Origin of the sequence: Acinetobacter sp. BWR-L5 (assembly GCF_039655985.1) — a bacterium.
Lineage (GTDB): Bacteria > Pseudomonadota > Gammaproteobacteria > Pseudomonadales > Moraxellaceae > Acinetobacter > Acinetobacter johnsonii.
The window spans coordinates 1-230,686 of sequence record NZ_JAGFEV010000002.1 but is presented as its reverse complement, the minus strand read 5'-3'; the positions used below and the strand labels follow the sequence as shown (position 1 = coordinate 230,686).

210 protein-coding genes, 1 rRNA gene and 2 pseudogenes (1 of these 213 cut by a window edge) are annotated in these 230,686 nt (G+C 41.4%); 88 read left to right on the top strand and 125 right to left on the bottom strand.

Annotated features, from left to right (window positions below; genetic code table 11):
• A protein-coding gene (locus tag JZ787_RS04565) for a LysR family transcriptional regulator (protein ID WP_346311785.1) crosses the window boundary here: on the bottom strand, nt 1-209 show its start. The gene continues 685 nt to the left of window position 1, outside the view; the window shows 209 of its 894 coding nt (coding positions 1-209); the start codon lies at nt 207-209; the stop codon falls past the left edge of the window.
• Nucleotides 210-313: 104 nt separating this feature from the next.
• Here JZ787_RS04565 and JZ787_RS04560 point away from each other — a divergent pair, with 104 nt between their 5' ends.
• The gene (locus tag JZ787_RS04560; RefSeq protein WP_346311784.1) at nt 314-916 is read left to right on the top strand and encodes a LysE family translocator; all 603 of its coding nucleotides are present in this window, start codon (nt 314-316) and stop codon (nt 914-916) included.
• Between the two features lie 117 nt (nt 917-1,033).
• On the opposite strand, the gene JZ787_RS04555 is transcribed toward JZ787_RS04560, so the two are convergent.
• Both JZ787_RS04555 and JZ787_RS04550 read right to left on the bottom strand, forming a co-directional pair.
• A complete protein-coding gene (locus JZ787_RS04555) occupies nt 1,034-1,558 on the bottom strand; it encodes a YecA family protein (protein WP_087526358.1) in 525 nt (174 codons plus the stop codon).
• 70 nt (nt 1,559-1,628) lie between these two features.
• Entirely contained in the window at nt 1,629-1,838 is a 210-nt protein-coding gene (locus tag JZ787_RS04550; protein WP_004982817.1) for a hypothetical protein, read from the bottom strand.
• A 433-nt stretch (nt 1,839-2,271) separates the two neighbouring features.
• Between JZ787_RS04550 and rpoD the strand changes: the two genes are divergently transcribed.
• The 6 genes from rpoD to JZ787_RS04520 all read left to right on the top strand — a co-directional run bounded on the left by rpoD (nt 2,272) and on the right by JZ787_RS04520 (nt 8,848).
• Nucleotides 2,272-4,158 (top strand): RNA polymerase sigma factor RpoD, encoded by a 1,887-nt coding sequence (gene rpoD / locus JZ787_RS04545; RefSeq protein WP_346311783.1) that lies wholly within the window; start codon nt 2,272-2,274, stop codon nt 4,156-4,158.
• 122 nt (nt 4,159-4,280) lie between these two features.
• Entirely contained in the window at nt 4,281-4,568 is a 288-nt protein-coding gene (locus tag JZ787_RS04540) for a DUF493 domain-containing protein (RefSeq protein ID WP_039890011.1), read from the top strand.
• Nucleotides 4,569-4,730: 162 nt separating this feature from the next.
• Entirely contained in the window at nt 4,731-5,390 is a 660-nt protein-coding gene (lipB, locus tag JZ787_RS04535) for a lipoyl(octanoyl) transferase LipB (RefSeq protein ID WP_346311782.1), read from the top strand.
• 78 nt (nt 5,391-5,468) lie between these two features.
• Nucleotides 5,469-6,002 carry a hypothetical protein gene (locus JZ787_RS04530; RefSeq protein WP_010327323.1) on the top strand — a complete coding sequence of 178 codons (534 nt, stop codon included), beginning with the start codon at nt 5,469-5,471 and terminating at the stop codon, nt 6,000-6,002.
• 1 nt (nt 6,003) lies between these two features.
• Nucleotides 6,004-7,188, top strand: coding sequence for an iron-containing alcohol dehydrogenase (locus tag JZ787_RS04525; protein ID WP_346311781.1), 1,185 nt, complete (start codon nt 6,004-6,006; stop codon nt 7,186-7,188).
• A gap of 265 nt (nt 7,189-7,453) precedes the next feature.
• The gene (locus JZ787_RS04520; RefSeq protein ID WP_010327325.1) at nt 7,454-8,848 is read left to right on the top strand and encodes an APC family permease; all 1,395 of its coding nucleotides are present in this window, start codon (nt 7,454-7,456) and stop codon (nt 8,846-8,848) included.
• Between the two features lie 64 nt (nt 8,849-8,912).
• On the opposite strand, the gene JZ787_RS04515 is transcribed toward JZ787_RS04520, so the two are convergent.
• Both JZ787_RS04515 and JZ787_RS04510 read right to left on the bottom strand, forming a co-directional pair.
• Nucleotides 8,913-9,467 (bottom strand): flavodoxin family protein, encoded by a 555-nt coding sequence (locus JZ787_RS04515; RefSeq protein ID WP_346311780.1) that lies wholly within the window; start codon nt 9,465-9,467, stop codon nt 8,913-8,915.
• 90 nt (nt 9,468-9,557) lie between these two features.
• A complete protein-coding gene (locus JZ787_RS04510) occupies nt 9,558-10,340 on the bottom strand; it encodes an SDR family oxidoreductase (RefSeq protein ID WP_346311909.1) in 783 nt (260 codons plus the stop codon).
• A gap of 115 nt (nt 10,341-10,455) precedes the next feature.
• Between JZ787_RS04510 and JZ787_RS04505 the strand changes: the two genes are divergently transcribed.
• Entirely contained in the window at nt 10,456-10,842 is a 387-nt protein-coding gene (locus tag JZ787_RS04505; RefSeq protein ID WP_004695464.1) for a helix-turn-helix domain-containing protein, read from the top strand.
• Between the two features lie 24 nt (nt 10,843-10,866).
• Here JZ787_RS04505 and JZ787_RS04500 read toward each other — a convergent pair whose 3' ends face one another.
• From JZ787_RS04500 to rplU, 8 genes are all read right to left on the bottom strand, one after another.
• Complete coding sequence (locus JZ787_RS04500) at nt 10,867-11,346, bottom strand: tRNA (cytidine(34)-2'-O)-methyltransferase (RefSeq protein ID WP_346311779.1); 480 nt, start codon at nt 11,344-11,346, stop codon at nt 10,867-10,869.
• Nucleotides 11,347-11,378: 32 nt separating this feature from the next.
• Nucleotides 11,379-12,755, bottom strand: coding sequence for a siroheme synthase CysG (cysG, locus tag JZ787_RS04495; RefSeq protein ID WP_346311778.1), 1,377 nt, complete (start codon nt 12,753-12,755; stop codon nt 11,379-11,381).
• Nucleotides 12,756-12,831: 76 nt separating this feature from the next.
• Nucleotides 12,832-14,103, bottom strand: coding sequence for a serine--tRNA ligase (gene serS / locus JZ787_RS04490; RefSeq protein WP_346311777.1), 1,272 nt, complete (start codon nt 14,101-14,103; stop codon nt 12,832-12,834).
• Between the two features lie 100 nt (nt 14,104-14,203).
• Nucleotides 14,204-15,016, bottom strand: coding sequence for an RsiV family protein (locus JZ787_RS04485; protein ID WP_216076690.1), 813 nt, complete (start codon nt 15,014-15,016; stop codon nt 14,204-14,206).
• A gap of 131 nt (nt 15,017-15,147) precedes the next feature.
• The gene (lolA, locus tag JZ787_RS04480) at nt 15,148-15,846 is read right to left on the bottom strand and encodes an outer membrane lipoprotein chaperone LolA (protein ID WP_010327331.1); all 699 of its coding nucleotides are present in this window, start codon (nt 15,844-15,846) and stop codon (nt 15,148-15,150) included.
• Nucleotides 15,847-16,066: 220 nt separating this feature from the next.
• Nucleotides 16,067-18,166, bottom strand: a complete 2,100-nt coding sequence (locus tag JZ787_RS04475; protein ID WP_346311776.1) for a YadA-like family protein — start codon at nt 18,164-18,166, stop codon at nt 16,067-16,069.
• Between the two features lie 182 nt (nt 18,167-18,348).
• Nucleotides 18,349-18,603 (bottom strand): 50S ribosomal protein L27, encoded by a 255-nt coding sequence (gene rpmA, locus JZ787_RS04470; RefSeq protein WP_004695443.1) that lies wholly within the window; start codon nt 18,601-18,603, stop codon nt 18,349-18,351.
• 19 nt (nt 18,604-18,622) lie between these two features.
• Nucleotides 18,623-18,934 carry a 50S ribosomal protein L21 gene (rplU, locus tag JZ787_RS04465; RefSeq protein ID WP_004695441.1) on the bottom strand — a complete coding sequence of 104 codons (312 nt, stop codon included), beginning with the start codon at nt 18,932-18,934 and terminating at the stop codon, nt 18,623-18,625.
• 466 nt (nt 18,935-19,400) lie between these two features.
• Between rplU and sdsA the strand changes: the two genes are divergently transcribed.
• From sdsA to JZ787_RS04420, 9 genes are all read left to right on the top strand, one after another.
• A complete protein-coding gene (gene sdsA, locus JZ787_RS04460; protein ID WP_218289327.1) occupies nt 19,401-20,378 on the top strand; it encodes an All-trans-nonaprenyl-diphosphate synthase in 978 nt (325 codons plus the stop codon).
• 33 nt (nt 20,379-20,411) lie between these two features.
• Nucleotides 20,412-22,466: a site-specific recombinase gene (locus JZ787_RS04455; RefSeq protein WP_346311775.1), complete on the top strand. Its 2,055-nt coding sequence runs from the start codon at nt 20,412-20,414 to the stop codon at nt 22,464-22,466.
• Between the two features lie 146 nt (nt 22,467-22,612).
• Complete coding sequence (locus tag JZ787_RS04450; RefSeq protein ID WP_087012683.1) at nt 22,613-23,224, top strand: phosphatase PAP2 family protein; 612 nt, start codon at nt 22,613-22,615, stop codon at nt 23,222-23,224.
• A gap of 25 nt (nt 23,225-23,249) precedes the next feature.
• Nucleotides 23,250-24,494: an efflux RND transporter periplasmic adaptor subunit gene (locus JZ787_RS04445; RefSeq protein WP_168158188.1), complete on the top strand. Its 1,245-nt coding sequence runs from the start codon at nt 23,250-23,252 to the stop codon at nt 24,492-24,494.
• Nucleotides 24,495-24,506: 12 nt separating this feature from the next.
• Nucleotides 24,507-27,683, top strand: coding sequence for a multidrug efflux RND transporter permease subunit AdeJ (adeJ, locus tag JZ787_RS04440; protein ID WP_346311774.1), 3,177 nt, complete (start codon nt 24,507-24,509; stop codon nt 27,681-27,683).
• On the top strand, nt 27,683-29,140 hold the full coding sequence (gene adeK / locus JZ787_RS04435) for a multidrug efflux RND transporter AdeIJK outer membrane channel subunit AdeK (RefSeq protein ID WP_058870125.1): 1,458 nt from the start codon (nt 27,683-27,685) through the stop codon (nt 29,138-29,140). The genes adeJ and adeK overlap by 1 nt, the downstream gene beginning before the upstream one ends.
• Before the next feature lie 103 nt (nt 29,141-29,243).
• On the top strand, nt 29,244-29,600 hold the full coding sequence (locus JZ787_RS04430) for a YbjQ family protein (RefSeq protein WP_094148967.1): 357 nt from the start codon (nt 29,244-29,246) through the stop codon (nt 29,598-29,600).
• Nucleotides 29,601-29,603: 3 nt separating this feature from the next.
• Entirely contained in the window at nt 29,604-30,041 is a 438-nt protein-coding gene (locus tag JZ787_RS04425; protein ID WP_346311773.1) for a heavy metal-binding domain-containing protein, read from the top strand.
• A 180-nt stretch (nt 30,042-30,221) separates the two neighbouring features.
• Nucleotides 30,222-31,256 (top strand): agmatine deiminase family protein, encoded by a 1,035-nt coding sequence (locus JZ787_RS04420; protein WP_346311772.1) that lies wholly within the window; start codon nt 30,222-30,224, stop codon nt 31,254-31,256.
• Nucleotides 31,257-31,356: 100 nt separating this feature from the next.
• Here JZ787_RS04420 and JZ787_RS04415 read toward each other — a convergent pair whose 3' ends face one another.
• Nucleotides 31,357-32,163, bottom strand: a complete 807-nt coding sequence (locus JZ787_RS04415) for an SDR family NAD(P)-dependent oxidoreductase (RefSeq protein WP_346311771.1) — start codon at nt 32,161-32,163, stop codon at nt 31,357-31,359.
• A 12-nt stretch (nt 32,164-32,175) separates the two neighbouring features.
• Nucleotides 32,176-32,850 carry a hypothetical protein gene (locus JZ787_RS04410; RefSeq protein WP_346311770.1) on the bottom strand — a complete coding sequence of 225 codons (675 nt, stop codon included), beginning with the start codon at nt 32,848-32,850 and terminating at the stop codon, nt 32,176-32,178.
• Between the two features lie 183 nt (nt 32,851-33,033).
• Between JZ787_RS04410 and JZ787_RS04405 the strand changes: the two genes are divergently transcribed.
• The 3 genes from JZ787_RS04405 (at nt 33,034) to JZ787_RS04395 (ending at nt 37,542) form a co-directional block, all read left to right on the top strand.
• Nucleotides 33,034-35,928, top strand: a complete 2,895-nt coding sequence (locus JZ787_RS04405; protein ID WP_346311769.1) for a valine--tRNA ligase — start codon at nt 33,034-33,036, stop codon at nt 35,926-35,928.
• A 74-nt stretch (nt 35,929-36,002) separates the two neighbouring features.
• Entirely contained in the window at nt 36,003-36,437 is a 435-nt protein-coding gene (locus tag JZ787_RS04400; protein WP_346311768.1) for an SMI1/KNR4 family protein, read from the top strand.
• A 103-nt stretch (nt 36,438-36,540) separates the two neighbouring features.
• The gene (locus JZ787_RS04395; protein WP_346311767.1) at nt 36,541-37,542 is read left to right on the top strand and encodes a 5'-nucleotidase; all 1,002 of its coding nucleotides are present in this window, start codon (nt 36,541-36,543) and stop codon (nt 37,540-37,542) included.
• 62 nt (nt 37,543-37,604) lie between these two features.
• On the opposite strand, the gene JZ787_RS04390 is transcribed toward JZ787_RS04395, so the two are convergent.
• The 3 genes from JZ787_RS04390 to JZ787_RS04380 form a co-directional block, all read right to left on the bottom strand.
• Nucleotides 37,605-38,627, bottom strand: a complete 1,023-nt coding sequence (locus tag JZ787_RS04390; protein ID WP_346311766.1) for a molecular chaperone DnaJ — start codon at nt 38,625-38,627, stop codon at nt 37,605-37,607.
• Nucleotides 38,628-38,704: 77 nt separating this feature from the next.
• Entirely contained in the window at nt 38,705-40,372 is a 1,668-nt protein-coding gene (locus tag JZ787_RS04385) for a diguanylate cyclase (RefSeq protein WP_346311765.1), read from the bottom strand.
• 132 nt (nt 40,373-40,504) lie between these two features.
• Entirely contained in the window at nt 40,505-41,266 is a 762-nt protein-coding gene (locus JZ787_RS04380) for a ferredoxin--NADP reductase (RefSeq protein ID WP_010327350.1), read from the bottom strand.
• A gap of 85 nt (nt 41,267-41,351) precedes the next feature.
• Here JZ787_RS04380 and gigC point away from each other — a divergent pair, with 85 nt between their 5' ends.
• Nucleotides 41,352-42,230, top strand: a complete 879-nt coding sequence (gene gigC / locus JZ787_RS04375) for a LysR family transcriptional regulator GigC (protein ID WP_010327351.1) — start codon at nt 41,352-41,354, stop codon at nt 42,228-42,230.
• Nucleotides 42,231-42,260: 30 nt separating this feature from the next.
• Here gigC and JZ787_RS04370 read toward each other — a convergent pair whose 3' ends face one another.
• From JZ787_RS04370 to JZ787_RS04295, 16 genes are all read right to left on the bottom strand, one after another.
• The gene (locus tag JZ787_RS04370; protein WP_346311764.1) at nt 42,261-42,992 is read right to left on the bottom strand and encodes a cold shock domain-containing protein; all 732 of its coding nucleotides are present in this window, start codon (nt 42,990-42,992) and stop codon (nt 42,261-42,263) included.
• Nucleotides 42,993-43,113: 121 nt separating this feature from the next.
• Complete coding sequence (locus JZ787_RS04365; protein WP_005400349.1) at nt 43,114-43,407, bottom strand: cold shock domain-containing protein; 294 nt, start codon at nt 43,405-43,407, stop codon at nt 43,114-43,116.
• 81 nt (nt 43,408-43,488) lie between these two features.
• Entirely contained in the window at nt 43,489-44,124 is a 636-nt protein-coding gene (gene upp, locus JZ787_RS04360) for a uracil phosphoribosyltransferase (protein ID WP_058870138.1), read from the bottom strand.
• A gap of 122 nt (nt 44,125-44,246) precedes the next feature.
• On the bottom strand, nt 44,247-45,743 hold the full coding sequence (gene nuoN / locus JZ787_RS04355) for an NADH-quinone oxidoreductase subunit NuoN (protein ID WP_005400347.1): 1,497 nt from the start codon (nt 45,741-45,743) through the stop codon (nt 44,247-44,249).
• A 3-nt stretch (nt 45,744-45,746) separates the two neighbouring features.
• Nucleotides 45,747-47,354, bottom strand: coding sequence for an NADH-quinone oxidoreductase subunit M (gene nuoM / locus JZ787_RS04350; protein ID WP_346311908.1), 1,608 nt, complete (start codon nt 47,352-47,354; stop codon nt 45,747-45,749).
• 7 nt (nt 47,355-47,361) lie between these two features.
• Nucleotides 47,362-49,251, bottom strand: coding sequence for an NADH-quinone oxidoreductase subunit L (gene nuoL, locus JZ787_RS04345; RefSeq protein ID WP_346311763.1), 1,890 nt, complete (start codon nt 49,249-49,251; stop codon nt 47,362-47,364).
• Entirely contained in the window at nt 49,248-49,556 is a 309-nt protein-coding gene (gene nuoK, locus JZ787_RS04340) for an NADH-quinone oxidoreductase subunit NuoK (protein WP_004695395.1), read from the bottom strand. Before nuoK ends, nuoL begins: the two co-directional genes overlap by 4 nt.
• Entirely contained in the window at nt 49,556-50,074 is a 519-nt protein-coding gene (gene nuoJ / locus JZ787_RS04335) for an NADH-quinone oxidoreductase subunit J (protein WP_171056751.1), read from the bottom strand. The genes nuoK and nuoJ overlap by 1 nt, the downstream gene beginning before the upstream one ends.
• The gene (nuoI, locus tag JZ787_RS04330) at nt 50,074-50,616 is read right to left on the bottom strand and encodes an NADH-quinone oxidoreductase subunit NuoI (RefSeq protein WP_004651038.1); all 543 of its coding nucleotides are present in this window, start codon (nt 50,614-50,616) and stop codon (nt 50,074-50,076) included. Before nuoI ends, nuoJ begins: the two co-directional genes overlap by 1 nt.
• A 16-nt stretch (nt 50,617-50,632) precedes the next feature.
• A complete protein-coding gene (nuoH, locus tag JZ787_RS04325) occupies nt 50,633-51,640 on the bottom strand; it encodes an NADH-quinone oxidoreductase subunit NuoH (RefSeq protein ID WP_004695391.1) in 1,008 nt (335 codons plus the stop codon).
• A gap of 3 nt (nt 51,641-51,643) precedes the next feature.
• A complete protein-coding gene (nuoG, locus tag JZ787_RS04320) occupies nt 51,644-54,325 on the bottom strand; it encodes an NADH-quinone oxidoreductase subunit NuoG (protein ID WP_346311762.1) in 2,682 nt (893 codons plus the stop codon).
• A gap of 11 nt (nt 54,326-54,336) precedes the next feature.
• The gene (nuoF, locus tag JZ787_RS04315; protein WP_178928348.1) at nt 54,337-55,668 is read right to left on the bottom strand and encodes an NADH-quinone oxidoreductase subunit NuoF; all 1,332 of its coding nucleotides are present in this window, start codon (nt 55,666-55,668) and stop codon (nt 54,337-54,339) included.
• Nucleotides 55,665-56,174: an NADH-quinone oxidoreductase subunit NuoE gene (nuoE, locus tag JZ787_RS04310; RefSeq protein WP_346311761.1), complete on the bottom strand. Its 510-nt coding sequence runs from the start codon at nt 56,172-56,174 to the stop codon at nt 55,665-55,667. Before nuoE ends, nuoF begins: the two co-directional genes overlap by 4 nt.
• A 14-nt stretch (nt 56,175-56,188) precedes the next feature.
• A complete protein-coding gene (gene nuoC, locus JZ787_RS04305; RefSeq protein ID WP_010327357.1) occupies nt 56,189-57,976 on the bottom strand; it encodes an NADH-quinone oxidoreductase subunit C/D in 1,788 nt (595 codons plus the stop codon).
• Between the two features lie 88 nt (nt 57,977-58,064).
• Nucleotides 58,065-58,742, bottom strand: a complete 678-nt coding sequence (locus JZ787_RS04300; RefSeq protein ID WP_004695382.1) for an NADH-quinone oxidoreductase subunit B — start codon at nt 58,740-58,742, stop codon at nt 58,065-58,067.
• 6 nt (nt 58,743-58,748) lie between these two features.
• Nucleotides 58,749-59,297 (bottom strand): NADH-quinone oxidoreductase subunit A, encoded by a 549-nt coding sequence (locus tag JZ787_RS04295; RefSeq protein WP_004695380.1) that lies wholly within the window; start codon nt 59,295-59,297, stop codon nt 58,749-58,751.
• A gap of 491 nt (nt 59,298-59,788) precedes the next feature.
• Between JZ787_RS04295 and JZ787_RS04290 the strand changes: the two genes are divergently transcribed.
• Nucleotides 59,789-60,145 (top strand): hypothetical protein, encoded by a 357-nt coding sequence (locus JZ787_RS04290; RefSeq protein WP_004695379.1) that lies wholly within the window; start codon nt 59,789-59,791, stop codon nt 60,143-60,145.
• 49 nt (nt 60,146-60,194) lie between these two features.
• On the opposite strand, the gene bfmS is transcribed toward JZ787_RS04290, so the two are convergent.
• Together bfmS and bfmR are read right to left on the bottom strand one after the other, a co-directional pair.
• Nucleotides 60,195-61,859, bottom strand: a complete 1,665-nt coding sequence (bfmS, locus tag JZ787_RS04285) for a sensor histidine kinase BfmS (protein ID WP_279732281.1) — start codon at nt 61,857-61,859, stop codon at nt 60,195-60,197.
• A gap of 36 nt (nt 61,860-61,895) precedes the next feature.
• A complete protein-coding gene (gene bfmR / locus JZ787_RS04280) occupies nt 61,896-62,612 on the bottom strand; it encodes a response regulator transcription factor BfmR (RefSeq protein ID WP_004695375.1) in 717 nt (238 codons plus the stop codon).
• Between the two features lie 595 nt (nt 62,613-63,207).
• Between bfmR and JZ787_RS04275 the strand changes: the two genes are divergently transcribed.
• The 3 genes from JZ787_RS04275 (at nt 63,208) to JZ787_RS04265 (ending at nt 67,722) form a co-directional block, all read left to right on the top strand.
• The gene (locus JZ787_RS04275; RefSeq protein ID WP_346311760.1) at nt 63,208-66,039 is read left to right on the top strand and encodes a ribonucleoside-diphosphate reductase subunit alpha; all 2,832 of its coding nucleotides are present in this window, start codon (nt 63,208-63,210) and stop codon (nt 66,037-66,039) included.
• Between the two features lie 124 nt (nt 66,040-66,163).
• Entirely contained in the window at nt 66,164-66,301 is a 138-nt protein-coding gene (locus tag JZ787_RS04270; protein WP_004695369.1) for a hypothetical protein, read from the top strand.
• A gap of 137 nt (nt 66,302-66,438) precedes the next feature.
• Nucleotides 66,439-67,722: a ribonucleotide-diphosphate reductase subunit beta gene (locus tag JZ787_RS04265; protein ID WP_094148766.1), complete on the top strand. Its 1,284-nt coding sequence runs from the start codon at nt 66,439-66,441 to the stop codon at nt 67,720-67,722.
• 142 nt (nt 67,723-67,864) lie between these two features.
• On the opposite strand, the gene JZ787_RS04260 is transcribed toward JZ787_RS04265, so the two are convergent.
• Nucleotides 67,865-71,674 (bottom strand): DUF4365 domain-containing protein, encoded by a 3,810-nt coding sequence (locus JZ787_RS04260; RefSeq protein ID WP_346311759.1) that lies wholly within the window; start codon nt 71,672-71,674, stop codon nt 67,865-67,867.
• A 159-nt stretch (nt 71,675-71,833) separates the two neighbouring features.
• A complete protein-coding gene (locus JZ787_RS04255; RefSeq protein WP_346311758.1) occupies nt 71,834-72,055 on the bottom strand; it encodes a helix-turn-helix transcriptional regulator in 222 nt (73 codons plus the stop codon).
• Between the two features lie 103 nt (nt 72,056-72,158).
• Between JZ787_RS04255 and JZ787_RS04250 the strand changes: the two genes are divergently transcribed.
• Nucleotides 72,159-72,401, top strand: coding sequence for a transposase (locus tag JZ787_RS04250; protein ID WP_346311757.1), 243 nt, complete (start codon nt 72,159-72,161; stop codon nt 72,399-72,401).
• A 63-nt stretch (nt 72,402-72,464) separates the two neighbouring features.
• Here the strand turns inward: JZ787_RS04250 and JZ787_RS04245 are convergent, their stop codons facing one another.
• Nucleotides 72,465-73,322, bottom strand: coding sequence for a hypothetical protein (locus tag JZ787_RS04245; RefSeq protein ID WP_346311756.1), 858 nt, complete (start codon nt 73,320-73,322; stop codon nt 72,465-72,467).
• Nucleotides 73,323-73,469: 147 nt separating this feature from the next.
• Here JZ787_RS04245 and JZ787_RS04240 point away from each other — a divergent pair, with 147 nt between their 5' ends.
• The 5 genes from JZ787_RS04240 to JZ787_RS04220 all read left to right on the top strand — a co-directional run bounded on the left by JZ787_RS04240 (nt 73,470) and on the right by JZ787_RS04220 (nt 79,463).
• Nucleotides 73,470-73,736, top strand: a complete 267-nt coding sequence (locus JZ787_RS04240; RefSeq protein ID WP_346311755.1) for a hypothetical protein — start codon at nt 73,470-73,472, stop codon at nt 73,734-73,736.
• Between the two features lie 239 nt (nt 73,737-73,975).
• A complete protein-coding gene (locus JZ787_RS04235; protein ID WP_346311754.1) occupies nt 73,976-74,680 on the top strand; it encodes a hypothetical protein in 705 nt (234 codons plus the stop codon).
• Between the two features lies 1 nt (nt 74,681).
• Nucleotides 74,682-76,562, top strand: a complete 1,881-nt coding sequence (locus tag JZ787_RS04230) for a Mu transposase C-terminal domain-containing protein (RefSeq protein WP_346311753.1) — start codon at nt 74,682-74,684, stop codon at nt 76,560-76,562.
• A complete protein-coding gene (locus tag JZ787_RS04225; RefSeq protein ID WP_346311752.1) occupies nt 76,549-77,493 on the top strand; it encodes a TniB family NTP-binding protein in 945 nt (314 codons plus the stop codon). The genes JZ787_RS04230 and JZ787_RS04225 overlap by 14 nt, the downstream gene beginning before the upstream one ends.
• Nucleotides 77,494-77,501: 8 nt before the next feature.
• On the top strand, nt 77,502-79,463 hold the full coding sequence (locus tag JZ787_RS04220) for a TniQ family protein (protein ID WP_346311751.1): 1,962 nt from the start codon (nt 77,502-77,504) through the stop codon (nt 79,461-79,463).
• A gap of 49 nt (nt 79,464-79,512) precedes the next feature.
• On the opposite strand, the gene JZ787_RS04215 is transcribed toward JZ787_RS04220, so the two are convergent.
• The 5 genes from JZ787_RS04215 to JZ787_RS04195 all read right to left on the bottom strand — a co-directional run bounded on the left by JZ787_RS04215 (nt 79,513) and on the right by JZ787_RS04195 (nt 82,849).
• Complete coding sequence (locus JZ787_RS04215) at nt 79,513-79,827, bottom strand: hypothetical protein (RefSeq protein ID WP_346311750.1); 315 nt, start codon at nt 79,825-79,827, stop codon at nt 79,513-79,515.
• Nucleotides 79,828-79,921: 94 nt separating this feature from the next.
• Nucleotides 79,922-80,854, bottom strand: a complete 933-nt coding sequence (locus tag JZ787_RS04210; protein WP_346311749.1) for a hypothetical protein — start codon at nt 80,852-80,854, stop codon at nt 79,922-79,924.
• 119 nt (nt 80,855-80,973) lie between these two features.
• Entirely contained in the window at nt 80,974-81,405 is a 432-nt protein-coding gene (locus JZ787_RS04205; RefSeq protein ID WP_238953461.1) for a DUF6527 family protein, read from the bottom strand.
• Between the two features lie 3 nt (nt 81,406-81,408).
• The gene (locus JZ787_RS04200) at nt 81,409-82,608 is read right to left on the bottom strand and encodes a ThiF family adenylyltransferase (protein ID WP_346311748.1); all 1,200 of its coding nucleotides are present in this window, start codon (nt 82,606-82,608) and stop codon (nt 81,409-81,411) included.
• Nucleotides 82,583-82,849: a multiubiquitin domain-containing protein gene (locus JZ787_RS04195; RefSeq protein WP_346311747.1), complete on the bottom strand. Its 267-nt coding sequence runs from the start codon at nt 82,847-82,849 to the stop codon at nt 82,583-82,585. The genes JZ787_RS04200 and JZ787_RS04195 overlap by 26 nt, the downstream gene beginning before the upstream one ends.
• 370 nt (nt 82,850-83,219) lie before the next feature.
• Here JZ787_RS04195 and JZ787_RS04190 point away from each other — a divergent pair, with 370 nt between their 5' ends.
• Complete coding sequence (locus JZ787_RS04190; RefSeq protein WP_346311746.1) at nt 83,220-84,098, top strand: WYL domain-containing protein; 879 nt, start codon at nt 83,220-83,222, stop codon at nt 84,096-84,098.
• Between the two features lie 263 nt (nt 84,099-84,361).
• Here the strand turns inward: JZ787_RS04190 and JZ787_RS04185 are convergent, their stop codons facing one another.
• The 5 genes and pseudogenes from JZ787_RS04185 to JZ787_RS04165 form a co-directional block, all read right to left on the bottom strand.
• On the bottom strand, nt 84,362-85,258 hold the full coding sequence (locus JZ787_RS04185) for a PoNe immunity protein domain-containing protein (RefSeq protein WP_346311907.1): 897 nt from the start codon (nt 85,256-85,258) through the stop codon (nt 84,362-84,364).
• Nucleotides 85,259-85,365: 107 nt separating this feature from the next.
• Nucleotides 85,366-86,434: pseudogene (locus JZ787_RS04180) on the bottom strand (PoNe immunity protein domain-containing protein).
• A gap of 78 nt (nt 86,435-86,512) precedes the next feature.
• The gene (locus JZ787_RS04175; RefSeq protein ID WP_346311745.1) at nt 86,513-87,580 is read right to left on the bottom strand and encodes a PoNe immunity protein domain-containing protein; all 1,068 of its coding nucleotides are present in this window, start codon (nt 87,578-87,580) and stop codon (nt 86,513-86,515) included.
• A 5-nt stretch (nt 87,581-87,585) separates the two neighbouring features.
• Nucleotides 87,586-89,064 (bottom strand): hypothetical protein, encoded by a 1,479-nt coding sequence (locus JZ787_RS04170; protein ID WP_346311744.1) that lies wholly within the window; start codon nt 89,062-89,064, stop codon nt 87,586-87,588.
• Nucleotides 89,061-92,141 carry a type VI secretion system Vgr family protein gene (locus tag JZ787_RS04165; RefSeq protein WP_346311743.1) on the bottom strand — a complete coding sequence of 1,027 codons (3,081 nt, stop codon included), beginning with the start codon at nt 92,139-92,141 and terminating at the stop codon, nt 89,061-89,063. Before JZ787_RS04165 ends, JZ787_RS04170 begins: the two co-directional genes overlap by 4 nt.
• Before the next feature lie 1,113 nt (nt 92,142-93,254).
• On the opposite strand from JZ787_RS04165, the gene atzF reads away from it, so the two are divergent.
• Genes atzF through JZ787_RS04150 form a run of 3 tightly spaced genes read left to right on the top strand, consistent with a single transcriptional unit; the run spans nt 93,255 to nt 99,415 of the window.
• Entirely contained in the window at nt 93,255-95,084 is a 1,830-nt protein-coding gene (gene atzF, locus JZ787_RS04160; RefSeq protein WP_346311742.1) for an allophanate hydrolase, read from the top strand.
• A gap of 20 nt (nt 95,085-95,104) precedes the next feature.
• A complete protein-coding gene (uca, locus tag JZ787_RS04155; protein ID WP_346311741.1) occupies nt 95,105-98,707 on the top strand; it encodes an urea carboxylase in 3,603 nt (1,200 codons plus the stop codon).
• 3 nt (nt 98,708-98,710) lie between these two features.
• Entirely contained in the window at nt 98,711-99,415 is a 705-nt protein-coding gene (locus JZ787_RS04150; protein WP_346311740.1) for a GntR family transcriptional regulator, read from the top strand.
• Between the two features lie 68 nt (nt 99,416-99,483).
• Here the strand turns inward: JZ787_RS04150 and lysM are convergent, their stop codons facing one another.
• From lysM to JZ787_RS04120, 6 genes are all read right to left on the bottom strand, one after another.
• Complete coding sequence (gene lysM / locus JZ787_RS04145; RefSeq protein ID WP_004695352.1) at nt 99,484-99,957, bottom strand: peptidoglycan-binding protein LysM; 474 nt, start codon at nt 99,955-99,957, stop codon at nt 99,484-99,486.
• Between the two features lie 247 nt (nt 99,958-100,204).
• Nucleotides 100,205-100,441 carry an acyl carrier protein gene (gene acpP / locus JZ787_RS04140; RefSeq protein WP_004695351.1) on the bottom strand — a complete coding sequence of 79 codons (237 nt, stop codon included), beginning with the start codon at nt 100,439-100,441 and terminating at the stop codon, nt 100,205-100,207.
• Nucleotides 100,442-100,527: 86 nt separating this feature from the next.
• Complete coding sequence (gene fabG, locus JZ787_RS04135; RefSeq protein ID WP_004695350.1) at nt 100,528-101,262, bottom strand: 3-oxoacyl-ACP reductase FabG; 735 nt, start codon at nt 101,260-101,262, stop codon at nt 100,528-100,530.
• A complete protein-coding gene (fabD, locus tag JZ787_RS04130) occupies nt 101,259-102,245 on the bottom strand; it encodes an ACP S-malonyltransferase (protein ID WP_346311739.1) in 987 nt (328 codons plus the stop codon). The genes fabG and fabD overlap by 4 nt, the downstream gene beginning before the upstream one ends.
• Before the next feature lie 176 nt (nt 102,246-102,421).
• Nucleotides 102,422-102,604, bottom strand: coding sequence for a 50S ribosomal protein L32 (rpmF, locus tag JZ787_RS04125; RefSeq protein ID WP_004279227.1), 183 nt, complete (start codon nt 102,602-102,604; stop codon nt 102,422-102,424).
• A 76-nt stretch (nt 102,605-102,680) separates the two neighbouring features.
• Complete coding sequence (locus JZ787_RS04120) at nt 102,681-103,238, bottom strand: YceD family protein (RefSeq protein ID WP_346311738.1); 558 nt, start codon at nt 103,236-103,238, stop codon at nt 102,681-102,683.
• A gap of 97 nt (nt 103,239-103,335) precedes the next feature.
• On the opposite strand from JZ787_RS04120, the gene JZ787_RS04115 reads away from it, so the two are divergent.
• The 7 genes and pseudogenes from JZ787_RS04115 to rluB all read left to right on the top strand — a co-directional run.
• Nucleotides 103,336-103,998 carry an elongation factor P hydroxylase gene (locus JZ787_RS04115; protein ID WP_094148251.1) on the top strand — a complete coding sequence of 221 codons (663 nt, stop codon included), beginning with the start codon at nt 103,336-103,338 and terminating at the stop codon, nt 103,996-103,998.
• Nucleotides 103,999-104,083: 85 nt separating this feature from the next.
• A complete protein-coding gene (locus JZ787_RS04110) occupies nt 104,084-104,701 on the top strand; it encodes an L-threonylcarbamoyladenylate synthase (protein WP_004695345.1) in 618 nt (205 codons plus the stop codon).
• A 54-nt stretch (nt 104,702-104,755) separates the two neighbouring features.
• Entirely contained in the window at nt 104,756-105,022 is a 267-nt protein-coding gene (locus tag JZ787_RS04105) for a hypothetical protein (RefSeq protein WP_346311737.1), read from the top strand.
• Nucleotides 105,023-105,664: 642 nt separating this feature from the next.
• Nucleotides 105,665-108,070, top strand: coding sequence for a sulfatase-like hydrolase/transferase (locus JZ787_RS04100; RefSeq protein ID WP_346311736.1), 2,406 nt, complete (start codon nt 105,665-105,667; stop codon nt 108,068-108,070).
• A gap of 507 nt (nt 108,071-108,577) precedes the next feature.
• The gene (locus tag JZ787_RS04095; RefSeq protein WP_062034053.1) at nt 108,578-109,372 is read left to right on the top strand and encodes a segregation/condensation protein A; all 795 of its coding nucleotides are present in this window, start codon (nt 108,578-108,580) and stop codon (nt 109,370-109,372) included.
• A complete protein-coding gene (scpB, locus tag JZ787_RS04090) occupies nt 109,372-109,959 on the top strand; it encodes an SMC-Scp complex subunit ScpB (protein WP_010327370.1) in 588 nt (195 codons plus the stop codon). Before JZ787_RS04095 ends, scpB begins: the two co-directional genes overlap by 1 nt.
• A 41-nt stretch (nt 109,960-110,000) precedes the next feature.
• A pseudogene (gene rluB / locus JZ787_RS04085) lies at nt 110,001-110,852 on the top strand (23S rRNA pseudouridine(2605) synthase RluB); the annotation flags it as partial.
• A gap of 419 nt (nt 110,853-111,271) precedes the next feature.
• Here rluB and JZ787_RS04080 read toward each other — a convergent pair.
• Genes JZ787_RS04080 through JZ787_RS04055 form a run of 6 tightly spaced genes read right to left on the bottom strand, consistent with a single transcriptional unit; the run spans nt 111,272 to nt 120,772 of the window.
• Complete coding sequence (locus JZ787_RS04080; RefSeq protein WP_346311735.1) at nt 111,272-113,002, bottom strand: ABC transporter ATP-binding protein; 1,731 nt, start codon at nt 113,000-113,002, stop codon at nt 111,272-111,274.
• Nucleotides 113,003-113,012: 10 nt separating this feature from the next.
• On the bottom strand, nt 113,013-114,158 hold the full coding sequence (locus tag JZ787_RS04075) for an ABC transporter permease (protein WP_346311734.1): 1,146 nt from the start codon (nt 114,156-114,158) through the stop codon (nt 113,013-113,015).
• A gap of 7 nt (nt 114,159-114,165) precedes the next feature.
• Nucleotides 114,166-115,104 (bottom strand): ABC transporter permease, encoded by a 939-nt coding sequence (locus JZ787_RS04070; RefSeq protein WP_346311733.1) that lies wholly within the window; start codon nt 115,102-115,104, stop codon nt 114,166-114,168.
• 11 nt (nt 115,105-115,115) lie between these two features.
• On the bottom strand, nt 115,116-117,131 hold the full coding sequence (locus tag JZ787_RS04065; RefSeq protein ID WP_346311732.1) for a M3 family metallopeptidase: 2,016 nt from the start codon (nt 117,129-117,131) through the stop codon (nt 115,116-115,118).
• Nucleotides 117,132-117,155: 24 nt separating this feature from the next.
• On the bottom strand, nt 117,156-118,964 hold the full coding sequence (locus tag JZ787_RS04060; protein ID WP_346311731.1) for an ABC transporter substrate-binding protein: 1,809 nt from the start codon (nt 118,962-118,964) through the stop codon (nt 117,156-117,158).
• 17 nt (nt 118,965-118,981) lie between these two features.
• A complete protein-coding gene (locus JZ787_RS04055) occupies nt 118,982-120,772 on the bottom strand; it encodes an ABC transporter substrate-binding protein (RefSeq protein WP_346311906.1) in 1,791 nt (596 codons plus the stop codon).
• A 754-nt stretch (nt 120,773-121,526) separates the two neighbouring features.
• On the opposite strand from JZ787_RS04055, the gene JZ787_RS04050 reads away from it, so the two are divergent.
• The 5 genes from JZ787_RS04050 (at nt 121,527) to JZ787_RS04030 (ending at nt 126,843) form a co-directional block, all read left to right on the top strand.
• Nucleotides 121,527-124,208, top strand: coding sequence for a TonB-dependent receptor (locus tag JZ787_RS04050; RefSeq protein WP_333653542.1), 2,682 nt, complete (start codon nt 121,527-121,529; stop codon nt 124,206-124,208).
• Nucleotides 124,209-124,349: 141 nt separating this feature from the next.
• Nucleotides 124,350-125,048 carry an energy transducer TonB gene (locus tag JZ787_RS04045; protein ID WP_168158221.1) on the top strand — a complete coding sequence of 233 codons (699 nt, stop codon included), beginning with the start codon at nt 124,350-124,352 and terminating at the stop codon, nt 125,046-125,048.
• Between the two features lie 34 nt (nt 125,049-125,082).
• Nucleotides 125,083-125,964: a MotA/TolQ/ExbB proton channel family protein gene (locus tag JZ787_RS04040; protein WP_346311730.1), complete on the top strand. Its 882-nt coding sequence runs from the start codon at nt 125,083-125,085 to the stop codon at nt 125,962-125,964.
• Nucleotides 125,965-125,982: 18 nt separating this feature from the next.
• Entirely contained in the window at nt 125,983-126,408 is a 426-nt protein-coding gene (locus tag JZ787_RS04035) for a biopolymer transporter ExbD (RefSeq protein ID WP_078389253.1), read from the top strand.
• Between the two features lie 18 nt (nt 126,409-126,426).
• Nucleotides 126,427-126,843: a biopolymer transporter ExbD gene (locus tag JZ787_RS04030; protein WP_004695313.1), complete on the top strand. Its 417-nt coding sequence runs from the start codon at nt 126,427-126,429 to the stop codon at nt 126,841-126,843.
• Between the two features lie 72 nt (nt 126,844-126,915).
• Here the strand turns inward: JZ787_RS04030 and bioD are convergent, their stop codons facing one another.
• The 5 genes from bioD to JZ787_RS04005 all read right to left on the bottom strand — a co-directional run bounded on the left by bioD (nt 126,916) and on the right by JZ787_RS04005 (nt 131,669).
• Nucleotides 126,916-127,560: a dethiobiotin synthase gene (bioD, locus tag JZ787_RS04025; protein WP_346311729.1), complete on the bottom strand. Its 645-nt coding sequence runs from the start codon at nt 127,558-127,560 to the stop codon at nt 126,916-126,918.
• Nucleotides 127,557-128,336: a malonyl-ACP O-methyltransferase BioC gene (gene bioC, locus JZ787_RS04020; RefSeq protein WP_346311728.1), complete on the bottom strand. Its 780-nt coding sequence runs from the start codon at nt 128,334-128,336 to the stop codon at nt 127,557-127,559. Before bioC ends, bioD begins: the two co-directional genes overlap by 4 nt.
• Nucleotides 128,337-128,343: 7 nt before the next feature.
• Nucleotides 128,344-129,501, bottom strand: a complete 1,158-nt coding sequence (locus JZ787_RS04015) for an 8-amino-7-oxononanoate synthase (protein ID WP_346311727.1) — start codon at nt 129,499-129,501, stop codon at nt 128,344-128,346.
• Nucleotides 129,498-130,817, bottom strand: a complete 1,320-nt coding sequence (bioA, locus tag JZ787_RS04010) for an adenosylmethionine--8-amino-7-oxononanoate transaminase (RefSeq protein WP_346311726.1) — start codon at nt 130,815-130,817, stop codon at nt 129,498-129,500. The genes JZ787_RS04015 and bioA overlap by 4 nt, the downstream gene beginning before the upstream one ends.
• Before the next feature lie 105 nt (nt 130,818-130,922).
• A complete protein-coding gene (locus JZ787_RS04005; protein ID WP_346311725.1) occupies nt 130,923-131,669 on the bottom strand; it encodes a hydrolase in 747 nt (248 codons plus the stop codon).
• A gap of 154 nt (nt 131,670-131,823) precedes the next feature.
• Here JZ787_RS04005 and JZ787_RS04000 point away from each other — a divergent pair, with 154 nt between their 5' ends.
• Nucleotides 131,824-132,393, top strand: a complete 570-nt coding sequence (locus JZ787_RS04000) for a peroxiredoxin (protein ID WP_168158228.1) — start codon at nt 131,824-131,826, stop codon at nt 132,391-132,393.
• Nucleotides 132,394-132,494: 101 nt separating this feature from the next.
• Here JZ787_RS04000 and bfr read toward each other — a convergent pair whose 3' ends face one another.
• From bfr to JZ787_RS03975, 5 genes are all read right to left on the bottom strand, one after another.
• Nucleotides 132,495-132,959, bottom strand: a complete 465-nt coding sequence (gene bfr, locus JZ787_RS03995; RefSeq protein ID WP_004695301.1) for a bacterioferritin — start codon at nt 132,957-132,959, stop codon at nt 132,495-132,497.
• A 269-nt stretch (nt 132,960-133,228) separates the two neighbouring features.
• A complete protein-coding gene (locus JZ787_RS03990; RefSeq protein ID WP_346311724.1) occupies nt 133,229-134,860 on the bottom strand; it encodes a PepSY-associated TM helix domain-containing protein in 1,632 nt (543 codons plus the stop codon).
• A 3-nt stretch (nt 134,861-134,863) separates the two neighbouring features.
• Nucleotides 134,864-135,157 carry a hypothetical protein gene (locus JZ787_RS03985; RefSeq protein WP_004983007.1) on the bottom strand — a complete coding sequence of 98 codons (294 nt, stop codon included), beginning with the start codon at nt 135,155-135,157 and terminating at the stop codon, nt 134,864-134,866.
• A complete protein-coding gene (locus JZ787_RS03980; protein ID WP_346311723.1) occupies nt 135,123-135,413 on the bottom strand; it encodes a hypothetical protein in 291 nt (96 codons plus the stop codon). The genes JZ787_RS03985 and JZ787_RS03980 overlap by 35 nt, the downstream gene beginning before the upstream one ends.
• 74 nt (nt 135,414-135,487) lie before the next feature.
• Nucleotides 135,488-137,629 carry a TonB-dependent receptor gene (locus JZ787_RS03975; protein WP_346311722.1) on the bottom strand — a complete coding sequence of 714 codons (2,142 nt, stop codon included), beginning with the start codon at nt 137,627-137,629 and terminating at the stop codon, nt 135,488-135,490.
• A 274-nt stretch (nt 137,630-137,903) separates the two neighbouring features.
• Here JZ787_RS03975 and JZ787_RS03970 point away from each other — a divergent pair, with 274 nt between their 5' ends.
• A complete protein-coding gene (locus JZ787_RS03970; RefSeq protein WP_346311721.1) occupies nt 137,904-138,971 on the top strand; it encodes an aldehyde reductase in 1,068 nt (355 codons plus the stop codon).
• Nucleotides 138,972-139,247: 276 nt separating this feature from the next.
• Here JZ787_RS03970 and ligA read toward each other — a convergent pair whose 3' ends face one another.
• The 5 genes from ligA to JZ787_RS03945 all read right to left on the bottom strand — a co-directional run bounded on the left by ligA (nt 139,248) and on the right by JZ787_RS03945 (nt 147,503).
• On the bottom strand, nt 139,248-141,287 hold the full coding sequence (gene ligA / locus JZ787_RS03965) for an NAD-dependent DNA ligase LigA (protein WP_346311720.1): 2,040 nt from the start codon (nt 141,285-141,287) through the stop codon (nt 139,248-139,250).
• Between the two features lie 94 nt (nt 141,288-141,381).
• Entirely contained in the window at nt 141,382-142,377 is a 996-nt protein-coding gene (locus tag JZ787_RS03960; RefSeq protein WP_346311719.1) for a cell division protein ZipA C-terminal FtsZ-binding domain-containing protein, read from the bottom strand.
• Nucleotides 142,378-142,381: 4 nt separating this feature from the next.
• On the bottom strand, nt 142,382-145,834 hold the full coding sequence (gene smc, locus JZ787_RS03955; protein ID WP_346311905.1) for a chromosome segregation protein SMC: 3,453 nt from the start codon (nt 145,832-145,834) through the stop codon (nt 142,382-142,384).
• Nucleotides 145,835-145,844: 10 nt separating this feature from the next.
• A complete protein-coding gene (locus tag JZ787_RS03950) occupies nt 145,845-146,540 on the bottom strand; it encodes a GntR family transcriptional regulator (RefSeq protein WP_004983028.1) in 696 nt (231 codons plus the stop codon).
• Nucleotides 146,541-146,699: 159 nt separating this feature from the next.
• Nucleotides 146,700-147,503, bottom strand: coding sequence for a sulfite exporter TauE/SafE family protein (locus JZ787_RS03945; protein WP_094148232.1), 804 nt, complete (start codon nt 147,501-147,503; stop codon nt 146,700-146,702).
• Nucleotides 147,504-147,531: 28 nt separating this feature from the next.
• Here JZ787_RS03945 and JZ787_RS03940 point away from each other — a divergent pair, with 28 nt between their 5' ends.
• Nucleotides 147,532-148,287: a biotin--[acetyl-CoA-carboxylase] ligase gene (locus JZ787_RS03940; protein ID WP_346311904.1), complete on the top strand. Its 756-nt coding sequence runs from the start codon at nt 147,532-147,534 to the stop codon at nt 148,285-148,287.
• Nucleotides 148,288-148,303: 16 nt separating this feature from the next.
• Nucleotides 148,304-149,035: a type III pantothenate kinase gene (locus JZ787_RS03935; RefSeq protein WP_218289063.1), complete on the top strand. Its 732-nt coding sequence runs from the start codon at nt 148,304-148,306 to the stop codon at nt 149,033-149,035.
• Here JZ787_RS03935 and JZ787_RS03930 read toward each other — a convergent pair.
• Both JZ787_RS03930 and ffh read right to left on the bottom strand, forming a co-directional pair.
• A complete protein-coding gene (locus JZ787_RS03930) occupies nt 149,026-149,625 on the bottom strand; it encodes an alpha/beta hydrolase (RefSeq protein ID WP_168158239.1) in 600 nt (199 codons plus the stop codon). The genes JZ787_RS03935 and JZ787_RS03930 overlap by 10 nt on opposite strands.
• Before the next feature lie 180 nt (nt 149,626-149,805).
• On the bottom strand, nt 149,806-151,212 hold the full coding sequence (ffh, locus tag JZ787_RS03925) for a signal recognition particle protein (protein WP_010327404.1): 1,407 nt from the start codon (nt 151,210-151,212) through the stop codon (nt 149,806-149,808).
• 138 nt (nt 151,213-151,350) lie between these two features.
• Between ffh and ccsA the strand changes: the two genes are divergently transcribed.
• From ccsA to JZ787_RS03905, 4 genes are all read left to right on the top strand, one after another.
• Nucleotides 151,351-152,160, top strand: coding sequence for a cytochrome c biogenesis protein CcsA (gene ccsA, locus JZ787_RS03920; protein WP_010327405.1), 810 nt, complete (start codon nt 151,351-151,353; stop codon nt 152,158-152,160).
• Between the two features lie 37 nt (nt 152,161-152,197).
• The gene (locus JZ787_RS03915) at nt 152,198-152,560 is read left to right on the top strand and encodes a hypothetical protein (protein WP_346311718.1); all 363 of its coding nucleotides are present in this window, start codon (nt 152,198-152,200) and stop codon (nt 152,558-152,560) included.
• Nucleotides 152,561-153,016: 456 nt separating this feature from the next.
• Complete coding sequence (locus JZ787_RS03910; protein WP_346311717.1) at nt 153,017-154,603, top strand: ATP-binding cassette domain-containing protein; 1,587 nt, start codon at nt 153,017-153,019, stop codon at nt 154,601-154,603.
• A 63-nt stretch (nt 154,604-154,666) separates the two neighbouring features.
• Nucleotides 154,667-155,602: a tRNA-dihydrouridine synthase gene (locus JZ787_RS03905; protein ID WP_201952309.1), complete on the top strand. Its 936-nt coding sequence runs from the start codon at nt 154,667-154,669 to the stop codon at nt 155,600-155,602.
• Here JZ787_RS03905 and JZ787_RS03900 read toward each other — a convergent pair.
• The 14 genes from JZ787_RS03900 to JZ787_RS03835 form a co-directional block, all read right to left on the bottom strand.
• Nucleotides 155,599-156,654, bottom strand: a complete 1,056-nt coding sequence (locus tag JZ787_RS03900; RefSeq protein WP_346311716.1) for a DUF1176 domain-containing protein — start codon at nt 156,652-156,654, stop codon at nt 155,599-155,601. The two genes, JZ787_RS03905 and JZ787_RS03900, sit on opposite strands and share 4 nt — an antisense overlap.
• Nucleotides 156,655-156,693: 39 nt before the next feature.
• On the bottom strand, nt 156,694-157,098 hold the full coding sequence (locus JZ787_RS03895; protein ID WP_346311715.1) for an NUDIX domain-containing protein: 405 nt from the start codon (nt 157,096-157,098) through the stop codon (nt 156,694-156,696).
• 97 nt (nt 157,099-157,195) lie between these two features.
• On the bottom strand, nt 157,196-157,642 hold the full coding sequence (locus JZ787_RS03890) for a nuclear transport factor 2 family protein (RefSeq protein WP_039889976.1): 447 nt from the start codon (nt 157,640-157,642) through the stop codon (nt 157,196-157,198).
• A gap of 110 nt (nt 157,643-157,752) precedes the next feature.
• Nucleotides 157,753-158,088 (bottom strand): YegP family protein, encoded by a 336-nt coding sequence (locus JZ787_RS03885; RefSeq protein WP_004695228.1) that lies wholly within the window; start codon nt 158,086-158,088, stop codon nt 157,753-157,755.
• A 233-nt stretch (nt 158,089-158,321) separates the two neighbouring features.
• A complete protein-coding gene (locus JZ787_RS03880; protein ID WP_005400282.1) occupies nt 158,322-158,687 on the bottom strand; it encodes a 5-carboxymethyl-2-hydroxymuconate Delta-isomerase in 366 nt (121 codons plus the stop codon).
• 140 nt (nt 158,688-158,827) lie between these two features.
• A complete protein-coding gene (locus JZ787_RS03875) occupies nt 158,828-159,166 on the bottom strand; it encodes a zinc ribbon domain-containing protein YjdM (RefSeq protein ID WP_004695225.1) in 339 nt (112 codons plus the stop codon).
• Between the two features lie 179 nt (nt 159,167-159,345).
• A complete protein-coding gene (locus tag JZ787_RS03870) occupies nt 159,346-159,696 on the bottom strand; it encodes a DUF488 family protein (RefSeq protein WP_346311714.1) in 351 nt (116 codons plus the stop codon).
• Between the two features lie 58 nt (nt 159,697-159,754).
• Nucleotides 159,755-160,201: an SRPBCC family protein gene (locus JZ787_RS03865; RefSeq protein ID WP_010327413.1), complete on the bottom strand. Its 447-nt coding sequence runs from the start codon at nt 160,199-160,201 to the stop codon at nt 159,755-159,757.
• Nucleotides 160,202-160,372: 171 nt separating this feature from the next.
• Nucleotides 160,373-160,759: a ribonuclease E inhibitor RraB gene (locus JZ787_RS03860; RefSeq protein WP_004695219.1), complete on the bottom strand. Its 387-nt coding sequence runs from the start codon at nt 160,757-160,759 to the stop codon at nt 160,373-160,375.
• 150 nt (nt 160,760-160,909) lie between these two features.
• Nucleotides 160,910-161,866 (bottom strand): DUF5660 family protein, encoded by a 957-nt coding sequence (locus tag JZ787_RS03855; RefSeq protein WP_168158248.1) that lies wholly within the window; start codon nt 161,864-161,866, stop codon nt 160,910-160,912.
• 277 nt (nt 161,867-162,143) lie between these two features.
• Nucleotides 162,144-162,809, bottom strand: coding sequence for an RluA family pseudouridine synthase (locus JZ787_RS03850; protein WP_004983068.1), 666 nt, complete (start codon nt 162,807-162,809; stop codon nt 162,144-162,146).
• Nucleotides 162,810-163,447: 638 nt separating this feature from the next.
• Entirely contained in the window at nt 163,448-163,843 is a 396-nt protein-coding gene (locus JZ787_RS03845; RefSeq protein WP_168158249.1) for a VOC family protein, read from the bottom strand.
• A gap of 589 nt (nt 163,844-164,432) precedes the next feature.
• Entirely contained in the window at nt 164,433-164,705 is a 273-nt protein-coding gene (locus JZ787_RS03840; RefSeq protein WP_159153323.1) for a hypothetical protein, read from the bottom strand.
• 106 nt (nt 164,706-164,811) lie between these two features.
• The gene (locus JZ787_RS03835) at nt 164,812-165,468 is read right to left on the bottom strand and encodes a hypothetical protein (RefSeq protein ID WP_346311713.1); all 657 of its coding nucleotides are present in this window, start codon (nt 165,466-165,468) and stop codon (nt 164,812-164,814) included.
• 257 nt (nt 165,469-165,725) lie between these two features.
• Between JZ787_RS03835 and JZ787_RS03830 the strand changes: the two genes are divergently transcribed.
• On the top strand, nt 165,726-166,079 hold the full coding sequence (locus tag JZ787_RS03830; protein ID WP_346311712.1) for a hypothetical protein: 354 nt from the start codon (nt 165,726-165,728) through the stop codon (nt 166,077-166,079).
• A gap of 81 nt (nt 166,080-166,160) precedes the next feature.
• On the opposite strand, the gene JZ787_RS03825 is transcribed toward JZ787_RS03830, so the two are convergent.
• The 8 genes from JZ787_RS03825 to acnD form a co-directional block, all read right to left on the bottom strand.
• On the bottom strand, nt 166,161-166,367 hold the full coding sequence (locus JZ787_RS03825) for a hypothetical protein (protein ID WP_005400272.1): 207 nt from the start codon (nt 166,365-166,367) through the stop codon (nt 166,161-166,163).
• A 231-nt stretch (nt 166,368-166,598) separates the two neighbouring features.
• Entirely contained in the window at nt 166,599-167,174 is a 576-nt protein-coding gene (locus JZ787_RS03820) for a DUF4126 domain-containing protein (protein ID WP_346311711.1), read from the bottom strand.
• Nucleotides 167,175-167,292: 118 nt separating this feature from the next.
• Nucleotides 167,293-167,436 carry a zinc ribbon-containing protein gene (locus JZ787_RS03815; protein WP_004695201.1) on the bottom strand — a complete coding sequence of 48 codons (144 nt, stop codon included), beginning with the start codon at nt 167,434-167,436 and terminating at the stop codon, nt 167,293-167,295.
• A gap of 130 nt (nt 167,437-167,566) precedes the next feature.
• Nucleotides 167,567-167,986, bottom strand: a complete 420-nt coding sequence (locus JZ787_RS03810) for a type II toxin-antitoxin system VapC family toxin (RefSeq protein ID WP_346311710.1) — start codon at nt 167,984-167,986, stop codon at nt 167,567-167,569.
• Nucleotides 167,986-168,216, bottom strand: coding sequence for a type II toxin-antitoxin system VapB family antitoxin (vapB, locus tag JZ787_RS03805; protein WP_005400268.1), 231 nt, complete (start codon nt 168,214-168,216; stop codon nt 167,986-167,988). Before vapB ends, JZ787_RS03810 begins: the two co-directional genes overlap by 1 nt.
• A gap of 45 nt (nt 168,217-168,261) precedes the next feature.
• Nucleotides 168,262-170,355 (bottom strand): DEAD/DEAH box helicase, encoded by a 2,094-nt coding sequence (locus JZ787_RS03800; RefSeq protein ID WP_346311709.1) that lies wholly within the window; start codon nt 170,353-170,355, stop codon nt 168,262-168,264.
• Nucleotides 170,355-171,278 carry a DUF1837 domain-containing protein gene (locus JZ787_RS03795; RefSeq protein ID WP_346311708.1) on the bottom strand — a complete coding sequence of 308 codons (924 nt, stop codon included), beginning with the start codon at nt 171,276-171,278 and terminating at the stop codon, nt 170,355-170,357. Before JZ787_RS03795 ends, JZ787_RS03800 begins: the two co-directional genes overlap by 1 nt.
• Before the next feature lie 75 nt (nt 171,279-171,353).
• The gene (gene acnD / locus JZ787_RS03790; RefSeq protein WP_346311707.1) at nt 171,354-173,960 is read right to left on the bottom strand and encodes a Fe/S-dependent 2-methylisocitrate dehydratase AcnD; all 2,607 of its coding nucleotides are present in this window, start codon (nt 173,958-173,960) and stop codon (nt 171,354-171,356) included.
• 261 nt (nt 173,961-174,221) lie between these two features.
• Between acnD and JZ787_RS03785 the strand changes: the two genes are divergently transcribed.
• Nucleotides 174,222-174,944: a folate-binding Fe/S cluster repair protein gene (locus JZ787_RS03785; RefSeq protein WP_346311706.1), complete on the top strand. Its 723-nt coding sequence runs from the start codon at nt 174,222-174,224 to the stop codon at nt 174,942-174,944.
• A gap of 66 nt (nt 174,945-175,010) precedes the next feature.
• On the opposite strand, the gene JZ787_RS03780 is transcribed toward JZ787_RS03785, so the two are convergent.
• Nucleotides 175,011-176,201 carry a glucose/sorbosone dehydrogenase gene (locus JZ787_RS03780; RefSeq protein ID WP_346311705.1) on the bottom strand — a complete coding sequence of 397 codons (1,191 nt, stop codon included), beginning with the start codon at nt 176,199-176,201 and terminating at the stop codon, nt 175,011-175,013.
• A 340-nt stretch (nt 176,202-176,541) separates the two neighbouring features.
• On the bottom strand, nt 176,542-176,787 hold the full coding sequence (locus JZ787_RS03775) for a hypothetical protein (RefSeq protein ID WP_004695190.1): 246 nt from the start codon (nt 176,785-176,787) through the stop codon (nt 176,542-176,544).
• A 293-nt stretch (nt 176,788-177,080) separates the two neighbouring features.
• Here JZ787_RS03775 and JZ787_RS03770 point away from each other — a divergent pair, with 293 nt between their 5' ends.
• Nucleotides 177,081-177,887 (top strand): tetratricopeptide repeat protein, encoded by an 807-nt coding sequence (locus JZ787_RS03770; RefSeq protein WP_242759589.1) that lies wholly within the window; start codon nt 177,081-177,083, stop codon nt 177,885-177,887.
• 40 nt (nt 177,888-177,927) lie between these two features.
• On the opposite strand, the gene JZ787_RS03765 is transcribed toward JZ787_RS03770, so the two are convergent.
• From JZ787_RS03765 to JZ787_RS03755, 3 genes are all read right to left on the bottom strand, one after another.
• A complete protein-coding gene (locus JZ787_RS03765) occupies nt 177,928-178,851 on the bottom strand; it encodes an AEC family transporter (RefSeq protein ID WP_346311704.1) in 924 nt (307 codons plus the stop codon).
• A gap of 109 nt (nt 178,852-178,960) precedes the next feature.
• On the bottom strand, nt 178,961-180,076 hold the full coding sequence (locus tag JZ787_RS03760) for an NADH:flavin oxidoreductase/NADH oxidase (protein ID WP_234950636.1): 1,116 nt from the start codon (nt 180,074-180,076) through the stop codon (nt 178,961-178,963).
• A 108-nt stretch (nt 180,077-180,184) separates the two neighbouring features.
• Entirely contained in the window at nt 180,185-181,465 is a 1,281-nt protein-coding gene (locus tag JZ787_RS03755) for a carbohydrate porin (RefSeq protein WP_346311703.1), read from the bottom strand.
• A gap of 352 nt (nt 181,466-181,817) precedes the next feature.
• On the opposite strand from JZ787_RS03755, the gene mutM reads away from it, so the two are divergent.
• On the top strand, nt 181,818-182,672 hold the full coding sequence (mutM, locus tag JZ787_RS03750; protein ID WP_168158262.1) for a bifunctional DNA-formamidopyrimidine glycosylase/DNA-(apurinic or apyrimidinic site) lyase: 855 nt from the start codon (nt 181,818-181,820) through the stop codon (nt 182,670-182,672).
• The gene (locus tag JZ787_RS03745; RefSeq protein ID WP_004695176.1) at nt 182,669-182,953 is read left to right on the top strand and encodes a peptidylprolyl isomerase; all 285 of its coding nucleotides are present in this window, start codon (nt 182,669-182,671) and stop codon (nt 182,951-182,953) included. Before mutM ends, JZ787_RS03745 begins: the two co-directional genes overlap by 4 nt.
• 58 nt (nt 182,954-183,011) lie before the next feature.
• Here the strand turns inward: JZ787_RS03745 and JZ787_RS03740 are convergent, their stop codons facing one another.
• The 3 genes from JZ787_RS03740 to typA all read right to left on the bottom strand — a co-directional run bounded on the left by JZ787_RS03740 (nt 183,012) and on the right by typA (nt 185,941).
• A complete protein-coding gene (locus JZ787_RS03740) occupies nt 183,012-183,341 on the bottom strand; it encodes a gamma-glutamylcyclotransferase family protein (protein ID WP_234950639.1) in 330 nt (109 codons plus the stop codon).
• Between the two features lie 127 nt (nt 183,342-183,468).
• A complete protein-coding gene (gene mscL, locus JZ787_RS03735; RefSeq protein ID WP_234950640.1) occupies nt 183,469-183,903 on the bottom strand; it encodes a large conductance mechanosensitive channel protein MscL in 435 nt (144 codons plus the stop codon).
• A gap of 199 nt (nt 183,904-184,102) precedes the next feature.
• A complete protein-coding gene (gene typA, locus JZ787_RS03730) occupies nt 184,103-185,941 on the bottom strand; it encodes a translational GTPase TypA (protein WP_087528277.1) in 1,839 nt (612 codons plus the stop codon).
• Between the two features lie 171 nt (nt 185,942-186,112).
• Here typA and JZ787_RS03725 point away from each other — a divergent pair, with 171 nt between their 5' ends.
• From JZ787_RS03725 to JZ787_RS03715, 3 genes are all read left to right on the top strand, one after another.
• Complete coding sequence (locus tag JZ787_RS03725; RefSeq protein WP_004695168.1) at nt 186,113-187,483, top strand: uracil-xanthine permease family protein; 1,371 nt, start codon at nt 186,113-186,115, stop codon at nt 187,481-187,483.
• A gap of 67 nt (nt 187,484-187,550) precedes the next feature.
• A complete protein-coding gene (locus JZ787_RS03720) occupies nt 187,551-188,576 on the top strand; it encodes a class I SAM-dependent methyltransferase (RefSeq protein ID WP_125274310.1) in 1,026 nt (341 codons plus the stop codon).
• Nucleotides 188,577-188,585: 9 nt separating this feature from the next.
• Nucleotides 188,586-190,049, top strand: a complete 1,464-nt coding sequence (locus tag JZ787_RS03715; protein ID WP_234950642.1) for an amino acid permease — start codon at nt 188,586-188,588, stop codon at nt 190,047-190,049.
• A 498-nt stretch (nt 190,050-190,547) separates the two neighbouring features.
• Here the strand turns inward: JZ787_RS03715 and omp38 are convergent, their stop codons facing one another.
• Complete coding sequence (gene omp38 / locus JZ787_RS03710) at nt 190,548-191,558, bottom strand: outer membrane protein Omp38 (RefSeq protein WP_004983121.1); 1,011 nt, start codon at nt 191,556-191,558, stop codon at nt 190,548-190,550.
• A 370-nt stretch (nt 191,559-191,928) separates the two neighbouring features.
• Here omp38 and JZ787_RS03705 point away from each other — a divergent pair, with 370 nt between their 5' ends.
• The 3 genes from JZ787_RS03705 (at nt 191,929) to JZ787_RS03695 (ending at nt 194,365) form a co-directional block, all read left to right on the top strand.
• Nucleotides 191,929-192,453: a GspH/FimT family protein gene (locus JZ787_RS03705; protein ID WP_168158266.1), complete on the top strand. Its 525-nt coding sequence runs from the start codon at nt 191,929-191,931 to the stop codon at nt 192,451-192,453.
• 100 nt (nt 192,454-192,553) lie between these two features.
• Entirely contained in the window at nt 192,554-193,729 is a 1,176-nt protein-coding gene (locus tag JZ787_RS03700) for an acetyl-CoA C-acyltransferase (RefSeq protein WP_004983123.1), read from the top strand.
• A 183-nt stretch (nt 193,730-193,912) separates the two neighbouring features.
• Nucleotides 193,913-194,365 carry a VOC family protein gene (locus JZ787_RS03695; RefSeq protein WP_062034137.1) on the top strand — a complete coding sequence of 151 codons (453 nt, stop codon included), beginning with the start codon at nt 193,913-193,915 and terminating at the stop codon, nt 194,363-194,365.
• Between the two features lie 14 nt (nt 194,366-194,379).
• Here JZ787_RS03695 and JZ787_RS03690 read toward each other — a convergent pair whose 3' ends face one another.
• The 7 genes from JZ787_RS03690 to JZ787_RS03660 form a co-directional block, all read right to left on the bottom strand.
• Nucleotides 194,380-194,733, bottom strand: a complete 354-nt coding sequence (locus tag JZ787_RS03690) for an SMR family transporter (RefSeq protein ID WP_205667628.1) — start codon at nt 194,731-194,733, stop codon at nt 194,380-194,382.
• Nucleotides 194,730-195,965 (bottom strand): hypothetical protein, encoded by a 1,236-nt coding sequence (locus JZ787_RS03685; RefSeq protein WP_346311702.1) that lies wholly within the window; start codon nt 195,963-195,965, stop codon nt 194,730-194,732. Before JZ787_RS03685 ends, JZ787_RS03690 begins: the two co-directional genes overlap by 4 nt.
• Before the next feature lie 112 nt (nt 195,966-196,077).
• A complete protein-coding gene (locus tag JZ787_RS03680) occupies nt 196,078-196,563 on the bottom strand; it encodes a DUF934 domain-containing protein (RefSeq protein ID WP_346311701.1) in 486 nt (161 codons plus the stop codon).
• Nucleotides 196,556-198,199: a nitrite/sulfite reductase gene (locus JZ787_RS03675; protein ID WP_262470694.1), complete on the bottom strand. Its 1,644-nt coding sequence runs from the start codon at nt 198,197-198,199 to the stop codon at nt 196,556-196,558. The genes JZ787_RS03680 and JZ787_RS03675 overlap by 8 nt, the downstream gene beginning before the upstream one ends.
• Nucleotides 198,200-198,579: 380 nt before the next feature.
• Entirely contained in the window at nt 198,580-200,982 is a 2,403-nt protein-coding gene (locus JZ787_RS03670; protein WP_346311700.1) for a glucose/quinate/shikimate family membrane-bound PQQ-dependent dehydrogenase, read from the bottom strand.
• Between the two features lie 184 nt (nt 200,983-201,166).
• A complete protein-coding gene (locus tag JZ787_RS03665) occupies nt 201,167-202,444 on the bottom strand; it encodes a carbohydrate porin (protein WP_346311699.1) in 1,278 nt (425 codons plus the stop codon).
• Between the two features lie 119 nt (nt 202,445-202,563).
• Entirely contained in the window at nt 202,564-203,682 is a 1,119-nt protein-coding gene (locus JZ787_RS03660) for a CaiB/BaiF CoA-transferase family protein (protein WP_346311698.1), read from the bottom strand.
• A gap of 209 nt (nt 203,683-203,891) precedes the next feature.
• On the opposite strand from JZ787_RS03660, the gene JZ787_RS03655 reads away from it, so the two are divergent.
• From JZ787_RS03655 to JZ787_RS03640, 4 genes are all read left to right on the top strand, one after another.
• Nucleotides 203,892-204,902 (top strand): AraC family transcriptional regulator, encoded by a 1,011-nt coding sequence (locus tag JZ787_RS03655; RefSeq protein ID WP_004695134.1) that lies wholly within the window; start codon nt 203,892-203,894, stop codon nt 204,900-204,902.
• 190 nt (nt 204,903-205,092) lie between these two features.
• Nucleotides 205,093-206,298, top strand: a complete 1,206-nt coding sequence (locus tag JZ787_RS03650) for an acetyl-CoA C-acetyltransferase (RefSeq protein WP_346311697.1) — start codon at nt 205,093-205,095, stop codon at nt 206,296-206,298.
• Between the two features lie 11 nt (nt 206,299-206,309).
• Complete coding sequence (locus JZ787_RS03645; RefSeq protein ID WP_346311696.1) at nt 206,310-208,442, top strand: 3-hydroxyacyl-CoA dehydrogenase NAD-binding domain-containing protein; 2,133 nt, start codon at nt 206,310-206,312, stop codon at nt 208,440-208,442.
• Nucleotides 208,443-208,630: 188 nt separating this feature from the next.
• Nucleotides 208,631-208,975, top strand: a complete 345-nt coding sequence (locus JZ787_RS03640; RefSeq protein WP_346311695.1) for a hypothetical protein — start codon at nt 208,631-208,633, stop codon at nt 208,973-208,975.
• A 32-nt stretch (nt 208,976-209,007) separates the two neighbouring features.
• Here JZ787_RS03640 and JZ787_RS03635 read toward each other — a convergent pair whose 3' ends face one another.
• Complete coding sequence (locus JZ787_RS03635; RefSeq protein WP_218289093.1) at nt 209,008-209,442, bottom strand: GNAT family N-acetyltransferase; 435 nt, start codon at nt 209,440-209,442, stop codon at nt 209,008-209,010.
• 59 nt (nt 209,443-209,501) lie between these two features.
• Nucleotides 209,502-210,716 (bottom strand): SAM-dependent methyltransferase, encoded by a 1,215-nt coding sequence (locus JZ787_RS03630; protein ID WP_346311694.1) that lies wholly within the window; start codon nt 210,714-210,716, stop codon nt 209,502-209,504.
• Between the two features lie 106 nt (nt 210,717-210,822).
• Between JZ787_RS03630 and JZ787_RS03625 the strand changes: the two genes are divergently transcribed.
• From JZ787_RS03625 to JZ787_RS03615, 3 genes are all read left to right on the top strand, one after another.
• Entirely contained in the window at nt 210,823-211,464 is a 642-nt protein-coding gene (locus JZ787_RS03625) for a hemolysin III family protein (protein WP_087012470.1), read from the top strand.
• Between the two features lie 143 nt (nt 211,465-211,607).
• On the top strand, nt 211,608-212,921 hold the full coding sequence (locus JZ787_RS03620; protein WP_168158279.1) for an MFS transporter: 1,314 nt from the start codon (nt 211,608-211,610) through the stop codon (nt 212,919-212,921).
• 143 nt (nt 212,922-213,064) lie between these two features.
• Nucleotides 213,065-213,487, top strand: coding sequence for a hypothetical protein (locus JZ787_RS03615; RefSeq protein WP_168158280.1), 423 nt, complete (start codon nt 213,065-213,067; stop codon nt 213,485-213,487).
• A gap of 7 nt (nt 213,488-213,494) precedes the next feature.
• Here the strand turns inward: JZ787_RS03615 and JZ787_RS03610 are convergent, their stop codons facing one another.
• Nucleotides 213,495-214,505, bottom strand: a complete 1,011-nt coding sequence (locus tag JZ787_RS03610) for a metallophosphoesterase (protein WP_218289096.1) — start codon at nt 214,503-214,505, stop codon at nt 213,495-213,497.
• Between the two features lie 101 nt (nt 214,506-214,606).
• Here JZ787_RS03610 and JZ787_RS03605 point away from each other — a divergent pair, with 101 nt between their 5' ends.
• Entirely contained in the window at nt 214,607-216,235 is a 1,629-nt protein-coding gene (locus tag JZ787_RS03605; RefSeq protein WP_346311693.1) for a phospholipase D family protein, read from the top strand.
• A 4-nt stretch (nt 216,236-216,239) separates the two neighbouring features.
• Here JZ787_RS03605 and JZ787_RS03600 read toward each other — a convergent pair whose 3' ends face one another.
• Nucleotides 216,240-217,064: a lysophospholipid acyltransferase family protein gene (locus tag JZ787_RS03600; protein ID WP_346311903.1), complete on the bottom strand. Its 825-nt coding sequence runs from the start codon at nt 217,062-217,064 to the stop codon at nt 216,240-216,242.
• A gap of 387 nt (nt 217,065-217,451) precedes the next feature.
• Between JZ787_RS03600 and hflX the strand changes: the two genes are divergently transcribed.
• From hflX to JZ787_RS03575, 5 genes are all read left to right on the top strand, one after another.
• Nucleotides 217,452-218,792, top strand: coding sequence for a ribosome rescue GTPase HflX (hflX, locus tag JZ787_RS03595; protein WP_234951914.1), 1,341 nt, complete (start codon nt 217,452-217,454; stop codon nt 218,790-218,792).
• A 34-nt stretch (nt 218,793-218,826) separates the two neighbouring features.
• Nucleotides 218,827-219,198: a hypothetical protein gene (locus tag JZ787_RS03590; protein WP_004695106.1), complete on the top strand. Its 372-nt coding sequence runs from the start codon at nt 218,827-218,829 to the stop codon at nt 219,196-219,198.
• A 10-nt stretch (nt 219,199-219,208) separates the two neighbouring features.
• Nucleotides 219,209-219,883 (top strand): LrgB family protein, encoded by a 675-nt coding sequence (locus JZ787_RS03585; RefSeq protein WP_004695104.1) that lies wholly within the window; start codon nt 219,209-219,211, stop codon nt 219,881-219,883.
• An 87-nt stretch (nt 219,884-219,970) separates the two neighbouring features.
• A complete protein-coding gene (locus JZ787_RS03580) occupies nt 219,971-220,414 on the top strand; it encodes a DUF2147 domain-containing protein (RefSeq protein ID WP_168158282.1) in 444 nt (147 codons plus the stop codon).
• 280 nt (nt 220,415-220,694) lie between these two features.
• On the top strand, nt 220,695-221,144 hold the full coding sequence (locus JZ787_RS03575; RefSeq protein WP_004695101.1) for a DUF2147 domain-containing protein: 450 nt from the start codon (nt 220,695-220,697) through the stop codon (nt 221,142-221,144).
• 44 nt (nt 221,145-221,188) lie between these two features.
• Here JZ787_RS03575 and JZ787_RS03570 read toward each other — a convergent pair whose 3' ends face one another.
• From JZ787_RS03570 to pdxA, 3 genes are read right to left on the bottom strand one after another with little or no spacing between them, the layout of a single operon-like run.
• Nucleotides 221,189-222,037 carry a symmetrical bis(5'-nucleosyl)-tetraphosphatase gene (locus tag JZ787_RS03570; RefSeq protein ID WP_346311692.1) on the bottom strand — a complete coding sequence of 283 codons (849 nt, stop codon included), beginning with the start codon at nt 222,035-222,037 and terminating at the stop codon, nt 221,189-221,191.
• Between the two features lies 1 nt (nt 222,038).
• On the bottom strand, nt 222,039-222,851 hold the full coding sequence (gene rsmA / locus JZ787_RS03565; protein ID WP_004695098.1) for a 16S rRNA (adenine(1518)-N(6)/adenine(1519)-N(6))-dimethyltransferase RsmA: 813 nt from the start codon (nt 222,849-222,851) through the stop codon (nt 222,039-222,041).
• A gap of 32 nt (nt 222,852-222,883) precedes the next feature.
• A complete protein-coding gene (gene pdxA, locus JZ787_RS03560) occupies nt 222,884-223,852 on the bottom strand; it encodes a 4-hydroxythreonine-4-phosphate dehydrogenase PdxA (protein ID WP_346311691.1) in 969 nt (322 codons plus the stop codon).
• A 491-nt stretch (nt 223,853-224,343) separates the two neighbouring features.
• On the opposite strand from pdxA, the gene rplM reads away from it, so the two are divergent.
• Nucleotides 224,344-224,772, top strand: coding sequence for a 50S ribosomal protein L13 (gene rplM, locus JZ787_RS03555; protein ID WP_004695096.1), 429 nt, complete (start codon nt 224,344-224,346; stop codon nt 224,770-224,772).
• A gap of 12 nt (nt 224,773-224,784) precedes the next feature.
• Nucleotides 224,785-225,171 carry a 30S ribosomal protein S9 gene (gene rpsI / locus JZ787_RS03550; protein WP_004695095.1) on the top strand — a complete coding sequence of 129 codons (387 nt, stop codon included), beginning with the start codon at nt 224,785-224,787 and terminating at the stop codon, nt 225,169-225,171.
• 124 nt (nt 225,172-225,295) lie between these two features.
• Here rpsI and JZ787_RS03545 read toward each other — a convergent pair whose 3' ends face one another.
• A complete protein-coding gene (locus JZ787_RS03545) occupies nt 225,296-225,682 on the bottom strand; it encodes a hypothetical protein (RefSeq protein WP_346311902.1) in 387 nt (128 codons plus the stop codon).
• Between the two features lie 171 nt (nt 225,683-225,853).
• On the opposite strand from JZ787_RS03545, the gene JZ787_RS03540 reads away from it, so the two are divergent.
• The 7 genes from JZ787_RS03540 (at nt 225,854) to JZ787_RS03510 (ending at nt 230,412) form a co-directional block, all read left to right on the top strand.
• Nucleotides 225,854-226,507, top strand: coding sequence for a glutathione S-transferase N-terminal domain-containing protein (locus JZ787_RS03540; RefSeq protein WP_004695093.1), 654 nt, complete (start codon nt 225,854-225,856; stop codon nt 226,505-226,507).
• Between the two features lie 8 nt (nt 226,508-226,515).
• The gene (locus JZ787_RS03535; RefSeq protein WP_005400226.1) at nt 226,516-226,947 is read left to right on the top strand and encodes a ClpXP protease specificity-enhancing factor; all 432 of its coding nucleotides are present in this window, start codon (nt 226,516-226,518) and stop codon (nt 226,945-226,947) included.
• Nucleotides 226,948-226,964: 17 nt separating this feature from the next.
• Entirely contained in the window at nt 226,965-227,624 is a 660-nt protein-coding gene (locus tag JZ787_RS03530) for a hypothetical protein (protein ID WP_346311690.1), read from the top strand.
• A gap of 396 nt (nt 227,625-228,020) precedes the next feature.
• Nucleotides 228,021-228,380, top strand: a complete 360-nt coding sequence (locus JZ787_RS03525) for a hypothetical protein (RefSeq protein WP_004983207.1) — start codon at nt 228,021-228,023, stop codon at nt 228,378-228,380.
• A gap of 82 nt (nt 228,381-228,462) precedes the next feature.
• Entirely contained in the window at nt 228,463-229,428 is a 966-nt protein-coding gene (locus tag JZ787_RS03520) for a hypothetical protein (RefSeq protein WP_168158286.1), read from the top strand.
• 9 nt (nt 229,429-229,437) lie between these two features.
• Nucleotides 229,438-229,986, top strand: coding sequence for an ATP/GTP-binding protein (locus JZ787_RS03515; protein ID WP_004695077.1), 549 nt, complete (start codon nt 229,438-229,440; stop codon nt 229,984-229,986).
• A gap of 18 nt (nt 229,987-230,004) precedes the next feature.
• The gene (locus tag JZ787_RS03510) at nt 230,005-230,412 is read left to right on the top strand and encodes a roadblock/LC7 domain-containing protein (protein ID WP_168158287.1); all 408 of its coding nucleotides are present in this window, start codon (nt 230,005-230,007) and stop codon (nt 230,410-230,412) included.
• A 160-nt stretch (nt 230,413-230,572) separates the two neighbouring features.
• Here JZ787_RS03510 and rrf read toward each other — a convergent pair.
• Nucleotides 230,573-230,686 (bottom strand): 5S ribosomal RNA (gene rrf / locus JZ787_RS03505); the annotation flags it as partial.

The following is a 230,686-nucleotide window of genomic DNA, read 5'->3' as shown; positions in this document are numbered from 1 at the left end:
TCAAACAGTGTTAGACCATATCCCGTCAGCTGTAACTTTTTGCCGTCACGAATAAATAAACGACGCCCCAGTGCCTCTTCCAAATTTTTTAACTGCTTACTGACCGCCCCTTGAGTCACAAAAAGTTTTTCAGCAGCGATGGTGACACTGTCATAGCGGGCGACATAATAAAAAAACTTAAGAGAATTCAGTGACACGCGCTCAATCATTCCAAAAACTCATCGATAAGTAATAATTAAAATCGATTTTCACTATAGCAAATATATGAAAAATATATAAATCCTTTTAATTCAACCTGAACAAGGATCAATGAGTGAATGAAATTATAGCGATTGCAATCATCACCCTACTTGCAGTCATCAGTCCCGGTGCTGACTTCTCTTTGGTCAGCCGAAATAGTTATCTATATGGGCGTAAACAAGGAATCTATACCGCATATGGTATTGCTTGTGCTGTATGGGTACACATTTGCTATAGCGTACTGGGACTCAGCTTCTTAAAGCACTACATTCCAAACCTATTGCATATCATTCAATATATTGGCGCGCTGTACCTGATGTATATCGGGTACAAAACATTTACCCAACAGCAAATTAGTGACCATGTCACCCACGCTTTACTGCATCCACGGCAAGCATTTATACAAGGTTTTCTTGGCAACAGCTTAAATCCCAAAACTACGCTATTTGTGATGAGCATCTTTGCACAGTTACTGCGAGGCAATCATGGTCTAACACATTTAATCGGTTATGGCATGTTTATCTCGGTCAGTCATCTACTGTGGTTCTTGCTCATTTCACTATTCTGCTCTACCCCAGTGATCCGAAATAAAATTTTACGCAAACAAGTGAGTATTAACCGTGTCATCGGTACCGTACTCGCAACTTTAGGACTTTGCTTATTTCTCACAAATTAAGCATGAGTGGTACCTGCGTTTAAACACTAAAATTTGGGCATAAAAAAACGTCCTCTAGGGACGTTTTTTTATTTGCTTGCTAATGCCTGCGTCGCTGATGTCACAACGCAAGAACAATTATGCTGGCGTATGATACATGAGATAAAGTTCGTTTAAGTTCTCTGGAATTTCTTCTGCAAGCTCATCCATTAACTGACCGTTACGACGGAAAGTTTCCATTTGCGGATCTTCTTCATCAATCCCACTAAATACCATAATTGGTAAAGTAAGATCGACCAGTTGCTCTTCAAACTCAGGCGTGAACCATGCATCTTCATTGAGGAACATTGCATCGACAAAACCAACGCTCCAATCCCCTAGACTTGACTCAACATCGGCCTCTTCAATTTCAAAAGGAAATTCAATCCCTTCTTCATTGGCAAGGTTTTGACGAATAGACTCAAGCCAAGCTTTCACTTGCACGATGATCTCGGCAGGTACTTTCTTTTGATTATTATCAAAAAGTTCATCCAACCATTTTGCAAAAGTAGGACCAACTGCAATTGCACACAAAAAACCATGAGTCGCTGCAAAATCTAGACCATACTCATTTTGGTCACCATCTAGATATTCACTCAATAAGTCTAAATCTAAAGCACTCATTTCAAATCCAAATTCAGAAACTGATTAGGGCATTAGCATAGCATTTTCAGACACGATGCTACATCTGATTTTAGTCTTCTTCGTCGTCAAAATCGTCGTCATCGTCGATGTCGTAATCAAAATCTTTAAGCTCACGTTCCAAACGGCGCTGTGCAAGAAGGTCATCAATCAGGCGACGTTTTTCTAATGATTCTTTCGCACTAATTTTACTTGATGACTCATCAAAATTAACATCATCATCAGCGTAGTTATCATCTAGTTCAAAATCTGTAGAAGACACTAAAACTACCTCATAGTGAAAAAATGTGAAGGGTCTTAGCCGCTATTTATATGGGTTCCAGAACCTTGTCAAGTTTTATTTGCATTTAGAGCAATTAATTTGATTTTTAGTCTTTATTTCTAACCAATTTTTATGGCATGATATAATCCACCCTGCGTCTTTATAGTTTATGACTTTAAATGGTCACATAAAATCCAAATCTTTCAGATTTCAAATTTGGGTTTTGAACTTGAGTACGCTAGGGATGAACTTGAAAACAACAAATTCACCCCCATCTAAATCACTGAATTTATATTTTTAATATTTTATCAGGCAGCTTTTGGCTGACTATCCCTGATGGAATACGCAGTTATTTACAAATAAGTTTATGAAGCGAATTGTGCCCAGATGCACAGTTTTCCACTGCCACAGATTCAACGAAGAGTAAGCAAAGATGAGCGATATGACTTCCCCTACTTCACAAGTAGCGGCTCTGATTAGCCGAGGCAAAGAGCAAGGTTACCTAACTTACGCTGAGGTTAACGATCATCTCCCAGACTCGATCACTGAAAGCGAACAGATTGAAGACATTATTCAAATGCTTCAAGACGTTGGTATTCCTGTGCACGAACGTGCGCCTGAATCTGATGATGCAATGTTTGAAGGTGGTAATGAAGCTGCCGATGAAGTTGCTGAAGAAGAAGCCGCTGCTGTTCTTGCCTCTGTAGAAAATGAGCCTGGTCGTACCACTGACCCTGTCCGCATGTATATGCGTGAAATGGGTACTGTTGAACTGTTGACGCGCGAAGGCGAAATCAGTATTGCAAAACGTATTGAAGAAGGGATTCGTGACGTTCTTCACTCGATTGCTTACTGGCCAAATGCGGTTGAAGTGGTATTACAAGAATACAAAGATTATGAAGCGGGCGAACGTCGTCTTGCAGACATCCTTTCAGGTTATTTAGACCCTGAAACTGATGAAGCGATTCCAGAAGTTCTTGAAGAAGAGTCTGAAATTGATGAAGAAGATGATTCTTCAACCAAGTCTACCAAAGATGTGAAATTGGATGACGACGAGGAAGAAGAAGAGTCTGAAAGTGATGATGATTCTGAAGGTGAATCTGGCCCAGATCCTGAAATTGCCAAAGCGCGTTTTGACGAACTGACTGCGGCTTGGAAAAACACCCGAACCATCATCGAAAAACATGGTCGTTCAAGCAAAGAAGCAGAAGACGCTTTAGAGTCACTTGCAACTGTGTTTATGATGTTCAAATTTACACCACGTTTATTTGACATCATTTCGGAAATGATTCGTGGTACACATGAACAAATCCGTACCTCTGAACGTGAAGTAATGCGCTATGCAGTACGTCGTGGTCGTATGGATCGTACTCAATTCCGTACTTCGTTCCCTGGTCAAGAATCAAACTTTGCTTGGTTAGATGAACAAATTGCGAAAGCTTCGCCAGACCAAAAAGGCTATCTTGAAAAAGTACGTCCTGACGTTTTAGCGTTCCAACAAAAAATTGCAGATATCGAAAAAGATTTGGGCCTTGATGTTAAAGGCATCAAAGACATTTCAAAACGTATGGCTGTTGGTGAAGCGAAAGCACGCCGCGCGAAAAAAGAAATGGTTGAAGCCAACTTACGTTTGGTTATTTCGATTGCGAAAAAATACACCAACCGTGGTTTACAATTCTTGGACTTGATCCAAGAAGGTAACATTGGTTTGATGAAAGCCGTAGACAAGTTTGAATACCGTCGTGGTTATAAGTTCTCGACTTATGCAACATGGTGGATTCGTCAGGCCATTACTCGTTCGATTGCCGACCAAGCGCGTACCATTCGTATCCCAGTACACATGATCGAAACCATTAATAAGATCAACCGTGTATCACGCCAACTTCTGCAAGAAATGGGCCGTGAACCAACACCTGAAGAACTCGGTGAACGTCTGGAAATGGACGAAGTTAAAGTGCGTAAAGTGCTGAAAATCGCTAAAGAACCAATTTCGATGGAAACACCGATTGGCGATGATGAAGATTCGCACTTGGGTGACTTCATTGAAGACAGCAACATCACTTCACCTGTCGATGCTGCAACGTCTGAAGGCTTAAAAGAAGCAACGCGTGAAGTGCTTGAAAACTTGACTGAACGTGAAGCGAAAGTTTTGAAAATGCGTTTTGGTATCGATATGCCAACGGACCATACTTTGGAAGAAGTGGGTAAACAGTTTGACGTGACACGTGAACGTATTCGTCAGATTGAAGCGAAAGCACTACGTAAATTACGTCACCCTTCTCGTTCTGAACATTTACGTTCATTCCTAGAAAACGACTAATTCATACCGATACATTGGAGACTTGAAATTTAATCACGAGTCTCCATTATGTATTTAAGAGCAACACCTAACGCCTGCAGTTTCGCAGGCGTTTGAAATAAGGGGGACTGACGCTCATGACTATGTTAGACCGTACACCATCACGTGAATTACAAGAACATCTTTGGGTATTCCCTATGGACTACCCAATCAAACTCATAGGCTTTGCCAGCACTGAGTTACATGTTGCAGTGGTTGAAATTTTAGTCAAACATTTCCCTGATTTTGATGGTGAATCGATCCAAGTCCAACCATCACGCACAGGTAAATACCATTCTTTAACTGCCCAATTGCGTTTTGAAGAATTAGAACAAGTTCATCAACTGTATGCAGACCTTGCAGCTTGTCCGTTAATTAAAACGGCGCTGTAATTCAAATGATGTATCAATGAGACACGCTTACGAGCGTGTTTTTTTGTGCCTAAATTTTTGATCTACTGAATTCAGCTTATTCACTGAAGAAATCCCCCTACGCTCTTGATCTTTTCTTTATAATTTCAGACATACTTTTTGTTTTATAAGGACGCAAGTGCCGTGTCAGATGCCGTTCTCAAACCACAACTCATTATTCGCCAGTTTGATAATTTAACTTCATATGCTGACCGCTTTGTAGAAATGAAAGTACTGACTGAACAACGGGATGCAGACACACCAGATGAACTTTGGATTTTGCAACATCATGACGTGCTCACCCAAGGCCAAGCTGGAAAACCTGAACACATCCTCATGAGCAGTAACATTCCTGTGGTACAAACGGATCGCGGAGGGCAAGTCACTTGGCATGGTCCTGGTCAGTTGGTGGCCTATTTTATGTTTGACCTCAACCGACTTGGTTGGAACGTCCGTACCTTGGTGTCTTATGCTGAAAACCTAATGATTGAGTTACTCAAGAAATATGAGATTGAAGCCTATGCCAAACCTGATGCACCCGGCGTGTATGTCGATGGACGCAAGATTGGCTCACTGGGTTTTAAAATTCGTAAAGGGCGCAGTTATCATGGTTTATCCTTAAATATTGACTGTGACTTATTTGGGTTTCACACCATTAATCCATGCGGCTATGCAGGCTTAGAAATGGTGCGTATCTCAGACCTCAAATCAGACTATCCGCGCTTTGAAAACTTATGTGCCGACATTATTGAAACTTTACAGCACAGCGGTTACTTTAAAGAAGTTCAAGTACAGCATATATAAAGGCTTTGCTTTTCATGGAAAAATAAATTAGAGTATTTACTCTAAACTAATAATTATTTTTAGAAAGGACAACAGCGAGTGATTAACGTAAATTCAGTGAAACCCGCTCTGCAATTGACCTATGTCAAACTTATGATGGATGTGATTGGCCGAGGATTGGTCATGGCCAGCCAAGTCGATAGTGAAATTCAACAAGAAGTTGCCAAATTTCCAGCCAATTTCACCTTATCGATGAATGTCTTTCCAAACGGCCCGGCTTTTTTAGCCAAAGTGACCGAAAACCATCAACTCGAATTACTTACTCCGGGAAGTTTAAAGGCAGATTTAACCATCACTTTTAAACATCTAAGCCACGCCTTTTTGGTGTTTTCATTTCAAGAAAGTACAGCACAAGCTTTTGCACACGACCGCATGATTGCAGATGGCGATATCTCCTATGCAATTCGCCTCGTCCGCTGTCTGAATAAAATGGAATCCTTGATTTTACCGAAAATGATCGCGGAACTTGCCGTCAAAGAATACCCAACTGAATTGGGCTTAAAAGAAAAACTCACAGGCGCTGCAAATATTTATCTCAAAGTAGCCCAATCATATTTAAAACGGAGTGCATAACATGGCGAAGCCTTATTACGAATTTTTCTGTCCTGTAAAAGTGATCGCTGGTCATGCTGCTTTAGAACACATTCCGTTTGAACTGGCAACATTAGGCGCAACCCGACCTTTAATCATTACCGACAAGGGTGTACGTGCCAATAACTTACTAGCACCTATTGAAGCAGCTTTTGAGTCTACCGATGCAGTGATTGGTGCAATTTTTGATGATGTTCCACCCGATTCAAGCTTAGAGACGGTACGTAAAGCAGCCAATTTGTATCGTGAACACCAGTGCGATGCGATTATTGCTGTCGGTGGCGGATCGGTGATTGATACCTCGAAAGCCACTAATATTTTGGTGTCTGAAGGTGGTGATGACTTACTCAAATACTCTGGGGCACACAACCTACCTAAACCACTCAAACCCTTTTTTGTGATTCCAACCACGTCAGGTACAGGTTCTGAAGTTACTATGGTTGCGGTGGTGTCTGATCCAGAGAAAAATGTCAAACTGCCATTCGCATCGTACTATTTAATGCCGCATGCTGCGATTCTCGATCCACGTATGACCCAAACCCTGCCACCACACTTGACCGCGATGACCGCAATGGATGCCATGACCCATGCCGTCGAAGCCTATACATGCATGGCACACAATCCGATTTCAGATGCCTATGCTACGGCTGCAATTAAGAAAGTCAGCAACCACTTGTTTAATGTGCTGGATAATCCAAACGATGCCAACGGCCGCTTAGAATTGGCTCAAGCCTCGACCATGGCTGGAATTGCATTTTCAAACTCGATGGTGGGCCTTGTACACTCACTTGGACATGCCTTAGGTGCAGTGGCACACTTGCCGCATGGACTATGCATGAACCTGTTCCTCCCTTATGTCCTTGAATTTAACAAGGAAGTGAATGGTGACAAAATTGCAGAGCTCCTGTTACCGCTTGCAGGGCCAGACATTTATGCGCAGACTCCTGCCCACTTACGTGCAGACAAAACCATCAGCACATTACTCACCATGCGTGATCGCTTATTTACCCTAACCAAGTTACCCCGTACCTTGAGTGAAACAGGAAAAGTGACCTTAGAACAACTCGATGAGGTGGCAGAAAAGGCCCTCAATGATGGTTCAATCATTTACAACCCGAAAGAAGCCAGCTTAAAAGATTTAAAAGCAATTTTAGAAAAAGCTTGGTAATTCATAAAAAATCAGCCAATATAGCGACAATCTTAGCCTGATGCTTTTTTAAACATCGGGCTTTTATTTGCCATAAGGAATAATGCTTTCCTTATAACTATTGGCATAAAAACTGCTAAAAAATCTGAAAAAGTTACTGACAAAAGCGGCCAAATTAATGTAGATTGGCGCACTTTTGAAATTAAACACAGGGGGGATCGTTCGTCTCAAACGATCCTTATTAAACATGACTGATCCTTGATCAACGATTAAGAGGATAACGCCGTTGACTAATATTTCTGGGACTCAATCGGCAGCTAAACTGCAAAAAACGCTAGGTCTCTGGCACATCATTATTATTGGTTTAGCTTATATTCAACCAATGACATTATTTGATACTTTCGGTTTAGTATCAGAAGAAAGTCATTATCATGTGCCAACGTCATATATCATTGCTTTAATTGCAATTTTATTCACGTCGATCAGTTATGGTCACATGATTCGTCGCTACCCTTCCTCGGGTTCAGCCTATACCTATGCACAAAAATCCATCCATCCGAATGTCGGATTTATGGTCGGTTGGTCATCATGGTTAGACTATTTATTGTCTCCAATGGTCAACATCATTCTTGCCGTGATTTACCTTGAAGCCTTATTCCCTGATGTAAACCATTGGGTCTGGGTGGTAGGTTTAACTGCATTTATGACCGCGGTCAACTTACGTGGTGCACGCTTCGTTGCAAACTTTAATGGTTTGATCGTTTTTGTACAGTTAGGTGTGATTGCTTACTTCACGTGGATGGTTTACAGCTTACTTGCTGGTGGCGTCAACGCAGATGGTACTTTGGTCAATGCAAAATATCAGTTATGGAGTTTAGAGCCATTCTGGAATGAGCTTACTTCACTGGGTGCCCTGATTACAGGTGCGACTTTGCTGTGCTTCTCATTCACAGGTTTTGACTCGCTCAGCTCGCTGGCAGAAGAAACAAAAGATACCGAGAAAACTCTACCTAAAGCGATTTTCTTAACGGCACTCTTGGCTGGTGTGATTTTTATTATCAGCACCTACTTCATGCAGATTTACTTCCCGAACGATCCAAAGACTTACTTTGAAGATGTTGCTGCAACACAGCCCGACATTTTACAAGCCGTCGGTGGCGTTGCGTTTAAAACGGTGGTGTTGTACTTCGCAATTGTAACTGTTATGGCATCGGGTATTTCGGCACATGCAGGCGTTTCACGCTTAATGTATGTAATGGGCCGCGATGGCGTGATTAACAAGAAGATTTTTGGTCACATTAGTCCGAAAAGCTTTACACCGTCTTATAACATTCTAATTGTAGGTGCTGTAGCATTAACCGCTGGCTTCATGGACTTAGACATCGTTATTTCGATGATCAGCTTCGGTGCGTTAACTGCATTTACCTTTGTAAACTTATCAGTGATTTCACGATATGCACTACGTGATGGCCGCACAAAGAATATTAAAGATATCTTGAGCTTTGTGATAATTCCAATGTGTGGATTCCTCAGTATTTTTGCCATGTGGCTAGAGATTGAAGAAACCGCGTTGAAATTCGGTTTATGGTGGGCAATGTTTGGTATTTTATACTTAGGTTATAAAACCAAAGGCTTTAAGCAACCTGCACCACAACATAATGAATTTGACGATCCGCTCTAATCTTTCATTCAAAAGAAAAAGACGCCAAGTGCGTCTTTTTCTTTTCTAAACTAGAGCTAAAAAACTAGCCCTTAAATTGTTTAGTTAATTTAGCAATACGTTGTGCATAGGCTTTTGTGGTTTCGAGATCCCCAGTTGGGATTTCATCCGTACTTGCATCCGATGGTGATTGCACCAACAAGCCTACAGAACCACCCAAATTATTTACATCTTGACGGGTTGCCGCTTTACTGTTGGCTGGCAATAAGCCCAAGCTTACCCAAATACCACCATGCTGTGATGCAAGTGTTTGTAGTTGAATTAATGTCACTTGCTTATCACCATTTAAGCTTGCACTATTGGTAAAGCCACCGAAAATTTTATCTTGCCATGCACGGGTAAACCATTTTTTTGAAGATGCATCTGCAAATTTTTTAAATTGCCACGGCGCAGTGCCCATATAAGTTGGTGCACCAAATACAATTGCATCAGATTGATCCAGTGTCAGCCAATCTTGCTCTGGAATGTCTCCATTTGGGTCAATCTCCACCAAATTTGCACCAATTTCTTGCGCAAAAGTTTGTGCAATCACTTTGGTATGTCCATAGCCTGAATAAAAAACCACTGAAATATTCGACATTTTAGTTTCCTCTTTTGAATCACTTGATTGGCATTGCTGCGTCAAGCATGACGCTGCGTAAACCATTAAAAATAAATAGAATGAAATATCTTAAATACTGGCCTGATCGGGCTTGAGCTTCACATAACTTGCAACTTCAGCGCTTAGGCCCTGCTTCAACTGCTGGGTCTTTTCACCGACCAAAACTTCATACGCATTTTGCTCGATGCCTTGAAAGATTTTTTGAGCTACTGTTTCTGGCGCAATCTTCGGAATGGGTAATGAACGTGTCAGATCGGTGTCAATAAAACCCACATGCACCCCCATGACCTGAATATTAAATTGAGACAACCACTGACGACTTGAGTTGGTATAGGACCATGCTGCCGCTTTAGAAATGGCATAACTGGTCAAAACAGTGCTTGGCTCCCATGACACATCCGAGAGAATATTGACCACATAAGTCTGTTGGTTCTTTTTCAAGATCGGAGCAAAAATTTGCGTCACTCGCATCAAGCCCAACAAATTGGTTTCCAAAATCTTTTGCGTAGCCGTAATGATATTGGCATCGACAGGATGCTCATTCAAAAGTGCAATGCCCGCATTATTCACAAGAATCGTGGTATCTGCGCATTGTTCTGCTGCCTGCTGAATAGATGCTTCGTCATTTACATCCAGTTGAATCGGGGTAAGCCCTTCTTCCTGAAAGCTCCCAATCTGGCGCATACCCACATAGATCTTTTTAGCGCCCTGACGACGTGCCTCCCGAGCGATGGCAAGTCCTAAGCCACGATTCCCACCCGTAATAAAAACAACAGCCTCTGAAACTTTCATCATGTGATCCATCCAATTGCCAGTATCTTGCGAAAGCGTAGTCTGATGACAGCGCTGCATTAAGTCTGTATTCATGATACACTTATGAAACCTAGTATCAATTAGTTACCACTTGGTAACTGGTCTGATTGATTGTTTCAAATGAAGATAGAACGTAAAAGGAGCATGGTTAGAAATGAATAAACCAATGAAATTTAATATTTTTCATCCAGATTGTCCTGCTCGTCTTTTTTTTGAAAAATTTGCAGACAAGTGGATTTTATTGATTGTGTATACACTGGATCAGGAGTCACAGCACTTTAATGAGCTCAAGAAAAATGTTTTAGGTATTTCACCTAAAGTACTGTCACAAAAATTAAAGATCTTAGAGCGCGATGGTTTTTTGACGCGAACCATTCATGAAGATAACGTGATTCGAGTGGAATATGCGTTAACCGAGATTGGCAAAGACTTTGCTCAAAATGCCTATCAAATGAAAGATTGGGTCGAAGCCAATATGCTTAAAGTTTTAAAATCCAGAGCTGGATTCGATCAAAAGCTAGAAAAAACAGAGCCCGCTTAAGCGGGCTCTGTTACAGCAATTTGATTAGACTAAAGGCTTAAAACCCTGCTGACGCCATGCTTCATACACAATCACAGCGGTCGCATTGGATAAGTTCAAACTGCGCGAGTTTTCAGCCATGGGCAAACGAATCCAATGCTCTTTTGGAAACAACATACGAACCTGCTCAGGCAGACCACGTGTCTCAGGTCCCATGAGTAAAGCCACGGGGCGATTCAAATCCGAAGTATGCGGGGTTTCCTTTCCTTTGGTGGTTAGAGGATAAATCGCATTTAGATCAACCCCTTTTTCAGCTAAATCCGCTAAACACTCATCGAATGTTTCCCAAATTTGCATGCGCGCCCACTCATGGTAGTCCAAACCTGCGCGTTTGAGTTTTTTATCATCCAGCTCAAAGCCGAGAGGCTTAACCAAATGCAGCTGCGCTCCAGTATTAGCACATAAACGAATGATATTGCCTGTGTTTGCAGGAATTTCGGGCTCGTATAAAACAACATGGATCACAGCTTTTCTCTACTCTTTCAATATGGCAATAATTAATCTTGCCACTGTAATTGTTCACGCAAGCTTACTACATCACCAATGATGGTCAATGTAGGCGCTTGAATATGATTTTCTTCAACTTTTGATGCGATATCCGCTAAGGTCCCGACCACCACTTTTTGTTCTGGCGTGGTACCTTTCGAGATCAAAGCAACGGGCATGTCTGGGCGCTGCCCATGCTCAATTAACTTTTCACAAATTTTTTCTAAACCAACCAAGCCCATGTACAGCACAAGCGTTTGATTCTGATAGACCAACTCATCCCAAGGTAACTCAGGCGAACCTTCTTTTAAATGTCCCGTAAGGAAACGCACGCTTTGCGCATAATCGCGATGTGTCAGCGGAATGCCTGCATAAGCCGAACAACCCGAAGCCGCAGTAATCCCCGGCACCACTTGAAATGGCACGCCAGCGGCAAAAAGTTCTTGAATTTCTTCACCACCACGACCAAAGATGAAAGGATCGCCACCTTTTAAACGGCAAACACGTTGACCTTTTGAGGCAAATTCTACCAACAAAGCGTTGATGCCTTCTTGCGGAACAGCATGGTTAGAACGGGCTTTACCTACATAAATTTTTGTTGCATCTCGGCGACAGAGCTCCATAATCGCAGGGGAAACCAAACGATCATAAATCACCACATCGGCTTGTTGCATCAAACGTAATGCTTTAAGGGTCAGCAACTCAGGATCACCCGGACCTGCACCAACCAAATACACCTCACCTTTCGGGGTTTTCCACTCCAACAGTGCTTGTTCGATTAAACGATCCGCTTCTGTAAAATTGTCATGAAAAACCTGTTCTTTCAGGGGACTTGCATATAAGTCTTCCCAAAAAACACGGCGCTCGTCAGGATTGGAAATCTTCGCTTTCACCGCTGCACGCCATTTTCCTGAAAACTCAGCCAACTTGCCCATGCCATGTGGAATGCTGGTTTCAAGCTGGGTACGAATTTGGCGAGATAAAACGGGGGATGTGCCATTGCTGGCCACTGAAATCACCAAAGGTGAACGATCGACAATAGCAGGAACCATAAAACGGCAATGCGGTGGATCATCAACACTATTGACCAGTATTTTCAGCGCTTCACAATCCTCAAAGACTTGAGTATTCACCGCATAATCATCTGTTGCAGCAATCACTAAACGATAGTCATTAAGTTGAATCTGCGCAGGATATAGCGCTTGGATATATTGCCCTTGGCTTTCGTCAACCAGTTGCAATAAATTTGCATCAATATCAGGAGCAATGATATGAATCACCGCTCCTGCTTTATGTAACAACACTGCCTTACGGTAAGCAATATGCCCACCACCAACAATCAGACAAGGTTGCTGTTGCAACTTTAAAGAGATTGGAAAAATATCCACACACGACCTCAATGAGTTTTATCTGACTGTCTTAAAGCAATTATTGTGCACAAAACTGTGCAGTACATCGACTTTATTAGTCAATGTACTCAACGCCGCCCATATATGGACGAAGCACGGTTGGGATTTCAATCGAACCATCAGCACGTTGGTAGTTTTCCATGACCGCAAGTAAAGTACGGCCCACAGCCAAACCTGAACCATTCAGCGTATGCACAAATTCAGTTTTCTTTTGGTCTGCACGGTAACGTGCTTTCATACGACGTGCTTGGAAATCCCCCATGTTTGAACATGAAGAAATTTCGCGGTACGTATTTTGACTTGGTACCCAGACTTCAAGATCGTAAGTTTTAGTTGCACCGAAGCCCATATCACCACCACAAAGAATGATCTTACGGTACGGTAAACCAAGTGCTTTCAAGATCCCTTCAGCATGACCTGTAAGCTCTTCAAGCGCTTGCATTGAGTCTTCTGGTTTAACAATTTGCACCATTTCAACTTTGTCGAATTGGTGTTGACGAATCAAGCCACGCGTATCACGACCATATGAACCTGCTTCACTACGGAAACATGGCGTATGCGCTGCATATTTTAGTGGTAAACGGTCTGCATCAATGATTTCATCACGCACGAAGTTGGTTACAGGCACTTCCGCAGTTGGAATGAGGTAATACTCTTTTTCACCTTGTAATTTGAATAAATCTTCTTCAAATTTAGGCAATTGGCCTGTACCACGGAGTGAGTCAGCATTGACTAAATACGGCACATAAGCTTCGGTATAACCATTTTCCAAAGTATGCGTATTCAACATGAACTGTGTAATCGCACGTTGTAGACGAGCAAGTGGTCCTTTGAGCACACTGAAACGAGAACCTGTCAATTTGGTCGCTGTTTCAAACTCAAGACCGCCCATCCACTCACCAAGGTCAGTGTGGTCTCTAATTTCGAAGTCAAACGTACGCGGCGTACCCCATGTGAGGATTTCCACGTTATCGCTTTCGTCTTTTCCTTCAGGAACAGACTCATCTGGCAAGTTTGGAATGCTGAGTGATTTTGCTTCAAGTTCAGCTTGTAATTCAGACAAAGCGACTTCTGCGGCTTTGATTTCATCACCAATCGCTGACATGCGCGCCATAATTTCAGATGCATCACCACCAGCTTTTTTAATTTGGCCAACTTGTTTTGCACCCGAATTACGTTCAGCCTGAAGAGATTCAGTTTTGGATTGAATCTCTTTACGGCGAGCTTCTAGTGATGCCCATTCTTCAACATTCAGTTGTACACCACGTTTTGCTAAGGCTAAATTTACAGCCTCAATATTATTTCTGAGTAATTTCGGGTCGATCATAGCCAATCTTTTGCAAAGAAAAAAACTGGCTATAGTGTAAGCGCTTCAGGCCGAAAAATACAGTCACGCGATCACTAGCTGTGGCTTATTACAGCAATTTTCATGGCTTTTCTTTGCTCGATTTTTCTCGTTCAGCTGCATAATCGACAAAACTCGGCAAATATTCCGCCTTAATTAAGCCGCTGGCTTGTTGATACGGTAAAACCAATTCAGACATTCCTTCTGCATAAGACGCTAATTCATATAATGGATAGACGAACACCACACCTTTGGCACTCATATAATAATTATCGGTCAGCTTCAATTGCTCGCGTGAAATATTATGATCGGACAGCCACATGCTATTGGCACTATACAATGCATCTAATAATTGAGACTCTGTCTTGTCCACCACAATGTCACTCAGCGCAACACGTTTTTTCGTTGCCAAATCTAAGGTGATGTATTCGTTGTGATACATGCCATGTGCGGCACGCGCTGGGTAGTGATAATACATCAAGACAAAATCAGCATATTTGCCACGCTGCGCCACATAACGGACATCAGACAAAGTTTCACTGAGCATGTTTTCATCAATCTGTGGCTTAGCCTGCTTCGAGCTTTCAAACGCCACAGGATTGGCTTTTTTCATCCGCTCATCAAAATATTGATTGATCCATGGAACATTGGTGTCCAAGCTGTACAGCTGGTATTTGGTGCACCCTTCTTCATCACAAGCAATAGAACGCGCCAATTGTAATGGTCGAACTTTCGCCTCAATCAATGGCAAGGTCTGTACGACTTGAGCTGGTTTAGCTGTTTCTTCATTTTTTGCAGCATTACTGTCATTTTGTGGCTGGCATGCGCTGAGCAATCCAACACACAACATCATTGCAAAGACAGATCCAATTTTATTGTTATGAAGTAATATCATGATTTACCCGCAGTTAAGTATTCAATAGCACAGACTATACAAAGCACAGCCATAACTTCCCACCACGTTATGTAACTGAACCTGACCCAATAAAAAACCACCCGAAGGTGGTTTTAAACAACAGACTCATTTTATTGGTCAATAATGTCTGTGCCTTTAGGCGGAGTAAAATTAAAGGTTGAAGCTGGGATATTGGTATTTACCTTGGTGTTATTAAAACGCACATAGGTTGTTTGTCCTAAAGAATCTTCTAAGATCATTAGCGTCGGCGCATTTTTCGCACCAAAACTGATCGTTAAACTTTGAAACGCACCATCATCGCTTTTTGGGTACAGGGTATAGTAAGTTTTGCTCTGATTTGGTTGCGTAATACGGTATGACTTACGAATCTGTTCCGTATTCCCTGACAATAATAGTGCAGGGGTATTCGCCACCTGTTCATCTAAAGTCTGACGAACTGCTTGCTGTAAGTCTGGATCATAAATCCAAACCGTTTTGCCCGAAGTCACAATGGTTTGTTTTGCAGGGCTTGTAGTTTCCCAATAGAATTTCCCTGGACGCTCAACTTTCATCACCCCTTTAAAGGTCTGATTCATGTGCTGGGCAGATAAACCTTGTTTCTTCGGTGCTTTAGATGAATTTGTGACTTTGGTGGTTTGCTCAAAGTTAGAACTGATACTTTGAATACCACTCAACTGTTTCACTAAACTCGTCGTCGCTTGTTGCTCCGATGCTGCAACCGGAGCTGCAAATACTGTACTGCTCATAACAGGGCCAAGTGTTACTACACCTACTGTCATTGCACATAAAGTCTTACGAAGCATTTTCATAATCTCACCTTTTATAATTTGCGCAGTCGCAATTTGTTAGATGAGCTATCTTAAATCAAATTTTATGGCTAATAATTGAGAATATAAGAAGATTTGTATATTTATTTGTGCTTAATGTTGTGAAATATCCATCATGATGAAGATGAGATGTGTCCTTTATACATAGAAAAGCCCCTAAATCAATAGAGGCTTTTCTAACTGAGGTTAAGAATTATCACTGTCATTTCCATTGCCAACCAATTGCTGCACCTGCACCGAAATCACCTTCACTATTGGTTGTCACAGCTACTTTGTATACATATTTGTTACTTTCAGTCACACCACTGAGACCAAAAGCATAACCTTGCTCACCTTCCCATGTACCCACACCGGCACTAAACATATTGTAGCCAGCATCTGTCGGTTGCGGTAAAGATGCTATCGCAATACTTGATGCAACTGCTGCATAGGTTCGATCTTCGAGTTTTCGCATGTCTCGGTTCAAGGCATTTACACGACTATCCGTATAAGCATTTGCTTGATTGAGGGTTTGTTGCCCAACTTGGTTCACATAAGTTTTTGCTTCATTCAGGATGTAGGTGTCAGCAGCATCCATCACTTCTTTAGAGATCCCATTGGTACCGTTTGTACCTTTAAGACTTGCTAACCATTGAGTAATGCTGCCCTCAAAACCATTACCAACTGCAACATCATAAGCACTAAAACCTGTTGCACCAGTCATCCCTGTGTTACCCATATCGCCTTTTAAGCTCGCGAGCCATTCGGTGATGGTTCCGTTAAAACCATTAACTTGCGCAACTTGATAAGCATTATATCCTGTCGCTCCCGTTTCACCTTGCACACCTTGTAAACCTTGGAGACCCTGTTCACCTTGTGCCCCAGTATCACCTTTCACACCCTGTAAACCTTGTTCACCTTGCGCTCCAGTATCGCCTTTCACACCTTGTAAACCTTGGAGACCCTGTTCACCTTGTGCTCCAGTATCACCTTTCACACCTTGGAGACCTTGTTCACCTTGCGCTCCATTTGCACCTGTTGCCCCAGTGTCACCTTTCACACCTTGTAAACCTTGGAGACCCTGTTCACCTTGCGCTCCAGTATCGCCTTTCACACCTTGTAAACCTTGGAGACCCTGTTCACCTTGTGCTCCAGTATCACCTTTCACACCTTGGAGACCTTGTTCACCTTGCGCGCCAGTATCACCTTTCACACCTTGTAAACCTTGAAGACCCTGTTCACCTTGCGCTCCATTTGCACCTGTTGCCCCAGTGTCACCTTTCACACCCTGTAAACCTTGTTCACCTTGCGCTCCAGTATCGCCTTTCACACCTTGTAAACCTTGGAGACCTTGTTCACCTTGTGCTCCAGTATCACCTTTCACACCTTGGAGACCTTGTTCACCTTGCGCTCCCGTTTCACCTTGCACACCTTGTAAACCTTGAAGACCCTGTTCACCTTGCGCTCCAGTTGCACCTGTTGCCCCAGTGTCACCTTTCACACCCTGTAAACCTTGTTCACCTTGCGCTCCCGTTTCACCTTGCACACCTTGGATACCTTGCTCACCCTGTAAGCCTTGGAGGCCTTGTTCACCTTGTGCTCCAGTATCGCCTTTCACACCTTGGAGACCTTGTTCACCTTGTGCCCCAGTATCACCTTTCACACCCTGTAAACCTTGTTCACCTTGTGCCCCAGTATCACCTTTCACACCCTGTAAACCTTGTTCACCTTGCGCTCCAGTATCGCCTTTCACACCTTGGAGGCCTTGTTCACCTTGTGCTCCAGTATCGCCTTTCACACCTTGGAGACCTTGTTCACCTTGTGCCCCAGTATCACCTTTCACACCTTGTAAACCTTGTTCACCTTGCGCTCCAGTATCGCCTTTCACACCTTGGAGGCCTTGTTCACCTTGCGCTCCAGTTGCACCTTGCAAACTCTCTAACCATGCCTCCTCAGTACCTATAAAACCATTGTTCACAGCTACCTGATAAGCACTATCACCATCTGCCCCAGCAGGACCAGTAGGCCCTTGAGGACCTGGAGTTCCTGGACAATACCAAGTAGCACCCCACCCATCACATCTTTCTTTATCATTATTGGTTGCCCAAACACTATTTGCAGTCATCATCAAGGCACTAAGTAACAATACTTTTGCAGTAAACTTTTCAATACGAACATATTGATTAGGTTCAAGTGTGTACTGCTGAATTACATTTTTGACTGCAACGCTGATATGACTTTGCTCTTGTTTTAACTTTTGACCAAGAACTTCTGCTACTTGGTTGCTTGGATTGCCCAAGACATTTGTATCTATTTTATTCATATCCGTCTGCCTTTCTTTTAATTTTGTTTCTTTATTACACACCTAATTTTTTGTGATGCACATCACTATTTATTGGTATTTGGTGCTTTATTTCAAAATATAAAAACACAAGAAAAATAAGCTAACAATATGAATAGACGAAAAAAAACCCACAAAATGTGGGTTTTTCTTACTATTAAAACTTACGCTTCAACAGTTACGTAGCGACGGCCAAACTGACCTTTCACTTCGAATTTTACTACGCCGTCAGCGGTTGCAAACAAAGTATGGTCACGGCCCATACCAACGTTTTGACCTGCGTGGAATTCTGTACCACGTTGACGAACGATGATGTTACCAGCAGTCACAGATTGACCACCGTAAATTTTAACACCAAGCATTTTAGGGTTCGAATCACGACCGTTCTTAGTCGAACCACCGGCTTTTTTAGTTGCCATGTCTCATTACTCCTCGTGATTAGCCTGAAATAGCTGTAATTTTCAACTCAGTGAACCATTGACGGTGACCTTGTTGTTTACGGTAGTGTTTACGACGACGCATTTTTACAATACGGATTTTGTCGTGACGACCATGGCTAACTACTTCAGCAGTTACAGTAGCGCCAGCAACAACTGGAGCACCAATTTGAATGCTGTCACCATTTACTAGCATTAATACGTCATCAAACGTAATAGTTGCGCCAGTTTCAGCTTTCAACAATTCAACTTTAAGGGTTTCACCCTCTACAACACGGTGCTGTTTACCACCGCTTTGGATTACTGCGTACATAATGTACTCCAAACATGCCCGTGTCGTCGTGCCGATAAAGGAAGATATCGATCTTAATACGAACGCCACTGGGGTTAATCAAGGGCAAGGATTTTAAGTGATATTGACTCAAACAACAAGAGATTTGCCGAACTTATTAGACTAAATTAACGATTATTTAATAATCGAGAAAAACTCAATCAACAAATTACAGTTCAACTCTTGCTTGACTTTGCTTACAATGAAATAGATTTTTAAAATCAATCCGCTATAGTATAGATGAATTGATTTTTAAAATGTAAATAAGCCTACAAATGCAGTACGCTTATACATTGGGGAAATAAGGAACTGTCTTCGTAAAATACAGTCTCGCACACTAGCGAGTCTTATTTATGATTGAAATGAATCATTTAGACATGTATTCCTATTTACACAATACTGGTAATGCTGATTTTTATCACTTTATATAGATGAGGCCGCTCTTCAAATGACCATCGATTTTAAGCAAGATATTCTCGCCCCTGTAGCTCAAGACTTTGCCACGATGGACACATTTATTAATGAAGGCATTACCTCTAAAGTGGCATTGGTCATGGCGGTGAGTAAACATGTGGTTGAAGCAGGTGGTAAACGCATGCGTCCCATTATGTGTTTATTGGCTGCCAAAGCCTGTGGTGCAGAAGACCTAGAACACCAACGTAAACTTGCTGCAATCATTGAAATGCTGCATACCGCAACCTTAGTCCATGATGATGTGGTCGATGAATCTGGCTTACGTCGTGGTCGCCCAACGGCCAACGCGACTTGGAACAATCAGACCGCAGTACTGGTGGGTGACTTTCTAATTTCACGTGCCTTTGATTTGTTGGTCGATCTTGGCGATATGACCTTACTCAAAGATTTTTCTACAGGTACTTGTGAAATTGCCGAAGGTGAAGTGCTACAACTTCAAGCACAGCACCAACCTGAAACCACAGAACAAACTTATTTAGATATTATTCACGGTAAAACGTCACGTTTATTTGAACTGGCAACTGAAGGGGCTGCCATTCTCTCTGGGACACCGCAGTACCGTGAACCGCTGCGTTTATTTGCAGGCCACTTTGGCAATGCCTTTCAAATCATTGATGATATTTTGGATTACACCTCAGATGCGGAAACATTAGGTAAAAATATTGGCGATGATTTAATGGAAGGCAAACCGACTTTGCCGTTAATCTCAGCATTGAAAAATACAACGGGTGAAGAACATGACATTGTTCGTCGAAGTATTGCGACAGGTGGAACGGCAGATCTTGATCAAGTCATTGCTATCGTAAACAGTTCTGGCGCACTCGATTACTGTCGACAACGGGCGCATGAAGAAACCGAAGCCGCACTTCAAGCCTTACAGGCTTTACCTGACAGCCAATATCGTCAAGCACTGGTCAATTTAACCCAACTGGCTTTACATCGAATTCAATAACAAATGATGCTTTAAAATGTTTTTAACTTGCCTATGCATATAAAATTTAATGATCTGTTTTCTCAAATGCAGCAACAGCTTGAGCAACCTCAAGCTGTTTTAAATGATCAACTTTTAATTGAGTTGGTGGAGCGTATTCGTCCAATAGATGCGTATCAAACCGATGAAATCCATCAAAAATTTCAAGCACTCATTCAAGCATTACTCATCACTCCCGATGCCGCATCAACCTTACAAAGCTTTGTACTGCGGCTTATTTCCCAATATAAACAAACCAGTCTTTATGCCGATACAGGTATCTTGTCTTTAGATGGGTTTTGGAACCAATTGTCACAGCGTTTAGGGGCACATTTTCTCCCGCTGATTAATGACGAAACTCAACTGCAAAATTTAGTCCGTCGCGTTTTTCCCAACCGAAGTGACAAATATTGGCTCGATAACATCCGAGACAGTGACTGGCTACAACTGCTGAACCTGCTCAATCACGGGCATGCCAATCAAAAAGAAAAAGTCAAAATTCGCAGTGAAGTGATTAAGGCCATTACGGTGCTGTCTTATCGGATTAGTGGTATTGGTTTATATCCAGAGTTTATTAATGCGCATCCTGAGCTGACCGAATACGAATCGCCTTTTTTAGTTCAGAACCGCGAAATTATTGAGTTCATTCAACAGTATAAAAAGGCACATCAAGAAGCTGAAACCTCGAGTGTGGTTGCCCCACCCGACGCCTCTCAAGCACTGGTCATGATTGAACAGTGTCGTGATGTAGTATTAAAAATTCGTCGTGCAACCAAACGCATTGGGGTCAGTGTCAGTTTAACTTATCTGATTTCTTTACTTGAGCAATGCTTAGACCGTGTCGAACTGTTGCTCAATTTAATTGTAGAAGAAGGCGAAGCACACTATGAAGCGGTGAGTCTGCTCTTGGTTGATATTACCGCTGCAATTTATAGTGAACGGAGTGTCCGCTCTTTACTGACGACCAATAGTGAATTGATTGCTTTACAGGTGACTGAAAATGCCAGTAAAACGGGCGAACACTATGTAAGTACAGACAAACAAGGCTTTTTAGCCATGTATAAGTCAGCAGCGGGCGCGGGTGTTATCATTGCAACCATGGCGACTCTGAAAATCTTGTCTGCACGGATGATCATGGCGCCACTCATGCAAGCCTTTGTTTACAGCATGAATTACTCATTGGGGTTTATGCTGATTCATGTGTTGCACTTTACCGTAGCAACCAAACAACCAGCAATGACAGCGGCGGCGCTCGCGGCAACTGTACAACAGCGCAAAGGTTCAAAAACAGCACAAATTGCTGAATTGGCGGCGCTGATTATTAATATTATTCGTACGCAATTTATTGCTATTTTAGGCAATATTTCAATTGCCATCCCTGTTGCCGCGTTTATTACTTGGGCATGGGCAACTGGTATGCACGAACCGCTACTCAACCATGCAAAAGCGGCGAAAGTCTTACATGACTTAAACCCTTTCACTTCTTTGGCCATTCCGCATGCCGCGATTGCGGGTGTCTGTTTGTTTTTATCGGGACTTTTGGCAGGTTATTTTGACAATATGGCGGTTTATCGCAAAGTCGGCCCTCGCTTAAAAGCACACCCTCGTCTCAAAACCATCATGGGACAAGAACGACTCGATAAATTTGCAGGCTATATAGAACGCAACTTAGGTGCGTTGGCGGGTAATTTTCTGTTCGGGATTATGTTAGGAAGTATGGGAACCATTGGTTATATTTTGGGTTTACCTCTAGATATTCGCCATATTGCCTTTGCTTCTGCAAACTTCATTCAAGGTCTGATGAATATTAATGGTAGTCCTGAGATTGGCTTGATTATTGTATCTTTCCTCGGGGTACTCGCTATTGGTCTGACGAATTTATTTGTTAGTTTTACCCTCACGATTATTGTGGCTTTACGTGCACGTCGGGTACGTTTTGAACAGTGGAAACCGTTAGCAAAATTGGTTTTAACCCATTTTCTAACGCGACCAAGTGACTTCTTTTGGCCACCGAAAGTACCTCTTGAAGTTGAGGAAAGTTCGAACAATACAAAACACCATACAAAATGATTTTGTACCGATTTTGAGCTCTTGTTACACTGTAAACAAAATTTTATACATGATTAATCAACACTTGAATTAAAGTGTACTGATGAGTACACTTTAACCCAGTAAATAACCGCGCTTAAATCGGTTGAAATGACACGAGTTCCAGCATGCCTTACTTGTTGCTTTTTATCGGTATTATTTTATTTATAATCAGTGCATTAGCTCTAAGCATTCAACCACTCACCGCTTTAGATCTGGCGATGGTCGAATATTTCAGCACATTAAGAACTGAGCCTATAGATAAACTTGCAATACTTTTATCAGCACTCGGTGGCATGCCGTTTGTATTATTTCTAACCACTCTATGGTGTTTCCATCGTGCATGGTATAAAAAGTATAGAGATGTTGTTTTTATTGGTTTAGGCGTTGTTGGAAGTATTGCTTCTGCTTGGCTACTTAAATTTCTAATTTCAAGACCACGCCCACCAGAAATGTTTCACCTAGTGACGAGCTATGGTGCTTCCTTTCCGAGTGCGCACAGTATGTATGCTGCCACTTTGGCGTGTCTTGCCATTTTCTTAAGTCGACCATTTCCTGCACATCGTTATGTTGTATGCATTGCTCTTTTATGGATGCTGATGATGGGAATTTCAAGAGTCTATCTTGGAGTACATTTTCCGTCCGACGTTCTCGCAGGTTGGAGCATTAGTATTATCTGGATTTCACTGCTTTACATCTTGTGTGGCAGATATACCCAATTAAATACAAATTATTTTTAGATAAGAATCTAATCGAGGTGGAACAATGATGTCGGCAAAGCTTTGGGCCCCAGCCCTTACCGCTTGCGCATTAGCAACGAGTATTGCACTTGTTGGTTGTAGCAAAGACCCAAAGGATGCGCAGCAAGCTGGCGCTTCTCAACAAATGCCACCTACTGAAGTCGGTGTCATTGTTGCACAACCGCAAAATGTAGAACAATCAGTAGAGTTATCTGGCAGAACCACGGCATTTGAAATCTCTGAAGTTCGCCCACAAACGAGTGGAATCATTCTAAAACGTTTGTTTGCGGAAGGCAGTTATGTACGTGAAGGCCAGGCACTTTATGAACTTGATTCTCGTACAAACCGCGCAACATTTGATAATGCCAAAGCAGCATTATTACAACAAGAAGCAAATTTAAGCACGCTCAGAACTAAACTAAATCGTTATCAACAACTGGTTTCAAGCAATGCTGTTGCGAAACAAGACTATGACGACTTAGTGGGTCAAGTAAATGTCGCTGAGGCACAAGTGGCAGCAGCACGTGCACAAGTTAAAAATGCTGAAGTGGACTTAGGTTATTCAACCATCCGCTCACCAATTTCAGGTCAAACCAACCGCTCTACAGTTACAGCTGGTGCTTTGGTGACTGCAAACCAAACAGAACCATTGGTGACGATTCAACGTTTAGACCCGATCTATGTTGATATCAACCAATCGAGTTCTGAACTTCTTCGTTTACGTCAACAATTGAGTAAAGGTAGCTTAGACAGCAGTAACAACACGCGTGTGAAGCTGAAACTAGAAGATGGCAGTGACTATCCAATCGAAGGCCGTTTAGCGTTCTCTGATGCCAGTGTCAACCCAGATACAGGAACTGTGACGATTCGTGCGGTGTTCCCGAACCCGAATCACTTGTTGCTTCCTGGTATGTTTGCCAATGCACAAATCGTTCAAGGCGTAATCCCGAATGCGATGTTAGTGCCGCAAATTGCAGTGACTCGCACACCAACAGGTCAAGCGATGGCAATGATTGTGAATGACAAAGGCATCGTAGAGCCTCGTCAAATCACCACAGTTGGTATTCAAGGCCAAGACTGGATTGTGACTGAAGGCCTTAAAACAGGTGAAAAAGTTATTGTTGACGGAATAGCTAAAGTTAAAGCTGAACAGAAAGTTGTTGCGAAGCCGTATCAACCTAAAGCAGCAGCACCTCAAGCTCCAACAACGGATGCTAAAAAGACAGAAGCTGGTGCAAAAACTGAACAAAAAGCTACTTCAAACGCATAAGGGGTAGACTGAATGGCTCAATTTTTTATTCATCGCCCCATTTTTGCGTGGGTGATTGCACTGGTCATTATGTTGGCGGGTATTCTCACGCTGACAAAAATGCCAGTTGCCCAATATCCGACGATTGCACCGCCCACGGTGACAATCTCTGCAACTTATCCGGGTGCTTCTGCACAGACTGTTGAGAACACAGTCACTCAGATCATTGAACAACAAATGAATGGTCTGGATGGTCTACGTTATATCTCTTCAAACAGTGCGGGTAATGGTCAAGCGTCTATTAACTTGAACTTCGAACAAGGCATCGATCCTGATATTGCTCAAGTTCAAGTACAAAACAAACTGCAATCGGCAACGGCGCTTTTACCTGAAGATGTGCAACGTCAAGGTGTAAAAGTCACCAAGTCTGGTGCGAGTTTTATGCAGGTTCTTGCATTTTACTCTCCAGATGGAAGCCTATCTGCGTCAGACATTAAAGACTATGTAAACTCAAACATCTCTGAACCGCTTAGCCGTGTTGCAGGTGTGGGTGAACTTCAAGTCTTTGGTGGTTCATACGCGATGCGTATTTGGCTAGACCCTGCCAAAATGACGAGCCTACAAGTGACACCAACTGATATTGCAGCTGCGATTAATGCGCAAAACTCGCAAGTGGCGGTAGGTCAGTTAGGCGGTGCACCATCTGTGCAAGGTCAAGTGCTGAACGCAACAGTGAATGCTCAAAGCATGTTGCAAACCCCTGAACAATTTAGAAATATTTTTCTAAAAAATACAGCTTCAGGTGCTCAAGTTCGCTTGGGTGATGTTGCGCGTGTTGAACTTGGTTCAGATAACTATCAATTTGACTCTAAATTTAATGGTAAAGCTGCGGGCGGTGTCGCAATTAAACTGGCAACAGGCGCTAATGCACTAGATACTGCTGCGGCTGTTGAAGAACGTTTAAATGAACTACGTAAAAACTATCCAGATGGTTTAAAAGATCAACTGGCTTATGACACCACACCATTTATTAAGCTGTCGATTGAAAGTGTTGTACACACATTAATTGAAGCTGTCGTGTTGGTGTTCATTGTCATGTTCTTATTCTTACAGAACTGGCGTGCCACGGTTATTCCAACATTGGCTGTTCCAGTGGTTGTATTGGGTACATTTGCTGTCATTAACATCTTCGGTTTCTCAATCAACACGCTCACTATGTTTGCGATGGTCTTGGCCATTGGTCTTCTGGTCGATGATGCGATTGTTGTGGTGGAAAACGTCGAACGTGTCATGCAAGAAGAACACCTCGACCCTGTGGCTGCGACCGAAAAATCAATGCAACAGATTTCTGGTGCCTTGGTCGGTATTACCAGTGTGTTAACCGCAGTATTCGTACCGATGGCATTCTTTGCAGGGACAACGGGTGTTATTTACCGTCAGTTCTCGATTACGCTAGTTACCGCAATGATTTTGTCACTGATCGTGGCATTAACCTTCACCCCTGCCCTGTGTGCAACCTTGTTAAAACAACATGATGCAAACAAGCCAGAAAGTAATAATATTTTTGCGCGATTCTTCCGTTGGTTTAACAGTAGCTTTGAAAAAGTTGCCGTGAAATACCAAGGTGGTGTCAACCGTATGACTCACCATAAAATATTCTCTGGTGTGGTTTATCTACTGGTGCTTGCAGGTTTATTCGGTCTGTATAAAGCCTTACCTTCTTCATTCTTACCAGATGAGGACCAAGGTGTCGTCATGACGTTAGTTCAGCTTCCACCAAGTGCAAGCCTTGAACGTACAGACAAAGTCGTGTCTAGCATGACGGATTACTTCCTGAATAAAGAAAAAGAGCATGTAGAGTCGATCTTTACAGTTTCTGGTTTCTCGTTCACAGGTGTCGGTCAAAACGCGGGTCTTGCCTTTATTAAACTGAAGGACTGGAGTGAGCGTACGACACCTGAGTCGCAAATTGGTGCCATCATTCAACGCGGCATGTCATTGAACATGATTAAAGATGCGTCTTACATCATGCCATTACAATTACCTGCAATGCCTGAGTTAGGTGTGTCGGCTGGTTTTGACATCCAGTTGAAAGATGCAAGTGGTCAAGGTCATGAGAAATTGATTGCTGCACGTAATGCTATTTTAGGTATGGCTGCACAAGACAAACGTCTTGCAGGCGTCCGTCCTAATGGTCAAGAAGATACACCTCAGTACCAAATCAACATTGATCAAGCGCAAGCGGGTGCAATGGGTGTCAGTATTGCGGATATCAATACAACCATGAGCATGGCTTGGGGCGGTACTTATATCAATGACTTCGTTGACCGTGGTCGTGTGAAAAAGGTATATGTCCAAGGTGAAGCGAATACACGTATGATGCCTGAAGACTTGAACAAGTGGTATGTGCGTAATAGCAGTGGCACGATGGTTCCTTTCTCAGCATTTGCAACAGGCGAATGGACTTATGGTTCACCACGTCTAGAGCGTTATAACGGTGTATCTTCTGTAAACATCCAAGGTACTCCAGCACCGGGCGTAAGTTCGGGTGATGCGATGCTCGCGATGGAAGAAATTATTGGCAAACTCCCATCTATGGGCTTACAAGGTTTCGACTATGAATGGACAGGTTTATCTTTAGAAGAACGTGATTCGGGCAATCAAACAGGTCCGCTGCTTGTTCTTTCAATGCTTATCGTCTTCTTATGTCTTGCTGCATTGTATGAAAGCTGGTCTATCCCTGTTTCAGTCTTGCTGGTTGTACCACTCGGTATTCTTGGTGCATTTGCATTGACATGGTTAGGTATGATCATTAAGGGCGATCCAAACTTATCGTTTAACATCTACTTCCAAGTTGCGATTGTTGCCGTGATTGGTCTTTCTGCGAAAAATGCGATCTTGATCGTAGAGTTTGCAAAAGAGTTGCAAGAACAAGGCGAAGACTTGTTTGATGCAACCCTTCATGCTGCAAAAATGCGTTTACGCCCAATTATCATGACCACCCTTGCATTCGGTTTTGGTGTCCTTCCGCTTGCCCTTTCAACAGGTGCTGGTGCAGGTAGCCAACACTCGGTAGGCTTTGGTGTCCTTGGTGGTGTAATTAGTTCTACACTGTTGGGTATTTTCTTCATTCCAGTATTCTTTGTTTGGATTCGTAGTATTTTCAAATACAAACCTAAGAAACAAAATAATCAGGAGCAAACATCGTGATGCAAAAAGTATGGTCTATTTCAGGTCGTAGCATTGCGGTATCTGCACTTGCGCTTGCTTTGACTGCATGTCAAAGCATGCGTGGTCCAGAACCCGTCGCTCAAGCGGATATCCCAACAGGATATATTGGTTCAACGACAGGTCCATCTGTTGCAGAACAAGGCTATAAAGACTTTTTTGCTGATCAGCGTTTAGTCCAAGTCATTGAGTTAGCGCTAGCCAATAACCGTGACCTCCGTACGGCGACTTTAAATATTCAACGTGCTCAGCAAGCGTATCAAATTAGCGAAAACAACCAACTGCCAACCATTGGTGCAAGTGGTAGTGTGCTTCGCCAAGATACACTCAGCTCGAATAAGCCAATCACAACGTATAATGTTGGCCTTGGCGTAACTGCGTATGAGTTAGACTTTTGGGGTCGTGTTCGTAGCTTAAAAGACAATGCTTTAGACAGCTATTTAGCGACTCAAAGTGCGCGTGATGCAACTCAAATTTCGTTGATTGGTCAGGTTGCGCAAGCATGGCTGAGCTATTCGTTTGCCAATGCCAATTTAAAACTGGCAGACCAAACCTTAAAAGCACAGCTTGAGTCGTACAATCTGAACAAAAAACGTTTTGATGTAGGTATCGACAGCGAAGTTCCTGTACGCCAAGCGCAAATTTCTGTTGAAACCGCACGTAATGACGTTGCGAACTACAAGACTCAACTTGCACAAGCACAGAACTTACTCAACCTGTTGGTGGGTCAGCCTGTTCCTGCAAACTTATTGTCTCCTCAACCTGTGAAACGCATTACCCAAAGTACGGCGTTGACAGCGGGCTTGCCAAGCGACTTGTTGAATAACCGTCCTGATGTCCGTGCTGCGGAATATCAATTGTCTGCTGCGGGTGCCAACATTGGTGCGGCAAAAGCACAGTTGTACCCAACCATCAGCTTAACAGGCACAGCGGGTTATGCATCGACAGATTTAAGCGATTTGTTTAAATCAGGTGCCTTTGTATGGTCACTTGGCCCAAGCTTGGATATTCCAATCTTTGACTGGGGCACACGTCGTGCCAATGTGAAAATTTCAGAAACTGACCAAAAAATTGCATTGTCAGATTATGAAAAAACCATTCAAACCGCTTTCCGCGAAGTGAATGATGCCTTGGCAGTACGTGAAAATATTGGTGACCGTCTAGCAGCGCAACGTCGTTTGGTAGATGCAACCAACACCACTTATAAGCTTTCAACTGCTCGCTTCCGTGCAGGTATTGATAACTACCTGACTGTACTCGATGCACAGCGTACATCGTACTCGGCGGAACAAGGGTTGTTATTGCTTGAACAAGCAAACTTAAACAATCAAGTTGAAGTGTATAAAACCCTCGGTGGCGGCGTTAAAGCCAACACGACGGATCAAGTGGTGAAACAGCCTTCTTCTTCAGATGTGAAATACAACAAAACAGCGAACTAAGGTTTGCAACATCAAAAGCTCACTTCGGTGGGCTTTTTTATTGCTTTTTGCTGGGCTTTTTCCTATCTTCAAAGATAATCAAATCATTTGAATATTGAACATTATGCTTTTAAGTAACCTTGAGTCTGTTCCTGGACATCGCATTTCTCAACAACTGGATGTGGTCTATGGCAGTACGGTTCGGAGTAAACATGTCGGGCGCGACTTTTTGGCAGGGTTAAAAAATATTGTTGGTGGTGAGCTCACTGCCTATACCGAACTTTTAGAAGAATCCCGCCAAGAAGCCATGAATCGTATGATTGCAAAAGCACAAGGCTTAGGGGCCAATGCCATTGTAGGTATTCGTTTTTCAACTTCTAACATTGCCCAAGGTGCCTCTGAGTTATTTGTTTATGGCACTGCGGTCCGTGTCACACCGTTAGACAACCATCTTCCCGACCCATTTCCAACACAGGCCTAAGCAATGGAAAGTTTAGTTTTCCAACTGCTGATCTTTGCGGTGCTCTTTAGCGTCGGTTTTGGCTTTGGTCGCTACAATGAACGTAAACATTTGGCGGAGCTTGAACAGAATGAGAAGCGTCTTGCTTACATTACTGTGGGTAATTTACGCAAAGTAAGCTTCGAGCAGTCTGGGCACATGATCAGCAGCAATGTTGTGATTTCTCATGACTACTTCAAATATGTACTGGCGACCGTGCAAAACTTTTTTGGGGGTAGACTCACCAGCTATGAAAGTGTTGTCGATCGCGCCCGTCGTGAAGCCATCGTCCGACTCAAACTTGAAGCAGAAAAGTACGGCGCAACGCATATTGCGTGTATGCGACTGGCGACCACAGAAATGGGCATGCAAGGCGGTATGGTTGAAGTCTTTGCTTATGGGACTGCCATTCAAAATCCTTAAACAGCGACTATTGACCAATCATCCATTCACTAAACTCAGACAGCATGAGCGTTCAAAATAGCTCATGCTCGCTCACCTTCTATCGTACATTCGGATGGTAGATTGCTCACTAGAGCATAATTCTCTACACTGAACACAATAAAAATGGACATTACCTACACTGTAAATAGGTCACAGATAATGAAATCTTTAGCACTGAAAATAAGTATGGCTGTACTCAGCATGATTCCACTTGTAGCCAAAGCTGAATTAATTGTACTGGCATCGCCTCAAAGTAATGATGCGTACTATGCAAAAATGATTGATGATATTTTTGATTTTCACGTCGATTATGCAAAAAAAATTATTAAAAACGGAGACAATGTCGTTGTTCTGACGGACAAAGGCCTCTACCCCGACTATGTCAAAGCCTTGGGCAAAAAGCATGTGGCCATCGCACCGATGCATGACATTTGGATGCGCGACTTCACCAGCGCTAATCCAGCTCAACCCGTCATGTTCCGCTACACGGCGGCAGGACAAGGTGGCGCTAAAAAAGGTCAGGCCATTTCAGATGAAGTACAAGACGAGTTTAAATACTACAGCCAAAAGGCTGGCTTACAGTTTACGCAAAGCAAACTATTGAATGATGGCGGAAACTGGGTGGAAGATGGTTATGGCAATGTCGTCCTTAGCACCAAATTTCTAGCGGATAACAAGCTCACCGAAAGCGAAGCGCGTAAAAAACTCATGGCTCTAACAGGTGCAAAGCAGATTGCGTTTATTGAAGCCGATGAACAAGGGGGCTTGGAACATGCCGATGGCGTAGTAAGCTTTGTCGACCAAAATACATTGGTGATTAACTCTTACCCTGAAGATCCCGACTATGCCAAGCAACTCAAAGCAGATTTAAAGCGCGGTATTCCCAATGTTAAAATTCGCGAAATCATCACCCCTTATGATGGCAGCGAAATCTACGATGAAAAATTTGGTTCTGCATGTGGTTTATACACCAACATGCTCGTCACGCCTGAACGGATTTACTTCCCGCAATTTGGGATTAAAGAAGATGCTGTCGCGTTAAAGCAAATTCGTAGTGTAACCAAACGGACTGTTGTTCCAGTACAGTCTTCTAATGTCTGTCATATGGGCGGTGGTGTGCGCTGTATGTCTTGGCAAGTGCGTGGGAAAAATGCGGAATTGTTTTTAAACTATTTAAATAAAATCAGTAAGTAGTGCAGTGCGGCTCCCCTATCAATACATGGGGGGGATGGGATATGGGAACAACATCCGCAAAAAGGCAGGTGGAAGAGACGTTCCTCCTGCCTTTTTCAATTTACTTCACTTTAATCTTACGAATCATTTTATACAACGTTGTAGGCGATAAACGAGACACCAGAACCCCCATTTTCTCCTTCCGTCCACCGACTACAATGTATTCTTCACCTTTAAGCAAAGCACTCACCACCGTTTGCGCAAAAATATCGGGTTCTAGACCATTTTCAATCGCTTCGTCTTGATGACCCTGTGGTTTACCCTCGCCATTTAAAGCATTAAACGAAACATTGGTTTTAACAAAGCCTGGGAAAATCACCGATACATCTACGCCCTCATTGGCCACTTCAGCACGCAGGCTATTTGCCCACATATGAATGGCAGCTTTGGCTGCTGAATAACTGGCACGGTACTGCGTCCCCAATAAGCCCGCAACACTCGAAACAAAAGCAATACGTCCAGATTTTTGTGCTAAAAATGTCGGTAGAACGGTTTTGGTTAAAAACACTTGTGAGAAATAATCCACTTCCATAATCGCGCGTTCAGTCTGCATGCTGGTGTCAGCAATCAAGGCACGTTGGCTTAAACCCGCATTATTAATTAACCAGTCAATCCGACCTTTTTTCTGTAACACTTGCTCATAGGCATGGCGAACTTGAGCTTCGTCGGTAATGTCCGCACAAATGGAAATGTGTTGATCCGGATTGAGCAGTCCGACACGAACTTTTTCAAGTTCGTCAAAACGTCTTGCCGTGAGTACGACCTCAGCCCCTTGTAAAGCACACTCTTTGGCTAGTGCTTCACCTAACCCTGAAGATGCCCCCGTAATCCACACCACTTTAGCGTCTAAACTGTTTAACTGTGCCATGTCCTTATTGCCTCATACCGAAGTTTTATTTGCAGATTGATCATTTAAAAAAGTCAGGAAATGATCGAAATATTGACTCATCATCTGCGCATCATAGATACGCCCTAATTTATCAAAACGTTTATAGCCCAACTGGGTCGTTAAGTTAATCACCCCATTTAGTGTTTTATCGACCACCAGATTAAATTTAAGCATTTTTTTGGGTTCACGGACCAGACTGGTCACCCCTTGATCGACAATTTGCGTAAATACCTTCAAAGCTGGAGCAACATAACTGTTATTGCCCTTTTCCATCTGTTCCGCACAACCCAAAAGTTCGATAACTAAGGTTTTTTCGACTGGGTAGCTTAAAAAATGCATGCTCTCGGTGTCATACATCATTTGCTCTAGATAATTCACCATTGGAATTAGACGGTCATTTGAAAAAAAAGATACGGACCACGGCATGTACTTGCGCATAGTGTCCACAATATGCTGAATAATTTTCTCAGACTCCCCATCGCCTGAGGTAGACAAGCGTGCAAGATCGCCAAAGACTTGATCAATCACTTCACATGAAATATCCGCTAAAACCTCACCCAGAGGTTTGGCAAGGCTTTGGCTTTCGCCGGCATTAAGCTGTTGATGAATGTGGGCAAAGCGTTGGTGAGTTTCAGGTTTTAATTTTAATGATATTTGATAAGTCATAGTGATCCCCCCTTTTTTTGATTTTTACTGCGAACAAAGCGCACTCTAGGTTTAGACACATCATAAAGCGCTCTGCATCATGTCGCAATTGCTAGATCAACGCATTTGCTTTACATGCCCCCATTTGCGATTTCTTTGCTACAATAGATGCAATTTTTTATCTACTTTTGAACTGTTTGAACTATGACTGATTCAGCGCAAAATATCGCTACAACTTACGATCCGACCGAGATCGAGAAAAAATGGTACCAAACTTGGGAAGAGCGTGGCTATTTCAAGCCCTCTGAAAAAGGTGAGTCATTTTGCATCATGATTCCGCCGCCAAATGTCACCGGTAGCTTGCACATGGGTCATGGTTTTAACAATGCCATTATGGATGCCTTAACACGCTACAACCGTATGTCAGGTAAAAACACCTTATGGCAACCGGGTACAGACCATGCGGGTATTGCAACGCAAATGGTGGTTGAGCGTCAGTTGGGTGCTCAAGGTGTCAGCCGTCATGACCTCGGCCGTGAAAAATTCATCGAAAAAATCTGGGAATGGAAAGAGCAATCGGGCGACACCATCACCCGTCAAATCCGTCGTTTAGGTTCTTCAGTAGACTGGTCACGTGAACGCTTTACCATGGATGAAGGTCTATCCAATGCCGTAAAAGAAGTGTTTGTTAAACTGCACGAAGACGGTTTGATTTACCGTGGCAAACGTTTGGTGAACTGGGATCCAAAACTGCAAACTGCGCTTTCTGACCTCGAAGTTGAGTCGGATAAAGAAGAAGCAGGTTCACTGTGGCACTTCAAATATTTCTTTGAAGATAAAAACCTACGTACCCATGATGGTAAAGACCACATTGTTGTCGCGACCACACGTCCTGAAACATTGCTCGGTGATACCGCTGTTGCTGTGGCACTGGATGATGAACGCTATACGCACCTTGTGGGTCAGAACATTATCCTGCCAATTACAGGTCGTGCTGTTCCAATCGTTAAAGATGAATATGTCGATAAAGAATTCGGTACAGGCTGTGTGAAAATCACTCCTGCACATGACTTTAACGACTATGAAGTCGGTAAGCGTTGTGAATTGCCTATCATCAATATCTTCAATAAAAATGCAGAAGTATTGGCTGAGTTTGAATACATCGCGAAAGCGGGCGAGCAAATTTCTAAAACCATCCCTGCTCCCGTGGACTATATTGGTTTAGAGCGTTTTGAAGCACGTAAAAAGCTGGTTGAACAAGCTGAAACTGAAGGTTGGTTAGACCAAATTCAACCGTACACATTGAAACCACCTCGTGGTGACCGTTCTGGCGTGATCGTTGAGCCATTATTGACGGATCAATGGTATGTAAAAATCGCACCATTGGCTCAACCTGCCATTGAAGCAGTTCAAGACGGTCGTATCAAGTTCGTGCCTGAACAGTACAGCAACATGTACATGGCGTGGATGAACAACATTCAAGACTGGTGTATCTCTCGTCAACTTTGGTGGGGTCACCGTATCCCAGCTTGGTACGATGCTGAAGGTAACATCTATGTGGGTCGTGACGAAGCTGAAGTCCGTGCCAAAAACAACATCCCTGCTGATGTTGCGCTTAGCCAAGATGAAGACGTACTGGACACATGGTTCTCTTCTGCGCTATGGACCTTCTCAACCCTTGGTTGGACTGGCGATGCCAAGAAAGATGCGGAAAACTATTTCCTCAATACTTTCCACCCAACGGATGTGTTAGTGACTGGTTTTGACATCATCTTCTTCTGGGTTGCTCGTATGATCATGTTTACGATGCACTTCATGAAGAATGAAGATGGTACGCCACAAGTACCGTTTAAAACGGTCTATGTGCATGGTTTAGTCCGTGATGGCGAAGGTCAAAAAATGTCGAAGTCTAAGGGCAATGTGCTTGATCCTTTAGACCTCATTGACGGTGTAGACCTTGAGACTTTGGTACAAAAACGTACTACAGGTCTGATGAACCCGAAACAAGCGGCGAAGATTGAAAAATCAACCCGTAAAGAGTTCCCAGAAGGCATTCAAGCCTATGGTACGGACGCGGTGCGTTTCACCTTCTGTGCGCTTGCCAACACAGGTCGTGACATTAAGTTCGATATGAAACGTGTTGAAGGTTACCGTAACTTTGCTAACAAAATCTGGAACGCAACCCGTTTCGTGATGATGAACTGTGAAGAGCAAGTGATTGGTAGTGAAGTTCGTCAAGACCTTTGGGAATTGCCTGAACAGTGGATCGTGAGCCGTCTGCAAAAAGCAGAAGCTGCGGTACAACAAGCTTTCGCGACTTATCGTTTAGACTTGGCTGCACAAGCGATTTACGAGTTCATTTGGAATGAATACTGTGACTGGTATGTCGAACTGACGAAACCTGTTCTGAACGATGAAAACGTATCGGTTGAGCGTAAAGCTGAAGTTCGTCGTGTACTTCTTGCAGTGATGGAAGCATCTTTACGTCTTGCACACCCAATCATGCCGTATTTGACTGAAGAAATTTGGCAAACACTTGCACCGAAACTTGGTATTTCTGGCGAAACCATCATGCTGGCGCAATACCCTGTTGCCAACCCTGAGCGTGTAAACGAACAGGCTGAAGCCGATATGCAATGGCTTCAAGGTTTGATTGGTGCAGTACGTAACATCCGTGGTGAGATGGGCTTAGGTAATGCGCGTTTATTACCAGTCTTGCTACAAAACACGACTGAAGCTGAGAAAGCACAGATCACACGTATTGAAGCATTGTTTAAAGCATTGGCAAAAGTAGAAAGCATTACGTTCTTGGCTGATGGCGAGCAACCGCCATTGTCTTCTTCATCTGTTGTAGGTCACGTGTCTGTATTCGTTCCAATGAAGGGCTTAATTGACCCGAAAGCGGAATTGGGTCGTTTGCAGAAAGACTTAGACAAAGTGCAAAAGCAGCATGACGTCATTGCAGGCAAACTTTCGAATGAAGGTTTTGTGGCGAAAGCACCTGCGGCTGTAGTTGAAGGTGAGAAAGTGAAACTGGCTGAGTTTGCTGACCAATTAGCGAAGATTAAAGCGAATATGGAGCAGATTGCAGCGCTTTAATTTAAAGATTGCAAATTGATTTCATAAAAGGGAAGCTTTATTAAGCTTCCCTTTTTAATACTGAGCTCACAATAATGACTTTAGTCCAACAACTAAAAAAACACTGCATAAATCAAAATTTAAGAGTGAACGAACCTGCAACACAATTAGAAATTGAACAATTTGAGAAAAAGCATGACGTTAAATTAACTAATATTCTAAAAGAGTACTTTTTAACTTTTAATGGTACAGGTGAAGGCAGTTTTTGTGATAAAGGCTTTTCATTCTTTGCTTTAAATGAAGTCAAACCTGTAATTGATATTGAAGGCATAGACTACTTCAAAGAACAAAACTGTTTTGTTTTTTCTGAATATTTGTTATGGATGGAAGGTTATGCTATTCAACTAGATACAGATGGAAATGATCTGGGAATTTATGAGATTTGTAATGATAAAAATAAGCTGTACGATAGTTTCGAAGATTTTATTAATGAAGTAATACAAGAAAATATTGACGTATACAGTCGATAAAAGTGTTATCAGATGCAGCCCCATTTGTATATTTTAAAATCAATGATAGGATAAAATTTGTGTAAAGAATCATGATTACTCAACACTTTATTTGAGAAGAAGAATGAGTGGCTATAATTTAGATCAAAAGTTAGTTATTGGTTTAGCATCAAGTGCTTTATTTAATTTAGAAGAGTCAGATGAAGTTTTCAGAACAAAAGGCGAACTCGCATATCGAGATTACCAAAGAGATCACGAAAATCAACCTTTAGAATCAGGCGTAGCATTTCCATTTATTCAGCGCCTTTTAAGTTTAAATGACCTTTTCCCACCAGAAAAACCATTTGTTGAAGTAATTTTACTTTCTAGAAATGACCCTGATACAGGGCTCAGAGTCATGAATTCTATTGAACATCATCAATTAAATATTAAACGTGCAATTTTTTTACAAGGTCGCACACCTCATAAATATATTAATACTCTTAATATTAGTTTATTCCTATCTGCTAATGAAATAGATGTTAACCAAGCTATTAATGCTGGTTATCCAGCAGGGCTAATCTTAAAAGGGCAAATATTTGATATTGCTCATGATGAAGAACTACGTATTGCCTTTGACTTTGATGGAGTCATTGCAGATGATTCTTCAGAACAAGTCTATAAAGAAAATGGGTTACCAGCTTTTATTGAAAATGAATCTAAATTAGCAGATCAACCTGCAAATGCTGGTCCACTACATAAACTTTTGCAACAGCTTTCTACTCTTCAAAAAGCAGAACTTAATTTTTTAAAAGATCATCCGACGTATGAAAGCCGCTTAAGGATTTCAATTGTTACTGCACGTAATGCACCAGCACATAAACGCGTAGTAACCAGCTTACGCGCTTGGGGAATCGATACTATTAATGAAGCATTTTTCTTAGGAGGCATTGAAAAAAGAAAAGTTCTAGAGATATTACAACCTCATATTTTCTTTGATGATCAAGTTACTCATGTCGAAAAAACTGCTAATAGTATCGCTTCAGTACATATTCCATTCGGGATCGCTAATAAAAAATTAGATTCTGATGAAAAATTAGCAGATGTAGAAATTATTAAAGATAATCAAATTACAGAAAAAAGTTAGTTTTCAACGTTCCTTCTCCCTCAGGGATGAGGAATATTATTCCGCATGGGGGTGAGGGAAAATTAAAGTACCCCATGCCCCAACAACATCTCTACCCCACTCATCTTTTTCATATGCTTTAACCGCTCTTTTTCCCACTTCAACTGCTGTTTTAACTCAGCAACATCCTTATCAATTACCTTATACATATCATTTATTTTGAGCTGCGTAGTGTTGATATGACTGCTCAAATGAAAAGACGCAAAAATCTCCTCTAACTGGCTTTGTAAATTCTGACTCTGTGCTTCCAAAGACAACTGATAAAACTTCACTTGTTCCGAGCTTAAAGCTTTTGAACTTAAGCCTTTATTGGTCTCTAACTGTAATTGAAGTTTGAGCAAATAAAATAAATCCTGCTCTGCATAAGCTTCATTGACCTTTTGCAAAAGTTCAGTCTTATCTAACTTCTTCGCTTCATCAGGCTCACGGTCAGGGTGAATCATCGCAGCAATTTTTAAATACACGGTTTTCAGAGACTGTTCTGCCATTTTGGCTGCTTGCTCACGTTTTTCTTGTTGTTTTAACTGCTTGGCACGTTCTAGCTCTGCTTCATACTGGGCAGAATCATATTCATAATTTTCCCAGTCTACATCTACGTTTTGTTCTACCGTTTCAGCAAGGTCCTGACTTTGTATTGAGTTCACTTTGGTTTTCTTCGCCCGTACATGCTCCGCATGCTGCATATAGAAAGTATCCACTTTCTCTACCTGTTCTTTCTGCGCGGAAGTCAGCATCTGAGATTTTTTTAGCATCTTGGCTAAAGCAGCTATTTTGGTGTCAATCTGCACCAAATCAGCTTTGCTAAAGGCATCACTGGCTAAGTGACTCCACAGGGTATCGAGCTGTACAAATAACACCGTATGTAACTCGCTATACACAGGTAAAAGCTTACTGCGTGTATAGTTTTGAATGTCGGCTTGCGCATTTTGCCATGCTGCCAGCTCTTGTTTTTGTTGTTCAATACGCTCAATCAAACGATTTAATTTTTTCTGCTGCGGGGAGCGCTCAACCTTAGGTAGTTGGCTCATTTTTATATCGTAAGACATCACAATAATGCACAGTAAAGCAGAAGATACTTCAGTGTAGCAGATCACTCCAATCTGCCACAGTCAAAGCCTAAATGTTAAAGTGCAACCACACGGTTACGCCCTTGCGCTTTAGCTTGGTACAAATGCTGGTCGGCACGGCGCAAGGCGGTCTGTGCATCGCTATCTGTGACCTGAACCACACTCACTCCAATACTAATACTGATGGGATGCTGATCCAAAATTGGGGCTTGTTCGACAGTTTGGCGTAGATTTTCAGCCAAAACTATTGCACCTTCAAGCGTGGTCGTGGGTAACAGCACCACAAACTCTTCACCACCATAACGAGCAACAAAGTCCGACTCACGGATGTTCGAGGACAACACCTGCGCCACTCCTTTTAAGACTCGATCACCCACCTCATGCCCATACTGATCATTCACTTTTTTAAAGTAATCTACATCCAACAACAGCACCGCATAGCCCACATGACTACGTGTAAACTGAGCGTATAAATAGTCCAGATAATCGGTCAATGCACGGCGGTTATATAGTCCTGTCAGTGCATCATGCCGTGCCAACTTTTCCAACTCTATATTGGCCGTTTTTAGTTCCTGTGTGCGCTCCTGAACCTTTTGTTCAAGCGTTGTATTGGCATCCATTAGCTGATGTTTTTGGGTCAACAGTGTGTCGGTCATACGATTTAATGACTGTGACAAGCCTTTGATTTCTCGAATACTGGTATTCGCCTCAAAGTAAACATCTTCACGTCCCTGCTCGACTGCATGCGCACTTTTTGCCAAGTTTTCAATTGGACGGCTAAAACGATTCGCTAAGTGATAAGTCACAAAAAGTAGCAGTAATGAAATCACAAAACCAATAGCTAAGATTTGATGTTGCAGTGACCGAACTTCTACCAAGGCTATCGAAACTGGCTGGCGAATCATGACATGCCAACCCAAGTTCATCTGTGTCTGTGAAAACACAGGAACATCCGTGGTGAGGTAGTTTTGTCCCTCTCCCCAGTCATGCACAAAGTAATTGCCATGTTGTTTACTAAAACTCGGAGGGTTCACCTGACCAATACTTTTAAACGGATATAGAATTTCACCCGCTTGGTTCACAATGAACACTTCAATCCCACGTTGTGCAGCATTTTCAGATAGCGAGCTTTTCAGCACATGGCTTGCGCAGCTCCAGTCTGCATGCGCAGCCAAAACGCCTTTTATTTTATGCGTCGTAGGGTCATAAATGGGAGTCGCAAAATCAATAAAACGCATCGGTTCATTTGGATTAATGGCCTTGATTTTTTTGGCGAGCAAAACAGCCTTGTGTACATCGCCCAAATATACTCGCTTGGAGCCATGAATAAACCAATCCCGCTCAGATACATCTGCACCTTGCAATAAATGGTTTGCCGCAACTTCGACTTTACCTTCGGGGTTAGCAATCCCAAGCCATGCATAATATTGATATGATTTTTTAACTTGGTCGAGTTGCTGTTGAAGACGTGGATTATTAAAGTCTGTCTCTGCAATAAACGGTGATTGACTCAAAAGCACCATTTCCCGTTCGCGTTCTGTCAACGAATTTGCCAAAGTATTACTGATACTCTTCGCAGCAATATATAAGGTTTGACCGCTGGATTTACTCATTTGAGCCGAAGCAGTTTTACCGATATATAAGGTAATACAAAGCCCCAAAGTAAATGCCAATCCAGCAAATAACACCATCAATCGATTACGAAATGAATCCATTTTTAGCATTTACCCCACTGCTCCTCAGTTTCAAGTGTTTCAGTCAACAACAAAACCTGCGCGATATTTCGTCTCTTTCTCTGTGCTAAAGCGATGTTTTAGCAATACTTTGATATTGCTATCCATGTGAGCTTTTGAATCTTACCAATAGTTTTCGACCGCGATATTTCCTTCACCACGGCGGTTCATGGTCAAACCACGTGCTTTTAGGGCTTCTTTGGTGTCTTCGACCATTTGCGGGTTACCACACAGCATCACATGACTGGTTTCAGGGTTCAGGCTCAAACCGACTGCTTTTTCCAAGTCACCATTTTCAATCAGTACCGGTAAGCGGTCATGTAGTGGCGCATGCGGATCACGGGTAATAATCGGCACAAATTTAAAGCCTGTATGGCCTTCACCAAAGGTCTCTGCAATTTCTTGGATACGTGTTGCATAGGCCAGCTCAGACGCTGTACGTACACTATAAACCAGTGTAATGCTCTCGTACTTCGACCACGTCTCAAAGTCTTGTAACATCGAGATAAAAGGTGCCAGCCCTGTTCCTGTGCCCAGTAACCATAAGTCTTTTGGTAGTGGCAATTGATAACGCGCCAAGGTCAAAAAGCCGTACGGGATCTTTTCGAGGTAGATGTCATCATCGACTTTTAAGTGTTGTAAATTCGAGGTAAATGCACCTTCAGGCACCACAATCGAGAAAAACTCTAAAGTTTCATCAAAGGGAGAGGACACCACCGAATACGCTCGAACCACCAATTCATCCCCCACTTTGATGCCAATACGGGCAAATTGTCCTGCAGTAAACTTAAAGTGTGCAGGTCGCGTCATGGTGAAGCTAAAAAGTGTATTGGTCCAACGGTGTACGGATAAAACCTTTTCTAGGCTAAATTTTTCAATTGACATGATTTCAGCGTGGCATCAAAGACGTTGCTCATGTTAGCATGACCACATAATTTGTTAATATTTTTTAAATGTTAAGGCTATATTCATGCGCATGACTTTACGCCAGTTGGCGGTTTTTGTAGCAGTTGCTCAAGAAGGCACAGTAACCAAAGCCAGTGATGCGGTTCGACTCACCCAGAGTGCTGCGAGTATGGCTTTAGCAGATCTAGAAGACGGTTTGGGGGCTCCTCTGTTTGACCGTCTAGGTAAGCGTCTTCAGCTCAACGATCTGGGGCGTTTCCTGCTGCCACAAGCTTTAGAAATTTTGGGTCGCTGTGATGCTTTCGAGCAAGCCGCTAAAGGTGAGTTACAAAGCATTGATTTGCGTTTGGGTGCAACCCTGACCATCAGTGACTACCTCATGCCTGACCTGATGGCTGACTTCTTACAAATTCAGCCTCAGGCCCATTTACAACTGCAAGTTGGTAACACTCGTCAAATGATTGAGGCGGTAAATCAGTTCCAACTAGATTTGGCCTTGATTGAAGGCTCTTGTCACTTGCCACAACTGCAATGTATTCACTGGCGGGACGATGAATTGGCCGTCTGCTGTGCACCAGATCATCCTTTGGCGCAGTTAAATCGCACATTAACACCTGAAGACTTTAAATCGGTCGAGTGGATCTTGCGCGAAGAAGGTTCAGGTACGCGTGAAGTGTTTGATAATGCTATTTTAAAAGACTTGCCTGATGCCAATATCCGTCTGACCTTGGGTCATAATGAAGCGATTTTAAAAATCGTGGCGGGTGGTTTAGGGATGTCATGCATTTCAAAGCTGGCCACTGAACCTTTGCGCGAAAAAGGCCAGTTGGTGGTGCTTGATACGCCGTTTTGGTCTCTAACGCGCCCACTGTTCATGTTGGTGCATCGTCAGAAGTACCAAGGGCCAGGACTCAAAGCCTTTATGAAATTCTGCGAAAAATAAGTAAGCAAAAAGCACCCAAGGGTGCTTTTTTTATTTCCCAAATTGGCGCTCACAAGGCTCCCCATCATTGTTTCCATCCATTTGGGTATTTGGACAGTTCCTTAAAAAATAAAGCGCTTCCTCATAGGAACGCATTTGGGAGCAATGGGTTCGCCCATCGCATTTAAACTGCCCTGTGCTGACAGGTAAACGGCCATTTTGTTTATCAATACTTTCCGTTACGCGTTCAGAACGGGGTTGATTGGTCTGGTGTAGACCTGCATCTAAATTACGCTTCCCTTGCTCAGAAAGGATTTGATCGGGTAACTTTCCTAGAGCTTTACGCTGTTCTTCTACAATCTGTTGCTGCTCGAGCATCAACTGTTCAGCTTTACGCTGTTTTTCTGCACTATAACTTTGATATTTCCCATAGGTCAAAAAGCCCAATACTACAACGATGATGATCCCAATCACGGTGATGATGGTACTTTTATGCCCTGCCTCATGGTAACGTGGTGAGGCTTGGGTACGTGTTTTTTTCTTATTTGATGATGTCGTGGCTTTGCTTTCTGAGGACAGACCGAGCCGCTGGATATTGCCAGCCTTAAACTTACCTTGGTCTTCTACAATCATAAACTGAAGTGCTTCACCAATCTTGGGTTCAATGTTGTTCTGTGGCAAATCTTTGATATGAAAAAATACATCATCAATATCCCCTTCCACTTCAATGAAACCAAAACCACGTGGGGTACTAAAGCTTTTGATTTTTCCTTTCAGAAACATAATCTGCTCTATTCAACTGTATTTTTCGTATTATAATCAATAATAAAGAGGCTAAAAAGCCTCTTTGCTTCAAAATGCAAAGATTAATCTTTGCACGATTGAACTCTGAATCAACGCTGACTTAGCGTCTAAAATTAGACAATAAGTCTGTGGTAATCGATTTATTATGACTTGAGACTTTCGATTTCTTGGCTTTGGCAGAGTTGTCTTCAACCCGCTCAATTTTAATTGCTTTATAGCGATCGCCATTTTCAACCACATTAAACTTCACGCGTTCATTGCGTTTCGGCTCACCTGAGTCTGCAGGGAAATCCGAGATATGAAAAAATACGTCGCCTTCAGGTGAGGAAATAAAGCCAAAACCTTTGTCAGCGTTATATTGCTTAACTTTTCCTTGATATTGCTCGGCTTTCATAAACAGATCCTAATATGTACACGCTTTGTTGTAGTATATAAAAAAGAGGCTATAAAAGCCTCTTTTTGCTGGGGCTCAATCTTAATCTTTTTGAACTGAACCAAAGATTTTATCGCCCGCATCGCCTAGACCCGGCACGATATAACCATTGGCATTTAAGCCTTGGTCAATTGAAGCCGTGAAAATAGTGACATCTGGGTGCGCATCCAAAACACGTTTAATACCTTCAGGCGCCGCAACCAACACCATCACACGAATGTCTTTACAGCCACTTGCTTTCAATACATCAATCGCAGCAACCAATGAAGAACCCGTTGCAAGCATTGGGTCGATGATCATCGCTAAACGGTTTTGTACATCTGGAACTAATTTTTTGTAATAAGTACGTGCTTCAAGTGTTTCTTCATCACGCTCTAAACCCAGCACAGACACTTTAGCACTTGGAATCAGGTTTAAAAAACCATCCAACATACCAATACCCGCACGTAAAATTGGCACAACCGTGATTTTTTTACCCACAATGCGATCTACCGTTACTTTACCATTCCAACCATCAATTTCATGGTCGCAAACAGGTAAATCTTTGGTCGCTTCATAGGTCAACAGCATAGTCACTTCTTGAGCCAGCTCACGGAAGTTTTTGGTGCTGATATCAGCACGACGAAGAAGACCAAGCTTATGACGAATCAGTGGATGACGAATTTCATGGATAGCCACGGGAGAGCACCTAAAAGGTAAAATAAAATTCCTTACATTATAAAGCTTTTTATCGTGCGATAAAAACAAAAAAGCCCCCAATTGATGGAGGCTTTTTTGTTAAAACGAAACGTTTTTAAAAATTAGTGCTGTTGAGAAAGCATAAAGTGGATTGGAGAGAGAATCTCTGACTGGAGTGCTAACTTGATAATTGGATCTGGATAGATACCAATCACAAGCACTGCTGCCGCAGCTAAAAGCACCATAATACCACCCACTTTTTGACCCCAATGATCCACAGCGTCTACACGAGGTGCATCTGGTGGTGTCATGTACATAACAACCATCACACGGAGGTAGTAGTACAGACCAATACCAGAACCAACGATGATCATCGCAGCAAGGAACCAATGTTGAGTCGTTACCGCAGCCATGACCACAAGGAACTTACCAATGAAGCCCGCTGTCAAAGGAATACCTGCAAGCGATAGCATCATCACGGTTAATACGGCAGTCAACACTGGACGACGCCAGAATAGACCGCGGTAGTCCGCTAAACTTTCTGCTTCGTCTACGTTGTTGTATGGGCTAGACATCAATGCAACCGCACCGAACGCACCAATCGTAGTTAACACATAAGTGATCACATAGACCGATACGTTACCAAGGCTTGCATAAGTCATGCTGATTAAACCAATCAACAAGTAACCAAAGTGCGCAATTGAAGAGTATGCCAAGATACGTTTCAAGTTCACTTGTTTCACTGCAAGGAAGTTACCCACCAAGATCGATAACACCGCAATCACGGTTAAGATCGTCACGATTGAGTCAACAAGGATCGCACCTGAAGTAAGGATGTAACGTACAAACAGACCAATCGTCGCTACTTTTGCAGCTGTAGCAAGGAATGTTGCGATCGGCGTTGGGGCACCTGCATAAACGTCTGGCGTCCATTTGTGGAACGGCGCTAAAGATAGTTTGAATGCCACAGCAAAAACAATCAGACCTAAACCTAAAAGTACCATTGGCTGTTGGATATTTTGCATTAACGCTTGAACATTGTCATAGAACGACATTGAACCTGTGTATGCGTAGATGTAAGCCATACCCATCAACAACATTGCCGAAGCTGTTGCTGAAAGCACCAAGTACTTCACCCCCGCTTCTAAAGACTTAGAGCGTTGGTGTGTATATGCCAATAAGCCATATACAGGAATCGACATCAACTCAAGGCTAATGAAGAACGATGCATAGTGAGAACTTGCCACCATTAACATTGCACCAGTCACAGATGACAACATTAAGATATACAATTCTTCACGATTATCTTTATAGCTTTCAATATAAGCATGCGACAGAGTACAGCATGCCAAAGCAGCAATTAGAATAATTACTTGGTACAGCAAGGTGAACGCATCCACCATGAACATACCCATCACGTTCGCTGGTTTGAAAGCACCACCGAACATTGTGAATAGTACATATGCTGCTGCAAGGTTTAAGCCCACCACTGATGCTGTCGCAATTAAGTTATGGTTACGCTTAATTGCAGTAAGAATCATCACGACAATCGTTGTTAAAGCAACGATCATCACAGGAGCTAAAGGCATAAGCTCAGAAAATGACATTGTGAAGTTCATGACTTATTGCATCTCCACATTTTCGAGTTGAACAGTTGCTTGACTCGCAACGTCAACTACTTCTTGTACAGGAATGTAGCTGTTCGCTAACCACGCCATGCTTGAATTTGAAATATCAAGGAAGCTTTGTGGGTACAGACCAAGCCATAACAGACCGAAAGCACAGATTAACAAGATCACTACTTCACGCGCATTTAAATCTTTCAATGGGTTGTTGTAGTGCTGCTGTTGTTCTTCGTTTGGCGTACCAAACAACGCTTTGTGGATCAGAATCAAGCCATAAAGACCTGCAAATACTAAGCTTACTGCTGCAAGAATAGTAAACACTGGGAATTTTGCATAAGAACCCATCAAGATCAGGAACTCACCAATGAAGTTACCTAGACCCGGAATACCTACAAGCGCCGCCACGAAGAACATGAGGAAGAATGCAAGATATGGGAACTGACCACGCATACCGCCCATCAAACGCATATCACGAGTATGCACACGCTCGTATACTTGACCACACATAATGAACAATGCAGCAGATGATAGGCCATGTGCCAACATCATGATCATCAACCCTTGGAAGGTTAAGATGTTACCTGCGTAAATCGCAAGTAAAACAAAGCCCATGTGTGAAATTGACGTGTACGCAAGTAAACGTTTCATATCGGTTTGCTGGAAAGCACACCAAGCACCGTAGAAGATACCGATTAAACCGAAAATGATCGCGATGTCTGCAAACTGTGCAGAAGCCGCTGGGAAGAATGGAATCACAAAACGTAGTAAACCATATGCAGCGGTCTTAATTAAGATACCTGCAAGGTCAACCGAACCTGCTGTAGGTGCTTGCGCATGCGCATCTGGTAACCAGCCATGTAATGGGAAAACTGGAAGTTTTACCGCAAAACCGACGAATAAACACAGCATGAATGCAAAAGCAACAGCAGGTAATTCTTTGTCTAAAGTATTGGCTACAGCTAATAAATAGTTGTAATCAAAACCGATTGCACCCGTAATCATGTAACCATAAACCACAAGGCCTAGGATACCGATGAGCATGATAAGACCCGCTACTTGTGTGTAGAGGAAGAATTTGGTTGCAGCATAAACACGTGACTTACCTTCTGCCCCTTTATGACCCCAAAGTGCGATCAAGAAGTAGATAGGTACAAGCATCATCTCCCAGAAGAAGAAAAACAAGAACATGTCAATCGCTAAGAATACACCGATCACACCACCCAAAGACCATAAAAGATTTAAGTGGAAGAAACCAACATTCTTTTGAATTTCACCCCAAGAACAGCCGACAGCCAACACACCTAAAAGTGCAGTTAAGCCCACCATTAATAGAGATAGACCATCCACCGCTAAGTGGATGTTAATGCCTAAAGTCTGAATCCATGGCAACATGAATTCAGCAGACCACGATGGCACTTTCGCGCCAAGTTCGTAGTTAAATGTACCTGTCTGCCATAGCGCAACAGTTAAGCCCAAAGTAATGAGCATACCCACTAACGCGATATAACGCGGCAGTTTGTCGTCGAGTTTGTCGACTAACCAACAAATAAAACCAGCAATGAACGGAACTAAGATCAGCGCGGGTAGAATCCAGTTGTTTGTGATTTCCATCTTATTTCCCCACGATCTGAGTGACGATCAAGACCATTAGCAATACAAAGATACCTAATGCTATGCTTGATGCGTAATCACGCAATGAACCCGTTTGACGTGAACTTGTGAAGCTGTGACCGCCTTTTACAAGTGCAGGCAAGACTAACCACAAGCGATCAATTGGATCACGACCTAAAATCTTCGCAATAAGCAAATATGGTTTCACAAAAACGATGTCATAAAGCGCATCGAAGCCCAGTGCATTACGGCAAATGTTTGCAAGACCTGCACCCAATGACGTTTTAGCAAAGCCTTTCACTGCGTTATAAGCAAACGCGAACAAGACCACACCAATCACTAAACCAACCAATGCAATACCCACAGCAGTCCATTCAGCGCTGTGCATACCATGTTCTAACGCTTCTGGAATTACAAATGCTGGAATTTTTGCTGCATTTAAAATGCTTTCTACAGGCGCTTTAAGTACCGCACCAATGAAGGTCGAAAGTACAGCGAGAATACCCAAAGGTCCCCAGTATGTGATGCCTTTAATCGCATGATACGGCGTATTTTCTTTACCAAAGAACACAACCCAAATCAGACGGAATGTGTAAATCGACGTTAAGAATGCACCTGCTACACCCGCCCAGTATAATGAGTTATACACTGCGATTGATTCGCCTTGTACCCAAACTGCACCCAAGATCGCGTCTTTAGAGAAGAAGCCTACGGTGATGTATGGAATCGCGGCCAATGCACCGCCACCAATGGCGAAACAAGCAAATAGGAATTTGTTCTTGTAGAACAAACCGCCCATCTTGAAGATGTTTTGTTCGTGGTGGTAAGCCAAAATCACTGCACCCGAAGACAAGAACAATAATGCCTTGAAGAATGCGTGAGTCAGCATGTGGAACAAGCCTGCTTGATAAGCTTCAGCACCCACAGCCATAAACATATAACCCAGCTGACTCATCGTTGAGTAAGCCAAAATACGTTTGATGTCGGTTTGAACCAATGCAGCAAAACCAGCCACTAACAACGTTACCGCACCTGTGATTGAGATAAACATCATCACTTCAGGTGCCATTTCAAACACGGTGTACATACGGCAGCACAGGTAAACACCTGCGGTTACCATCGTTGCAGCGTGGATCAATGCAGATACAGGTGTAGGACCTGCCATTGCATCAGCCAACCATGTTTGTAATGGGATCTGTGCAGATTTACCTGCTGCACCCAAGAACAACATGAGTGCTGTCCAAATGGTTAAAGATGAACTTTGTGTCATCACTGTTGGTGCAGCTGCAACCACTTCCGCAATGTTTAAAGTACCAAACTGTTGGTAAATTAAGAACAAAGCGATCAGTAAGAAAACATCACCGACACGTGTTACGGTAAATGCTTTAATTGCTGCAAAACCATTTGCAGGGTTTTGGTAGTAGTAACCAATCAGCAAGTAAGAGCATAGACCTACGCCTTCCCAACCTAAGAACAATAACGCTAAGTTATCGCCCAATACGAGCAGCAACATGCTGGCAACGAACAGGTTGAAATAAGAGAAGAAACGCGCGAAGTCTTCTTCACCACGCATGTACCATGATGCAAAGATGTGAATCAGGAAACCCACACCAGTCACCATACCCATCATGAGTAGTGATAAACCGTCAAGATGTAAGCTAATGCCTGGACTTAGGTTGCCTACATTGAACCATGTCCAAAGATGTTGAACATAAGTCACTTTGCCATTATTCACAAAGTCTAGACCAGCGATCAAAGCAACCAATGCAGAAAGGCCAACCGCCCCCACACCAATAATGGCAGCGACATTTTCAGGAAGCTTGTTGCGACCTGCCGCTAAAAGGACAAAACCAATGAGCGGGAATAATACTGTTAAATATAAAAAACTCATCCGCGCATCTCACTAGCAGCATCCACATCCAAGTGATGGAAGCGATGGTAGAACTGAAGGACGATCGCAAGACCAATACAAGCCTCTGCCGCAGCAAGCGTTAAGATCAGAATAAACATGATTTGTCCGTCTGGTTGTACCCATGCACTACCAGCCAAAACAAACGCAAGCGCAGCTGCGTTCATCATGATTTCAAGACTCATTAACATAAATAATAGATTGCGTCGCACCATCACACCGTAAAAACCCAGTGCAAAAAGAATGGTTGCAACAATCAAACCATGTTCTAAAGGGATGTTGCCCATTATTGTTTGTCCTCTTCTGCACCTGGTTCACGTTTGCCAAGATGGAATGCTGCAACCAACGCAGCAAGCAATAACATGGCAGCAACTTCAACCAATAATAAATAGTGAGTAAAGAGTGCTTGGCCAACGACTTTTGGACCCACAACTTCAGTACCCATAACAGGGCCAGCCGCTGTGTAGTCAGAGCCGAGCATCCACACCAACACCAAGCCCATTAAGAAGCTCATGAGCGCTGGATATGCCCAAGCAGACGATGTTAACCATTTACGTTCTTGTTCAACGGTGTGTTGACCAAGGTTTAACATCATCACTACGAATACGAATAACACCATGATCGCGCCGGCATAGACGATGATCTCAAGCGCGCCAGCAAATGGCGCACCCACAATCATAAACATGCCTGCAACTGCAAGAAGTGACACGATCAAGCTTAATAAAGCGTGTACAGGATTCGCGTTGGTCACAACACGAATCGTAGAAACGATGGCCACAAGTGCCATCAAATAAAATGGCCACATCATGGTAATAAGCTCCGTACATCAACTGGTGCGCTTTCACGCTGCGCTTGACCTTTGTCTTTTCCAGTTACAGCCATACCTGTTACACGGTAGAAGTTGTAGTCTGGGTATTTACCAGGACCTGAAATGAGTAAGTTTTCTTTCTCATATACCAAGTCTTGACGAACGTATTCACCCAACTCGAAATCTGGAGTCATTTGAATTGCAGTCGTCGGACATGCTTCTTCACACATCCCGCAGAAAATACAACGTGAGAAGTTGATACGGAAAAACTCCGGATACCAACGACCATCTTCTTTTTCTGCTTTTTGTAATGAAATACAGCCAACAGGACATGCAACTGCACATAAGTTACACGCAACACAACGTTCTTCACCATCTGGGTCACGTGTTAACACGATACGACCACGGAAACGTGGTGGAACAATTTGTTCGGCTGGCACTTCTGGGTAAAGAATGGTGTCACGTTTACGTGTCACGTGTGAGAAAACCATCCACAGTGAACGTACGATTGACCCGAACCCAGCTAGAATTTTATACATTTTATTCTCCCTGCCCTTACCACAGAATCACTGCGCCAGTAACTAATAAGTTAACTAACGCTAATGGTAAGCAAATCTTCCAACCAAAGTTCATCACTTGGTCATAACGCGGACGCATAAGTGAACCACGAGCCAAGACAAACATCATCACAAAGAATGCTGTTTTGATAATGAACCAGAATACTGGTGGAATGAACGGAATATCGATGTTAAATGGCGCTAACCAACCACCGAAGAATAGCGTTACGATCAATGCAGAGATCAGAACTACGTTGACGTATTCGGCAACGAAGAACATCCCCCATTTCATACCGCCGTACTCGACGTGGTAACCTTCCGCCAATTCTTGTTCTGCTTCTGGTTGGTCAAATGGGTGACGGTGAGTTACCGCAACACCTGCAACCACGAAGATTAAGAAACCTAAGAACTGTGGGATGACAAACCATACATCTTTTTGTGCTTCTACAATTTCACGCATGTTGAATGAGCCTGCAATTGCAACCACACCCATCAATGAAATACCCAAGAACACTTCATACGAAATGGTTTGAGCTGCAGAACGTAGACCACCAAGCAATGCATATTTGTTGTTTGATGACCAACCACCAAACAATACGGCATAGACTGCAATACCTGCCATTGCCATAAAGAACAATAGACCGATGCTCATGTCTGCAACACCTAAGTATGGTGATACAGGAATAACCATGAACGACATCACCGCTGTTGCCATGGCAACAGCGGGAGCTAAACGGAAAGTCAATTTGTCAGCAAACTTTGGTGTCCAGTCTTCTTTGAACATGATTTTCAACATGTCAGCAACGATCTGGAACATTCCCCCAGGACCTACACGGTTCGGACCATAACGGTCTTGCCATAAGCCCAGTAAACGACGCTCAATAAAAGACATCAACGCAGCGATGAGTACTACAACGAGTAAAATCACAATCGCTTGAATGACTGAGTAGGCAATTGGCCAGTTCTCAGCCCAAAGCGGCGTTTGACGGATTAATTCTTGTTGCATGAATTACGCTCCTACCGCGACTGATACAGGCTCAGCAAGTGAAACCGTAGGTGCAAGACCAACTGGATAACCAATATAACCTGTAGGTAAATAATCAATCACTTGAACTGGAAGTACGATCGAAGTCTCACCTGATTTCACAGTGATTTTTTGACCATCTTGAACATTCAAACGAGTTGCATCTTGCTCACCCACTGCAAAGACCGCTTCAGGAATACGCGATTCCATTGCAGGTGTTTTCACAGTAAATTCACCAGAAGCAAAAATGTGATGCATTGGCACTAAACGGAAGCTTTCAGGGTTTGCAACCACAACCGCTGGAGCAACGAAAGTACGTGCTGGACGCTTCGCTAAACGATCGAATAAACGCACACCCGAATCACCACCTTTTAAGTGACCACCCACGTTATCTTGGAATTTGTTCCAAGCTTGTGGTGAGTTCCAACCTGCTGACCATGCAAATGGTACAAGTGGAGACGGCGTCTGGTTCCCAACATAACCTTCCATAGAGAATGTTAATGCAGAGTCGATATCTGTCGGTTGTTTCGGTTCATGCACGTTCAATGGTGCACGCATAGAGGTACGACCAGAGTAACGACGCGGTTCACGCGCAACTTTCAAACCATGGACACGGAAGCCCGCATCTGGAGCTACATCTTGAATCGCAGCAAGTGCAGGTACATTTTTCGCAACTGACTCGATTACATCATCAAGCAAGGTCCAAGAAATCGCTTTGCCCTTCACGCCTGTTTCAATAGCATGTAACCAGCGCCAAGATTCTTTGATCGCCAGTTCAGGTTTGTAGTAGCTCGGGTCATACACTTGGTAGAAACGTTGTGCACGGCCCTCTTGAGAGACAACCGTACCATCACCTTCAGCAAATGACGCAGCAGAAAGTACGATATCCGCTTTCTTCACAGTTTCAGTTTCAGAGTGATCTAAAACAATCACGTCTTTACCAGAAAGTGCTGCTTCAACTTGTACCGCTGGCAAACGACGGAATAGATCATTTTCAACGATCACAACCGTGTCATAGTCTTGCGCAAACGCTTGTTCTAAGCTTTGGCCACCGAAGATTGCTAAGCCCATAGAGTTCACTTCAGGAACCGTCAAGGTTAAGCCAGCATTTCCACCAAGGTTTTGCGCAACTTGTGCAGCAGCTTCCATGATTGATGCGTCTTGTAAACTTGTACCTGAAATGATCAGTGGTTTCTTCGCCGCTTTCAATGTATCTGCAATGTTCTGAGCAAATGCTTTCGCATCATCCGCTAGACCAAGAATTGCATCACCTTTTACAGCCGAAGCAACGGCAAAACCTAAACGAGCGATGTCGTTTGGAGAAGCAACCACCTCACCTGCAGCAACATCAGCTAAGCGTGTTTGTGTTGCAGCGAGGATGAAAATCGGTGATTTCGCATCTTGAGCAATACGTTGTAGCGGCTCTGCTAACCAGTCTTGAGTACGACGTTCCGCAGCCATTTCTTTGGCTTTGTTTTTCGCCGCTTGACGGACAGACAAAGCCATACGTGGCGCAGTTTGTGTTAAGTCTTCACCCAAAATAAGCACAGCATCATAGCTTTCGATTTCACGCATACCTGGGTTATATACACCTTCGGTTTGCATAATCGATGCAGCCAATTCAACCAAGTTTTGCTCTTTTTGAGACATACCTGTTGAATAGTTCTCTTGACCAACTAATTCGCGAAGCGCGAAGTTCGACTCAAGTGATGCACGTGGAGAACCAATACCCAAAACTTTTTTGCCTTGGATATTTGCAATTACCGTATCTAATGCCTGATCTACAGAAACTGTAGTTGCTTCAGCACCATCACGGAACTGCGGTTGACGTGGACGATCTGCACGGTTCACATAACCTGTACCAAAACGACCTTTATCACACAAGAAGTATTGGTTTACTTCGCCGTTAAAACGGTTTTCGACACGACGAAGTTCGCCATAACGCTCACCCGGAGAAATGTTACAACCCGAAGAACAGCCTTGACATACGCTTGGCGCATACTGCATGTCCCACTTACGGTTATAACGTTCTGAGTGAGTTTTGTCAGTGAATACACCTGTAGGACATACTTCAGTTAAGTTACCCGAGAATTCAGACTCTAAAGTGCCTGACTCAGGGCGACCAAAGTAAACACGTGACGCGCTTGCATACACACCAAAGTCTGTACCACCCGCATAGTCGTTGTAGTAACGAACACAACGGTAACATGCAATACAACGGTTCATTTCGTGAGAAATGAATGAGCCCAGCTCTTGGTTGTAGTGCGTACGTTTAGTGAAACGGTAACGACGACGATCGTGTTGAGTCATCACTGTCATATCTTGTAAATGACAGTGCCCACCTTCTTCACAGACTGGACAGTCGTGTGGGTGGTTCGTCATCAAGAACTCAACAATTGACGCACGGAAGTCTTTCGCTTCTTTGTCTTCAATCGAGATGTAGGTATTGTCAGATGCAGGCGTCATACATGACATGACTAAACGACCACGCGTATCTTCAGGATTCGCGTATTGAGTCACGGCACATTGACGGCAAGAACCGACAGAACCTAAGGATGGATGCCAACAAAAGTACGGGATATCAATACCCAAAGACAAACATGCTTGCAGCAAGTTCTCTGAGCCATTGACTTCGTACGATTTGCCATCGACATGAATTGTAGCCATAGTCGAATTCCTTAAGCTTGTTCTACGTTGCTAGTTTGCGCAGCAGCATTCACTACTTTTGCTTCAAACTCGCCACGGAAATATTTGAGTGCACCCATCAATGGTTCCATTGCACCTGGAGCATGCGCACAGAAAGTCTTACCAATCCAAAGCTTACGAGTAAGTTCTTGTAAGTGATCGATATCTTCTTTCTTCCCTGTGCCATCTTCCAATGCTTTCAATGCCTTCACCGCCCACGGTAAACCATCACGACAAGGCGTACAGAAACCACATGACTCACGTGCGAAGAATTCTTCTAAGTTACGTGTAGCAGAAACCATACATTGCGTTTCATCCACCACCATCAGCAAACACGTACCTAAACGTGAGCCTGCTTTCATGATGCTCTCAGCATCCATCGGTAGATCAATGTGTTCAGCAGCCAAGAAGTCTGTAGACGCACCACCCGGTAACCATGCTTTAAGCTTCAAGCCATCACGCATACCACCCGCATAGTCTTCAATGACTTCACGCGCAGTTGTACCAAATGGAAGCTCCCAAAGACCAGGGAATTTCACCTTGCCAGATGCACCATAGATTTTTGTGCCTGGATCTTTCGATTTACCCGCAGATAAGCCGATATACCACTCAGGGCCACGCAACATGATTGCCGGTAAGTTGTTGTATGTCTCTACGTTGTTAACAATGGTAGGACGACCCCAAGCACCCGCAACTTGTGGGAATGGTGGTTTCGTACGTGGGTTTGCACGGCGACCTTCAAGCGAGTTGATCAATGCGGTCTCTTCACCACAGATATAACGACCCGCACCGGTGTGCACATGCAACTCGAAGCTCCAGCCCGTTCCAAGGATGTTTTCACCCAAGTAACCTTTGGCACGAACTTGCTCAAGCGCTTCATTTAAGTACGCAGCTGCTTCAATGTACTCACCACGAATGAAGATATAACCATGGGTTGCTTCTAGCGTATACGCTGCAATCAACATCCCTTCGATCAATTGGTGAGGAAGTTTTTCCATCAACAAACGGTCTTTAAAGGTCCCTGGTTCCATCTCATCGGCATTACAAATCAGGTAACGTGGACCTGAGTTATCATTTGGCGCCATCAAAGACCATTTGATCCCTGCTGGGAAGCCTGCACCACCACGGCCTTTTACGGTCGCAGCTTTAATCACTTCAAGCACATCTTTCGGCGGCATAGTGATTGCTTTTTTCAGACCCGCGTAACCTTCAAGCGCTTCGTAATCATCTGCATTACGAACGTGCTCTTGCTTACTCAAACGCCAAGTTAATGGATGCGTTTCTGGGTTACCTTCGCCATAAATTGGTTTTGGTTCGGTATTCATACATACTTCTCCAATAACTGTTTCACTGAAGAAACTTCAACCAAACCGTGAGTGTCTTCATTCACCATTAAGGTTGGGCCTTTGTCACAGTTACCTAAGCAGCAAATCGGCAGCAAAGTAAAACGACCATCAGCAGTCGTTTGACCAAACTGAATGCCTAACTCGCGCTGAAAAGCGTCTGCTAAAGTTTCCGCACCCATCAAGAAACATGCAATCGAGTCACAAAGTAAAATGACGTTACGACCCACGGGTTGACGGTAAATACGGTTATAGAAAGTTGCAACACCTTCCAAATCAGCAACACTGATTGTCAATAACTGAGCAATGGCGTTTAGCTGCGCGTCATCTACCCAACCATTACGGCGTTGTACACACTTCAAAGCATCCAAAGATGCTGCACGTGGGTACGGATAGTGACCAATGTGATGTTCAATTTCGTGGATTTCGTCCGCAGTCAAAATCCCTTCAACATTCACGCGTGGCTTTTTATCAGTCAAAATCATCATAATGCGTTTACCCCTTAGCGATCCACGTCAGCCATAACGACGTCAATTGTCGCTAAATAAATGATCAAGTCAGATACCAGACTGCCATTAATCACAGAAGGCATTTGCTGTAAATGCGTGAAAGTCGGTGTACGAATACGGGTACGATAACTCATCGTTGACTTGTCTGAGGTCAAGTAGTAATTCGACGCACCTTTGACCACTTCCGCCATTACAGATGCTTCACCTGCTGGCATTACAGGGCCCCAAGATACGCTTAAGAAGTGCGTAATCAAGGTTTCAATGTCTTGTAAAGTCTTGTCTTTTGGTGGTGGAACAGCCAATGGGTGATCTGCTTTGTATGCACCAGAAGGCATGTTGTCTAAACATTGCTTCACGATTTTGAGTGATTCTTCAATTTCACGGAAGTGAACAAGAACACGCGCATACGCATCACCTTCGTACTCAAGTGGCACATCGAAGTCGTAGTTTTCATAGCCACTATATGGGCGATATTTACGAACGTCGAAGTCAATACCTGTTGCACGTAGACCTGTACCAGTTACACCCCAAGCCAACGCAGATTTCGCGTCATATTGAGCTACGTTACGCGTACGACCTACAAATACAGAGTTTTTAAGCGCTGCTGTGTAGTATTCGTTCATACGCTTCGGCATCCAATCTAGGATTTCACGAATCAGATGTTGCCAGTTGTTTGGTAAGTCATGCGCTGTACCACCGATACGGAACCATGCTGGGTGCATACGGTAACCCGTGATCGCTTCAATCGCGTCATAGATTTTTTGACGGTCAGCGAACATATAGAATACAGGGGTCATACCGCCGGCATCTTGAATCGCAGTACCGATATACAATAAGTGGTTATTGATACGGAACAATTCAGACATCATGACACGGATACATTGCGCGCGGTCAGGTACAGTAATACCTGCCATTTGCTCCACACCCATCACATAAGGCATGTTTTGCGCACAACCGCCTAAGTAGTCCACACGGTCGGTATAAGGAATGAATGAATGCCACGTTTGACGTTCAGCCATCTTTTCCACACCACGGTGGTGATAGCCGATATCAGGCACACAGTCTTTTACTTCTTCACCATCCAGCTGCAAGATGACACGGAAAGCACCGTGAGCAGATGGGTGGTTCGGACCTAAGTTCAAGAACATGAAGTCTTCGTCGTCATTACCACGCTTCATACCCCAATCTTCAGGTACGAAACGAAGGTGTTCCTGTTCGTAATCCTGCTTCGCTTGGTTCTGCATATACGGTGTATATTCAGTGGCACGTGCAGAGTATTCTTTACGAAGTGGGTGACCTTCCCAATAGGTTGGCAACAAAATACGACGGAGCATTGGATGCCCTTCGAAATTGATCCCGAACATATCGTAAGCTTCACGTTCGTACCAGTTGGCATTTGGCCAAATATTGGTTGCAGTTGGAAGATTTACATCATTTTCACTCAATGCAACTTTGATACGAATATCACTATTACGCTCAAGCGATAATAAGTGATAGAACACAGTAAAGTCAGACGCAGGCAAACCGTCGCGGTGTGTACGTAAACGTTCATCTACCGCAGACAAGTCAAACAACATCACGTATGGACGTGACACTGTACGCAAGAACATTAAAACTTCTTGTACGCGCGCGCGCTCAACCCAGACTGTTGGAAAGTCTTCAAAAGTCGTTTGCACATAGAAGTTCTCGCCAAATTTGGTTTTGAGCTCTTCTACAATTGCAAATGCTGGGCGTGAATCAACTTGCGCTGACTCTGGCATAGCGTTTTCAGTTTCAGCCATTGGCTTGGCTTCCTATTTAATACAAATTCATTCAACCTAAACGACAACGACACCCAGACCGGGTGCATCAAAACAACTGTCGTTTAAATTATTTAATTTCATCCATAGAGCGTAAATTTTTCACTGCAATACGTTCAGCATTCTTACGGTCACGTTCTGGCATCATCTTTGGCTTATACACTGGCTTAAGATCATCACCAATCACGGCAGAAAGTGGACGGCGCTCTAATTGAATTTGGTCTTGTAACAACATTAATGCTTGGATTAATGCTTCTGGACGGGGTGGGCAACCTGGAATATAAACATCGACTGGGATGATTTTATCCACACCTTGTACAACTGAATAAATATCGTACATACCGCCAGAGTTTGCACATGCGCCCATTGAAATAACCCACTTCGGTTCCAACATTTGTTCATATAAACGTTGAATAACTGGAGCCATTTTGACGAAACATGTACCTGCAACAATCATCAAGTCAGCCTGACGAGGTGAAGCACGGATTACTTCGGCACCGAAACGCGACAAGTCATGCACGCCTGTTAAAGTCGTTGCATACTCTACGTAGCAGCAAGATGTACCAAAGTTAAACGGCCAAACTGAGTTCTTACGACCCCAGTTCACTGCTGTATGTGCCACGTCCTCTAAACGAGTCATGAACACATTTTTATTCACTTCTTCTTCAAGCGGATCCGTTACGATTTGACGCTCTTGAAGTGGATATTGATCAGCATCCGGATTCGCACGGGTTAATGTATATTTCATCCCGAGTTACTCCTTATCAGACGATTTAGCCGGTGACTTATCTTTCACACGACCAGATGATTGAGCTGGGATTTGACCTGTAGGGTCCATAACCAACTCTTCAATTGAATTAAAGCGAGTGATTTCTGCAAGATTCATATTTGGAGAACCAACTTTAGGTTTAATCCCTGCTGCTTTACGTTTGTCAGAAGGCGACCAGTTAAGCGCACCAGTAGACAACTCATAAACCAAACCAACGAGTAAAACTAAAATAAATACTGCTGCAGTGGTGAAACCCACCCACCCCACTTCACGAACCGATGTAGCCCATGCGTAAAGGTAAAGCGCCTCTAAGTCGAATACGACAAAGAAGATTGCAACCAAATAGAACTTTGCTGACAGGCGGATACGTGCGCCACCAGCACCAACCACACCTGATTCAAATTGCTCTTGCTTTGCACGGCCCCATGACTTACCCCCAAGGAGTAATGGGACAGTGAGCATAAAGACGCAAAGAAATGTAACGCCGATCACGAAGGCAATAATTGCCCATTCGTATGGAGTAATGGCACTCATGCGGGGATAACTCCTGGCAGGCCTAATTTATTAACAAAGAATGCATGTATTGGCCTTCAAATACACCAAACACAAAATTAATCCCGCCAATTGTACCCGATTGCTGACGTAAGTTGCTAGCTTATAGACCTTCGTCTTTAGGATGATTTCTCTTCGTTTTTTGAGATTTTTTCGATGAAAGCCCTTTTATTTCGAAACCAATCGCTTTATCTAATAAAACACTACTATTCTATTATTTTTCCAAATTTTGACATTCAAACAAAGCCTATAAAGCATTTTTCAGCCTTATTTCGATAACAATCACACAATCAGCAGTTTAAAAAACTCAGCTCAGCAACCGCAGCATTTTGCTTATTTAAAAAGTACAAAAGTAGATTAAGTCACTCATATTTTTTGTATTTTTTTGCAAATCACCCCAATCAATTAATGCACTTGGCTTTTTCTTGTGCTATTGATATAAACAACCAACAACAAAGAATAAGGAGCACCACATGAGTCTGGAATTCACCCATAAACCTAACTATTTTTTATTTGCCCAGTTGCTTATTCGCCATGTTGAAACTTATGTTCGTAAACACCCCGATGCCAATAATGCCATCTTTGATTTACGCGACATTTATGAACTTTTTCGCCAAGACAAAGCTTCAGCCACCACCAACCTTGATGGCATTATGAATATTGTGGATGAATATAAAATTGAAACGATTAATGGTGATCAAAAGCTCATTAGCCGTTATGGCATAGATACCCAAAACAACTCATTATTGATTGACTTTAATGCAGATGCACTTGAAAGCCTAAAACAAGGTAAGCAGATTATTTCTCCCGATGCCAGCATCCAAGAATAAGTCAGCATAGAAAATAAAAAAGCACCGAAATTCGGTGCTTTTTTAATGCTTAGCTTTTTGAGTCTGTATTATCTTTAACACTATACTTCTTTTTAGACTTACTAAAGCGATGTGCCGGCCATGTCATGGTAAAACGTGCACCACCGAGACTTGGACTCTGATCCACTTTAACGCTACCACCAAACCAATAGGCAATTCGGCTCACAATCGACAAACCTAAACCATAGCCACCCGATGCTCGCGTCCGGCTATCATCCAAACGTGCAAAGGCTTCAAAAACGCGCTCTCGCTCGTCTTCTGGAATACCGGGCCCGTCATCTTCAACACAAACATAGGCCATACCGCTGTCATTAATACCACCACTGACCAGCACCTGATGGTCGCCATAACGAACCGCATTACCAACCAAGTTCTGCACCACGCGGTGTAAATAACGACGTTCAGCTTCAACTTTTAAGGTTAAAGGAGGAGCATTTAAATGAATTTCTTTCTGGGTTTTTAGTGCTTCCGTCTCAACCACCACCTGATCTAAGACTTCAAACAATACAATGTTTTCAATATCAAGTGATGGTGTGCCCTGCTCTAACTTGGCGTAGGTCATGATTTCATCAATTAAGGTATTTAAAGCCTCAATGTCTTTATCAATCATATCGACTTGTTGAAGGCGGTATTCATAATCGTCTTCTTCAGCCAACATTTCCATACCAAAACGTATCCGAGCAACAGGCGTACGAAGCTCATGTGATACCGCACGCATCAGTTCGCGCTGCGCCTCGATAAGTCGCTGAATATGGTCTGACATGCTGTTATAGCTATTGGCTAGACTGGCCATTTCATCCGTGCCATCGACAGGCAAACGTAGGGTCATATCACCTGCTTTCATACGGTTTAAACCGTAATTGACCTCACGCAGTTTACGCTGCATCGGTACAAGCAAGCCATACACCCCCAAACTGAGTACAAACAGGCTCAGCAAGGTAATCCCTGCTGCGAGCTGAAACGGCATCCAGTTGAAAATAGGCACAGGCCCCAATACCAAAACCTTGCTCGGTGAACTTGGTAAAGGTGGAGACACAATAGAAATGGTGGTACCACGCACAGAAGCACTATCACGATATAAGATCACGCTATGATCTAAACGCAAACGACCAATCTGCTCCGACTCTAAAGCCAGATTTTGTACTTCTTCAATCTGCACAGGATAAGAGAAATGTTTCTGTACTTTTTCCAAGTACTCTTCTTCTTGACCTGGGTAATACACCAGATAATCTAGGATAAAAATCGGGAGTGCTTTCATTTGCAGCTCACCAATCTTATCTACTTTAATATACAGTAAATGTTTCGGATCATCTTTTAGACCAATGATCAAGTACGCCACTTGCGTTTGCGCATCATAACGCACAGCCGCTTTACGCTCACTGATCCGTTTTAACTCTGCACGACTCAAATCAACCTTATTGGCAGGGATCATATTAATCGGCAGCTCAAGCAAATCTGAAGCATCTGAAATCCAGTCTGCTTTTTGCTGTGCATTGGTCTGACGGGATACACCTTCACTAATAATAAAGGAAATCCCGTCCGTCAAAGACTCGCGATATTCTTGCACTCGCTGATAGTTAATAATTTGTACAAGCAAATATCCCATGAGGGCAACAATAGCGACCAGCACTACCAGCCCAGCATAGATACGCAAGAATATACTGTGTTTGAACACTAAAAATGTCCCGTTTTAACGAATCAAATAAACGGCTTAAAGACCATTGGTTTCTTTTACAAATAAGTAGCCTTTACTACGTACCGTTTTAATACGTTTTGGATTTTCAGGATCATCACCAATTTTTGGACGAATACGCGAAATACGCACATCAATTGAACGGTCTTGACCGTCATATTCGATACCACGTAAGCGTTCGAAAATGTCTTCGCGAGAAAGAATGCGACCTGCATTTGAAGCCAACAACCACAATAAGTCATATTCAGCGCTGGTAAAGTCAACCAACTCACCATTTAAAGTCACGGAACGACCACCGTTATCGATCACCAGATCATCAAATTCAATACGCTGTGCAACTTCATCTTCAGGTGCTTTGTCTGTACGACGTAATAAAGCACGAATACGCGCAAGTAAAACACGTGGCTGAACTGGTTTTGCCACATAGTCATCTGCACCCATTTCTAGACCAAGCACTTGATCCATATCTTCGGTACGTGCAGTCAACATCAAAATCGGTTGGTGATAATGTGGACGAACTTCACGGCAAATGGTTAAACCATCTGCACCTGGAAGCATCACATCCAACACCACCATATCGGGTTGTTCTGCAATAATACGGCGAATGGCACGGTTACCATCGGGTTCTACCCCAACCTCAAGACCATTACGGATCAGGTACTCTTGAGTTAAGCGAGCTAGGCGCTCATCGTCTTCTACGATTAAAATTTTTGGTAACTTTTCTTCTTGGCTCATGGAGTGCCCCTTTATTTTGACGACTTAACGTATCCTTTAAAATCCAAGGGATACGCTCTGATATATTTTGCAATATACACACGTTTACATTGTAAACAAGATCTTGTTCACCAAACTGATACATCAAAGTAGCATTTTGTTATACATTTTTTTAGCCTCCAAATGAGCGCTTTCTCGCGTTTGCTGTATATCCAACCAAAGCAAAAGAAACGTTTCTTTACAAAATGGCGATTTTTCATACCAAATCACTGTTTGAACAGTTTATAACTCACTCATTCGTCTGTTTTGAACTTATCCACAATGTTATCTATAAGCACTTAAACCGAGCTTTGTTATGCTATCGCCTTGTCTAATAAGGCTTAATACAAGAATCATAAAAAAGGGATCTTTTTGAGATCTTTTCGAGACCAGATCGATCAAAATATTTAATAAAATGTCAATATTGATCTACCCTGAATTTTCCCGTATCTTGTGTTCAATTAATTTTTAAACCACTAGGTCTTGTGTTTAAACCTCAAACACTGTGGCATAAAAATTGCCCAGTTCAAACGGTCCATAGACATAAAAATAGATGACAAAATGGAGCTATGCTAGCATGAGCGTATCGAATTCAACCCCTGGTCAAATTCAGGTGATTAAACGCACTGGAGATGTTGCCAGCTTTGACGCAGAAAAAATCTCTGTTGCCATTGGTAAGGCATTTTTGGCTGTTGAAGGCCAACAAAGTGCTGACTCAAGCCGCATCCACGATCGTATTTCTCAACTTACCGAGATGGTATTAAATACGTTCAGTCGCCGCCTACCTTCTGGCGGTACAATTCACATCGAAGAAATCCAAGACCAAGTTGAACTTGCGCTAATGCGTACAGGTGAACAGAAAGTTGCTCGTGCGTATGTCATCTACCGCGATCAACGTGCTGATGCTCGTAAACAAGCAGGTGAAAACCATCACCCAACCTTACAAATCACTGACGCCAATGGTCAGCTTCAACCGCTTGACATGCGTAAGCTTGAAGCGACTGTAACCAAAGCGGCTGAAGGTTTAGAAGGCATCAATGTTCAAGCGATCATCGATGAAACCATTAAAAACCTTTACAACGGTGTAAAAGCGTCTGACATCGCAACCACGATGATGATGGCAACACGTACCCGTATCGAACAAGAACCAAACTATACCTACGTGACAGCTCGCCTACTTCGTGATGAATTGGTCGCAACTGGTTTAACTTTCCTTGGCTTGTCTGAAGACACCGCTGAAGGCGATGCTTTAGAAACTTTCCTGAAGAAAGGTATTGAGCTAGACCTACTTTCACCAGAACTTCTCAACTTTGACCTTGCGAAATTGGCCGCAGCGATTCAACCAGAGCGTTCAAACCAATTTACGTACCTAGGTCTACAAACATTATTTGACCGTTACTTCATCCACTCAGATGGCGTACGTTTCGAATTACCACAATTATTCTTCATGCGTGTTTCGATGGGTCTTTCACTCAACGAAGCAAACCGTGAAGAACGTGCAATCGAGTTCTACAACTTATTGTCTAGCTTCGATTACATGGCGTCTACGCCTACCCTGTTTAACTCAGGTACGCTACGTCCACAGTTATCAAGCTGCTATTTAACGACCATTGATGATGACCTATATGACATTTATGGCGCTATGCGTGATAACGCAATGCTATCTAAATGGGCAGGCGGTTTAGGTAATGACTGGACGCCAGTTCGTGCCTTGAACTCATATATCAAAGGTACAAACGGTAAGTCACAAGGTGTTGTTCCATTCCTTAAAGTGGCGAACGATACTGCTGTTGCAGTTAACCAAGGTGGTAAGCGTAAAGGTGCTGTGTGTGCATACCTTGAAACTTGGCACTTGGACATCGAAGAGTTCCTAGAGCTGCGTAAAAACACGGGTGATGACCGTCGCCGTACGCATGACATGAACACCGCGAACTGGGTTCCTGACTTATTTATGCAACGTGTTTTTGAAGATGCTGAATGGACACTGTTCACGCCGTCTGAAACACCAGACCTACACGACTTAATGGGTGCAGAATTCGCTGAGCGTTATGCACACTACGAAGCGATTGCGAAAGAAACAAACATGTTGCACAAGAAAATCCGTGCAAAAGATTTGTGGCGCAAAATGCTGTCGATGTTGTTTGAAACAGGTCACCCGTGGATCACATTCAAAGACGTATGTAACTTACGTTCACCACAACAACACGTTGGTGTAGTTCACTCTTCTAACTTGTGTACAGAAATCACATTAAATACAAGCAAAGATGAAATTGCGGTATGTAACTTAGGTTCGATCAACCTTGTACAACACGTTCAAGGTGGTGTGTTAGACCGTGAAAAGCTTGCACGTACAGTAAAAACAGCGGTTCGTATGCTCGATAACGTGATCGACATTAACTACTACGCTGTACCTCAAGCGAAAAACTCGAACTTGAAACACCGCCCAGTGGGTATGGGTATCATGGGCTTCCAAGATGCGCTGTATGAAATGCAACTCGCTTATGGTTCTGATGCAGCAGTAGACTTTGCTGATGAATCGATGGAAGTGATCAGCTACTACGCAATTTCAACATCAAGTGATTTGGCTGTTGAACGTGGTACTTATGAGACATTCAAAGGTTCACTGTGGGATCAAGGTATCCTGCCAATTGACTCGCTAGACCTTGTTGCTAAAACACGTCCTGAACGTATGTTTGAAGTTGACTGCACTCAACGTTTGGACTGGGACACTTTACGTGCCAAAGTTCAAAAAGACGGTATGCGTAACTCAAACGTTATGGCCATTGCACCGACTGCAACCATTTCGAACATTTGTGGTGTGTCTCAATCGATTGAGCCAACATTCCAAAACTTATATGTAAAATCGAACCTATCAGGTGAATTCACAGTGATCAACCCGTACCTAGTACGTGCGTTGAAAGACCGTGGTCTGTGGGACTCTGTGATGGTGAATGATCTGAAACACTTCGAAGGTTCAGTTCAAAAGATTTCTCGTATTCCTGAAGAGCTTAAAGCAATCTTCGCGACGGCATTTGAAGTTGAGCCACGCTGGATTGTGGATGCTGCATCACGTCGTCAAAAATGGATCGATCAAGCGCAGTCTTTAAACCTTTACATCTCTGGTGCAAACGGTAAGAAACTGGACTTGACCTATAAAATGGCTTGGTTACGTGGTCTGAAAACGACGTATTACCTCCGAGCTTTAGGTGCAACTTCTGCTGAGAAATCAACCATTAACACTGGTGCATTGAATGCAGTAAAACCTGCAACGGTAACGGCAGCGCCTGTTGCAGCAGTTGCTCAGGAAGTTAAACCAGAAGTGGTTGCTGAAGATGAAGGCTTCGGTCAAGCAGCTCCAGTGCCAATGGCGTGTTCAATTGACAATCCAGACTGTGAGGCTTGTCAGTAATAACCTCCCCTAACCCCTCCTAAAAGGAGGGGAATTACACCAAACTTATTGAGGTGTGAAAGTCCTTCTTTTAAAAGAGGGATTTAGGGAGATTAAAAAATTAAAGACAACCTAGGAAATCACCATGCTCCATATGACACATAACTATATGTTAGGTCTTGCGACCTTGGTGATTTCCTTTGTGGTTTTGTTTTATATGCCGATTGCCTACTTTTGGGTAAAAGCAAACCAAAGCAAAAAGCGAAAGCAAAATAAGTCGTGAGAATCACGTTCTATGCTCAGTTTTAGAACAACGATTGGCAAAACTTAATTTTGCTTTCACAAATTAAGCGTATAGTAAGACATCTCAGCATTGCTGGATGTCGATAAAAGATATAAAGCAACGTAGAGAGAATTGATATGTCTATCCTAAGTTGGGACGATTTCGAAGATGATTCGCAAAAACCGGCTGCACCTGAACACAAGTCTGCGCCCGTCGAACCGCAAAAAGCGGCTAATCCGCAGATGGTATCTGCTGCAGAGCAACCACAGAAGAATGTGGCAACTGCACAACCCGCTTCAACCCCTCGAAGCCGATCAACAAATTCAGCCGATCCGTTGGCAAGAGCATCTAACGCCTTAGAAAGCTTAGATGTTGCTCCAGGTCTAGAAGAACTAGAAATGGGTGCGCAACGTGTACAGGTTGACGACAAAGCGATGATTAACTGTCGTGCGGACTTAAACCAACTTGTACCGTTCAAATACGAATGGGCTTGGCAAAAATATCTAGATGGTTGTGCAAACCACTGGATGCCACAAGAAGTAAACATGAACCATGACATCGCGCTTTGGAAGTCTGAAAATGGCTTAACTGAAGACGAACGTACCATTGTTATGCGCTCTCTTGGTTTCTTCTCTACAGCAGATTCATTGGTTGCAAACAACTTGGTGTTGGCGATTTACCGTCACATTACCAACCCTGAATGCCGTCAGTACATTCTGCGCCAAGCATTTGAAGAAGCTATTCATACTCACGCTTACCAATACTGTATCGAATCTTTAGGTATGGATGAAGGCGAAGTCTTCAACATGTACCGCGAAGTTCCATCAGTTGCGCGTAAAGCAGCTTGGGGCTTGAAATATACGCAGTCTTTAAGTGATCCTACTTTCCAAACTGGTACACCTGAAAACGACCAAATTTTGCTTCGAAACTTGATCGCGTTCTACTGTGTTCTTGAAGGGATCTTCTTCTACTGTGGTTTCAGCCAAATCTTGTCGATGGGCCGCCGTAATAAGATGAATGGTGTTGCTGAGCAATTCCAATACATTTTACGTGATGAGTCGATGCACTTGAACTTTGGTATCGACATGATTAACCAAATCAAGATCGAAAACCCAAGCTTATGGACTGCTGAATTCCAAGAAGAAATCGTTCAAATGATTCTTGAAGGTACGATGCTTGAAATCGAATATGCGCGTGACACTATGCCACGTGGTGTATTGGGTATGAATGCTGCGATGATGGAAGAATACTTGAAATTCATTTGTAACCGCCGTTTAGCTCAGTTAGGTTTGCCTGAGCAGTTTGCTGGTGTGAGCAACCCGTTCCAGTGGATGTCTGAAATGATGGACTTGCGTAAAGAGAAGAATTTCTTCGAAACACGTGTAACAGACTATCAAACTGGCGGTGCGTTGAGCTGGTAAGGTAAAACGTCACCGTCACGCGACACAAGGTTTGTCAATTACGACACATTGTTTGTCAAAGAACGACGCATTGTTTGTCAAAGAACGACGCATTGTTTGTCAAAAAAAATAGAGCCTTAATGGCTCTATTTTTTGTCCAACTCTAAATTAGAGTTTCCAAATATTTATATTCACTTGAGTCCAGAGAAAAACAAGAAGTTAAATTATCAAAAGCTAGTATGCTAATATTTCCATCTAAGCTTTTAATTATTCTAATTATATTATCTAATAATACTTTAGAAGAACAAGTTGATGAGTTCAACTTTTCCATTAGGTCTTTATACTTAAACCACAAAGCTTCGTGTACGATACTTATCGAAGTATCTATATCTTTTATTACCTCTCTTCTCAACCCACAATAAATAAACCAAGTTTCAACAATTTTTTGTGGATCAACTAAAGGATTAAATTCCAATAGTTTACTAATGAGGCTCAATAAAGCATCAGATGATAAATTATGTATATCAACACAATTAAACATTTCTAAAAATAACTTTTGTTTAGACCTGAAATCAGTATTTCGGCTAATCAAATTATCAAAAATTAATTTAAAATGAGTATCCTCATAACTTAAAACCTCTGGTAAACCTAAATAATAGTTAATAGTTTTTCCAAGCAAATCCGCCCCTAAATTTATATCAATAATTCCAAGAGAAAAGCTATCTATTATTTTTTTATAGAACTCATTTTCATTTAAAATATCTTTATCATAAAGAAATTCCAATATATTAAAAACATTCCCGAATAAAATATTTGGATTCTTTTCCTGTATAAACCAAGTCAAATATAAGTCATCGGTCAACAGTAAACCTTCTTTATCCTTTAAAGCATAGTCATATTTAAAAAAATTTGCCTCATCATCATTAATTAATTTTAATTTTTCTATATTATTTTGGATTGCTTTTAAAATTGAACCAGATACCTGACCATTAATAGATATTGGTTCATGAGTACTCAAATTTATCTTTTTAAACACTGAATCAATAATAGAAAACTTTGGCAATACTTTTAAAAATTCATCTAGCATATTTAAATCATTTAGAATTAATAATGATGTTTCCTCAAATAAAATAGTATCCGAAGTATCAATCAATTCTTTGAACTTACTTTTTTCCATCTGAGGAGCATGTATGACTCTAAACTCCAACTCTTCCTCTTTAGAACATTTTGATAATACCCATGTGGTATAAACATCTCGTGTATTCTGCAAAAAATGTCCACGCATGAAAAATGGTATAGGAAGCTCCCTATTTCTTAACTTTTGTTTATTACTCTCCCAAAGTTCTTCTTGCTCTGCAGTAACTCCTGTTAATTGCCTTAAAGCCGTTAATAAAGATTCAGCTCCTTCCTCAGCATCTACATTTGCTCGTCTGAGAACTGTTGAATTAGGAAAGGTAGCAAAATATTTATTACATCTTTCTTGATAATTCTTAATTTGTTCATCACTTTCAAAAGGAGCATATAACATACATAGTTGTAAATAATCACCTTCTTGTTCGCAGTTAGTTGGGTCTATTAAGGCACCGTATTTTAAAATTGCAGTCTTAAGCTTTGAGTCATATTCAGGTCTATTAATATAGACAGCGATAAGACGTCTAATAGTTAAAATTATATTTTGAGTATTAGTTGAATTGGATAGGTTTTCTTCAAGAAAATCAACTACATTATCAATTAGACCAAGTGAAAGAGATAAAGAAATAAAGAATTCTTGTTCTTCTCTGCCTATATCTTCTGACTTTATAACATCTTTAATAGTCTTATAAGCAATCCCAACTTTACCTTGATTTTGTAGGGCAGCAGCTTGTACTAACTTCCATCTAGAAACAGCTATACCTTTAGCTATATTTTTTTCAGCTAAGGTCTCAGCTTCTTGCCATCGTTCTGTAGTAAAAAAAGCCTGGGCTAAATCCAAATATCTATTCTTACTAAGTTCTCTTACACTTAAAACATGCTCTGAAAGTTCAATTATTTGGTTTGCGGTTTGTTCATGTTTAGGATCTAAATAGGACAATAATTGTTCTGCAATTACGAATGGCTTACCAAGCTTCAAGTAAGTTTGATATAAATCTTGAGCAACTTCCTTGCCCCGAGTCTTATCCAAGTTTGATTCCGAAACAAACTTCTGAATAGCTATAAAAGCCTCTCCGTTAGGCAATGATTTAATGATATTTTCATATCTTTCAACTAATGCTTTTTGAAAAGTTGCTTCAGCTATTTCAATCCCTATACAAAAAATTGCTGGAGTATTCTCTCTCGGGGAACTTAATAGGATACTTTCATACTTCTCTATTAAACCTAAACATTGTTTCGACTTCCCAGAATGATAGTAGGAAAGAATCTGTATTCCACATTCATCAACATCTAAAGTGTCTAATTTTTCTACTAACTCTAGTGTTCTCTTATATTCTCTGATATTAAATAATATGCGAATATATAATCTTATTATTTCTGAATGGTTAGGTCTTTCAGCCAAAATTTCCTCAATATAGAAACCTAAGTCTGATAAATTATTAAAGTATCCATAAACTAAGCAGCTAATATCCATTAGAATAGTCACATCATGTGGATAACCTAATTTTCTAGCAGCACTCCATGCTTTTTTGATAAAGCTATAAGATAATTTCATTCCATCAATATCGTAGTCCGGATGGCCTTGAAAAGGGAGAATATCCCCACCCACCCCTATCTGATTTGACGATTTATGAAAGTATCTTCGAGCTGCTAATGAATTAAAAATATATTTTTTTCGCTCATCTTCAAATTCATCAACAATATTTTTTTCAATTAAACTATCTAGATCTTCATACAGTTCACCAAGAGTACAAACAACCATTTGCATCATGATTTCATTAGGATGCTTATTTCTAAGCATTTGAAGTGCTTCTGGAGATCTCCCTAAAATTGCAAGCGATTTAGCTTTGAGTGAACATTCTTGAAAATCATGTTCGTTTAAAACTTCAATAAGTTTTTCAAGCTCAACATGTGAAGGCATGGAATCCAGTTTAAATTTAGACTCTAAGTAGGCAAGACGATAACGATTCTTCAAATTTTGCTTATATGCTAATTCAAAGTGTGTTTCGGCATCATCAAAAAAACCTTCACAAGACAATATATTACCTTTTTGGTAATAGAATTCTGCTGACTCATGTGCACTAAATAGATCCTTTTTAAGATCTAACTTATTCAAGATTTCTTTCGCATCATTTATACGATTATTTGATAAGCAATCTGAGCAATTCTTCAAATCTGTTGATACTTCTCCTTTAGGATTATCAATCCATGGAGCTTCACTTTGCTTTTCAATACTTTTCAATATTAATGGTTTTTCAACTATAGCGTTTGTGAATAGCTCAATGCTTTCCACCGAAGTCTTATTTGGAATCTGAATCTTCTTTTTTAATTCTGTAACTGCAAATTTTTCTAAAATTCTGTTTGAATAATATTCATAAACATCTAAAGAAGTATGTAAAATATTATTTACAGGAATTCTAATCGTAATAGTACTTTGAGTCTTTAACTTATGTTCATTTGTTGAAAACCATTCCTCTTCTAACCAAAAAAAAAAAATTGGGCAATTTGGCAGATCTTCCTCATTTTCACTCAAATCAACCACAGCAACCATTACTAAAGGTTCTTGTTGACGATAACTATTTAGAGTCGAAACATTAAAATCATATGAAATAAAAGTCTTATCAGTGCTATAAGATGGAACCGTAGTACCTTTTAATTGCAAATAAAAACTATATTTCACGTAGTTTTCATTAGATTTTAGTTGAATCGTATAATCAATACCGAAATCTGTGTCGCCAGCTAATGGGGTTTCAATCCAGGATTTAGGCAATTTAATCCCTAATGCTCTTGCGGCCAAACGACCTATTTCTTGACTACGCCCCTCTTTTGGTAAATTTTCCATATTTTGGAGCCCTATTCCAATTATTTAAATATTTAATTAATAGAATAATATCAAAAATAAAGACTTAATTTATCGTCAAGTCGTACTAGCAGTAAAAGTTCTTCTTATTTATAAAGTTCATAAAACCTCAATAGAATTTATGACACAAAGAGCTTTATTTTAGTAATTGAGGAAGTTATTTAATTCTACTTGTAAAATTTTTAACCAATCTATTAATTCAATCACATCAAGTCTTCTTTCTAAGATTTCAACTTTGGAAACGTACGATTGAGGCTTATTCAAACGACGTGCAAGTTCAACCTGAGTCACATCTTTGGACTCACGGAGTTCTATAAGTTTTTTAATTAGGTCTTGATACCTAGGATCGTGTATTGAGCGCATGGCTCAATATCAGTTACAATTAAAAATATCCCAAAATAGGATATTTTTATTTTAACCCTATCTGTTTATAGAAATTTAATGAACAGTACCTTAGGAATTTACTGTGAAGCAAAAATTTTCTGTAGCTAAAATCAACAGTATTGTTAAAAAGAATTTAGCTGGTGCAACTGTCGAACAGATTTGCGAAGAGTACAAAATCAGTGTGGCAACTTTCTATCGCTGGAAGGCAAGTTATATAGATATTAATGAGCAAATTCTTATTCGCTTAGATAAATTGGAACAAGAAAATTTAGCTCTCAAACAAATGTATGCTGAAGAAAGACTGTCTAAACGCCTAGAAATGTAAGGTTCTCTCATCTCATCTAAATCTCGCATGTCTATTACACAGATAATTTACATATAAAGGATTTTAGATAGCTTCTACTGTCATGATATGTGATTCTTCAAAGAGATTATGAAACCTGACTTTCTCCAAAAAATCTGATGAGACCCTAACTTCTTCTTTCCAAGTATAATCAGCCAATTTTCCATTCCCCATCTTTGAAAATTGGCTCCTTAATATTTGTAGATCCATTAGAAAGTTTTCTTTACAGCTTTCACCTAATATTGAGTCTTTAGACTCAACTAAAGAAAAAACGCATGATTTCATCAATAAGATGAAACTTCCGCTATGATAAAAATATGGATATTTAGAGCAAACAATAAGTAAGGTTCGATAAATTGCTCTACTTATCTCTAAAATACTCTTACCTTCAACGATACCTACACGTAGATAAATAACAAGTGCAGCTAAAGCATCTAATCCAGCTAAACGCTCAAGTTGCATCAGTTTTTTAGACGATAAGTTAGCAACTAATTTTCTATCAAAATCGTATTTTTTCGACTTATAAAGTACCCTCTGAACTTCCCATGACAGTTTCCCAATACTTTGTTGTAACAGTAAGTCGATATCGACTGAGCCCCTCATAGCTTGCCAAAGTACATGATTAATTATCAATGAGCTTCCTTGAACAATTGATTCAGCTTTATCTATAAGCTTTGGATTAGGAACATTCAAACCATTCTTATAGTTTCGCCACTTCTTATCGTTATCAGTTATATATCCATCTACAACTCTAATTTTATCAGGTTCAATTATTCTGGCTATTTGAGACGGTGTATTTGTTGCCAAGCGTTGCTTTATATGTGAATACCACACGGATACCCGTAGCTGATCTACCTTATCCCGCTTATTACTTCTGACTTTTCCAATATTTTCGTTTTTCAAAACAAAATCCGCAAAAATAAAAATTAATAGATAAAACTCAAATGCTTAACAAAATATTTTCGGAAAAAGTTTAGTAATTTATTCAACTTGTGTACCCCTGAACCCAAGTATAAGCTTTTGTTGTGACAGGTTACTACCAGGAACTCAATGGAAATCCACCTTTTAGTTGATGCGGCATCAATAGAAAAAGAACTATTTGACCGTTACGGCCCCCTAATGGCAGATGATGCTCTACGAATCGCTTTGGGCTACAAATCAACAGAAGCTTTTCGCCAAGCTTTAACACGTAAAACCGTCCCTGTTCCTGTTTTTAGTATCCCGAATCGTCGAGGGAAATTTGCATTAGCAACTGATGTTGCTGCATGGCTAGCAAATCAAAGAAATTCATCTTTAGATTCTCAAGATAGACACTAAATTATCAAAATTCAAAAATTGCCTTGGAGTGCTCATGAACAGTTAGAAAAAAATCAATAAAAAACGGACCCTAAAAAGGATCCGTTTGTGACTTTATATAGAAGAATATAAAGACCTGAGAATCATAGTATCTTCTCTATATCGTCACCAGTCAAGTAACCGCTATTCCATCGCAATAGTGCAGATTAATTCATTCTCAAATATCTAATGAGAATAAGATTACTTCTGGATGAACAGATATGTCTTATAAAACAGTTTTTTCAAAAAATGATATTCAAACAAACATCCTCGAACAAATCAGGATTGCCTTTGAATCAACGGCAAATGTAGCAGCTACACTTCATGGACAACGTAAAATCCATCAAGGTGCTTTTGGTCGCCGAACATCTCTTTTCCCCAGTGAAAAGTGTTGTGGTGCGATACCACTAGAAAGCCGTCTTGAACTTGCTCATGCGATTCGCTTAGAACAAGATCAAAACATCATTAATTATCGCTCACAAGCATTAAAAATTTTACTTATAAATAAACAGTATTGTTTTCCAGATTTTTTGGTTCAAACCAACGATGGTTGTTATGAGGTCCACGAAGTAAAACCATCCATAGCATCATTATCAGCAGATGACTTAAACCGCTTTGCAATACTCTCAGATCTACTTCACTCAATTGATATTACTTTTAAGCTAATAGACCACACCGACTTACCAAGTGAATCAGAGATTTCCCAATTACTTTATTGGTATCAAAGAGGACATCGATTCAACTGGAATACTTTTGAAATCAATTACGCTATAGATCAGTTGAAGCTCAAAGAATTTGATAACTCAAATCAAGCCTATAGAACTCTTGAATCAATCGGCCTCAAACAAGAACTAGCAGATTATTTATTTTTTCATCAAAAAATTGCGATTAGCACAGACAAACAAAAAAGCAGAGAGGCCTATTAACATGGATAACTCACTTTTGATCCCACAGCCAGGTTTTCGTTTTTATTTTAAAGAACATCCCGATTATATTTTTGAAATTGGCTCTGTAACCTATAACTCCATACGATATGCAGCAATTGCTGGTGGAAAGTCATTTTCAATAACCCCTAATGAATTTGATAACCGCTACAAAAACGGTGAAATTCTATGCATATTTGCACCTAATAAGCTGATGATCAACCCTAAATATAACTCAGAAATACACCGTAAAGAGCGCTATGTCATTAGTGCACTTCAAGTTCTAAAATCCCCGACGAGCCCTCAACATCTATCAAAACTCATTCAGCAAATCTCCACTGAAATTAAAGATCCCAACCCTCCTTCCTGCCGTACTGTAGCAAGGTGGATTACTAAATATAAGAATTTTTCGCAAAATAAGCTGTGCTTACAAGATAAATATAAAGGCAATCATCATTTAAGATTTCCACCTGAGGTATACCAAATCCTGAATCAAGCAATCAATGAGGTTTATTTAAAGCCCGAATACAGAAGTGGTAGAGACGTACAAGCCTATATGCTTGGTCGATTCATGGAACAAGGTATTCCATTAGAGCAATTACCAACACTTAGAAGCATTCAACGCCATATCAAAAAGTTGGACCCTTATATTGAATTAAAAATAAAGAAAGGGTCCCGAGTAGCGAAGAGAAAATTTCAAGCTGCTGGCAAAAGTATCATTAGCCCTTTTGCTCTTTATATGGTCGAAATCGATACACATTATCTCGATATTATTATAGTCGATCCAAAGAGTAAGATTGCTTTAGGACGACCATTTCTTGCTTGTGCAATTGACGTTTATTCAAGAGCAATTGTTGGCACTTATATTAATATGTATCCCCCTAGTGCTGCTACAACATTAGAAGTTATTAAGGACATGATTACGAGGCCAAATCAAAAGCTGCCAGGAGGAATTCCTAGTATTATCATTCCAGATAATGGGGTTGAATTTAAAAACAACTCACTCAATAGAGTATGTGAACAACTGAAAATCACATTAACCCCTTCACAAGTTGGTACACCAAATAATAAACCACATATCGAACGTTTTTTTAGTACGTTGACCCATGGAATTCTGCAAAAACTTCCTGGAACAACATTCTCAAATCCAATAGATAAGGGTGAATATAATTCAAGTAAAGTTGCTCAACTAACTTTAGAGCAATTAAAACAATATATAAATACATGGATTCATGAGATTTATCATAAATCTATTCACCATACGACTGGTCGCTCACCTCTCATTATGTGGCAAGATGCTATTGAGGATATTCGACCCAGTTTTTTCACTGAAATAGATGCAAAAATTTTATGTCGTAGACCTATTGAAAGAAGCATTAATCACGGTCAAGTCAATATAGATGGTATTAGTTATTGCTCACACGCACTCACTACGCTACAAGCCCAAGGCATAAAGAAAGTCACTGTACTTATTGATGATTTAAACTTAAATGAAGTTTATGTCATTGATCCTTATAATAAAGATGTGGTCATTCAAGCAGATTCAACAAATCAAGACTATACATTTGGTTTATCGCGAGTAACTCACCTTGAAGTTCAAAAACTAAAAAAATTTCAATCTCAATCGGATAGGCAAAAGCTTGGTCAAATGTCAGATTTATATCATCTATATAAACTGATGCATGAAATACAAAGTAATCTCGTGAGAAAGAAACCAAGATTAAAGCCTCTTACTCTAGAACTTCCAAAACAGCTTAAAAAGCTTGAAGATCAATTGTTTTCTGAAAAAGACGAAATTTTAGAACAATCAGTTACATCTAAAAATACATCATCACCTGCGAATCAATTTGGTTCTTTGGAGGTGATTAAACATGGAAAAATTTGAAAATAGATTTGAACAAATTCGATCTATTAACAATATTGTCATAACTTCCAATGAGTTTATGGCAGCTTTTACTGGCATACAGGACTGTGTCAAAAGAAGTATCTCTTTTAGTGAACCTGTAGGAAGTATGTTACTAGCGGAAGGAGGACTAGGTAAAACGACCTTGTGCAAAGCAATCTTAAGTCTAATGCCATGTACAGAAAGAATAGAACAGGATCATAAGAAATCTATCATCCCTGTATGTTATGTCGAAGTACCCTCACCTGCTACAGTGAAGTCATTAGCCATAATGATGCTCAAAGAGCTTGGTGATCTTACCTGTGAAAATGGATATGGGACAACTGAATACCTGACAAGCAGACTTATTCACTTACTTGAACAGTGTGAAACTAAGCTTATCTTCTTAGATGAATTCCACCATTTATTCGAGCGTAAACCTACCTCAACAAGAATGAATCGGACTACAGGCAATTGGCTTAAAACCTTAGTGAATAGAACTGGAATTAGTTTTTGTTTAGTTGGTTTACCCGAGTTTGTACCGCTACTTCAAATCGATAGCCAAATTGCACGTAGATTTCCCTTTATTTACCACCTCAACCCATTAATTGTTGATCCCTCAAAGGGCGGAAGCATGTTTGCATTTCTTGCTGAAGTTTCAAGAACACTCCATAAGCAAAATATCTCTTTCTTACCAGCACTTGATAGCCAACTCGTAGGCATGCAAATTCAATTAGCTACGAAAGGCTATCACTCATACATCATGAGCCTTATTCGAGAGAGTATTACGCATGCCTTAAGCGATGGTCGACAAATCATTAATTCGAATGATTTCAGTTACGCCTGGGAATTAGGTATTACGTTATACATTAGTAAGCAAAATAAAAACCCCTTTGAAATGAACATCTCACAGATCACTTCATTAATGAATTAAATAAAATCATGCAAAATACTCTTTTAATACAAGCTATTCCATATGAAGATGAATCACCGATAAGTTTCTTATTAAGGACTACTGAACTTAATGCACATAGCTCAATCTTTAATTTAGTTGGCAAAGAAAACTATCAATCCATCATTAAGAAATCAATGAATTATCATCTTGCTGATGAAACCCGTTTTCACTTGGTTTTGAAAGCATTGAATATTGATAACTCTTATGCCTCTCTAGCATTTGAAAGATCAGGGCCTACTAATAGATCTCCACGAGTAATTGGAGCAATTGAAGTAACCCATGAGCTACTAGAGTTAAACTATATACGTTACTGCCCTATTTGTATTTCAGAGAATGCGTATCTTAGGAAAGTATGGATGCTAAAGCCTATATATGCATGTCCAATACATTCTTGCTTTCTCATTGAGGCTTGTCCTCATTGTGAGAAACCGATTAGATCAAGAGCTGGTGTTAAAAAATGTGCAAACTGCGGTTTTGAATTAAATAAAGCCCCAATAGTGATGGCTAAATCTATTGAATGCATTTACTGGTTTATAGATGTCCTTAATTTCAACTCCAACAAACTATTTAAAGAGTTCGCAGCTTGTTGGAAAGCTTTTAACGAATTCTTCAAGTTAGATGGATCAAATACTAATTTGAAAATATTTCTTAAAGTTCATGAATACTTTAAAAAACCTGAAATTTCGGCCTTAAAACTAAGTGCTCTGATCAATGCTAGAAGTAGTAATTCTCATCCTAGGATTCAACTATTACCATTTTTAAAGTATGAGCGTTTTTTCAAAAAACACATCAAAGTTGTTGAGGAAAATGCTAACGAATACAAAATTAGTAAAAATAGTATTGCTAGAAAACTGAGAAATCATGAGATAAAGCGCATCCTAAAAGTTTCTCGTTTTGAACTTGAGAAATTGATAGAAAGCGACTACCTAAAGCTTGGTAAAAAAGAACTTTATTATGGAAATATCTCAAGCATAGATATCGAACGCTTTCTTATCAGATTGGATTCCGAAGTTGAATCCACATTCGATACTCACGGTTCGTTTCAGATCTTTAATGAAAGCTTTGGCTTAAAAGAGATTGCTGAAATTTTAAAAATCAATTATGAAACCGCTAGAAAACTAGCAAAGGTGGGTTGGTTTGATTCAGAAAAAAACTATCAAGTTATAGATAGCTCAGGAAAATACTCAAAGCAAAAGCTTCATGAATTCCAGAGAAAATACATGCTAGTTGCACCATTAGCTAAACAGCTTAGGGTAAATCCTACAAATCTCGTGGAAAAATTAGGATCATTAAATATTATGCCTATTCATGGTCCCCATACTGATTCGACACCAATTAATATTTTTTTAAAAACAGATCTTCAATCTATCAGTTCAAACGATATAGACATGATTCAACACTATCCAACTCGTACAGGTAGGCAAAATGAAAAGTTTAAATCTATAACCACCAGTAAGGATTACTACTCGTTAAAAGATGCTGCTGCTGTCTTAGAAATTAGCTCCAATAAAGTTGCCGTACTCGCCCAAAAAGGAATTCTTAGCAAAGATGAGAACAATCCTTTATCAGTTCAAATCAAAGCTGATTCGCTTTTTAATCTTAAGAACAAACTAAATAGCCAGGAATATATCCCCTACTTAGATGCAGCAAAGCAATTGAATTGTCCCATTAACTGGATGAAAAAATATTGGTGTGAAACTGGATTTTTAAATATCGAGAATTTAATTTATTGGAAGCTTATCAATAAGAGCGAGCTAACTAAAGTATTGAAGCTAAAAGAAGAATTCATTACTGGAGCTGAGGCAAGTTTAATGCTGAGTATGCGTCACTCTCATATCACTAACTTACAAAATCAGGGGCTCATCGAGCCTTATTACTATGGTAAGACTAAAAGCAAGATTCGACTTTTTAAAAAATTAGATATTTTAAAATTGAAATATTCAAAATAAATTGTCCTAGTTCATCCCCCTTAGCTGTATATTTTGGCTTAATATAATATTAAGCCATTTCTGATAACTGCTTTTTTAACTTATCAATTCTAGTAGCTAAACTTTCTGTACAATTTTTATGCTTTTCATAAAGTGGATTACTTTTATTGTACCAGCCATCGAGTATCTCTTTAGCTTCTTGGTATTCGCTTTCTAGTTCAAGGATTCTGCTTTGTAGTGCAACCTTCTTATCCCACTTTGCTAATAATTTGGCTTCAATTTCCTCAAGGGTCATTTTTCTGTTTTGACTATTTTTAGCTGATTGATAAGCCTGCTGTTGTTCTATAGCATTTACATTCGCGCCGATTCGTCGATTACCACTCATTTCACAACCTTTACAGAAAGATTTTACTGCAAGCAGAATAAACGATTGTTTAAAGAATAAATAGCAACAAAATCTGTACCATTTAATATGTTATTTATTCTTTGTATTGGGATCTTCTGACAATCAAAAGTGCCTCATTTGGAATCTCAACTTTAACTTTTATTTTAACTTCACCTCCATTTTTGTTGTTGATTTTAGTTGTATATTGAATTAAAGCATTCTTTCCAACTCCTTTTAAGAGAATTTCACTTCCTTTTATCTCAATGTATTCACCCTTCTTTTCACCATGTTTTGACTGTGGAAAAAAATCTTTAAACCCTGTTTTAATATAGATTAAGCTATTTTTCTCATCTTCTCTTACAGAACCTAGTGCAATATTAATAAAAATATTTTTCGTCTTTTCAGCATAAAAAAAATACAAAGAGCTAGGGAAAATTAAAATATAAAGCATCATCATCAAAAGCCTTATATTGGTCTTAACATCCCCATTATCTTGTAATTTTTTATTACTCTTCCAATCATCTATAAACTGGCAAATACAAATATTTAAAAGAATACTTAAAAAAACCATTACCAATAGGTTTATTGGTTTACCATCATAGAAAGCAAAAATAAAAATAAAACTAAAAAAATAAACTAAAATTTTTAAAGCACTTTTACCTATCGTATCTGTAAGACTATGAAATTCAATATTGGTTAAGAAAAAACTTCTTAATTTTATAAAGCTCCACGTTCTAAAGGACAATATAAGTTTTAGAAAACTTCGAACCAATTTTATAAAAAATATAAAAACACTTCCCAGCGCATAATGTAACCCTAGGAAAAACACATAAACAAATAAAAATTTTATTGTAATTAAGAAAAATAAAAGGCCATCGCCTAATGATAAATCCGTAGGAAAGTAATCAATATGCCAAAAATATATAAGGATGAGGCAAATACCAATACCTATAGTGAACTTAGCAATAAACCCACTGTTATCAACAATTAGCTTAATTTTCTGCAATAAAAAAACAGTAAAATTCACATAACCCTCATTTTATATTTTCATTAATAGAAAATAACTTTCTTAAATTTAATATCTAATATAATGTAAAAGTATTTTTACAGTATTTACATAAGTTTAATTACAGGATCAGTTAATTCTTAATTCCTAAAGAAAGATTTAATAAATCTCCAAAGCTTCAATAACCAGCTATCTCGATCTGGTAAATAATTAACTTCCTGCTTATTCTTACTAGCAATATAATTTTGTTTATCAAACCTATCTTTTGTTTGGATGTTAGTAATTTGCCTTTGTGTAAATCTATTAGCCCAAATAACTCGATTATTCGTAATAAAATAATGTGATTTACAACGATAATTCCAGTTCCCTATAGATGGTCTAAGTGAAACCCTATTCATATCTTTTTTTAGTTGCCAGTCAACTGGTGAGAGAGGTGTAACCACCTCCTCACCACACCCACAACAACATTTATGAATAGCAGTTTGATAAACCTCACTGATATACAGCTTACCCTCTTCAATAGTTTCGGGAATAAACTCTACATACACTGGTGTAATATTTTTAACTGCCATTTACTATTCCTCAGGGCAATCATCACGTGTCAATGATTGGAAAGGAATTACCAGATTCAAATTATGGGCATTCAATTGATCAAGATAAAATCCCATAAACTGTTTCCATCGCATTACAGCTAAGGCCGCATTTAAAGCATTAAGATCAGCAACTTGTATATTACTTCGGTATATAGCATCTTCATCATCATCTTCTAAATTTAGTCGTGATGACAGATGACTATTCAAAGTATCAGTCGCAAGAGTAACCCGACAAGTACCTCGTAATTGTGGATCACCGACCACACCATTAGCTATCTCAACCCCCATCCCCACATCAATAAACGGAATCCCTTTTTTAATAAGATGGTCTGTAATAACTCGACGAGCTATTCCCTTATCTACAGCAACAAAAACAAAAGTACATTCATTCAATTCATGCACATTTTGCTCATCTAAGAAGTAATCATGAGTAAAAATACCCTCTCTCATCGCTGAATATATCTCACGAAAATATTCAACTTTCTTTGGAAAAGCTTGAAGTTGCTCTAATGATGCCGCTCCAGGGGCTCTAAACGCATTATGTGGTTCAAAGCTATCAGCATCAAATAAGTGAATCTCTTGAACTGGAGTTTTAGCCAGCAAGTCCAAGATAAAACTTCCTGTCCCCCCAACACCAACAATCCCTATACGAGAATCTTCTAGCTTCTGAGTGATAGCTGTAATTCCTACACGAGATGATGCTGTATCTGGATAACAAAATACTGAACGTTCATCACGTTGACCATGTACTACACCAGTACGACCATCAGCATTTGCATCAACAACACGAGCTTGGCTAACGAACAACGTGTGATAATGAACTACCTTGTCATAAAAATTAGTAAAAGATTGACCATTTGGCTTATTTGATAAGTAATAATCCACATTAAAATCATCAAATAGAATTATTTTTCTCTCACTATTTACAACCTCAAACATTTCCTTACCAGTTGCATCATGGGGATATTCTCCCTTGAAGTACATGGTATGGTCTTGAGGCTGTGTTTCAATTTCTCCATTTTCAACAAATGGACAAACTAAAGTCGCTAATTTTACTTCACGTGACTGATTGAGGTAAGGAATAGAGTGCACCAGCAAATGCTGGCGCTGGATATCAATTTCAAAACCGTCTTCAATCAATCGCTGTACTGATGGATTAAGAACGGTTTGTTTTATTGACATCGAATTTCATCCCATTTCGAATAGCTACTGACTGCCCTGCAACCAAAGTTCCATCAGCTGTTTGTGGTCCAACATATGCGACTGTATATACAATATTTGGATCAACTTGACCTGGGAAAGCCAGCTCTAGAACTTCTTCATAACTAATTCGCTCACCATAAACTTTTTTAGGACGAGCATTGACGATAATGTTGACGAACTTGTCTTGATTACCTTTACCATTTTCTGAATGTTGTGACATTGTGTCATTCCTTCATTATTTGTTGGCAAGGTCCTTTTATTACGGTTATAATAATCTTCGCCAAAAGAAAACCGTTTAGACCTTGTAATTTAATTTTTAATTAGATTGCTCTAACTAGACACTAAAGCCTCGATGTATCTTCATTGGGGCTTTTTTAATGCTCAAATAAATTAACTCATGAGATGGTACCTCCTTTACTTACAAAATTTTCAATTCACTCTTTCAACAATTGACAACTGTTAAAGAACAATTCTTGACCACCACCCATGATCACATAATCATTTTGATCATGTCAAGTGGTAATTTTGATTATTTTATGAGATAGTAATGATCGTATATAATTATTTAGTAATGACAGAGGTTTTATACAATGGAAGAAAAGAAAATTAATAAAAACTTGGAAGAAAGACTAAGATTTATAGAATTAACTTTAAGATTCAAAGGCTGGTGCTCTAGATCAGACCTAACAAGAAAATTTGATATATCATTACCAGCCGCAACTCGGGATTTCAGAGAGTATAAAGATTTATGCCCAAACAATTTGAGTTTTAATGAAGTTGAAAAGCATTATGAAATTAATTTGCATGAGTTCGTTCCTCATTTCCCAATCAATTTTAAAACAGCAGTAGGCTTCATAAGAAATAGTACTAATTCAAAGACTATAGGGCTAAGTGAATTCGACTCTATCCAATCACCTCCAAGACTTTCTGAGCCTGATTTAGATGTTCTGTTAAAAATAACTAGAGCAATTTTGGGTAACACAATTATAGAGACTGAATATTTTTCAGTAGATAATGGTTTCTCCAAAAAAAAACTTGCACCACATTCTTTAATCGATAATGGATTAAGATGGCATGTAAGAGCATATGATTATGAAAAATGTAGATTTGCTGACTTCGTTTTAACACGATTTAAGAATGTGCAAGAAACCAAAATAAAAGTAGAAAAAAATGAATCTAGGTCGCAGGATAGTCAGTGGAATCGACTTGTTAGATTAGAACTCGTTCCTCACCCTAACCCTAAAAATGTTCAGTGCCCTGAAACATTAATGTATGACTATAATATGGAAGATGGTGTAAAAGTAGTAGAAGTAAGAGCTGCTGTAGCTGGCTATTGGTTACGTCTATGGAATATCGACTGCTCAACTGATCACTGCCTAATTGGAAAAGAATTTCATCTTTGGTTAAGAAATTCTGTAGCTTTATATGATGTTAATAGTGTTTTTCTTGCTCCTGGCTATAAGAACTAATGAATTATACAAAGTAAGTTCAGCTAATAAAAATAGTTATAAATAAAAGTTACTTTTCGAAAATGACAGAGGATGTGTCGCAAAACTAGAAAAATGACAACTTATGTGTCGCTAATCAATGTCATCATGCGTCGTAAAAACATCTAAGTTATTGATATTAATAAACGAAAAATGACAAACAATGTGTCGCATGACGGTCACGCGACACATATGTTGTCATAGAAAAAGGCTGCTATTTGCAGCCTTTTTTTATTAGAAACAAATTATCGTAATTCTTTGATCATAGTATTACCTTGTTGATCTAAAGACGTATATTGAATTCGAGCATAATCAACCAAATCTTTAGGATAGTAAGGTTTATCTCGATAGCTACTATCATCTATTCTTGATATAACAGTAACCGCTGCTGCTTCCCATGACCAATACCCATAATAGCTAACTCCAGATCTTATGTCTGGTTGAGGATGTTGATCATAATAAGGTTCTCGGCGGCTCGCCTCATACCAGTCTTCTAGGTATTGCAGCATTAAAGCTGGACGCTGTTCAGGTGAAGCATTAAACACTTTAATGAGCTTACGATAAGGCAAATGTCGTCTTGCTTCATCTGGTGGAGTTCCACGATCTGCAACAAAAGGAGCAACTAAACGTTCAATTAATCCATCTTTTTCCTGTCCTTCAGGCGTTGCTTCTACATAGTCAATGATTGGCATAATACGATCCATCTGATCCGCATAGCCAGTCAACAGTCCAAAACAAATCAGACGTAAAGCAATATACCAATAGTCTTCTGTTCCTAAACTGATATGCCAAACATATCGACCATCTGCCTCTGGGCTTTGATGATATTGACTGTGAATTTCGGCATATTCTTCTGTCCAGTTTAAAAGATATGGATAAAGTTCCTGAATAAATGCAACATCTCCACCAGCAGAGTACTGTAATGACATTAAATCCAGTACATCAATAATACGTCTTCTACACGCTGCCATCATTTTATTGGATTTAGCATTTGTCTTATATTTTTGAAAACCGTCAGTTACCGCATAAATACCATTTAAAAATTCATCAAAACTTTCCTGATAATCTAGTTCTGTTAAATAATTATCTCTAAAATTTTCATGAGCTAATCTTTTTTGATTAAACCACTGTTCACAATCAATATTTAAATCATTTGTTTGGTTATTCAACTTTCTTACTCCGGCAACATATCATTTGGTAAAAGTAAAAAACCATCCAAATGAGGATGGCTTTTTCTAAAATGATTAAATTATTTCTCACCATCCCAATACCAATATACTTCTCCCCAATCTAGCTCGATAAGTGCAGGAACAATCTCACCTTGTTTAAAGTATTGTCGTAAATCTGGTTGTGCTGGTGTTCTCCAATAACCTGTTTTAATACAAGCTTCTCCACCCTTAACTTTCATTCGTTCTAATTGTTGATCATCTAAAACTACTTTTGACTGTGTTCGAGCAAAATTAACCAAATCTTTTGGATAGAACTGATGTTCACGATATGACGTATCATCTATATCCAGCAACCACGTTACCGCTGCTGCTTCCCATGACCAATAGCCATAGTAACCTCTTCCTGATCTTAAATCAGTTTGAGGATGCTGATCATAATAAGGCTCTCGGCGGCTCGCCTCATACCAATCTTCTAAATATTGCAGCATTAAAGCTGGACGCTGTTCAGGTGAAGCATTAAACACGTTAATCAGCTTACGATAAGGCAAATGTCGTCTTGCTTCATCTGGTGGAGTTCCACGATCTGCAACAAATGGAGCAACTAAACGTTCAATTAATCCATCTTTTTCCTGTCCTTCAGGTGTTGCTTCTACATAGTCAATGATTGGCATAATCCGATCCATCTGGTCTGCATAGCTAGTCAACAGCCCAAAACAAATCAGACGTAAAGCAATATACCAATAGTCTTCTGTTCCCAAACTAATATGCCAAACAAATCGTCCATCAGCATCAGGACTTAAATTATATAAATGGCTTGCTTCTGCGTACTCTTCTGTCCAATGAAGTAGATATGGATATATTTCTTTTAAAAACTCAAGACTTCCGCCTGCCGAATACTGTAAAGACATTAAATTTAAGACATCGTTTAAACGCTGATGACCTGCCGCAATATAGCCACCATATTTTTTTTTCATTTTTATAATTACTAAAACCATCCGTTACGGAATATATCCCATTCACAAATGTATCAAATCTTTTGCTATACATTTTTTGTTCAAGCAAATTATCTCTAAATAAAGCAGGGTCTTTTATTTCTAAACTTAACCACTTTTGCCAATCTATTGTCTGCTCATTTACTTGTATGGACATTTATTAACGCTCCAGCATGTCATTCGGTAAAAGTAAAAAAACCATCCAAAAGAGGATGGCTTTTCTCAAATGATTAACTTATTTTTCACCATCCCAATACCAATATACTCCCCCCCAATCCAGCTCGATAAATGCAGGAACAATCTCACCTTGTTTAAAGTATTGTCGTAAATCTGGTTGTGCTGGTGTTCTCCAATAACCTGTTTTAATACAAGCTTCTCCACCCTTAACTTTCATGCGTTCTAATTGTTGATCATCTAAAACTACTTTTGACTGTGTTCGAGCAAAATCAACCAAATCTTTTGGATAGAACTGATGTTCACGATATGACGTATCATCTATATCCAGCAACCACGTTATTGCTGCTGCTTCCCATGACCAATAACCATAATAGCTAACTCCAGATCTTATGTCTGGTTGAGGATGTTGATCATGGTAAGGTTCTCGACGGCTTGCCTCATACCAGTCTTCTAGATATTGCAGCATTAAAGCTGGACGCTGTTCAGGTGAAGCATTAAACACTTTAATCATCTTACGATAAGGCAAATGTCGTCTTGCTTCATCTGGTGGAGTTCCACGGTCTGCAACAAATGGAGCAACTAAACGTTCAATTAATCCATCTTTTTCCTGTCCTTCAGGCGTTGCTTCTACATAGTCAATGATTGGCATAATCCGATCCATCTGATCCGCATAACCAGTCAACAGTCCAAAACAAATCAGACGTAAAGCAATATACCAATAGTCTTCTGTTCCTAAACTGATATGCCAAACATATCGACCATCTGCCTCTGGGCTTTGATGATATTGACTGTGAATTTCGGCATATTCTTCTGTCCAGTTTAAAAGATATGGATAAAGTTCCTGAATAAATGCAATATCTCCACCAGCAGAGTACTGTAATGACATTAAATTTAAGACATCTTTTACTCTTTGATGTCCAGCAGCCATCATTTTACTGGATTTAGCATTTGCCTTATATTTTTGAAAACCGTCAGTTACTGAATAAACACCATTAAGAAAAGCATCAAACCGCCTTTGATACATATCTTCTTGTAAGAAACTATCTCTATATTTTCCATAATTTAGTATTTGTTGATTAAACCACTGTTCCCAATCAATATTTAAATCATTTATTTGGTTATTCAACTTTCTTACTCCGGCAACATATCATTTGGTAAAACAAATTCCAATTTAATACCATGTGCTGTCACTGTACGTGTACACTTCGGTTTATCAAGTCCTTTACATTTTTGATGATGATCAAATTTGTCCCCAGTAATAGTTACTAAACTACGATCATAAGGACAACGGACAGCCATTGTTTGTCTTTTACCATTTTTAAATACTCTTTCTGTTGATGGCTTAAAATCTACTCGTCTCCAAGCTTCAATAGCTTCAATTAAACTATCATGTGCAGGAATAATTCTTGCTGATTCGATTTTACTAGAAACCCAGAGATGTGACATTTGCACGCCATCTCCCACAGTCGTACCTACGGAACGCTTTACTTTATCGTCTTCGTCTGAAGCCATATAAACATCTAAGCCCATTTTCAAAGCCATCATTGCAGCTTTGGGGGTCATCAATGATCTGTGACTTAAAGCATTGGTCGCCTTACTGTCGGTTACTCGGTATTTATGTCCTAATCTTGCACTATGCCATACATGATCAATCCCGTTGTGACCTTTATCATAATATTCATAAAGCACACCATTGAAATTGATTTTAGTTCGACTTTTCATGCGCTTAACATAGTAGTAATCCGTTATATGTTCACCACCAGAGCCTAACTCTTGATTTGAACGTCGTCTTCTCTTTCTTTGCTTTCTTTTGGTTGAATTATTTTGTGTGCCAGCATTCGCCGTATTTCCACCAGTATTTTTAGGTACACTGCCATTTGGCGGTGTGTGAGGCGCAGGTTGTTGATTCGGTTGTCTAGGAGTCTTTGCTGCTGGTGTTGAGGGTGCTCTCGTCGTCACAACTGAAGCTCGGGCTGTTGTATTAGGATAAGGTGTGCCTAACGCTTTTTGGTGTGCAGCCTGTAATTCTTTCATTACCATATCAATTTTTTGATTGGCCACTTTTTTCATTTGCTTCAACTGAGTAACCAAAGTTTTTAATCTGGCTTGTCCCAATACAGCTCTGGTTAACCAGCTATCAAAAACATCAGTTAAACCATCAATAATCTTGTTACAGGTCGTTTGCAGCTCTTTGGTATAGGTACTCCAGTTTACATTTCTAAACCACTTATCAACATTCCCTCGCATGGTTTTACTTGGAATCGCATCTAAAATAGCCCCCATCGCTTTACCTGAGCGTAATTGCTTAAAGACAATTTTTAACCCGTCTCCAGCGACAGGAATAAATGCCACAAGATTAAAAACCAAATCAAACCAGTTGTCTTTCTCTTCTGGTTTTTCAGCTATCTTCACTACAGAAACAATGACATTCCCAACGTCTACCCCTTGACCAATAAAAGGGATACAACCAATCACAACAGCAACAATAATCTGTGCCGGGCTTGATCCACTACCATCAAGTACCCCTTTAATCCATTGAGCTGCCGACTCCTCACCTTTCTGAGTGACTCTCATTGTTTGAGATGTTGTTCTTGCAACAGCTGTATTCATTGTTCATCTCCTAGCCTTAACCCAGAAGTTGAATCCTCGCTGCTCAATAGAATTTCTTCTGCATCATCCTCCAGTACATCCTCTGTATTATTTTCTGATGCAATTAAATGTTCTTCATAATCACTAATATGATCATCATATTCGATATCATCTCCTTTGATCATATCTTCAATCTCATCAGGAAAATATTCATCTAATAAGGTTGCTAATTCTTGTTGATTATATTGTTCAATGAGTTGTTCTGCTTCTGTGACACTCATAACTTTCCTATCTTTAAAAGGATTAGCTACTTTTTCTTTATCAGGCTTTGCCTCTACATGACTAAATCCATAATAAACTTTGGATTGTGTTTTATCTCCAGGAATAGGAACCTTAGCATAGCCATTTGAATCAAGTATTCCTTCCTGAGAGGTACCATCAGAAAATATTAACTTATAAGGTGCTTGGATTACTGGCTTTAAATCATCATAGACATATTTTAACTCCAGTTCTTTGGGCAATAGATTTAGAGCTGGCAATGCTGGAAAATTAGGTGAAACACTCGCCCCCCCCACAAACAAATGCTGTCCCGCCTTAACCTCAAACTTTCCACTAGTTGTTGCAAAGACTCCAGAACTATTAATCTTAAGTTCCGAACCATCAGCGATTAATTTAATTTCTTTAGGGCTGGTAATGTAAATGGCATCTTCAGTTGAAATGATCTGTACACCTTTACGTGCTATCAAATCAGCCCCATCTGCTTGAGCCTGTATTTCAACTTTGCCTTGACCTGCATAGAATTTCGCACCGTCCTGTGCTGCAAACAAACTGATTTTACTTTGTGCATGTGCAAGTAAATTCTTTTGGGTACTTAAATTAATACTGTCCCCTGCACTGTGACCAATTTGACCATCTGCTGAAAGGTGAACATCTTCATTTGTAGTCAGAGCAATCGAATGAGGTGAGGTCAATATCATTAAAGCTTGTTTAAATGCTTTTGCCTTCGCCTCACTTTCTTGTTCAATTTGTTCAATAAACTCTTTTAGATTATCCAGTATTTCTAATGGATCGGTTTGTTGATTTTTAGCAACTTCACTTAAAGCTTTTGAATTACTTAGACTAGATTCAAATTGTGATTTCGTTTCAGAAGCATCAAGATGATGACCATTTGCTGAATCTTGTCGATAGGTAGAAAGTAATAAACCCTGTTTAGCTCTGAGTGCTCCCCACTGGTCAGTACGTAGTTCAAAACCTTCACCTCGCCCTTCACTCGTGTCCGTTTCTTTAGGATGGCTCAAATTCCCTAAGTTCAGTTGTGTCGCACCATGACTGCTTTGTAGCTGGGTGCTGATCTGACCCGTCGTGTCATCAAAACGTAGTTGCCCAAAACCCTCGCCTTGAACCTCTTTTGATCGAATCCCAGCCAGTTTTTTGGTATCAGGCAATTTGCCTGTATTGTCAAACTTGCTTGGATGACGTTGTGCTTCATGGATGCGCCCCACGACAAAGGGTCTGTCGATATTGCCATCAAAGAAGTCGATAACTACGATTTCACCAATACGCGGTAAGAAGCGTGCACCATAACCTTCACCTGCCCAAGGTGTGAGCACATCAACCCAAGCAGAATCTGTGTCATTGTCATTTGAACCTGCACCGCCATCGTGAGTATTGTCTTCACTACGCGTGAACAGGAAACGGACTTTAATACGCCCCCATTCATCCACGTGAATTTCTTCACCACTTGGTCCAACCACTTTCGCGCGTTGTGGTGATGCAATAGGCCGTTGTCGCAGCGGATTGTACTCTGGAACAATTGTGATATTACGTCGTTGTAAGACGAGGTGATTGGCTTGGCGTTCTTCTTTATTATTTGTTGTAATTTCAACCTGTTGCCAATTGGTTTGTTTCAGCAAAGCTGTGATTTGATCGGTCAAATCTTTAGGTAAATTATTCTGATTATAGAATTTTTTGGATGTGATTAAGAATTCTTTGTCTGAGCCACTATGCTGATCAATTTCAGGGTGCTCATTGAGTTCAAACCAGTAACCCACTTGTGCATCTCGTACGGTCGAGGTAGCCATAAATTGCTTGGCTTGTAAGTCGTAATAGTGACCAAGATTTTGATTAAACTTTTCTATCTGACTATTGCCTGATTTGGTCGTTCCATCTTCACCTTTAAGATCTTGTATCCATGCAGGTGAGAAATGCCACGCTTGCTCTAAACCTAGGCTGGCGTTGTCTTGATTATCACTATGACTATGTTTGCTTTGAACTGAACCCGCACCTTCTTCTACTTCTAAAGTGTTTGCTTGCCAATGCTGAATATGCACAGATGTTGGTTGTATAGAACGCTGCCCGACCAAATTTGTAATCGAATCACTGCTTTCTACAGCACTGCTACGATGGAAGCGAATATTCTGGCGCTCTAAACTTTGATATTGGGCGTTGTCATCAATCAGTCTAAGTTTTTGCGGCTGAATGGGTTCACTTGAACTGGACACTTTGAGCTGAGACTCATCAATAAGCCAGTTAATCCCCTCTGAAGAGAGCAGCCTTTGAATAAATTCACTATCCAATTCATTTGCTTGCATAATGAATGGGCGCACATCATATTCTTTACTTAAACCACTTTTATCCAAAATCAAACTTGAAGCAAATAAGGGACTACGTTGCTGCCACTCGGCAAAAATGGTTTGAACTACATCAACAACAGACTTCGCCATGAAAACTCTAGAATTACGTCGATGCTTCCATAAGGCTGTCGGGTCTTCCACGGTTAAACGGTATATAGTTAAAGCGCCATCGCTTGCCCCCACATCCGCCTTGGTGATGATGCCTGAAATACGATTGAGTTCTGATTTATCAGTGACAATATCGACAGCCACCTGACTACCAATAAATTGTTTTAACGGAATATGAGCGGAGGTAGATAAGCAAAGGAGCTGTAACTCTATACCTGCATTCAGTTCATGCGTTCCATCTATGCGCTGAAGGAATACTTGTTCGTTAAGCGAAGTATTGCTGAACTGAATATGAATGGCACGTTTTTGTGCACTAAGTCCAAATTGCTCTATTGCAGCATAAATATTATTGGGCATCGTTATTATTAAATTTCAAGTTGTGGCTGATTGTACAAAAGTCTCAAAAATTTTCTTTAATTTTTTGTAACTTTAATAGATTTTTTAAGTTTCAGAGCCTTTTTTTCAATAAATGACCGATCCATCTGTAAGTTTCTATTTTTATAGTTTTGATATTATCCCAGTCATATTCAGCTTAACCCCATTCATTCCTTTATCCACTCTAGAAATATTAAAGTTTTTCAGTTAATACCAAACCACTAAAATTTTATTTTTTTCATACTGGTTTGCAATTTACTCAACCTTCATTTAACCCGTTAACAATTACAGCCTTCTACATAACCCGCAATTCTTGAAGCTGTTGCTTATCAGGATAATATAGGCATTCCCCCCATAGATGATACAGTTGGCTACTACCAATAGCTTATACATAGTAGCAATTGATCTGCTATCGACAGACAGTTTAGATCATCACCTTATGCAGGATAAATACAAGTTAAGTACATCAATTATTATTCGAAAAAAAGACCCAGCTATTCACGTCAGATGTTTGAATTGAGATCCAGCCTGCTTATGTATATCAATATATGGCATAGAATTAATTACACAGGAAAGATGAGAAAATCTGAATGCAAAATTATAAAAATAATAGTTTATTATAAGTTATACGCGTGATTTATTGATTATCTCTGCACATTCCAACGGTTGTATTAGTCACGAATTAAATGAAGCTTGCAACTTTTCAGATTTGGTATAGTTCAAATACATTAAGTTATACATAAAAATTAAAAACTGAGTGTGTATAGTTTCTTTGAATCATCCTATTTTATAATATGTTTTAACCTCAATTCTTTTGCCTTTAATTCACATAAAAACGAATATGATTTAAACCCTATTTTTAAATAGTTTAACGTCAAACTACCCAAGGCTTGATCATAAAAAGCACCATTAGCTCCCCTATGCGCTTGTTTTGGTGCAACTCTAAAAACACTTAGAATCACTCAATCAAACCAAAACCTTAAACCCAACCAATTGATTTATAACAATTATAACCAAAGATAAATCAAATTGATTAGATTGGCATAGATTCTGCATTTTTGTATTCCATCATGTATACAAGTTGGAATGCAAAAAATGAGTCAGAACAAATGCATTGGCTGGACACTTCAAGAATGGCAAACCGCTTATCTCAACCAAGATATTCATCTTGAAGATTTAATCGACTATGTAGCGCAATTACCACAACCTGATCATGCTTGGATTTCAATTGCTACGACAGAAATACTTTCCCAACAAATTGAAGCCTTAAAGCAAAAAGTAGAGCAAGCCACAGAGCTCAGCAAAGAATTGCCTTTATACGGTATTCCATTTGCAGTGAAAGATAACATCGACGTTGCTGGTTTTGTCACCACGGCCGCATGCAAGGCCCTGACAACTGTTGCTACGCAAGATGCTGAAACCATTCGCCTGCTTAAAAATGCAGGGGCCATTGTTGTAGGAAAAACCAATTTAGACCAATTCGCAACTGGTCTCGTAGGGACACGCTCTCCCTTTGGTGCAGTCAGTAACACGTTTAATGCTGACTATGTCAGTGGTGGCTCTAGCTCTGGTTCAGCCAGTGTTGTTGCTCGTGGCTTGGTGCCCTTTGCACTCGGAACAGATACTGCAGGCTCTGGCCGTGTTCCTGCTGCATTTAACAATATTATTGGACTAAAACCCACCAAAGGTCGTTTTTCAAATCGTGGTCTACTCCCAGCCTGTAAAAGTTTGGACTGTATTTCGATTTTTGCTTTAACGGTAACAGACGCCGACACCATTGCCCAAATGGTAGAACACTACGATGCGCTAGATAGCTATTCACGCCAGCATCCAAAGACTGCACCTGTGAAACTCTCGACTAAGCCACATTTTGCTATTCCCCAAAAACTGGAATTCTTTGGAGATGACCAAGCTAAATATGCCTTCCAACTGGCTGTAGAACAGTTAAAAGTTCTCGGTGCTGAAATTACTGCAATTGATTTTTCGGCTTTTGAACAATTAGCAGCCCAACTCTATCAAGGCTCATGGGTGGCAGAACGTACCGCAGCGGTTGCCGAGTTGTTGGCGCAGCAGCCTGAGGTTTTCGATCCGACAGTACGTGCAATCATTCAAAAAGGTCATGATTTTAGTGCAGTTGATGCCTATAACGCGGAGTACTTAAAGCAAGAATTAAGCCGAAAAATTCAAGACACTTTGGCCCAATTTGATGCATTGATTGTTCCCACCTCTCCAACCATTCATACCCTTGCGGAAATGGAACAGTCACCGATTAGTCTGAACTCTGAGTTTGGGACTTATACGAATTTTACCAACCTCGCCGATTTAAGTGCCCTCGCCCTGCCCGCAGGTTTCCGCACCGACGGTTTACCTTTCGGCATCAGCCTAATTGCACCTGCATGGTATGACCAAGCCCTGATTGAATTTGGAAAAATTTGGCAGACGCATTTGAACTTAAAGCTGGGGGCTTTAGACCGCTATGCATCTACTCCAAAGCTACAGCACACAGTTTCTCCACATCATATCCGTGTTGCTGTGGTTGGGGCGCACCTGACAGGAATGCCGCTGAACTTCCAATTGCTTACACGTAATGCTGTGCTAGTGGAAACCACACATACCGCTGAGCACTATGCCCTGTTTGCACTGAATGGCACGATCCCACCTAAACCCGGTCTAGCCCGAGTCGATGAACACGGTCAGCAGATCATTGTTGAACTGTGGGATGTACCCACCGCTCGCTTTGGAGAATTTGTCGCAGAGATTCCGACACCACTGGGCATGGGCAATGTCGAACTGGCAGACGGTCGATGGGTGAAAGGTTTCATTTGCGAACCTTATGGCTTAAACGATGCCGAAAACATCAGTCACTTTGGTGGTTGGCGCGCCTATATCCAGCACCGTAACAATTCAAAAGTAGAACAAGCTTAGTCAAATTTAGGAATTTTAAAATGTTTAAAACTGTATTGATTGCAAACCGTGGCGAAATTGCCGTACGTGCAATTCGCACTTTAAAAAAACTGGGGGTGACTAGTGTAGCGGTATATTCAGACAGTGACCGTTACGCACAACATGTCAAAGACGCGGACATTGCCATTGCTTTAGACGGCTTAAAACCATCTGACACTTATTTAAGCATTGAAAAACTGATTCAAGCCGCACAAAAAACAGGGGCTGAAGCTATTTTCCCAGGCTATGGCTTTTTATCAGAAAGTGCTGAATTTGCAGAGGCTTGTGAGAAAAATAATATTGCCTTTATGGGGCCAACCGCGACACAAATTTTAGAGTTTGGTTTAAAACACCGTGCACGTGAACTTGCGGCTGCTGCACAGGTTCCTATGACACCAGGGACAGGGTTACTTGAAAGCATAGAGGAAGCAATTTCTGCGGCTACAGAGATTGGTTATCCCATCATGCTGAAAAGCACCGCAGGCGGTGGTGGTATTGGTCTCACCCGCTGTGATAATGAACAAGCCTTAGTTGAAGCTTATGAAAGCGTCAAACGTTTAGGCGCACAATTTTTTAAAGATTCGGGCGTATTTTTAGAACGTTTTATTGACCGTGCACGCCATGTCGAAGTTCAGATTTTTGGTGATGGTCAAGGTCAAGTGGTTGCATTGGGTGAACGCGACTGTTCATTGCAACGTCGTAACCAAAAGGTGGTGGAAGAAACCCCTGCTGCTCATCTGCCCGAAGCCACACGTCAAAAAATACATCAAGCAGCAGTTGAACTCGGCAAATCGGTCAATTATCGCAGTGCAGGTACGGTCGAATTTATTTATGATGCTATAAGTGATGAATTTTACTTCCTTGAGGTCAATACCCGACTACAAGTGGAACATCCTGTCACTGAGATGGTGACGGGTTTAGACCTGATTGAATGCATGCTTAAAGTCGCTGCGGGCGATACACTGGATTGGACTGCACTTAGCAACATCCAACCGCAAGGTGCGGCAATTGAAGTGCGTATTTATGCAGAAGATCCAGTTAAAAACTTCCAACCCAGCCCAGGTGTACTGACCGAAGTTGTATTTCCAGACAATTGTCGTGTTGATACATGGGTTTCAACAGGAACAGAAATTTCGCAATATTTTGACCCAATGATTGCCAAAATCATCGTACATGCGGACACCCGTGAACAAGCCATTGAGCAACTAAAAAGTGTGCTCTCTCAAACTCGTTTAAATGGCATCAGCACCAATTTAGACTATGCACATAGCGTGATCTCTGATGAACGCTTTGCACAAATGCAAATCTGGACACGCTTGCTAGATGACTTTGACTACGTACCGAATGTGATTGAAGTACTCCAAGCTGGCACGCAAAGCTCAATTCAGGACTTTCCGGGACGTGTTGGCTATTGGGATATCGGTGTACCACCATCGGGTCCTATGGATGACTATGCTTTTCAATTGGCCAATCAAATTGTAGGGAATGATGCTAGCGCTGCAGGTTTCGAGTTCACCCTGCAAGGCCCAAGCCTCAAGTTCCACCAAGACAGTGTGATTGCACTGACAGGTGCGCCATGCCCTGCGCAACTGGATGATAAGCCCGTGACCTTTTGGCAACCGATTCACCTTCGCGCAGGTCAAGTACTCAGCTTAGGACAAGTAGAATCTGGTTGCCGTAGCTATTTAGCCGTTCGTCATGGACTCGATGTCCCCCTATATTTGGGCAGTCGTTCGACTTTTGCTTTAGGGAACTTTGGCGGGCATGCAGGACGCGTGCTTCGTGCAGGTGACATGATCAAACTCGTCAACACAACCCATCCAAATAGCGATATCCCTTTAGCCACACAAGAACCACAGGCTTTACCTTCAGCACTGATTCCAAGCTATGGCAAACAATGGAAAATTGGGGTGCTGTATGGACCACATGGTGCACCTGACTTTTTTAAACCCGAATATATTGAAGAGTTTTTTGCATCCGAATGGAGCGTACACTTCAATTCCAACCGTCTAGGCATCCGACTATCAGGGCCAACACCAAGCTGGGCACGTGAAAATGGCGGTGAAGCAGGACTCCACCCATCGAATGTCCATGACTGTGAATATGCCATTGGTGCAATTAACTTCACAGGCGACTTTCCTGTCATTTTAGCCAAAGATGGGCCAAGCCTGGGGGGCTTCGTTTGCCCTGTAACTATTGCTAAAGCTGAACTTTGGAAAGTGGGTCAGCTTAAAGCCGATGATAAAATCAGCTTTTATCCTTTAACTGTTGAACAAGCCAATGCCTTAGAACAACAACAAATTGAACGGATCGAAAACTTTGCCGACGCAGTGCTTCATTCTGAGCCCCCAAGCAATGACATTCCACCATCCGCAATCCTTGCCAGCTTAGAGGCAACTGATGTGTCTCCACGCACGGTATACCGCCAAGCGGGTGACAGCTATATCTTACTGGAGTACGGTGACAACGTTTTAGACTTGGCGCTACGCTTACGCGTCCATCAGCTCATGCAACTCATTCGTGCAGCCAATATTAAAGGCATATTGGAACTGTCGCCTGGTGTACGCTCGCTGCAAATCAAATACGATGGACTCACGCTTCCACAGCATCAATTGATCGAATTTCTACTCAAGCTTGAACAGCAAATGGGAGATTTAAGCCAAATCAAGATCCCGTCACGGATCATTCATCTGCCGATGACATTTGAAGACAGTGCAACTTTAGGTGCCGTTGAACGCTATCAAGAAAGTGTTTGTGCCAAAGCACCTTGGCTACCGAACAATGTCGATTTTATTCAACGCATCAATGGTTTAGACAGCCGTGAGCAAGTCAAAGAAATTATTTTTAATGCCCATTACCTCATTTTAGGTCTCGGTGATGTTTATCTCACCGCGCCCTGTGCAGTACCGATTGACCCACGCCATCGCCTATTAAGTTCAAAATACAACCCTGCACGTACTTTTACCGCTGAAGGTACCGTAGGCATTGGCGGCATGTATATGTGTATCTACGGCATGGACTCTCCGGGAGGCTACCAACTGGTCGGACGCACCCTCCCCATTTGGAATAAGTTTAAAAAGAACAAACAGTTTGGCGACAAAGAATGGTTCCTAAACTTCTTTGATCAAATCAAATACTTCCCCGTATCTGAGTCAGAGTTAGAGCAATGGCGTGCCGACTTTGAAAATGGTCAAGCACAAATTCAAATTGAAGACACTGAATTTGACTATGCAGCGTATTTACAACTGCTTGAAGATGAAAAAGACAGCATTGCCGAGTTTAGAGCACAGCAACAACACGCTTTTAGCGCTGAAGTCGGCTTATGGAAAGAAAGCATTGATCATCAAGAACATTTGATTGCAGAAATACCTGATGAGACCGACTACAGCGCCTATGCAGCGCTACATGCTTCGATGACCGGTAATATTTGGAAAATATTAGTGGAACAAGGTCAGATTGTGAAAAAAGGGGAAACCATTGCTATCATTGAAGCCATGAAAATGGAATTACCGGTATACGCTGCGGATGATGGTACTGTCAAAGCCATTATTTGTCGGGCTGGACAGACCGTTCATAGCGGTGAACCTTTGGTTTATATGGAATAGTACATGCCCAATATGACACGTGCAGGTTCAAGTTCAGACAATTTGTCTGAACTGGTTTACCAGCAAATAAAAAACGATATTTTTGATTTCAAATTGATGCCGGGTGAACGTTTTACCGAATCCGAAATCGCCTTGAGTTATCAGGTCAGTCGTACGCCTGCACGGCAAGCGCTATATCGACTACAACAAGAAGGCTATGTAGAGGTAGCATTTCGTAGTGGCTGGACTGTTCGTCCGTTGAACTTGCAATACTACGATGAGCTTTATGAGCTGCGCATCATGATTGAGCAGTACGCAATTCGAAAGTTATGCAGCAGTACATCTCAGCCATCGAAGGAAATGAAACACCTACACAAAATTTGGATGGTTGCACCTAAGCAGTATCTATCGAGTTTAAAAGCCATGGCGAAAATTGATGAAGATTTTCACTGTGCATTGGTTCGTGCCATTGGCAATCAAGAAATGATCAAAATTCACCAAGAGATCAGTGAAAAAATTCGCATTATTCGTCGCCTCGATTTTTCAAAAACAGATCGGATTGCAGCCACCTATGCGGAGCATCAAGCCATTTTGAATTATATAGCACAGCAACAGACAGAGCTTGCCGTTGAAAAGATCAGTGCTCACATTCAACAAAGTCGAGATGAGGTAAAAAAAATTACCTTAGGTATGCTCAGTCAGCATGCTGTTGTGAAAGCAAGTCGCTAAGCACTCGATCAACATTCCACTCTCAAATAGAAAAGGCGCTTCATGCGCCTTTTCTTCAACCTTTTAACTTAAGCAGGAATACGTAGGACTTGGCCTGGGAAAATATCATCTGCATCTTTCAATAGGGGACGGTTGGCCTCAAAAATTTTATTGTACTGGTTGGCATCACCATAAAATGTTTTGGAAATTTTCGATAAGTTATCCCCCGATTTAACCGTGTAGAACTTACTTTCAGGTTCAGGGCTCGCCACAGTGAGTTGATCATCGACTTGTGCCACATGGTCAATATTACCGACGGCTAAAACAATCTTTTCTTTATCGGCTTGAGTCTGAACTTGCCCTTTCACGGTCGCCAAATCCGTGGTGGAGTTATAGCTAACTGAAAGTCCCGTCACAGGTAAGCCCAATGCTTTGATATGACCCAATAACTTGTTGGCAATTTCTTGAGCAGATGGCTCTGCTGGTGTGCTTGGTGCAGCTTGAGGCTCGGCTGCTGCTGTATTTTTCTTACCAATGCCTTTAACAAAATCAAAAAGACCCATGTGTATGCTCCATCTTGTTATATCAGTGTTGTTATAGTGAATGCTCAAAAATGAGACACCCTTTTTTATACCCAAAACAGACGGTAGATTTGGTAGCGAAAAGTCCTCTTAAGGTAAAGCTTTGTAAGTTACCCGAGTAAATAGCAGATTTTAAAGGTGAGTTAGGCGCTTTGCATTTTTTTGAAAGGCATAAAAAAGCCACCCAAGTGGGTGGCTTTTCCATTCAGCAAAGCTGAAACAATATGTATTAACCTAGTTTCTTAGAAACGTAGTCAATCGCAGATTGTACAGTTGTGATTTCGTTAGAATCTTCATCTGGGATTGTGATGTCAAAGTCGTTTTCGAAAGACATAACAAGCTCAACAAGGTCTAAAGAGTCAGCACCTAAGTCATCCATGAAAGATGCTTCGTTTTTGATTTCTTCAGCCTTAAGACCAAGTTGTTCTGCAACTGCTTGCTTGATGCGTTGTTCGATATCGCTCACAGGAATTCTCCTCATTGCTTGTGGCGTTTTTAATGCCGTTAGTTTAATTGAATCTTTAAAATTTTGAAAGTTTATCCATCAGCCAATTAGCTCATGTATAGACCACCATTTACATGCATTACCGTACCAGTAATGTAATTTGCTTTGTCTGATGCCAAGAAGCTCACCGCATTTGCAATATCTTGTGGATCACCTAAACGGTTCAAAGCCACTTGATCGCTCATTTTTTTACGGATATCTTCGCTTAATTGCTCAGTCATTTCTGTTGCAATAAAACCAGGCGCCACTGAGTTTACAGTGATTTGACGGCTGCCCATTTCTTTTGCAAGGCTACGGCTAAATGCTTCAATACCAGCTTTCGCTGCTGAATAGTTGGCCTGACCTGGGTTGGCAAAATGCGCAACCACAGAACTAATATTAATAATTCGTCCAAAACGTGCTTTGGTCATGCCTTTTAGCACACGTTTAGATAAACGGTAAACTGCTTTTAAATGGATATTTAAAATGTCATCCCAGTCATCTTCTGACATACGAAGTAACAAATTATCTTTGGTAATCCCAGCATTGTTCACCAAAACCAACACAGGGCCATAGTTTTGTTCAATGTCAGTTACAAGCGCATCAATGGCAGCACCATCACGAACATCGAGCACTTTACCTGCACCGTGTTCACCGAAGCTTGCAGCCAGTTTTTCTGCACCTGACTCAGATGTCGCAGTACCCACAACAAAATAACCGTCTTGAATAAGTTGCTGAGCGATGGCAGCACCAATCCCTCGACTTGCACCTGTCACGAGTGCAATTTTGCGTTCCTGTGTCATGCAATTTTTCCTTCAGCCACTAAAATGGCATTTAGTGCATCTTCCAAGCGCGATTTACTATCGAGTGGAAATGCTTTTTCAATATTAGGTAGACGTTTTGCCAAGTTTGCCAAAACATTGCCTGGACCACACTCTGCAACATATTGGATCCCTTGATCCTGAATAAACTGCATTGTTTTGGTCCACTGTACAGACTCATATAACTGAGCGGTAAGTGCTTGGCGGACTTGTGCTACATCTGTAGCAATTTCCGCGCCCACATTTTGTATTACAGGTATGCTAGGCAGCTCAATGGCAGTTTGTTCCAAAGCTTGTGCGAACTGTTCTGCAGCAGGCTTCATCAATGAACAATGCGATGGAACAGAAACTGGGAGTGCAATCGCTTTGCCGCTGTTTTCTTTGGCTAAAGCCATGACTGCTTCAACTGCTGCTTTTTCACCAGCAATCACCACTTGACCTTGAGCATTGTAGTTAGCCGCTTCAACTGAACCTTCAGCTTGACTCGAAACTTGTTGGCATAAAGCAACAACTTGCGCATCATCTAAACCTAAGATGGCCGCCATTGCGCCCTTACCCTGAGGTACAGCACTTTGCATCAACTTGCCACGCAAGTTTACCAGCTTGACTGCATCGCCTAAGCTTAGGCTTCCTGCTGCAACCAACGCACTGTATTCACCAAGTGAGTGTCCTGCCAAATACTTTGGTGCAACACCACCAAGTTCTAACCATACACGCCACAAAGCAATGCTGGCAGTTAACAATACCGGTTGGGTAAATTCAGTTTGGTCTAAACCTTCACCAGATTGTGTAATGTGCCACAAATCGAATCCAACCGCTTTAGAGGCTTCTGCAAATGTTGCTTCAACACTGGCAAATTGTTCTGCCAATTCAGCCAACATGCCAACCTTTTGTGAACCCTGACCAGGAAATACAAAAGCTGTTTTTGTTGCCTGAGCGACTTGATCAAGTTGTTTCGCAGACATAAAAAAGTCCTTTCTTGTCTTTGCTCTCGTTTATGGAGCGAAAATTTAACACTTAATTTAGGTCGATGTAATTGCCAAATACAACAAAAACAGCAGCGATAAAAATTCGACAACAAAAAAAGGGAGCTTTACGCTCCCCTTTTTTCGACTAAGCTTTAAGCTTAATGCTTCGACAATTATTCAGCAGATGCTTTAGCGAATAATTGACGACCACGGTAGATACCATCTTTAGATACGTGGTGACGACGGTGAGTCTCGCCAGTAGCTTGGTCTACAGTTAATGCATTCTCGGTTAAAGCGTCATGTGAACGGCGCATGTCACGGCGAGAGCGACTTTTACGGTTTTGCTGAACGGCCATGATGGCTCCTTACAAATCGAAAAATATGGATCAGAACAAATTCAGTTGTCTTATACGGAAGAGTATAACACAAAAATTAGTTAAGTTTACCCTTCAAACTTGCCAAAACATCAAACGGATTATCCCGCTTTTCTTCAACAAGTTCTTCAACGGCAGGTTGGTGCTTATGTTCACAAGCGTCATGCTTAGCAGACAAAGGCATCAACAATAACAATTCATCTTCTATCAGAGACAGTAAATCAGCCGTCGCAGGCGCATCATAGCTACCTTTCGTCGTTGCTTCACTTTCACCTAAGACGATGAAATCAGCATCCTCATCCAAGCGCTCTATCAGTGACTCATCATCCACTAGAGCTAGATGAAAATCTGAAACGAGTTCAATGTTTACCGTGTCTAAACAGCGCTGGCATTCCATTGGAACGTTCGTTTCAACGTGACCATCTAGCCATACAATACGATGATACGCATCCATTGATAGCTTACAGTCTATGTTAATCAATTGATCATCAATTGATCCAACAGCTTCACGGGCTATACGAGCAAAGCGAGACAATGGCAGTGTTCCTGACCATGTAAAGCCTTGTTCGGCCCATTTAAACGGCTCAATCTGTGCCGGAAAGGTATTTGCTGACATAATTAAGGCGGCAATTCTACAAATTCATCAGTACTCTGTCAAAGATTAAGATACAATTTTGTACTTATTTAGACAGACCATTTGGGTAACTTAAGTCATGCATCTGTTGCAGCCGCAAACAGAAGTGAGTATTTCATCACTTGTGAGCACAATTTCAACTGTCGATTCTGACATTTCAAACCGCCAAGTGCAACTCTCGACGTGGGAGAATTTGTGTACAGAAGCAGAACAAGTTGATTGGCTCATCTTACACTTTAATCGTTGGTTTTCCCACCTGAATGTCAACTTGGTTAAAGGTGACTTTGAACCTGAATATTTTCCCGCGATTGACAGCACCCCTGCGCGTATACAATTTGCCCATGGTTTTTTTAATAGTGCCTTACATGAAATCAGCCATTGGAGCATTGCAGGAGATAAACGCCGTCTACTCCCCGACTTAGGCTACTGGTATGCACCCGATGGTCGTACGGCTGAGCAACAAGCTTTATTTGAACAGGTTGAAATTAAACCGCAAGCCATTGAATGGTTATTTGCCACAGCTTTTGGTCGGAAGTTCCGTGTTTCCTTAGACAATCTGACTGGTGAAGGGGGTGACGGCAACCGCTTTAAAGACCATGTTTTCGCTCAAGTTCAGGCTTATTTTTCAGGCCAAGCCCAATTACCGCGCGATGCGAAACACTTCATTGACTGTATTTGCCTATGTACTCGTGCTGGCAAAACATTACAGAGCAATGAATTTCAAAGAGAAATGCTCGACTAAATTTAGCACGATTCACATTTTGGTCATTGAACATCACCGAGATAAAGCGCGATAATGTTGAAAAAACCATCAGGAGATAAAAACGATGCTTCATTTAAGAGTCCATCCTGATAACCCTCAAGCACGCTCAATCAGCCAAGCAGTAGAACGGATTCGTGCAGGCGATGTGGTGGTATACCCGACCGATGCCGCTTATGCCATTGGCTGCCAGATTGGGAATAAAAATGCCATGGAGCGGATTGCTCAAATTCGCGGCCTTGGGGCCAAACATCAATATGCCATCATTTGTGCAGATTTGTCCGATATTGCCACTTATGCCAAAGTCGATAATGCCATGTATCGTTTACTGAAAAACAATACACCAGCCGTGACCACGTTCATTTTGCCTGCAACCAGTGAAGTGCCTAAACGCTTGATGCATCCGAAGAAAAAAACCATTGGTCTACGTATTCCAAGTAACCCTGTGTGCCAAATGTTACTCAAAGAGTTAGGTGAGCCGCTACTAACCAGTACCTTAATCCTGCCGAATCAGGAAGAACCGCTGGATGATCCCTATGACATCGAAATGCAACTGTCAAAACGAATTGATGTGTTTATCGACAGCGGGCTGGGCACATTAAGCACCACTAGTATTGTCGACTTATCAGGTGATCATCCTGAAGTGATTCGCCGTGGGCTTGGCGATGTCAGCGCATTTGAGTAATGCGCTGCATTTATTCGCTAGGGAAACTGAATCTCACATTCTCAAGAGATCAACATGACCCTGTTTACGGTTTTACTCAATCTGAATCAATTTCCCGAGCAACATAATTTATATGTGCAGCGTCCTTGGACGCTTGAGTCCGAGACTTTGGTGCAACGCCATAGCTCAATCAACTGCATTATGTGGGAAAAGAATCTGTACAACTATTTCCTACCGATCTCGACCATCCAACAATATTTCAAATACCTCGAACCCAAAAATCTCTGCTTACAGGACAACTGTCAACGCATCATTGAATTTGCTCTACAAGCACCTGAATAAATCTTGAATGAATATTTTCCGTCGCGTCAGCTGATCCATTTCTGCAGACTTTAGACGCATTTTTCTTCCCTACGCGTTCAAATAAATCCACGCATCCATAACAATAAAGTACCTAATCTATGCAGCTTCAGTGTTCACAACCACTGTTATCGCAAATAACCATCTTCATTTTAAAGTGCGGAAAAAACAGCCAAGTCCATTCTTTTGAGTGGTTCATCCTCTGAAGCAGTTTGATACTGTACAGCCAGAACATTAAACGTACTTCACCGTGCATTGACGATGGATCGTCATGGGTATGAAAAACAGCTACAGCATAATCAAATCAATAAGGACAAAAAATGTCGAACCAAGGGAATACAACAATATTAGGCCTATTTGCGGTTTCAACCACTCCAATGCATTCTAGCCAATCCATCGCATTCAGCTTCCAACTATTCAGGTTTCCTCCAAACGCGATCTCTGCTTCGTTTAAATCAAGCCTGTAACAGGCTATATGAGATGAGAGCCTCATGTCTGAAGCTACAACTCAATCGAAATCCCCAAACATCTAAACCTTTTTATTCCGTAGGTCTTTTCCCTACTCAGCATTTTTGCGCATTTTTTCAATACCACAGCAAGGAAACTTTTAATAAGGGATTGTATATGAACAAAAATAGATCATTAAGCTCCAAACCACTGACACGTGTCCTCACCTTGGTCGCAGCCATTACAGCATCGCATGCCGCTTTAGCAGCTCCCGAAGCCCAAAGTAGCACACCTCAAGCCTCAAACCAGACAGGCTTGGTTTTGCCCCAGCCTACACCAGAATTTAAAGGGGTGATTAAAGAAACCTTTGAGGGCTCTAAACAAGATTTTCCTCAACCTGTAAAAGCACCCAAAGGTGCCCCTAACGTGGTGGTAATTTTGTTAGACGACTTAGGCTTTGGGCAAGCTGGCACCTTTGGTGGGCCTGTACCGACACCTGAAATGGATGAACTTGCAGATGATGGTGTGATTTTCAATCGTTTCCATACTACAGGGATTAGTTCTCCAACACGTGCAGCTCTTTTAACTGGACAAAACCCACATCAAGTTGGAGCGGGAACCATCACCGAACTTTCAACGGGTTATCCGGGATATAACACAATATGGCCCAAGGAAAGTGCCAGTGTCGCTAGAATCCTTAAAGACAATGGCTATGCCACTGCGGCATTTGGTAAATGGCACAACACCCCTGACTGGGAAACATCTCCAGTTGGGCCTTTTGAACGCTGGCCAACAGGTCTCGGTTTCGAATATTTTTATGGCTTCTTTGGTGGTGAATCGAGCCAATGGGAACCGCAGCTGATCCGCGGAGTAACACCCGTTGAACCAACTAAACGACCAGAGCAAGGCTATAACCTGAATGTTGACTTGGTCAATGATGCAATTGGGTGGATCAATCGTCAAGGCTCAGTATCTCCAGATAAACCGTATTTTGTCTATATGGCACCCGGTGCCGTCCATGCACCACTCCATGTCAATCAAGAATGGATTGATAAGTTTCAAGGCCAGTTCAACCAAGGTTGGGACAAAGTCCGTGAAGAAACCTTGGCCCGTCAGAAGAAATTGGGCATTGTGCCTAAAAATACTGACTTAACGCCACGTCCAGACAGTATTCAAGCTTGGGCTTCCTTATCAGCCGATGAAAAGCGTTTGTTTGCAAAACATCAAGAAGTCTTTGCAGGCTTCCTCGCGCAAACAGATCATGAAATGGGACGTTTGATTAAAGCCATTAAGAAACTTCCCGATGCAGATAATACCCTCATTATTTTTATTGCTGGGGATAATGGTGCCAGTGCTGAAGGGACGTTAACGGGTACTATAAATAATCTAATGACTCAAAATGGTTTTCCAGATACCGTTGAAAATCAATTAAAACATATTGATGAAATTGGCGGACCAAAGCACGAAAACCAATATCCTGTCGGTTGGGCATGGGCTGGCTCTTCCCCGTTCCAATGGATGAAACGCGTTCCTTCTCACTTCGGGGGAACACGCAATGGCATGATCGTTTCTTGGCCTGCAAAAATTAGAGCCACGCATGCGATCCATAACCAATTCCATCATGTTTCCGACATCACCCCAACCATTTTAGAAGCAGCCAATATTCCGCAGCCCAACTCAGTAGATGGTGTAAAGCAAACGCCAATGTCTGGCATTAGCATGGCATACAGTTTCAATGATGCAAAAGCCAAAGATCAGCGTCATACCCAATACTTTGAAACGGGTGGACATAGAGCCATCTATCAAGACGGTTGGGTTGCCTCATCCTTCCATGGCGTACCGTGGAAGCTCAGTGGCTCTTTAGGCTTTAAAGATAGTCCGTGGGAACTATACAATATCAAACAGGACTTTTCCCAAGCGCATGACCTAGCAGCCAAAGAGCCTCAACGCTTAGCAGAAATGCAGAAACTGTTCGACCAAGAAGCAGGCAAATATGGCGTTTATCCGTTAGATGACCGTTTTGTGGAACGTGCTTTTAATCCAGAACGGCCTTCTTCAGTTCGTGGCCGAAAGCAATTCACCTATTCAGCAGGAACCACGCGTCTGCCTGAAGGCAGTGCACCACCCATGTATCAGCACTCGCATAGTATTAAGGCTGACATTGTCATTCCTAAAAGCGGTGCCAATGGTGTAATTGTTGCTGAAGGTGGTTCAGGTGGTGGCTTCTCTTTGTATTTGGAAAATGGCATACCTGTGTACGAATACAACTTCTTTGCCCAATCGTATTATCGGATTGCTTCCACCAAAGCATTAGCACCGGGTAAACACAGCATCGTCGTAGACTATCAACAGACTCCGCGTGAAGGACGACATGGTATTGGCGGACCCGTGACCATCAGCGTCAATGGCGATACGGTTGCCCAAGGTCAGGTTGAAAAAGTGGTTCCTTATCGCTTCTCCGCAACTGAAACCTTCGATATCGGTATGGACTTAGGCTCAACCGTTTCACCTCGCTACAATGAAAAAGCGCCGTATGCATTCACAGGTCAAATCGATACCGTCACAATCGATTTAAAAGACTAAATAATTTCAAACGCGATGATCTGAGATTGATCAACACCCAAAAGCTTAAGGCTTCAAAGTCTAACGTTTAGGGCTGCGCTGAAATACATTCTTCGTATTTCAGCGCTATTCTTTAAGGCATTCATCCAATGCCTATTTTATAGGCTGCTTTTGAGATTCATAATGCCGCACTATGCAGCCTCATCTAGCTACTTACAATAAATCGATTATTTTTCAAACCACAGGACTAGGCCCTAAGTCCGTCATGTTCTCTTAAACCCAACCCATTTCTGCAGATTTAGCCACGACATCAGCAAATAAAAAGCATCACACAAATAAATACTCTCTATTTATTTACAGCTTTTTTTGTTATTTGGTCGGTGAAATCATGTATTCACACCGCAATTTGTTTTACACTAAGCCCTATTAAAATTATGTATTTTTTAAATCACCTCTACTTTTTCTCCTAAGTACTGATTCGAAAAAACATAATCATGCCTTTGAAAATTCGCGTGGCCAATAACTGTAATGAATCAATCCGTCCATAATGCCATGGAAGATCTTCCACAAATCCGTGTTATGGATGAGTGGCATGACTCCATCCCCGAGGATTTATATATTCCTCCCGCTGCATTTGAAATTCTTTTAGAGCATTTTGAAGGACCACTCGACTTTCTGATTTACCTGATTCAAAAAAATGGCTTTGACTTATTACAGTTAGATATTGCCCCGATTGCAGCGCAATACCTGTCTTATATGGATGCCATGAAGTCGCTTAACATTGAGCTGACAGCAGACTATATGGTGATGGCCGCGCTATTGGCTGACTTAAAGTCACGTTTGCTGTTGCCCAAAGCACCCAATACAATCCAAATTGAAAAAGATCCAAAACAAGAGCTGATTGACCGTTTAGAAACTTATCTCCGTATTAAACAAGCGGCTGAACGCTTGGGGCAAATGCCTATATTAGAGCGAGACACCTTCTCAACCAATGTCAGCTTAGGCCAAACTCTAGACAATAATGACGGTCATGATGTGCAACAGCTGCGTGATGCACTGTTCTGCGTGTTTAACCGACCTGAGCCAATCACCCACCAAATTGCACAAGAACCTGTTTTACTTGAAGAGCGCATGGCTTTTATTGAAAGCAAAGTCGCTTCAGGTGAAGTTTTAGTTTTTGAATCTTTGCTGCGTCCCATCCAAGGTCGTATGGGTATGGTCGTGACGTTTATGGCCATTTTAGAGTTAACCCGTCAGCAACGTATTCAAATTGTGAGTTCAGGTGTTGAAGCACCGCTTTCGATACAAGGAGTCAAAAAATAATGTTAGAACAAACCGCTCCTGTAACGAATGAAGATAACTTGCATGAAGTGTTGATGCAGTTAGAAGCGATTATTTTTGCCAGTGATGCACCTGTTTCACTTGCACGATTGAAAGAATCGTTCCAAAATCAATATAGCAAACAAGATTTACGCCAGTTTTTACAACAACTTGCCATGTTACAGCATGGTCGTTCGATTGAACTGATTGAAACTGCTCAAGGTTTTCGTTTTCAAGTTCGAGCAAAATACCGTCAAATTGTTGCACAAACGTGGCCAGAGCGACCAACTCGTCTCTCGCCATCGCTACTCGAAATGTTGGCCGTGGTTGCCTATCATCAACCCGTCACTCGAGCAGATATAGAACAAATTCGAGGAGTCTCAAATAACAGTCAACTGTTACGAACGTTATTTGATTGGAACTGGATTAAAGAATCTGGTTTTCGTGAACTCCCAGGAAGACCTGCGTTGTTAGTTACAACGCCCCAATTTTTAAATGCATTTGGCCTAAATTCTTTAGGTCAGTTGCCTCCCCTGCAGGATGCCAAGGAAGCTTTTATGGCGCTCGATGCGAATGCACCGAAGTCGTAAATAGGTGAACTGTTGATGATAATTTCTAAGGTTATGCTGTCATGAGTGAAAAGTTGCAAAAGGTACTCGCACGAGTTGGTTTGGGTTCTCGCCGTTATATGGAAGAAGTCATTGCCGCTGGTCGTGTGAGTGTCAACGGCCAAGTTGCCCAAGTAGGCGAACGTATTGAACCAGGTGATGAGCTTCGCATCGATGGTCGTAAAGTATCGTTCCAAATTGAAGATGAAATTCGTCGTCGTGTTCTGATTTACTATAAACCAGAAGGCGAAATTTGTTCACGTAACGACCCTGAGTCACGTCCAACGGTATTTGATCAATTACCTGCAATCGCGAATGATCGCTGGGTGATGGTAGGACGTCTGGATATTAACTCAACAGGTCTACTGTTGTTCACAAATGATGGCGAACTCGCGAATCGCTTGATGCACCCATCAAATGAAGTTGAACGTGAGTATGCTGTACGTGTTATGGGTGAAGTGACGCCTCAAATTAAGAACAACATGCTCAAAGGTGTGGTGTTAGATGATGGCCCAGCGAAGTTTGAGTCATTCTCTGAAATTGGCGGTGAAGGGATTAACCGCTGGTATCAAGTGGTGGTAAAAGAAGGTCGTAACCGCGAAGTACGTCGTATTTTTGAATCGCAAGGTTTAAAAGTCAGCCGTCTACTCCGTACACGTTATGGCACGGTTATTTTACCACGCGAACTACGTACGGGTCGTTGGATGGAATTGGACAAAAACGACATCGATAACTTAACCAAAGCGGTTGAGTTAAAACCACGTCAAGGCACTGGTTTGTACGGCATGGCAAAACGTCGTACTGAACGTATGCAAGAAAAACCAATGGCTGCACGTCGTGGTGGTTTCTTACGTCAACAGCGCCGTGACAATGAAGATGAAGGCCAACAACAAGCGAAGCCAGCTTTCAACCGTGAACGTCGTGAAAATCCAAATGGTCATAGCCAACGTCGTCAGGACAATGCACAAACAGGTTATGGTCAACGTGAACCACGCCAAAACTCAGGCTATGCACAACGTGACAGCCGTCCAGAGAACTTTGGCAACAAAGGCACCTATGGTCAACGCGACGCGCGTGATGAAAATGCGCCACGTAAACCTTTTGGAAATAAAAGCTTTAAGAAGTTTTAATTTTTAAAGTCAAAATTTGAGCCACCTTCGAGTGGCTCTTTTTATATGTGTTTACGCTGCACAAGAAGCCCTCTTTCTGTTCTAGATCAGAAAAAACTGCAAGCTCCTTATAAAAAACGCCCAACTTATTGAGCGTTTTTATTCCCCCGCCAACAACAGCCTATTCATGCCACACTTTGCGGAATAGCACTGAGTAAACGTTTGGTATATTCATGCTGTGGCGACTGGTACAAATCATCTGAATTGGCTATTTCCACCAAATCACCATGATTCATCACCATAATTTGATCTGAAATATATTTCACCACTGATAAATCATGTGAAATAAAGATATAACTCAGTCCAAATTCATCCTGTAAGTCTTGCAGCAAATTCAGTACTTGGGCTTGTACCGAAACATCCAAGGCCGAAACTGACTCATCACAAATCAAAACCTCAGGTTTTAAGGTTAGGCAGCGCGCAATCGCAATACGTTGACGCTGTCCGCCTGAAAACTCATGTGGATAACGATAAAAAGCCTGTGCAGGTAAGCTCACGCGTTCCAACAAGTCCAAAGCCATCTGTTTACGTTCAGCATCATTCGCGCCGATATGATGCACCTGCATCGGTTCCATCAAAATCTGCCCGACAGTAAAACGAGGATTGAGTGATGCATAGGGATTTTGGAAAATGATTTGAATCTTGCGTTGATACCGAGCAAACTCTTTCTCTGACATGGTCAAAATATCTTGACCTTCAAACAGCGCTTTCCCCCCTGTTGCCTCCTGTAAGCGCATCAGCAATAATCCGATGGTCGTTTTCCCCGAACCAGACTCACCCACCAAGCCCAAAGTCTTGCCTTTTGCCAGTTGGAAACTCACGCCTTTGACCGCTTGAAACTCCTCTTTGCCGAATAATCCTTTACGACTATAAAATGACTTTTTAAGGTCTCGCACATCTAAAATGATCTCTTCTTGGCCAGTTAAGCCCCGAGATCTTTGTTGAAGTGACTCGACATCGATGGTATGCGTTTCAATATAGTCATCACCCTTTTGCTGCATGAAATCACTGATCATCGGCAAACGCATGGGACGTTTGGACAGTTGTGGACGGCAGTGTAACAACGCTTTGGTATAGACATCTTGAGGGCGTTCAAGCACATCTTTAACCCTACCTTGTTCACGAATTTGACCATGCCGCATTACGATTACCTGATCGGCAATTTCCCCGACCAAAGCCAAATCATGGGTAATAAACAGCATCGACATTTGATGCTTCTTCCGCAACGACTCCAGCAAATCTAAAATTTGCTTTTGAATAGTGACATCCAGCGCTGTCGTCGGTTCATCGGCAATCAATAGTTTGGGTTTACACGCAATTGCCATAGCAATCATGACGCGCTGCTGCTGCCCACCCGACAATTGCCCCGGATAAGCATCAATCTTGGTTTCAGGAGATGGAATCCCAACTTCTATCAAGAGTTCCAAAGCACGTGCACGCGCCTGCTTACGACTCATACCCAAATGTAACTGCAAAATTTCTGCAATTTGTGAACCTACCGTAAACACAGGATTCAAGGATGACATCGGTTCCTGAAAAATCATGGCAATATCTTTTCCGCACTTTTTCCGCATTTCACGGCGCGGTAAGTCGAGTAGGTTTTTCCCCTCAAACAGAATTTTACTGTCCAAAGCAATTTGACTACTTTCAGGAGGTAATAGCCCCATGGTCGCTAGCGATGTGACCGATTTACCACTGCCAGACTCCCCGACTAAAGCCACAGTGGCATTCACTGGAATACTAAAACTGATGCCTTTGACTGTTTCAATGTACTGCTTTTCTTCATTTTTAAAGCTGACACGCAAGTTTTCCACCTGAAGTAAGGCTGGCGCTGTCATATGATTGAGTTCAGACATTCTCATGCTCCTATTTCAGTTTCGGGTCTAATGCATCTCGCAGTGCATCGGTAAACATTGAAAATGCAGTGACCAGAACAGCCATCGCTACTGAAGCAGCCGCTAACTGCCACCACTTACCTAAAATCAACTCACTTTGAGCCTCATTCAGCATACTGCCCCATGACACCACACCGACAGGGACACCAAAACCTAAGAAGCTCAAAATCACTTCTGACTTAATAAAGGCCACCACTAAAATTGACATTTGAACCAGTGCGATATGACTGACATTGGGAAATATATGCACAAAGATACGTCGGCCATGACTCACCCCAATTGCTTTTGCCGCCAACACATATTCCCGCGAAGTATGCTTCATATATTCAGCACGAATTAAACGATATACCCCCGTCCACCCCGTTAAACCCAAAATCAAAACAATGGATAAAATACCTTTTTGTTGCAGTACTGCAGCAATCGCTAGCACCAAGAGCAGATAAGGAATCGAGGTAAAAATGTTATAAAACCAATTCAAGACATCATCGACCCAGCCACCAAAGTAGCCCGAAATGGCACCTAAAACTGTGCCAATCACCACGGCAAGAAAAGCTGCGACTAAGCCAACAATAATTGATGTTTCTGCACCTTTAATGGTTTTCAGTAAAACACTTTGTCCCCATTTGTCGGCACCTAAAATCAGGCTTTGCTTGAGTTCCGCTTGTTGATCTAGTAAATGACCATCCAGCGCTTGGTCAATCGCTTTCATATCTTCGGCTAAAGGATCAACAACCCCATAGTAATCAATAGCACCACCTACACCCTGTTCATCAGCAATTTCTGCGTTGAGCTCACGAATCACATCTTTTAAAGGATCAATAGGGTTTTCAGGCACAGCCGCTTCGACTTTTCGTGTTTCACTTTGCGTAGCAGGTATCGCTGCTGCACCGATAAACGTAGGCGGTGCATAACTCACAGCGACTTCTTTATTCCAGTTTTTTGCAATCAATCCTGTAGATGACAAAATTAACAGCACCAAATAAAACAGTACGATTAGGAGGGAAAACATGGCTATTCGATCGCGTTTTAAACGGCGCATAGCGAGTTGCCATAGCCCTGTAGATGCTGTTGTAGGTTCAGCAGTATCTGGTTTTCTTTTAGTGAGAACACTGAGCATAATTCACCTACTTCAACTGTACACGTGGATCGACCCATTTATAAATCAAATCGGCAATCAAGTTGAAAAACATCGTTGCGAGGGCAACGTACACGGTAATGGCTTTAATTACGGGAAAATCACTGCGCTCTACTGCAATAATCACTTCACGACCAATACCCGGAATACCAAAGAAGCGCTCAATCAAAAATGCACCAATCAGCAAAGCAGGTAAACTTGCCATCACGTCTGTAATAATCGGGATTGAGGCATTGCGTAGTACATGCACACCTAAAATGCGGCGTTCACCAATCCCTTTGGCACGTGCAGTACGAACATAGTCTTGATTGACTTCATCCAAAACAAAACTACGATACAACCTTAAAGTCGGGGCAATACTGACCACCAACATGATCAGAATAGGCAATAAAGCATACTTAAACAGGTTCTCGCTAAAGCTATCACTCCAGCCTTGTACTGGAAACCAACTCAACTGATAGGCAAAGACATACTGAAAAACAATGATATACACCAAGATACTGATCGACATGCCAATCGTACACAGCATCATCACCATACGATCCGTTAAACTGCCGCGCACGGCTGCCACCGCCAAAGCCAACACAATAGAAATAATGGTTTGTAAGATCGTCAGTGGAATAAGCAAAGTGAGTGAAGGCCCGAGTCGTGTCATGATGATTTGCGATACTGACTCCCCTGTACTCCAACTCAGCCCATAATCAAATGTCAAAATCTGCTTAATGAAAATCCACAATTGCACATAATAGGGCTGATCGACCCCAAGCTGCTGTCGGATATTTTCAATCTGTTCAGGATTCGACATTTTCCCTGCCAAAATATAGGCAGGGTCACCACCGACCCAGTTAAACAACAAGAAAATCAGCAACACCACCCCAAGCATGGTCGGGATCATTTGCCAAATTCGGCGAATAATATATGCCAGCATAAAAATGCCCCTTATTTCACCCGTTGACCGGTAATTTCATCGAAAAAGGCTTTGTTATCAGGTTCACGACCCAAAAAGTCTTTGACCAATGCTTTGGCAGGTTTTTGACCGCCTTGGGACAAAATGGTTTGACGATAGTGCTGTCCCACTTCAGGGTTATTTAAGTTATCACCAAAGGCTGAAAGCATGTCCAACGCCATCACTTCTGACCACATATAGCCGTAATAACCGACTTGATAACCACCCATGATGTGACCAAACTGCCCCGGGAACTCGGTGGTTGGAACATAACCCAAGGCCGTTGCCCCTTCCATTTTTTCCCAAACCTTTAAGGGCTGAACGTCTAGCGCATCACTACCATGTAGCGCCATGTCATACTGTGCATACAACGTCTGACGAGCATAATGCAAACCGCGCCCATAGCTATGTACGGCATTGAGTTTCGTAATCAACGCATCATCCACGCGTGGGCAGTCAGGTTTGCAGTAGTCCGCTACCTTTGACAAAGTCTCTTTACGTCGTGCCCATTCCTCATACATTTGTGACGGTGCTTCAACAAAGTCTCGCTCAACCGAAGTTCCTGACTGAGATGAAAAACGTGTGTTGGATAAAATGCCATGCAGCGCATGACCAAACTCATGTACAAAAGTTTCTAACTCATCACTATTTAAACCATTGCGGTTAAAGTTAGTGACCAGTGCTGAAATCGGTTTGCGTCCAGTTAGGCTACTGCCGCCATAAACACCCCACACAGCAGCATGTCCATATTTACCTTTACGTGGAAATTTATCCATATATAAGCCGCCGAGCAGTTGCCCTGTTTTGGCATCGGTTACATCGTAATATTCCACTTCATCTTGCCAAACCTCGACTTTTGCAGGCTTAAACTTGATGCCATACAGGTTTTCAGAAATGGCAAATAGCCAATCTTGAGAGGCTTGCGTTGGAAAATACTGACGTAGCTGTTCTTGGTCGACCTGATACTTGGCTTTGCGTAACTTTTCACTCCAATATGCTTCGCTCCAACGCTCAATACCAGCTTGCTCAACAGGGATATTTAAACTTTGCGCTTTAAACTCACGTAGAGTTTGGACTTCCTTTTTCTCTAGGGGCGCCACGGTAGCATGTACCTCTGCCAAGAATTTATTCACAGTTTCAGGGGTTCTCGCCATCCGACTTTGTAGTACCCACTCGGCATAACTGGACTTACCAAACAGTTGTGCTAACTCATAACGTAGATCCATGGCTTGCTTCAGCAGCGCCAGATTTTTCTCACCGCCACGTCGGGTAAATGCCATTTGATAACGCTTACGTGCATCATCGTTATCTGCCAACTCCATAAACGGACGATAATCGGGATACTCAAAACCGAGTAGATAATTACCCTTTTCACTTTTCTTTAAGCTGCTGATATAACTTTGTGGCAGGCCTTTTAGCTCATCAGGGCTAAATTCGAGTTTTTCAGGATTATCACGGACATTACGCGCATACTCTTGTTCAATTTTTGCCAGTTCATCAAAAATCGCTTTTAAACGTGCTTGTTTATCCGCTGAAAGCTGTATCCCTGTTTTTTCAAAACCTTCCAAAATATCTTCACGGAACTTGGCTTCAATTGGATCAGCAATTTTTATTTTCTTAATTTGTTGATATAGCTTTGGATTTTGATACACATCGGTTTGGAATTGGCTAATTTTAATTTCACAGTCTTCAGCCGCTTTACGCAGTGCTTCATCAGGGTCAACATTGCTATACAGACCAATCGGGCCATAAAAATCTTCAAATGATGCAAAAATACGATCCCATTCAGCCAATACAGGCGCTGCCGCCGTTTCGTTTTTAAGGGGCTTATTTTCAAACGTTTTAAGTTGCTTTTTCACATCCGCAATTTTGGCATTACACATTGTAGGGATGTCTTTGGCTTGAAAGCTGGGTAATGTTTGGCGCGGTGCTGTTTCCGCCAAAGCCATCTGACTCATCCCTAGGCCCAACATGCACAATGCAGTGAATTTAAAATGTTGCTTTTTCATCATGACTCCAGTTTTGTTTAATTTCTATTTCTTCAAATCAATATCGATATACATCCACTCTGCGGGCAGTATGGGATGCTTTTTAAAACCAATCACACGCGGTTGTGCCAAGATATTGCGGTAACGCGCGCCAATCACCTGTACAGGCATATACACTTCCAGCAGACGTGACATTTTGGCGTAGATTGCATTGCGCTCTGGGCTTGGTGTCATCTTTTGGGCTTGTTCATATAGGCGGTCATATTCAGGAATTTTGACGCAGCCATTGTTGGTGATCTTGATGTTTTTGCCATAAAACAGCTGCATAAAGTTATCTGCATCAGGATAGTCTGCAATCCATGCCGATGTCTTAAACATGGTTTTACATTGTTTTTCTAATTTCAAAGCCTCAGCAAAAGGCATCGACTTGGTGGTCATTTTGATTTTGATACTGTCTAAAGTTTTCTTCCAAAACTCGGCCTGTTGTTGACTACGTAAATTATTGCCCGAAAGCGTCATCTCAATCACCAAAGGTTTCCCATTCGGTTGAGTACGCCAACCATCCGCAGCTACTTTATAGTGATAACGATCTAACAATAAATTTGCCGCTTTGACTGAGTAAGGAATACTGCTTCGATAATTGGGATCGTAGCCCACCACACCACTTGGAATCGGTGCTTGCAGTTTTTGCGAATCGCCTTTTTGTAAAATATTGATGTAGTTATCGGCTGAAAAAGCCATTGCCATGGCACGGCGCAGGGCAATTTTATCTTTACTTAAGCCGCCGACTATTGGGTTTTGCATATTCCAATAATGATAGTCAATCGAAGGATCGGTGATCCGTGACAGCTGTACGCCTTTCTTGACCAATTCCGGTTTTAGTTTTCCATCTTGCAAGGCTTGAACCGTCAGCTCACCATCTAAGGCAAACAAATCCACTTCATCTTTAATAAAGGACAACCAGCGTGATTGTCCTTCTTCCATCACCTGAATATCAATCTCGCCAATTTGCGGCATCTTTTTGCCTTGCATGGTTTTGACGATCTTTTGGTCCTCAGACGTACTTGCCTTAAAGTTCCAAACAAAACTTCGGAAATCAGGGTTAGCCTTTAAAATAATCCGCGAACCCGGCGTCCAACGACTGAGCATATATGGCCCCGTTCCTACTGGATGCCCCATGACAAAACCCGCTTTGTCACGATATTTTTCGATGACTTCCCGTGCAACCGCGCCTGCAGGCTGATGCGCAAGCAGCATTGGAAAGTTCTGATCAGGGCTAGTCAGGCGAATAACCAAGGTATAACGGTCTGGTGTTTGCAAGCCCGCGACAGATTGGTCGTAATTGAATTTTCCTGTTTTCTGCGCCTGTTTCAGCAAAGCCTCCATCCCTAAGATTCGCCCATCAAGCAGCCAACTGTTGGGTGAACGCAAGCTCGGATCCAGTAAGCGCTTAAAGGTATACACATAATCAGCCGAGGTCAGCTCACGCTTTTTACCTTTAAACACTGGGTCAGCAGCAAAATAAATTCCCTTTTGCAAACGAATGGTATAGGTCAATCCATCCGCGCTCACCTCGGGTAAAGCCACAGCTGTTCGTGGTACCAATTTCGCAGGTGAGGCCAAATAATCATAGGTAAACAACGTTTCAAAAATCGAACCGTTGACATGCGCCGAGTACAAGTCATGCACGCCCGCAGGGTCAAAGCCTGTTTCAGCCACAGGAAAAACATAACGTAAAACTTTTTTCGGGTCGGCAGGACTTTGCGCAAAACTGGAAACTGAACTACTCAGCAGAATACTGCCTACCCAAATCCCCAAACCCCATCGTTTCAATTTCTGATTTAGATCTCTCATTATGTTCTACATCTCAATTATTTTTTTATGGGCTGAATATCAAGATATTGCCAATTGGTATTCATCATCGGATGTGCTTTAAAACCCTGAACTTGTGGATGTAACAACCAATTTCGAATGCGACTGTTATGAATAATCCATGGATTATCGGCCTCAATTTGACGACTGAGTTTTTCATAAAACGGCAAACGCTGAGGTGGTGGGAGTGCCATTGCTTGTGTATAAAGTGCATCATAGGCTTTGGACTGGTAGCAACTGAGATTACCCTGAGCCGAATTGGGCCCATACAGCAGTTGGGCAAAGTTTTCCCCTTCAGGATAGTCCGCAATCCAAGCCCCGCCCCAAATCATATATTTACATTGCATCGCTGCTTTTAAATTGTCAGCAAAGTTACTCACCACAAAGTCGGCACGCAGACCAATCGCATCTAAATTTTTCTTCCACAGTTCAGATTGAATCACCGAACTGGAACTGTTTTCAGTCATAAACTTGAGCGTTAAAGGCTGACCATTCGGTAGTCGACGGTAACCATCTGCTCCCTTCTTATAACCGAAACGGTCCAGTAATTTATTCGCCAAGAGCGGGTTATAGGCCACACTACTCCGGTAGTTGAGATTAAAGCCTTGTACCCCCTCAGGCACCAACATCTCCGACTTCACCGCCTGCCCTTTATACAGTTGTTTAATGGCTTCTGCTTGGTTATAAGCCAGACTAATCGCACGTCTTAATGCAACTTTTTCAAGCCCAAAACCGCCCACTGTAGGGTCTTGCATATTAAACATGGTATAGGTGATTTCAGCGTCTTTATTGGGGAAATGTTGAATGCCTTGCTTGACCAGTTCAGGTTTGAGTTGCTTACCATTTAAAGCCTGTGGTACCGCATTGGAAGTCAGTTTGTCAAAATTGAGTTGTCCCGATTTGAACGCGAGCCAGCGAGACTGTTCTTCTTCAATAATACTGACGCTGACTTTGCCGATTTGCGGCATTTTTTTGCCTTGCATCTCCTTGACCAGACGGTTGTCCCAACTTGAACCTGTAGATTTAAAGTTCCATGTAAAACCACGATATTTCGGGTTGGCCACCAGTTCAATACGACTCCGCGGTACATATTTGCTCAGTTGATAAGGCCCTGTCCCCACTGGATGCTGCGCGATTCGATCCCCATAAAACTCCACCACTTCCCGCGCTGTTCCGCTAAATGTGGCGTAAGCTAAGATATAGGGAAAATTATAGTCAGGACGAGTTAATGTGATTTGTAGTGTGTATTTATCGAGGGCTTTTAAACCCGGAATCGTGGCATCATAATTAAACTGGCCTGTTTTCTTGGCTTGAGCAACAGCAGCATCGCCACCGACAATTTTGCCTTCAATAAATGAATAGGTCGGTGAGCGGTTTTTCGGATCCATAATCCGCATCATGGAATAAATATAATCCTGCGCCACCAACTCTCGCGGCTTGCCTTTGAAGGCCGCGTCATCGCTAAAATAAATATTGGGCTGAATTTTAAAGATATAGACTTTGCCCTCTTGTTCTATTTTTGGCATCGACACTGCTGTGTTTGGAACCAATTGAGCGGGGCGCGCCAAATAATCGTATTTTAAAAGTGGTTCAAAAATGGCTTGGGCAATACTACCACTATAAAAATTATAGGTTTTAACCGTATCAAAACCATCATCAGGCGCTTCATAAGCGATATTTAATACTTTGTTTGGATCTGCAGGCGACTTTGCATAGGCAGAAAAGCCAAAACCCATCGCAAGGGATAAAGCAGCAAGCTTCAGTTTTTTTGAATTCAAGTTCATACCTATACACATCTTTTTTTTAAGCAAGGTGATCTCATGCCATCCATGTTCAATGTCAGTGTTTTATTTTTCAGACCACACTGACAAAAACTTAAAACATAAACCCATGTTTTATAAATTAAATTTTAATTATCAAAATTTAAAAAACGGTCATGGGCAAATATTCACCTCAGCAACAAAGCGAATATCATGCCACGCCTATTTTTTTATCATTCTAATTTAACATTTTGTAAGAAAAATATATGGATATTAATTAGTTATAAATGAGAGGCTCAACCCACATCGGAATATTTTGCCAATTAGTAGCTATTTTTAAATATTCAGTTTAAATAAACTATTGCACAGATTTAATACACCAATGATTCAAATTCGAACATCACAAGAACTACAAAAAACCAAATAAAATATCTCAAGCATTTATTTATTAAAGATAAATATTAATATTTCAGTATAATTACAAATAATATTTTGTATTAAAAATTCAAAAAATCACGACTCATTTTTGATCACTTATTATATGAATAATCATTTTATGATTATTTTTTAATCGATTTATAAGTAATTTTTTGCCATTTTAATTTTTTAAATTCTAGAAAAATGAAAACAAGTTACATAAATTCACATAAATAATAAAATAAAACAATATTTTCCAATAACTTAATTCACAGTCTTTTGTCTATCCCTGAAAGTTGGCATTTGCCTTGCACTCCCTCAGCACAGCAATACCGCTAAATATAGAAAAAGAAGGGTTGAATTTACGATGCAAAAAAACAAACTTGTTCGATCTATGGGGACCCCAACCATCAGCAAATCACTACTTAAACTAAGTACCCTGACTTTAAGTATGATGTGTTTGTCTTTAGCTCATGCAGAAGAAACAGAAAGCTCAGTCTCAGCAGAACCAACTAAAAAAGTTGCTAAAGTGACTGTCACAGGCTCCTCTATCAAAGGAGTTGCAGCTCAAAGTTCTTCACCCATTACCGTCATTAAAGTTGAAGAGCTTGCGCAACAAGGCGTCACAACTGCCGAAGAAGCCTTAACCAAAATCAGTGCCAACCAAGCGGGTTACACAACCGCGCAAAACGTGGGGGCAAGTAATACCTCTGGTTCAACAGCTAACTTGCGCGGCCTAGGTCCAGACAAAACCTTAGTATTATTAAACGGTCGCCGTTTGGCTTATAGCCCTTTTAGTACCTCTGAAACCAACCTCAATACAATTCCTCTAGCAATGGTTGAACGAATTGAAGTCCTTCGTGATGGTGCATCCGCGGTATATGGCGCAGATGCCATTGCTGGGGTGATTAACTTCATCACAAAAAAACAATATGAAGGTTTCGGTATCAGTAGTGGTGTACTCAAACCCGAAGAAAAAGGGGGGGAAGAATACGATGTCTCTATCTTTGGTGGCTATGGCGACTTAGACGAACAAGGTTTTAACGTATATGGCGCAATCAGCTACCAAAAGTCCAAAGAAATTATGGCCAAAGACCGTAAAGTTAGCCGTCGTGGTGGGCTTTTACCTGAATTAGGGATCGATGCTGGCTCTGCGAATGGTTTTCCTGCTAACTTCTATGACCCAACCAGTGGTGTATTAGCCAATCCTTACGGTAATGCCAACTGTAATAACACTCCTAATGTCGTTGCAGAAGATGGTCTGTGTTTTTTAAACACTCAAGCCTTGATTGGTATTCAACCAGAAACAGAAGACTTATCGGCCCTAGGGCGTGCAACTTTCAAACTCAGTGACCAATTCAACGCCATTGCTGAATATGTATATGCAAAAAATGAAGTCACTACCTCAATCGCACCCGATGTCTATAGCCGATCTGTGACACTTCCCAAAGGAAGCCAATATTATCCAGGTGAAGGTATTACTCCTGCTGTTCCCGGTTTAAGTGGTGATCCTTTACAACTCTACCTACGCTCACAAGCAGGTAACCGTGTTTCTAAGACAACCAATGAATCACATCGTATTTTTGCAGGGATTGAAGGTGAAGCATATGGCTGGAACATCGACAGCGGCGTGACCTATGCAAAAGGTAAAGCAAAGGACAGTTTCGTTAGTGGCTATTTAAATCGTAGTCAACTGCAAGAAGGGCTAGATAACGGTACCATTAACCCCTTTGGTCCTTCAGCGGATTCAAGTGTTTGGAATTCATTAGAAGTCAGCGGTACGACCAATGATGCGACCTTAGACTCCACCACCTTTGACTTTACGATCAGCCGTCCAATTTTCACCCTTCCTGCGGGTGACGTGGGTTTTGCCTTCGGCGGTAGCTTTACCACGCAAGACTGGGAAGCAAGGGTAAACTCAGACCTTGTTCGACTTGTCCCAGGTAGTGGCATTGACCCTGACAAACCTATCAGTAAGGGTGACCGTGACATTACAGCCGTTTTCTCAGAGCTACAAATTCCGATTACTTCCACTTTAGAAGCGCAACTTGCAGCACGTTATGATGACTACAGTGACTTTGGCGACACCTTCAACCCGAAAGTGGGTTTACGCTGGGAGCCTTTAAAACAATTAATGTTCCGAAGTACTTACAGTACAGGTTTCCGTGCACCAAGCTTATATGAAATTAATGCGCCGCAAAGCCAAACTTACACGGGGGCAAAATACGATGACCCTGTGCTCTGTCCAGGTGGCGTAGCAACTTCACCGCAATATCAAACAGAATGTAATACCCAGTTTAAGCGTATGCAAGGTGGTAACTCTGAGCTTCAACCCGAAGAATCAACCACATTTACAGCAGGCTTTGTTTTTGAGCCCCTTAAGAACCTAGTCTTAGCAGTCGATTACTACAATATCGAAATCGAAAATCTTATTGGCTTAACGGGTGAAACTTCCATTTTCGAAGATCCAACCAAATATGCAGATCGCTTTGTGCGAGATGCAGACGGCCGTATCCAATACATCAATACCACTTTAATGAATACAGGTGGCATCAAAACCGAAGGGATCGACATTAGCTTAGACTACCTCACTCCTATGACATCAACCGGTCGGTTTGGCTTCGGAATTAATGGAACCTATGTCATCAAAAATGACTACCAAGAAGAAAAAGATGGAGACTGGGAGGGCTTAGTGGGCGTTTATGATGACCCTGCTGTACTGCGCTGGAAACATACCGCAAACATCAACTGGAGCTATGAAGACTGGAAATTGGTCTTTGAACAGCAATTTTTCCGAGGCTATCACGACCAAAATGCAACAGGTGAAGAAGGCTTTGATAACCACAAAGTTCCAGACTATACCCTCTACAACATTGCAGGTACCTATAAAGGTTTCAAAAACTTAACCCTAACGGGTGGTATCAAAAACCTATTTGATGAAGAACCTGCAGCATCAAATGTTCTAGATAACTTCCAATACGGCTATGACCCACGTTACAGCGACCCAACAGGACGTACTTTCTATGTAAGAGGTACATATACGTTCTAAGCGGATCTGAGCCACAGATTGAAATATTCAATCTGTGGTGATGTTTATACATGCTCAACTTTAACCAGATATATATGGATTTTCCCAAGTGCAATCCAATGCTTTTAAAAAGTAGATTTGGCTTAAATTTTAGGAGTAATTATGGGCACTACATTTGAAGATTTAGAAAAAAACTCCGCCAAAAAACTCACAGGTATTGGCATTGTGATTTTCTTACATGTTCTTGTTGGCTTGGTGCTAATGGCGGGCTTGGCAAAAGATATTGTCAAACCCTCAACCGAACCTGTGGAATTGATCATTCTGCAAGATATCAAGCCACCTGAGCCTGAACCACCTAAAGAAGTTCCACTAGAGCCACCAAAAATGGTGGAAAAAGTAGCGCAGCAACCTGACCCCAAACCTGTAGAAAAAGCAATCCCAGTGCAAAAAACAGTTGCTACACCCGTCACTAAACCGACGATAAGCACGCCGACGCCAGTTGCATCATCGCCTTCTCCAAGCCCATCTCCAACCCCAACACCGACTGCCGCTGCTCCATCACCTGCACCCAAACCCACAGGTGTTACACGTGGAGTATCGGAAGGTGAAGCTGGATGCAAAGCTCCAAGCTATCCACGCGAAGCAGAGATGAGTGGTATTTCAGGCACCGTACTGATTTCGGTCTTTGTCGATACCAATGGTAAGGCGCAAGAAGTCAAAGTGAAACGCTCAACAGGTGACCGTACTTTAGACCGAGCAGCAACGAAAGCGTATAGCTTGTGCACATTTAAACCTGCAATGAAAGATGGCGTAGCTCAAAGCGCTTGGTTCGACATCCCATACGAATTTGTTCTCGAATAATTGAAAAAGATCAGCCGACATTAGGAGTTACACAATGCAAAAATTAAAAAACTTTACCGCAGCAAGCCTACTTGGAATGAGCACATTACTTCCTCTACAAGCTATTTTTGCAGAGGAAACCGCTGCGCCCACTACAGCAATGACTACACCAGTCACTGCGACTGAGAAAGCAGCAACACCTGTTCCCCCACCCTTAGCTGAGAAAGCACCTTCTGCTTCAGAAAAAGTACATAACCCTTATGGCTTAGAAGCAATGTGGAAAGAAGGTGATCTGGTGTCTAAAGTGACACTGTTTATTTTGGTGATTATGTCGATTGGGACATGGTACATCATTATTACCAAGTGCTTACAGCAAGGTAAAATCCGCAAACAAGGCCAACATGCCGATAAAAACTTTTGGGAAGCAACCTCTCTCGATAGTGCAACTGAAGGTTTAGATGATGCCAGTGTGTATCGCTTTATTGCTGAAAAAGGCATTAAGTCGACAAAAAACCATGGTGGAACATTATTAGAGCGTATCGACTTTAATACTTGGGTCACTATCTCGATTCAACGCGCTATCGACAAAATTCACAGTCATCTAAGTGGTGGGCTGGCTTTTCTAGCAACTGTAGGTTCAACCGCACCTTTCGTGGGTTTATTCGGTACCGTTTGGGGCATTTACCATGCGTTAACCGCGATTGGGGTATCGGGTCAAGCATCTATTGATAAAGTCGCAGGCCCTGTGGGTGAAGCCTTAATTATGACTGCAATTGGTTTAGCCGTGGCTGTTCCAGCAGTGCTTGGTTACAACTGGTTAACCCGTCGGAATAAAGCCGTGATGGAAGAAGTTCGTACCTTCGGTTCAGACCTGCATGCGGTGTTGTTAAGTGGTGAAATCAGCACCAACAATCCTGTTAACCGTGACATGAAATAAGAACATGAGGAATCAGCCATGGGAATGACGGTAAATTCAAATGACAGCGATGATGATGTAATCGGAACCATTAATACCACACCATTGGTTGATATTATGTTGGTTTTGCTAATTATTTTTCTCATTACAGTGCCTGTTGCAGTTCATACCGTACCAGTCAATTTGCCTGAAGAAAAGAATGTGCCTTATGAAACAAAACCTGAAAATATTCAACTCGCAGTCAATAAAAATGGCGATATTTTCTGGAATGAAAGTTACATTGCCGACAAAGCCACTTTACTGGCACGACTACAAACAGAGGCACAAAAGAGACCTCAGCCCGATGTCCACATTCGTGGTGACCAACTTACGCCATACGATGCGATTGACCAAGTCATTACCACCACGCAGCAAGCGGGCATTGGCAAAATTGCCTTTGTCACCACACCGCCCTCTTCACCTTAATCAAAGAAGGATTCAGCTATGGGTATGAATGTTGGTTCCAATCAAGATGATGAAGATGTGATGCTTGATGTCAACATGACGCCTTTGATTGATGTCATGTTGGTATTACTGATTATGTTCATTATCACGATTCCATTGCCAAACAACGCCATTAATATCAACCTCCCGAATGGCACACCACCACCAGTTCAGGAAAAGCCACCTGAAATCGTGGAATTACGCTTAGATGCTCAAGGCAAAATGTTTTGGAATGAACAAGCTGTGGAGTCCAAACAAGCGCTCGAAGCCTTGTTTCAAACCGTTGCTCAAAAAGCAGATCAAGACCAAATTAAACTCAAAGCTGACCGCGCAACGGAATATAAATACATTGCGATGGTCATGGCCGCAGCCCAACGCCTTGATGTGAAAAAAATTGGAGTCGTGAGTAATCAATAAATAAAACCGTCAAAAAAACCGCTGACAACTTTTGCTGTTCGCGGTTTTTTTCTTTTTTAATGACTCTACGAATTACTTCAATATGGGGATGTCGATCCACAATGCTTGCGGAAAATGTGTCGCCAAATAAGCTTTTAAATAGCTCGCAGTATCTTTAGAAATGAGTTCATCTTGTGACTCATCATTTAAGTTATAGGCTAAAGCGTAAAGCTCTAAACCACGGCTTTTCAGTGCTTCTAAACTTAAAATGGTATGGTTAATACTGCCCAAACGCCCCGAACTCACCAAAATGACAGGCAGTTGCTTGGCTGCAATATAGTCAATGCTAAGCAAATCTGTGGTTAAAGGCACCATCAAACCACCCGCACCTTCTAACAACACCACCTCATATTTTTCAGCCAGCTGCTGAGTAGCACGCTCGATTTTTGCAAAATCAATCTCACGACCATCAATTTTAGTCGCTAAATGTGGCGATGCAGGATAACTAAAAATTTCAGGCATGGTCAGCTTACTGTCATCTTCAGGAAACCAGCCCATACCCATAATTTTACGGTGCTGTTCAATGTCTTCAGAAACATCAACATTGCCCGTTTGCACTAGCTTTTGGGTAATGGTTTTTTGGCCTTGCTCATTCCAAAGCTTGGCTAAGTAGCCCGTGGTATAGGTTTTCCCAATGCCTGTATCGATTCCACTGATAAAGTAAACTGATCCAGTCATGGCATTCTCCGTGCAATACAATAAATAGGGTGATAACTCAGGCGATAATGAATCTGCCCAGAGGTATCGAGTTGTGAAAACTGTTGATAATCTTGATAAAAGCGTTCGAGTGAGTGCTTGGTCCAACGAAAGCTCGATGCAGTTGCCGTAACCCCTGTGGCTTTTAAGTGTTGCAGTATCTGTTTCGGTGTCGCAAAGTCTAAGCACTCAATTTGTTCAGACAAATGCAGAACTTCAAAGCCTTGATTTTGCAATTTTTCCCGTAGTTGATCGAGGTTGACATAATCTAAACCTTGCCCCGTTAAGGTCTTAATCTCTTGTAAATTCCGCTCACCAAAAGTGGAAAAACAAAATAGACCTTGTGGAAGCAGACTGTCATTCGCTTTCTGAAAAACAGCAGCAAGATCTGTCATCCACTGCAGTGCAGAGGTCGATACAATCAGTTCCAAATGAGCTGGAAAAACAAGCTGTTCAATGTCACCCAATAACCAGTCTATATTCAAATAACCCTGAAAGTGCTGCTGCACCTCAGCATATAAGTCATTCAGTAAATAGTGCTGAATTTGGAAATTTTTCAGCAATAGATGGCTTAAATTGCCCGAACCACAACCAATTTCAAACACCCGCTCAAATTGCGTTTTAGTGGCATAACATTGGATTAAATTAAAAAGCTGGCGTGCAATTTGCTTTTGCACAACCGCATGCTCACTATAGCTTTGCCCTGCCTGAGCAAAGCGCAATGCGACTTGTGCTTTATCAATCTCTAAATTCTTCACGACTCACTCACAACAACTGAATCAACTGATCTAAATCAGTATGGCGAACTTGAGCGGTCAAGGAAATACGTAGTCTAGAACTATGCTGCGGCACAGTCGGTGGTCGTACAGGCATAATATAAAAACCTGCCTGTTGCAAAGCTTTTGCCTTCTCTACCGTTTTGCTCGAATCACCGATGATCACAGGGACAATTTGAGACGTTGATGGACAATCAAAACCTTTGGCCTGAACCGCTTGCTGCAAGGTCTGACTGATACTGTGTAAATGCTGACGTGCATTATTTAACTGTAAGACTTGTTGCAAGATAAAGTTGCTCCACGCCATGCAGATCGGCGGTTGTGCCGTACTAAAAATCAATGGGCGCATCGTATTGATCAGATAGTCTCGAATCACAGGGTGACAAATCAGATAGCCACCGATTGAAGCCATAGCCTTACCCAAAGCACCAACCAAAAAGTCGATCTCATCAATCACTTGGTATTGCTCGGCACAGCCCAAACCTTGCTCACCACGCACACCAATACCATGTGCTTCATCAACATAGAGCATGACTTTTTCAAACTGTTTTTTGATGCGGACCAATTCAGCCAAATCGGTTTCATCACCATCCATACTAAAAATGGACTCGGTCACCACAATAATCCGCTCAAAAGCATCATCGGCATGATACTTGTGTAAAAGTTGGGTTAAATGCGCCAAGTCATTATGGCGATAACGTACCAACTTCGCTGTCGATAAACGAATACCATCAATCATGCTGGCATGGATTAATTTATCAGCCAGAATTAGGGTTTTACTGTCCGCTAACGCAGGTAAAATACCAATATTCATGTGATAGCCGCTGTTGAATACCAAAGCCGCTCGACCATGAAAAGCTTGACTCAGACTGCTCTCAAACTGTTCATATTCAGGAAAATTACCCGTCAATAAACGTGAAGAAGCTGAACTCATCCAGCGCTGCGCATTCGGTGTTTCATCGAAAAACTGTTCTCGTAATTCGATATTTGCAGCCAATCCTAGATAATCATTCGATGCCAAATTCAACATCTCATGATCATTAATTCGAATCATCCGCCCTTGCTGCACATTGGACGTAAACCGGCGCAAATTGCCTTGTTGTTTAAGGATATCCAACTGCGCTGCAAAATGCTCTACATGCTTCATACAACAGGCTCCTGCATCTGCACCACCACTTCAACCAATTGCTCAAGCAAGGTCTTCAGCTCATGTGAGGTAATCACATAAGGGGGCATCACATAAACCAGTTTTCCAAATGGTCGCACCCAAATACCACGGCGGACAAACTCTTGTTGTAAGGTCTTCATATCCACATTAAACGTCAGCTCAACCACACCAATGGCACCCAATACACGAACTTCATAGACATATTCAAGTGACTGCAACGGTGTCAAAGCGGTACGAAGTTGTGTTTCAATGCGTTGAATATTGCTTTGCCAATCTTGTGAAATGAGGAGTTCTGTACTTTTCGCCGCCACCGCACACGCCAAGGGATTGGCCATAAACGTTGGGCCGTGCATAAACACACCCGCTTCGCCTCGACTGATGGTTTCAGCAATATGCTTTGTGGTTAAGGTTGCAGACAAGGTCATATAGCCGCCTGTTAAACCTTTACCCATACACATAATGTCAGGTTCGACCTGTGCATGCTCCCAAGCAAAGAGTTTCCCCGTACGCCCAAAACCCGTCGCAATTTCATCAAAAATCAGTAAAACACCATATTTTTCACAGAGCAATTTAGCCTGTCGTAAGTACTCAGGATGATAAAAACGCATCCCTCCTGCACCCTGAACAATCGGCTCAATAATCAGCGCGGCGATACTTTCATGCTGTGCAGCTAAGGTGTTTTCAAGCTCACAAATATCCTTCTGATCCCATGCTGCATCAAAGGCAACTTGCGGTGCAGGAACAAAAATACGATTGGGTAAGCTTGAGCCAAAAATTTGATGCATCCCTGTGACAGGGTCACAGACCGACATCGCATTCCATGTATCACCATGGTAGCCCGAACGCGGGGTGACAAAATTGGTTTTGTCTTGTTTCCCAAGCGAAGTCCAATACTGAACTGCCATCTTTAACGCCACTTCAACTGCAACAGAACCTGAGTCTGCATAGAAAATTTTATCTAAACTTGGCGGGGTGATTTGCAACAGTAATTTGCCCAGTTGAATGGCGGGATGATGGCTAAAACCACCAAACATAATATGCGACATGTTTTGCAATTGATCTGTCACCGCCTGATTCAGTTCAGGATGGTTATAGCCGTGTATGGTGCACCACCACGAAGACATCCCATCAATCAGCTGACGACCATCCTCTAACTCAATGGTTGAGCCAAAGGCTTTTCTAACTTTAAAGGTGGGGAGCGGATTGGTCATCGAGGTATAAGGATGCCAAATATGTTCCCGATCAAATGCTAAGTCATCCAACTCACCATCCAATTTGGCATTGATCTCAGTCATCCTTAACTCCATATCGACTACAGTTACAGCAAAATTTCAATTTGACTGATCTTAAACCTGCGCGCATCAAAAAGAAATTGCGATATTCGCCACTCAGCGAATTGTTTAATCCATTTTTTGTAAATATTGGCAGATTTTGTCAGTTACTTCATCAGCATGAAAAACTGGAAGTCCATGTGAACCACTTAAAAGCATCGCATCTAAAAAATTTGCACCTAAAGCTTTTAAATTATCCAAGACTTTGTAGCTAACTAAAAAATCTTGTTTAGCCAGCAGATGGAGTTGATGCCCAGTATAATTTTGTAAGATCTCAACCGTATTTAAATGCTCTAAGCAATTGAGTCCCTGTTTTAATAGATCTAAAGACTGAGGCTGAAGCAAACTTTGCAACTGCAAAAAATCTTGCTTGGTGGTTGCCGTCCCTTGGCATACCATAAATCCAAATTTCTTTAAGGTTGCAATCGCATCGGCTTCAAAGGATTGTTTAAAGCTCTGAAATATTGCTGGACGCATCGCGATTGGCCAGTTTTCATGCGCCACAAAGCACGGATTTGAAGCCAGAGTAATTAATACTTTTTGCTGTTGATACTGCTGTTCAACAGCCGCGACCAATAAAGTTGCCAGTTGCCCCCCCAAAGACCAACCTATAATGACATCAAAATCTTTGGCTTGTTCAGCATGTTGCTGCAACACCTGTGTATCCAATCCATTAAAAATATTGATCAGCTCAACCGAATGGCCTTTATGCTGCAAAGCATGAGCCAAAGGTTGTAGTAACTTGGTCCCACCACCCCAGCCCGTGATGAGTAAAATACGTTGATTCAATGCAGACTCTAAAACTGTAAATTTCAAACAGTATAAAACCTCAGACTCCGTTGCAAAGCAAGCCCTTTGAATGAACAGCAAATTTAAACAAATAATTCAGATTTAGACACCAGAATCTCAGCACTTTAGTGCCTTAAAATTTGCTAAGATCAATGAAATACATTTCTGGACAGCCTACACCATGAAAATAATGCAAGTGGCAACGATTAGCTTACTTTCGCTAGGTAGTTTCTGTGCCATCAGTAATGCCACTTATGCAGCACCAGCTTTTTCAAGCGCTTCATCAGACCAAAAGCAATGGGTAGGCAAGCCCGCACCGAGTTTTAAGTTACAAGATCAAAATTCCAAATGGCATGAGCTCAAACAATATCAAGGCAAATGGGTCGTTCTCTATTTTTATCCGAAAGATGACTCACCGGGCTGCACCCAAGAAGCCAATCAGTTTAAAGCACTCTACCCACAATTTAGCAAAAATAATGCGGTGGTCTTAGGCGTGAGTTTGGACGATGTACAGTCACATCAAAAATTTTCTAAAAAGTTGGGACTGAATTTCCCTATTTTGGCTGATCACAATCATCAACTGGCAAATCAACTCGGCATCGTACGGAACTTAGGCATCGCGAAAATTGCGAAACGTGAAACCTTTCTGATTGACCCACAAGGTACAGTGGTTTATCACTACAGCAGTGTAAATACCCAAACCCATGCGGGACAAGTATTGGCAGATATTCAAAAATTCTCTAAAAAATAACCCATACAAAAAAGCCTTCGGACATTGATTCGAAGGCTTTTTGATTACTCAGTATGTAAATACACATGCCACCTTTACATAAAACTGGTAGCTGGCATCTCTTACATTTGAGACTGAATGTAGTTTTGCAGACCAATCAATTCAATTAAACGTAATTGTTTTTCTAACCAATAAGTATGGTCTTCTTCGGTATCTGACATTTGCTGACGTAACATGTCACGGGTAATGTAATCACCCTTTTCTTCACACAATTTTACGCCTTGTGCTAATTTTTCACGTACATGATATTCAAGCTTTAAATCGGCTTTTAAGCATGAAACCACATCTTCACCAATTTCAACGTCATCACGTTGCATATTCGGTGTGCCTTCCAAAAACAAAACACGACGAATAATCGCATCCGCATGTTGTGCTTCTTCTTGCATTTCATGATCAATACGTTCAAAGATTTTGCTTAAGCCCCAATCTTCATACATACGTGAATGAATGAGATATTGATCGCGTGCAGCCAATTCTCCACCGATCAACATATTTAAGTAGTCTACGACTTCAGGATTGCCACGCATTTCAAAATCTCCATTCTCTAATGCAACTATTATGGACACATTTAATTCACTTTGCAAAAGATAAATTATGTAAGCTTATGATTTTTATAAAATTAAAATGAGAAACATACGCATTTGCAGTATGAATCATCAAAATAATAGTTATAAAAGAAGCCTTTGCAAAACTTCATCCCTTTTACAAAGGCTTTTTAGGCTTGAACCGCCCTGTGCTTCATTTTGTAACCATTAAAAATGCTTCTTATTTCAGCCTTGGAACGGTATTCATTCTTTCATTTTTTTTGTGCAACGGACCAAAGAGAACCCACTTCAGCGGACTGGACTCGGGCCTGAGCTTGGCGATAAAAACGGAAAAATAACCCTGCAAAAAGAATAGCAAAGACGTCAACCCACCATAAAGAGGAAGAAGATGACCATAGCCCAATCTCAGGTAAGAGCAGTGCTATAGCAGAAGTCAAAGGCATGAGCAGTAAAACAATCACAATCGACAGCAATAACGTTGGTAATGCTCGTGCTGCGCCCAGTACGAAGCTCAGCATTAAACTGAAGATAAAAATCGCATAATAGATATACATAAACCATGCGTTGATGCTGTGTAGTTCAGGACTGAGTACATAGGCCCAGCGCCCGATCAACATACTCATAACAATGCCAAAGACCGTTCCCAAACATGCCCCTATTGTTAAGTTTGCGATGAATTGCACATCCTTACGCTGTGCAGGTGGTGCTAACTTTGGATTTTTTTGTCGTTTCACTCGAGACTCAATCCATAACAGATTACCTGAGTAAAATAAAAATGCTCCGCCCAGCCCCAAGGCCAAATACAACCACCGGGTAAAATCTCCGCCATAGTTACCAAAGTGCAAACTGAACATCGATCGAATCAATTGATCTAGACCAGAACTTTGGGTATTTAAATTGTCTGTACTATAGGGTGCGGGCTGGTAAGGATTGAAAAACATCACGTCGAAGTTATCTCCACGTAACATCTGGTCAGGGCTGTATAAACTCACGCGTGCCGATGCCTTGGCGGGTTGGTCTAGATTGTTAAAGCTTACAGACGAGACCTCATAGCCCTGTGCTTGTTGCTGTACCTGTAAGAGTATTTTTTCAACATCCAGTTGAGGAACTGGATCTACAATCTGCACCGCAGCGGGACGTTCAAACAATGGTTTGCCTTTGGACACCAACTGCCCCAAGCCATCATAAAATAAATCATGAAATGCAAAAACAATCACCGTCACACTAATCAAAATATGAAACGGTAAACTGGTAATGCCAATCACATTATGCGCATCGAGCCAAAAACGTTTTTTGTTCTTACCTTGTCGTATCGCAAAATAGTCTTTGACCAACGTTGGCAAGAGAACGATCAAGCCTGTCATCAGCGCCAAAAAATATAAGACCGATACCACACCCATGACATAAACACCGAGTGTATGGTGTCCAAGCATCCCCGGAATGCCTGCCGTTTCATGCAGCTGTTCAATCAACCAACCTAGTTTGGATAAGTTTTCTTGTTCAACCTGTAGAGTGCCATCTGGTTTCAGTGTCGCTAACATCGCGCTTTGATCGGTATCGAAAGCATGATCATCATGTGCTTGACTTTGCACAGGTTGCCACTGAATCGGGGCATAATGGAACTCTTTGGAGTTTAAATTGATCTGGAAACTTTTTTGCGCTTCAGGATACTGCTGCTGTACCTGTGACACCAAATCGTTGTACTGATGGAATTCAACCGTATTTAAACTTTGTTGCGGTGGCGTTGCCCACTTACTCAAATCATGCTGAAACATACTCAGCCCACCTGCAAAAAAGCAAATGAACAAGAGAATGCCTGCGCAAATTCCTACCCATGTATGTAACTCTTTGGCCAGTCGGAGAATATCTGTACGTACCTTCATGCCCTATTCCCCTCTGAGCCAAAACACAAGTGTGTAAGCCACGATATTGAAAAACAGATAAATCACAATGGACTGCCATCCACGTGGAATAAAATAGGCCACGAAAAAGAGTGGTAACCAAATCCACGGAATCGACCACATACCTAACTGTGGAGCAAGACTACGATACTCAGATTGCAGTCCCCACATTGTGATTAATGCAGCTAAAGCGAAAGCTAGGCTGAGTCCAAGGACTGCTCCTGCAAAGCTTTTCGTCCACCAGTCAGGTTGTATCTTTTGATCGCGTAGTAACCTCATGCGTCAAAGCCCCATGTAATAAAGGAATAAATGGTAGTGCTGACCACAACACCAATGGCATCAGCAACCACATCAACACCGCTACCAGTTTTGGTAATACCGCCAGTAAAAGAACCAATGCCAAAATAAAAGTAAACCACCCGACCCAACGATACTTTTTCGCCACAGCCTGTTTAAGAACCGTTTGATTAGGATGGGTCAAATACAGCAGTACACAACCACCGCAGCACAGGAGTAAACCGAGAAACTTCATCATTGCGTTCAACTTAAATGAGACAGCATTCAGACATAAAAAAAGCCCACTGCATCGCAATGGGCTGTTCATAAAAATTAGAAATCGAAAGTGACGCCGAGTTTATAGGTACGTGCACCACCAACCGTTGCATAGTAAGAGTTGAACACACCTTCCCAATATTTTTTATTAGTCACGTTATCTACATTGGCTAAGAAAGTCGTGTTTACACCACCCAGTTTTGTTTTATAGCGCGCACCAACATCGAGAATAGTATAGTCAGGAAGTTTATAGGTATTCAAACTATCTAAATATTGTTCACTAACATAGTTAGCCCGAGCATTAACATTTAAACCATCTACCACAGGTACGGCATAATCCAAGCCTAATGAGGCAGTAAAGTCTGGCACACCATAAATCGTATTGCCTGAAATATCAGTGGTGCTTGTAGAACCTTTTGTATACTCAGCATCAATATAAGCCATGCTTCCCAGTAGACTTAAGTCCTCAGTCAAATTCCCTGAGAAGGACCATTCAATACCACGTGATCGACTTTCCCCACCATCTTCAGTGATCTGTGTATTACCATTAACCGCTGTCGCCAAAGCTGTTGTGATCAGAGTCGGTTTTTCAATTTGATAAAGTGCCAAGCTATTTAACCAAGAACCAGCTTGATACTTCGTCCCCACTTCATATTGCTTCGTTTCGTAAGGCTTAAACAGTTTTCCTTCATTCACATCCGCGGTAGAAGTTACTGAGTCTGCTTTTGATAAACCTTCAACATAACTTGCATAGAAAGATAAATTTTCTCCAAACGGTTTGATTACGATGCCTAAACTTGGTGAAAGCTTATTTTCATCGTATTTCACATCTGTAGTGAGACTTTCTAACTGCATATCTTGATAACGAGCACCCAAAATCAACTGAAATTTGTCATCCAACATTGAAATTTGATCCGTCAAGGTATAACTCATGAATTTATCATCTTCATAAGGTACAACTGTTGGATAGGTCGTTGGCATTGTCCCGTTCGAGTTAGGATTATAAAGATTCGTTGTAAATGATGAACTGGTCGCACGAGAGTGTTGATCGTATTCGCGATGCACATAATCTGCACGTAACCCAAGGGTATGTTTAATGGCACCTGTATTGAATTTAGTTTCAATACCCGTATTACCACTTAGGTTATTTTCTTTAGATGCGACTCGATAGTACTGCGAAGTTGCATCACCTGCACTGTTCTGCAAGATCATACGCGTACCAAAAATATGCCCCGAATAACCTTTTTCAACATAACCCACACCTGCAAAAACCTTAGTATCAGGAGTGAATTTATATTCACCATTTAAGCCCGCATAACGGCTATAGGTTTCCCCATGAATTTGATCAAAGTAATTATTATCACCCTTTGGTGTAGCAACTACGCCTGTTTTTTGCATAGAGACCATTGCAGGTGAACCATTATCACGGTTTTCACGAATGGCATAAGCATCAAAGTTTAGTTTTAATTTATCGGTCGTATAGTCCGCTGCAATCGAACCAAGCGCTAAACGGTCATCCATACCTTCAATAAGATGCTCACCGTCTCCATATGTGCCGTTTACACGAACTCCAAATTGTTTTTGGTCACCAAAACGACGAGAAACATCTACATTGGTTTTATAATAACTCTCATCTTCTAATGACGTCGAAATACGTGTTAGATCTTGGTCGGCACGTTTAGAATTCGCAATCACTACTCCGCCAACGCTTCCTGCTGGTGCCATACCTGCAACCAAAGCATTCGGCCCTTTCAATACTGTCACCGATTCTAGTAGATCTGTTGGTATACGTCCCATAGGAGCTACAGCGTATAACCCGTTATAAGCCATATCATCATAGCCGACACTAAAACCACGAATTTGGAAGTTTTCGTTTAAATGACCTTGATTGGTCGTCGCACGAATACTGGCATCATTTTCTAAAACTTCCCCCACTGTAGATGCTTGTTGATCACGAATCAGTTGCTCTGTATAAGTAGAAACCGTAAATGGCGTATCAATCGCTGACTTATTCCCTAAAGCACCCAAGTCAGCCGCGTTCGCCAATTTACCATCGGCATAGCCTTGTTGTGATTGCGCTTCTGATTTTAAGGCAGGTAAAACTGAAACCTCCTCTGCAAAAGCAAGCTGTAAACAGCCTCCACCCATCATAAAAAGCCCAACAGAGCTTGCAAGAATTTTCTTAGAGAAGGATTTCATTTTAAACAACACTTATTTTTAATGAGAATCATTATTATATGTAAAATAATTATCATTATTTATTGTATTTTATCATTTGACTTATCTATCTGATCTAAAATACAAATTTAAGCTTACTGCGAAAAAATACGTTTTACTCGCTCATTTTCAATACAGTGTGGTGCAATATTATAAAATGACGCATAAGTCAGACACCTGTTCACCCCATAGGCAAAGACTTTCATGGCATTCACGTTTACACTAAGCCAATACTTAAAACAACAATGGGTAATCTATGACAAACTTAGCAACACAAGCACCGGTACTGGTTACAGGTGCATCGGGTTATATTGCCAGTTGGGTGATTCAAAAATTATTAACCCAAGGGTATACTGTTCATGCCACTGTACGTGACTTGAACAAAACCAAAAGCTTCGCGCATTTATCTAAAATTGCAGACAGCAGTGCTGGAACACTGAAACTATTTAAAGCCAATTTGCTCGAGCCCAATTCCTTTAAAGAAGCGATGCAAGGTTGTGAAATTGTCTTTCATATGGCCTCTCCTTTCGTCGTTACCAACTATAAAGATGCGGTGAAAGACATCATTGAACCTGCTGTTTTGGGTACAGAAAATGTCTTAAACACCGTGAATGAAACCGAATCCGTTAAACGCGTCATTGTCACTTCGAGTATTGCATCCACCTATGGCGATGCCATTGATATTTTAAAAACAGACCACAATACTTTTGATGAAAGTCACTGGAACACCAGCAGTTCTGAGACGCATCAGCCTTATCCATATTCTAAAGTGATGGCTGAGCGTAAAGCATGGGAAATGGCTGAGGTACAAGATCGTTGGCAGTTGGTATGCATTAACCCTGCGTTGGTCTTTGGTCGTTCATTGACCCCAAATACACAGTCAGGCTCAATTGAGGTCTTACAACAGTTTACCAATGGTTTGACTTTAGCTGGTGTCCCACCTATGTGGAATGGTGTGGTCGATGTTCAAGATGTTGCTGAAGCGCACTTACAAGCAGCATTCAATCCAGAAGCAACGGGTCGTTACATTGTAAGTGGTGGAACTTTAAGTTTGCTTGAAATCGGTCAATTGCTTAAAGCACATTTTGGTTGGAAGTTTCCATTTCCTCGAAATGAACTTCCTAAAGCAGCTTTTAAGGTGATTGGTCCATTCATAGGTTTTAGCCGCGAGTTTGTTGAGTTGAATATGGGTTATCCGATTTATTTTGATGCGAACAAGAGCCAAAAAGAATTGGGTTTAGAGTATCGAGATGTCAAAGAAAGCTTGGTTGAGCACTTTCAACAATTGCTCGATGACGGTGTCATTAAGCAATATATTCCTTGAAATAAACAACCTAATTTTGACTTAAATATTTCTCCAACTTATTGAGGAAATGATCTTGGCGGAGTCTTATCAAGCTCTCCCCCCATTTCATCATTAGCCTGCAGCTAGCCCTACTTTTGTTTCGGCAAAAGTAGGCAAAACCATTGTCATCTGCAAAACCTGACCACTTTTTGATGTATCAGAAATATGTCGCAGAAACACTATCTTACTTACACCACGCAGGTTGCAGATGACGTGCCCAAGTATCATATTTCTGATTATAAATAAGTTAAAAATCTAAGCCTCTAACTGACCATAATCTTTCATCAGTTGAATAAACTCAGCTTCATTGATCACAGCAATCCCAAGTTTCTCCGCTTTATCCAGCTTTGAACCTGCTTTTTCACCTGCAACAACACACTTGGTTTTACTCGACACACTACCACTGACACGTGCGCCCAGTGCTTGTAGGAGCTGTGTTGCTTCATCACGCCCCATCGTACTGAGTGTACCCGTCACGACCCAACTTTCTCCATTTAGAGGCTGGCGACTTGGTGCCACAGGTGCATCCCAGTGAATACCTGCCGCCAATAATCGGTCTAAAACTTCAAGATTATGCGGCGCTTGGAAAAAGTCGACAATCCACTCCGCCGTGATATCCCCCACATCTGGAGTTTTCTTTAAAGCTTCAATGTCTGCGACACGTAGCGCATCTAAAGTTTGGAAAGTATTGGCCAACATACGTGCTGTGGTTTCACCCACTCCACGAATCCCTAGTGCATAAATAAATGCAGCCAAAGTGGTTTTCTTACTATTTTCAATCGAATCAATCAAGTTCTGAACGGACTTCTCACCCATTTTTTCAATGGTTAATAGCTTTTCTCGGTGCTCGTGTAGGTGATAAATATCAGCCACATCTTTAAGCAGATCAAGATGTAACAATGATTCGACCCAACGATCGCCCAACCCTTCGATATCAAGAGCTTTACGTGACACGAAGTGGCGAATCGCCTCAATACGCTGTGCGGCACAATACAAACCACCTGAGCAACGTGCTAAGGCTTCACCTTCAGGCATCACCACTGGCGATTCACACACGGGACATTGGCTCGGGAGTTCAACTTCAGTCGCATCAACAGGACGGAACTCAGGCCACACTTTTTCCACTTTGGGAATCACATCACCACTACGGTAAACACTGACAGTATCGCCAATTCGCACATCTAGGCGGTGGATTTCTCCAATATTATGCAAGGTCACATTTGAAACAGTCACGCCGCCCACAGCAACAGGATTCAAACGCGCCACAGGTGTGAGTGTACCTGTACGCCCCACTTGCCAGTCAATATTTTCAACCGTGGTGAGCGCAGCCACCGCAGGGAATTTATAAGCCGTTGCCCAACGCGGTTCTCGACTTAAAAACCCGAGCTGTTGCTGCTGTTTGAGACTGTTGACCTTAATCACCATGCCATCAATTTCCACACTTAATTGTGGTCGTTCCGCATTGATTTGCTCATAAACCGCTTGAACTTCTTGAATACTATCGCAGACAAAATGACGCTCACCAACTGCAAAACCAAACTGTTGTAACCACTCTAGACTTTCCGACATGGTACTTTGACCATGGTTCGGTTCACACTGCGCAATACCATAAGCATAAAATGCGAGTGGACGCGAAGCCGCAATATTTGGGTCTAACTGACGTAGACTGCCAGCTGCGGCATTACGTGGGTTGGCAAAAGTCTTCTCACCTTTAGCTTCGTTTTCGGCATTGAGCTTTTCAAAGCCTGCTTTTGGCATCAAAACTTCGCCACGAACTTCCAGTAGCGTAGGTACTTCTCCCTGATCTGTACTCAATACCTTCGGCAAGTTCCGAATGGTTTTGACATTTTGAGTAATGTCTTCCCCTGTTTCACCATCACCACGTGTCACCCCACGCACCAGCACACCCTGTTCATACCACAGTGAAATAGCAAGGCCATCAAACTTCAGTTCGACATCATATTGAATCGTTTGATTCGGCAACCGTTCTTCTGCACGGCGTGCAAAGGCAAAGAGTTCTTCTTGATTAAACACATTGCCTAAAGACAGCATCGGTACCACATGGGTCACGCTCGTAAACTTCGCCAAAGGTTTACCACCGACTTTATTGATCGGGCTATCTGGCTGAATATACTCAGGGTATTGTTCTTCTAAAGCTTTCAGTTGATGAAAGAGCTGATCATATTCACTGTCTAAAATGGTCGGCTGATCCATCACATAATAAGCATGATTATGCTGTGCCAAAATTTGGATCAGTTGACGCATTTGCGCAACGACAGTCGAAGTTTGAGTCATAATTTCACCATAAAAAAGGGCGGTCTTTGTTCCGCCCTAAAAATTGTATTTCTACTGTCTATTATAGAAATCGTTACCGCTGCTTTCAATCAGATTAAGCGTCGATTGCTTGTCCAGCACGGTAATCAATCGCCAAGTGGCGCCAATGCTCACGCAGTTGTGGCGTGAACTCTTGGTTGTTTTGGTCATAAACTGTTCCATCGATTTCACGAGCAATTAAACGTGAAATACTGTCCATGGTGTCAAAGGCATTTTGGACATCGCGGTGTGGTAAAGCCAAGAAAAATGCCAAGCCTTTAATTGGATCGGTCGACAGATTTTCCAAGTCAAAACCATCCATGCCTGTATCAGTAATTTGCAACACAGAGAACAGTAACTTGGTTCCATCTTCGTTATAGCGATGGAAACAAGACATTTCGCCAAAACGTAAACCATACTTCATTAAAACTTTTAAAGTTTTCTCACCAGATAATGCACGACGTTCAGGATAAACATTCAGGGCAATAAACGACTCTGCTGTGGCTAAGGCACTTTCATCATCGACAATTTTTTGCTCATACAAATGTGCATCTAAAATGCTGCTTTCATCGTCAAACTCTGAAATTTCGGCTTTTTCGACATTGGCATTTAAACTAAATTCAGCTTTATCCGCTTTTGCTTGGTCATCAACAAGCGAGGAGCTTGCGCTTTCAGTCGTTAATTCCGCTGCATCTGCTACAGCATTTTCAGGAGCGACTGAGTCTACTGTTTTATTTTCTACCTCAGCTGACGCATCCAAACTTGGTTCAGTACTGCTGCTTTCGAGCACACTGTCTGCATCCAAAGCTTTCGGTTCGGCTTTTTCAGACAGTGTCTCTTCTACAGAGCTTTCGTTTAAAGTCGGCTCTTTACGTTCAGCCTCTTCAACTGATGCCGTCTGCAATTGGTCACGTACGTGACGCGGAATAATCGGTTTTTGACTGTCCGCATCGATATGCAATGCGGACTCAAGTGAAGGCGCTGCATCTGCCGGCTTTCGAAAAATCATTCGAACCCCAAACAGCATAATGATCACTGCTATGACGATACCAATAATTGTTGTGTATTCCATCTTATTAGGCCTCCGCGACTAAACCGTATTCTTTTGCCTGTTCTAAATTTACAGTCACTAATTTTGATGTTCCCGGTTCAGGCATCGTAACACCTAACAAGTCGGTCGCCATCGTCATTGCGAGTTTATTATGGGTAATGTAAATGAATTGCACCTGTTCAGAAAGCTCTTTTACAAGATTACAAAATCTTCCCACGTTCGCATCATCCAAAGGCGCATCAACTTCATCCAAAACACAAAATGGCGATGGGTTGAGACGGAAAATTGCAAACACCAAGGCCAATGCTGTCAGGGCTTTTTCTCCCCCTGAAAGTAGCGCCAATGAACTATTGCGTTTACCTGGCGGACGGGCCATGAGTTTAACCCCAGACTGCCAGTCATCTTCCAAAGTCAGACTTGCTTCACCGCCATTGAAAACTTTAGGGAACAGATCTTGTAGTTCGGTATTGACACGATTAAAAGTGCTCATGAACAGTTTACGGGTTTCTTGATCAATACTTTTCATTGCAGCACGCAACTGCTCAACGGTATTTTCCAAATCTTGAATTTGATGACTCAACTCTTCAAAGCGTTTTGATACTTCTTCATATTCTTCTGAAGCCGCCAAATTGACTGCGCCTAATTTCTCAAACTGCTGCTGGGCTTTTTCCAAAATCTGTTGATGACTGCTGATCTCAATACTCAAACCCACAATAGGTTCAACATTCATTTCTTTCAGCTGTTCAGAATAATGTTGTAAGTCTGACTTTGCGGCTTGCCACGCCAAACGGTTCTCTTCTAACTGGGTTCTTAGCTTTTCATCTTGTTGTTGCTGTTGATGACGGTGTTCGGTCAAACTTTGCTGACGTTCTTGCACCGCATTCAGCTCAACTTGCCATTCAGACCATGTTTTTTGCAGTTTTTCAGTGATCTGTGCTTGTTCGCTGAACTGGCTTTCTAAGGCTGGTAGCTCCAGTTGTACAGGGTTAATAAACTTTTTGGCCTGCTCCATCTGTGACAATATTTGCTGATACTGCGCTTTTAAGAAAGTACTGTCTTTCTCTAACAGTTCAATCTGCTGTGTGGTTTGCACCGCCTGACGACGCACCATTTCAAGTGCTTGCCAAACCTGCTGCGCCTGCTGCTGGCTATCATCCAGTTGCTCAGTCAAAGACTCCACTTGGAACTGCATGCTTTTGTAGTTTGGCAAGTTTTGCTCTAGCTTAATATTCAATGCATGCAAATCAATCTCTAGATCATCTTTTTGCATAGCATCTTCTTCAAGCTGACTGTCTAGCTGCGCCAGTTGATTGGCCAATTGTTGCTTTTGCACTTCAAAAGCTTGGTTAGTACTTTGCACTTTGGCAATATTCAAATCAATCTGCTGCGTCGCTTGAGCTTCTTTTTTCAACAGTTGTTGATCCGCTTTTAACTGCTCATCCACCGCTTGTACTTGAGTACGAAGCTCGGTAGTTTTCGTTTCAAGCTGAATCAGAAGTCCCGTTTTTTCAGTAAGGGTCTGTTCAATTTCATCTAAACGAATTCGATGACTTAGCGCACCCTGTCCAGCTTGGCTCGCTTCGTCATAATCCAAACCAATCACCCAGTCCATGCCGACATGATAACCGTCTAAACTCAGAAGAGACTGACCATCTTTCAATTGCTTTTGCAGAGCCAAGGCTTGTTTTAAGTTGGTGGTCACCCCCACCTGCTGCCACAAAGAGGATTGTGGCGATTCAACCCAACTGGCTAGGCTATCGCAACCTGCAATTTCGATCAGTTCAACATGCGGCTGAGGCGTTAACTGACGTGCAACGGCATCGGTGAATGCATCGCTGTTGTCCAAACAGTGCGCTGAAAGCCATTTGGCTAAGAATTTTTCGACCAGCGCGGCATGGGTTTTAGCCGCATCTTTAAGCTTCAGCACATGCATCAACTGTGGATGATCACTATTTTTTAAGGCACTGACTTTGACCAACAGCTGCTTGAGATGCTTCTGCTCGGCACTTAAGACCTGTATATCTGCTTTGTGCTGATTCAACTCAGTTTGAGCAGCTTGATGTTGGATACGCAAATCATCCAGCTGCAACTGCACCTCAATGATACTTTGCTCACGTTGTAACTGCTGTGCCTCAGCATCTTGCTTGGCATGTAACAGTTGATCAATCGCATCCAACTGGCTTTGGTTTTGAATTTGCGCCGCTTGCTGCTCTAAAATTTGCTTTTGCTGTTCAAAGCGTAAAATGTTTTTGGCCAACTGTTCACTTTGCGCCAACATTTGCGTTTTTTGTTGCTGCTGTTTTTCAACCAAACTTTTGACTTGTTCAAACTGTTGAAGCAACTGTTGCTGCTGTGCTTTTAAATCCGTTAAACCTTGGCTTTGCTGTTGGTTTTGACTTTCTTGCTGTTGTAACTGTTCGGTATGAAGCTCATTTTGTTCGTGCAAACTTTCCAGTTGCAGCTCGATCAGTTGCATACGTTCTTTGGTTTGCGCCTTCTGCTGTTCAAGCTGTACCAAAGTGGTGGTGTTTTGCTGGAACAGTGTCTGCTTTTGTTCCAAAGTCATTTTCAGCTCAGCCAGCTTTTTCTCTGCCTGTTGCCACTCACTCTGTAGCGGCGTGGACTGCTGAATCAGGCGTTGAAATAGCTCACTGGTCGAAGTCAAATCATGCTCTAAAGTGGTTAACTCTGAACGCACCAGCTTAAACTGCTCACCTAAATCATTCATGTGCAGCGTATATTCTTGCTGTAAACGGCTGCTTTGTTCGCATTGAAAAGATAAAACTTCGACTTTAATGGTGCGAATTTGGCTTTCCAGTGTTTTGTACTGAATCGCGGTTTCAGCCTGACGTTTTAAAGTTTTTAACTGTGATCTTAATTCAGAGGCAATATCTTCTAAACGCGATAAATTTTGCGTGGTGTGATCCAAATGTAATAAAGTTTCACGGCGACGTGCTTGATAACGCGAAACTCCTGCGGCTTCCTCAATAAAAACCCGCATTTCTTCAGGTTTTGCATCGACCAAACGGTTGATCATGCCCTGTTCAATAATCGAATAAGAACGTGGCCCTAAACCTGTGCCCAAGAAAATATCGGTAATGTCCCGACGACGGCACTTGGTACCATTTAAAAAGTATTCAGACTTGCCATCGCGGTTGACCTGACGTTTGACCGCCAGTTCTGTATAGGCATTATAGCTACCGCCTAACTTGCCATAAGTGTTGTCAAAACGCAGTTCTACACTGGCGACACTGACGGGTTTGCGCTTTGCCGTGCCTGTAAAAATGACATCCTGCATGCTACCGCCACGCAACTGACGCGCACTGGATTCGCCCATGACCCAGCGAATAGCATCGATCACATTGGATTTACCACAACCGTTCGGCCCAACCACTGCCGTTCGGTTATCTTTAAAGTGTAATGTGGTACTGTCGGCAAAAGATTTGAAGCCGGAAAGTTTTAAACTGCTTAAACGCATAATGTCCTGACTAACGTCGTGAGCGTCTCGCCCACGCAAGTTCAATTTGTTTCATTCGGGTCAGAGATTCCAACACCAAGTTACGTAAGTGTCGACAAAAATCTTCCATAAATAAAGTAGCTTGTTGTGATTTTCTGATTAAAACAGCATCAGTCACCAGTTTAAATAAATCATAAGATTCTTGTAACTCTCTACGCGAAGTATTTAAGGTTAAAAAATAGCTCCGACGTATCGAGGGTAACAGTTCTTGGTAAAACTTCATCAAATAGGCATTGCCCACCATTTCATGCTGCCGCGCCAATCCTTCAAAAATCAAATCATAAAATTTTTCGATACTGCCCTGTTTCAGTTGATTCCCCAATTCATCCAATAACAGCTGTAAACGTTCCGCTTCATAGCTGCGCCACGTCTCCGCTATGCGTTGCACAATTTGCCCCAACAGCAGACTACTGGTGTCAAACAAGGCGCGCACTTGCTGAGCCGACATTTCAGAAACGATGGCACCACGGCGGGGGTAGATTTCAATCAGATGTGTGCGTTCAAGCAGTAACAAGGCCTCACGCACCGAGCCGCGACTCACATCCAGTTCAGCGGCAATACGTAATTCTTGTATGCGCTCACCTTCGACCAACTCACCGCGAATGATTTGTTCACTGATGTGCTTGGCAATTTGTTCGGACAAACTCTCTGTATCATGTGCTTGCATACTGTTCCTAACTTGTTTTTATAAGATGCAATCCATGGTCTTTAGTGACCTATTTTTAGGTTTTACCCGATCTTAAACGCTAAACACTATGTCATTGTCTAACAATTTTACCGTCTATAATGCCAATCAACAGCAACGCACACAACATTGTCAAAGAAATTAAGAACTAAAACCTTGATAAATAAAATATAAACCGACCACCACCAACAACCCCGCAAAACACTTTTTCAACATCGCAGGCGATAAACGATGCGCCACTTTTGCCCCAAACTTGGCAGTGATAAAACTCATGACCGCAATCCCGAAAAATGCATAGACATGAATATAACCAATGGTATTCGGTACATTCACTTCAGCCCGATGCCCGAACCACATAAAACCTAAAGCTCCAGCCACTGCAATTGGTAAGCCACAAGCCGCAGACGTCGCCACCGCTTTTTGCATAACCACACCATGACGGTTTAAGTACGGCACCGTCAAACTTCCCCCACCAATGCCAAAGATCGCAGAAGCCACACCAATGCCTGCACCGACGAATAACTGTTTACCCGTAGAGGGTAACTGACGCGAAGGATCGACCTCAACATGTGCGCCACTAAACATTTTGTACGCCACCCATACCGCAAAAAAACCGATCAGCAGTTGTAAGCCATGTCCCGACATATAGTCTGCAATGCCCGCACCTAAAAAAGCACCCATGACTAAACCTGGAGCCAAATTGCGAAACACAGACCATAACACTGCCCCGCGTTTATGATGCGCACTCACTGAACTCATTGACGTGACAATAATCGTAGCTAGTGATGTGCCAACCGCCATATGCATAATGACACTCGGGTCATAGTTCAGATGAGTAAACACCACATATAAAATCGGGATGATAATGAGTCCACCACCGACCCCAAATAGCCCCGCAGCAAAACCAGCGATTGCGCCAATCAGTAAATATATGATTAACTCCATGATCATTTTTCACTTTTCTCAGATTCATATGGATTTAGAGACACGCCAATTACAACAGCTTCTCGCTGAAGCACAGCAACTTCCTGAAGTTTTATTGCTTAAGCCAGTTACCACATCCACCAATGATGATGTGCGTGAAATTGCGCAAAAAGGGATTCAGAGCGTTTTGGTCTGCAGTACACGACAAACTCAAGGTCGTGGACAGCGTCAACGACAATGGGTTTCTCCTGAAGGAAACATCTATTTAAGCACATTGCTACAGACCAAAACACCTATAGATGGGCGCTTGGCTTTAGAAATTGCGTTAAATATCTTGCAAATGCCGAGTTTTCAAGGCCTTGCTCTGCAAGTGAAATGGCCAAATGACCTTTACAGTGCTCAAGGTAAATGGGGCGGAATTTTAGTTGAACCACTGTCGAGCCACCAAGCGATTATTGGGGTAGGCATCAATATCAACCAAGTCGAAGATACTCAGCTTGATCAAGCCACCAGCTCACTTGAACAGCTGGGTTTAGCCCAAGCAGATCGCATTCGCTTAATGGCGGAACTATATCTAGCGATTCAACAGGCAGGCCTATGGTTCACCCATAACAGTGCAAATTTGGCGTCTCGTTTCAATCATTACGCAGCATTTATGCAGCAACAAGTTGAATTTGAACATATGAAAGGTCTGTCTCAAGGCCAATTCTTAGGCATTCAAGATGATGGTGCGGTACAAATTCAGACCGCTCATGGTGTTGAAAACTTTTATCAAGGCCGTTTACGCCCAATGATTCCTGTTTAAATGATTGAGCATCATCATGAAAAATTTATGGTTAGATATTGGTAATACTCGTCTGAAGTATTGGATTACGCAGGAAGATCAAATTTTGGAACAAGGGGCTGAGTTACATTTACAGTCCCCTGCCGATTTGCTTTTAGGTCTGATTCAGCATTTTAAAAACTTAAACATCCAACAGATTGGTGTTTCTTCGGTTCAGGACAAAAAAAATAATGACCGAATCCGTAGACTTTTAAAAAGTTTAAATGTGCCGATCACCTTTGCTCAAGTCCAAGCCAACTATGCTGGCTTACAGTGTGGTTATGAACATCCAGAACAACTCGGAATTGACCGTTGGTTGCAAGTGTTGGCCGTCGCACGTGATCCTGAGCAGAACTATTGTGTCATTAGTTGTGGCACGGCGCTAACCATCGACTTGGCGGATGGTTTACAGCATTTGGGCGGCTATATTTTACCCAACCTCTACTTACAAAGAGACTCGCTGATCCAAAACACCAAAGGCATTAAAATTCCAGATGCGGCTTTTGATGAACTAGGTCCCGGTCGTAATACCATCGACGCAGTGCATCATGGGATTTTACTCGGCTTGGTCAGTACCATTGAAAAAGTCTTGCAACAGTCTCCACGCCAACTGATTTTAACTGGCGGTGATGCACCTGTATTTGCGCGCTATTTGGCAGAGTATGCACCATGCATTGAAAATGATTTATTACTTAAAGGGCTGCAATATTATATTCAGCATCAACTCTGAGCCACCGCCTGCTGTTGTAAAAGGGGTTTTAAAGTATTCAGCAGTAGCTCAAATTCAGCATAGCCATTTTCACGCATAAAATGCCCTGCACGTTTCACCTCCAGTACTTCTGCACTCAAGAAGTGCCCAAAGGTAAGTGCCAAAGGAGGTGGAACATAAGGGTCATTATTGGAAAACATCACCACACGTGAAGCGATGTGAGAGTGGAGTATACCGCTGTCCAACTTCGCTTGCGCAATAAAGCCACTTAACTCAGGTAAGGTTGTTAAAGCCGCTTTAAAGCCCGCAATACAGAAGATCGCTTTGATTCGACGTTCACGCAATTTACTACTCAGATAATGTAAAGTCGCTAGACACCCCAAACTATGCGCAATGATGATGGTATTTTCATCCAAAGTGGTCATTTGCAGGGCTAAAGCCTGTTGCCATTCTTCGAAATGTGGTGCATCACTATGCGGGAGCACTAAACGTTTTACTTCAGCATGCAGATCCATCTGGCTGAGTTTTTGACTTAGCCACGGAAACCAATGGTCATTGGGCGATGCTTGATAGCCATGCACAATATAGATATGTTGTTTTGATCCATTCATTTTCAACTTCTTATTATAATGTTTGAAAAGAATAAATTTTACGCAACTTTCAAGCCATAAACAGTGCGTTTTTGTTATTGATTGAGGGTATTGAAAATACACATAATATTTTCCATGACTCACAAAACAACATAAAAAAAGGCGCTCAACGCGCCTTTTTCTGAAATGGTAAGAAGCAGATTACTTCTTATCGTTCCCACCAAATAATGGTCCCATTCCGCCGCCACCACCAAACTGTTTTTGCATACCGCTTAATGATTTCATCATTTTTGCCATACCCGATGGATTGGCAAATTTCTTCATCATTTTCGCCATTTGCGCATGTTGTTTAATCAATTTATTGACTTCAACGACATCCATACCACAGCCTGCTGCAATACGCTTTTTACGGCTTGGGTTCATCAGGTCTGGGTTACGACGCTCTTTGATGGTCATCGATTGGATAATCGCTTCCATCTTTTTCACTTGCTTTTCAGGGTTCGCTTGCGCCAACGCATCTTGAATCCCTGCATTGCTCATGCCAGGCAACTTATCCAAGAAGCCCATCATGCCGCCCATTTTATTCATTTGCTCAAACTGCATTAGCATATCTTCAAAGTTGAAGCTGCCGCCTTTTTGCAGTTTTTTCGCCATTTTTTCGGCTTTTTCTTTGTCGACTTTACGCTCAAGCTCTTCGACCAAAGAAAGTACGTCACCCATACCCAAGATACGCTGTGCAACACGTTCAGGATGGAATGGCTCTAAGGCATCGAGCTTTTCACCCATGCCTAAGAATTTGATTGGCTTACCTGTGATTGCACGTACTGAAAGCGCCGCACCACCGCGCGCATCACCATCAGTTTTGGTCAGAATCACACCTGTTAATGGCAGTGCATCATTGAAGGCTTTGGCTGTATTTGCCGCATCCTGACCGGTCATTGCATCGACCACGAACAAAGTTTCAGTTGGCTTAATCGCCGCGTGAAGTTCTTTGATCTCGTCCATCATTTCATCGTCTACGTGTAGACGACCTGCTGTATCGACAATCAAGACATCCGCAAACTGAATTTTGGCTTGTTCAATTGCACGCGTTGCAATGGTAATCGGTTTTTCATCAGCACTCGATTCAAAGAAAATCGCGCCTACTTCACCTGCAACGGTTTGTAGCTGTTTAATTGCTGCTGGACGGTAAACATCGGCAGATACCATCGCTACTTTTTTCTTTTGGCGTTCTTGTAAGAAGCGAGCAAGTTTTGCAGCCGTTGTTGTTTTACCTGCACCTTGTAAGCCTGCAAGTAGGACCACAACAGGAGGTTTTGCTGCAAGATCAAGGCTTTCATTTGCCTCGCCCATCATTTTTGTTAATTCGTCATGCACGATTTTAACAAATGCTTGGCCCGGCGATAATTGAGTCATGACTTCTTGACCCAACGCCTCTTCCTTAACTTTCGCGATAAATTCACGAGTTACAGGAAGTGCAACATCGGCTTCAAGAAGTGCCATACGTACTTCACGTAGGGTATCTTTAATATTGTCTTCGGTTAGCTGCCCAGAGCCAGTAACATTTCTTAAACTCTGCGTGAGTCGTTCCGTTAAGGTATCAAACATTGCAAAATCCGCTTAAAATTGCTAGTTGCAAAAAAATCTTTCTTAAAATAGAAAATTTATGCATAGAATGCTATAGGATACTGTAGTTCGCACCGAATTTATATAAATGAATATTCATCATCCTGAAAAAGGTTTGACATGATTAGCCTGCCCTTGGTTTACACCATCTTAGCATTAGTCGCTTATACCACCTCTTTTTGGTATTTGTTTCTCAAATTAATGGCTAAACGTGATCCAAACCATTGGTTTATTGGCATTATTTTAGGCTTAGGCTTATTGCTACATGCCACTGTTTTGTACCATGACATGCTCACACCGATGGGAGTGAATTATGACGTTTTTGTCTTAATGTCATTTACATCTGGGCTCATGCTATTACTTAGTCTGCTCTATAGCACTTATCGTCCAATTCTAGCTTTGAATCTGATTGGCATTCCTGTGGCTGCTACAGGACTTATTTTAGGTTTTGCCTTTAGCCAGTCTACCCAATTTATTGAACAACGCTCATTGGGCCTAGATATTCATATTATTTTGTCGCTGTCGGCCTATGCAGTGCTACTCATGGCGACCATACAAGCCGTGATTTTATGGTTCCAAGATCGAGAGTTAAAGAACAAACAGAAGAAACGCTTTTGGGTCAACTTACTGCCCTCTTTTCAAGCGATGGAATCTTTACTATTTGACTTGATTAAAACGGGTTTTCTTTTACTGACCGTGGCGTTGGTGTTTGGTTTCTTTACTATCGATAACTTTTTTGCCCAACATCTGGCACATAAAACCGCTTTTAGTATTATTTCTTGGTTTGTGTATGGGGCTTTGCTCATCGGACATTACCGTTTTGGTTGGCGCGGTCAAAAAGCGATTCGTTTTACCTTAATTGGATTCTTCTTGTTGGCTGTCGGTTTTATCGGATCTAAGTTTGTGTTGGAAATGATTTTAGGTCGATAAAGTCTTTTATGTTAACTTTAGGAAAATTAAACTTATAATGAAATTTTTCTTTGTAGCATTTGCATTCACTTTAATCACATGGGTTTGTAGCGATTTTTTTCATAAAAAACAATTAGATTCTGCAATAAACTCAACAAATAAAATTAAAAATTGTGGCTACTTGTTGGGCATTAAGTCAACAAAAGCTAGATTTAGTCAGGAGTATTTTGTAATACAGAATAATCAAAAGGAAATAGATAAATTTAATTTTGATCCTGAATTTGATGTGCATCAGAACATAAAATACTCTGGAGAAATAAAGCAAGGGGAAAAAATTTGTTATGAATATACTTACATTCATGCCTATATGGATACTATAAAAATTCTAACAAATATGAAAAAAGTTAATAATTTTCCATAAAGTTTACAGAATAGAGCTTATGTAAAATAACACTAAAAACTCCCCCAACTACCCTACAATATTTTAGTTCTCTATTGCTTCTCATCCCTACTAAAAACATATAGCAGCACTGTAAAACTCATCCACGCACTCACAAAAGCCTCACTTAACCAATCGTGCGGGTTGTATTCACATCTACAGGAAGCTTCGACTAGTGTATGAAATATTCCCTAACCAATAGCACTGATCGATAAACCTTAAATACAGAAGAAAGATAATAAAATGGATGATTTTTTATCCACCTGCTATACTGGCTAAATATCCCCCATTCTTCTATTTTAGAGTAACGCCAATGAAGTAAGTCTTATTTTCCGTCAAATCTAATTTATGTGTTTTCTGACGTGCAAAATAAACTTATTTACTGCTCTATATCTCTATAAAAATTTATTTTGTATGTCCTGTATAAAGGAGTCTTCAATGACCCAACAGGCCTGTACTGTAAAAAATCTCAGCGTTCAATTTGCTCATGAACCACTTTTTCAGCATTTAAACTTTGAATTGCCCGCTGCCCAATGTTCAGCTCTGATCGGACGCAATGGTCAAGGCAAATCAATATTAATGTCGCTACTCACTCAAGCGCACATGCCCAATTATGCGAGTGGCGAAGTGATTTGGCGTATGCCATTTTCCTACTTAAGTCAGCTCGAGCGTTTAAGCAACTGTACACTTGCCGAAGCCCTTAACATTGCTGACTTACATGCAAGTTTTCAACGTATTGAACAATCGACTGCGAGCTTTGAAGACTATGACCGCGTCGAACATGCATGGCATCAACCCACTGAATGGTTGAAATTGCTAGAAAGTGCAAACTTACCTACAAATCTATCTAGCCCAGTTTCTCAACTGAGTGAAGGTCAGAAAACCAAACTGGCACTGTGTCGCCTTTTTTTACAAACTGAGCATTATTTACTTCTTGATGAGCCCAGTAATCACTTAGACCATGCAAGTCGTGCATGGTTAAGTCAAAAAATCTTTCAGCATCCTGCGGGCTGTTTAGTCATTAGCCACGACCGCACATTGTTAAATCAAATCTCCAACACTTATGTTTTAAATGATTTTGGTTTACAACACTTCCGTTGCAACTATGCCGAGTATCAGTCACAAGCAGAGCAACAACAGCAGGCACTACAACACAATATCTCGCAAGAGAAACGCGAACTAAAACAATTACAAGTCCAACAGCATGAGCAGCGCATGAAAGCTCAGAAAAGGCAAAAGTCTGGGAAGAAATTACGAAGCTCTGGTTCTCAAGCCAAAATCCTACTCGACTTTAAAAAAGAACGTGCGAGTCAAACCTTATCGGGAGTCGCGCAGCAACAACTTCGCCAAAAGGAACAAGCGCAAGATGAGCTCAAAAACAAACAGCAGCAACTAGAACAGATTAAGTCACAAAAGTTTGATTTCCATTTTCAACCTAAACAAACAGGTGAAATTCTTCGTTTGAAAGAAGTGGGTTTAGCAGCACTTTCTATCTCGCCTATTTCTTTCGCCTTACACAACGGAGAAAAAATCCAACTGCGCGGCCAAAATGGTTCAGGTAAGTCGACCCTACTTCGTGCCATTCAAAATCATAGTCATGTTCAATCGGGAGACATTTTCAAGCGAGGAGCATCGTTATATTTAGATCAAAACTTTAGCCTACTGAATCCAGAACTGAATGCGGTACACAATTTACAATTATTGAATCCGTCTTTGTCCGATGAGGAGTGTCGGAATCAATTGGGGCAACTTCGAATTCGACGAGATAAGGCTCTGCTTCCCATCTCACTACTCAGTGGCGGTGAACAACTCAAAGTCGCTTTACTGTGTATCAGTCTCGCAGCACAGCCTGTGGACTTACTGTTACTGGACGAACCCGAAAATCATCTCGACATCAACTCAAGACAACTGTTGGCACAGGCTATACGCGATTTTACAGGGGCGGTTATTTTAGTTTCGCATGATGATGCCTTTATCGAGGAGACACAGATTGAAAACTATTTCGATTTAACCCAAACACCTTAGACTAGACAGCGTGATCGGATTTGCGTATAACACCGTTTCTCAAATTTAACTGGTGACACCGCTGTGAAACTCATTCTTGCACCAATGGAAGGCTTAACCGACCCAATCATGCGTGATGTGCTCACGTCTGTAGGTAGCTTCGACTGGTGTGTGACCGAGTTTATCCGTGTGACCAATTCGGTGTTACCCGATCATATTTACCACCAGTATTGCCCTGAATTACTCAATGGCGGAAAAACGGCTGCAGGAACACCCGTGCATGTGCAGTTTTTGGGCAATGACCCTGAAATGTTGGCTGCCAATGCCATCCGTGCAGTGAAACTCGGTGCGCCTGCCATTGATATGAACTTTGGCTGTCCAGCCAAAACCGTGAACCGTCACCGTGGTGGCTCGGTGCTTTTAGATGAGCCAGAAGTGGTGCATGAACTGGTCAAAGCAGTACGTGATGCGGTTCCTGCACATATTCCTGTTTCTGCAAAAATGCGCTTAGGCTATATGGACAGACATTATATGCTGGACAATGCTCATGCCATTGAAGATGCAGGTGCAGCATGGGTTACCGTGCATGCGCGTACCAAAGCCGATGGCTATACCCCACCCGCTTTTTGGGATCAGCTCCGCCCGATTCGTGAAGCATTGAAAATCAATGTGATTGCCAATGGAGAAATTTGGAACAATGCAGATGCGAAACAGTGTCGCTTAGAGTCTGGCTGTGAAGATTTGATGATTGGACGTGGTGCCGTGACCACACCCGATTTGACCCAATGTATTCGTCAAAATATCGACACACCTTTGCTGACATGGAATGAGCTACTGACCTTACAAATCCGTTTTTTAAACGGCGGCTATAAAAAAGAAATGAATATGGTCGGACGTTATAAGCAATGGCTTGGCATGATGTCTAAACACTATCCTGAAGCCAAAGCCCTCTGGGATGAAGTCAAACGTATCAAGCCGCTAGATGACATTATTCTTAAACTAAACGCAAGCGCGACTTAATCCGTTCGCGCAACGATCGCCACATAAGTGGGTAAGTTCCATGCACCACCTGCAAAGCCTTTGCACTGCTGCGATTGTGCCTGATAACTGAGGACAAAAGCCTTTCCATTCCAAGCCCACTCTGAACGAATACCACAGTCAGCAATACCCCGACCTTTTTGCTCTGAGAAAATCTGCGCCTCACTAAAACTTGAGCCTGATGTCGTGACTTGCTGCTGAATCTTTTGTAATGCTTTGTCCATAACCCAGTAGCCTAGACCTTCATTGTACGCCCCACGCCAGCATGGCACTTGAACCACCACTTGTTCCGCATTCAGCGGATAGACTGAAACCCGATCTTCCTCAAAAAAACGTGCCTCATAGAGATTTGGACAGTCTTGTTCATCTGTTGTTGCTTTTAACTTTTTAAAGAGTTGATGGGCATTTTTACTGTCCACGGCAAAATGGCTGGCAACCGCAGGTCGATATCCCGTAATACCAATGTTAGGGATGGCTTTGGGCTGTAGAACATTTTGCTCAGACTGATTGCCTTTTTGATATACCGCGTTCGGTGTATTTACACGCTTTTGTATATCATCCATTTTGAGCAAAACCGCATTTGCCCCAGCAGTTGAAATTTGCCATTGCTGTGCTTGGGTCGTGAGACGAATATCTTCCGCACCCACCAAAGCCTTTAGCAACTGCGCACTTTGAGCACTGGACAGTTTCGCAGTACTTTTCTTGGCATCGAAGGTCAGGCTCCCCAGAGATGTTCCTCCTACGTTTAAATTGGCTTCAGTATCCTGCGTAAACTCCTCAGCCACTTGAATTTGGCTGAGTACCGCACTGCCTGCACCTGCGGGACGAGAAATCAGTAATGAAACTGGATGACCAAACTGAGCATCACTTTGATAACCCACCGCGCGGCACATACCCGTATTATCACAGGCAAGCTCCCAGTCTTTATGCATAAAATAGTTACCCGTTTCAGCATGAGTCAACTGGCTCAAGACACTCATCAGCAACACACCAATAATGGGACTATTTCGTTTTATGATCTTATTATTCAACATATGCACTCACTCCACTTCAGAGGAATTTTAATTTTGCACTCAAAAACTTCGGCTTTGCACGATACCTAAATAATTTAAACAATCTTCAACACGTATCCGTTGTACCTTCGACAGCTGATCTAAATCAAACCAAGCATAGGCCGTATGTTCATCACTGAGCCTGATCTCAGCAGATGCAGCCAAATGGCATCTAAAAATAAAGGCATGCGAGGTCACTGCCGAATGAAAATACACCCCCGATAAATAATCGATCTGAACCTGACAACCGAGTTCTTCTTGGCACTCACGCTGCAAAGCCTGATGAATCGTTTCTCCCATATCCAAGGCTCCACCGGGCAGCCCCCAAGCCTGATCGGCATAATTGGCTTTCAGTAATAAAACCTGTCCTGCATCATTGGTCAGCACCGCATGAGAACTCAGTCGGTAAAAGTCTTGAAATGCCATAGATACCTTCTTCTTAAGTTGTTCATGTTGCTATTCAAACATAGCTCAGCAAAACGGAGGTGGCTCAATCTGTGCCAATCTAAAGCTTTAGTCGAACTCAGTCTGGAAAATAAATCGGCTTTGACATTTTAGTTTCAAAGTCCACAGGCACCGAAATATGCTGATGGGCAACCAACCACTCACCTGCCGTTTTTTGAAAACATAGCGTGGTTCTGCACCAAGGAATCTCTGGGGTTGCAACGCCACTGGCATGATCCAATTTAGAATAACAATGTAAAAAAGCTAAACCGTCACGACTAAAAATATTGATGTTACGCCTGAACACTTTGATTTCCCCCTGAAAAAATGGGGCATATCGTCTCCACAATTCTTGATAGGCTTGCACACCTTGCAGCTCAAACCCAATATCAAACAAGCTGACATCACTCTGACAAAGACGAATGATATTTTGTACATCCATTTTACAAATGGCATCATCCCATTGTTTGAGTTTGAAGATAATTTCATGCCCTGCATGCTCATCTCCAACTAATCGAAAATCCACATCGCACTCCCACACTACAAATCAAACTGCATAAAAAAACGCGTGCGCCATCCATAGCAAACACGCGGTTTTCTTCAATTCTTAAAACAAGCAAAATATGTAATCTGATCTTAAGTCGTCAAATCCTTAATCGTGGTACTTGAACCATTGTTTTTGACCGATTCAATGCCTTTATCTCGGGATTGCTCACTGGCATAAAACTGACTGGTACCAATAATCTGATGATTGGCAGCCTTTAAGTTAAAATAAGGTTTGCCATTCTTGGCTTCTAAGCGTTCATAACGCGTATCATCGGGGCTATTTTTTTGCACCGACTCAATTCCATTATGTGCTGATGCTTTTGCTTTATACAGTTCACTGGTCAAAATGACCTCGCCATTTCCCGCTTTTAAAACAAAGCGATATTGGCCATCATTTGCCTGACTTACTTCGTACCATCCTGACATAAGCTCACCTATTGTTATTTTAAAGTGATTGTAGATCCACCAAAACCGAATAAAAAATCATCCAATTTCATAAAATATAAATGACTTCTTTTATAAAAAAAAGTGCATTTACTACCAGCCCAAATTTTATTTTTTTAAGATAACAGCGCTATATGAATAACGCATGACAGCCACAAACCGTTTAAATGACACGCGATATCGGCCCAATAAACGGTTTGGCACTCTTCCTAATTTTATGCTTTTAATACCAATTTGCTATAACTGCTTTTTGGCATTTCAATAATTTCTACACAAATTTGTACCGTTAAATCCTGAGGAGCGGTAAAGTTTTGCTGCAAGGTTTTAAGTAATTGGCTCGAAATGGCACACTTGGTGGCTTCATCTCGTCCGCTTAATAAAGATACTTTGGCATGCAAATAAGCCTGCGCATCGCCTTCTACCCCAATCACAAAATCGGACTGTCGAATGGCACGACTTTTGATGTCATTGCCCGATTGTACAAACTGACCATCCAGCAAAGCTTGATTTAACGCCAATAACATCGGCTTAACTTCAAGGGTGTCGATATTGTCTGAATATTCAAGGTGGATATGTGGCATAACGTATACTTCAACAGGTTTTTATCTTTATAGCATGCTGTGCTAGTGTTTCAACGCTTAAATGTCTTTTCAATATGGCTAAAAAACAAAAACGGAGTCCAATTGACTCCGTTTTAATCTCAAGCTGCAAACTCAGCGCATTAGGCTTTTTTCACATACTCAGATTTCAGTTTCATCGCACCGACACCGTCAATCTTACAGTCAATATCATGACCATCTGCGGCATCTGGCAGTAAACGAATATTTTTCACTTTGGTTCCGACTTTCACCACCGATGACGAACCTTTAATTTTTAAATCTTTAATCACCGTTACCGTGTCGCCGTCAGCAAGTAAGTTGCCGTTGGCATCTTTGATTGCTACCACTTCTTCTGTTGCTTCTCCCTCTTTCCATTCGTTTGAACATTCAGGACAGATCAGCAAGTCACCATCTTCATAGGTATATTCGGACTGGCATTTTGGGCAGTTGGGTAAAGACATAAAAACCTCAAAAATAAAAAAATAAGCAATTCACATTGCTCAAAACGCCAATATAGCATTTTTTAGACGAAAACGATGCGAAACACATATTTCTTTTAAGGCTTTAACTTTGTCACAGGATGGATCAAATAAAGCCTAGGGAAATATAAATTTTCCCTGTAGTAGCATCAGCTCAACACTTACTTTTGTTCCAAACACTGCTTCAAAATCACCACGTGGTTATGCTGTTCTTCTTTGGCTCCGGTGAGTAACGTGATCTGCTCACGCACTGCCAGTTGGCGCAAATCATTTAACTCGGCGGGATGTGCTTCCAGTTCTTTCATATAACGGACTTTAAACTCATCCCAGTGTGCCACCATATCTTGGTGATACCATTTCCGTAGTTCATTGGATGGCGTGAGAATTTTTGGCCATTCATCTATTTTGGCCTCAAGTTTTGATACCCCTCGTGGCCACAACCGATCGACCAAAACCCGTTTACCATCCTCGGCCTCAATAGGCGCATAAATCCGCTTCATGCGTATTGGCATGCAAAACTCCTTTTATTCTTTTATGCAACTTATTCTATTGTTCAACGATGACAATGCACTATTCATCGGGAATGTCTGGATTCACTAAAAAAGCCAAGAGTTGCAATGACTCTTGCCAGCCCAGATAACAGCCATCGACAGGAATCACATCGGGTAAACCAGACTGCGTAATATGAACCTCTGTACCGACAGATACTTCTTTAAACTCAACACGCACTTCAATTTTTCCTGCTAGTTCAGGTACATCGAACTCATCGGTATAGCGTAATAAACTGTTTTCAACGATTTCATGATAAGTGCCATGAAATGAATGCTGCATGCCTGTACTGAAGTTGGTAAAAAACATGCGATATTGACCACCTTCTCGCAAATCAAACTGATCTACATGTGCGGTAAAGCCGTGTGGTGCCATCCATTTCACTAATGCATCTGCAGTGGTAAAAGCACGATAGACGCGCTCGACGGGTGCACTAAATACGCGGTGTAATTGGACGCTATTTGACATGATTTTTCTCGTTCTTTTCAAATATTCAGATTTATTTTAAAACGCTCAAACCCACATACTGTATTTTTTTTGTGCATCTTTTTTTTAAATAGCCAAACGTGGCCTGCTGTCTTTTTCTACCCACCAACAAAAAAAGCATGTTTTTCAACATGCTTTAACTTTGACCATTTCTTAGGCTTGACCTTGCTCATAGTCCTCATCATCTTCGTCGTCATAGACATAGGCCATACAGCCCCAGCCGTCATATTCACCACCAAACTGTTCTGCAATTTTAGTAAACCATTGTTCTAAGTCAACAATGTCTGAATACTCAGGTTCCATATACACATAAATGGTAATAATCCACTCAGATACATCACTTTCTTCATCGACAAACAAAGTGATTTTTTGCTCTTCTTGTAATAAATACAACGCACACTTTTCTGCTTGTGACTGCTCTTGAAAGGCAATCGAATATTCTATTTCATGCGGTTCAGATAGGTCGTCGCCATCCTCAGCCATTTGCCAAAGTACATTTCCGTTATCATCATCTGGATATAATTCATAATCACGTGTCATGCGTATGTCCTTGTTATCTTTTTAGCCAATATATCGTTGGCAAGTGACAAAATAGTGACTTCAACATAGCATATTTTGCTCATTTTTATAGCAGTTACATCTGATTTTTCGAAGGTTGTTTAGACTTTACTTCACGCAGACTTTACCGCGTTATTGTAAAACCCGATCTTCAACTAAAATGTCCGCTTGAAACTGTAAATCACTGCTTTTTAAGTTTTCTAATAAGGCTGCAAATTTAAGTTCTTCTAAGCGTAAAGCCAGATAACTCTCTTGTATCTGAGTATGACCGAAAGCTACACCATAGTGATTGATCAGGATAAAATCATCCTGCAAAGCTTGAATCAAAAGGCCAAGATTGTCTTTGCTCACACGTTGTAAATATAAGTCTGCTTTCGTATTAAACAACTGTGAAACCAAAACCATCATCGATAATCGCCGATTCTCATCCATAAAGGCGCAGTTCACAACGTCGTTTTGCTCAACCGCACAAATCACTTGTTGCCGGATTTTTTGTAAATGACAGGCCGCATCTGTTTTCCCATAGCCTTCGATGAGTTCATCTAATAACTGCTCCGAAGGCAGTTGATAACTCTGGCTGTAGGTTTCAATCTTATGATGTAAGGCCTTTGATATTTCAGCCAGATGTTGTCGTTCTTCAGCCATATGAAAAAAAGCACCCAGTTTTTCTCTGGCGCGCAGCATGCTCATTTCTTTGGCCTTACGCTCATACTCTGTTAAGAAGTGATGTACTTTTTCGATGCGCTGCCGACATTGTTTAAGCATCTGTTCAGCATCAAATTTGACCGTTTCAGCAAACAATTCCACTTGGTTGTGCCGTTCAATAACATAGTGCTCAACATCAATAATTTCTTGGTAAGGACTCAATGTTTCGTTACGTTGTCTGAGTGTTCCAAGCTCAATTCTTAAACTGGTCAGCCGATGTTGTAATTCACTTTGCTGCTGTTCATAAACTTCTAAACTGTTTCGACTGCGCTCTAAATTGATTTCTAAGGATTCAATCTTCTTTTTTTGGGCAAGGCTGTGTATTTTTTGCCAGCATATAACCGCACACAGCAGCACAAGAATGACAGCGAATACATAAAGCATGGCCTATCTCCCTAAGGGAACGTCATTTTTCTTTTAAAGACTCCGCTGTAAGAACACATGAAACTCGAACAGTAAGCCTTGGAACAGACAAACATATTTTCATTCAATTTCAATCAGTCGTGATCATGGCTAAAAAGCCAAACTCAAATGTTAATTTCAACAAAGATAAGCACACTGGATAAAACTGCACTTACACAACTTACGCTAACGGTTTTTTAAACTGCCCGATATCCCAAATTTTAAGTATTTCTCAGAATATAAATAAAGTGTGACACAGTTAAAATGGCACACTCCCATGAATCGCGACCGATTGTCCACTTAAAGGCTGCTGAAAGGCTAGAAAACTGGCATGTAAAGCCATACGTTTTAATGGACTTCGTGTCGGCTCAGGGTGATATAACTTATCCCCTGTAATTGGATGTCCAATATATTGCATATGCACACGAAGCTGATGTGAACGCCCCGTAATCGGGGTCAGTAAAACTCGCGTAATATCGGTCTCAGTATCATAGCTAAGTGCTTGATACAGTGTTTTTGCAGGTTTGCCCAACTCAAAGTGTACGATCTGCCGTGGTCGATTTTCCCAGTCAGTAATCAGTGGTACTTCAACACTGCCTTCGGCATCCAACTGGCCTTGAACTAAAGCAATATAGTGTTTGTCCACCGTGCGGGCTTGGAACATTTTGCTGACGGCCACTTCGGCATCGCGGTGCTTGGCAAACATTAAAATCCCCGAGGTCGCCATATCTAAACGATGGGTAATTTTGGCATGTGGATACTGGGCTAAAACCCGTAAATAGGCACTGTCTTGGTGTTCTGGTAAACGCCCCGGTACAGACAACAAGCCCGCAGGCTTTTCAATTACCACCAAATCATCGTCTTCATAAACGATCACCAAGTCTTCTTGGGGCGGTGAATATATAAAGTTGTCATTTAGAGCCATAGGAATAACAGCATACAAAAGCGAGCGCGAAAAATAGCAAGCTGTGTTTCTGCTGTCAATCATTCACCAAATATGGAAAACAGCCTTAATCTTAGGCGTCCATCACTCCATATAAAACCAGCTTTTTAGCAGCGCTGATTAGATTGAAAACTTAAAATTAAATGATGTAAGTGAAACTACAACAGCAGGATTTTTCGATTTTCGTGGGAAATATTAAAATTTATTTTTTTGATTTATATTTTATTCGAGTTCAAATTTTTTAGGGTGTCTGGGAAAACATGTTGTTTACTTCAACTATCATAACTTTGTAAGTGATGATCTTATAGCCTATAAACTTTTGATTTATAGCGTCCTAAGCCGAATCAAGACCTTTTGGGTAAGTACTACTCACGCGTTTTGCGCCACTGGTAGCATGCTACTCTTTTCGATCCCGTCACACCCTTGAGATATAATTTAACAATCCAAGGGCGGGATTGTTTCCCGAAGATAAAGTCTTTTTGGCTATTTTTGGAAAAAAATCTTGGCTTTCAGGTTATCTAAAAAATATTTTCCCAAATGCAGCGTATTTGTGATTTTTTTCTCACATAAAAGCGCTTTTCTCAGGATTTTATTTCTTTACTGCATCACAGATGAGAAAATCAACTTCCTGCACAGACCTGCATCAACTGAATGAGATTCCCACAGGTATCATCAAAGACTGCAACTTTGACTTTTCCGGCCCGCATCGGTTCACTGGTAAAGCGCACCCCTAAGTTTTTGAGTCGCTCATATTCCGCATCAAGGTCATCCACTTGAAAAGAAGTATAGGGAATCAGGTCTGCTTTAATTGCAGCTTTAAACGGCTGTGCCGCGGGATGTGCATCAGGCTCCAATAGCAGTTCAACACCCTCTGGACTTTCGGGTGAAACCAAGGTTAGCCAACGATAATCACCCACAGGTACATCATGTTTGATTTTAAAACCGAGTTTTTCTGTATAAAACTGACAGGCTTTTTCTTGGCTATCGACCATGATGCTGGTGACATATATTTTCATTGTTGTTCCATATTTTTTATCAGACTTTTAATGGTTATAGCAGAACTCTAAGCGTTCCAATGTTATCAAATCGCAATTTTTTTAAAGCCGTTTTCGCAAACCAAAGCGCCAATTTGTTTGGTCACAGTTAGAGCAAATATTTGGATAAATTCGGGGCAATATAGATGCTTAAAATGGAAGAAAATATTTGAATGGACGTGTCTTTTATCGTGTTGTTTTTATCATGTTGTTTCTAGGGATCAGGAGATAACTTCAACGATTAAAACTGGGTAAGTTCTAAACTTTTGCCTATAAATGGATAATCTATAGCGTCCTAAGCCGAATCGAGACCTTGTGGGTAAGTACGACGCTGATCTGATAGATAACGAGTCGCAAACTACTCTTTTCGATTCCTGTGCCCTTAAACGCTATATTAAGCAAATTGGTGCGGGATGAATTTCCGAAGATTGGCTGATTTCAAGCAATGATGAAAAATATTTCCCTAAATACAACTAGATTTGATAAAAACATTCATAATGACACTTGAATCATCTATTTCATCGCATAAAAATGAACTTCTATCATTTTTTACACCATCATTTCAGAACGCTTAAGTCCCCATATAACCTTGCAACCACGTTGCAATAAACCACCATAAACTGATCGCGGACATACCACAGAGTAAATTGGCAAGCACCTTTTGCATATTGCTGAGCTGAGACAGATAAATTTTTCGGTTAATCACATACGCAACCACAGCTAAGGCTCCACCGATTGCACCACCAATCATCACTAAAAACAAAGGCCAGCCTGCCATCAAATGAGCAGCTGTACTCAGCTTAGGTTTCTCTTCAACACTCAAAGCCAGTTCTTTACTTTCCATCGCTTTCCCCTATACATGATCAAGCAGTCATGTGACTGATGCCCTAGGCTCACGTCACTCATAAAAGTGCATTTTGAAATATAAGTTAGCAAAAACTAAGCCAACACTATTCAAAACTCAGAGCATCGATGTCCTGAATTTTGCTCAAATACATTGGAGCAACATTCACTTTGCTCCATGTTTCTTTAAATTTAGGGTCGCTATCAAGGTCTTTGTTGAGATTTTCTCTGACTAGCTTCTTTGCGGTGAGAAAATTGACACTGGTTTCGCTGTTCACATAAGGGCCGAAATTATCGGAGCTGTCATAGCCAATCAGACGCATATCACGCCCCTCTAAACGGAACTGATAGGCCCAATATCCATAACGACCATGGGCATAATGTAGTTTTAACAGGCCTTTTTCGATAGAGGGCATCAACTCAGGCGCAAAGTACACACCGCCATCTTCATTTTCTGAAGAAAACAGTGACAGGTTCTGAACGACTTTTTGGTAGCGCCCTTTTGTATTCAACAGCACGATCACACCACGGCGGTTGCGGTCTAGTTTCCCACGGTATTCATCGGTGACCCACTGTTTCGGATCTGTACCTTTGATGATTAAAACCACATCTTTTAAGCCATCTTTGTTTAAATCCCCTTGCACGACCTCAAACACCGTATATTTTGCAGGAAGATAAGCTTTGTATTGGCTGCTGGCTTTTTGTCGCTGAATATCCTCTGTGCTTAAATTTTCAGCATATATATTTGCGGATATACCCAACATTGCAGCGAACATTAGAGAAGTTAGAATGAACTGTTTTTTCATAGTTTTGTTAATTTTTTAAATAATAAAGTAGGTAAAAGAGCGCTCTAATGAATGCTTAATTTTGGCATCTGTGCTTCAGCTTAGCATTTATCAGAAGCCTATTTGTAGAATGCTCTACAATTAAAAACAGATGACTGTGTCAGTGTCATTTTTTGATTGCTGCCGTTCAAAACTTTCGGCTAAAGTGACGAAAGACCATTCAAATACGCTTCATCATGAAAACCAAAACTGCCCTGCTGATGCTGTGTCTTGCGCTTTCCCTCAGTGCATGCAAAATGTTAAAAACACATATTGTCAAAGTCACCAGCTCAACCGAAGCACAGCCAAATGAAGTGCTGTTAAAAACCACCAAAGGTTATGTGTACTTATCGACACAGAACATGACGGATAAACAGAAGCACATCCTAAAAAATCTGCGTCCCTTTCAGTGCTTAGAAATTAAAACACCTGAACAGTTTGCTATGCAAAACCGAGTAGTGCGATTTTCTGACTTTAAAATTCGCTCACTACTCGAAGCTGACCGAGAGTGTCGAAAAATTAAGGTCACGACCCGAGTTGAAATCCATTAATGTTGTAATACTTAAAAAATAGAACATCCATATCTAACAATGGAAAGCTCTGCATAATTCGCAGAGCTTTTTTGCTTTTGGCTATTTGAAACAACACTTGTCACAACCTTCGACTTTTTCTCTGGGCCAGTTCATTCTTGCCCGTTTATAAGCCAGCTCATAATTGGCAAAATAACCAATCAGAATTTGATCCTCCGAGCTGGGTAAATCTGTACAGCCTAAGGATGCATTATGAATATGATGAATGCCTTTTTCACTAGGCTGTTCATTTACAATAAATTTTATCATTTACAGTTCCCCGAATAATTTTTATAAAGTTCAACCACAAACAAAACCATACAAAAAGTATGTGTTTATAAAATTAAACGGATGCCGTATGAAAATCAATCATTATTTTAAAAGTGAAACTGACCTCTAAGTCATATCAAGTTAAAAGAATTGATGTCCACATGAGCGAAAAAGTAGCCACTCTATCTTTTAATTTAGAGATCCAACAACACCATAAGAAAACTACTGAAACTATAAAGGTGTGCTGATACTTTCTTGTTTTTTACGTTTAAACCAACGTACGGCCCAGATCGCCAAAATAATGCCCACGATCACCACCAAGACAGGAACCAGTAGTGAAAGCGCGGACAGTAAAACGGCTCCGACCCACTCCACTGTAGACACCAGTGGGTTGGCAACCCCGCCTGTCGTTGCGGTTGAAACCCCACGGACAGCAACGGTACTCATTTGCACGGCGCCTGCTGTACCGCCACCCACAATAAATGCCGCAGCCCAACTGGCAAACTGCGACATTTCCCCGCTGCTGACCGCCATAGTGGTGAGTGTTCCTGCGACCATTGCGGCTGGCGTTGCAATGGTGTCTAAAGCGTTGTCGACCCATGGTATGTAATAAGCTGCTATTTCACAGACGGTTGCAATGGCTAAGGCGATACACACCGATGGCATGGTTAACCATTCAAAACCTTGCATGGGTTCGAACCATCCTATAATAGATGCAAGGCTCATGACCAAGAGTGGGACAAAGACACGAAAGCCACAGGCAGCACTTAAGCCAATACCAATACAAAGTCCTAATATGGTTTCCATGCGCTTTTCCTGTGTGGCCTAAGTTGGGATGTTTTTATCTTTTTTATAACTTAGCAAAAAGCCCTATCGGGTGATAGGGCTTTTCTTTTAAACAGTGGGTAACTGTTAAATCTTTGGCTTAGGCATTCTTATTGTTAAATTGATTGCCTTGGCATTTGGTACACGGGGGTAAACGATCTGTACCAATTTCTAAGTAGACGCGGTGTCCGCATTGAACACAAAAATAGAAGCCTGTTCCAGGTTTTTCGCCAGCAGTAACCATTTTTGTTCTCCATATGTTTAGAAAATGGTCTTACTAGTATATGCATTTTATGATGGATGTCTATTGATCATTTCGACAAATGATGATGGCATTTGGGCAAGAAATGATTTCCATAGAAAATCTAAACATCTTACAAGGTGTTAGACACCCAATTTTCGATCTGCAATCCATCGACACGCAAAAATTCTTTTTCATTATTGGCCACCATCACCCAATTATTCGCACGTGCATGCGCGGCAAGCCACAAATTATTCGCACCAATAATCTGCCCCTTGGATGAAAGATCGTGACGTATTTGTGCATAGTGGTCAGCGACATATTCATCTAACTCAACCACTTGAATCATTGAGGTTAATTCATCTATCACTTTGAGGGCTTTTTCTTTTTGCTGACTTTTCTCTGCACCAAAACGCAACTCCCCCAAAGTAATGACTGAAATTAAAATATTTCGATGTGGGAGATGTTTTTCAAAATGCTGACGGACAATTTCAGGTTGATGTTTGATGATGTAGATACAAATATTCGTATCCAATAAATATTGTGTCTGCATTAGAACTCTTCTCGTTCCTGTGGTGGTTCATCCACTCTTTCTTCTGCATAAAAGTCATTCGGCATTTGCGCTAATACTTTAAATAACCGATCTACGGTAACTGGTTTTTCACGCAGAATCACTTCATCGCCACGACGGAAAATTTCGACTTCTGTACCTTCAAAGCGAAATTCTTTGGGTAAGCGAACAGCTTGACTTCGACCAGTCATAAAAACTTTTGCGGTAGTCATTTGATGTTTTCCAAACATACATTAAAGTTAAAAAGTTACACTAAATTAGTTTTTAAGTTCGATTCCCTCATAAAATATTTTGAGTACATATTCATCAAAAATATCTAAACTTTCTACTTCTTCAATTAACTGATCAATTCCTATATTTAGAAACTCACCCACTACATCATTAATCTCTAAATCATTATTTTCTAAATTAATTAACCCTGACAAACATATTTTCTTAGATAAAAAACGTGGTAATCCATATTCCTCCAAGAAAAAAACATTTTTGGGTAAAAATGCATGGGAAATTTTTTCAATAAAATTATTTATATTTAATTCTCTTTCATTTTTTTTATTATAAAGAGTCTGTAAGGACTTTAAAAAACTCGACAAATTGTAAGTTATTATTTTTTCAATCTTAAAAAACTCATCTATTCCTAAATCATAATTTTCTAATTCAGTTAATAATTCAGGGATATTCTTTTTCCAATTATCTTTTAAAACTAAAATGCATTTGATAATATCATAATAATTACCTCCTAAATTTGAAGGATGTACAGTATTCAGAATATGTAATAACGAAGTCTCCCAATACTCATCATCTGCATTTAATAAATTCATTTTCCGATAGTTCAAGTTTTTTGCTAATACAGCATGAGCAATTTTTTGTAGCAAAGACTTATTAGAGGCATCTAAATCCTGAAATGAAATTAACTCCGAATATTTCACACCTAGCAAATTTGCCATCTCTTTTTTGAAACTTATAATTTTTCTTAGTTCCTCAGGAGTCAACTCATCATTTAAATAGTCCTCATCAACCAACAATGATGCTTCATCTTGAAGTGCTAAATCTAGCTCTAAACTAACTTCTTTAGGAGGTTTCTCTAATAAAAATGCATTACCTATAAAGTATTTGAACATACGACCACTTCTACCCATAATATTTTTATAAGTAAAAAACTTTAAAGAAGAAGAACCAATTTTATTACTCCATAAAACTATATTTTTTGTACTCGTATTTACACCTTCAATAATAGATGATGTCGAAACCATTAGATCGAGTGGGACAGTTTCATATAAATGAAGCTGAATCTGTGACAATGATCTATGTAAATTACTATTATGAGTGCAAACACCTTTTTGTAGTAAAAATCTAAGTTTCCATGTGGGCGAATAATTCTTTTTTATCCAACTGGAAAACTGATTAAGCACTTGATTTTCTTTTATTTCGATATTTTCAGAAAGTAATGTTAAAACGTCGTCCAGTGCTGTGTGTGACTTTACATAAATTAAAGTCTTACCATCCACTTTATCTAAGATATCAAACAATGCTTTATTTTTATCATAATTGTCATTAATTTTTTCGTAAGTATGCTCAATATCTAATGCGACAGTATTACAATCGATACTGACAAACTCAACTCCTTTCGTAAAAATGCTATCAGTAAGGCTTTGTATATTCGGTGCTAGATAATATCTTTGTTTAGCTATACGTTGAAATTCAAGCATTGCTCTTTGTAAAGTGATACTTCTAGAATCTTTTTCTTTCTCACTTGCTTTATAAAATTCATCTACGACAAGTAAATCAATTTCTTCAATTACACCGATATAACTTAAAGCCCTCTCCTGAGGTAGTATCAATATATTTTTTTCAGCTAACTCTATATCAGATGTAGTTATAATCTTATATTGTCGTCCAAACTTTGGTTGTAATCTCCTTCTAATTTCATCAGCTAATGCAATCGTAGGGACAATCATCATAACGGTCTTAGGTTTTCTTAATTGTAGAAATGCATCAACCGTAAAACTTTTTCCAAAACTCGTTGGAGCACTCACCGCTAAATTTTTCCCATCTAACAGTCCAGATAAAAGTTTAGATTGCTCTCTATGTAAAACTACTTCTTTTCCCCCAATGTCAACTGAAAAAGCATTTAGTAGAATCTGCTCTTGCCATGTAGCATAGTCTTTATCTATATAAGGATAGAGTCCTACCTGCCTTAATAAGTCATTTAAAGGTGGAATTATTATTTTTTTATCTTCTGAATCCAAATAATCTAAATTACCAACTAGTCTAATAATTTTTTCCCTAGCATCTTCTTCATTACCAAGGATTAGAAATTCATTGATCACATGCATTTCTTCGAAAGCATTCATTAGTCTTCAGCCTCCGCCTTATAGTGCTCAACATTTTTTATAAATCTGTCAACTATTTTATCTTTATTGGGCACTGGGAATAGTATTAAATGAAATTTAATTAAATCATAAAACGGCACTTCTTTTAATTTATTATATTGACTTAAAAAATACTTATTAGCCTTTTCAAAATAATGTGTTTTCATTTTAGAAATATAATCTTCATCAAATAATGATGTTTCTTCAGTTATCTCACACCCATGTATAATCATAATAGGTACATTAATTAATTTTTTAATGTTATCGATTGAATTTTTTGGGGATAAATCTTTAATTATTTTATCTAACAACTCATTTTCAATACCTAAGCCATTTAGATCACTTAAGCCTGTAATAATCGAATTTTCTTTCTTTAATTTTTCTGTTTTAAGAGCCTCAGAAAGTGAATTTGTAATTTGATAAAAATTTTGGTCACTCAAGTTAGAAAAAAATTTTGCCTCGCCAAACCATAAACTATAGTTATCTCCATCAACTATAATATGAACACTATCTGCACCTTTTGCGTTGTCTTGACTATTTTGTTTGTAATATATTTTAGGTACAACAGGCAGAGCACCGTAATGATGCTTCATAATTGCATAAAGCATTATTTCTGCTATTTCACTACCCCGACCAATCGTGTCAGTCGGCTCTGATAATCTTAGTTTTTTTGCAGATTCTATTAATTTTTCCCGACTTTTATCAAATAAAGCTTCTCTTTCTTTGTGATTCAGAGCTGTTTCAGCAATGTTATTCCATATAAAGTTAAAAAACTTACTAGACCGCCATTTTCTATCTTCAAAATCATTGATAAATGTAACGATTTTTTTATTATCTTTGATTTTTATTTTATTATTTGTACATATATTCAAAAAATCATCGGATACTAAGACGTTAAAATCCATATTCATTCCAAAAAAATGCCCCAACATCAAGTTAGAGCATTTTTCAAACAATATCAATAACTTTAGACTACACTCTTATGACGCACTCGCTTCTAAAAAGTCCTGCGCAAAACGTTGTAATACACCACCCGCTTCATATACAGACACTTCTTCTTCAGTATCTAGACGACAAGTTACAGGTACTTCAACGGTTTCACTCTTACCATCTTCCGTCGCACGCTCAATGACTAAAGTTAAAGTCGAACGCGGCGCGATATTACCAATCACGCTATATAGCTCAGTACCATCTAAACCTAAAGTTTTACGGTCAGTTCCTGCTTTAAACTCAAGCGGTAACACGCCCATACCCACCAAGTTAGTACGGTGAATACGCTCAAAACCTTCCGCTACAATCGCTTCAACACCTGCGAGACGCACGCCTTTGGCAGCCCAGTCACGGCTAGAACCCTGACCATAGTCTTTACCTGCAACAATGATCAACGGTTGCTTACGGTTCATATAAGTTTCAATCGCTTCCCACATACGCATCACTTCGCCTTCAGGCTCAACACGTGCTTTCGAACCTTGCTTAATCGTACCGTCCGCACGAACCACCATTTCATTAAACAATTTCGGGTTCGCAAACGTTGCACGCTGTGCGGTTAAGTGGTCACCACGGTGCGTTGCATAGGAGTTAAAGTCTTCCTCAGGCACACCCATTTTATGCAGATATTCACCCGCTGCCGAATCCATCATAATGGCATTCGATGGTGATAAATGATCGGTAGTGATGTTGTCAGGCAAGATGGCAAGCGGACGCATATTTGCCAATGTACGTGGTGCAGCCAAAGCCCCTTCCCAATACGGTGGACGACGGATATAGGTACTTTGTGGACGCCAGTCATACAGTGGGCTTTCCGATTTTTCCGCCACACCCAAATCAAACATTGGAATGTAGACTTTACGGAACTGTTCAGGTTTCACCGCTTCTTTAACCAGAGCATCAATTTCTTCATCTGAAGGCCAAATGTCTTTCAGGTAAATTGGATTACCGTCTTTGTCGTTTCCTAATACATCTTTTTCAATATCAAAGCGGATCGTTCCTGCAATCGCATACGCTACAACCAGCGGAGGAGAAGCCAAGAACGCTTGTTTTGCATAAGGATGGATACGACCATCGAAGTTACGGTTACCCGAAAGTACCGCAGTTGCATACAAGTCACGGTCAATAATTTCTTGTTGTAGTTTAGGATCTAAAGCACCTGACATACCGTTACACGTGGTACATGCATACGCCACGATACCAAAACCGAGTTTTTCTAAGTCATTCAATACACCTGCTTCTTCTAGATATAAAGCAGCAGCTTTAGAACCAGGTGCAAAAGAAGATTTCACCCAAGGTTTACGTGTTAAGCCCAATTCATTGGCTTTACGTGCCAATAGACCTGCGGCAACCGTATTACGTGGGTTTGATGTATTGGTACAAGAAGTAATGGCAGCAATAATCACAGCACCGTCAGGCATTAAGCCATCGGTACGGTTTTCAACCACACCAGCAATGCCTTTTTCTTTTAAATCCGCAGTAGAAACACGGGCATGTGGGTTTGATGGGCCTGCAATATTACGTGTTACCGTTGAAAGATCGAAGCGAAGTACACGTGGATATTCCGCTTGTTTCATATCCGATGCCCAAAGACCAATTTCTTTGGCATAGTTTTCAACCAGTGCAACTTGCTCAGCTTCACGACCTGTCAGGGTTAAATAATCAATGGTGTTTTGGTCAATATAGAACATGGCTGCTGTTGCGCCATATTCAGGAGTCATATTGGAAATCGTGGCACGATCCCCCACAGACATACTGTCCGCACCTTCACCAAAGAACTCAAGGTACGCACCGACTACACGCTCTTTACGCAAAAACTCAGTCAATGCTAAAACGATATCGGTTGCAGTGATCCCCGCTTGACGTTGTCCAACAAATTCAACCCCGATAATGTCTGGAAGACGCATCCAAGACGCACGACCGAGCATTACATTTTCAGCTTCTAAACCACCGACACCAATTGAGATCACACCGAGCGCATCGGTATGTGGCGTATGTGAGTCTGTACCGACGCAAGTATCTGGGAATGCAACGCCTTCACGACTTTGTACCACTGGAGACATTTTCTCCAAGTTGATTTGGTGCATGATGCCATTCCCCGCAGGAATCACATCAACATTTTCAAAAGCTGTCTTAGTCCATTCGATGAAATGGAAACGGTCTTCATTACGACGATCTTCGATAGCACGGTTTTTCTCAAAGGCATCTGGATCAAAACCACCGAATTCCACAGCTAATGAGTGATCGACGATCAACTGAGTCGGCACAACAGGATTCACTTTCGATGGGTCACCGCCTTGATCGGCAATCGCATCACGCAAGCCTGCAAGGTCAACCAATGCGGTTTGTCCCAAAATATCATGGCACACCACACGCGCAGGATACCAAGGGAAATCGTGATCTTGTTTTGAGAAAATTAATTCTTTTAGTGACTGCTCCAAAATGGCAGGATCACAACGACGCACTAACTGTTCAGCCAATACTTTTGAAGTGTATGGAAGTTTTGCATAAGCGCCTGGCTGAATCTGTTCAACGGCTTCTCGCACATCAAAGTATTCTAGCTGGGTGCCTTGCAGTGGTTTGCGGTGATTATTGTTCATAGCGTTCCTGCCTTTGGTGTTTCATTTTTCTTCACTGTCTTTACTAGACAATTCATCTTTGTCTGCTAGGCATACTACACTGTCGAAAACCCATTTCCCAAATCTTTTATATTTCATAAACTTAGATATAAAAACAGGGGTTTTTGAAATATTTAGTTACATTAACTTTTAAATATTTACTCTAAATATGATTTTTTCTGAAAAATAGCGGAAAATAGCCCTAATTCTTTAGTATTAGATTTTAAGGTAGGCGAGCAATTCATGAGCGATCTAGCTTTCTCCTCTTTCACTTTAATTGGTGTAGATGCACTCAAATTTTTACAAGGCCAAGTGACGGTCAACGTTGAAGCTTTAGCTGAAAATATAACGCAATACACCGCCATTTGTGACTTGAAAGGCCGTATCCACTTTGGTTTGTGGCTGACAAAACGCAACCCTGAGCATTTTGAAATTGTCACCACTCAAGACCAGTCGGAAGAGTTTGCCAAGCACATTAAAAAGTTTGGTGCTTTCTCTAAAATGAAACTTGAACCTGTGGGTTCAGTTTTTCCAACATTCACGCAAGACCGTACCACTTTCTCTGCTGAGCCTACCGATATTGCTGCATGGCAAGTACAAGCCATTACTCATGGTGAAGCGTTTATCGACCAAGCGATTGAGCATGTGTTTCAACCTCAAGAGCTACGTTTACACCAACGTGCTGGCGTGCACTATGACAAAGGGTGTTACTTGGGTCAGGAAGTGATTGCGCGTTTATGGTTTAAAGCAAAACCAAAAGCGTGGTTGCATTTAATTCAGGGTACAGGCAGTGCACCTGCTCAAGCTGAACAGTTGAATAAAGGTATTCAAGTGGTGAATAGCACTGCGATTGATGGCGGTTATGTCGCGTTGGTGGTGGCACGTCCTGAGTCTTTAACTGAACTGGATGTGACGGTTTTAAACTTACCAGAACGCTTAAATGGTGATGTGGCAAGACCGCAGTAATTGTTTTAATTGTTTACTGATAAATTAGCCTCTAAAACTTATTTTTGGTTTTGGGGGCTTTTTAACTTAGAGCGATGAGGGATTTTTCTTCCTCACATAATAAACCACACCACCCTTATCATCTGAAAAATAAAAGGAATTTGCATCTATACGGTAAATATCCGCAGGTCGACCATTCACCTTATTCCCCACTAAAAAACCATCCATAAAGGTTTCAAGTTTTTTCCCTTTACGCATAATCACAATTTTATAGCCATGACCAATTGTGGCATCCGTAGAACCATGCAGAGCCACTAAAAAAGAGTTTTTAATGAGGTCATCCGTATTTGGATCATCAAAATAGTCAAAGCCTAGTGCTGATGAATGCGATGGGAAATAGGCATAAGGAGATGGTACATTTTTACATCCTGTTGGACGTTTAAATTTTGGGTCTGCTAAAATTTTACCATTAGACGAATAACAAGATGGCCAACCATAATCTGCATCACGCTTGAGTGCATAAAAAGTTTCATCAGGCTTATTTTTACCCAAATCGTCTGCACCTTGATTGGTGACAAATAAAAATTTACCCACCCATTTCAAACCGACGGCATTGCGTAAACCTGTGGCATAAATCTTTTGTTCAGAACCATCGGGGTTCATTTCTAAAACTGTCGCTCTAACTTTCTCTTTCTCGGTACAAGCATTACAACTTGAGCCGACTGAAACATAAATTTTCCCGTTCCCACCCACTGCAATGGTTCGTGTTAAATGCCAGCCACCATATTTATAACTTAAACCATAATCAGGAAAAGTCGCTAAAACTTCAGCTTTAGCCGTGGGTTTTATTTCACCTTGGGTGAATTTTCGTCGGGTGAGCTGATGAGTTTCAGCCAAATATAACCAGTCTTGCCCTGAAGAATCGGTATAAAATTGGACTGAATTTGGATTTTTCAAACCTGTCATATAAGGAATAATTTTGCCGAATTTTCCTGTTTCAGCATTCCATTCATCCAAAATATAAACGATGCCTTTTTTATTGTCGGTCAAATCGTGCATATCCGTTACAAACATTCTACCGTCAGGTGCTTTGCTAAAAAAACGAACACGTTTTAAGCCCTCAGCCGCAGGAACGATGTCGTAATTTGCTGGAAGGTTTAGAGAAAAGCGCTTCCCATTTTTCAAGTTGATTTGATGAGGCACAAGATTTGGCTGCCTAGCTAAAACTGCCATTGAGCCAACTAAACATATGAATAAGATTGAGAATATTTTTATCATTTTAGATACGTCTCGATTCATCTTATGAAAAGTAACCTTCTTTTTTATAGGATATAACTTGAATGATGACCACATAGTCAAACGCTTTTGCTACAAAAACGTATAGGCTCTTCATATACAAACTATTATTTTATATTATCTTTTAGCCTGACCACTGCAAGCGTCTTTGCAGTGGGTTAAGGCCTTCATTCTTGTTCTACGGATATAATAGAACATAAAAAATATTGCTTTAGAAATCTATAGCAACCATCAGTACTTTGATAAAAAGTTCATCCAATGACTTAAACCCTTTTTAGAGCCCTATTTAATAGTTCACTCATTTTCAATGAATATTAAAATATCAAAAATCATGAAACAGCTTATTCATGTCTTTGCAGAGATAGTCTTTAAATGAAAAGTCTCGTGCATGTTTAGCATCAAATTTTGCGGTCACACCGTCTTTTTCAAAGATATACACGCGGTCATCTTTGCTCACTAAAAATTCACCACCCAATTTCATCAATAAGGCATCAATTTTTTCACCATCTGGAATCGACTCATCGGCCAAAACTTTTAAATAATTTCGCTTAATTGACTTAATAAACATGCTGAACTCACTACTCATTTTCAGCGCTATTTAAACAGAATCTAAGCCAGAATCCTAATAAATCCCGAAGCTCATCAGCTACAAATACCAATAACACGTTTCAGACGTTTCCACTACACAGCACGCGGTTTGTATTGGAAAAATATATACCGATCAACACAATCAACGGAAATTTGTAAGACCAAGACACAATTCAGATATTTACATTCACACAATTCAACTTATGATGTGAAATGACTCAAAACAAATACACACATAGATGGACTTATGTGTAAGAAAAAGGTTTATAAAACATGAAGAAAATCGTACTTGCAAGCTTAATTGCACTCACTAGCCAGCTTGCACTTGCAGCCACCACTCAAGATACCATTAACCCCGAATTTGCCAAGATAGAGGAAATGGTCAAAGCCAACAATATGACGGGGGCATATCAGGCTTTAGAAAAACTGGCAAAGTCTGGCAACTCACAAGCCATGTATAACTTGGCTTATTTGACTCAGACTGGCCAAGGCACAGCGAAGAATGAGAAGAAAGCCATTCAGCTCTATCAAGATGCTGCAAACAAAGGCTACCCTGTTGCGCATTATGTGCTTGCGAAAAACTATGTCACGGGTACTTTAGGCTTGCCTCAAGACATTAACAAAGCCAAACAACACTTTGAAGCCGCATCTAAATTAGGCTTTGATGATGCAACCGTTGAATATGCCGTGCTGTTATTTTCTGAAAATAAGCCAGAGTCTGAAAAGTTAGCCCTTAAGAAACTTGAGCCTTTGGTGAAAAAAGGTAACTATCAAGCCATTCATGCACAAGCCCTGTACGACATCAGCACAGGCTTTAAAAATAAACAAGAAGCACCCATTCAAAAAGGCCTCAACAGCATTCAAGACTTAGCCAAAAAAGGTTACATTCCTGCCCTGATGGCCGTAGGCAATATGTTTGCCAATGGCAATATCATTCCGCAGAACTTACCTGAAGCGAAGAAAATTTTTACCGCTTTAGCTAAAGAAAATGTGCCACAAGCGAAAGAATCATTAGCGCAGGTTGAAACCATGATGGCGAATCAAGCTAAGTCCCCTGCAACAGCAGCAGTCAAAAAATAAATCGCTTCTTCAAAAAATACTCTCCTCGGAGAGTATTTTTTTACCACCAAAGACCAATCAAGACACTGACCACCACAAAACTCAATAGCGTGCTGATCATCAGTGGAGTGAGTGCTTTTTCATTCAAACCATACACTTGCCCAAAAATTCCAAACAAAGACGGCATCGGCAAAGCCGCAATCAAGGTCCCTGCATAAATCATCTTTGGGTCCAATGCAGTCAAATAGATCAGTCCTAAATAAACCAATAGCGGCATACAAATATTTTTAGATACCACCAGATAAACCGTTTGCAGGTTAAAAGACTGAATAGTGAGACCCACCATTCCCCCACCAATAATAAAGAGCGCTAAAGGTGCAGCAGTCTGGCCTAACATCGCAAACACTTGGTCAATTAAATGTGGAATTTGAATTTCGAAAATCGCACAACTCATACCAAGCATCACCGACAAGAACAGTGGATTTTTAAGTAGCGTAAGAAATGTAGTTTTTAAAATGGAGGCTAAATTGGCTTGTCTTTGTCGCCCTATTTCTGCCAGAGTGAGCATCAGCGGTACAAGAAATACACTTTCAATGATCACCACCAATGAAATATAAATCATCGCTTCACTTCCCATCAGCAGCGTCAAAATTGCTGCTCCCAATAACCCCGTATTGGACATGGATGCACCCAGTGAAAAAACTGCAGCATGGGTAAAGTGATTCTTAAATAGCTTTTGACCTAAAATAAAAGCCGTAATAAATAAGCCAAAGGTCACAGCTGCATAAACATAAAAATATGACGGATACCAAATTTCATGCAAATCTTTTGAAGCTAAGGCGTGCAACAATAAAGCAGGTAACGCAATTTTGATGACAAAAGCACTGATTGCAGTCATTTGCTCTTTAGCGAGCAACTGAATTTTGACAGAGGCAAAACCAAGGAAGAGTATGAAAAAAACTGGAAAAATTACCGAAAAAATCATTCAAGCTGTTCCTTTTCCAGATGATGTAAGTAAAGACCTATCCTAGGATACACCTTTACTCAGTTGAAATATTTTTAAAGCCCAATAGCGAAGCAAAATGCTTATGCGATTAGAATGCAGAAAACAAATCTTTGATCCCATGTGGCTGACACCGTAAATACTGCGGTGCGATAGAGACTTTCCCACCCAGTTCTGCGGCTGCATGCCACGGCCATCGTGGGTCATACAACATGGCGCGTGCCAGACCAATTGCATCGGCTTCTTGCGCCTCCAAAATATGTTCAGCCTGCTTGGCTTCTGTAATCAAGCCCACCGCAATGACTGGAATTTTCACCGCTTGTTTCACTGCGTGGGCAAAAGGCACTTGATATTTGGCCTTAATCTGAATGTCTTGTTCCACATGCAAGCCACCACTTGAAACATGAATATAAGCGGCACCGAGTTGCTCTAACGCTTTCGACAGCCCCACTGTTGAATCAATATCCCAACTTTCTGTTGCAGTCGACTCCATCCAATCGGTCGCAGATAAACGTATACCCACGGGATAATTTTCAGGAACAGCTTGTTTAATGGCTTGAAACACTTCTAAGGTAAATCGAATACGGTTTTCAAAACTTCCACCATATTCATCGGTACGTCGGTTCGACAGGGGTGACATAAACTGATGCAACAAATAGCCATGGGCTGCATGTAATTCGATCAGCTCAAAACCTGCATCTACTGCGCGCACTGCTGCGCTAGCAAAATCATCGATGATGTCTTGCATCTCCGTCACACTCAAAGCATGTGGTGCATGTTCTTCAGGCTTAAAGGGGACATCACTGGCAGACACCGTTTGCCAACCATGCGGTTCATTCGGTTTGATCTGACCTTTTCCCGACCAAGGTCGGTCGGTCGATGCTTTACGTCCCGCATGTGCTAGTTGGATGGCAAAAGGCATCGGAGAGAGTGTTTTAACTTTTCTGAGCAAGGCTTTCATTTGTGCACGTTGCAAATCATTCCACAGTCCTAAATCCGCAAAACTGATCCGTCCTACCGCTTGTACGGCTGTCGCTTCAACAATACATAAGCCCGCACCTGACAAAGCATAATTGGCCCATTGTTGCTCATGCCAATAGCTCAGCTCACCCGCATCATTGGCTGAATATTGGCACATCGGCGCAATCACGATTTTATTTGTTAAGTTTAGATCCCCAAATTGAATGGGTTGAAATAATAATGGCATCACAGCTCTCCCTGTACTCACTATGATCTATAACAAATAAAGTGCCTTGCATTCAACGCTAAAAGTGCAAATCTGCTGTCAAACCTTTGCACTTTTATGGCTATCCATTTAGAAAATAATACGGCTTCCGAGCCCCAAGACCAGTGCATTATCCACCACATGGCTTGAACCTGAGTTGACCACATACTGAATGTTGGGACGTAACATTAACCACGGCGTAGCGTTATAGCTATAGTTCAGTTCAATATTGTATTCCGCGCTCGCATCATACTGTGCTTTCCCCGCAGTGAATCGCTCATTCAGATGTACACGATTCACCCCCAAACCTAAAATATCCGTCGGATGCTGCTCAAATACCCCAATATATTTCAGCCCCACTTGTTGTGAGTTATCTACTTTATTGGTGATGCGATCATGCCATGTAAAATTGGCAAAACTATGCAAACCTTGGCGCCCTGCACCCGTTGAAGTCAGTTGCTGTTCTATGGCAATCCAACCTGCAAACGTCCGGTCTTCGCCAACCACACCTTTGCCATAAGCCACGTCATATTGGTTATTCGGATCATCTGCGGTGTTATAAATCCCACCAACCCGATAACTCCCCGCCAAACCATTAAACAGTGCTTTTGGTGTCCAAATCACTTCTACTGGAATAGTCACACCGTCGGCATGCTCTGTGTCTAGGCTCCAACCTTGTCCTTCGGCTTTTCCATTGCCATTATCTGGATTGAATTCATAAACACCCACTTGAGTTGTCACTTCAGGGGTCAGTTGATACTTAATGCGGCCACCCCATTGTGAAACCGGCGTATTCATCCAGATATTACCCTGCCATTTCCCCATTTGCGCGGCACAAAAGGCATTACTGACAAAATCACACGCCATCACATCAAAATCAGAACCCAAACCCAGTCGCCCAACTTTGACACTGAGCCCTTGTTCTTTAAAACGTTTTTCAATTGAAAGCTCTGACAAACGGCTGTCTTGGTTTCCACGACCATAAGTGGCTTGTACATTGGCTAATTGCGGTGCAGAAGGATCTTGCAAATCGCGAATTGAGGTACTTTGTCCTTGACGCGCAGTCGCAACAAAACGAACAGTGACCCCTTCCCAGCCCGCTAGCTTCTCTAAATCAAATTGTGTACCTAGCCAAAACTGTGAAGCGGTATTTGGGCTTGCACCTGCATTATGCCCGCCATCCGCCAAATAGTTGGTATCTGTTAAAGCATTAGCTTCAAACTTAATGCCTTTTTGCGCCAATTCAGTTCGTTTTCCCTGCCAGTCACCAAACAAATACTGACCATGTACATCCAACATCTGCTCCGCATGACTCACTGTCGCCCAGGCACACATTGCAGTTGCAAATAAAGAGAAAGAAAACTGTCGCATAAACCTAAGCCCCAAACTAAAATGAAGAACAATTCATTTTATTTAAATGAAAAATTTAATGAAAAGTACATAATTTTCAAACAAAGATCTCAGCAAAATTTTTATCATTAAGTCAAAAAAAAGTTATCAATATCGCCCACAGCTATAAATAGAAGATTGGATTTGGGTGATTCATAGCAGTTTTCACTCAATTCAAGAATGCTATTTAAAGAGGATGATTCCTGATCACAACAGACAACCCCGCAGTTTAGCTTTGTACAAATGCGCTAAAAGCAAGTCCCTGACTGAAATCACTTGCAATCTTGCGTGTACACCGCAATATTAGCCTCAAGTTTTATCGTCTCATGTTGCCATGCCAGAATTACCTGAAGTTGAAACCACCAAAGCCAGTTTAGCGCCGTTATTAGATCAACAAGTGCTCAGTGTTGAAGTTCGCCAGTCGAGCCTACGTTGGCCAATTCCCGCCGATCTCAACAAACTGGTGGGACAGCGTTTAATTCAACTCAAACGCCGCTCTAAATACATTTTGGCCATTTTTGAACAAGACACGATGCTTTGGCATTTGGGCATGTCAGGGAGTTTCCGTATTTGTGAAGTGGGTGAAACGCTGCGTAAACACGATCATTTGATTATTCGTTTTGAAGATGTCGAGCTACGCTACCATGATCCGCGCCGCTTCGGCTGTATTTTATGGTTGGATAAATATTCGCAAACCAAGTTAATCGATACGCTTGGGCCTGAACCACTGAGTGCTGATTTTAACGCTGAATATTTAAGTCAAAAGTTAAAAAACAAACAGGTCGGCACAAAAGTTGCAATCATGGATAATCACGTGGTGGTTGGTGTCGGAAATATCTATGCCACAGAGAGTTTGTTTAATTTGGGCATACACCCTGCGCAAGTGGCGTCTAGTTTAACACCCAGCCAAATTGAAAAATTGGTGGTCGAGATTAAACGTATTTTGCAGCAGGCCATCGATTTAGGTGGTTCTACCCTGCGGGACTATTCCAACGCAATGGGTGAAAATGGTTACTTTCAACAAACCTTATTGGCTTATGGTCGAGCAGGTGAAATGTGTGTGAACTGCGAAACCACACTTGAAAACATCAAACTAGGACAGCGTGCTTCTGTATTTTGTCCCGAATGCCAACCGCTGAAAAAAGTGCAACCTAAGCCCAAAACCACAGCTCGAGGAAAAACCAAATGAAAACTGCCATTGTTCGTCATATTTTGGTCAAAGACAAAGACCTCGCTGAACAACTGAAAAAGAAAATCCACGATGGCGCCGATTTCGCCAAAATTGCCAAGCAATATTCCACCTGTAATTCAGCTAAGCGCGGTGGTGAACTGGGTGAAGTCAAAAAAGGCCAACTGGTGCCTGTGATTGATAAATTGGTCTTTAGTGCTGCTGAAAAAGTACTACATGGCCCCATCAAGAGCCAATTTGGTTTTCATTTACTAGAAATTAAATTCCGTATGGATTTTTAAAAGGCTACGCGGTGTGTGATGTGTTTAAGTCTAAGCACATCACGGACGCTGTATTTGATTAAGCCTCTTTCATCTCATATGTCCAAGCATCAATACGTTCGCCAGATTCCAGCATCCCTTGCACCCTCACCCTTCGATATTGTATCCCTTCAAATTCATCCAACGCATCCCAATGTTCGGTTAATTTTTCACTACTAAAAAAATATCCTTCAACTGCTGCTGCTTGTGGGTCTAAGACGATGGCGAATAAGCCTTTGTCGGGTCCCCAATCCAAAATATGCACCATGCCATGCACATAGCCTTTTTGCCATGTTCCACCTATGCGCTCTAAAAGATGGGCATTTTCATGATTTGGACGAAGTGTCCCATAGACAAATAATTGGTTCATTTGGCATCACCACCGCTATTCAATCATCGCGCATCATAAAGTCAAAATTGTACAAAAACCAGTCTTTCGATAAGTCTCAGACATAAAAAAACGGCACTTGATGTGCCGTTTTATTTTAACCGTTCGATTACTGACGTTTTTTCAATTCATCACGAATTTCACGTAGCAACGCGATATCTTCTGGCGTTGCTGCTGGTGCTGGCGCTGCTTCTTCTTGTTTACGGCGCATACGATTGATCATTTTCACCATTAAGAACACCACCCATGCCAAAATGATGAAATTAATTAAAATCGTAAGGAAGTTACCATAAGTCAGGACGTTCACCCCAGCTTTGGTCAACTCATCTAAAGACTGTAAATTATTTGGGTTATCCCCCAAAACAAAGAATTTCTGTGTGAAGTCTACACCACCACCAGTCACCACCGTGATCAACGGCATAATGATGTCTTTCACCAAGGAATCGACAATTTTACCAAATGCACCACCGATGATCACACCGACAGCCAAATCAACCATGTTACCTTTTACCGCAAATTCGCGAAACTCTTGAACAATACTCATCTAAATCTCCAGTTATTTTTTGACTTTAATTTATGTGACGAAGTATACATTAATTTTATAGCTTCATTTCCATGTAATTTACTCGGAAATCATCTGCTTTTATATATTGGTTTGCTAATTTTAAACAAAAAATGCCATCAATTAATTGATGGCATTTTTAAATGTCGCTGCCCCGCATGAGGCAACATCATTTTAAAACTTATTTACCAGAACGGTTACGTTTACGTTCATTTTCAGTCAACCAGCGTTTACGGATACGGATTGACTTAGGTGTCACTTCAACTAATTCATCATCTTCAATGAATTCAAGCGCTTGTTCAAGCGTATATTCAACAGCAGGAACAAGAGTCAACGCATCATCAGTACCAGAAGCACGTACGTTTGTTAACTGTTTTGCTTTAGTTGGGTTAACTGTCATGTCATCTGAACGAGAGTTAATACCAATGATCATACCTTCGTAAACTTCTAACTGAGGTTTAGCAAATAGACGACCACGGTCTTGCAATGTGAACAATGCATAGCCAAGGCAAGTACCTTGAACCATAGAAATCAACACACCGTTTTGACGTTTCGCAACAGTACCTTGTTTCATTGGACCGTAGTGTGAGAAACTTGAAGTCATGATTCCTGTACCAGAAGTCATGGTCAAGAATTCAGAACGGAAACCAATTAAGCCACGTGAAGGAACAGTTGCTTCAATACGGATACGGCCTTTACCGTCAACTTCCATATTCGTCATTTCGCCTTTACGATGACCCATTTGTTCCATTACAGAACCTTGGTGCTGTTCTTCAACGTCAAATGTTACGTTTTCGTATGGCTCTTGCTTTTCGCCATCAACTTCTTTCAAGATTACTTGTGGGCGAGATACGCCCATCTCGAAGCCTTCACGACGCATGTTTTCAATAAGAACTGAAAGGTGAAGTTCACCACGACCTGATACTTTAAAGCTATCAGGACTATCAGTATCTTCAACACGAAGCGCAACGTTGTGAATTAATTCGCGGTCTAAACGTTCACGGATATTACGTGAAGTAACAAATTTACCTTCTTTACCAGCAAACGGAGAGTTGTTTACTTGGAAAGTCATGGTTACTGTAGGTTCATCTACAGACAATGCTGGTAAAGCTTCAACATTTTTCGGATCACAAATGGTGTCAGAAATATGAAGTTCATCAATACCTGTGATACACACGATATCGCCTGCTTGAGCAGATTCAACATCAACACGCTCTAAACCATGGTAACCCATGATTTTTAAGATACGACCGTTACGTGTCTTACCGTCTTTATCAATCACAGTTACTGGTGTGTTTAATTTTACAGAACCACGTTGAATACGACCAACACCGATAACACCTACGAAGCTGTTATAGTCAAGTGAAGAAATCTGCATTTGGAATGGACCATCAACATCAACTGCTGGTGGCTCAACAATGTCTACGATGGTTTGGAACAATGGAGTCATATCTTCAGCAAGTTCTTCTGGAGATGGACCAGCAACACCACGAAGACCTGAAGCGTAAACAACTGGGAAGTCTAACTGCTCGTCAGAACCACCTAAGTTATCAAACAAATCAAACACTTGATCAATAACCCAATCTGGACGCGCGCTTGGCTTGTCGACTTTGTTGATAATTACGATTGGCTTCAAACCACGTGCGAACGCTTTTTGCGTTACGAAACGAGTTTGTGGCATTGGGCCTTCTTGAGAGTCAACAAGTAGAAGTACACAGTCAACCATCGACATTACACGTTCAACTTCACCACCGAAGTCCGCGTGTCCTGGGGTGTCGACGATGTTAATACGGTATTCTGTATTGGTACGTGCATCTAACCATTTGATTGCAGTGTTTTTTGCAAGAATGGTAATACCACGTTCACTTTCAATCGCGCCTGAATCCATGACACGCTCAATCTCGCCTGCACGATCGCCAAGTGCACCTGATTGCTGTAAAAGTTTGTCTACTAGAGTGGTTTTACCGTGGTCAACGTGCGCAATGATGGCAATGTTGCGGAGAGTTTTGATATCTGACATGTAAATTCGATACGCCTAAAGTTTGAGGGCAAATTATACAGAAAAATAATAGAATTTAGTAGTGACAGTTTATTGACAGACTCATTTTTTTTGATAAGTGGTGTGTAATTAATTTTGTAAAGCTGTGTAAAGCGATTAGAATAGCGCCACCTTGCTAACACCCTTTGACATATGTCTGATCAAAATCTCTCTCCCAATCAAACAGATCAACTCGATTTGGTCTATGGTTTAAACGACCGCCCTCGCCCAATCATTGCTTTTCTTGCTGCCTTTCAACATCTCCTTGCAATTATTGTCCCAATTGTTACTCCGGGCTTACTCATCTGTCTAGCGCTTGGTGTGTCGAAAGAGGACACCAACATGATTTTATCCATGTCTTTGGTCATTTCAGGGATTGCAACCTTCTTACAATGTAAAAAAGTTGGACCTTTTGGTGCAGGCTTATTAATTGTTCAGGGCACCAGTTTTAACTTTATCGGCCCGATTATTGGAATCGGCTCTGCCATGGTTGCTGCAGGTACTCCAGTAGAATCCGTCATGGCTGCAATTTTTGGTGTGGTAATCGCAGGTTCATTTATTGAAATGGGCGTGTCACGTATTCTGCCTTGGGTGAAAATGTTAATTACCCCATTGGTAACAGGCATTGTGGTGTTATTGATTGGTTTGACCCTCATTAAAGAAGGTCTGATCAGCATGGGTGGTGGCTATCAAGCCATGTCAAACAATACCTTTGCCAATGCAGACAACCTAATCATGTCGTGTACGGTTTTAGGCTTAATTATCTTGCTGAATCGCATCCGTATTACATGGGTAAAAAGTTCTGCTATCTTAATTGCCTTAATTGCAGGGTACACTCTTGCAGGCTTTATGGGGCATCTGGATTTTTCAGGTTTAAAAGATGCGCCTTTAGTACAAGTTCCGACGCCAATGCATTTTGGACTAAGCTTCTCTTGGAGCTTGTTTATTCCAATGGCCTTCATCTATTTAGTGACGTCTTTAGAAGCAATTGGTGATATTACAGCAACCTCTAAACTCTCTAACCAACCTGTCGATGGTGCAACATGGATGGAGCGTATTAAAGGCGGTGTCTTGGTGAATGGTGCAAACTCTTTCCTTGCTGGTATTTTCAATACCTTTCCTAGTTCGGTCTTTGCACAAAATAATGGCGTGATTCAGCTTACTGGCGTTGCGAGCCGTTATGTCGGCATCTGGATTGCTGCGTTATTGGTGATTTTGGGTTTACTCCCTGCTGTTGCAGGTGTGATTCAGGCAGTGCCTCAAGCTGTTTTAGGCGGCGCTGTGATGGTGATGTTTGGAGCTGTAGCAGCCTCTGGAATTAACATTCTGTCAGGTATTCATCTTGACCGCCGCGCACTACTGATTATTGCCATTTCATTGGCACTCGGTTTAGGTGTTGCACAAGTTCCACAAATTTTGGAACATTTACCCGAATTATTCCGTAACATCTTCAGTTCAGGTGTTGCGACAGGTGGTATTGCAGCCTTGTTATTAAATATTATTCTTCCTGAAACGAAGAAATAATTGTTCATTTCAGTATGCACTTTGCCCAGCACTGTCTGGGCATCGTTTTTACAATGGAGTATATAAAATGGATCCACGAAGTGAAGTTGTTCTTCGCCAGCAAGAATTTCTCTCTGGTTCAGTTTTACTGGTCAATGCACCGTGTGACGAATTAAACACACAGTTAATTGGTACTGTAGAACCACATTTTTGGACATGGAATTTTAACGAATTACAATATTTCCAAAACCAACAAAGTGATGTGCATTTTGGTACAGATTTGCCTGATGTCGCTTTTGATCAAGCCATCGTGTTTGTTCCAAAGTCAAAAGAACTACTCAATTATGTGCTACACCAACTGGTGAGTCGTTTGGCCGTAGGCGCATCGATCTTTTTAGTTGGTGAAAAGAAAGGAGGTGTAGAACGCGCCTCTAAACAGCTGCAACCTTTTGGTAAAACCCTCAAATTAGACAGCGCTCGACATTGTCAAATGTGGCAGTTAATCACCGAAAAAACCGTAACCGCAAAACCTTTGGCCGATTGGGCTCAACTATATACAGTGCCAACCCCGAAAGGTGAATTACAGATTTGTGCATTACCGGGTGTATTTAGTCAAAATCGTCTAGACGTGGGCACAGCAGTGTTATTGCCTCACCTTTCACAGGTCACTTCTGGAAAAATTGCAGACTTTGGCTGTGGTGCAGGCGTGATCAGTGCTTATTTGGCCAAGTTAAATCCGAAAAATCGCATTTTTGCACTGGATGTCGATGCCTTTGCACTCGCTTCAACAAAAATGACTTTTGAGAAAAATAACCTTTTACCAGAACAACTTGAGATTAAAGCGGTACACGGAATTGAGGATGCTCCTCTGTTTTTACACGCAATCGTCAGCAATCCCCCATTCCATCAAGGCATTCATACAGATTACAATGCCAGCGAAAATTTATGCAAAACATCCCGTCGCCATCTTAAATCGGATGGCGAGTTGTGGATTGTTGCCAACCGCTTTCTGAATTATCCATTACTCATTGAGCAAAGTTTTGGCCAATGTACAACCAAAGCCGATCAACAAGGCTTTAAAGTGCTGTTTGCCAGCACACAAAAGAAATCTTAAGGAACAATGATGAGCGAAATGACTCAACCAGCTCAACTCAAGCGGAAGCTTGGAGCTCGCCATCTGAATATGATCGCCATTGGTGGTTCAATTGGTACAGGTTTATTCCTTGCCTCAGGTGCAACCATTGCAAATGCTGGCCCTGGCGGGGCGTTATTGGCCTACTGCTTAATTGGTGTGATGATTTACTTTCTCATGACCAGTCTGGGTGAGTTGGCAACACACAACCCAACATCCGGTGCATTTTTCACCTATGGCACCAAGTATGTTGAAGGTGGTTTTGGTTTCGCCCTTGGCTGGAACTATTGGTATAACTGGGCCATTACGGTTGCATTTGAATTGGTTGCAGTCCAATTCATTATGAAATTCTGGTTTCCCGATCTGCCCGGTTTCTACTGGAGTGCTCTCTTCTTAGCTGTTGTCTTTGGGATCAATGCACTGACAGTCAAAGGCTTTGGTGAAAGTGAGTTCTTCTTCTCCTTGGTTAAAGTCCTTGCCATCATTGTATTTATCATCATTGGTATTTTCATGATAGCTAAAATCATGATGACGCCAGGTGTCGCAACTTTTGCCAACTGGACCAAAGGTGAAGCACCCTTCGTTGGTGGCTTATCTGCACTGATTGGTGTCGCGATGATTGCAGGGTTCTCGTTCCAAGGTACCGAAATGGTCGGTGTTGCTGCAGGTGAATCGAAGGATCCACAAAAGACGATCCCGATTGCCATCAAACAGATTTTTTGGCGCATCCTACTGTTTTATGTGGTGTGTATTTTCATTATCGGTACACTCATTTCATATGATGATCCACTTTTGTTACAAGCGGCTTCATCAGAGAATATTGCACTCTCTCCATTTACCTTACTCTATGAAAAAGCTGGTTTTGCCTTTGCTGCCAGTGTTATGAATGCCGTGATTTTAACCGCGATTCTATCGGCAGGTAATTCAGGGATGTATTCATCGACGCGTATGCTGTTCAATATGGCCCAAAATGGCAGTGCACCTAAACTGTTTGCCAAATTAGACCCACGCGGCGTACCCATGAATGCACTTTATGCGACAACTGCAATTGCTGCACTTTGCTTCTTAACTACTTTCATTGGCGAAGAACAGGTCTTTAATTGGCTGCTCAACATGTCGGGTATGTGTGGCTTTATTGTTTGGTTAGGGATTGCTGTTTCACACTATCGTTTCCGTAAAGGATATGTTGCCCAAGGGCATAAGGTTGAAGACTTAGCTTATCGTGCAAAATTCTTCCCCTTTGCCCCTTGGTTTGCCTTTATCCTGTGCGCCATTGTTGTTTTAGGTCAAAACTACCAAGCGGTACTTGATGGCGAATGGCTCTCTGTTTTATCGACCTATATTGGTATTTTCTTATTCTTGGCGATTTGGCTAGGCTATAAATGGAAATACAAAACCAAACTGGTTTCTTACCAAGAAATGGATGTCAGTCCAATGAATCCTGATCGCGAATAAAATTCTTTCATAATAAAAAACAGCCTTCGGGCTGTTTTTTATTATCTTCCATTTCATTATTTATTTTTTTACCCAAATATAACGAATTAATAACTAATGTAAATCTTAATAAGACAGCTTATTGAGTCCCGACCTCTATCAACTTATAGACACTAAATATCAAACTATAAATAATATTTCTTTGGCAAAAAAGCCTTACAGAGCTAGACAACTAGAAATACCCATTCGTTCGAAAGCTAAAGCTAAAGCTATTATCGATGTTGTGAAGCATGAGTAAATGGAAATCCCCTGTTCATTCTTCTTAGATTTATCTTCTAAAATTAAATACTTCTAACAGTGTCTTATATCCTATGCATAAATGACCACGAACACCGTAAGTCTCAACGGCTTTTGCACTGGTTCAACCTTATTTTCATCAACACGAGTTAACATAAATTTCATTATCTAACGGCATAAAAAAACGACTCCGAAGAGTCGTTTTTTTAGTTAAAACTCAGATTATTGAGCTTGAACTGTACGGCTGCCAGAAATTGTCGCGAATACACGACGGTTCATAGCACGGCCTTCTTTAGTGTTGTTGTCAGCAATCGGTTGGTCCCAAGCGAAACCTTGAGTAGACAAACGAGCTGGATCAACGTTGTACTCGTTTACTAGAGACGATTTAACAGAGTTAGCACGAGCTAAAGATAAACGTTCGTTCAATGCACGTGGACCAGTGTTGTCTGTGTGACCTTCGATGCGAGCAGTAGCGTTTGGATATTCAACTAACTTCTCAGCAACTTTAGCGATTTCTGGCTTGTATTGGTCTTTGATGTTTGATTTGTTTGTATCAAAGAACACACGAAGTTCCATATTAAGGTCTTCAGTTAACTCTTGTGGTTCAACTGGAGCAACTGGCTCAACTGGAGCAACTTCTACTACTGGAGCAGCAGGTTTCAAGTGACCACCAAGAACTACGTTAAGACCAGCAAGCGCTGTGTAGTTCCAGAAATCTTCATCGATGTTGTAAGTAGCACGAGCTTCAGTACGTAGAGATAAAGCATCATTCAAGCGCCAGAAAGCACCGAAACCAGCATTACCTAGAGTGCCTTCGTCATCTTTAAGACCAATATCACCTAAGTCATATTTGTAATGACCAGCACCTAATAGTACGTATGGCTTAATTTTGCTGTCGTAGTTTTTAGTAATCAAATCAGAAGTAGCGTAGAAGTTACCGTTGATTTGAGTTTGTTTGTATTCTGAGTTAGCAACAGCCGAATCAATATCACCCTTAACTTGGTTATATTCAGCTTCAAAACCTAACCAAGGAGTCAATTCAACGCCAAGTGCTGCACCAACGAATAAATCGTCTTGTAGCTCAGGACCATTTGTTAAATGATCACCACCATTGTTGTGTTTACTGTCTTGGAAAGTGTAACCAAGCATTAATGGAGTAACAGTTACGCCCGCGTTTGCAGCAGCTAAAGGAGCAGCTACGAGCATTGCTAATGCAATACGACTCATTTTCATGGATTTATCCTCCAGAGATAACAATTGTTTTTCAAGCTTAAGCTTATTTAACCATTCTGAGATAGGCTTTTTTATACCCCAGTTTTATTTTTAAGCTATTCGCAATGAATCATACAAACACTTTATTTTTTTTCCAAGTGCTTGATAACTTTAATCAAGTAAATTATTGACAAAATTACTTACAATTTCCGTTGTAATTCGGTAATTTTTTACTCAATTTTTACTTGCGAATAGCTTATTTTCACTTGTCTTACATTTTAACAGCTTTTTAAACAAGTTGAGTACTACTAATTATGTATAAAATTTGTTTGATAAACAAAGCTTTAATAAATAAAAAAATAGCGCCATAACAATAAAACTGGATAACCATATGTTTTTTATCAATAAAAAAGGGTTCACTTTATTTGAACTTATGATCACTATTAGCATTATTCTGATCATTTGTACAGTAGCTCTTCCTCATTTTCATCAGTATATGGCAGCACAAGAGCGAACCAAGACACTGAATACACTAAGAAATAATATTCATGCAGCCAAAAACATGGCCAACTTACAACGACAAAATATCACGATTTGCCCAAGTCAAGACCTCGTTCAATGCCAAAATCATCAGTGGAACATGGGCTTTATTGTATTTATCGATAATAATAAAAACCGACGAGTAGATACCAGTGAAACGATTATTCGGACAGAACAACAGCAGCTCAAGTATGGCAATCTTGATTGGCGTGGCACACTCAGTCTTCCATCTTTAAGCTTTAAAGCTGAAAATGGCCTCCCCCTTGGCTCAAATGGAACTTTCTATTATTGCTCTATGCAAAGTCAGGATCACTTTAAATTAGTCATGAGCAAAATGGGGCAGACCCGGACTGAACCCCTCGATGCCTGTAACTAGACCCATGAGTCCATAATCACGTTTTCAGCTTTTCTCTCGAGTAAATTTGCATATACTGCTTAAGTTTCCAACAAAACGTATAAGTGATTCGGAGAAAAAAATGACAGACATCGTAATTGTGAATGGTGCTCGTACGGCAATGGGCGGTTTTCAAGGCAGTTTAGCCAGTGTAACCGCTCCAGAACTCGGTGCAGTGACAATTAAAGAAGCGATTGCTCGTGCTGGCCTACACGCAAACGATGTAGAAGAAGTAATCATGGGCTGTGTTCTACCTGCGGGTTTAAAGCAAGGCCCAGCACGTCAAGCTATGCGCCAAGCAGGCTTACCTGATTCAACAGGGGCCGTGACCATCAATAAATTATGTGGTTCTGGCATGAAAGCAGTAATGCAAGCTGCGGATATGATCAAAGCAGGTTCGGCAAATATCGTGGTTGCAGGTGGCATGGAGTCGATGACCAATGCTCCTTATATTTTAACCAAAGCGCGTGCAGGCTACCGTATGGGGCATGGTGATGTTAAAGACCACATGTTCCTTGACGGTTTAGAAGATGCTGAAACAGGTCGATTGATGGGTTCTTTCGCACAAGATATGGCCAATACTCGTGGCTATACGCGTGAGCAAATGGATGCCTTCGCGATTCGCTCTTTAGAGCGTGCACAAACAGCGGTCAACGAAGGTTACTTTGCCGATGAAATCGTGCCTGTGACAGTTTCATCTCGCAAAGGTGATGTTGTCGTTGATAAAGATGAACAACCGTTCAATGCCAATATTGCAAAAATTCCAAGCCTTCGCCCTGCCTTTGCTAAAGATGGCACCATCACTGCAGCAAATGCAAGCTCAATCTCGGATGGTGCATCCGCACTAGTTTTAACGTCAGCAGAAAATGCATCAAACAAAGGTTTAGCACCATTAGCGAAAATTGTGGCTTATGCATCGAATTCACAGCATCCATCAGAGTTCACCATTGCACCAGTCGGTGCAATTGAAAAAGTGCTTAAGAAAACAGGTTGGAATGCACAAGACGTAGATCTTTGGGAAATCAATGAAGCTTTTGCGATGGTGACCATGTGTCCAATCGATGACTTCAAACTTGATCCTGCAAAAGTAAACATCAATGGTGGAGCTTGCGCATTGGGTCACCCTGTCGGTTCAACCGGTTCACGTATTATCCTGACTTTGATTCATGCGCTTAAACGCACAGGTGGTAAAAAAGGGATTGCAGCACTCTGCATCGGTGGTGGTGAAGCAACTGCTGTAGCGATTGAATTACTTTAAGATTCAAGCAACTTTCTTTTATTGACATATTTTATACAATGAAAGACTGGCTGATTAGCTGATATAAAAGCGACATTTATGAAAATCCCTCGACTGCGAGGGATTTTTTATTACAAGATTGTATTAGGGTCGATCTTAACGACTTGTTAAAATAACGACGAAAAAAACAACAAGGATAAGACAATGCAACTGAATCACTACCTCAACTTTGATGGTCAAACTGAAGCCGCTTTTAATTTTTACAAGTCTGTCTTTGGTGGAGAGTTTGCAACGTTCATGCGTTATGGAGACTTACCTTCAGATGAAAGTTCAGTTACCCTTTCCGACGCTGACCAACAAAAAATCATGCATGTTTCGCTTCCCATCAATGCCAGCACGATTCTGATGGCTTCGGATACCAATGATCAGTTTTGTGCCCAAACCAATACTGTTTTTACTGTAGGCAACAACCACTATATTTCCATTAACTTAGATGCCCATGAACAAGCCGATGCAAAACGCTTATTTGATGCACTTTCAGCCAATGGAAAAATAGAGATGCCTCTAGAGAAAACATTTTGGGGCGCACTCTATGGTGCATTTACCGATCAATTTGGAGTGAAGTGGATGGTGAATTGCCAATTAGAAGAAGGATAAAATGCATCTTCTTTTTAAACATCAATATTTGAGAATTGCGCAATAATAGTGAGCCCCAAGGTAATAAAACCGATACCGAGCCATCCAGCCAAATCGATGTTCTGCCCTAAAAATGCTTTAGCAAGAAGTGCTGTGGCAATGACACCAATGCCAGACCACAGCACATATAAAATTCCCGCTTGCATAAATTTTAAGGCATAGGCGGCACACGCAAAAGAAATCATGTAAAGCACCAGTGCAATACCTTGATCCAATTTATTGACCAAGCCATTACCTTTTGCGGAATAAAAAGTCGAAAGCACATCTGTAGCAATAGCAATAAGTAGCCAAATGACACCGGGATTAATTTTTGTAACTAAGGACATCACAAATTATTACTCTTTGCTATTTCTAATAAGTTTTCCAATGTAGGAGATACTCTAAAACCTATATGAGGCTGCTGAAGGATAGCTGTGAATAGCATTTTAGACAATTCACTTTCAGGTAGCTGTCTAATTCTATTGTATAGCTTTAAATCCCGTTGTTCCGCAATAGCATGCTCACCTTGGTTTCGGCATGAAGTAACAACCATATTCATAGCATGTTTCTTTGCATATTCTCCTGATTGATAAGCCCTTGTACTATTTGCTACCGCTCTAAAAATTATATTAAAAACTTGCCCCACTGAAAAATTTTCAAGTAGCTTACTAAAGGTTGTCTTTGTTACCTCACCAATACTTGGCTCATACCCCACATCATTCATTTGATGCAAAAAATAACTTAATACTTCGTAGAAAGCTAAGTCTTTCCAAATATCCAATAATGTCTCATAGCTTTCATGTACATCTATTTCTAAATATAATAAACGCTCTATAAGTAAACTAAATTTGTCATTCGCATTAATATTGAGCACATATTTAACATCATAAGTATAGTAACGGTTTGGCTTATTATTTTCATCGAATACAAAAGCATCGATATCTGAATCAGTTGATGGGACTAAAATTTTATTGTTTATTAAATGCTTAATAATTTTAGTTGTTAATTCTTGATGTGGAGTAACAGGTTCTAGGCTGGAACCAATTGGGTTTATATATTGGCCATCTTCAGATAAACAGCACCTTAAAATCGTACATAGAAAAATTTTTTCTTTGATACTTAGACTATCCTCTTCAATTTTTTCATACCTTTCAAAACCATACTCTTTTTCAATGGCTTCCTTTTTTAGTTTTATATCATTTTTCATTTTAATTTCAGTTTGGACTTCTTCTTTTCTTCTAATTGCAATACACGCAGAACACGGACAATTATAGATATAAGGTTTATGTCCACAATTCCAGCACTCTGCTTTGTGATTATTCAAAAGTAGCTTTGATGATTTATTAGCTATCGAACATGCCAAATCAGCAGGGCAATTTGGACATTTACTTACTCGAACTAAAGGAAATGATCGAACAAGCATTGTTGGTCTAATATTAATAGAAAATTCGTCTAATAATTTTTCTAATCTATCCCCTCTTTTATACTTATTTATGAGATCTACTAACTGATCTTCTGATAGGTGTTCCAACTCCTGGCCTACAGTTTCAATAATCAAATTATCAGCACTCAAATGATTCATATGAAAAACTTATAAAATAATAATAAAGTTTCTTTTAGCATAAAACTTATTGTGTTTCATCAAAAAAGCCAAACTTTCGTTTGGCTTTTTTGATGAACATTCACTTGAAAATTTAAGCGCCCGTTTGATAACTGGCTTGTGCAACGGCTGTTGATGCTTGATATGGATTTCTAAAATCATTTAGACCCGCAGCAGCTTCAAGAATGTCTTTACCTTCTTTAATAACAAAGGTATCAAAGCCTGAACGTTTCATGTAGTTCAAGACATCTTTAAACACATCACCTGTTGCACGCAGTTCACCTTGGAAACCTTGACGGCGTAATAGCGCTGCAAATGAATAGCCACGACCATCGTTAAAACCCGCAAAATCAATAAAGATGGCATCTAGCTGATCTAAAGGGAACTCATGCGTTTCAGGAGAAGCATCGACTGTAACAAGGAGTGCTTTTTTACCTGAAACTTGAGCCAATTGATCTAACTGCTCAACCGTTAAAACCACATCACCTTGCGGTAAAACACCCTCTTCACCAATCACTTGATAAGTATTGTCTGCAATCGAGCCATCTTTAGAGAGGACTTGTAGTGCGAGATTAAGCATATGCACGCTCCTTAAAGGGTTGAATGCCTACACGGCGATAAGTGTCGATGAATTCTTCACCCTCAGCACGAAGGTCAAGATAAGTATTTAAAATTTCTTCAACAATGTCTGGCACAACTTCAGCTGCAAATGAAGGACCTAAAATGTCACCAATTGAAGCATCATGATCGGCATTACCACCCAAAGTGATTTGGTAGAATTCAGCGCCTTTTTTGTCTACACCTAAAATACCAATGTTGCCCACATGGTGATGACCACATGCATTCATACAACCTGAAATATTCAGATCCAGTTTGCCAAGGTTATAAATGGTATCTAAGTCATCAAAACGACGTGAAATCGCTTCTGAAATAGGAATTGATTTCGCATTTGCCAGTGAACAGAAGTCACCGCCTGGGCAGCAAATAATGTCGGTTAAGAAACCAATGTGCGCACGTGCTAAATTGTTTTTTTCAAGAATAGCCCACAGTTCAAATAAATCTTTCTGCGGAACATCCACCAAAGAAATATTTTGCTCATGCGTGGTCCGCAGTTCACCAAAGGTGTATTTGTCTGCAAGGTCTGCAATCAAATTCATCTCTTCCGTGGTCACGTCACCCGGTGCAATACCCGTGCGCTTCAACGAAATCGTGACAATACGATAGCCCTTCACTTTATGCGCATTGGTATTGATATTGAACCACTGTTTGAATTTGGGATGCGCAGCAAACTGTTCAGAAAAATCTTCATCTGCATAATCTTGATAATCAAACGGTATAAATTCTTCGTCTAATTTCTGCAAAATTTCAGGCTGAATTTTTAAAGTTTTAATGGTGTGCGCAAACTCAGCTTCGACTTTTTCAGCAAAAACTTGAGGCGTCAACGCTTTCACCAAAATCTTAATACGTGCTTTGTATTTGTTATCACGGCGACCGTGTAAGTTATAAACACGCAGTACGGCTTCTAAGTAAGCAATCAGGTCTTCACGTGGCAAGAAGTCACGAATGAAACTACCAATCACAGGAGTACGACCTAAGCCGCCACCGACTTTAATTTTATAGCCAATTTCGCCCGCTGCATTTTTAACGATATACACCCCAATATCATGGAATGAGGTCGCTGCACGATCGGTTTCTTCAAGTGCTGATACAGCAATCTTGAACTTACGTGGCAAGAAAGCAAACTCTGGGTGGAAGGTTGACCATTGACGGATCAATTCACACGTTGGACGTGGGTCAGCCACTTCACCTGCAACAACACCTGCATATTGGTCTGTGGTCGTGTTACGAATACAGTTACCTGAAGTTTGGATCGCATGCATTTGTACAGAAGCTAGCTCTTGAAGCATGTCTGGAACATTTTCTAGCGCAGGCCAGTTAAACTGAATATTCTGACGCGTTGAAACGTGTGCATAACCACGGTCAAACTCAGTTGCAAGTTCTGCAACTTTGCGCAATTGCGTTGAGTTCATTAAGCCATAAGGCACAGCAATACGTAACATTGGCGCATAGCGTTGTACATAGAGACCGTTTTGAAGACGTAATGGGCGGTACTCATCTTCAGTGAGTTTTCCAGCTAAATAACGTTCCGTTTGGTCACGGAACTGTGCAACACGTTCATTGATCAGTTGCTGATCGAAATCAGTATATAAATACATGGCGTACAGCTAGTAGTTTCATTATAACGGCTGACAGCATAACGAGATTTAAACTATCAACAAAATGCGTTTTTTACATATTTCATAGCTGTTTTATTGATAAGGATAAGTAGATGTACTGTTTGTCCCTAATCCTAAAGGTTTTTTCTGATTAAAGTATTTTTTATTAGATACTTATACATTATTCAGCTAACTCCGTTCAGCCGATCACATACACACAAACCCATCCATTGCTACCGCATAAATTTTAAACCCAGCTTTCTGGGCAGATCTCAATTTTTCTATTCTTTTCTCGTCGTTACTTTGCCCTTTTAAGCCAATTGGACATAAAAATAGCCTGACGAATCAGGCTATTTGAAAGTTTAAATGACTACAAAAGATTATTTTGCATCGGGTAAGGCATATGCCACCAAAGCATCTCCCATCTTGGTACCAAATGAACCATGACCACCCGCCATAATGACCACATACTGTTTGCCATTGGCTTCATAGGTCATTGGTGTTGCTTGACCGCCCGCTGGTAGACGACCTTTCCAAAGTTCATCACCATTGGTCACGTTGATGGCACGGATATAATTATCCTGCGTACCACCGACAAACATCACATTACCCGCAGTTGAGATTGAACCACCAAGCATAGGCACCCCCATTTTAAATGGTGGTAATTGAATTCCCGGTAAGCTGTCACGGATCGTACCAATACGACGTTTCCATGCAACTTCATGAGTATTTAAATCCACACCCGCCACAAAGCCCCAAGCAGGTTGTTTACATGGCAAACCAAATGGAGACAAGAACGCACTGATCTCTACACCGTAAGGCACGCCATACATCGGTTGTACACCCGCTTCGGTGCCTGCACCTTTGGCTGTTTTCGGACGGTTTGGATCGGCTGGAATAAGCTTAGACACAAACGGTAAACCGATTGGGTTCATCACCGCAATTTGACGATCAGGGTTAACGGACATACCGCCCCATTCAAATACACCCAAGTTGCCTGGGAAAACCAAAGTTCCATTTTCTGAAGGTGGGGTATAAATACCGTCATAATTCAGTTTGTGGAAAGACACACGGCACATCAACTGGTCAAACATGGTTGCGCCCCACATTTGCTTATCCGTCAATTTCTCTTTTGGCGCAAGGTCAAAGTCTGAGAAAGGTTGTGTCGCAGAGTAACGCTCACCTTTGGTTTGCGGCCCACGTTTCACTGTTTGTGGTACAGGTTTTTCCGTAATTGGAACAATGGCTGCACCAGTACGACGGTCTAGAACAAAGGCATTACCTGTTTTCGTTAATACGTAAATGGCAGGAACCATTTTGCCTGACTTATCTTTAATATCCGTCAATGTCGGCTGTGATGGTACATCCATATCCCACAAATCATGATGCGTGGTTTGGAAGTTCCACACCAACTTACCTGTTGAAGCATTCAGTGCCAGCATTGAGTTAGCATAACGCTCATGCAACTCAGTACGGTTACCGCCCCAAATATCTGGCGTACCCACACCCGTTGGAATGTAAACCATATCCAAAGCTGCATCATAGGCTAATGGTGCCCAAGCATTCGGTGAGTTTTGAACATACTTTTGACCTGGAGCCGGAATCGCGTTCGGATCTTCTGCACCTGTGTCAAAGACCCACAACAATGCACCAGTATTCACATCATAACCACGGATCACACCTGAAGGTTCTTCAGTTGAATAGTTATCTGTGGTTGAACCCGCAATAATAATCGTCGTTCCTGTGACCACAGGTGGCGACGTTGGGATATAACCGCCTGGATAAGGGAACGGCATATCTTTTTGTAAATCGACTTCACCATTTTTACCAAAGTCAGTACAACGCTCACCAGTATCAGCGTTGATGGCAACTAAACGGCCATCATTCACAGGTAGGATTACTTTACGTGGACATAGCTCAGACGATGATTTTTTATGCTGCAAGCTGGCTTCAAAACCAGCCGTATTGTTCGCATCATAATAAGACACGCCACGACAGGTTAAGTGCTGAAAAGTATTGTCCGCTTTAAGTTTCGGATCAAAAGTCCATTTCGCCTTACCTGTAGCAGGGTCAAGTGCAACAAGTTTTTGGTGCGTGGTACAGATATACATATTGTCCCCAACTTTAATTGGGGTGACCTGATTGGTGGTTTCACCAGAGTCATTTTCTGTTTTAAAGTCGCCTGTGTTATAGGTCCAAGCGACTTTTAAATCCTTAACATTCTCAGAATTAATTTGCGTTAAAGGAGAATAGCGCAAGCCAGATTGAGTACGGCCATATGCAGGCCAGTCGCCATCAGCAACACCCGGAATGGACTGCGCGGTTGCAGGCTGCTTGCTGCTCAGCTCACCTCGAATTTCTTGAGGGTCATTAAATACAGCATAGATCATCACGGCAATAGTCACCGCCAGTGAACCCGTTAAAACCAGTTTTGCACTTTTTACGTTGTCAAAACCACGTGTGACCGCTGGAATGAGTAGCCATAAGCCAAATAAACCAAGGATATCTAAACGTGGCGCCAAGGCAAAGAAGTCTGAACCCACTTCCCATAAGCCCCAAACCACTGTACCCAAGACCAACAACGCATAAACGATTAATGCCGTACTTTTTAATTTTTGCAGTAGAACTGCAGTCGCGATGAAGAGTAAACCTGCAATGATGTAGTACCAAGACCCACCAAGTACTGCAAGATAAATCCCTCCTATCAGCAGGACTAAACCAAAGATCACAGCAATCACAGCTGTAAAAGTTTTAAGTCCTGAACCTGAAGACGGAGTACTCATATTGACCACCTTTTTCTTAGATTCTGTTAAAAGCTCATATCGTTTCAATATCGATATGAGCACCTAGACAGTTTTTAGATTTTAAGTATCTGTCCAAACGACTTATTTCGAACAGTTTTATGCTTTGAACAACCGTAAAAAGTATTTATCAACTTTGTTGGAGAAATACTTATCGATCTAGAAACTAAAATGCGGTCTGGAATTTAATTCCGCCGACCCATGCATTTTCACCATTTTTATACGCGCCTACATGGCGGATATATTGGATATTGGGACGAATGGTTAACCAGTTGGCTGCATGAATACCGTAGTAAATCTCGGCATCATATTCTTCACTTTGTAAGCCGCGGGCATCAACGCTGTTATTAGCAATATTTACGTCATTAACATCATCATTGATATTTATACGGGCTAGGCCAATCGCGATTTCGTCTTGAGGGCGAGCATCAAAAGCACCTTTATAGACCAAACCAATGTTCTGCATGTCGCGAACCGTATTGGTATCTGAATCATGTAGGGTGAGATTCACAAAACCTGTTAAACCACGTGCAGCATCACCGTGATGTGCTGTGAGTTGCTGCTTGGCAACAACCCAGCCGCCTTGTTTATGTGAGGTTTGCTGTGGGTTTTGAATGTCTGTGGCATCTGCCGAACTGTAGTAATAACCCGCACGATATTCGCCGGGTAATTTTTCAGCCCCGAACTGAGGAGACCACACCACTTCAGCAGGAATAATGGCCCCCTGCGAACCGTCAGTACTTAAGTTCCAGCCTTTGCCACGTTCTAAGTTTTCAGGGTTATATTCATACACCCCGACTTGTGCATACAGGTCTGGCCGAAGGTTATATTTGACTCGCGCAGCCCATTGGCTGACAGGCCAGTTGTACCACTGGTCACCGACCCAGTTACCAACTTGAGAGCCACAGAGCGCAAGGTTTTGGAAATCACAATCGAAACTGTTGAAATCTTCCCCTTCACCAAAACGACCGACTTTGATGTCTAACTTTTGATCCATGAACTTTTTCTTAATCCACAAATCAGTTAAACGCCACGTTTGACCACGTCCCCACACTTCTTGAGTGGAACTTAAATGCCCATCTAAAGCATCGGATGTTTGAGAAAGTGAACGCCCATTGCGCTGGGTAATGGTGATTTGGGCCTCAGTATCTTGCCAGCCCAAAATCTTGTCTAAATCGAAGTGCGTACCAAATGCAAACTGGTCTGCATATTCGGTACCATGACTTGAAGAATGTGAGGCATCGAGCAACGTTGCCATTTCACCCGTATAGCCAAAGCTAAAGTCGTAGCCTTTTTGTTGCAATGCACTGCGCTGACCATTCCAGTCACCCAGCATCCAAGGGCTTTCTGCCTCAAAGGCATTTGCAGCATACACACTTTGAAAGCAGCAACTGAGCGCTAAGAAACTGAGGTTAAAACACCAACTTCTTTTACATTTATTCATAATTGGTGACCTTTCTTACAAAATTACAACTAATCGATATGATACGCTTTATTTGTATAAAAACCCATTTTATGACGTTTTGTTGTTTTAAATCTATTCAAATTATCGCTATATGATATTCATAAAGAATCAAAACCAAGTGGTTTGCCTATAAATTCATATCTTATTTTTGAACGTGAAAACTTAATTGGACAAGCTAATTGTTGTTCGCTTTTTGTACTACCCTCTTGTAAAGGTACAGAAACCACCCACGCACGATCTTTAGCCAACTGCGAATCGAGTGCTTCATCCAACTTTAATACAGGCTCAACGCAGACATCTTGCTGCTGAAAAATTGCGTTCCACGTGGCAAAATCTTGGGTTTTAATTTTGTCTTTTATTGCTTGTTTCACCACCTGACGGTCTTCGGTTACCAATGAGGCTCCTTTTTCAGCCACAATCGGCAATTCTAAAATTTGTGCCAACCCATATAAAAACTGTGGCTCTAAACTCCCAATCGATAAATAACGTCCATCTTGCGTTTCATAATAGTCATAAAAAGTCGCACCATTGAGATAGCTTTGCTCGGGCCCTTGTTTTTCCTGCCCTGCTAAGCTCGCAGCTGCGGCCATGCTGCTGAGCCCTACCACACAGTCGGTCATGGAAATATCAATATACTGTCCCAAACCACTACGCTGTCTTTCAATTACTGCGGCTAAAATTCCAACCACACTATGCAAAGAGCCGCCTGAAATATCCGCAATTTGAATCCCCATTGGTGGTGGTCCACTGTGCTGTCGGCCACTATGTCCCGCGATACCTGACAAAGCCACATAGTTGATATCGTGTCCTGCTTTATTTTGATACCTCCCTGTTTGCCCATAACCCGTAATGGAACAATAGATCAAGCGCGGATTAATTTCAGATAAGGTCTGATAATCTAGTCCCAATCTTTGCATTACGCCGGGACGGAATTGTTCAATCACAATGTCATAGTCTGAAATTTTCGATTTGATCAGTTCAATATTGGCAGGATCTTTCAAATCCAGAGCGACAGCATGCTTATTTCGGTTGAGATAACTATGTGCAGTAGCCTGTCCATTGGCATAAGGTGGCATTAAACGGATCAGATCGGGGCGGGTTGGAGACTCGATGTGGATCACTTCTGCACCTAGGTCTGCTAAGTACATTGTTGCAAAAGGTCCGGGTAAAAGTGTAGAAAAATCGAGAACTTTCAATCCTTTCAATGCCATATCCATGTTTATTTTCTCTTTTTATGTTGATTTTTTAGCTATTTTAGAAATATAAAAGCAACAAAACAATGTCATGTTCAGCCATTTACCTTGATCATTTCGGCAATTTAACATGTAAAAAGGCAAAAAACTTTAGTGTAAATTGCCTAAAATACTTTTTTTAGCGTCATTTAGGTCAAACGCAAGTGAATATAAAAGAGACTGAAGGATTAAATATGAGCCGTGATACCATTAGTATCCATTTCGTCAATGCGGCTTTAACTGGCGTAAAACGTCTCGGCATGGATGTCGAAACATTACTTTCTCACGTAGGGATTGAGGCAGAACTGCTGCGTCAACCTAAAGCCCGTATTTCTCCAGAACAATATACTCGCTTCGTTAAAATGTTATGGATGGTGACCCAAGACGAACATGTTGGTTTCGATAAGCAACCACGCCGTTTAGGTACGTTTGCCATCATGTGTCAGCTGATTATTCATGCCAAAACCTTAGGTGATGCTTTAGAACTGTCTTCACAGTTTTATAAATTGTTTGGTGATGAGTGGTCGGTGACATTAGAGCGCGACAAGCATGAAGCTCGTCTTGTTCCTCAGATTCCAAAATCGATGGATCCAGATCACTTCATTACCGAAAGTATGCTAATGATTTGGCATGGTCTCGCATCTTGGTTGATTGAGCGTCGTTTACCGCTGGAACGTGTGCACTTTGGTTATGAACGTCCAACCCATGCAGATGAGTACGATGCCCTGTTCTTCGCACCTGTGATGCAGTTCGACATGCCGCGTACCGAAATCACTTTTGCAGCAGATTATTTGGACTTACCGATTCGTCAGAATGAAGAAACGTTAGAAGAGTTTTTAAAAGCCGCGCCTGCACAGTTGTTGGTGAAATTTAAAAACACCAACTCACTCACTTCACGTATTCGTGATGTATTGAAGAGTCAAATTGGTGAGGAAATGCCAACTCTGAATGATGTGGCTTCTATGCTGTATTTATCTCCACAAACGCTGCGTCGCCGCTTAGCTGCTGAAGGTAAAAGTTACCAAGGTGTGAAAGATGCATTACGTCGTGATGCCGCAATCCACCTACTGTTAAATCCGGGTTTAACTTTAGAAGATGTAGCACAGCAAGTAGGCTTTAGTGAAACCAGTACCTTCCACCGTGCTTTTAAAAAATGGACTGGGGTTACACCCGGTTTATATCGCCAATTACACGGCTATCACTAATTTTTTAGTTAGACGACGGTTCGGCACATTGCTAAACCCAAGATTTCGATCTTGGGTTTTTTTATGCCCAAATCTTCAGTCTATTGGCAAAAAGACTCATCTGACCTGACCCGTTCTAGTCATTGCATCACGGCCATTAATTTGTACACTCAAATGCATAACAACTTAAAAGTCATAAAAAGGAACAGCTATGAGCGAGGCTTATATCATTGACGCCATTCGCACACCACGCGGAAAAGGAAAGAAAGATGGTTCATTGCATGAAGTAAAGCCGATTACTTTACTTACAACATTATTGAATGAACTCAAAGATCGTCATCACTTAGATACCTCTAAAGTAGACGATATTGTCTTGGGGTGTGTTACTCCAATTGCAGACCAAGGTGGTGATATTGCTAAAACTGCGGCAATTGCAGCAGGTTGGGACAATGATGTTGCTGGTGTGCAAATCAACCGTTTCTGTGCTTCAGGTCTTGAAGCTGTCAATATGGCTGCACAAAAAGTACGTTCAGGTTGGGAAGATGTGGTTGTTGCAGGTGGTGTTGAGTCAATGTCACGTATTGCAATGGGTTCAGATGGTGGGCCATGGGCATTAGACCCTGAAACAAATTTAAAATCACACTTTGTTCCACAAGGGATTGGTGCAGATTTAATTGCAACATTGGATGGTTATACACGTTCAGATGTCGACGCATTTGCAGCCAATTCACAGCGCAAAGCAGCTGCTGCGCAAGCTGCGGGTTATTTCAATCAATCAATGGTTGCGATCAAAGACAAAGCCGGTGTGACCATTTTAGATCAAGATGAATTTATCAAACCAACTACTACAGCTGAAGGTTTGGCAAAACTCAATCCAAGTTTTGAAATGATGGGTGCAATGGGTTTTGATGCGATTGCATTACAACAATATCCAGAAGCGCAAAAAATTAACCATGTGCATCATGCAGGAAACTCATCGGGTATTGTCGATGGTGCAGCACTTGTATTACTTGCTTCCGAGAAAGCTGTCAAAGAACAAGGTTTAAAACCACGTGCCAAAGTATTGGCGACTGCATTGGTGGGTTCAGATCCAACCATTATGCTAACAGGGCCTGCACCTGCTGCTCGTAAAGCATTGGCAAAAGCTGGTTTAACGATTGATGATATTGATCTATTTGAAGTCAATGAAGCATTTGCATCAGTGGTGATGCGTTTTATGACGGAGTTAAAAGTTCCTGCTGAGAAAGTTAATGTGAATGGTGGTGCAATTGCGATGGGACATCCACTGGGTGCGACAGGTGCGATGATTCTCGGAACTTTACTGGATGAGTTAGAGCGTCAAGGTAAAAAGCGTGGCTTGGCAACATTATGTGTAGGTGGTGGCATGGGTATTGCGACCATTATTGAGTTGGTATAAGGAGAATAATAATGAGCGCAATTCAATATTTAAAAAATGACGATGGCATTATTATTCTGACTTTAGATTCTCCGAATCAATCAGCAAATACTATGAATGCAGATTTTCGTGTAGCTTTGGAAAATATTGTTTCTAAACTGAAATCTGAAACTTCTATTACAGGGATTATTTTTCGTTCAGCGAAAAAAACTTTCTTTGCAGGCGGCGATTTAGATGAGTTAATTCAAGCACGTTTGGAAGATGCCACGCCATTTTTTGAAATGATTCAGAAAATGAAAGCAGAGTTTCGCTATATCGAAACTCTAGGTGTTCCTGTCGTTGCAGCATTGAATGGTACGGCTTTAGGTGGTGGTTGGGAAATCGCTTTAGGTTGTCATGCACGTATTGCATTGAATGATCCTAAAACGAAGTTTGGTTTGCCTGAAGTAACTTTAGGTCTACTGCCGGGTGGTGGTGGTATTGTGCGTATGGTACGCCTTTTAGGCTTACAAAATACTTTTCCATTCTTAATGGAAGGTAAGCAGTTTGGTGTGGATAAAGCAAAATCTCTAGGTTTAATTCAAGACATTGCGGAAACACCTGAAGAGTTGATGGATAAAGCCATCGCTTGGGTAAAAGAACATCCAAAGTCGCAACAACCGTTTGACGTAAAAGGTTATAAAATTCCGGGTGGTGATCCTAAAACACCTGCGGTTGCGCAAATGCTGGCGATTGCTCCAGCGATGCTCCGTGATAAAACTAAAGGTTGCTATCCTGCACCTGAAGCAATCATGGCGGCTGCGGTTGAAGGTGCGCAAGTGGATGTAGATACAGCACTGACTATTGAATCACGTTATTTTACTTATCTTGCCACAGGTCAAGTTTCAAAAAACATGATCGGTACTTTTTGGCATGGAATGAATGCAATTAAGGCAGGTGCGAGTCGTCCTAAAGACGTTGCAAAATGGCAAGCAAGCAAAGTCGGTGTACTTGGTGCAGGTATGATGGGAGCAGGTATTGCTTACTCTACAGCAATCAAAGGAGTTCCCGTTGTACTGAAAGATGTTTCTGTAGAAAATGCAGAAAAAGGTAAAGCCTATAGCCAAAAATTACTGGATAAAAAGGTCTCCCAAGGTCGTATGACGGCTGAAAAGCGTGATCAGGTTTTAAGTTTAATTACAGCTACAGCATCTGCGGAAGATTTAAAAGGCTGTGATTTAATTATCGAAGCTGTATTTGAAAATCAAGAACTCAAAGCGAAAGTCACCCAAGAAGCCGAAGCATTCCTTGTAGAAGGTGGTGTGATGGCTTCAAATACTTCGACATTACCAATTACTGGTTTGGCAAATGCATCGAAAGATCAAGCAAACTTCATTGGTCTGCATTTTTTTAGTCCCGTCGATAAAATGCAATTGGTTGAAATCATTAAAGGTAAAAACACTTCTGCTGAAACTTTGGCAAAAGCGTATGACTATGTACAGCAAATTGGCAAAATTCCGATTGTTGTCAATGATAGTCGCGGCTTCTTTACCAGTCGTGTTTTTGGTACTTTTGTTCAGGAAGGTCTACGTTTATTGCATGAAGGTGTACATCCAGCTCGTATTGAAATGGCAGCACTCAAAGCAGGTATGCCCGTTGGCCCATTAGCCATTCAAGATGAAGTTGCATTAACACTTTCTGAACATGTTGCCAATGAAGCGCGTAAGGCGCTTCAGGCTGAAGGTAAAGATTTACCGCGTTCAGGTGCAGATGATGTGATTCAAACCATGATTCATATTTTTGACCGTAAAGGTAAAGCTGCTGGTGCGGGTTTCTATGATTATCCCGAAGGTGGTAAAAAACATCTTTGGGAGGGTTTGAGCCATTGGAAGCAAGATGTCGATATCTCTGAACAAGAAATGATAGACCGCTTCCTGTTTGTACAATCGCTAGATACCTTACGTTGTTATGAAGAAAATGTTCTTGAATCTGTGATTGACGCCAATATCGGTTCGATCTTTGGGATTGGTTTTGCGCCGTGGACAGGCGGTGCAATTCAGTTTTTAAATCAATATGGTTTAGATCAAGCTGTACAACGTGCCAGTGAACTTGAAGCGAAATACGGTGAGCGTTTCAAAGCACCGCAACGTCTGATTGAATCGGTGTCATCGGGTCAGATTCGCTAAAACTTCCACCTTAAAAAAGGGATCGGCAGATCCCTTTTTTGCGCTCTCAGCACACAACAAAATTAACCTGCTGATTCAGCATCTAATTTTGACTTATTTTAGTGCATTCTTTTCAAGCCCGACTCAGTTTTTTGTGTTATAAAGTTACATAGTTTTAGATTTATTTTTATTCAATTGGGCTGTTGCACATGACTGACAATACTTCTCCTGAAAAATCACCATGGGGTTGGAAAGCACTGATTATTGCTTTCATTTTAAGTGGAATTTTCTTAGGTATCTTCTACCTTGCGATCACCAATGAGCCTGACTATATGCCAAGTCAGCAAACGCAGCAAAACTCTCAGCAACATGCCTTTAAAAATGCGCCTGCAATGTCTGAAGAAGCCATGGCCAAAGCACAAGCGGATAAAGAAGCGCGTGAAGCAAGAGCTCAAGCAGCTTCTGAAGACACCACAGAACATGCAACCGCTGATGGGCGGCACGACATGAGTGCCGATGAACACGCGAAAATGTCATCTGAACATGGTCACTAATATGCTGTGACTAATAAAAAAGCCCTGAAAAATCAGGGCTTTTTTATGGATGATAAACGCATATGGATATGCGGAATACCACAATCCAAATACTCCTCACCCTCTTGCATAAAGCCCAAAGCCTGATAAAACGCTTGCGCATGCACTTGAGAAGACAAGACTAAAAATGGACGCTGTTGCTGTTGCGCATATGCAATCACCGCTTGCATCAGAACTTTGCCTACACCCAAACCACGATGTGACTTTAAAACTGCAACACGACCAATACTATGATTTTGCAAAAGTCGTGCGGTGGCAATGGCTTGATCTTGTTCATAGACCACAAAATGAACTGCGATTTCATCTTGCTCATCCCATTCATCTTCAACAGCAATGTTTTGCTCTTGAATAAAGACCTGCTCACGAATCATTTTCGCAGCCTGTTGCAACTCTTCCCATGTTCCATGCGTAATCTTCAAGCTTGGCATTTTCATTTCCCTATAAATCATCTCTATATTGGTCATTGCACTAAAAAGTGATGTTCAGATCAGCATTTACAGCCTACATCTTGCTGATCCCATTGATTATTCAACAGCAACTCCAGTGAATGCTTTTGAATACCATACATCTCTTTCAAGGCTTGAATTTGTGCCAAGACAGCAACATCGGGCGCTTGATAATCCTTACGCTTGGTTGCCAAAATCATTTTATTTTTGCTGGTATGCTCAAGTGCTACAAACTCAAACACTTTGGTTTCATAGCCATAGGCTTTGAGTAATAAGGCACGAATAGTATCGGTCAGCATTTCAGCTTGCTGTCCTGCATGAATGCCAAACTGCAACATGGGTTGTAACACAAGCGGAGCTTTCAGTTGTGGTCGTAATTCTTTATGACAACACGGCGCACACATGATCATTTCGGCATTTAAACGAATGCCGGTATGAATCGCAAAGTCAGTCGCGACATCACATGCATGCAGCGCAATCATCACATCGAGACGTTCAGGCTGGTACGTCCGAACATCACCCTGAAAAAAATCAAGTTGCTGAAAATCCGACTTGTTCGCAACCTCCTGACAGAATTGCACCATCTTGCTGTTTAGCTCAACCCCAGTCACAAAAGGATTCAGTCCTTGCTTCAGCAAATAATCATACAAAGCAAAGGTTAAGTAGCCCTTTCCTGAGCCAAAATCGACCACGCGCAGTTGTTCAGGCAGTTGAATATGATTCAGAGCCCCTGAGAAAATTTCGACAAACTTATTAATCTGCTTCCACTTACGCGCCATACTAGGAATGATTTGCGCTTTTGCATCGGTAATACCAAGCGGCTGTAAGAAATAACTGTCTTGATCAACAAAACGCTGTTTGACACGGTCATGACCTTGCTGCTCAACAGCTTTGGTTACCGTTTTATTTTTACTTTGCGTCAGCATGGCTTTCTTCTTGTTCTTCTTCAGTTGCAACTCTTGTTCAGTTGTCAGCAGATTGGCTTGTTTACACTGCGCCAAAAGTGCAGTTACCGTATCAAGTGCTGTGTCTAATGAATAATTTTTGGTGACATCTTGGGTTTTATGGCGATATAAACAACTCAATACAGGCTGTCCTTGCAACATGACGACTCGAAAAGTCATCTTCTCGAGTTGCTCAAGTTCACCCTGATATTGACTCAGAATCATCCGATCAAAACTTTGAGATTCAAGCGCTTGCTGGAAGGCTTGAAGGAATTGCTGCTCTTGTGCAGAGGACGATACCGAAACGGTCATAATAGAAACCAAAAAAAGAATTGCGATTAAATTTTAAAGCGTCTTACGCTAAATGCAAATTTGAATTACGATACAGTTGTATATTTTATAAAAATGCACATGACTTATGAGCGCTCACCCTGTTGTAAACTACGATCCAGTTGAAGAAAGAATCAATTTTATTAGCCATGCTATTGGAGCAGGTCTTGCACTCATAGCGGGTATTTTATTGATTATCAAAGGGTCTTACTTAGAAACAGCGCAGTGGATCGGGCTATGGGTCTATGCTTTGAGCCTATTTTTATTATTTGCCGCATCAAGCTTGTATCATTTTGCGGAATCTCCAGAGCGTCGCGGCTGGTATAAAAAATTAGATCACACTGCCATTTATTATCTGATTGCAGGAACCTACACTCCATTTTTGTCTATTGCACTGCCCACACAAAAAGCTCATTACCTACTCATTGCACTTTGGGTGATTGCACTCATTGGTACACTATTCAAGTTAGTTTTCATTCATCGCTTTGAAAAAATTTCACTGATTGCTTATCTGCTTATGGGTTGGCTGGCTGTACTGGTAATGGATGATATGCAACGCTTTTTATCTAAACCAGCTTTGACTTTTTTAATCATTGGTGGACTTTCCTATACCATCGGTGCATTGTTTTATGCGCTAAAAAAGGTAAGATATACGCACGCTATCTGGCATATTTTTGTATTGATTGGTGCAGGATCACATTTCCTGTCCATCTATCTTTACGTGATATAACCCGCGCGCACTACATTTTTTAGCAACCCTAATTCCGTAGTCTGCCCGAGGAACATTCGTATTTTTTTAAAAAATTACGCCTTTTTTAAAAAGATGACGCTTTTAAAACTCAGTTCGACTATTTTTTAAGTGTAAGGTCTACCATGGCGTCATTAAATACTGCTGTTGCTGAACAGCAGCCTGTAAACTCAAAATTCCGCGTACTTACAGCCAGTCTGGTAGGTACAACTATCGAATTCTTCGATTTTTATATTTATGCCACTGCGGCTGTCATTATTTTTCCGTACCTGTTCTTTCCAGCAAGTACCGATCCAATGACTGCGACCATTCAGTCTTTGGCAACCTTCGCGATTGCCTTTATTGCACGCCCGATTGGCGCTGCACTCTTTGGACATTTAGGTGATCGTATCGGCCGAAAGGCGACCTTGGTTGCAGCTTTGCTGACCATGGGACTTTCAACCGTGTGTATCGGCTTATTGCCCACCTATGCACAAATTGGAATTGCCGCACCATTACTGCTTGCGCTGTGTCGTTTAGGTCAAGGTCTCGGCTTAGGTGGTGAATGGTCGGGTGCGGTATTGCTTGCCACAGAAAATGCACCCGAAGGTAAACGTGCTTGGTATGGTATGTTCCCCCAACTGGGCGCGCCGATTGGCTTTATCTTGGCAACTGGTTCATTCTTAACGCTGGGTCATTTTATGACTGAAGAAGCGTTTATGACATGGGGCTGGCGTATTCCCTTTATCTCAAGTGCGTTATTGGTAATTGTAGGCCTGTGGATTCGTTTACAACTTCATGAAACTCCGGCGTTCCAGAAAGTTTTAGACAAGCAAAAAGAAGTTAACATACCGTTTAAAGAAGTGATCACCAAACACTGGGGCATGTTGATTTTAGGTACCATTGCAGCCATTTGTACCTTTGTGGTGTTCTACCTCACGACGGTATTTGCTTTGCAATGGGGTACCAAACAGCTGGGTTACACCCGCGAACAGTTCTTACAACTTCAACTGGTCGCAACCCTCTGCTTTGCTGCATTCATCCCCTTGTCAGCAGTTTTAGCGGAAAAATTTGGTCGTAAAACCACGTCTATTGCAGTCTGTGTTGCTGCAGCGTTATTTGGTTTAGTGTTCTCAAGCATGTTGGAATCAGGCAGTACTCTTATTGTGTTCTTGTTCCTGTGTATTGGTTTATCCATCATGGGTTTAACCTATGGACCAATTGGTACTGTGCTCTCTGAAATTTTTCCAATATCCGTTCGTTATACAGGTTCAGCGCTGACCTTTAACCTTGCGGGGATCTTTGGGGCATCATTTGCACCTCTCATTGCCACCAAGCTTGCAACCACCTACGGTTTACACGCAGTGGGTTACTACCTCACGGCGGCATCGCTTCTGTCATTATGTGCATTTTTAATGATCCGTGAAACCAAAAATGATGATGTAAATAATCAAATTTAACCCTGAATTTGATGTCTAAAAACCAGCACAATGATGCTGGTTTTTTTATACTGATCCTTTAACAAACGCTACAAAAACCATATTTAAAATCTGTCGTTTTACTTCAAAAATAGAGAGAAATACAAGGTGAATAGGGCTTAAAAATGGATGAAAAAATACAACAACTCACCAATGAACAACTCCTTGATGTCATCGTATTAGTTGAAGAAAATAAAATTATTCAAGCCATTCAATACATCGCCACACATACCGCTTTTCAATACGATGATGCACAAGAGATCGTGACTGAACTCACGAAGCGGCATGATGCTGCACTAAAAAGCATGTATCGCCATAAACGGCATCAACAACCACGCATATCAACCGCTGAATTAAGACACCACAGCTCCCTTGTGTCTGAAGGACGAAGCTTTACACAACAACAGCCGCAAAGCCCGCATAGCACAGCAGTGAATAACCTCGATGCAATACAAGACCTACACGCGCTCCATACAAAAAACCACAACCTTTGGATCGTCTTGGCTGTGGTCATTTTGGTTTTAAGCTTTATTTTTTATTGGTTCTAAACCCATCTTAAATCAGTTCAATAATATCGATCGTCGGTGGTACGCGAAAACGAAACGGCACACCCACCATACCTGTTCCAACAGTGACAAACACATCCGCATGTTCATGTCGGTACAAGCCTTTTTTGTGTCCTAATATAGATACTTTTTTCATTACATAGTCTGTGAGCCATGGCAGCTCAACTTGACCACCATGTGTATGACCCGAAAGCATTAAAGGACGGCTGGGTAAAGCGGGTATCATATCGACCGTGTCTGGATTGTGCGATAGGATGACCCAAGGTTTGTCCTGCGGTAAATGCGGCATAAAACGCATATCAGCCTTGCCTGCCCACAAATCCCCGACCCCAATCAAACGAAACTCTTCAAACTCAACAATCTGACCTTCAATATCAATAACATTATTCACCGTCAAAGCATGTCTTAACAAATTTTGAATCGGCGGACCTGGATATTGCTCATCATGATTACCATTGACCGAATAGACGGGTGCATTAATTTCTTGCAATACCTTTAACTCTTCTGCCAGTGTACTTTCAGGTTCATATGTCCAGTCGCCTGCAACCACCACCAAATCAGGTTTTTGTTCATTCAGCCGCTTGACGATAGTTTTCAGTTGTCGCTCATGCCCAGAAAAGAGACCAATATGTAAATCGGCAATTAAGGCAACACGAACAGGTTTGAGTAATTTATAATCTTCTTGGATTTGATATTGAGTGGTTTTGACATGCACAAAATGCGGTTCAACGAAACGTGCATAACACAGCACACCACTGACCAAAAACACAAAAATAGCTTCATGCCATGAATAATAGCCCTGAAAACCAGCATATATGCTAAAGAAAAACAAAGGAATGAGTAAATACGAGAGATAAAAAGCCAACAAATGCACAAAGGCCTTAAATGGATGAATGGTCTCCGTATTGGTTTGGCTGATCCATGCCTGATACACCGCCCACCCCGCTAGCAAGGCCATCGCAATATAAAAATAGAACACGACGGAGTGTGTATTGATCATAGACTTTTACTCACAAATTGTTCATCAAGAACTCATAATCTTATGTTTATCTTTTCATAGCTCAGAATTATACTCAAACCAAATATATAGATTTTATGACGATGGAAAAAACTCACGGCTTAGCAAAACAAACTTCATTCCGCTCATCTTCTACTCAGCAAGGTGCCAAACTTTTGTTGCTGAGCTGTATGGTTTTGACTGTCCCAGCGTGTAATACCTTACCTAAACAGATCCCACAGACACCCGTCTATGCCTTTGATCTACCAACCGATCAAACCAGCTTAGGCAAAATTGTACTGCCTTTACGTGAACAAAATCCGGGACTTACAGGCTTTCATATCCTCTACAATCCACTCGAAGCTTTAGCCGCGCGTATTCATCTCATTGATAAAGCAGAAAAGACCTTAGACCTACAATACTATATTTGGGACAATGATCGTATTGGTTCTTTAGCCCTTTATTCTATTTTGAAAGCCGCCGATCGCGGGGTGAAAGTTCGTTTACTAATCGATGATAACAATGCCAAGAAAATGGAAGGCATTTATTTGGCGCTCGATCAACACTCCAATATCGACATCAAACTGTATAACCCCTACCGCTTCCGTCACTATCGCGCGATGGATATGGTCTTAAATCTAAAACGCATCAACCGTCGTATGCACAACAAAAGCTTCATTGCCGATAATCAAATTTCGTTGATTGGTGGGCGCAACATGAGCAATCAATATTATAACGTCAGCGACAGTTATCAGTTTTCCGATGTTGATGTAATGTTGGTCGGCTCTGCCTCTGATGAAATTGTGCATTCCTTCGATGAATACTGGAATGACGACTATGCCTTTCCAGTACGTCAAATTGTCAACGCTAACCATTACAGCTTGCGTTATGAGAGTTTAAAAACCCAGTTAGAACAGCACTATCAGGAAGTGACCGTACAAAATTATCTCGATCTGGCCAATCGTTCACAGGCCTTTGAACACTGGTTAAATGATAGTATCCAATTCGATTGGGTCAAAGCCGAGGTCGTGAAAGACTCACCAAGCAAAACCAAGTCTCGTGCGAAAAAAGAAGAACATTTAAACTTCCAACTGCAAACCTACTTAGAAAAGCCAATGGAAAGCATTGATATTATTTCGGCCTATTTTGTCCCGGAACGTAAAGGTAAAAAGCATTTGGCAAATCTAGCTCAAAGTGACATTCAAGTTCGCGTACTGACCAACTCATTTAAAGCCAATGATGTGCCGTTGGTGCATGCGTTCTATGGAAAATATCGCGAGGACTTGCTGGAAAGTGGTGTCCAACTCTATGAGTTTTTAGCCACACCTGCGGCCGAAGCATTAAATGAAAACAATGAAGAAATTTCGAAAAAAGCCAAAGTCAGCATCAAAGGATTAAGCCGCTCGAGTCTGCATGCCAAACTCATGGCCATTGATGAGAAACAGGTTTTTATTGGTTCATTTAATTTTGATCCCCGCTCCGCCAACTTAAATACAGAAATTGGGGTTTTACTGAACAGCCCACCACTGGCCAAAGCGGTACACTACACCATGGACCAAAACCTCAGTAAATATGCCTATAAACTGGTCCTAGATGCAAACAAAAACATTAACTGGCAAATCAAACAAGCTGATGGTTCTACCAAAACCTATACCACTGAACCCAAAATGAATTGGTTCAAACGTGCTGGTCTCAAAGTCGTCTCTTGGCTACCAATTGAAGGCTTTATGTAAGCCTTCAAGCTTGTTGCATGTTGGGTTGGGACTTCAAAACTTTCTGATGTAAATCAGCCAAACCTTGCACCATTTTTTGTTGGACCAGTGCCGTTAAACTCTCAACCGTATGTCCTGCGGTACAAATGGCTGGGAGCGCAACTAAATGTGTCGTGACTTGTGGCATTTCTAGTACTTTTTTAACATGCTCGGCAAAACTAATGTTACCGATAAACGGAGAGACTTGGTCAAGTCCGCCCTGTTGATTCACATAGCAAATCAAACAAATTTGCACATCACGCTGGGCCTCAATTGCTGCGCCTAATATACGTCCATGCACCTTTTTCACTTTAGAACCATCGGTCGTGGTCGCTTCCGGGAAAAACAACACAGGAATATCTTGTTTTAAAAACGCTGTAATTTGCTCTCGAATTTTGATGGAATCGCCTGAACCACGTTGAATAAACAAAGTTCCACCACTTTTTGCCAGCTTGCCAAACACAGGCCATTTTTCAATTTCAGCCTTGGCCAAAAAGAAAACTCGTGCGCCTGAGCCTAAAACCGCGACATCTAACCATGAAATATGATTGCTGACCCAAAGTGCAGGCTTACGTGGAATATCCCCGTGGACATGCACATCAATGTTAAAAACCTTGCACAGTCGACGACAGAAATACTGCACGTAACGGGTATTTTGTGGATTGTTAATGTCTTTATACAAGCCATGTCGATAGACCAAATAAAACCCTTCGGACACGGCGCCAAGCCCTGAAGCCAGCTTTTTACCATACAGAAAAAGCTTAGAGACACCTTTTATTGATGTTGTTTTTATTTCAGTATTCGATTGCATAGACGGTTCACTTGGCACAGCTTCATTCAACATTTAATCATTGATTTCGGCTCATTCTATACTGATCTTAAATAACTTGCATTGATCATAAAAACCGAAGAACCAGATGATTATTTTCAATTTTAATCGTTTAAACAAATTAATTAAAATAAATCAATCGAAATACCAAAACATGGTGTGTACATGAACGATCAAATGAATCCTCCAGCTCCGCCGTTAAATCCTGTTCAGGCACTGAAATTTATTATAGGGCTCAGTATTTTATACTTTGGCACCTTGCTGCTTTTGGTTCACTTATTTCGCTCAATGTAAGGCAACGGCATAACTATTTCGCTCAATCTCAGCAAATTCATCTACACTAGAGTTTTCAATGTGAGATCGAATTTAGTGGAATATTTTGAGCAGAAGCAAGGTGGCGAAAAAACCATTTTAGTCAGTGTTGCCATCCATATTCTCGAAGACCTTGATGCAGAAGAATTTCGTTTGCTTGCTAAGTCGGCAGGTGCAGAAATTCTGGAGCATGTTCACGCTCAAAGATTCAAACCCGATGCTAAATATTTCATTGGTTCAGGCAAAGCAGAGGAAATTGCTGCTCGCGTTGAGGAGCTTGAAGCCACGCTGGTGATTATTGACCATGCCCTAACACCCAGTCAGGAACGTAACCTGAGTCGTATTATTAAGTGCCGCGTCATTGACCGTACACGCCTTATTTTGGATATCTTTGCACAACGTGCCCGTACCCATGAAGGTAAACTTCAAGTCGAATTGGCTCAATTGGATCACTTGTCTTCTCGACTGGTCGGTACAGGCATTAGCCTCGATAGCCAAAAAGGCGGGATTGGACTCCGTGGTCCAGGTGAAACGCAACTCGAAACTGACCGTCGTTTACTCCGTGTCCGTGTTGGACAACTTAAAGATAAATTAGAAAAAGTCCGTCAGACCCGTATCCAAGGCCGTGCTGCACGTCAAAAAGCCGCGATTCCAACCGTTTCTTTGGTTGGTTATACCAATGCGGGCAAATCAACCCTGTTTAACACCCTAGCCAAATCTGATGTTTATGCCGCAGATCAATTATTTGCAACCTTAGATCCAACCTTAAGACGTTTGGAATGGGATGGTATTGGCCCACTGGTCCTAGCTGACACGGTTGGTTTTGTACGTAATCTTGCGCATGCTTTAGTAGAATCGTTTAAAGCGACGCTAGAGGAAACATTAGAAGCCAGTTTGCTGTTGCATGTGATTGACTCGAGTAGTCCAGACCATATGGAACAAATTGAAGCTGTTGAAAAAGTGCTCAAAGAAATTGGCGCAGATATTCCAATTCTACGGGTGTATAACAAGATCGATCAAAGTGGCGAACAAGCCAAAATCATTTACGCTGAACCCAATGTACCTGAGCGTGTCTATGTCTCAGCACATACAGGCGAAGGATTTGATCTACTACGCCAAGCGGTACAAGAGTGCTTGATGGGTCAAATTCAAAACTTTGACGTCCTACTCAAACCAGCCTATGGCAAATTGCGTAATCAACTGTACGGCCTAAATGTGATTCAATCTGAAAATTATGATGATGAGGGCAACCTACACCTACAAGTGTATATTGCACCGCATAAACTTGAACAACTGATTAAACAAGCACATTTACCAATTGATGAAATTTTAGGTTTGAAAGCAAAACAATTTCATCGTGAACTCGAAGAATTTGAAATCAAAAACCAAATCGGTTAAAACGTGATAAGTAAAATGTTAATGACAGAACAAAATGGAATGGATAAAAACTGTTGATTGGAAAGCATGGATCGGCACGGTTGCCCTGATCATCATCTTTCGTGAGGCGGCTGTGTGGATCACTGGACGTTTTGGACATCCTGAACTGGGCAATTTAATTGGACTGATTAGTTTATTAATCGTCCTTTTAGGTTGGAGAAAATTTCATAAAATTCCAGCACGTTTGGTCGATACCAACAATAAAATCATGAAAGAAAGTGCCTTTGCTTTTCTACCTATCAGTGCAGGTTCCTTACTAATGATGACGCATTTAGGAAGTGAAATCCCAATGTTTTTGGTGGTGCTATTTGTCAGCACACTAATTCCACTGTGGGTTTACGCAAAAATGTCTAAGAAATGGCTTTAGGAGTGTGCACATGATTCCCATTATTTTCGGTTTTTTCCTAACCCTCGTTGCCTATTTACTGGCAAAGCCACTCAACAAAAAACTGCCACAAATTCCCGTGATTGTTTTTGGCATGTGCTTTGTGATTGCCCTGCTGTTGTTGTTAAACATTCCGTATGAGCAATATATGGCACAGGTAAATCCAGTGTTTAACCATCTGCTCGGTTATGTCACGGTTGCATTAGCTATTCCATTGGCTGCTATGCGCTATGACGACCTCCCCCTCAAAGCCGTGGTGGGTATCTTGGTCTTTGCCAGTATCAGTGCGGTCGGACTGCCGATGGGACTGGCTTATCTACTACATTTGTCCGATCCTACCATTATGGCATTTGCCACGCGCGCAGTCACAACGCCTATCGCAATTAACATTGCAACACTGCTGCAAGCCCCTGTGAGTCTGGCCATTTTAATCGTGATTTTATCCGGTGTGATTGGTGCTGCATTTTCGCCACTGATTCTCAAACACATTAATGACGAGCGGGCATCGGGCCTAGCGCTAGGTCTTGCAGCCCATGCCATCGGTACAGCTCAAGCATGGCAACGGGGAAGTATTGCTGGACGTTACGCAGCCTTTGGAATGGCTGTCAATGCGGTATTTACAGCAATCTGGTTACCATTGTTTATTCTATACTTGCAAAAAATGTGATATGTTCCTCATATAAACAATTGTATTGTTTAAAAAATCAACTTAAGATGAGTTTGTCGTTGATTAAATGATAAAAGGATTTTGTTCATGAGCAAATTGACACTTGCAATCGCATTCGCTACAACCGTTATGGGTAGTACAGCTTTCGCTGAAGATATTAGCGGCACTTGGAAAAATATTGATGACAAAACTGGGTCGTCAAAAGCCATCCTTGATATTCGCAAAGAATCAAACGGGACATATACCGCTAAGATCGTTAAAGTAACGCCTCGTCCGGGTTATACACCAAAAGAAACTTGTATTAATTGCCCTGCGCCGTATACCAATAAGCCTATTTTAGGCATGGATGTGATGAAAGGTTTGAAACACAGCGGTGATACCAATTACACGGGTGGAAAAATCATTGATCCACTTTCTGGTAATATTTATAGCTGTAAAGCAAAACTCAGTTCGAATGGCAAACGCTTAACCTTGCGAGGATACGTGGGCATATCGGCTCTAGGTCGCAGCCAAACTTGGATTCGAGAATAATCTAGGTTCTTATTACTGAACAGGCCCGGTCTACGCAATCACTTGATCAATTCATTTTAGATTTTGTAGACCACTACTGAGTCACTTATACATTACTCCAAACTTAGTCTGATGGTTTCAAATTCAATGAATAAAAGAGTTTCAGCTAAGCGTGTATGATTTTTCAATTTTTAAAGGCAACTGCCTAACTCATATCTAAACACAAAACAGTTTGCCTGGTGCAAACTGTTTATTTTTCTGTGTCTTGGATATCTTTTTGTGAAACTATAGAGAACCTTATATGAAAAGTAAGTTTTTTATCGCGGGATTAACATTGTCCATGCTTTGCGGGGGAGCATTTGCACAGGACTTAACAGGGACATGGCAACAAATTGATGATAAATCAGGCTCACCAAAAGCCATTATCGAAATTCGTAAAGAATCGAATAATACCTATACTGGAAAAATTGTAAAAATTACACCACGCCCAGGTTATACACCAAAAGAAACTTGCGTGAATTGCCCTACGCCATATACCAACAAACCAATTTTGGGTATGGACATTATTAAAGGCTTAAAGCATGTCGACGGCACCAATAACTATGAAAAAGGTCGTGTGATTGATCCTTTGTCTGGCAAACTTTATGATGCGAAAATGAAACTGAATGCCACAGGAAAGCGTCTTTCGCTACGTGCATACATCGGTGTTTCTGCTTTAGGTCGTAACCAAACCTGGTTAAGAATCGACTAAGAATAAAAAAAGCCACGAAATTCGTGGCTTTTTTAATGCATGAGCTATTGAACTGGATTATCAACGGCAAATAAAGTCTCATCTTCTAGACGATAAGCCATTAATTGATGCCCCCAAACACAACCGCCATCTACATTTTGAATCGAATCCGAAATGGTTTTGCCTTGTAAAGCGGCCCAGTGACCAAACACAACTTTATGAGTTTGCGCTGCTTGTGAAGCAAATTCAAACCATGGTTTGAAGCCTTCAGGCATCGGGTCGCTGAGTGAGTCTTTAAAACTAAACTCCAAACGCCCAGCACTATCGGTTAAACGCATACGAGTCAAATAATTTACGATACAACGTAAACGCGCATGCCCCGTCAGTTCATCCGACCATAAGGTGGGCTCTTTGCCATACATTTCTTTTAAAAAGGCATCGACAACATCAAAATCATCCGCTGCAATGACCGCTTCAACTTCTGCGGCTAAAGCAGCAGTTTGTTCTGCTGTCCAATTGGTTGGAATGCCTGCATGAGTCAGAATCGTCTTTGCGTTTGGGAACACACACAAAGGTTGTTTACGTAGCCAATCAATCAAATCATCACTATCAATCGCATCAATCACATCACGAATGTTATCTTTGTCTTTAATTGCTTTAATGCTACGTGCAGCCGCCAGCAAAGTTAAATCATGATTGCCTAAAACTGTTGCAGCCGCATTACGCTCTACTAATTTTTTAATAAAACGTAAAGCACCCAATGAGTTTTCACCACGGGCAACCAAATCCCCTGCAAACCAAATAAAATCTTGGTCAGGATCAAACTGTATGGTCTTTAACAAGGCTTTAAGTGCTTCAAAACAACCCTGCACATCACCAATGACATAATTGTATCGAATTTCTGCACCTGCCACCTTAAGCCACCATTTGATCTGCTAATGCCACAAATTGAGCCAGTGTTAAAGTCTCTGGACGCGCCATCGGATCAACACCTGCTTGTTCAAAACCATCTTCAACCAACATGCCTTTTAAACTATTACGCAAAGTTTTACGACGCTGAGTAAAGACGTGCGAGACCAAACGTGCCAAGGCTTTTTCATTTTTTGCCACAATCGGCTTAACCGCATACGGCTCTAGGCGGAACACCGCAGAAGTCACTTTTGGTGGCGGGTTAAATGAACCCGGTGGTACTTCAAACAAGAACGTAGGTTTACAGAAATACTGAATCATCACCGACAAACGACCATATTCTTTGCTATTTGGAGAAGCCGTAATACGGTCAACCACTTCTTTTTGTAGCATAAAGTGCATGTCTTTAACTTTGTCACCAAACTCTAAGAGGTGAAACAGAAGTGGGGTCGAGATGTTATACGGCAAATTACCCACAACCCGTAAAGGACGACCATCTTCAAATAAATTGGTGAAATCGTACTTCAGAGCATCCGTTTCAATAATGGTTAAACGTTCAGGATGTGGTACACGCCCCGGCAAACCTGCCGCCAAATCACGGTCTAATTCGACAACCGTAAGTGCGTCACACTCACCAATCAACGGTGATGTTAATGCTGCCAAACCCGGGCCAATTTCCACAATGTTATCACCTGAACGGGGTGCAACTGAACGTACAATCTTGGCAATCACACGTTGGTCATGTAAGAAGTTTTGCCCAAAACGCTTCCGCGTATGGTGCCCTTCATCTTTAGGGTTTAAGGCATTAATTTGATACATAAAATTTTCCAACGTGAGTTAGTCACTGAACATTAGTGACGAGCTAATTCTAACGCTAAATCAACAGCGACCTGTAAGCTTGAGCTTTTCGCAAGACCTGTGCCTGCGAGGGAGAGAGCTGTGCCATGATCGACTGAGGTACGAATAAACGGTAAGCCCAAAGTAATATTAATGGCTTCACCAAACCCTTGCGATTTTAACACAGGTAAGCCCTGATCGTGATACATCGCCAAAACAGCATCGGCATCTTTTAAGTTTTCTGGGGTGAATAATGTATCTGCGGGTAGGCTCAGGCTCATATTTATGCCTTGAGCACGGTAGCTTTCCAACACGGGGTTAATCACCTCAATTTCTTCCATACCCAAATAACCATCCTCCCCAGCATGTGGATTTAGGCCACACACTAAAATGAGGGGATGCTCTTTTTTAAATTTGCTTTTTAAGTCTTGAATTAAAATATCAATCACTTGATGCAGTCGTTCTTTAGTAATCGCATCGGGTACAGCTCTTAATGGCAAATGTGTAGTAGCCAGCGCGACACGTAACGTCTTGGTTGCGAGCATCATCACCACACGTTCAACTCCAGCAAACTCTTGGTAGTATTCGGTATGTCCACTAAAGTGAATCCCAGCATCATTGATGACTGACTTTTGTACAGGAGCAGTTGCAACACCTACACTTTTACCTGACATGGCATAATCGGCCGAACGTCGTAGCTGCTCTAAGACATAAGCCGAATTTTGAGGATTGAGCTCACCCATTACAACAGCTTCACTTAAAGGCACATGCTCAACATAAAGTTGACCCTGAGTTGATGATGCTTCTTGCCCTGAATATTCAATCAGTTCAATGTCCAATCCCAAACATGCTGCACGTGTACGTAGCAAGTTTATATCACCAAGGACCACAATCGGACGCTCATCTATACGAGCAGCAAGGCTTAAACAAATATCTGGACCAATCCCAGCAGGTTCACCACTGGTGACATATAAAGGCAGCATGATCAACTCAAGTAAAATGCGTTTTGACTATTATACAACGTCTCACCCAGTATCTCCGCATTCACTGTACTCAACTTGAACCTATTCTTTTATATTTAAATCCTCACTTATCCTGTTTTCACATTCCATCGACTTTCAAAGAAAAAATAAAGCCTCAAACATATAAAACATGAGCAAAGAAATTGCGAGTCGTAACTCTTGTACTATCCGTTATTTTAAAATGGTTCTATGGTGATGATCCCGCATTTCATTCAGTGAAGTCATCAAGTTCAATATCGCTGTTTCCTCATTTTTTAAAGTTTGAACGCTTTTGTGATTTTTTAAAAAGAATAAACTTTGATCTCTTCCTTTATGTGGGGAAATACCTTAAAATACGGCTCTTGAAATTTTATATTTTCATTTGTGATTCTGAGCAACTTCGTTTAGAATCGCGTCTCCTTTTGTTTGGACAGATTCCATAGTCCAAACCAACTATAATAGGTAGTGGTTTAATGAAAACTCTCAGCGCTAAGCCTGCTGAAGTTCAACACGACTGGTACGTTGTTGATGCTTCTGGCAAAACTTTAGGTCGCCTTGCGACTGAAATCGCTCGTCGTCTACGTGGTAAGCACAAGACTTCTTATACTCCTCACGTTGACACTGGCGATTATATCGTTGTAATCAATGCTGAAGAAATTCAAGTGACTGGTAAAAAAGCACTTGATAAAAAATACTATCGCCACACTGGCTTCCCTGGTGGTATCCGTGAGACTAACTTTGAAAAGTTAATCGCTCACAAACCTGAAGCGGTTTTAGAAAAAGCTGTTAAAGGTATGTTACCAAAAGGTCCTCTTGGTTATGCAATGATCAAGAAAATGAAAGTGTATGCAGGTACAGAGCATCCACACGCTGCTCAACAGCCACAAGTTTTGGACATCTAAGGGATACAGCACATGGCTACTAATTATGGTACAGGTCGCCGTAAGACCGCAACTGCACGTGTTTTCTTGTCAGCTGGTACAGGCAAGCTCGTAATTAACAACCGTACTCTTGAGCAATACTTCGGTCGTGAAACTGCTCGTATGGTTGTTCGTCAACCTTTAGAGCTTCTTGAAGTTACTGAAAAGTATGACCTTTACATCACTGTTGCTGGTGGTGGTATCGGTGGTCAAGCTGGCGCTATCCGTCACGGTATTACTCGTGCGTTGATCGCTTCTGACGAAACACTTAAACCTGCTCTTCGTCAAGCTGGTTTCGTTACTCGTGATGCTCGTGAAGTTGAACGTAAGAAACTTGGTTTACGTAAAGCTCGTAAACGTCCTCAATTCTCTAAACGTTAATTCGTTTACCGAATCGGACAAAAAAACCTCGGAATTTTCCGAGGTTTTTTTATACTATATTTTTCTTCAAAATTATTTACTTACGTTTAAATAGATCGATTAAATTCTAGTTTTAGATGTTATTTTACCGACCTCTCTTTGAGCAGTCCATTGTCGCATCAGCAGCACCATCCATACTAATCTGTTCGGTAACGATGCAATCATTTTCTTGATGTGTATGTACTTCTTTAGATTTAGAGAATTGATGATCTTTGGGAAGTGGTGCATTACACGGCTCGCCGGTTTTCTCATCGACCATTTTCACAGGCCCATCATTATAAACAGTGACCTTACAGCCTTTTACTGTATATTCTTGCTGAATGCCGCCATACATCTCATCCTCGGATACAGAAGTAGCAACATCACAGGCTTCATCGGCAATACAAGCTGCATATTCAGCAGTCTGCTGCGCTACATCTACCTGTTCGGCTGCTTCTTGATTTTGAGCATAACTACTTGAGATGAAAGTCATTAATATAATAACTGCGATCGATTGGGTGATTCTGAGCCAAAGCTGCATGGTTCTATCCTTATTTTTGATTTCTTTCAAGTTGTTCGATTGTATAAGCATATTAAAGTTAAGATGATTTTATTGGCTATTTTTAGTATTCTAACCGATTCACTTCACCTAGTTTCTTGAAATATGTCTGTCGAAACTACTCCGCTTCAAGGAATTACGCTGTATAGCCATGCAGATGATTTTCGCTCCCATTGGATTCGTTATGTACTTGCAGAAAAGCAAATCAAATACCATTTGGTTTTAAGTGATGCTGATGATGAAGATCTCGCCAGCTTAAACCCTTATAATCAGCTGCCGATGTTGATTGAAAATGATTTAAAACTATTCAACGCCAATATCATCTCCGAGTATTTAGACGATCGTTATCGTCAAAACAAGCTCTATGCTGACGCGCCTATGCCTCGCGCGGAACAGCGTCAGTACATTTGGCGCTTTGAACAAGATTGGTTAAAACTTGCCGATATGATGCTGCGACATCCAGATACACTCGATGAACAAGCAAAACTGAAAGCACAAAAAAAACTGAAAGATACACTCATTTCCTTAACACCATTGTTCCAGCATTTCCCCTATTTCATGTCGGAAAGCTTTAGTATTTTAGATTGCATGCTTGCGCCTATCTTTCTACGCTTAAACAGCATGGGCGTGCATTTACCCAAACAGCAATGCCGCCCAATCTATTTATATTGCCAACGTATTTTTAGTCGTCCTGCATTTTTAAAGTCTTTAACTTTGCAGGAGAAAAACCATTATCAATCTGAATTTAAACAGCCGTAGAGAACATTATGTCTGATCAAGAATTAAACCTTACGCCGACTCGTCCATATTTAGCTCGCGCCATTTATGAATGGATTTGTGATAACCAACTGACACCGCATTTATTGGTCGATGCAACCCAGCCCAATACTCTCGTTCCTGAACAGTTTATTCAAGATGGCCAAATTGTCTTAAACATCGTCCCTCATGCCGTACATGCGCTACATATGAGCAACGATGCGATTACCTTCTCTGCACGTTTTGGTGGGGTATCTCGTGATATCTATGTACCACTTAATGCTGTGATTGGCATTTATGCCCGTGAAAATGGACAGGGTTTGTTCTTCGATCCAAGTGAGTATGACAATCATACCCAAAGCGAGCAAAATGCTTTAAAATCAGACAATGAAGAAAAAACTGAACCCGCTAAGAAAAAACCAAGTTTAAGGTTATTAGATTAATAAAATGGAGTAATTATATGGCTTTTGATTTAGTACAATATTTTGCAGAGCAGATTAAAATTCAAAAGCCTGAGCTTCTGAGTCAATATTCAGATGAGGAGCGACTTCAATATCTTTCTGAGGCCAACACCCTCTCCCTTGGAAAACTCATCACCTTGATGCGTCAAGATGGCACCAAGCTCTATCAAGAGATTCAAACTCAAGATCACCTCTATATTCAAGAACTTGCAAGGCATCTCACCACGTCTCCGCAAAATGAATCACAGTTAGCAAAGGCAGACTTAGAGCACAGCCTAACCAGCATGTTGAGCCTGCAGTTTGCTGAACTCAAACAACTTGATGCCACAGGGAACTTTGGTGAACATGGAATACGCGAGTTGCTTGTCGGTCAAATCGAGCACCTCTCTGGTCTGGCTGATGACTGGGTTTGGACAACAAGTGAGCTAACAGAACTGATTGGCTCTAAACCAAAGCCTGAAGAAGAGCTATCATTAGAAGAGACGATGAAGGAGTTTAATCAAATGGTAAATCAACACGCAACAGACCACTCAGATCAGCTACACACACAGGTAGCAGAGCAAAATCCAACGCCAACATGGGCAAAACTGATTGAGCCTGCTGTCGCTATCGCGATTTTATGGGGACTTTATTGCGCAGCAAGTCAAATGTTTGCCTAATCTCCAAGGGATGCACTCATTTTGCGCATCCCTTTATTTTTTAATGAAAAATAATTATATGTTTCATCTTTAAAAATCAAAAAAATCGATTTCTTTTTTTATTTTTATTTGTCCAAATGGTAAAAGTTACATTTTGTTACAATAGCAAATAAATTAAACACTTTTTCAAATAACAATAAACTTTTTCACACTCCTTTTTAAAATACGCAAACCTAATCACAAAATCTGTAGCAAAAACTGACTAAAAGCCTCGGGTTTAATCGTACATTTATTCATCTTTTTTTTGTTACATTTATTTATATTGATAATTTTTTCACGCCGTCCATATAATTAAATCGACTTGTGAAACAACAAGTTAAAAGGATTTCAAAACTCATAAAATTAAAGAGAAAAACTATGGCTAAAGTGTCATTGGAAGCATTAGCAAATATCGATGGATTCTATGCAGCAGCATTGGTCGATGGGGAAAGCGGTTTGGCCCTAGCAACTCAAGGCGGTGGAAGCATTGATTTAGAACTCGCGGCTGCAGGTAATACTGAAGTCGTTCGCTCAAAACGACGTGTTGCACAAGCATTGAACTTGAATGACACCATCGAAGATATTTTAATTACACTAGGTAAGCAGTATCACCTTATTCGTCCTTTAGAAGGCAATGACAAAATTTTCTTATATCTTGTCCTTGAACGCTCTAAAGCAAACCTTGCTATGGCTCGCCATGAACTTAAAGGATATGAAAAAGGCCTAGATTTTTCTTAATTTGAATTGCCCCTTTCTCATCCTTTTGGGAAAGGGGTTGTATGCGTTGTCCTCTTCAACCTAATTAAATTAAAGAAACACTATGAATAAGCAATATATTAATATTGCGATTACTGGCCTGAGTTCAAACCATTCTGACGAACTTAAAACACAGCTACGTAATCTCATTCCTCAAGAGTATCAAATTAACTGGAGCTCCGCTGCTGACCCAACTATTGATTGTTTATTTATCCATGAAAGTTTTTATGAAACCGAAGGGATCCAAAAGATCATTCGAAGTCGTCAGTTCCCATGGCTAAAAATTTCTAAGCAAACCCATAACGAAAACCGACTCCACGAAAACACAATTTCTTTACCAATTACACATCTTGAAAGCTTCTCGAATTGGATTATTCAACATCTACTGCCCCCCTCTTTTGACAATCAACAAATCCTTCCTATCGAAACTCAGAATAAAAAAACACACTACAAATTAGAATATTTCAGCAAAATGCTGGATACCGAACGCAACTCAAAGCTACATCTTTTTGATACTTTGGGCACCATTGCCATTATTGATATTCAGAAAAATATCGCTTGGCTCAATACAGAACGAGAACAAGCCTTTACAGATTCTGGTTTTGATTATGACATTGCCAGCACCAGCAACTTCATGAAAGTCTCACGCAAGCAACCCCATATACTTAGCGACTGGTTATGGCAGTTTTTTTGGGATTCACCCATATTTTTGAAAGAAATTGCACCTGAAGATGGACATTTTAAGATCCATATGTGGCCTAAGCCAGCAAGTAATGTGGACAGGAAAACCATTTTTCAACTTTCCAGCTGCTTTATTCAAGGTGGTAAAATTTCAAAAATTGCAACGCAGTTGAATCTCCCTATTGAAACTGTGCAGCGCTTTATTGCAGCCAATATCGCGACCCATAATCTCTCAAAAATCAATATTTGGGATAAACACTTTAACCCACCAGAAATGCCTCAAGTTACAGAAGAAGCAGGATTAATTAAAAGCTTTTTTGGAAAACTAAGAAAAAAACTAGGCATATAGGATAATAATATGATTTTACAACGCTTTAAAATTGTTTTTGCTGGTGGTATGGGCGCGGGTAAGACAGAGGCGATTCGATCACTCTCAGAGATTCCTGTACTGCAAACGGAGGCTTTCAACACAGATGCACAGCGCCATACCAAATTGGAAACTACTGTTGGTATTGATTATGGTGAAATCACGCTTGATGAAAACCTGACCATTGGGCTATATGGTACACCTGGGCAAAGCCGCTTCGACTTTATTTGGTCTGCCATTACTAAAGGTGCTATTGGTGCTGTAATTTTGATTGACCATCATTCAGACAACCCTATTCAAGAATTAGAAAGTTATCTGGAAACCTTTCAAAACTTTACCGACAATATTGCGATCGGCATTACACATACCGATCTTCTTTCTGAGTCAACCAAATCAACCACTATCTATAAAGACTGGTTATTACAAAATGATCTCTTTTCTCCACTCTTCTTTATCGATGCAAGGAAGAAAGATGACGTTTTGTTATTATTAGAAGCGCTTATTACATCCATTGAGATCAACTCAAATATTGCCAATTAACCCTTAACGAGGTTCTATATGTTTACTTTAGCGCAAAGCCGCACAGCACCAAAAGAGTTAATTGATTTTGCAAAGAGTGAGATTCAAGATGTTCTCATGAATGTCCGCAGTGTCAATTATGTCATGCTGTGTAGCACAGATGGCTTCGAGTTAGCCCATGTTTATAAGAGAGATGGGTATAACAGCACTAAACTTGCAGCAGTTAGTAGCTCAATCTTAGCTATGGTTGCAGCCTTTATGAATGAAATTCATCTCGAAGGTTGTCAGTCGATTACTTTGGATGCGGACAATGGTAAAGCCATTTTAACCTCGATTCCTTCTCCAAATCATCCAATGATTATCGTAACCTTGACTGAAAAAGATGTACTCTTAGGGCAGCTACTCTATACCCTAAAAAATGCAAGTAACAAAATTATGCAATACTGATATTTCCGATAAATAGTAGATATTTCACATAATTTTAATTTATATAAATGCATTTTTTTATAATTTAACACGCATTCTCCGCTCTACTCTTTTTATTTTTAATATTTTCAGCATAAAAAAATCCCCCTAACCGTTAAGTTAGGGGGATTTAGAATTAATGAGCTGGCGATGACTTACTCTCACATGGATAACTCCACACTACCATCAGCGCTAAGAGGTTTCACTTCTGAGTTCGGGAAGGGATCAGGTGGTTCACTCTTGCTATTGTCGCCAG

Excerpts from the sequence above, each read along its gene's own strand:
- JZ787_RS04555 (WP_087526358.1), bottom strand. The coding sequence starts at position 1,558 with ATGAGTGCTTTAGATTTAGACTTATTGAGTGAATATCTAGATGGTGAC.
- rpoD (WP_346311783.1), top strand. The coding sequence starts at position 2,272 with ATGAGCGATATGACTTCCCCTACTTCACAAGTAGCGGCTCTGATTAGC.
- JZ787_RS04540 (WP_039890011.1), top strand. The coding sequence starts at position 4,281 with ATGTTAGACCGTACACCATCACGTGAATTACAAGAACATCTTTGGGTA.
- JZ787_RS04525 (WP_346311781.1), top strand. The coding sequence starts at position 6,004 with ATGGCGAAGCCTTATTACGAATTTTTCTGTCCTGTAAAAGTGATCGCT.
- JZ787_RS04515 (WP_346311780.1), bottom strand. The coding sequence starts at position 9,467 with ATGTCGAATATTTCAGTGGTTTTTTATTCAGGCTATGGACATACCAAA.
- JZ787_RS04510 (WP_346311909.1), bottom strand. The coding sequence starts at position 10,340 with ATGCAGCGCTGTCATCAGACTACGCTTTCGCAAGATACTGGCAATTGG.
- JZ787_RS04505 (WP_004695464.1), top strand. The coding sequence starts at position 10,456 with ATGAATAAACCAATGAAATTTAATATTTTTCATCCAGATTGTCCTGCT.
- serS (WP_346311777.1), bottom strand. The coding sequence starts at position 14,103 with ATGATCGACCCGAAATTACTCAGAAATAATATTGAGGCTGTAAATTTA.
- JZ787_RS04485 (WP_216076690.1), bottom strand. The coding sequence starts at position 15,016 with ATGATATTACTTCATAACAATAAAATTGGATCTGTCTTTGCAATGATG.
- lolA (WP_010327331.1), bottom strand. The coding sequence starts at position 15,846 with ATGAAAATGCTTCGTAAGACTTTATGTGCAATGACAGTAGGTGTAGTA.
- JZ787_RS04475 (WP_346311776.1), bottom strand. The coding sequence starts at position 18,166 with ATGAATAAAATAGATACAAATGTCTTGGGCAATCCAAGCAACCAAGTA.
- rpmA (WP_004695443.1), bottom strand. The coding sequence starts at position 18,603 with ATGGCAACTAAAAAAGCCGGTGGTTCGACTAAGAACGGTCGTGATTCG.
- rplU (WP_004695441.1), bottom strand. The coding sequence starts at position 18,934 with ATGTACGCAGTAATCCAAAGCGGTGGTAAACAGCACCGTGTTGTAGAG.
- sdsA (WP_218289327.1), top strand. The coding sequence starts at position 19,401 with ATGACCATCGATTTTAAGCAAGATATTCTCGCCCCTGTAGCTCAAGAC.
- JZ787_RS04455 (WP_346311775.1), top strand. The coding sequence starts at position 20,412 with ATGCATATAAAATTTAATGATCTGTTTTCTCAAATGCAGCAACAGCTT.
- JZ787_RS04450 (WP_087012683.1), top strand. The coding sequence starts at position 22,613 with ATGCCTTACTTGTTGCTTTTTATCGGTATTATTTTATTTATAATCAGT.
- JZ787_RS04445 (WP_168158188.1), top strand. The coding sequence starts at position 23,250 with ATGATGTCGGCAAAGCTTTGGGCCCCAGCCCTTACCGCTTGCGCATTA.
- adeJ (WP_346311774.1), top strand. The coding sequence starts at position 24,507 with ATGGCTCAATTTTTTATTCATCGCCCCATTTTTGCGTGGGTGATTGCA.
- adeK (WP_058870125.1), top strand. The coding sequence starts at position 27,683 with ATGCAAAAAGTATGGTCTATTTCAGGTCGTAGCATTGCGGTATCTGCA.
- JZ787_RS04430 (WP_094148967.1), top strand. The coding sequence starts at position 29,244 with ATGCTTTTAAGTAACCTTGAGTCTGTTCCTGGACATCGCATTTCTCAA.
- JZ787_RS04425 (WP_346311773.1), top strand. The coding sequence starts at position 29,604 with ATGGAAAGTTTAGTTTTCCAACTGCTGATCTTTGCGGTGCTCTTTAGC.
- JZ787_RS04420 (WP_346311772.1), top strand. The coding sequence starts at position 30,222 with ATGAAATCTTTAGCACTGAAAATAAGTATGGCTGTACTCAGCATGATT.
- JZ787_RS04415 (WP_346311771.1), bottom strand. The coding sequence starts at position 32,163 with ATGGCACAGTTAAACAGTTTAGACGCTAAAGTGGTGTGGATTACGGGG.
- JZ787_RS04410 (WP_346311770.1), bottom strand. The coding sequence starts at position 32,850 with ATGACTTATCAAATATCATTAAAATTAAAACCTGAAACTCACCAACGC.
- JZ787_RS04405 (WP_346311769.1), top strand. The coding sequence starts at position 33,034 with ATGACTGATTCAGCGCAAAATATCGCTACAACTTACGATCCGACCGAG.
- JZ787_RS04400 (WP_346311768.1), top strand. The coding sequence starts at position 36,003 with ATGACTTTAGTCCAACAACTAAAAAAACACTGCATAAATCAAAATTTA.
- JZ787_RS04395 (WP_346311767.1), top strand. The coding sequence starts at position 36,541 with ATGAGTGGCTATAATTTAGATCAAAAGTTAGTTATTGGTTTAGCATCA.
- JZ787_RS04390 (WP_346311766.1), bottom strand. The coding sequence starts at position 38,627 with ATGTCTTACGATATAAAAATGAGCCAACTACCTAAGGTTGAGCGCTCC.
- JZ787_RS04385 (WP_346311765.1), bottom strand. The coding sequence starts at position 40,372 with ATGCTAAAAATGGATTCATTTCGTAATCGATTGATGGTGTTATTTGCT.
- JZ787_RS04380 (WP_010327350.1), bottom strand. The coding sequence starts at position 41,266 with ATGTCAATTGAAAAATTTAGCCTAGAAAAGGTTTTATCCGTACACCGT.
- gigC (WP_010327351.1), top strand. The coding sequence starts at position 41,352 with ATGCGCATGACTTTACGCCAGTTGGCGGTTTTTGTAGCAGTTGCTCAA.
- JZ787_RS04370 (WP_346311764.1), bottom strand. The coding sequence starts at position 42,992 with ATGTTTCTGAAAGGAAAAATCAAAAGCTTTAGTACCCCACGTGGTTTT.
- JZ787_RS04365 (WP_005400349.1), bottom strand. The coding sequence starts at position 43,407 with ATGAAAGCCGAGCAATATCAAGGAAAAGTTAAGCAATATAACGCTGAC.
- nuoN (WP_005400347.1), bottom strand. The coding sequence starts at position 45,743 with ATGAACTTCACAATGTCATTTTCTGAGCTTATGCCTTTAGCTCCTGTG.
- nuoL (WP_346311763.1), bottom strand. The coding sequence starts at position 49,251 with ATGAGTTTTTTATATTTAACAGTATTATTCCCGCTCATTGGTTTTGTC.
- nuoK (WP_004695395.1), bottom strand. The coding sequence starts at position 49,556 with ATGGGCAACATCCCTTTAGAACATGGTTTGATTGTTGCAACCATTCTT.
- nuoJ (WP_171056751.1), bottom strand. The coding sequence starts at position 50,074 with ATGTGGCCATTTTATTTGATGGCACTTGTGGCCATCGTTTCTACGATT.
- nuoI (WP_004651038.1), bottom strand. The coding sequence starts at position 50,616 with ATGTATAAAATTCTAGCTGGGTTCGGGTCAATCGTACGTTCACTGTGG.
- nuoH (WP_004695391.1), bottom strand. The coding sequence starts at position 51,640 with ATGCAACAAGAATTAATCCGTCAAACGCCGCTTTGGGCTGAGAACTGG.
- nuoG (WP_346311762.1), bottom strand. The coding sequence starts at position 54,325 with ATGGCTACAATTCATGTCGATGGCAAATCGTACGAAGTCAATGGCTCA.
- nuoF (WP_178928348.1), bottom strand. The coding sequence starts at position 55,668 with ATGAATACCGAACCAAAACCAATTTATGGCGAAGGTAACCCAGAAACG.
- nuoE (WP_346311761.1), bottom strand. The coding sequence starts at position 56,174 with ATGATGATTTTGACTGATAAAAAGCCACGCGTGAATGTTGAAGGGATT.
- nuoC (WP_010327357.1), bottom strand. The coding sequence starts at position 57,976 with ATGGCTGAAACTGAAAACGCTATGCCAGAGTCAGCGCAAGTTGATTCA.
- JZ787_RS04300 (WP_004695382.1), bottom strand. The coding sequence starts at position 58,742 with ATGAAATATACATTAACCCGTGCGAATCCGGATGCTGATCAATATCCA.
- JZ787_RS04295 (WP_004695380.1), bottom strand. The coding sequence starts at position 59,297 with ATGAGTGCCATTACTCCATACGAATGGGCAATTATTGCCTTCGTGATC.
- JZ787_RS04290 (WP_004695379.1), top strand. The coding sequence starts at position 59,789 with ATGAGTCTGGAATTCACCCATAAACCTAACTATTTTTTATTTGCCCAG.
- bfmR (WP_004695375.1), bottom strand. The coding sequence starts at position 62,612 with ATGAGCCAAGAAGAAAAGTTACCAAAAATTTTAATCGTAGAAGACGAT.
- JZ787_RS04275 (WP_346311760.1), top strand. The coding sequence starts at position 63,208 with ATGAGCGTATCGAATTCAACCCCTGGTCAAATTCAGGTGATTAAACGC.
- JZ787_RS04270 (WP_004695369.1), top strand. The coding sequence starts at position 66,164 with ATGCTCCATATGACACATAACTATATGTTAGGTCTTGCGACCTTGGTG.
- JZ787_RS04265 (WP_094148766.1), top strand. The coding sequence starts at position 66,439 with ATGTCTATCCTAAGTTGGGACGATTTCGAAGATGATTCGCAAAAACCG.
- JZ787_RS04260 (WP_346311759.1), bottom strand. The coding sequence starts at position 71,674 with ATGGAAAATTTACCAAAAGAGGGGCGTAGTCAAGAAATAGGTCGTTTG.
- JZ787_RS04255 (WP_346311758.1), bottom strand. The coding sequence starts at position 72,055 with ATGCGCTCAATACACGATCCTAGGTATCAAGACCTAATTAAAAAACTT.
- JZ787_RS04240 (WP_346311755.1), top strand. The coding sequence starts at position 73,470 with ATGGAAATCCACCTTTTAGTTGATGCGGCATCAATAGAAAAAGAACTA.
- JZ787_RS04235 (WP_346311754.1), top strand. The coding sequence starts at position 73,976 with ATGTCTTATAAAACAGTTTTTTCAAAAAATGATATTCAAACAAACATC.
- JZ787_RS04230 (WP_346311753.1), top strand. The coding sequence starts at position 74,682 with ATGGATAACTCACTTTTGATCCCACAGCCAGGTTTTCGTTTTTATTTT.
- JZ787_RS04225 (WP_346311752.1), top strand. The coding sequence starts at position 76,549 with ATGGAAAAATTTGAAAATAGATTTGAACAAATTCGATCTATTAACAAT.
- JZ787_RS04220 (WP_346311751.1), top strand. The coding sequence starts at position 77,502 with ATGCAAAATACTCTTTTAATACAAGCTATTCCATATGAAGATGAATCA.
- JZ787_RS04215 (WP_346311750.1), bottom strand. The coding sequence starts at position 79,827 with ATGAGTGGTAATCGACGAATCGGCGCGAATGTAAATGCTATAGAACAA.
- JZ787_RS04205 (WP_238953461.1), bottom strand. The coding sequence starts at position 81,405 with ATGGCAGTTAAAAATATTACACCAGTGTATGTAGAGTTTATTCCCGAA.
- JZ787_RS04200 (WP_346311748.1), bottom strand. The coding sequence starts at position 82,608 with ATGTCAATAAAACAAACCGTTCTTAATCCATCAGTACAGCGATTGATT.
- JZ787_RS04195 (WP_346311747.1), bottom strand. The coding sequence starts at position 82,849 with ATGTCACAACATTCAGAAAATGGTAAAGGTAATCAAGACAAGTTCGTC.
- JZ787_RS04190 (WP_346311746.1), top strand. The coding sequence starts at position 83,220 with ATGGAAGAAAAGAAAATTAATAAAAACTTGGAAGAAAGACTAAGATTT.
- JZ787_RS04170 (WP_346311744.1), bottom strand. The coding sequence starts at position 89,064 with ATGAATACAGCTGTTGCAAGAACAACATCTCAAACAATGAGAGTCACT.
- JZ787_RS04165 (WP_346311743.1), bottom strand. The coding sequence starts at position 92,141 with ATGCCCAATAATATTTATGCTGCAATAGAGCAATTTGGACTTAGTGCA.
- atzF (WP_346311742.1), top strand. The coding sequence starts at position 93,255 with ATGAGTCAGAACAAATGCATTGGCTGGACACTTCAAGAATGGCAAACC.
- uca (WP_346311741.1), top strand. The coding sequence starts at position 95,105 with ATGTTTAAAACTGTATTGATTGCAAACCGTGGCGAAATTGCCGTACGT.
- JZ787_RS04150 (WP_346311740.1), top strand. The coding sequence starts at position 98,711 with ATGCCCAATATGACACGTGCAGGTTCAAGTTCAGACAATTTGTCTGAA.
- lysM (WP_004695352.1), bottom strand. The coding sequence starts at position 99,957 with ATGGGTCTTTTTGATTTTGTTAAAGGCATTGGTAAGAAAAATACAGCA.
- fabG (WP_004695350.1), bottom strand. The coding sequence starts at position 101,262 with ATGACACAGGAACGCAAAATTGCACTCGTGACAGGTGCAAGTCGAGGG.
- fabD (WP_346311739.1), bottom strand. The coding sequence starts at position 102,245 with ATGTCTGCGAAACAACTTGATCAAGTCGCTCAGGCAACAAAAACAGCT.
- rpmF (WP_004279227.1), bottom strand. The coding sequence starts at position 102,604 with ATGGCCGTTCAGCAAAACCGTAAAAGTCGCTCTCGCCGTGACATGCGC.
- JZ787_RS04120 (WP_346311738.1), bottom strand. The coding sequence starts at position 103,238 with ATGTCAGCAAATACCTTTCCGGCACAGATTGAGCCGTTTAAATGGGCC.
- JZ787_RS04115 (WP_094148251.1), top strand. The coding sequence starts at position 103,336 with ATGCATCTGTTGCAGCCGCAAACAGAAGTGAGTATTTCATCACTTGTG.
- JZ787_RS04110 (WP_004695345.1), top strand. The coding sequence starts at position 104,084 with ATGCTTCATTTAAGAGTCCATCCTGATAACCCTCAAGCACGCTCAATC.
- JZ787_RS04105 (WP_346311737.1), top strand. The coding sequence starts at position 104,756 with ATGACCCTGTTTACGGTTTTACTCAATCTGAATCAATTTCCCGAGCAA.
- JZ787_RS04100 (WP_346311736.1), top strand. The coding sequence starts at position 105,665 with ATGAACAAAAATAGATCATTAAGCTCCAAACCACTGACACGTGTCCTC.
- JZ787_RS04095 (WP_062034053.1), top strand. The coding sequence starts at position 108,578 with ATGAATCAATCCGTCCATAATGCCATGGAAGATCTTCCACAAATCCGT.
- scpB (WP_010327370.1), top strand. The coding sequence starts at position 109,372 with ATGTTAGAACAAACCGCTCCTGTAACGAATGAAGATAACTTGCATGAA.
- JZ787_RS04080 (WP_346311735.1), bottom strand. The coding sequence starts at position 113,002 with ATGTCTGAACTCAATCATATGACAGCGCCAGCCTTACTTCAGGTGGAA.
- JZ787_RS04075 (WP_346311734.1), bottom strand. The coding sequence starts at position 114,158 with ATGCTCAGTGTTCTCACTAAAAGAAAACCAGATACTGCTGAACCTACA.
- JZ787_RS04070 (WP_346311733.1), bottom strand. The coding sequence starts at position 115,104 with ATGCTGGCATATATTATTCGCCGAATTTGGCAAATGATCCCGACCATG.
- JZ787_RS04065 (WP_346311732.1), bottom strand. The coding sequence starts at position 117,131 with ATGAAAAAGCAACATTTTAAATTCACTGCATTGTGCATGTTGGGCCTA.
- JZ787_RS04060 (WP_346311731.1), bottom strand. The coding sequence starts at position 118,964 with ATGAGAGATCTAAATCAGAAATTGAAACGATGGGGTTTGGGGATTTGG.
- JZ787_RS04050 (WP_333653542.1), top strand. The coding sequence starts at position 121,527 with ATGCAAAAAAACAAACTTGTTCGATCTATGGGGACCCCAACCATCAGC.
- JZ787_RS04045 (WP_168158221.1), top strand. The coding sequence starts at position 124,350 with ATGGGCACTACATTTGAAGATTTAGAAAAAAACTCCGCCAAAAAACTC.
- JZ787_RS04040 (WP_346311730.1), top strand. The coding sequence starts at position 125,083 with ATGCAAAAATTAAAAAACTTTACCGCAGCAAGCCTACTTGGAATGAGC.
- JZ787_RS04035 (WP_078389253.1), top strand. The coding sequence starts at position 125,983 with ATGGGAATGACGGTAAATTCAAATGACAGCGATGATGATGTAATCGGA.
- JZ787_RS04030 (WP_004695313.1), top strand. The coding sequence starts at position 126,427 with ATGGGTATGAATGTTGGTTCCAATCAAGATGATGAAGATGTGATGCTT.
- bioD (WP_346311729.1), bottom strand. The coding sequence starts at position 127,560 with ATGACTGGATCAGTTTACTTTATCAGTGGAATCGATACAGGCATTGGG.
- JZ787_RS04015 (WP_346311727.1), bottom strand. The coding sequence starts at position 129,501 with ATGAAGCATGTAGAGCATTTTGCAGCGCAGTTGGATATCCTTAAACAA.
- bioA (WP_346311726.1), bottom strand. The coding sequence starts at position 130,817 with ATGACTGAGATCAATGCCAAATTGGATGGTGAGTTGGATGACTTAGCA.
- JZ787_RS04000 (WP_168158228.1), top strand. The coding sequence starts at position 131,824 with ATGAAAATAATGCAAGTGGCAACGATTAGCTTACTTTCGCTAGGTAGT.
- bfr (WP_004695301.1), bottom strand. The coding sequence starts at position 132,959 with ATGCGTGGCAATCCTGAAGTCGTAGACTACTTAAATATGTTGATCGGT.
- JZ787_RS03990 (WP_346311724.1), bottom strand. The coding sequence starts at position 134,860 with ATGAAGGTACGTACAGATATTCTCCGACTGGCCAAAGAGTTACATACA.
- JZ787_RS03985 (WP_004983007.1), bottom strand. The coding sequence starts at position 135,157 with ATGAGGTTACTACGCGATCAAAAGATACAACCTGACTGGTGGACGAAA.
- JZ787_RS03980 (WP_346311723.1), bottom strand. The coding sequence starts at position 135,413 with ATGATGAAGTTTCTCGGTTTACTCCTGTGCTGCGGTGGTTGTGTACTG.
- JZ787_RS03975 (WP_346311722.1), bottom strand. The coding sequence starts at position 137,629 with ATGAAATCCTTCTCTAAGAAAATTCTTGCAAGCTCTGTTGGGCTTTTT.
- JZ787_RS03970 (WP_346311721.1), top strand. The coding sequence starts at position 137,904 with ATGACAAACTTAGCAACACAAGCACCGGTACTGGTTACAGGTGCATCG.
- ligA (WP_346311720.1), bottom strand. The coding sequence starts at position 141,287 with ATGACTCAAACTTCGACTGTCGTTGCGCAAATGCGTCAACTGATCCAA.
- JZ787_RS03960 (WP_346311719.1), bottom strand. The coding sequence starts at position 142,377 with ATGGAATACACAACAATTATTGGTATCGTCATAGCAGTGATCATTATG.
- smc (WP_346311905.1), bottom strand. The coding sequence starts at position 145,834 with ATGCGTTTAAGCAGTTTAAAACTTTCCGGCTTCAAATCTTTTGCCGAC.
- JZ787_RS03950 (WP_004983028.1), bottom strand. The coding sequence starts at position 146,540 with ATGCAAGCACATGATACAGAGAGTTTGTCCGAACAAATTGCCAAGCAC.
- JZ787_RS03945 (WP_094148232.1), bottom strand. The coding sequence starts at position 147,503 with ATGGAGTTAATCATATATTTACTGATTGGCGCAATCGCTGGTTTTGCT.
- JZ787_RS03940 (WP_346311904.1), top strand. The coding sequence starts at position 147,532 with ATGGATTTAGAGACACGCCAATTACAACAGCTTCTCGCTGAAGCACAG.
- JZ787_RS03935 (WP_218289063.1), top strand. The coding sequence starts at position 148,304 with ATGAAAAATTTATGGTTAGATATTGGTAATACTCGTCTGAAGTATTGG.
- JZ787_RS03930 (WP_168158239.1), bottom strand. The coding sequence starts at position 149,625 with ATGAATGGATCAAAACAACATATCTATATTGTGCATGGCTATCAAGCA.
- ffh (WP_010327404.1), bottom strand. The coding sequence starts at position 151,212 with ATGTTTGATACCTTAACGGAACGACTCACGCAGAGTTTAAGAAATGTT.
- ccsA (WP_010327405.1), top strand. The coding sequence starts at position 151,351 with ATGATTAGCCTGCCCTTGGTTTACACCATCTTAGCATTAGTCGCTTAT.
- JZ787_RS03915 (WP_346311718.1), top strand. The coding sequence starts at position 152,198 with ATGAAATTTTTCTTTGTAGCATTTGCATTCACTTTAATCACATGGGTT.
- JZ787_RS03910 (WP_346311717.1), top strand. The coding sequence starts at position 153,017 with ATGACCCAACAGGCCTGTACTGTAAAAAATCTCAGCGTTCAATTTGCT.
- JZ787_RS03900 (WP_346311716.1), bottom strand. The coding sequence starts at position 156,654 with ATGTTGAATAATAAGATCATAAAACGAAATAGTCCCATTATTGGTGTG.
- JZ787_RS03895 (WP_346311715.1), bottom strand. The coding sequence starts at position 157,098 with ATGGCATTTCAAGACTTTTACCGACTGAGTTCTCATGCGGTGCTGACC.
- JZ787_RS03885 (WP_004695228.1), bottom strand. The coding sequence starts at position 158,088 with ATGTCAGGATGGTACGAAGTAAGTCAGGCAAATGATGGCCAATATCGC.
- JZ787_RS03880 (WP_005400282.1), bottom strand. The coding sequence starts at position 158,687 with ATGCCACATATCCACCTTGAATATTCAGACAATATCGACACCCTTGAA.
- JZ787_RS03875 (WP_004695225.1), bottom strand. The coding sequence starts at position 159,166 with ATGTCTTTACCCAACTGCCCAAAATGCCAGTCCGAATATACCTATGAA.
- JZ787_RS03870 (WP_346311714.1), bottom strand. The coding sequence starts at position 159,696 with ATGCCAATACGCATGAAGCGGATTTATGCGCCTATTGAGGCCGAGGAT.
- JZ787_RS03865 (WP_010327413.1), bottom strand. The coding sequence starts at position 160,201 with ATGTCAAATAGCGTCCAATTACACCGCGTATTTAGTGCACCCGTCGAG.
- JZ787_RS03860 (WP_004695219.1), bottom strand. The coding sequence starts at position 160,759 with ATGACACGTGATTATGAATTATATCCAGATGATGATAACGGAAATGTA.
- JZ787_RS03855 (WP_168158248.1), bottom strand. The coding sequence starts at position 161,866 with ATGCTTTATGTATTCGCTGTCATTCTTGTGCTGCTGTGTGCGGTTATA.
- JZ787_RS03850 (WP_004983068.1), bottom strand. The coding sequence starts at position 162,809 with ATGGCTCTAAATGACAACTTTATATATTCACCGCCCCAAGAAGACTTG.
- JZ787_RS03845 (WP_168158249.1), bottom strand. The coding sequence starts at position 163,843 with ATGAAAATATATGTCACCAGCATCATGGTCGATAGCCAAGAAAAAGCC.
- JZ787_RS03840 (WP_159153323.1), bottom strand. The coding sequence starts at position 164,705 with ATGGAAAGTAAAGAACTGGCTTTGAGTGTTGAAGAGAAACCTAAGCTG.
- JZ787_RS03835 (WP_346311713.1), bottom strand. The coding sequence starts at position 165,468 with ATGTTGGGTATATCCGCAAATATATATGCTGAAAATTTAAGCACAGAG.
- JZ787_RS03830 (WP_346311712.1), top strand. The coding sequence starts at position 165,726 with ATGAAAACCAAAACTGCCCTGCTGATGCTGTGTCTTGCGCTTTCCCTC.
- JZ787_RS03825 (WP_005400272.1), bottom strand. The coding sequence starts at position 166,367 with ATGATAAAATTTATTGTAAATGAACAGCCTAGTGAAAAAGGCATTCAT.
- JZ787_RS03820 (WP_346311711.1), bottom strand. The coding sequence starts at position 167,174 with ATGGAAACCATATTAGGACTTTGTATTGGTATTGGCTTAAGTGCTGCC.
- JZ787_RS03815 (WP_004695201.1), bottom strand. The coding sequence starts at position 167,436 with ATGGTTACTGCTGGCGAAAAACCTGGAACAGGCTTCTATTTTTGTGTT.
- JZ787_RS03810 (WP_346311710.1), bottom strand. The coding sequence starts at position 167,986 with ATGCAGACACAATATTTATTGGATACGAATATTTGTATCTACATCATC.
- vapB (WP_005400268.1), bottom strand. The coding sequence starts at position 168,216 with ATGACTACCGCAAAAGTTTTTATGACTGGTCGAAGTCAAGCTGTTCGC.
- JZ787_RS03800 (WP_346311709.1), bottom strand. The coding sequence starts at position 170,355 with ATGAATGCTTTCGAAGAAATGCATGTGATCAATGAATTTCTAATCCTT.
- JZ787_RS03795 (WP_346311708.1), bottom strand. The coding sequence starts at position 171,278 with ATGGATTTTAACGTCTTAGTATCCGATGATTTTTTGAATATATGTACA.
- acnD (WP_346311707.1), bottom strand. The coding sequence starts at position 173,960 with ATGAACAATAATCACCGCAAACCACTGCAAGGCACCCAGCTAGAATAC.
- JZ787_RS03785 (WP_346311706.1), top strand. The coding sequence starts at position 174,222 with ATGAGCGATCTAGCTTTCTCCTCTTTCACTTTAATTGGTGTAGATGCA.
- JZ787_RS03780 (WP_346311705.1), bottom strand. The coding sequence starts at position 176,201 with ATGATAAAAATATTCTCAATCTTATTCATATGTTTAGTTGGCTCAATG.
- JZ787_RS03775 (WP_004695190.1), bottom strand. The coding sequence starts at position 176,787 with ATGTTTATTAAGTCAATTAAGCGAAATTATTTAAAAGTTTTGGCCGAT.
- JZ787_RS03770 (WP_242759589.1), top strand. The coding sequence starts at position 177,081 with ATGAAGAAAATCGTACTTGCAAGCTTAATTGCACTCACTAGCCAGCTT.
- JZ787_RS03765 (WP_346311704.1), bottom strand. The coding sequence starts at position 178,851 with ATGATTTTTTCGGTAATTTTTCCAGTTTTTTTCATACTCTTCCTTGGT.
- JZ787_RS03760 (WP_234950636.1), bottom strand. The coding sequence starts at position 180,076 with ATGCCATTATTATTTCAACCCATTCAATTTGGGGATCTAAACTTAACA.
- JZ787_RS03755 (WP_346311703.1), bottom strand. The coding sequence starts at position 181,465 with ATGCGACAGTTTTCTTTCTCTTTATTTGCAACTGCAATGTGTGCCTGG.
- mutM (WP_168158262.1), top strand. The coding sequence starts at position 181,818 with ATGCCAGAATTACCTGAAGTTGAAACCACCAAAGCCAGTTTAGCGCCG.
- JZ787_RS03745 (WP_004695176.1), top strand. The coding sequence starts at position 182,669 with ATGAAAACTGCCATTGTTCGTCATATTTTGGTCAAAGACAAAGACCTC.
- JZ787_RS03740 (WP_234950639.1), bottom strand. The coding sequence starts at position 183,341 with ATGAACCAATTATTTGTCTATGGGACACTTCGTCCAAATCATGAAAAT.
- mscL (WP_234950640.1), bottom strand. The coding sequence starts at position 183,903 with ATGAGTATTGTTCAAGAGTTTCGCGAATTTGCGGTAAAAGGTAACATG.
- typA (WP_087528277.1), bottom strand. The coding sequence starts at position 185,941 with ATGTCAGATATCAAAACTCTCCGCAACATTGCCATCATTGCGCACGTT.
- JZ787_RS03725 (WP_004695168.1), top strand. The coding sequence starts at position 186,113 with ATGTCTGATCAAAATCTCTCTCCCAATCAAACAGATCAACTCGATTTG.
- JZ787_RS03720 (WP_125274310.1), top strand. The coding sequence starts at position 187,551 with ATGGATCCACGAAGTGAAGTTGTTCTTCGCCAGCAAGAATTTCTCTCT.
- JZ787_RS03715 (WP_234950642.1), top strand. The coding sequence starts at position 188,586 with ATGAGCGAAATGACTCAACCAGCTCAACTCAAGCGGAAGCTTGGAGCT.
- omp38 (WP_004983121.1), bottom strand. The coding sequence starts at position 191,558 with ATGAAAATGAGTCGTATTGCATTAGCAATGCTCGTAGCTGCTCCTTTA.
- JZ787_RS03705 (WP_168158266.1), top strand. The coding sequence starts at position 191,929 with ATGTTTTTTATCAATAAAAAAGGGTTCACTTTATTTGAACTTATGATC.
- JZ787_RS03700 (WP_004983123.1), top strand. The coding sequence starts at position 192,554 with ATGACAGACATCGTAATTGTGAATGGTGCTCGTACGGCAATGGGCGGT.
- JZ787_RS03695 (WP_062034137.1), top strand. The coding sequence starts at position 193,913 with ATGCAACTGAATCACTACCTCAACTTTGATGGTCAAACTGAAGCCGCT.
- JZ787_RS03685 (WP_346311702.1), bottom strand. The coding sequence starts at position 195,965 with ATGAATCATTTGAGTGCTGATAATTTGATTATTGAAACTGTAGGCCAG.
- JZ787_RS03680 (WP_346311701.1), bottom strand. The coding sequence starts at position 196,563 with ATGCTTAATCTCGCACTACAAGTCCTCTCTAAAGATGGCTCGATTGCA.
- JZ787_RS03675 (WP_262470694.1), bottom strand. The coding sequence starts at position 198,199 with ATGTATTTATATACTGATTTCGATCAGCAACTGATCAATGAACGTGTT.
- JZ787_RS03670 (WP_346311700.1), bottom strand. The coding sequence starts at position 200,982 with ATGAGTACTCCGTCTTCAGGTTCAGGACTTAAAACTTTTACAGCTGTG.
- JZ787_RS03665 (WP_346311699.1), bottom strand. The coding sequence starts at position 202,444 with ATGAATAAATGTAAAAGAAGTTGGTGTTTTAACCTCAGTTTCTTAGCG.
- JZ787_RS03660 (WP_346311698.1), bottom strand. The coding sequence starts at position 203,682 with ATGGATATGGCATTGAAAGGATTGAAAGTTCTCGATTTTTCTACACTT.
- JZ787_RS03655 (WP_004695134.1), top strand. The coding sequence starts at position 203,892 with ATGAGCCGTGATACCATTAGTATCCATTTCGTCAATGCGGCTTTAACT.
- JZ787_RS03650 (WP_346311697.1), top strand. The coding sequence starts at position 205,093 with ATGAGCGAGGCTTATATCATTGACGCCATTCGCACACCACGCGGAAAA.
- JZ787_RS03645 (WP_346311696.1), top strand. The coding sequence starts at position 206,310 with ATGAGCGCAATTCAATATTTAAAAAATGACGATGGCATTATTATTCTG.
- JZ787_RS03640 (WP_346311695.1), top strand. The coding sequence starts at position 208,631 with ATGACTGACAATACTTCTCCTGAAAAATCACCATGGGGTTGGAAAGCA.
- JZ787_RS03635 (WP_218289093.1), bottom strand. The coding sequence starts at position 209,442 with ATGCCAAGCTTGAAGATTACGCATGGAACATGGGAAGAGTTGCAACAG.
- JZ787_RS03630 (WP_346311694.1), bottom strand. The coding sequence starts at position 210,716 with ATGACCGTTTCGGTATCGTCCTCTGCACAAGAGCAGCAATTCCTTCAA.
- JZ787_RS03625 (WP_087012470.1), top strand. The coding sequence starts at position 210,823 with ATGAGCGCTCACCCTGTTGTAAACTACGATCCAGTTGAAGAAAGAATC.
- JZ787_RS03620 (WP_168158279.1), top strand. The coding sequence starts at position 211,608 with ATGGCGTCATTAAATACTGCTGTTGCTGAACAGCAGCCTGTAAACTCA.
- JZ787_RS03615 (WP_168158280.1), top strand. The coding sequence starts at position 213,065 with ATGGATGAAAAAATACAACAACTCACCAATGAACAACTCCTTGATGTC.
- JZ787_RS03610 (WP_218289096.1), bottom strand. The coding sequence starts at position 214,505 with ATGATCAATACACACTCCGTCGTGTTCTATTTTTATATTGCGATGGCC.
- JZ787_RS03605 (WP_346311693.1), top strand. The coding sequence starts at position 214,607 with ATGGAAAAAACTCACGGCTTAGCAAAACAAACTTCATTCCGCTCATCT.
- JZ787_RS03600 (WP_346311903.1), bottom strand. The coding sequence starts at position 217,064 with ATGCAATCGAATACTGAAATAAAAACAACATCAATAAAAGGTGTCTCT.
- JZ787_RS03590 (WP_004695106.1), top strand. The coding sequence starts at position 218,827 with ATGGAATGGATAAAAACTGTTGATTGGAAAGCATGGATCGGCACGGTT.
- JZ787_RS03585 (WP_004695104.1), top strand. The coding sequence starts at position 219,209 with ATGATTCCCATTATTTTCGGTTTTTTCCTAACCCTCGTTGCCTATTTA.
- JZ787_RS03580 (WP_168158282.1), top strand. The coding sequence starts at position 219,971 with ATGAGCAAATTGACACTTGCAATCGCATTCGCTACAACCGTTATGGGT.
- JZ787_RS03575 (WP_004695101.1), top strand. The coding sequence starts at position 220,695 with ATGAAAAGTAAGTTTTTTATCGCGGGATTAACATTGTCCATGCTTTGC.
- rsmA (WP_004695098.1), bottom strand. The coding sequence starts at position 222,851 with ATGTATCAAATTAATGCCTTAAACCCTAAAGATGAAGGGCACCATACG.
- pdxA (WP_346311691.1), bottom strand. The coding sequence starts at position 223,852 with ATGCTGCCTTTATATGTCACCAGTGGTGAACCTGCTGGGATTGGTCCA.
- rplM (WP_004695096.1), top strand. The coding sequence starts at position 224,344 with ATGAAAACTCTCAGCGCTAAGCCTGCTGAAGTTCAACACGACTGGTAC.
- rpsI (WP_004695095.1), top strand. The coding sequence starts at position 224,785 with ATGGCTACTAATTATGGTACAGGTCGCCGTAAGACCGCAACTGCACGT.
- JZ787_RS03545 (WP_346311902.1), bottom strand. The coding sequence starts at position 225,682 with ATGACTTTCATCTCAAGTAGTTATGCTCAAAATCAAGAAGCAGCCGAA.
- JZ787_RS03540 (WP_004695093.1), top strand. The coding sequence starts at position 225,854 with ATGTCTGTCGAAACTACTCCGCTTCAAGGAATTACGCTGTATAGCCAT.
- JZ787_RS03535 (WP_005400226.1), top strand. The coding sequence starts at position 226,516 with ATGTCTGATCAAGAATTAAACCTTACGCCGACTCGTCCATATTTAGCT.
- JZ787_RS03530 (WP_346311690.1), top strand. The coding sequence starts at position 226,965 with ATGGCTTTTGATTTAGTACAATATTTTGCAGAGCAGATTAAAATTCAA.
- JZ787_RS03525 (WP_004983207.1), top strand. The coding sequence starts at position 228,021 with ATGGCTAAAGTGTCATTGGAAGCATTAGCAAATATCGATGGATTCTAT.
- JZ787_RS03520 (WP_168158286.1), top strand. The coding sequence starts at position 228,463 with ATGAATAAGCAATATATTAATATTGCGATTACTGGCCTGAGTTCAAAC.
- JZ787_RS03515 (WP_004695077.1), top strand. The coding sequence starts at position 229,438 with ATGATTTTACAACGCTTTAAAATTGTTTTTGCTGGTGGTATGGGCGCG.
- JZ787_RS03510 (WP_168158287.1), top strand. The coding sequence starts at position 230,005 with ATGTTTACTTTAGCGCAAAGCCGCACAGCACCAAAAGAGTTAATTGAT.